This is a genomic window from Micromonospora sp. NPDC049645, assembly GCF_040675155.1.
Classification (GTDB): Bacteria; Actinomycetota; Actinomycetes; order Mycobacteriales; family Micromonosporaceae; genus Micromonospora.
Window position 1 is genome coordinate 679,496 of the sequence record NZ_JBFAOI010000001.1, and the last position, 230,139, is coordinate 909,634.

At 71.2% G+C, this 230,139-nt stretch carries 210 protein-coding genes, 2 tRNA genes, 1 pseudogene and 1 riboswitch (2 of these 214 only partly in view); of the genes and pseudogenes, 118 read left to right on the forward strand and 95 right to left on the reverse strand.

The annotated features are described in order from the left end of the window. The 4 genes from AB0J33_RS03250 to AB0J33_RS03265 form a co-directional block, all read left to right on the forward strand. Positions 1–1,665, forward strand: partial view of a DUF5941 domain-containing protein gene (locus AB0J33_RS03250; protein ID WP_363610208.1) — the 3' portion only. Its footprint begins 351 nt before the window's first position; the window shows 1,665 of its 2,016 coding nt (coding positions 352–2,016); the start codon falls outside the window, past its left edge; the stop codon is at positions 1,663–1,665. A gap of 14 nt (positions 1,666–1,679) precedes the next feature. Then, entirely contained in the window at positions 1,680–3,890 is a 2,211-nt protein-coding gene (locus tag AB0J33_RS03255; protein ID WP_363609291.1) for a bifunctional glycosyltransferase family 2 protein/CDP-glycerol:glycerophosphate glycerophosphotransferase, read from the forward strand. A 126-nt stretch (positions 3,891–4,016) separates the two neighbouring features. Beyond that, positions 4,017–5,315, forward strand: coding sequence for an ABC transporter ATP-binding protein (locus AB0J33_RS03260; RefSeq protein WP_363609293.1), 1,299 nt, complete (start codon positions 4,017–4,019; stop codon positions 5,313–5,315). Positions 5,316–5,410: 95 nt separating this feature from the next. Beyond that, on the forward strand, positions 5,411–6,400 hold the full coding sequence (locus AB0J33_RS03265) for a hypothetical protein (RefSeq protein WP_363609295.1): 990 nt from the start codon (positions 5,411–5,413) through the stop codon (positions 6,398–6,400). Here AB0J33_RS03265 and AB0J33_RS03270 read toward each other — a convergent pair. Further along, on the reverse strand, positions 6,299–7,576 hold the full coding sequence (locus tag AB0J33_RS03270; protein ID WP_363609297.1) for an acyltransferase: 1,278 nt from the start codon (positions 7,574–7,576) through the stop codon (positions 6,299–6,301). The two genes, AB0J33_RS03265 and AB0J33_RS03270, sit on opposite strands and share 102 nt — an antisense overlap. Positions 7,577–7,840: 264 nt before the next feature. On the opposite strand from AB0J33_RS03270, the gene AB0J33_RS03275 reads away from it, so the two are divergent. From AB0J33_RS03275 to AB0J33_RS03285, 3 genes are read left to right on the forward strand one after another with little or no spacing between them, the layout of a single operon-like run. Next, a complete protein-coding gene (locus tag AB0J33_RS03275) occupies positions 7,841–8,305 on the forward strand; it encodes a DUF4442 domain-containing protein (RefSeq protein WP_363609299.1) in 465 nt (154 codons plus the stop codon). Positions 8,306–8,364: 59 nt separating this feature from the next. Next, on the forward strand, positions 8,365–9,168 hold the full coding sequence (locus AB0J33_RS03280) for a beta-phosphoglucomutase family hydrolase (protein WP_363609301.1): 804 nt from the start codon (positions 8,365–8,367) through the stop codon (positions 9,166–9,168). Next, positions 9,165–11,537 (forward strand): glycoside hydrolase family 65 protein, encoded by a 2,373-nt coding sequence (locus tag AB0J33_RS03285; RefSeq protein WP_363609303.1) that lies wholly within the window; start codon positions 9,165–9,167, stop codon positions 11,535–11,537. The genes AB0J33_RS03280 and AB0J33_RS03285 overlap by 4 nt, the downstream gene beginning before the upstream one ends. A 73-nt stretch (positions 11,538–11,610) precedes the next feature. On the opposite strand, the gene AB0J33_RS03290 is transcribed toward AB0J33_RS03285, so the two are convergent. Then, positions 11,611–11,805 carry a hypothetical protein gene (locus tag AB0J33_RS03290; RefSeq protein WP_363609305.1) on the reverse strand — a complete coding sequence of 65 codons (195 nt, stop codon included), beginning with the start codon at positions 11,803–11,805 and terminating at the stop codon, positions 11,611–11,613. A gap of 205 nt (positions 11,806–12,010) precedes the next feature. On the opposite strand from AB0J33_RS03290, the gene AB0J33_RS03295 reads away from it, so the two are divergent. Further along, on the forward strand, positions 12,011–12,664 hold the full coding sequence (locus AB0J33_RS03295) for an alpha/beta fold hydrolase (protein WP_363609307.1): 654 nt from the start codon (positions 12,011–12,013) through the stop codon (positions 12,662–12,664). On the opposite strand, the gene AB0J33_RS03300 is transcribed toward AB0J33_RS03295, so the two are convergent. Then, positions 12,665–13,765: an AI-2E family transporter gene (locus AB0J33_RS03300; protein ID WP_363609309.1), complete on the reverse strand. Its 1,101-nt coding sequence runs from the start codon at positions 13,763–13,765 to the stop codon at positions 12,665–12,667. It lies immediately after the preceding gene. Between the two features lie 201 nt (positions 13,766–13,966). On the opposite strand from AB0J33_RS03300, the gene AB0J33_RS03305 reads away from it, so the two are divergent. Beyond that, a complete protein-coding gene (locus AB0J33_RS03305) occupies positions 13,967–14,149 on the forward strand; it encodes an antitoxin (protein ID WP_363609311.1) in 183 nt (60 codons plus the stop codon). A 73-nt stretch (positions 14,150–14,222) separates the two neighbouring features. Here AB0J33_RS03305 and AB0J33_RS03310 read toward each other — a convergent pair whose 3' ends face one another. Then, a complete protein-coding gene (locus AB0J33_RS03310) occupies positions 14,223–14,828 on the reverse strand; it encodes a hemerythrin domain-containing protein (RefSeq protein WP_363609313.1) in 606 nt (201 codons plus the stop codon). A gap of 105 nt (positions 14,829–14,933) precedes the next feature. Between AB0J33_RS03310 and AB0J33_RS03315 the strand changes: the two genes are divergently transcribed. Beyond that, positions 14,934–16,316 carry an FUSC family protein gene (locus tag AB0J33_RS03315; RefSeq protein WP_363609315.1) on the forward strand — a complete coding sequence of 461 codons (1,383 nt, stop codon included), beginning with the start codon at positions 14,934–14,936 and terminating at the stop codon, positions 16,314–16,316. Between the two features lie 10 nt (positions 16,317–16,326). Here AB0J33_RS03315 and AB0J33_RS03320 read toward each other — a convergent pair whose 3' ends face one another. From AB0J33_RS03320 to eccB, 8 genes are all read right to left on the reverse strand, one after another. Further along, the gene (locus AB0J33_RS03320; protein ID WP_363609317.1) at positions 16,327–16,971 is read right to left on the reverse strand and encodes a C39 family peptidase; all 645 of its coding nucleotides are present in this window, start codon (positions 16,969–16,971) and stop codon (positions 16,327–16,329) included. Between the two features lie 179 nt (positions 16,972–17,150). Beyond that, on the reverse strand, positions 17,151–17,558 hold the full coding sequence (locus tag AB0J33_RS03325) for a TIGR03618 family F420-dependent PPOX class oxidoreductase (RefSeq protein WP_363609319.1): 408 nt from the start codon (positions 17,556–17,558) through the stop codon (positions 17,151–17,153). A gap of 31 nt (positions 17,559–17,589) precedes the next feature. After that, the gene (locus AB0J33_RS03330; RefSeq protein WP_363609321.1) at positions 17,590–17,931 is read right to left on the reverse strand and encodes a YkvA family protein; all 342 of its coding nucleotides are present in this window, start codon (positions 17,929–17,931) and stop codon (positions 17,590–17,592) included. A gap of 33 nt (positions 17,932–17,964) precedes the next feature. Continuing rightward, positions 17,965–18,783, reverse strand: coding sequence for a hypothetical protein (locus tag AB0J33_RS03335; RefSeq protein ID WP_363609323.1), 819 nt, complete (start codon positions 18,781–18,783; stop codon positions 17,965–17,967). Between the two features lie 151 nt (positions 18,784–18,934). After that, on the reverse strand, positions 18,935–19,294 hold the full coding sequence (locus AB0J33_RS03340) for a hypothetical protein (protein ID WP_363609325.1): 360 nt from the start codon (positions 19,292–19,294) through the stop codon (positions 18,935–18,937). A 179-nt stretch (positions 19,295–19,473) separates the two neighbouring features. After that, entirely contained in the window at positions 19,474–20,751 is a 1,278-nt protein-coding gene (locus tag AB0J33_RS03345) for a hypothetical protein (protein ID WP_363609327.1), read from the reverse strand. Next, complete coding sequence (locus AB0J33_RS03350; protein WP_363609329.1) at positions 20,744–21,112, reverse strand: hypothetical protein; 369 nt, start codon at positions 21,110–21,112, stop codon at positions 20,744–20,746. Before AB0J33_RS03350 ends, AB0J33_RS03345 begins: the two co-directional genes overlap by 8 nt. 88 nt (positions 21,113–21,200) lie before the next feature. Continuing rightward, complete coding sequence (gene eccB, locus AB0J33_RS03355) at positions 21,201–22,823, reverse strand: type VII secretion protein EccB (RefSeq protein ID WP_363609331.1); 1,623 nt, start codon at positions 22,821–22,823, stop codon at positions 21,201–21,203. A gap of 160 nt (positions 22,824–22,983) precedes the next feature. Between eccB and AB0J33_RS03360 the strand changes: the two genes are divergently transcribed. After that, on the forward strand, positions 22,984–24,162 hold the full coding sequence (locus tag AB0J33_RS03360) for a type VII secretion protein EccE (protein ID WP_363609333.1): 1,179 nt from the start codon (positions 22,984–22,986) through the stop codon (positions 24,160–24,162). A gap of 25 nt (positions 24,163–24,187) precedes the next feature. Here AB0J33_RS03360 and eccD read toward each other — a convergent pair whose 3' ends face one another. Next, on the reverse strand, positions 24,188–25,585 hold the full coding sequence (gene eccD, locus AB0J33_RS03365) for a type VII secretion integral membrane protein EccD (protein ID WP_363609335.1): 1,398 nt from the start codon (positions 25,583–25,585) through the stop codon (positions 24,188–24,190). A 166-nt stretch (positions 25,586–25,751) separates the two neighbouring features. On the opposite strand from eccD, the gene eccCa reads away from it, so the two are divergent. The 3 genes from eccCa (at position 25,752) to AB0J33_RS03380 (ending at position 30,535) form a co-directional block, all read left to right on the forward strand. After that, on the forward strand, positions 25,752–29,717 hold the full coding sequence (gene eccCa, locus AB0J33_RS03370; RefSeq protein WP_363609337.1) for a type VII secretion protein EccCa: 3,966 nt from the start codon (positions 25,752–25,754) through the stop codon (positions 29,715–29,717). Between the two features lie 205 nt (positions 29,718–29,922). Further along, positions 29,923–30,231 (forward strand): WXG100 family type VII secretion target, encoded by a 309-nt coding sequence (locus tag AB0J33_RS03375; RefSeq protein WP_030329557.1) that lies wholly within the window; start codon positions 29,923–29,925, stop codon positions 30,229–30,231. A gap of 25 nt (positions 30,232–30,256) precedes the next feature. Next, entirely contained in the window at positions 30,257–30,535 is a 279-nt protein-coding gene (locus AB0J33_RS03380; RefSeq protein WP_363609340.1) for a WXG100 family type VII secretion target, read from the forward strand. An 86-nt stretch (positions 30,536–30,621) separates the two neighbouring features. Here the strand turns inward: AB0J33_RS03380 and mycP are convergent, their stop codons facing one another. Continuing rightward, positions 30,622–31,833, reverse strand: a complete 1,212-nt coding sequence (gene mycP, locus AB0J33_RS03385; protein WP_363609342.1) for a type VII secretion-associated serine protease mycosin — start codon at positions 31,831–31,833, stop codon at positions 30,622–30,624. A gap of 71 nt (positions 31,834–31,904) precedes the next feature. Further along, positions 31,905–32,240 (reverse strand): MarR family winged helix-turn-helix transcriptional regulator, encoded by a 336-nt coding sequence (locus AB0J33_RS03390; RefSeq protein WP_363609344.1) that lies wholly within the window; start codon positions 32,238–32,240, stop codon positions 31,905–31,907. Positions 32,241–32,466: 226 nt separating this feature from the next. Here AB0J33_RS03390 and AB0J33_RS03395 point away from each other — a divergent pair, with 226 nt between their 5' ends. After that, on the forward strand, positions 32,467–33,195 hold the full coding sequence (locus tag AB0J33_RS03395; RefSeq protein WP_363609346.1) for a carbonic anhydrase: 729 nt from the start codon (positions 32,467–32,469) through the stop codon (positions 33,193–33,195). Positions 33,196–33,251: 56 nt separating this feature from the next. On the opposite strand, the gene AB0J33_RS03400 is transcribed toward AB0J33_RS03395, so the two are convergent. Then, positions 33,252–34,271, reverse strand: coding sequence for a hypothetical protein (locus AB0J33_RS03400; RefSeq protein ID WP_363609351.1), 1,020 nt, complete (start codon positions 34,269–34,271; stop codon positions 33,252–33,254). A 4-nt stretch (positions 34,272–34,275) separates the two neighbouring features. After that, positions 34,276–34,406: riboswitch (cyclic di-AMP (ydaO/yuaA leader) on the reverse strand. A gap of 166 nt (positions 34,407–34,572) precedes the next feature. Next, positions 34,573–35,943 (reverse strand): YibE/F family protein, encoded by a 1,371-nt coding sequence (locus tag AB0J33_RS03405; protein ID WP_363609353.1) that lies wholly within the window; start codon positions 35,941–35,943, stop codon positions 34,573–34,575. A gap of 452 nt (positions 35,944–36,395) precedes the next feature. Here AB0J33_RS03405 and AB0J33_RS03410 point away from each other — a divergent pair, with 452 nt between their 5' ends. Further along, positions 36,396–38,357 carry a copper-translocating P-type ATPase gene (locus tag AB0J33_RS03410; protein WP_363610210.1) on the forward strand — a complete coding sequence of 654 codons (1,962 nt, stop codon included), beginning with the start codon at positions 36,396–36,398 and terminating at the stop codon, positions 38,355–38,357. 5 nt (positions 38,358–38,362) lie between these two features. Here the strand turns inward: AB0J33_RS03410 and AB0J33_RS03415 are convergent, their stop codons facing one another. Next, the gene (locus AB0J33_RS03415) at positions 38,363–38,659 is read right to left on the reverse strand and encodes a metal-sensitive transcriptional regulator (protein WP_030329541.1); all 297 of its coding nucleotides are present in this window, start codon (positions 38,657–38,659) and stop codon (positions 38,363–38,365) included. A 95-nt stretch (positions 38,660–38,754) separates the two neighbouring features. Here AB0J33_RS03415 and AB0J33_RS03420 point away from each other — a divergent pair, with 95 nt between their 5' ends. The 7 genes from AB0J33_RS03420 (at position 38,755) to AB0J33_RS03450 (ending at position 44,815) form a co-directional block, all read left to right on the forward strand. Beyond that, on the forward strand, positions 38,755–38,964 hold the full coding sequence (locus AB0J33_RS03420) for a copper ion binding protein (RefSeq protein ID WP_363609356.1): 210 nt from the start codon (positions 38,755–38,757) through the stop codon (positions 38,962–38,964). Positions 38,965–38,977: 13 nt separating this feature from the next. Beyond that, positions 38,978–39,925: a hypothetical protein gene (locus tag AB0J33_RS03425; RefSeq protein WP_363609358.1), complete on the forward strand. Its 948-nt coding sequence runs from the start codon at positions 38,978–38,980 to the stop codon at positions 39,923–39,925. A gap of 12 nt (positions 39,926–39,937) precedes the next feature. Beyond that, on the forward strand, positions 39,938–42,184 hold the full coding sequence (locus tag AB0J33_RS03430; protein ID WP_363609360.1) for a heavy metal translocating P-type ATPase: 2,247 nt from the start codon (positions 39,938–39,940) through the stop codon (positions 42,182–42,184). A gap of 74 nt (positions 42,185–42,258) precedes the next feature. Further along, positions 42,259–42,432: a CsbD family protein gene (locus AB0J33_RS03435; protein WP_036390803.1), complete on the forward strand. Its 174-nt coding sequence runs from the start codon at positions 42,259–42,261 to the stop codon at positions 42,430–42,432. A 162-nt stretch (positions 42,433–42,594) separates the two neighbouring features. Continuing rightward, positions 42,595–42,942, forward strand: coding sequence for a helix-turn-helix domain-containing protein (locus AB0J33_RS03440; protein ID WP_363609362.1), 348 nt, complete (start codon positions 42,595–42,597; stop codon positions 42,940–42,942). Further along, entirely contained in the window at positions 42,939–43,208 is a 270-nt protein-coding gene (locus AB0J33_RS03445; protein WP_363609364.1) for a hypothetical protein, read from the forward strand. Before AB0J33_RS03440 ends, AB0J33_RS03445 begins: the two co-directional genes overlap by 4 nt. Positions 43,209–43,333: 125 nt before the next feature. Then, the gene (locus tag AB0J33_RS03450) at positions 43,334–44,815 is read left to right on the forward strand and encodes an alpha/beta hydrolase (RefSeq protein ID WP_363609366.1); all 1,482 of its coding nucleotides are present in this window, start codon (positions 43,334–43,336) and stop codon (positions 44,813–44,815) included. A gap of 55 nt (positions 44,816–44,870) precedes the next feature. On the opposite strand, the gene AB0J33_RS03455 is transcribed toward AB0J33_RS03450, so the two are convergent. The 7 genes from AB0J33_RS03455 to AB0J33_RS03485 form a co-directional block, all read right to left on the reverse strand. Continuing rightward, positions 44,871–45,527, reverse strand: a complete 657-nt coding sequence (locus AB0J33_RS03455; RefSeq protein WP_363609368.1) for a class I SAM-dependent methyltransferase — start codon at positions 45,525–45,527, stop codon at positions 44,871–44,873. 91 nt (positions 45,528–45,618) lie between these two features. Continuing rightward, positions 45,619–46,872 carry a DUF6596 domain-containing protein gene (locus AB0J33_RS03460; RefSeq protein ID WP_363609370.1) on the reverse strand — a complete coding sequence of 418 codons (1,254 nt, stop codon included), beginning with the start codon at positions 46,870–46,872 and terminating at the stop codon, positions 45,619–45,621. After that, entirely contained in the window at positions 46,869–47,225 is a 357-nt protein-coding gene (locus tag AB0J33_RS03465; protein WP_363610212.1) for a YciI family protein, read from the reverse strand. The genes AB0J33_RS03460 and AB0J33_RS03465 overlap by 4 nt, the downstream gene beginning before the upstream one ends. Before the next feature lie 146 nt (positions 47,226–47,371). Continuing rightward, the gene (locus AB0J33_RS03470; RefSeq protein WP_363609372.1) at positions 47,372–48,634 is read right to left on the reverse strand and encodes a DUF2786 domain-containing protein; all 1,263 of its coding nucleotides are present in this window, start codon (positions 48,632–48,634) and stop codon (positions 47,372–47,374) included. Positions 48,635–48,880: 246 nt separating this feature from the next. Next, a complete protein-coding gene (locus AB0J33_RS03475) occupies positions 48,881–50,011 on the reverse strand; it encodes a CaiB/BaiF CoA-transferase family protein (RefSeq protein WP_363609374.1) in 1,131 nt (376 codons plus the stop codon). 36 nt (positions 50,012–50,047) lie between these two features. Then, the gene (locus tag AB0J33_RS03480; RefSeq protein WP_363609376.1) at positions 50,048–51,208 is read right to left on the reverse strand and encodes an acyl-CoA dehydrogenase family protein; all 1,161 of its coding nucleotides are present in this window, start codon (positions 51,206–51,208) and stop codon (positions 50,048–50,050) included. Positions 51,209–51,498: 290 nt separating this feature from the next. Next, positions 51,499–51,717, reverse strand: a complete 219-nt coding sequence (locus AB0J33_RS03485) for a hypothetical protein (RefSeq protein WP_347404248.1) — start codon at positions 51,715–51,717, stop codon at positions 51,499–51,501. 158 nt (positions 51,718–51,875) lie between these two features. Between AB0J33_RS03485 and AB0J33_RS03490 the strand changes: the two genes are divergently transcribed. Next, the gene (locus tag AB0J33_RS03490; protein WP_363609379.1) at positions 51,876–52,133 is read left to right on the forward strand and encodes a hypothetical protein; all 258 of its coding nucleotides are present in this window, start codon (positions 51,876–51,878) and stop codon (positions 52,131–52,133) included. A 60-nt stretch (positions 52,134–52,193) separates the two neighbouring features. Beyond that, positions 52,194–52,838, forward strand: coding sequence for a TetR/AcrR family transcriptional regulator (locus AB0J33_RS03495; protein ID WP_363609381.1), 645 nt, complete (start codon positions 52,194–52,196; stop codon positions 52,836–52,838). A 79-nt stretch (positions 52,839–52,917) separates the two neighbouring features. On the opposite strand, the gene AB0J33_RS03500 is transcribed toward AB0J33_RS03495, so the two are convergent. Next, a complete protein-coding gene (locus tag AB0J33_RS03500; RefSeq protein ID WP_363609383.1) occupies positions 52,918–53,814 on the reverse strand; it encodes a zf-HC2 domain-containing protein in 897 nt (298 codons plus the stop codon). A 72-nt stretch (positions 53,815–53,886) separates the two neighbouring features. On the opposite strand from AB0J33_RS03500, the gene AB0J33_RS03505 reads away from it, so the two are divergent. From AB0J33_RS03505 to AB0J33_RS03545, 9 genes are all read left to right on the forward strand, one after another. Continuing rightward, a complete protein-coding gene (locus AB0J33_RS03505) occupies positions 53,887–54,927 on the forward strand; it encodes an SAM-dependent methyltransferase (RefSeq protein WP_363609385.1) in 1,041 nt (346 codons plus the stop codon). 301 nt (positions 54,928–55,228) lie between these two features. Beyond that, positions 55,229–55,318 (forward strand): K(+)-transporting ATPase subunit F, encoded by a 90-nt coding sequence (gene kdpF, locus AB0J33_RS03510; protein WP_036390805.1) that lies wholly within the window; start codon positions 55,229–55,231, stop codon positions 55,316–55,318. After that, the gene (gene kdpA, locus AB0J33_RS03515) at positions 55,318–56,973 is read left to right on the forward strand and encodes a potassium-transporting ATPase subunit KdpA (RefSeq protein WP_363609388.1); all 1,656 of its coding nucleotides are present in this window, start codon (positions 55,318–55,320) and stop codon (positions 56,971–56,973) included. Before kdpF ends, kdpA begins: the two co-directional genes overlap by 1 nt. A 20-nt stretch (positions 56,974–56,993) precedes the next feature. After that, complete coding sequence (gene kdpB, locus AB0J33_RS03520; RefSeq protein ID WP_363609390.1) at positions 56,994–59,189, forward strand: potassium-transporting ATPase subunit KdpB; 2,196 nt, start codon at positions 56,994–56,996, stop codon at positions 59,187–59,189. Then, complete coding sequence (locus AB0J33_RS03525) at positions 59,189–60,070, forward strand: potassium-transporting ATPase subunit C (protein ID WP_363609392.1); 882 nt, start codon at positions 59,189–59,191, stop codon at positions 60,068–60,070. Before kdpB ends, AB0J33_RS03525 begins: the two co-directional genes overlap by 1 nt. A 72-nt stretch (positions 60,071–60,142) precedes the next feature. Further along, a complete protein-coding gene (locus AB0J33_RS03530; RefSeq protein WP_363609394.1) occupies positions 60,143–62,695 on the forward strand; it encodes a DUF4118 domain-containing protein in 2,553 nt (850 codons plus the stop codon). Further along, positions 62,692–63,372 (forward strand): response regulator, encoded by a 681-nt coding sequence (locus AB0J33_RS03535; protein WP_363609396.1) that lies wholly within the window; start codon positions 62,692–62,694, stop codon positions 63,370–63,372. The genes AB0J33_RS03530 and AB0J33_RS03535 overlap by 4 nt, the downstream gene beginning before the upstream one ends. A gap of 105 nt (positions 63,373–63,477) precedes the next feature. Then, entirely contained in the window at positions 63,478–65,487 is a 2,010-nt protein-coding gene (locus AB0J33_RS03540) for an FAD-dependent oxidoreductase (RefSeq protein WP_363609398.1), read from the forward strand. Between the two features lie 149 nt (positions 65,488–65,636). Next, positions 65,637–66,392, forward strand: coding sequence for a dienelactone hydrolase family protein (locus tag AB0J33_RS03545; RefSeq protein ID WP_363609400.1), 756 nt, complete (start codon positions 65,637–65,639; stop codon positions 66,390–66,392). 109 nt (positions 66,393–66,501) lie between these two features. On the opposite strand, the gene AB0J33_RS03550 is transcribed toward AB0J33_RS03545, so the two are convergent. The 8 genes from AB0J33_RS03550 to AB0J33_RS03585 all read right to left on the reverse strand — a co-directional run bounded on the left by AB0J33_RS03550 (position 66,502) and on the right by AB0J33_RS03585 (position 73,763). Then, positions 66,502–67,605 carry an L-dopachrome tautomerase-related protein gene (locus AB0J33_RS03550; RefSeq protein ID WP_363609402.1) on the reverse strand — a complete coding sequence of 368 codons (1,104 nt, stop codon included), beginning with the start codon at positions 67,603–67,605 and terminating at the stop codon, positions 66,502–66,504. 186 nt (positions 67,606–67,791) lie between these two features. Beyond that, entirely contained in the window at positions 67,792–68,673 is an 882-nt protein-coding gene (locus AB0J33_RS03555; RefSeq protein WP_363609404.1) for an SMP-30/gluconolactonase/LRE family protein, read from the reverse strand. 22 nt (positions 68,674–68,695) lie between these two features. Next, positions 68,696–69,637 carry a sugar kinase gene (locus AB0J33_RS03560; protein ID WP_363609406.1) on the reverse strand — a complete coding sequence of 314 codons (942 nt, stop codon included), beginning with the start codon at positions 69,635–69,637 and terminating at the stop codon, positions 68,696–68,698. After that, entirely contained in the window at positions 69,634–70,257 is a 624-nt protein-coding gene (locus tag AB0J33_RS03565) for a bifunctional 4-hydroxy-2-oxoglutarate aldolase/2-dehydro-3-deoxy-phosphogluconate aldolase (RefSeq protein WP_363609408.1), read from the reverse strand. The genes AB0J33_RS03560 and AB0J33_RS03565 overlap by 4 nt, the downstream gene beginning before the upstream one ends. Positions 70,258–70,265: 8 nt before the next feature. Continuing rightward, positions 70,266–71,135 carry a hypothetical protein gene (locus AB0J33_RS03570; protein ID WP_363609410.1) on the reverse strand — a complete coding sequence of 290 codons (870 nt, stop codon included), beginning with the start codon at positions 71,133–71,135 and terminating at the stop codon, positions 70,266–70,268. Next, positions 71,129–72,274: a galactonate dehydratase gene (gene dgoD, locus AB0J33_RS03575; protein ID WP_363609412.1), complete on the reverse strand. Its 1,146-nt coding sequence runs from the start codon at positions 72,272–72,274 to the stop codon at positions 71,129–71,131. The genes AB0J33_RS03570 and dgoD overlap by 7 nt, the downstream gene beginning before the upstream one ends. Next, entirely contained in the window at positions 72,271–72,981 is a 711-nt protein-coding gene (locus tag AB0J33_RS03580; protein ID WP_363609414.1) for an FCD domain-containing protein, read from the reverse strand. The genes dgoD and AB0J33_RS03580 overlap by 4 nt, the downstream gene beginning before the upstream one ends. Positions 72,982–73,016: 35 nt before the next feature. Next, complete coding sequence (locus AB0J33_RS03585) at positions 73,017–73,763, reverse strand: SDR family oxidoreductase (protein WP_363609416.1); 747 nt, start codon at positions 73,761–73,763, stop codon at positions 73,017–73,019. 158 nt (positions 73,764–73,921) lie between these two features. Between AB0J33_RS03585 and AB0J33_RS03590 the strand changes: the two genes are divergently transcribed. The 6 genes from AB0J33_RS03590 (at position 73,922) to AB0J33_RS03615 (ending at position 81,963) form a co-directional block, all read left to right on the forward strand. Beyond that, positions 73,922–75,217 (forward strand): extracellular solute-binding protein, encoded by a 1,296-nt coding sequence (locus tag AB0J33_RS03590; RefSeq protein WP_363609418.1) that lies wholly within the window; start codon positions 73,922–73,924, stop codon positions 75,215–75,217. Position 75,218: 1 nt separating this feature from the next. Then, on the forward strand, positions 75,219–76,139 hold the full coding sequence (locus tag AB0J33_RS03595) for a sugar ABC transporter permease (protein ID WP_363609420.1): 921 nt from the start codon (positions 75,219–75,221) through the stop codon (positions 76,137–76,139). After that, complete coding sequence (locus tag AB0J33_RS03600; RefSeq protein ID WP_363609422.1) at positions 76,136–76,957, forward strand: carbohydrate ABC transporter permease; 822 nt, start codon at positions 76,136–76,138, stop codon at positions 76,955–76,957. The genes AB0J33_RS03595 and AB0J33_RS03600 overlap by 4 nt, the downstream gene beginning before the upstream one ends. Next, the gene (locus tag AB0J33_RS03605; RefSeq protein WP_363609424.1) at positions 76,954–79,041 is read left to right on the forward strand and encodes an alpha-galactosidase; all 2,088 of its coding nucleotides are present in this window, start codon (positions 76,954–76,956) and stop codon (positions 79,039–79,041) included. Before AB0J33_RS03600 ends, AB0J33_RS03605 begins: the two co-directional genes overlap by 4 nt. A gap of 46 nt (positions 79,042–79,087) precedes the next feature. Beyond that, entirely contained in the window at positions 79,088–81,298 is a 2,211-nt protein-coding gene (locus tag AB0J33_RS03610) for a glycoside hydrolase family 27 protein (RefSeq protein WP_363609426.1), read from the forward strand. Between the two features lie 239 nt (positions 81,299–81,537). After that, positions 81,538–81,963 (forward strand): hypothetical protein, encoded by a 426-nt coding sequence (locus AB0J33_RS03615; RefSeq protein ID WP_363609428.1) that lies wholly within the window; start codon positions 81,538–81,540, stop codon positions 81,961–81,963. A 111-nt stretch (positions 81,964–82,074) separates the two neighbouring features. Here the strand turns inward: AB0J33_RS03615 and AB0J33_RS03620 are convergent, their stop codons facing one another. The 3 genes from AB0J33_RS03620 to AB0J33_RS03630 form a co-directional block, all read right to left on the reverse strand. Beyond that, positions 82,075–84,585, reverse strand: a complete 2,511-nt coding sequence (locus AB0J33_RS03620; RefSeq protein WP_363609430.1) for an AAA family ATPase — start codon at positions 84,583–84,585, stop codon at positions 82,075–82,077. A gap of 93 nt (positions 84,586–84,678) precedes the next feature. Further along, entirely contained in the window at positions 84,679–87,693 is a 3,015-nt protein-coding gene (locus AB0J33_RS03625) for a S8 family serine peptidase (RefSeq protein WP_363609432.1), read from the reverse strand. Positions 87,694–88,099: 406 nt separating this feature from the next. After that, positions 88,100–88,579, reverse strand: coding sequence for a helix-turn-helix domain-containing protein (locus AB0J33_RS03630; protein ID WP_363609434.1), 480 nt, complete (start codon positions 88,577–88,579; stop codon positions 88,100–88,102). Between the two features lie 104 nt (positions 88,580–88,683). Between AB0J33_RS03630 and AB0J33_RS03635 the strand changes: the two genes are divergently transcribed. Then, positions 88,684–90,246 carry an MFS transporter gene (locus AB0J33_RS03635; RefSeq protein WP_363609436.1) on the forward strand — a complete coding sequence of 521 codons (1,563 nt, stop codon included), beginning with the start codon at positions 88,684–88,686 and terminating at the stop codon, positions 90,244–90,246. Here AB0J33_RS03635 and AB0J33_RS03640 read toward each other — a convergent pair. Then, positions 90,243–91,109: an oxidoreductase gene (locus AB0J33_RS03640; RefSeq protein WP_363609438.1), complete on the reverse strand. Its 867-nt coding sequence runs from the start codon at positions 91,107–91,109 to the stop codon at positions 90,243–90,245. The genes AB0J33_RS03635 and AB0J33_RS03640 overlap by 4 nt on opposite strands. Positions 91,110–91,284: 175 nt before the next feature. Here AB0J33_RS03640 and AB0J33_RS03645 point away from each other — a divergent pair, with 175 nt between their 5' ends. The 6 genes from AB0J33_RS03645 to AB0J33_RS03670 all read left to right on the forward strand — a co-directional run bounded on the left by AB0J33_RS03645 (position 91,285) and on the right by AB0J33_RS03670 (position 96,892). Beyond that, the gene (locus tag AB0J33_RS03645; protein WP_363609440.1) at positions 91,285–92,166 is read left to right on the forward strand and encodes a helix-turn-helix transcriptional regulator; all 882 of its coding nucleotides are present in this window, start codon (positions 91,285–91,287) and stop codon (positions 92,164–92,166) included. Positions 92,167–92,229: 63 nt separating this feature from the next. Further along, complete coding sequence (locus AB0J33_RS03650; RefSeq protein WP_363609442.1) at positions 92,230–92,772, forward strand: TetR family transcriptional regulator; 543 nt, start codon at positions 92,230–92,232, stop codon at positions 92,770–92,772. A gap of 88 nt (positions 92,773–92,860) precedes the next feature. Continuing rightward, a complete protein-coding gene (locus AB0J33_RS03655) occupies positions 92,861–93,892 on the forward strand; it encodes a medium chain dehydrogenase/reductase family protein (protein WP_363609444.1) in 1,032 nt (343 codons plus the stop codon). Between the two features lie 290 nt (positions 93,893–94,182). Further along, positions 94,183–94,356 (forward strand): hypothetical protein, encoded by a 174-nt coding sequence (locus tag AB0J33_RS03660; RefSeq protein ID WP_363609446.1) that lies wholly within the window; start codon positions 94,183–94,185, stop codon positions 94,354–94,356. Positions 94,357–94,512: 156 nt separating this feature from the next. After that, positions 94,513–95,727, forward strand: coding sequence for a PP2C family protein-serine/threonine phosphatase (locus AB0J33_RS03665; RefSeq protein ID WP_363609448.1), 1,215 nt, complete (start codon positions 94,513–94,515; stop codon positions 95,725–95,727). 97 nt (positions 95,728–95,824) lie between these two features. Continuing rightward, positions 95,825–96,892, forward strand: a complete 1,068-nt coding sequence (locus tag AB0J33_RS03670) for a DUF2855 family protein (protein ID WP_363609450.1) — start codon at positions 95,825–95,827, stop codon at positions 96,890–96,892. A 6-nt stretch (positions 96,893–96,898) separates the two neighbouring features. Here AB0J33_RS03670 and AB0J33_RS03675 read toward each other — a convergent pair whose 3' ends face one another. Together AB0J33_RS03675 and AB0J33_RS03680 are read right to left on the reverse strand one after the other, a co-directional pair. Further along, on the reverse strand, positions 96,899–97,705 hold the full coding sequence (locus tag AB0J33_RS03675) for a SigB/SigF/SigG family RNA polymerase sigma factor (protein ID WP_363609452.1): 807 nt from the start codon (positions 97,703–97,705) through the stop codon (positions 96,899–96,901). A gap of 245 nt (positions 97,706–97,950) precedes the next feature. After that, positions 97,951–98,136 carry a hypothetical protein gene (locus AB0J33_RS03680; RefSeq protein ID WP_363609454.1) on the reverse strand — a complete coding sequence of 62 codons (186 nt, stop codon included), beginning with the start codon at positions 98,134–98,136 and terminating at the stop codon, positions 97,951–97,953. A 320-nt stretch (positions 98,137–98,456) separates the two neighbouring features. Between AB0J33_RS03680 and AB0J33_RS03685 the strand changes: the two genes are divergently transcribed. The 3 genes from AB0J33_RS03685 to AB0J33_RS03695 are packed head-to-tail and all read left to right on the forward strand — an operon-like array spanning position 98,457 to position 101,797. Then, positions 98,457–100,340 carry a sigma-70 family RNA polymerase sigma factor gene (locus AB0J33_RS03685; RefSeq protein WP_363609456.1) on the forward strand — a complete coding sequence of 628 codons (1,884 nt, stop codon included), beginning with the start codon at positions 98,457–98,459 and terminating at the stop codon, positions 100,338–100,340. A gap of 14 nt (positions 100,341–100,354) precedes the next feature. Beyond that, the gene (locus AB0J33_RS03690) at positions 100,355–101,038 is read left to right on the forward strand and encodes a DUF305 domain-containing protein (RefSeq protein ID WP_363609458.1); all 684 of its coding nucleotides are present in this window, start codon (positions 100,355–100,357) and stop codon (positions 101,036–101,038) included. Positions 101,039–101,062: 24 nt separating this feature from the next. After that, positions 101,063–101,797, forward strand: coding sequence for a hypothetical protein (locus AB0J33_RS03695; protein ID WP_363609460.1), 735 nt, complete (start codon positions 101,063–101,065; stop codon positions 101,795–101,797). Positions 101,798–101,808: 11 nt separating this feature from the next. Here the strand turns inward: AB0J33_RS03695 and AB0J33_RS03700 are convergent, their stop codons facing one another. Then, entirely contained in the window at positions 101,809–102,369 is a 561-nt protein-coding gene (locus tag AB0J33_RS03700; protein ID WP_363609462.1) for a GNAT family N-acetyltransferase, read from the reverse strand. Positions 102,370–102,450: 81 nt separating this feature from the next. On the opposite strand from AB0J33_RS03700, the gene AB0J33_RS03705 reads away from it, so the two are divergent. From AB0J33_RS03705 to AB0J33_RS03760, 12 genes are all read left to right on the forward strand, one after another. Then, positions 102,451–103,161, forward strand: a complete 711-nt coding sequence (locus AB0J33_RS03705) for a siderophore-interacting protein (protein ID WP_363609464.1) — start codon at positions 102,451–102,453, stop codon at positions 103,159–103,161. Beyond that, positions 103,158–104,417 (forward strand): MFS transporter, encoded by a 1,260-nt coding sequence (locus AB0J33_RS03710; RefSeq protein ID WP_363609466.1) that lies wholly within the window; start codon positions 103,158–103,160, stop codon positions 104,415–104,417. The genes AB0J33_RS03705 and AB0J33_RS03710 overlap by 4 nt, the downstream gene beginning before the upstream one ends. Further along, a complete protein-coding gene (locus AB0J33_RS03715) occupies positions 104,414–105,913 on the forward strand; it encodes an MFS transporter (RefSeq protein WP_363609468.1) in 1,500 nt (499 codons plus the stop codon). The genes AB0J33_RS03710 and AB0J33_RS03715 overlap by 4 nt, the downstream gene beginning before the upstream one ends. 48 nt (positions 105,914–105,961) lie before the next feature. Further along, the gene (locus tag AB0J33_RS03720; RefSeq protein WP_363609470.1) at positions 105,962–107,131 is read left to right on the forward strand and encodes a siderophore biosynthesis protein; all 1,170 of its coding nucleotides are present in this window, start codon (positions 105,962–105,964) and stop codon (positions 107,129–107,131) included. Continuing rightward, positions 107,128–108,756, forward strand: coding sequence for an IucA/IucC family protein (locus AB0J33_RS03725; protein ID WP_363609472.1), 1,629 nt, complete (start codon positions 107,128–107,130; stop codon positions 108,754–108,756). The genes AB0J33_RS03720 and AB0J33_RS03725 overlap by 4 nt, the downstream gene beginning before the upstream one ends. Beyond that, positions 108,753–110,351 carry an IucA/IucC family protein gene (locus AB0J33_RS03730; protein ID WP_363609474.1) on the forward strand — a complete coding sequence of 533 codons (1,599 nt, stop codon included), beginning with the start codon at positions 108,753–108,755 and terminating at the stop codon, positions 110,349–110,351. Before AB0J33_RS03725 ends, AB0J33_RS03730 begins: the two co-directional genes overlap by 4 nt. Next, a complete protein-coding gene (locus tag AB0J33_RS03735) occupies positions 110,348–111,490 on the forward strand; it encodes an alanine racemase (protein WP_363609476.1) in 1,143 nt (380 codons plus the stop codon). Before AB0J33_RS03730 ends, AB0J33_RS03735 begins: the two co-directional genes overlap by 4 nt. Before the next feature lie 329 nt (positions 111,491–111,819). Continuing rightward, positions 111,820–113,109 (forward strand): cellulose binding domain-containing protein, encoded by a 1,290-nt coding sequence (locus tag AB0J33_RS03740; RefSeq protein ID WP_363609478.1) that lies wholly within the window; start codon positions 111,820–111,822, stop codon positions 113,107–113,109. 270 nt (positions 113,110–113,379) lie between these two features. Beyond that, positions 113,380–114,240, forward strand: a complete 861-nt coding sequence (locus tag AB0J33_RS03745) for an ATP-binding cassette domain-containing protein (protein WP_363609480.1) — start codon at positions 113,380–113,382, stop codon at positions 114,238–114,240. Continuing rightward, positions 114,237–114,839, forward strand: a complete 603-nt coding sequence (locus AB0J33_RS03750) for a hypothetical protein (RefSeq protein WP_363609482.1) — start codon at positions 114,237–114,239, stop codon at positions 114,837–114,839. The genes AB0J33_RS03745 and AB0J33_RS03750 overlap by 4 nt, the downstream gene beginning before the upstream one ends. Positions 114,840–115,281: 442 nt before the next feature. Beyond that, on the forward strand, positions 115,282–116,727 hold the full coding sequence (gene ahcY, locus AB0J33_RS03755) for an adenosylhomocysteinase (protein ID WP_363610214.1): 1,446 nt from the start codon (positions 115,282–115,284) through the stop codon (positions 116,725–116,727). A gap of 14 nt (positions 116,728–116,741) precedes the next feature. Then, complete coding sequence (locus AB0J33_RS03760) at positions 116,742–117,719, forward strand: carbohydrate kinase family protein (RefSeq protein WP_363609484.1); 978 nt, start codon at positions 116,742–116,744, stop codon at positions 117,717–117,719. A 26-nt stretch (positions 117,720–117,745) separates the two neighbouring features. Here AB0J33_RS03760 and AB0J33_RS03765 read toward each other — a convergent pair whose 3' ends face one another. After that, complete coding sequence (locus tag AB0J33_RS03765) at positions 117,746–118,669, reverse strand: DMT family transporter (RefSeq protein ID WP_363609486.1); 924 nt, start codon at positions 118,667–118,669, stop codon at positions 117,746–117,748. 28 nt (positions 118,670–118,697) lie between these two features. Here AB0J33_RS03765 and AB0J33_RS03770 point away from each other — a divergent pair, with 28 nt between their 5' ends. The 3 genes from AB0J33_RS03770 to AB0J33_RS03780 all read left to right on the forward strand — a co-directional run bounded on the left by AB0J33_RS03770 (position 118,698) and on the right by AB0J33_RS03780 (position 122,769). Next, positions 118,698–120,092, forward strand: coding sequence for a PLP-dependent aminotransferase family protein (locus tag AB0J33_RS03770; protein ID WP_363609488.1), 1,395 nt, complete (start codon positions 118,698–118,700; stop codon positions 120,090–120,092). 204 nt (positions 120,093–120,296) lie between these two features. Then, complete coding sequence (locus AB0J33_RS03775) at positions 120,297–121,685, forward strand: glycoside hydrolase family 6 protein (protein ID WP_363609491.1); 1,389 nt, start codon at positions 120,297–120,299, stop codon at positions 121,683–121,685. 109 nt (positions 121,686–121,794) lie between these two features. Beyond that, complete coding sequence (locus tag AB0J33_RS03780) at positions 121,795–122,769, forward strand: SDR family oxidoreductase (protein ID WP_363609493.1); 975 nt, start codon at positions 121,795–121,797, stop codon at positions 122,767–122,769. A 308-nt stretch (positions 122,770–123,077) separates the two neighbouring features. Here the strand turns inward: AB0J33_RS03780 and AB0J33_RS03785 are convergent, their stop codons facing one another. The 5 genes from AB0J33_RS03785 to AB0J33_RS03805 form a co-directional block, all read right to left on the reverse strand. Beyond that, positions 123,078–123,599, reverse strand: coding sequence for a hypothetical protein (locus AB0J33_RS03785; protein ID WP_363609495.1), 522 nt, complete (start codon positions 123,597–123,599; stop codon positions 123,078–123,080). An 800-nt stretch (positions 123,600–124,399) separates the two neighbouring features. Next, positions 124,400–125,269 carry a hypothetical protein gene (locus AB0J33_RS03790; protein ID WP_363609497.1) on the reverse strand — a complete coding sequence of 290 codons (870 nt, stop codon included), beginning with the start codon at positions 125,267–125,269 and terminating at the stop codon, positions 124,400–124,402. Between the two features lie 2 nt (positions 125,270–125,271). Beyond that, on the reverse strand, positions 125,272–126,162 hold the full coding sequence (locus tag AB0J33_RS03795) for a hypothetical protein (protein ID WP_363609499.1): 891 nt from the start codon (positions 126,160–126,162) through the stop codon (positions 125,272–125,274). A 997-nt stretch (positions 126,163–127,159) separates the two neighbouring features. Then, the gene (locus AB0J33_RS03800; RefSeq protein ID WP_363609501.1) at positions 127,160–128,917 is read right to left on the reverse strand and encodes a hypothetical protein; all 1,758 of its coding nucleotides are present in this window, start codon (positions 128,915–128,917) and stop codon (positions 127,160–127,162) included. A gap of 145 nt (positions 128,918–129,062) precedes the next feature. After that, on the reverse strand, positions 129,063–129,320 hold the full coding sequence (locus tag AB0J33_RS03805) for a hypothetical protein (RefSeq protein WP_363609503.1): 258 nt from the start codon (positions 129,318–129,320) through the stop codon (positions 129,063–129,065). Positions 129,321–129,811: 491 nt separating this feature from the next. Between AB0J33_RS03805 and AB0J33_RS03810 the strand changes: the two genes are divergently transcribed. The 4 genes from AB0J33_RS03810 to AB0J33_RS03825 all read left to right on the forward strand — a co-directional run bounded on the left by AB0J33_RS03810 (position 129,812) and on the right by AB0J33_RS03825 (position 133,084). Beyond that, entirely contained in the window at positions 129,812–130,426 is a 615-nt protein-coding gene (locus tag AB0J33_RS03810) for a hypothetical protein (RefSeq protein ID WP_363609505.1), read from the forward strand. A gap of 454 nt (positions 130,427–130,880) precedes the next feature. Continuing rightward, a tRNA-Arg gene (locus AB0J33_RS03815) sits at positions 130,881–130,956 on the forward strand. 145 nt (positions 130,957–131,101) lie between these two features. After that, positions 131,102–131,296, forward strand: a complete 195-nt coding sequence (locus AB0J33_RS03820) for a hypothetical protein (protein WP_363609507.1) — start codon at positions 131,102–131,104, stop codon at positions 131,294–131,296. 75 nt (positions 131,297–131,371) lie between these two features. After that, on the forward strand, positions 131,372–133,084 hold the full coding sequence (locus tag AB0J33_RS03825; RefSeq protein WP_363609509.1) for a hypothetical protein: 1,713 nt from the start codon (positions 131,372–131,374) through the stop codon (positions 133,082–133,084). Between the two features lie 78 nt (positions 133,085–133,162). On the opposite strand, the gene AB0J33_RS03830 is transcribed toward AB0J33_RS03825, so the two are convergent. Further along, positions 133,163–134,908: a hypothetical protein gene (locus AB0J33_RS03830; RefSeq protein WP_363609511.1), complete on the reverse strand. Its 1,746-nt coding sequence runs from the start codon at positions 134,906–134,908 to the stop codon at positions 133,163–133,165. 1,143 nt (positions 134,909–136,051) lie between these two features. Between AB0J33_RS03830 and AB0J33_RS03835 the strand changes: the two genes are divergently transcribed. Both AB0J33_RS03835 and AB0J33_RS03840 read left to right on the forward strand, forming a co-directional pair. Then, the gene (locus AB0J33_RS03835; RefSeq protein ID WP_363609513.1) at positions 136,052–136,744 is read left to right on the forward strand and encodes a DUF1524 domain-containing protein; all 693 of its coding nucleotides are present in this window, start codon (positions 136,052–136,054) and stop codon (positions 136,742–136,744) included. Positions 136,745–136,996: 252 nt separating this feature from the next. Continuing rightward, entirely contained in the window at positions 136,997–137,131 is a 135-nt protein-coding gene (locus AB0J33_RS03840) for a hypothetical protein (protein WP_363609515.1), read from the forward strand. A 90-nt stretch (positions 137,132–137,221) separates the two neighbouring features. Here the strand turns inward: AB0J33_RS03840 and AB0J33_RS03845 are convergent, their stop codons facing one another. From AB0J33_RS03845 to AB0J33_RS03860, 4 genes are all read right to left on the reverse strand, one after another. Continuing rightward, a complete protein-coding gene (locus tag AB0J33_RS03845; protein ID WP_363609517.1) occupies positions 137,222–137,821 on the reverse strand; it encodes an ATP-dependent Clp protease proteolytic subunit in 600 nt (199 codons plus the stop codon). A 134-nt stretch (positions 137,822–137,955) separates the two neighbouring features. Continuing rightward, positions 137,956–138,441, reverse strand: coding sequence for a helix-turn-helix transcriptional regulator (locus tag AB0J33_RS03850; protein ID WP_363609520.1), 486 nt, complete (start codon positions 138,439–138,441; stop codon positions 137,956–137,958). Positions 138,442–138,553: 112 nt separating this feature from the next. Then, positions 138,554–139,675 (reverse strand): hypothetical protein, encoded by a 1,122-nt coding sequence (locus AB0J33_RS03855; RefSeq protein WP_363609522.1) that lies wholly within the window; start codon positions 139,673–139,675, stop codon positions 138,554–138,556. An 11-nt stretch (positions 139,676–139,686) separates the two neighbouring features. Further along, positions 139,687–140,199 (reverse strand): SigE family RNA polymerase sigma factor, encoded by a 513-nt coding sequence (locus tag AB0J33_RS03860; protein WP_363609525.1) that lies wholly within the window; start codon positions 140,197–140,199, stop codon positions 139,687–139,689. Between the two features lie 166 nt (positions 140,200–140,365). Here AB0J33_RS03860 and AB0J33_RS03865 point away from each other — a divergent pair, with 166 nt between their 5' ends. Next, entirely contained in the window at positions 140,366–141,379 is a 1,014-nt protein-coding gene (locus AB0J33_RS03865; RefSeq protein ID WP_363609527.1) for a potassium channel family protein, read from the forward strand. A gap of 36 nt (positions 141,380–141,415) precedes the next feature. Here AB0J33_RS03865 and AB0J33_RS03870 read toward each other — a convergent pair whose 3' ends face one another. Beyond that, the gene (locus AB0J33_RS03870) at positions 141,416–141,895 is read right to left on the reverse strand and encodes a MarR family winged helix-turn-helix transcriptional regulator (protein ID WP_363609529.1); all 480 of its coding nucleotides are present in this window, start codon (positions 141,893–141,895) and stop codon (positions 141,416–141,418) included. A gap of 82 nt (positions 141,896–141,977) precedes the next feature. Here AB0J33_RS03870 and AB0J33_RS03875 point away from each other — a divergent pair, with 82 nt between their 5' ends. Then, on the forward strand, positions 141,978–142,622 hold the full coding sequence (locus AB0J33_RS03875) for an NAD(P)H-dependent oxidoreductase (RefSeq protein ID WP_363609531.1): 645 nt from the start codon (positions 141,978–141,980) through the stop codon (positions 142,620–142,622). A 71-nt stretch (positions 142,623–142,693) separates the two neighbouring features. On the opposite strand, the gene AB0J33_RS03880 is transcribed toward AB0J33_RS03875, so the two are convergent. From AB0J33_RS03880 to AB0J33_RS03890, 3 genes are all read right to left on the reverse strand, one after another. After that, the gene (locus AB0J33_RS03880; protein ID WP_363609533.1) at positions 142,694–143,728 is read right to left on the reverse strand and encodes a 2-oxoacid:ferredoxin oxidoreductase subunit beta; all 1,035 of its coding nucleotides are present in this window, start codon (positions 143,726–143,728) and stop codon (positions 142,694–142,696) included. Continuing rightward, entirely contained in the window at positions 143,721–145,568 is a 1,848-nt protein-coding gene (locus AB0J33_RS03885; RefSeq protein WP_363609535.1) for a 2-oxoacid:acceptor oxidoreductase subunit alpha, read from the reverse strand. The genes AB0J33_RS03880 and AB0J33_RS03885 overlap by 8 nt, the downstream gene beginning before the upstream one ends. A 281-nt stretch (positions 145,569–145,849) precedes the next feature. Continuing rightward, on the reverse strand, positions 145,850–147,331 hold the full coding sequence (locus AB0J33_RS03890; protein ID WP_363609537.1) for a hypothetical protein: 1,482 nt from the start codon (positions 147,329–147,331) through the stop codon (positions 145,850–145,852). A 123-nt stretch (positions 147,332–147,454) separates the two neighbouring features. On the opposite strand from AB0J33_RS03890, the gene ndhC reads away from it, so the two are divergent. Beyond that, complete coding sequence (gene ndhC / locus AB0J33_RS03895; RefSeq protein WP_363609539.1) at positions 147,455–147,832, forward strand: NADH-quinone oxidoreductase subunit A; 378 nt, start codon at positions 147,455–147,457, stop codon at positions 147,830–147,832. A gap of 66 nt (positions 147,833–147,898) precedes the next feature. Here ndhC and folP read toward each other — a convergent pair whose 3' ends face one another. Next, complete coding sequence (gene folP / locus AB0J33_RS03900; protein WP_363609541.1) at positions 147,899–148,768, reverse strand: dihydropteroate synthase; 870 nt, start codon at positions 148,766–148,768, stop codon at positions 147,899–147,901. A gap of 155 nt (positions 148,769–148,923) precedes the next feature. Between folP and AB0J33_RS03905 the strand changes: the two genes are divergently transcribed. From AB0J33_RS03905 to AB0J33_RS03920, 4 genes are all read left to right on the forward strand, one after another. Then, positions 148,924–149,559, forward strand: coding sequence for a DivIVA domain-containing protein (locus AB0J33_RS03905; protein ID WP_363609543.1), 636 nt, complete (start codon positions 148,924–148,926; stop codon positions 149,557–149,559). Further along, positions 149,556–150,053 carry an SRPBCC family protein gene (locus AB0J33_RS03910; protein ID WP_363609545.1) on the forward strand — a complete coding sequence of 166 codons (498 nt, stop codon included), beginning with the start codon at positions 149,556–149,558 and terminating at the stop codon, positions 150,051–150,053. Before AB0J33_RS03905 ends, AB0J33_RS03910 begins: the two co-directional genes overlap by 4 nt. Before the next feature lie 94 nt (positions 150,054–150,147). Beyond that, on the forward strand, positions 150,148–150,717 hold the full coding sequence (locus AB0J33_RS03915; protein ID WP_363609547.1) for a DNA-3-methyladenine glycosylase I: 570 nt from the start codon (positions 150,148–150,150) through the stop codon (positions 150,715–150,717). A gap of 25 nt (positions 150,718–150,742) precedes the next feature. Continuing rightward, the gene (locus tag AB0J33_RS03920) at positions 150,743–151,366 is read left to right on the forward strand and encodes a hypothetical protein (protein ID WP_363609549.1); all 624 of its coding nucleotides are present in this window, start codon (positions 150,743–150,745) and stop codon (positions 151,364–151,366) included. On the opposite strand, the gene AB0J33_RS03925 is transcribed toward AB0J33_RS03920, so the two are convergent. From AB0J33_RS03925 to AB0J33_RS03940, 4 genes are read right to left on the reverse strand one after another with little or no spacing between them, the layout of a single operon-like run. Next, positions 151,363–152,604 carry a DUF1501 domain-containing protein gene (locus AB0J33_RS03925; RefSeq protein WP_363609551.1) on the reverse strand — a complete coding sequence of 414 codons (1,242 nt, stop codon included), beginning with the start codon at positions 152,602–152,604 and terminating at the stop codon, positions 151,363–151,365. The two genes, AB0J33_RS03920 and AB0J33_RS03925, sit on opposite strands and share 4 nt — an antisense overlap. A gap of 14 nt (positions 152,605–152,618) precedes the next feature. Further along, positions 152,619–153,917 carry a DUF1800 domain-containing protein gene (locus AB0J33_RS03930; protein WP_363609553.1) on the reverse strand — a complete coding sequence of 433 codons (1,299 nt, stop codon included), beginning with the start codon at positions 153,915–153,917 and terminating at the stop codon, positions 152,619–152,621. Positions 153,918–153,976: 59 nt separating this feature from the next. Continuing rightward, positions 153,977–154,768: an enoyl-CoA hydratase-related protein gene (locus AB0J33_RS03935; RefSeq protein ID WP_363609555.1), complete on the reverse strand. Its 792-nt coding sequence runs from the start codon at positions 154,766–154,768 to the stop codon at positions 153,977–153,979. 4 nt (positions 154,769–154,772) lie between these two features. Next, positions 154,773–155,591: a PaaX family transcriptional regulator C-terminal domain-containing protein gene (locus AB0J33_RS03940; RefSeq protein WP_363609557.1), complete on the reverse strand. Its 819-nt coding sequence runs from the start codon at positions 155,589–155,591 to the stop codon at positions 154,773–154,775. Between the two features lie 190 nt (positions 155,592–155,781). Between AB0J33_RS03940 and AB0J33_RS03945 the strand changes: the two genes are divergently transcribed. After that, positions 155,782–155,949 carry a DUF3117 domain-containing protein gene (locus tag AB0J33_RS03945; RefSeq protein ID WP_007455245.1) on the forward strand — a complete coding sequence of 56 codons (168 nt, stop codon included), beginning with the start codon at positions 155,782–155,784 and terminating at the stop codon, positions 155,947–155,949. A 146-nt stretch (positions 155,950–156,095) separates the two neighbouring features. Beyond that, a complete protein-coding gene (locus tag AB0J33_RS03950) occupies positions 156,096–157,571 on the forward strand; it encodes a M17 family metallopeptidase (protein ID WP_363609559.1) in 1,476 nt (491 codons plus the stop codon). Positions 157,572–157,676: 105 nt separating this feature from the next. Here AB0J33_RS03950 and AB0J33_RS03955 read toward each other — a convergent pair whose 3' ends face one another. Beyond that, positions 157,677–158,327, reverse strand: coding sequence for an O-methyltransferase (locus tag AB0J33_RS03955; protein ID WP_334502884.1), 651 nt, complete (start codon positions 158,325–158,327; stop codon positions 157,677–157,679). 233 nt (positions 158,328–158,560) lie between these two features. On the opposite strand from AB0J33_RS03955, the gene AB0J33_RS03960 reads away from it, so the two are divergent. Both AB0J33_RS03960 and AB0J33_RS03965 read left to right on the forward strand, forming a co-directional pair. Beyond that, positions 158,561–160,003: a trypsin-like peptidase domain-containing protein gene (locus AB0J33_RS03960; RefSeq protein WP_363609561.1), complete on the forward strand. Its 1,443-nt coding sequence runs from the start codon at positions 158,561–158,563 to the stop codon at positions 160,001–160,003. Between the two features lie 76 nt (positions 160,004–160,079). Next, a complete protein-coding gene (locus tag AB0J33_RS03965; RefSeq protein ID WP_363609563.1) occupies positions 160,080–160,502 on the forward strand; it encodes a preprotein translocase subunit TatB in 423 nt (140 codons plus the stop codon). A 421-nt stretch (positions 160,503–160,923) separates the two neighbouring features. Here AB0J33_RS03965 and AB0J33_RS03970 read toward each other — a convergent pair whose 3' ends face one another. The 3 genes from AB0J33_RS03970 to AB0J33_RS03980 form a co-directional block, all read right to left on the reverse strand. Beyond that, entirely contained in the window at positions 160,924–162,072 is a 1,149-nt protein-coding gene (locus tag AB0J33_RS03970; protein ID WP_363609565.1) for an Mrp/NBP35 family ATP-binding protein, read from the reverse strand. 76 nt (positions 162,073–162,148) lie between these two features. Next, the gene (locus tag AB0J33_RS03975; RefSeq protein ID WP_363609567.1) at positions 162,149–162,799 is read right to left on the reverse strand and encodes a DUF1003 domain-containing protein; all 651 of its coding nucleotides are present in this window, start codon (positions 162,797–162,799) and stop codon (positions 162,149–162,151) included. Further along, on the reverse strand, positions 162,792–164,078 hold the full coding sequence (locus tag AB0J33_RS03980) for a CBS domain-containing protein (RefSeq protein ID WP_363609569.1): 1,287 nt from the start codon (positions 164,076–164,078) through the stop codon (positions 162,792–162,794). Before AB0J33_RS03980 ends, AB0J33_RS03975 begins: the two co-directional genes overlap by 8 nt. Before the next feature lie 33 nt (positions 164,079–164,111). Here AB0J33_RS03980 and AB0J33_RS03985 point away from each other — a divergent pair, with 33 nt between their 5' ends. Both AB0J33_RS03985 and AB0J33_RS03990 read left to right on the forward strand, forming a co-directional pair. Continuing rightward, entirely contained in the window at positions 164,112–164,981 is an 870-nt protein-coding gene (locus tag AB0J33_RS03985) for a PhzF family phenazine biosynthesis protein (protein WP_363609571.1), read from the forward strand. A 12-nt stretch (positions 164,982–164,993) separates the two neighbouring features. Beyond that, positions 164,994–165,524, forward strand: coding sequence for a hypothetical protein (locus tag AB0J33_RS03990; protein WP_363609573.1), 531 nt, complete (start codon positions 164,994–164,996; stop codon positions 165,522–165,524). Positions 165,525–165,532: 8 nt separating this feature from the next. Here the strand turns inward: AB0J33_RS03990 and AB0J33_RS03995 are convergent, their stop codons facing one another. Continuing rightward, the gene (locus AB0J33_RS03995) at positions 165,533–166,252 is read right to left on the reverse strand and encodes an HAD family hydrolase (RefSeq protein ID WP_363609575.1); all 720 of its coding nucleotides are present in this window, start codon (positions 166,250–166,252) and stop codon (positions 165,533–165,535) included. A gap of 105 nt (positions 166,253–166,357) precedes the next feature. Between AB0J33_RS03995 and AB0J33_RS04000 the strand changes: the two genes are divergently transcribed. The 3 genes from AB0J33_RS04000 (at position 166,358) to AB0J33_RS04010 (ending at position 169,326) form a co-directional block, all read left to right on the forward strand. After that, positions 166,358–167,302: a DMT family transporter gene (locus AB0J33_RS04000; protein ID WP_363609577.1), complete on the forward strand. Its 945-nt coding sequence runs from the start codon at positions 166,358–166,360 to the stop codon at positions 167,300–167,302. A gap of 111 nt (positions 167,303–167,413) precedes the next feature. Continuing rightward, positions 167,414–167,938 carry a SigE family RNA polymerase sigma factor gene (locus AB0J33_RS04005; RefSeq protein WP_363609579.1) on the forward strand — a complete coding sequence of 175 codons (525 nt, stop codon included), beginning with the start codon at positions 167,414–167,416 and terminating at the stop codon, positions 167,936–167,938. Further along, positions 167,935–169,326 carry a hypothetical protein gene (locus tag AB0J33_RS04010; RefSeq protein ID WP_363609581.1) on the forward strand — a complete coding sequence of 464 codons (1,392 nt, stop codon included), beginning with the start codon at positions 167,935–167,937 and terminating at the stop codon, positions 169,324–169,326. The genes AB0J33_RS04005 and AB0J33_RS04010 overlap by 4 nt, the downstream gene beginning before the upstream one ends. 71 nt (positions 169,327–169,397) lie before the next feature. Here the strand turns inward: AB0J33_RS04010 and AB0J33_RS04015 are convergent, their stop codons facing one another. After that, the gene (locus AB0J33_RS04015; protein WP_363609583.1) at positions 169,398–170,222 is read right to left on the reverse strand and encodes an SDR family NAD(P)-dependent oxidoreductase; all 825 of its coding nucleotides are present in this window, start codon (positions 170,220–170,222) and stop codon (positions 169,398–169,400) included. 128 nt (positions 170,223–170,350) lie between these two features. Here AB0J33_RS04015 and AB0J33_RS04020 point away from each other — a divergent pair, with 128 nt between their 5' ends. Further along, entirely contained in the window at positions 170,351–171,307 is a 957-nt protein-coding gene (locus AB0J33_RS04020; RefSeq protein WP_363609585.1) for a CoA ester lyase, read from the forward strand. Between the two features lie 31 nt (positions 171,308–171,338). Here the strand turns inward: AB0J33_RS04020 and AB0J33_RS04025 are convergent, their stop codons facing one another. Further along, positions 171,339–171,866 (reverse strand): DUF4190 domain-containing protein, encoded by a 528-nt coding sequence (locus tag AB0J33_RS04025; protein WP_363609587.1) that lies wholly within the window; start codon positions 171,864–171,866, stop codon positions 171,339–171,341. Between the two features lie 117 nt (positions 171,867–171,983). Here AB0J33_RS04025 and AB0J33_RS04030 point away from each other — a divergent pair, with 117 nt between their 5' ends. After that, on the forward strand, positions 171,984–172,889 hold the full coding sequence (locus AB0J33_RS04030) for an SDR family NAD(P)-dependent oxidoreductase (RefSeq protein WP_363609589.1): 906 nt from the start codon (positions 171,984–171,986) through the stop codon (positions 172,887–172,889). 26 nt (positions 172,890–172,915) lie between these two features. Here the strand turns inward: AB0J33_RS04030 and AB0J33_RS04035 are convergent, their stop codons facing one another. Continuing rightward, positions 172,916–173,452, reverse strand: a complete 537-nt coding sequence (locus AB0J33_RS04035; RefSeq protein ID WP_363609591.1) for a DUF4190 domain-containing protein — start codon at positions 173,450–173,452, stop codon at positions 172,916–172,918. A 177-nt stretch (positions 173,453–173,629) separates the two neighbouring features. On the opposite strand from AB0J33_RS04035, the gene AB0J33_RS04040 reads away from it, so the two are divergent. Further along, a complete protein-coding gene (locus tag AB0J33_RS04040) occupies positions 173,630–174,826 on the forward strand; it encodes an acyl-CoA dehydrogenase family protein (protein ID WP_363609593.1) in 1,197 nt (398 codons plus the stop codon). A 151-nt stretch (positions 174,827–174,977) separates the two neighbouring features. Here AB0J33_RS04040 and AB0J33_RS04045 read toward each other — a convergent pair whose 3' ends face one another. After that, a complete protein-coding gene (locus AB0J33_RS04045) occupies positions 174,978–175,385 on the reverse strand; it encodes a CoA-binding protein (protein ID WP_196928457.1) in 408 nt (135 codons plus the stop codon). Between the two features lie 19 nt (positions 175,386–175,404). Beyond that, the gene (locus AB0J33_RS04050) at positions 175,405–176,451 is read right to left on the reverse strand and encodes an Rv2578c family radical SAM protein (RefSeq protein WP_363609595.1); all 1,047 of its coding nucleotides are present in this window, start codon (positions 176,449–176,451) and stop codon (positions 175,405–175,407) included. 93 nt (positions 176,452–176,544) lie between these two features. Here AB0J33_RS04050 and AB0J33_RS04055 point away from each other — a divergent pair, with 93 nt between their 5' ends. Then, on the forward strand, positions 176,545–176,964 hold the full coding sequence (locus AB0J33_RS04055) for a DUF393 domain-containing protein (protein ID WP_363609597.1): 420 nt from the start codon (positions 176,545–176,547) through the stop codon (positions 176,962–176,964). Here the strand turns inward: AB0J33_RS04055 and AB0J33_RS04060 are convergent. The 3 genes from AB0J33_RS04060 to trxA all read right to left on the reverse strand — a co-directional run bounded on the left by AB0J33_RS04060 (position 176,928) and on the right by trxA (position 178,848). After that, positions 176,928–177,902, reverse strand: a complete 975-nt coding sequence (locus AB0J33_RS04060; protein WP_363609599.1) for an HTTM domain-containing protein — start codon at positions 177,900–177,902, stop codon at positions 176,928–176,930. The genes AB0J33_RS04055 and AB0J33_RS04060 overlap by 37 nt on opposite strands. Further along, on the reverse strand, positions 177,899–178,339 hold the full coding sequence (locus AB0J33_RS04065) for a hypothetical protein (protein WP_363609601.1): 441 nt from the start codon (positions 178,337–178,339) through the stop codon (positions 177,899–177,901). Before AB0J33_RS04065 ends, AB0J33_RS04060 begins: the two co-directional genes overlap by 4 nt. A gap of 146 nt (positions 178,340–178,485) precedes the next feature. Beyond that, a complete protein-coding gene (gene trxA / locus AB0J33_RS04070; RefSeq protein ID WP_030329190.1) occupies positions 178,486–178,848 on the reverse strand; it encodes a thioredoxin in 363 nt (120 codons plus the stop codon). Between the two features lie 547 nt (positions 178,849–179,395). On the opposite strand from trxA, the gene AB0J33_RS04075 reads away from it, so the two are divergent. The 11 genes from AB0J33_RS04075 (at position 179,396) to AB0J33_RS04125 (ending at position 187,893) form a co-directional block, all read left to right on the forward strand. Further along, positions 179,396–179,911: a MaoC family dehydratase gene (locus tag AB0J33_RS04075; protein WP_030486570.1), complete on the forward strand. Its 516-nt coding sequence runs from the start codon at positions 179,396–179,398 to the stop codon at positions 179,909–179,911. 85 nt (positions 179,912–179,996) lie between these two features. Beyond that, the gene (locus AB0J33_RS04080; RefSeq protein WP_363609604.1) at positions 179,997–180,533 is read left to right on the forward strand and encodes a hypothetical protein; all 537 of its coding nucleotides are present in this window, start codon (positions 179,997–179,999) and stop codon (positions 180,531–180,533) included. Positions 180,534–180,585: 52 nt separating this feature from the next. Beyond that, positions 180,586–181,209: an RNA methyltransferase gene (locus AB0J33_RS04085; protein ID WP_363610216.1), complete on the forward strand. Its 624-nt coding sequence runs from the start codon at positions 180,586–180,588 to the stop codon at positions 181,207–181,209. Positions 181,210–181,255: 46 nt separating this feature from the next. Continuing rightward, positions 181,256–181,966: a DUF6758 family protein gene (locus AB0J33_RS04090; RefSeq protein ID WP_363609606.1), complete on the forward strand. Its 711-nt coding sequence runs from the start codon at positions 181,256–181,258 to the stop codon at positions 181,964–181,966. Positions 181,967–182,082: 116 nt separating this feature from the next. Further along, positions 182,083–182,241 carry a hypothetical protein gene (locus AB0J33_RS04095; RefSeq protein ID WP_007455302.1) on the forward strand — a complete coding sequence of 53 codons (159 nt, stop codon included), beginning with the start codon at positions 182,083–182,085 and terminating at the stop codon, positions 182,239–182,241. Between the two features lie 6 nt (positions 182,242–182,247). After that, a complete protein-coding gene (locus tag AB0J33_RS04100; protein ID WP_363609609.1) occupies positions 182,248–183,123 on the forward strand; it encodes a PH domain-containing protein in 876 nt (291 codons plus the stop codon). Between the two features lie 103 nt (positions 183,124–183,226). Further along, on the forward strand, positions 183,227–184,081 hold the full coding sequence (locus AB0J33_RS04105) for a SigE family RNA polymerase sigma factor (RefSeq protein ID WP_363609611.1): 855 nt from the start codon (positions 183,227–183,229) through the stop codon (positions 184,079–184,081). An 83-nt stretch (positions 184,082–184,164) separates the two neighbouring features. Continuing rightward, a complete protein-coding gene (locus AB0J33_RS04110) occupies positions 184,165–185,340 on the forward strand; it encodes a hypothetical protein (RefSeq protein WP_363609613.1) in 1,176 nt (391 codons plus the stop codon). 60 nt (positions 185,341–185,400) lie between these two features. Further along, on the forward strand, positions 185,401–186,273 hold the full coding sequence (locus tag AB0J33_RS04115; RefSeq protein ID WP_363609615.1) for a PHP domain-containing protein: 873 nt from the start codon (positions 185,401–185,403) through the stop codon (positions 186,271–186,273). Between the two features lie 41 nt (positions 186,274–186,314). Beyond that, positions 186,315–186,929, forward strand: coding sequence for a MarC family protein (locus AB0J33_RS04120; RefSeq protein WP_363609617.1), 615 nt, complete (start codon positions 186,315–186,317; stop codon positions 186,927–186,929). A gap of 43 nt (positions 186,930–186,972) precedes the next feature. After that, positions 186,973–187,893 (forward strand): PD-(D/E)XK nuclease family protein, encoded by a 921-nt coding sequence (locus AB0J33_RS04125; protein WP_363609619.1) that lies wholly within the window; start codon positions 186,973–186,975, stop codon positions 187,891–187,893. Positions 187,894–187,917: 24 nt separating this feature from the next. On the opposite strand, the gene AB0J33_RS04130 is transcribed toward AB0J33_RS04125, so the two are convergent. Together AB0J33_RS04130 and AB0J33_RS04135 are read right to left on the reverse strand one after the other, a co-directional pair. Continuing rightward, a complete protein-coding gene (locus tag AB0J33_RS04130; protein WP_363609621.1) occupies positions 187,918–188,781 on the reverse strand; it encodes an oxygenase MpaB family protein in 864 nt (287 codons plus the stop codon). A gap of 105 nt (positions 188,782–188,886) precedes the next feature. Beyond that, on the reverse strand, positions 188,887–189,315 hold the full coding sequence (locus AB0J33_RS04135) for a Fur family transcriptional regulator (protein WP_363609623.1): 429 nt from the start codon (positions 189,313–189,315) through the stop codon (positions 188,887–188,889). A 203-nt stretch (positions 189,316–189,518) separates the two neighbouring features. On the opposite strand from AB0J33_RS04135, the gene AB0J33_RS04140 reads away from it, so the two are divergent. Continuing rightward, positions 189,519–190,001 (forward strand): DUF2231 domain-containing protein, encoded by a 483-nt coding sequence (locus AB0J33_RS04140; RefSeq protein WP_363609625.1) that lies wholly within the window; start codon positions 189,519–189,521, stop codon positions 189,999–190,001. A 73-nt stretch (positions 190,002–190,074) separates the two neighbouring features. Here AB0J33_RS04140 and AB0J33_RS04145 read toward each other — a convergent pair whose 3' ends face one another. Next, a complete protein-coding gene (locus tag AB0J33_RS04145) occupies positions 190,075–190,575 on the reverse strand; it encodes a hypothetical protein (RefSeq protein WP_363609627.1) in 501 nt (166 codons plus the stop codon). A gap of 105 nt (positions 190,576–190,680) precedes the next feature. On the opposite strand from AB0J33_RS04145, the gene AB0J33_RS04150 reads away from it, so the two are divergent. Next, positions 190,681–190,863 (forward strand): hypothetical protein, encoded by a 183-nt coding sequence (locus tag AB0J33_RS04150; RefSeq protein ID WP_363609629.1) that lies wholly within the window; start codon positions 190,681–190,683, stop codon positions 190,861–190,863. Between the two features lie 103 nt (positions 190,864–190,966). On the opposite strand, the gene AB0J33_RS04155 is transcribed toward AB0J33_RS04150, so the two are convergent. Beyond that, positions 190,967–191,182, reverse strand: a complete 216-nt coding sequence (locus AB0J33_RS04155; protein WP_363609631.1) for a hypothetical protein — start codon at positions 191,180–191,182, stop codon at positions 190,967–190,969. 233 nt (positions 191,183–191,415) lie between these two features. On the opposite strand from AB0J33_RS04155, the gene AB0J33_RS04160 reads away from it, so the two are divergent. Beyond that, positions 191,416–191,700, forward strand: a complete 285-nt coding sequence (locus AB0J33_RS04160) for a hypothetical protein (RefSeq protein WP_363610262.1) — start codon at positions 191,416–191,418, stop codon at positions 191,698–191,700. A 14-nt stretch (positions 191,701–191,714) separates the two neighbouring features. Here AB0J33_RS04160 and AB0J33_RS04165 read toward each other — a convergent pair. Continuing rightward, positions 191,715–191,921: pseudogene (locus AB0J33_RS04165) on the reverse strand (FmdB family zinc ribbon protein); the annotation flags it as partial. Continuing rightward, a complete protein-coding gene (locus AB0J33_RS04170) occupies positions 191,918–192,595 on the reverse strand; it encodes a 5-formyltetrahydrofolate cyclo-ligase (protein WP_363609633.1) in 678 nt (225 codons plus the stop codon). The pseudogene AB0J33_RS04165 and the gene AB0J33_RS04170, both read right to left, overlap by 4 nt. 85 nt (positions 192,596–192,680) lie before the next feature. On the opposite strand from AB0J33_RS04170, the gene AB0J33_RS04175 reads away from it, so the two are divergent. The 7 genes from AB0J33_RS04175 (at position 192,681) to AB0J33_RS04205 (ending at position 201,478) form a co-directional block, all read left to right on the forward strand. Continuing rightward, the gene (locus AB0J33_RS04175) at positions 192,681–195,035 is read left to right on the forward strand and encodes a diguanylate cyclase (protein WP_363609635.1); all 2,355 of its coding nucleotides are present in this window, start codon (positions 192,681–192,683) and stop codon (positions 195,033–195,035) included. Positions 195,036–195,044: 9 nt separating this feature from the next. Next, positions 195,045–196,007, forward strand: coding sequence for a UTP--glucose-1-phosphate uridylyltransferase (locus AB0J33_RS04180; protein ID WP_363609637.1), 963 nt, complete (start codon positions 195,045–195,047; stop codon positions 196,005–196,007). Beyond that, positions 196,004–197,317: a gephyrin-like molybdotransferase Glp gene (glp, locus tag AB0J33_RS04185; RefSeq protein WP_279515071.1), complete on the forward strand. Its 1,314-nt coding sequence runs from the start codon at positions 196,004–196,006 to the stop codon at positions 197,315–197,317. The genes AB0J33_RS04180 and glp overlap by 4 nt, the downstream gene beginning before the upstream one ends. Before the next feature lie 126 nt (positions 197,318–197,443). Beyond that, positions 197,444–198,094, forward strand: a complete 651-nt coding sequence (locus tag AB0J33_RS04190) for a GNAT family protein (protein WP_363609639.1) — start codon at positions 197,444–197,446, stop codon at positions 198,092–198,094. A gap of 202 nt (positions 198,095–198,296) precedes the next feature. Further along, positions 198,297–199,079, forward strand: a complete 783-nt coding sequence (locus AB0J33_RS04195; RefSeq protein ID WP_363609641.1) for a hypothetical protein — start codon at positions 198,297–198,299, stop codon at positions 199,077–199,079. A gap of 325 nt (positions 199,080–199,404) precedes the next feature. Then, positions 199,405–199,481 (forward strand) — tRNA-Ala (locus AB0J33_RS04200). A gap of 734 nt (positions 199,482–200,215) precedes the next feature. Next, positions 200,216–201,478, forward strand: coding sequence for an ATP-binding protein (locus AB0J33_RS04205; RefSeq protein WP_363609643.1), 1,263 nt, complete (start codon positions 200,216–200,218; stop codon positions 201,476–201,478). 1,274 nt (positions 201,479–202,752) lie between these two features. On the opposite strand, the gene AB0J33_RS04210 is transcribed toward AB0J33_RS04205, so the two are convergent. Beyond that, positions 202,753–203,580: a hypothetical protein gene (locus AB0J33_RS04210; protein ID WP_363609645.1), complete on the reverse strand. Its 828-nt coding sequence runs from the start codon at positions 203,578–203,580 to the stop codon at positions 202,753–202,755. 344 nt (positions 203,581–203,924) lie between these two features. Further along, complete coding sequence (locus AB0J33_RS04215; protein ID WP_109819302.1) at positions 203,925–204,797, reverse strand: hypothetical protein; 873 nt, start codon at positions 204,795–204,797, stop codon at positions 203,925–203,927. A gap of 1,088 nt (positions 204,798–205,885) precedes the next feature. Here AB0J33_RS04215 and AB0J33_RS04220 point away from each other — a divergent pair. Then, positions 205,886–206,734, forward strand: a complete 849-nt coding sequence (locus AB0J33_RS04220; protein ID WP_363609648.1) for a hypothetical protein — start codon at positions 205,886–205,888, stop codon at positions 206,732–206,734. Beyond that, positions 206,734–207,483 carry a hypothetical protein gene (locus AB0J33_RS04225; protein ID WP_363609650.1) on the forward strand — a complete coding sequence of 250 codons (750 nt, stop codon included), beginning with the start codon at positions 206,734–206,736 and terminating at the stop codon, positions 207,481–207,483. The genes AB0J33_RS04220 and AB0J33_RS04225 overlap by 1 nt, the downstream gene beginning before the upstream one ends. Positions 207,484–207,640: 157 nt before the next feature. Here the strand turns inward: AB0J33_RS04225 and AB0J33_RS04230 are convergent, their stop codons facing one another. The 5 genes from AB0J33_RS04230 to AB0J33_RS04250 form a co-directional block, all read right to left on the reverse strand. Next, entirely contained in the window at positions 207,641–208,486 is an 846-nt protein-coding gene (locus AB0J33_RS04230) for a hypothetical protein (protein WP_363609652.1), read from the reverse strand. 556 nt (positions 208,487–209,042) lie between these two features. After that, positions 209,043–214,664 carry a S1 RNA-binding domain-containing protein gene (locus tag AB0J33_RS04235; protein ID WP_363609654.1) on the reverse strand — a complete coding sequence of 1,874 codons (5,622 nt, stop codon included), beginning with the start codon at positions 214,662–214,664 and terminating at the stop codon, positions 209,043–209,045. Next, positions 214,652–215,713, reverse strand: coding sequence for a hypothetical protein (locus tag AB0J33_RS04240; RefSeq protein WP_363609656.1), 1,062 nt, complete (start codon positions 215,711–215,713; stop codon positions 214,652–214,654). The genes AB0J33_RS04235 and AB0J33_RS04240 overlap by 13 nt, the downstream gene beginning before the upstream one ends. Then, positions 215,713–217,149, reverse strand: coding sequence for a hypothetical protein (locus AB0J33_RS04245; protein ID WP_363609658.1), 1,437 nt, complete (start codon positions 217,147–217,149; stop codon positions 215,713–215,715). The genes AB0J33_RS04240 and AB0J33_RS04245 overlap by 1 nt, the downstream gene beginning before the upstream one ends. Next, positions 217,149–217,589: a hypothetical protein gene (locus tag AB0J33_RS04250; RefSeq protein ID WP_363609660.1), complete on the reverse strand. Its 441-nt coding sequence runs from the start codon at positions 217,587–217,589 to the stop codon at positions 217,149–217,151. The genes AB0J33_RS04245 and AB0J33_RS04250 overlap by 1 nt, the downstream gene beginning before the upstream one ends. Positions 217,590–217,960: 371 nt before the next feature. Here AB0J33_RS04250 and AB0J33_RS04255 point away from each other — a divergent pair, with 371 nt between their 5' ends. Continuing rightward, the gene (locus AB0J33_RS04255) at positions 217,961–218,881 is read left to right on the forward strand and encodes a hypothetical protein (protein WP_363609662.1); all 921 of its coding nucleotides are present in this window, start codon (positions 217,961–217,963) and stop codon (positions 218,879–218,881) included. Between the two features lie 502 nt (positions 218,882–219,383). Here AB0J33_RS04255 and AB0J33_RS04260 read toward each other — a convergent pair. Further along, positions 219,384–219,617 (reverse strand): hypothetical protein, encoded by a 234-nt coding sequence (locus AB0J33_RS04260; protein ID WP_210868571.1) that lies wholly within the window; start codon positions 219,615–219,617, stop codon positions 219,384–219,386. A 793-nt stretch (positions 219,618–220,410) separates the two neighbouring features. Further along, entirely contained in the window at positions 220,411–221,145 is a 735-nt protein-coding gene (locus AB0J33_RS04265; RefSeq protein ID WP_363609664.1) for a hypothetical protein, read from the reverse strand. A gap of 72 nt (positions 221,146–221,217) precedes the next feature. Here AB0J33_RS04265 and AB0J33_RS04270 point away from each other — a divergent pair, with 72 nt between their 5' ends. Next, complete coding sequence (locus AB0J33_RS04270) at positions 221,218–222,303, forward strand: Gfo/Idh/MocA family oxidoreductase (protein WP_363609666.1); 1,086 nt, start codon at positions 221,218–221,220, stop codon at positions 222,301–222,303. 52 nt (positions 222,304–222,355) lie between these two features. Here AB0J33_RS04270 and AB0J33_RS04275 read toward each other — a convergent pair whose 3' ends face one another. Together AB0J33_RS04275 and AB0J33_RS04280 are read right to left on the reverse strand one after the other, a co-directional pair. Beyond that, complete coding sequence (locus tag AB0J33_RS04275; RefSeq protein WP_363609668.1) at positions 222,356–223,135, reverse strand: DUF4352 domain-containing protein; 780 nt, start codon at positions 223,133–223,135, stop codon at positions 222,356–222,358. A gap of 203 nt (positions 223,136–223,338) precedes the next feature. Then, the gene (locus AB0J33_RS04280; RefSeq protein ID WP_363609670.1) at positions 223,339–223,995 is read right to left on the reverse strand and encodes a 4'-phosphopantetheinyl transferase superfamily protein; all 657 of its coding nucleotides are present in this window, start codon (positions 223,993–223,995) and stop codon (positions 223,339–223,341) included. Between the two features lie 198 nt (positions 223,996–224,193). Here AB0J33_RS04280 and AB0J33_RS04285 point away from each other — a divergent pair, with 198 nt between their 5' ends. Further along, the gene (locus AB0J33_RS04285; RefSeq protein ID WP_363609672.1) at positions 224,194–224,463 is read left to right on the forward strand and encodes a hypothetical protein; all 270 of its coding nucleotides are present in this window, start codon (positions 224,194–224,196) and stop codon (positions 224,461–224,463) included. 43 nt (positions 224,464–224,506) lie between these two features. Here AB0J33_RS04285 and AB0J33_RS04290 read toward each other — a convergent pair whose 3' ends face one another. The 3 genes from AB0J33_RS04290 to AB0J33_RS04300 form a co-directional block, all read right to left on the reverse strand. Further along, positions 224,507–225,265: a peptidase gene (locus AB0J33_RS04290; protein WP_363610218.1), complete on the reverse strand. Its 759-nt coding sequence runs from the start codon at positions 225,263–225,265 to the stop codon at positions 224,507–224,509. A gap of 23 nt (positions 225,266–225,288) precedes the next feature. After that, positions 225,289–226,572, reverse strand: a complete 1,284-nt coding sequence (locus AB0J33_RS04295; RefSeq protein ID WP_363609674.1) for a VWA domain-containing protein — start codon at positions 226,570–226,572, stop codon at positions 225,289–225,291. Between the two features lie 356 nt (positions 226,573–226,928). Further along, positions 226,929–228,638, reverse strand: a complete 1,710-nt coding sequence (locus AB0J33_RS04300; RefSeq protein WP_363609676.1) for a phospholipid carrier-dependent glycosyltransferase — start codon at positions 228,636–228,638, stop codon at positions 226,929–226,931. A gap of 84 nt (positions 228,639–228,722) precedes the next feature. Here AB0J33_RS04300 and rsmI point away from each other — a divergent pair, with 84 nt between their 5' ends. After that, positions 228,723–229,571, forward strand: coding sequence for a 16S rRNA (cytidine(1402)-2'-O)-methyltransferase (rsmI, locus tag AB0J33_RS04305; protein ID WP_363609678.1), 849 nt, complete (start codon positions 228,723–228,725; stop codon positions 229,569–229,571). A gap of 31 nt (positions 229,572–229,602) precedes the next feature. Here rsmI and AB0J33_RS04310 read toward each other — a convergent pair whose 3' ends face one another. Beyond that, positions 229,603–230,139, reverse strand: partial view of a hypothetical protein gene (locus AB0J33_RS04310; protein ID WP_363609680.1) — the 3' portion only. Its footprint extends 525 nt past the window's final position; the window shows 537 of its 1,062 coding nt (coding positions 526–1,062); its start codon lies off the right edge, out of view; its stop codon occupies positions 229,603–229,605.

A 230,139-nucleotide genomic window follows, 5' to 3' on the forward strand; every position in this document is an offset into this window, starting at 1 on the left:
GTGGACGACCTGCCGACCCTGGCCGCCGCCGCCCGAGCCGCCGCGTCCGGGGTGCTCCCCGTCGCCGCCCCGATCGGCCCGGCCGGCGATGTGGCGCCGCTGCCCGCGGCCGGCGGGGTCGGGTCCGCGGGGTCGGTCGCGGCCGGCGGTCCCGGGTCCGCCGTGGACCGGCTCTTCGCGGGTCTCGCGGGGCTCGGCACCCTGATCTTCGCCCAGCGGGTACGCCTGCTCGTCGCGCACCGGGTCGACGACACGGCCGGGCTGACCGCTGCCGAGGCGGCGGTGACCGCGGTCGACGAGGACCGGGCCGAGCTGCGGCTGTCGGTGAAGGAGAGGGACGACTTCTTCTCCACCTACTTCGTCAGCACCTGGTCGCCGTACCTGGTCCGGCTCTCGGCCCGGCTCGGGCTCACCCCGACCGGGGTGACGGTGATCTCGGTGCTCTTCGCGCTGGGCGCGGCGGTGCTGTTCGGGGTCGGCGGGCGACCCGCGCTGGTCGGTGGCGCGGTGCTGCTCTACCTCGGCTTCGTGCTGGACTGCGTGGACGGCCAGTTGGCCCGCTACACCCGGCACTTCAGCGCCTGGGGTGGCTGGCTGGACACGATGGCGGACCGGGCCAAGGAGTACCTGGTCTACGCCGGGCTCGGTTTCGGGGTGAGCCACGCCGGGCTGGGCAACGGGTGGGCGCTCGCGATCGCGGCGATGACGTTGCAGACCGTCCGGCACATGACCGACACCTGGTACGGGGTGCTGCACGACGAGGCGGCCCGCCGACCGCGTACGGCCACGGGTGCCAGCGGCGGGATCGGTGACCGGCTCAACGCGGCGTCGACCCGGGTGCAGGCGGACACCGGGTCGGTGTCGTACTGGCTGAAGCGGACCGTGGTCTTCCCGATCGGTGAGCGCTGGGCGCTGATCGCGCTGACGGTGGCACTGTTCAATCCGCTGGTCAGCCTGGTCGCCGTGCTGGTCTGGGGGGTGCTGGCGTTCGCGTACACCGGGGCGTTGCGGACCCTGCGGGCCCGCTGGATGTGGGTGCCGGTGCTGGACACGGTCGACGCCACCCTGCACCGCGACGACGGGCCGTTGGCCCGCTGGTTGCCGGTGGTCCGGCCGATGGGGCCGCTGACCCTGGCGGTGATCGCCGCGCTCGGTCCGGCGGTGCTGCTGGTCGGGACGCTGCTGAGCGACGCGCCCGAGGGGTTGCGCTGGGCGGTGCCGGTGGCGCTGGTGGTGCTGCTGGCGGGCGGTCTGGGCGCCGGGGCGGCGCACAACGGTCCGCTGGACTGGCTGGTCCCGGCGGCGTTGCGGGCCGCCGAGTACCTGTTCGCCATCGCGGTCGGGGTGGTCGGTGCGGCCCCCGGCTGGCTGATCTTCGGGTACGTCTTCGTGCTCACCGTGCACCACTACGACCTGACCGCCCGGCTGGAGAAGCGGCAGGCGGCACCGCCCCTGCACCCGGCGACGCTGGGCTGGGAGGGCCGCTCGGTGCTGGTGGCCCTCGCGGCGATTGCCGGTATTGCGGGTATCGGGCTGGCTACACTCGGTGCGTACCTTCTCGTGGTTTTCGTGGTGAGCGTCGTCCTGGCCTGGTTCGTGCGACCGGCCCGTAGCGCGCGGGCGTCGGTCGCGCCGGCGGGCGCTGGAGGTGCCGCGCCGCGCTGACGGAGGGCGGCCGGATGACCCTGATCAGCTTCGTGGTGCCGGCCTTCCGGGTGCAGGGTTACCTGCGGGAATGCCTGGACTCCATCCTCGGTCAACCGGAGACCGACATCGAGGTGATCGCCGTCGACGACTGCTCGCCGGACGCCAGCGGCGACATCATCGACGAGTACGCGGCCCGCGACCAGCGGGTCAGCTCGGTTCGGCTGCCGGAGAACGTCGGCCTCGGTCCGGCCCGCAACATCGGGCTGGACCGGGCCGTCGGCGAGTACGTGTGGTTCCTCGACGGCGACGACTGGCTGGCCCCGGAGTGCCTGACCGAGGTCGCCGAGCGGTTGCGGGTCACCCGCCCGGACGTCCTGCTGGTCGACCACGTCCGCACCCACTGGAACGACACCGTCACCCGCAGCGCGATGGCCGAGGTGTTTCCGGAGTCGCCGGGCCCGGGGACCTTCCGGTTGCGGGACCGGCCGGAGGCGATGCACCTGCTGCACACCGCGTGGAACCGCCTGGTTCGCCGGGAGTTCCTCCTCGATCTGGGGCTGCGCTTCGCGCCCGGCTGGTACGAGGACGTCTCGTTCAGCTACCCGGTGTTGATGGCGGCGCGGCGGATCGGCGTACTGGATCGGGTCTGCGTCAACTACCGGCAACGCCGCGCCGGGGCGATCACCCGGACCCGCGGTGACCGGCACTTCGAGGTGTTCCCGCAGTGGCACCGGGTGTTCCACCTGATGGATTCGTGGGGGGCCGCGACGGAGGCCCTGCGGCCGACGGTCTTCGAACGGATGATCTGGCACTACCTGACCGTGCTCGGCAACGGTCAGCGAATCGCCCCGGAGTTACGGCCGGCGTTCTTCGCGCAGATCACCGCCGACTACGAGCGCTGGTTGCCGCCCGGTGGCTATCCGGTGCCGGACGGGGTCGAGGGGATCAAACACAAGCTCGTCGCCTCCGGCCGCTGGCGCACCTTCAGCGCGTTACGGGCCGCGAGCCGGGCCCGCGACGCCGCCCGCCGGCAGGCCCGCACCGCTCGGCGCAAGGTCGCTCCGGTCGCCCGGCGGGGTGCCCGGCTGACCCGCGACGGGCTGCTGCGCGAGTACTACCGGGCCGAGTTGCGCAGGCCGGTCGACCCGACACTCGCGGTGTACGCCGCTTACTGGTACCGGGGGTACTCCTGCAACCCGGCGGCGATCTACGAGGTGGCCCGCCGGTTGGCGCCGGGCGTGCGCGGGGTGTGGATCGTGCGCCGGGACCGGGTGGACAGCGTGCCGGACGGGGTGGAGTACGTGGTCGCCGGAACGCCGGCGTACTACCGGGTGCTGGCCCGGGCCCGGTGGTTGGTCAACAACGTCAACTATCCGGACTTCGTCCGCAAGCGACCGGAACAGGTGCACGTGCAGACCCACCACGGCACCCCGGTCAAGGTGATGGGGCTGGACCAGCAGCGCTATCCGGTCGGCGCGGGTCGGATGGACTTCGCCGGGCTGCTGCGTCGGGTGGACCGCTGGGACTACAGCGTCAGCGCCAACAGCTTCTCCACCCAGATGTGGGACCGGGCGTACCCGGCCACGTACACGACCCTGGAGGTGGGTTACCCGCGCAACGACCGGCTGGTCACGGCCGGCCCGGACGAGGTGCGCCGACTCCGCGCGGACTTCGGCCTCGACCCCGACGAGCAGGTCGTCCTGTACGCCCCGACGCACCGTGAGCACCTGCCCGGCTACCGGCCACCGTTCGACCCGGACCGGTTCGTGCGGGCGCTGGGTGACTCGGGCCGGTTGCTGATGCGCAGCCACTACTTCCACGACCGGGACCGACGTCCGGGTCAGCCGAGGGACTGGGAGCGGGTTCGCGACGTCAGTGGCCATCAGCGGGTGGAGGATCTCTACCTGGTGGCTGACGTGCTGGTCACCGACTACTCGTCGGCCATGTTCGACTATGCGGTGCTGGACCGGCCGATCGTGCTCTACACACCGGACTGGGAGGCGTACCGGCTGGCCCGGGGGGTCTACTTCGACGTCACGGCCGAACCGCCGGGCGCGGTGGCCGCCACGTTCGCCGATCTGCTCGACCTGTTCCGCACCGACGAGGTGCGCTCGGACGCGGCGGCCAAGGCCCGCGAGCACTTCCGGGCCCGGTTCTGCACGTTGGACGACGGGCGGGCGGCGGAGCGGGTGGTGCGCCAGGTGTTCCTCGGGGAGCAGGGCGAACGGTCCACCCGCTGCTGATCGGGCCCTCTGTCGTGTAATAGCAGCGACATCGATCGAACATAAGACGTTTACCCGATGTGCTAAGCCCATGATCCTGGTCACAGTCTTCTGGGGTCCGGCCGACGCGCACTGGGGGGGAAGACGGTGAGCACCGTCACGCTCAAGGATGTGAGCAAGGTTTTCCGGGACGGCACGTTGGCCGTCGACAGCATCAACCTCGATGTCAACGACGGCGAGTTCATGGTGCTGCTCGGGCCGTCCGGGTGCGGCAAGTCGACGGTGCTCCGCATGATCGCCGGCTTGGAGGACCCGACCAGTGGCGCGGTCATGCTCGACGGTGAGTTGGCGAACGACCTGCCTCCCCGGGACCGCAAGATCGCCATGGTCTTCCAGGATTTCGCCCTCTACCCGCACATGACCGTCGGCGACAACATCGCGTTTCCGCTGCGGCTGGCCGGGATCGAGCCCGAGCCGAGGGGCGAGCGGGTCAGTGACGTGGCGAGCGCGCTGGGCATCGGTGACGTGCTGGCCCGCAAGCCCGGTCAGCTCTCCGGCGGGCAGCGGCAGCGGGTGGCGATGGGCCGGGCGATCGTCCGTCGACCCGGTCTGTTCCTCATGGACGAGCCCCTCTCCAACCTGGACAGCGGCCTCCGTGCCGAGCTGCGCGCGGAGATCTCGGGCCTGACCCGGGAGCTGGGCGTCACCACCGTCTACGTCACCCACGACCAGGCCGAGGCGCTGACCATGGCCGACCGGGTGGCCATCATGCGCCGCGGCGTGCTCCAGGACGTCGGCACACCCACCCAGGTGTACGGCCGGCCGGCGACGCTCTACGTGGCGGCGTTCCTGGGCAGCCCACGGATGAACCTGCTGGAAGCGTCGGTCTACGTCCACCTCGACCGGTACGTCACGCTCAACCTCGGCGACCAGTCGCTCTACCTGCCCTGGAACGACATCCGCAGTCGGGCCGTGGCGCACTACCACGGTGAGCGGATCGTGGTCGGCATGCGAGCCGAGGCGCTCACCCCGGTCGCCCCGGACAGCCCCGGCGACGTGCTGCGTGGGCGGATCCGCTACCTGGAGCACCACGGGCACGAGTCGTTGGCGTTCCTCGACATCGGCGCCACCGCGATCGTGGTCGACGAGATGGGCGCGCCGCTGGACCCGCCACCTGTCGGTCAGCGCGGCCTGCGCCGGTTCGGCTCGGTGATGCAGCGCCTCACCGGCAAGCCGGTGGAGGAGCAGAACCGGCCGGTCGGTAACACCCAGACCAGCGTGCTTCCCGATCCGGGCCGGCACCACCGTCGCCCGGCGGAGCTGGCGGTGCGGTTGGCGCCGTACCCGGCGGTCAGCGCCGGTCACCCACTCGCCGTCTCGGTTCGGATGGACGCGCTGCACTTCTTCGACGAGCGCGGCGACCGGATCGACGTGGGTTGGCGCTGACCACTCCCGGGGAGCGGGGTAGCGGGCCTGCCATCCGTTGCCCTACGGTCTGCGCACCCAGTCCACAGTGAACGATCACCGAGAGGGGTGCACCCGTGTCGGGTGACGTACCCAGCCCACTTGTCATCGAGCGCATCCTGCGCGACCGTGAGGGCATCTGGCAGCAGATCGTGGCCGAGCGCGACCTGAATGCCCTGACCGGACGGATGCTGGCCAGCTCCGCCATCGCGTTGGCCTGCTACGGCGCGGTGCTGGGCTTCTTCCACAGCCCGCTGATGGCGCTGACCTCGGCGCTGAAGCTGCCACTGCTGTTCCTCGTCACACTGGCCATCTGCCTGCCCACGCTCTACCTGTTCAATCTGGTGTTCGGCGCCCGGCTCTCGGTGCGGCAGTCGCTGGCGCTGGTGATGGTCGCGATCACGGTCACCGCGATGCTCGCGGTGGCGTTCGCGCCGATCAGCCTCTTCTTTCTGATCACCGCGCCCGACTACGGGTTCTTCAAGCTGCTCAACGTGGCGATCCTGACCCTGTCCGCGCTGGTCGGTCTGCGCTTCCTGACCAGCGGGATGCAGGTGCTCAACGACCACGGTCTGCTCGCGCCGGACACCGCCAGAGCCCAGACCAACGCCCAGGCTCCGGTGTCGGCTGTGCCGGCCGTGCCGGCTGTGTCGGACGTGCCGCCCGTCGGCGCCGCGCCGAGCGCCGAGCCGGTCGCCGTGCCGGCCGGAGCCGCGGCGGTCGAGTCGACCGCGAACGGTGCGGTGACCACCGCGCCGGCGCCGACGCACGTCGCGCAGCAGTGGAGCGGCCAGCCGGACGGCAGCAGCTCGTTCCCGCCCGGCATGCTGCACCCCGGCCAGCAGCGCCCGTGGGGTGAGCGCCCGATCCGCCCGGGCCAGCCGACCCAGCGGCCGGCCAGCATGAACCTGCTCTACATCTGGATCCTGCTCTTCGGCTTCGTCGGCACCCAGCTGGGCTGGACGCTACGCCCGTTCTTCGGTGACCCGGGCCAGGACTTTTCCTTCTTCCGCAGCATCGACGGCAACTTCTACGCGGAGATCCTGCGGACGATCGCCCACCTCTGACGCCGACGCCGGGACGGCGCCGGTTGCGCTGCGCCGTCCGGCCGGTGTCCTGATCTTCAGGTAGCGGTTGACGAGCCGCTGGGCCGGCCGCTCCCAGAGGAAGTGGCACCCGGCCGCGACGAGGGTGATGACCGCGACGAGCAGGGTCAGCTTGGCGAGGTAGGCCGGAAGGCTGTCGTTCATCCAGGACGACTCCCCGACCAGTTGCATCAGCGGGCGGTGCACCAGATAGAAGGCGAAGGAGACCTCACCCAGAAAGACGAGCGGCCGGGTGCTGAGAAATCGACTGAGCGCGGACTGCGGATACTGACCCAGCCCGAAGAAGAGCAGTGCTCCAGGAATCATCCACAGCGCGTCGTAGCTGGCGTAGTAGCGGGTCCGGTCCGGCCACGCCATCAGCAGCAGGGTCGCCGCGACGGGAAGCCACGTGAGCAACGGCGACAACACCCGGTCCCGGGTGGCCGACGCCGACCACGACAGTTTGGCCTGCCGCAGGAGCAGCGCCGCCACCATGCCGAGGGTGAAATCCCCGAGTCTGGTCGCCGGCGTGCGGTAGAGCCAACGGTGCGCGCTGAACGGGTTCGTGGCGGGCAGCCCGTTGCGGAAGTGCTGGAACAGCGCCGCGAGGACGAACGCCGCGACTATCGTCGTCACCGCCACGGCGAGGAGAACCCGGGCGTTGTCGGCGATCGGGCGCAGCGCCAGCACCAGCAACGGGAAGCAGGCGTAGAGGAAGAACTCGACGCCGATCGACCAGCCCGGCGCGTTGATGCCGTACGTGACGACGAGCGACGGGTGCCAGGACTGTAGGGCGAGCGCCTGGATGAGGAACCGACTCACGTTGGAGTGGTGGTCCACGGCCAGCCAGACGACGACGAGCACCAGCAGATAGAGCGGATAGACCCGGGCCAGCCGACCGATCAGATAGTTCCAGGTGCTGCGCGGAGTCGGCCGGGTGGCGCTGTCGAAGTAGTTCAACGCGATGACGAAACCCGAGAGGAGAAAGAAGAACGTGACACCGTTGCTGCCTGCTCCCATGACCCGTCGTACCGGATCCGGCAATGACTCGTGCGCTGCCGAGTGATGGAAGAAAACAGCGAGAGCAGCGAACCAGCGCAGGCCGGTCAAGGCGGGAATGCGTAGCTTCGGGGCGGCGGTTGTGGGCGTCGTCGTCATTCGTTCCTCCAGTTCGCCGCCAGGTTATAGCAACTCGGATGGCGGTGGATGCCTGCCGGAGGGGTGCGCAAATTGTGTTTGTTCGCCGACTGTTCACGCGGTACGACTTGCCGCGTTCGGCAATTCTCGGCGGGCCCCGCTTGGGCCTATTGCGGGTAAGTGATCGGATGGCGGATGGCAATTGTTCGGTAAATGAACAATGGGTGGCGCCCGACCCGGTCGGCCGACCTTGCCTGGCAGGTTACCGCCGAGTAACGTCGGGCCATGACCATCGACTCCCGCCAGGTGGCGGCCGGCATGCTGGACCGGGTGCCCTTCGCCCGTACGCTCGGCCTCGAATTCGTCGAGGTGGCCCCGGAAGCGGAGGGCGGCGTGCGGGCGGTGGTCCGGCTGCCCGACTCGCCGGCCACCCACAACCACGTCGGCGGCCCACACGCCGGCGCCATGTTCTCCCTCGGCGAGACGGCCTCCGGCGCGGTCGTGCTGGCCGCCTTCGGGCAACTGCTCGACCGGGCCGTGCCACTGGCCGTCCGGGGCGAGATCGCCTATCGCAAGCTCGCCATGGGTCCGGTGCTGGCCACCGCACGGCTCGGCCGCCCGGCCCACGAAGTGATCGAGGAGTTGGAGGCCGGTCGGCGTCCGGAGTTCCCCGTGCACGTGGAGATCGCCACCGCGGAGGGTAAGCCGACCTCGGCGATGACCGTGATCTGGACGCTGCGACCCAACTGAAGCGCCCGAGGGCGGCGAAATGGGGTTTGCGGGCCCAGCAGGGTGGATAGATTCGTACCGTGCTGGGCCTACCTGCTCACGTGACCGCCTGTCTCTTCGATCTGGACGGTGTGCTGACGCAGACCGCCCGCGTACACAATGCCGCCTGGACGCAGACGTTCGACGAGTTTCTCCGGCAGCGCGCCACGGTCTCCGGTGAGCCGTTCCAACTGTTCGACCCGGGCCCGGACTACAACCGCTACGTCGACGGCCGACCCCGCGCCGACGGCGTCCGGACGTTCCTCGCCTCCCGCGGGATCGTGCTGCCCGAGGGCAGCCCCGACGACCCGCCGGAGGCCGAGACCGTCAACGGCCTGGGCAACCGCAAGAACGTCCTGCTGTTGCACCGCCTGCGCACCGCCGGCGTCGACGTCTACCCGGGCTCCGTGCGGTACCTGAAGGCGGCGACCGAGGCCGGCCTACACCGCGCCGTGGTGACCGCGAGCGCGAACGGGGGCGAGGTGGTCGCCGCCGCCGGGCTGGAAACGCTGCTGCAGGCCCGGGTCGACGGGCTGGTCGCCCGCGCGCAGGGGCTGCGCGGCAAACCACACCCGGACACCTTCCTCGCCGGGGCCACCCTGCTCGGCGTCGACCCGACGCAGGCCGCCGTCTTCGAGGACGCGCTCTCCGGGGTGGCCGCCGGCCGCGCCGGTGGCTTCGGTTACGTGGTCGGCGTCGACCGGGTCGGCCAGGCCGACGAGCTGCTCGCCCACGGCGCCGACATCGTGGTCACCGACCTCGCCGACCTGCTCGACGACGCCGACCCGGCGACCCCCTCCCGCACCGCCGCCCACCACCCGGCCGGCGAACGAGGCCCCGCGTGATCCGGGAGCGGGCCTATCCGGTCGAGCCGTGGCACGTTCGGGAGACCCGGCTGGACATGGACGTGCTGGCCCAGTCGGAGTCCGTCTTCGCGCTCTCCAACGGGCATGTCGGCCTGCGGGGCAACCTCGACGAGGGCGAGCCGCACGGCCTGCCGGGCACCTACCTCAACTCCTTCTACGAGCTGCGACCGCTGCCGTACGCGGAGGCCGGCTACGGCTTCCCCGAGTCCGGGCAGACCATCGTCAACGTCACCAACGGCAAACTGATCCGACTGCTCGTCGACGACGAACCGCTCGACGTGCGCTACGGAGAGCTGTTCGCGCACGAGCGGATCCTCGACCTGCGGGCCGGCACCCTGCACCGGGAGCTGCACTGGCGCTCGCCCGCCGGTCGCGAGGTCAAGGTCCGCAGCACCCGCCTGGTCTCGTTCACCCAGCGGTCGGTGGCCGCCATCAGCTACGAGGTGGAGGCCGTCGACGGCCCACTGCGGCTGATCGTGCAGTCCGAGTTGGTGGCCAACGAGTCGCTGCCCGCACAGAGCAAGGACCCTCGGGTCGCGGCGGTGCTGGAGTCGCCGCTACAGGCCGAGGAGGAGCTGACCACGCCCGACGGGGGGCAGCTGATCCACCGCACCAAGGTCTCCGGTCTGCGGGTCGCCGCCGCCATGGAGCACGAGGTGCACGGCCCGGACCACACCACCATCGAGTCCGAGGGCTACCAGGACTGGGTACGCACCACGATCGCCTGCGTGCTCAAGCCCGGCGAGAAGCTACGGGTGATCAAGTATCTGACGTACAGCTGGTCGAGCCGCCGGTCGCTGCCGGCGCTGCGCGACCAGGTCGGCGCGGCGCTGGCCGGGGCCCGGCTCGACGGCTGGGACGGGCTGCACCGGGAGCAGCGCAACTACCTCGACGCGTTCTGGGACGCGTCCGACGTGCTGGTCGAGGGCGACCCGGAGGTCCAGCAGGCGGTCCGGTTCGGCCTCTTCCACGTCTTGCAGGCCGGCGCGCGGGCCGAGCAGCGGCCGATCTCGGCGAAGGGCCTTACCGGCCCCGGTTACGACGGCCACGCCTTCTGGGACACCGAGATGTTCGTGCTGCCGGTGCTCACGTACACCCAGCCGAGCGCGGTGCGCAGCGCGTTGCAGTGGCGGCACAGCACCCTGGATTCGGCGAAGGAACGGGCCGCGACGCTCAACCTGCGGGGCGCCGCGTTCCCCTGGCGGACCATCGGTGGCCCGGAGTCATCGGGCTACTGGCCGGCGGGCACGGCGGCCTTCCACATCGCGGCCGACATCGCCGACGCCGTGCGCCGCTACGTGATGGTCACCGGCGACACCCAGCTGGAACGGGAGATCGGGCTGGAGTTGCTGGTGGAGACCGCCCGTCTGTGGCGCTCCATCGGCCACCACGACCGGCACGGGCAGTTCCACATCGACGGTGTCACCGGCCCGGACGAGTACACCGCCGTGAAGAACGACAACGTCTACACCAACCTGATGGCCCAGCGGAACCTGCTCGCCGCCGCCGACGTGGTCATGCGGTACCGGGACGAGGCGTTCCACCTCGGGGTCACCGACGAGGAGGCCGCGAGCTGGCGGGACGCCGCCACGTCCATGCACGTCCCGTACGACGATGAACTCGACGTCCACCAACAGGTGGAGGGCTTCACCCGACTTCAGGAATGGGACTTCACGCACACCCCAGCGGAGAAGTACCCGTTGCTGCTGCACTACCCGTACTTCGAGCTGTACCGCAAGCAGGTGGTCAAGCAGTCCGACCTGGTCCTCGCCATGCACTGGCGGGGTGACGCCTTCACCCCCGAGGAGAAGGTGCGCAACTTCCTCTACTACGAACGCCGCACCGTACGCGACTCGTCGTTGTCGGCCTGTACGCAGTCGGTGCTCGCGTCCGAGGTGGGCCACCCGGAGTTGGCGCACACCTACCTGCGCGAGGCCGCGCTGATGGACCTGCACGACCTCAACGAGAACACCCGCGACGGCGTACACATGGCGTCGTTGGCCGGCGCGTGGCTCGCCCTGGTCAGCGGGTTCGGCGGTCTGCGGGACCACGACGGTGAGCTGTCCTTCGCCCCCCGGCTCTCCAGCCGCCTCAACCGGTTGGAGTTCTCGCTCCAGTGGCGGGGGCTGTCGCTGCGGGTGGATGTCCGGCCGCACCAGACGACGTACTCGCTGCGCCACGGCGGCCCGGATGACGTGGTGGAGCTGCGCCACCATGACCAGCTGCTGCGGGTGACCTGCGACGAGCCGGTGACGGTGCCGGTGCCACCGGCCGACCCGTCCGGTCCTCCGCCCGAGCAGCCACCGGGCCGCTCACCGCTGCTGCGGTTGCCGGAGCGGGAACAGTGACGGGCGGGGCGGGAGTGCTCCCGCCCCGCCCGCTCCCGCGGGGAGGTCAGACCGGCTCGCCGGTCCCGGTAGGTCAGATCGGCTCGCCGGTGGACGGCCGCCCGATCGCGTCCCGGGGCGTCGCCGCCTTCGGATCGTCGGGCAGCCGGGCCGAGGCAGCCTGGTCCCCGAAGTCCTGGTCGCCAAAGTCCTGATCGCGCTCGGCGTCCTGTTCGCGCTGGGTCCGCTCGGTCAGCTGCTGCTGCCGGGAAATCTGCTGCTTGGCCATGACGATCCTCGCGATCCGTCGGGGCGCGGCTGCGCCGACACGGTCTGCGGTCGCTCGTCGCGTACCCGACGCCCCCCGGGGCAAACGCGACCCGGCGCGGTCGGCGGCCGGCGTGCGGCGCGGTCGGTGGCCGGGCCGTCGTCGGCGGGCGTGCCGGGCCGCGGGCGGGGTACCCGGACCAGTGGCGAGCACCCGGAGGTGAGGCATGGACGAGCAGCGTGGCACGGTGACCATTGCGGTCGGGGAGGCCCAGCTCCCCGCCGACCTGACACTGCCGGCCCAGCCGGTCGGCGTGGTGCTGTTCGCGCACGGCAGCGGCAGTTCCCGACACAGCCCGCGCAACGTGGCAGTGGCCCGGACGCTGAACGAGCGGGGGCTCGGGACGGTGTTGGCGGATCTGCTCACCCCGGCCGAGGACGAGGTGGACGCCCGCACGGCCGAACTGCGCTTCGACATCGGGCTGCTGGCCAGCCGGCTGGCCGGGATCGTCGACTGGCTGGCGGCCGAGCGCCCCGCCGGTGACGTACCGATCGGCCTGTTCGGCGCCAGCACGGGCGCGGCCGCCGCCCTGGTCGCGGCGTCGACCCGCGCGGACCGGGTGGCTGCCGTGGTCAGCCGAGGCGGCCGACCGGACCTGGCCGAAGACGCGCTGGCCCAGGTGCGTACCCCGACGTTGCTGCTGGTCGGCGGGTTGGACGAGGAAGTGATCACGCTCAACGAGCGGGCGCTGGCCGAGTTGGGGGACATCGGCGAACTGCGGGTGATCCCTGGTGCCACTCATCTGTTCGAGGAGCCCGGCACCCTGGAACAGGTTGCCGACCAGGCCGGCACCTGGTTCACCACGCACCTCAGCCGATGATCACTCCGTCGGCAGCAGGGCCGAGGCCGACCGGCGCTGTTGGACGGTGTCGATGACGCGCCAGAGCACGGCGGTGATCGGAACGCTCACGAAGGCGCCGGCGATCCCCGCGATCAGTGTGCCGGCGGTGACCGCCACCAGGATCACCGCCGGGTGCAGTCGGACCTGCCGCTTCATGACCAACGGCTCCAACAGGTTGCCCTCGATCTGCTGCACGGCGACCACCGCCGCGAGGGTGAGCAGCGCGGTGGTGGGACCGTTCGCGGCCAGCGCCACCAGCACCGCCACCGCGCCGGCCACCGTCGCTCCGATGATCGGCACGAACCCGCCGAGGAACGTGATCAACGCCAGCGGCAGGGCGAGTGGCACCCGCAGCACCACGAGGGCCAGCCCGATGCCCAGCGCGTCGATCGCGGCGATGAACATGGTGCCCCGGCTGTACGCGCCCAACGTCTGCCAACCGGCCCGGCCGGCCTCGGCCAGCACGGGCTGGTTCGGGCCGGACACCCGCGACAGCACCCAGTGCCACATCGACCGGCCATCCTTGAGCAGGAAGAAGAGCAGCACCAGCGCGAGCAACGCGGAGCCGAACACCTCCGTGACCGTCCGGGCGCCGGCCACCGGGTCCGGGGAGCTGCCACCGAAGCCCTGCCGGGCCTGGTCGACCAGCCGGTCCAACTGCGCCTCGCTGACCGGCAGCGTGGACGTCACGAAGTCCCGGCTGCGTTCGACACCCTGCGTCAGCTCCTGGCTGAGCTGGTCGAACTGGCTGGCGGTCAGGTTCCACACCAGGGCGCCGACGCCGACCAGGATGCCGAGCAGCAGCAGTACGGTGCAGAGCGCGGCCAGCGCCGCCGGCAGGCGCAGCCGGCGCAGCAGCAGCAGGACCGGGTCGAGTAGCGCGGTGAGGAAGATGGTGGCGGCCAGCGCGATGGCCAGCGGCGCCAGCAGGACGGCGACCCGACCCAGCAGGTAGAGCCCCGCGGCGATCACCACAAGACAGGCGCTCCACAACACCGCGGTCCGGACCAGCCAGGGCAGCGCCGCCCAGGTCTGGCGCGGCCCGGGGCCGCCTGTCGCGGCGGGGTCCTCTGCGGCCATGTCGGTCCTCCTCGATCTCGACGAGATCGGTACCCGGTCGGTCGTCCGCCGACACCCGTATCGCTGGCCGTCGCCCGCGCGGATCGTACGCCGGCCGGACCGACGTGGGTGGGTGTTCGCGGATCACCACCGGAACGACGGCGTTTGCGCGATCGGGCCGGGGGAACGCGGACGGGACAGACCGGACCGAGGAGGAACGCCGTGGGTGACTTCATGGACAAGGCCAAGGACTTCGCGGACAAGCATGACAAGCAGGTCGACCAGGGCACGCAGAAGGCCGGCGACATGGCCGACAAGCGCACCGGCGGCAAGTACGGCGATCAGATCGACAAGGGCGTGGACCAGGCCCAGGCGCGTACCGGTGAGGGCGACCAGGTCCGCTGATCCGGCACGCCCCCTCCCGGGTCTCCTGAGCCGTCAGCGACCCGGGAGGGGCGTGGCCCGGATGGCGCGCGGGTCAGCGCTGGTGCTTGTCGCGTAGCTGGTCCATCGAGGTGGGCCGGCCGCTCAACGCGTCGCGCAGCCGGTCGACCAGACCGATGCCGGGGGCGAGCAGCTTGTTCGCCGGCGGGTGCTCCGGGCCCGCCGGGTGTGGGCGGGTCGGCCCGATCTCCTTGATCGCCGTTACCTTGGCGGCGATCTCGACCAGTTCCTCCCGGGCCGTCGCCGCGCGCAGCCGGGGGAAGAGCTCCTTCTCCTCTTCCGTGACGTGCTGTCGCACGGTGCTGGTCAGCTGGGCGAGCAGCTCCTCGAAGCGGGGGTCGGACGGGTCGACGGACTCCAGCTCCTTCATGGTCCGCTCGGCGTCGGCGTGCTCGGCGACCTCCCGGTCGGCGATCTCGTCGCCGTCGGGCAGCACCTCGCGGGCGACCGGATAGACGTACGCCTCCTCCGCCACCGAGTGACGGACGAGTTCGGCGACCACCACGTCGACGAGGTGGCGGCGGTGCTCGGGGGTGCCCTGCCGGGTCTCCAACTCGACGAGGACTGCCTCGACCTCGCGGTGGTCGGCGACCAGGATGTCGACGACGTCCTGGTCGTCGGTGTTCTGCGGTGTGGTCATCTCACGGCCCCTTACCGGTTGCGGATCGGTGGGAGGTGTGTGGCCCTGGTACCCCCACGGGGCTGCACAAACCCATGGTCGACGATGTGTTCGGCGGGGTGCGTGGTGCCCACGGTGCCCCTGGTGCCGGTCCGCCACGATTGCCGCGCCGTCGCCGGGGTAACCGCCGCCATGGCCGACGACCGCCCATCCGCCGAGCGCGACCGGTCGCGACTCGACGAGACCGCCGAGCGGGCGGTCCGACAGGTGCGGCACCGGGGCGGACAGGCCGGCCGGATCCGGGCCCGGCAGTGGGAGGTCACCCTGGTGATCTCCATCCAGTCCGGGCTGGCCGCGGCGATCGCCGCCCTCATCGCCCAGAATCTGCTCGGCCCCGGAGCGCACGTCTTCGCCCCCGCCGCCGCCGTCGGTACGATCGCCACCGCCATCGGTACCCGAGCCCGGCGCACCTTCGAACTGCTGGGCGGGGTGTCCCTGGGCATCATCATCGGCGACACGTTGCGGTTCCTGCTCGGCTCGGGCCCGTGGCAGACCGGCGCGGTGGTCGCACTTGCCATCGCCGTCGCGTTGCTGGTGGCCGGGCGGGGAGGCGCGCTGGTCGGCCAGGCCGGCGGTACCGCCGTACTGATCTCCACGCTGGCGCCGATGGAACGTGGTCTGGAGTTGCCCCGGATCTTCGACGCGCTCGTCGGCGGGGCCGTCGGCCTGGTGGTGGTCGCGCTGCTGCTGCCGATCAACCCGCTGCGGGTGCTGGACCGGGCCGCGGCACCGATCTTCGCGATCCTCTGCGAGCAACTCGCCGAGCTGGCGCAGGCGATACGGGAACGTGACGGCGACCGGACCCTGCTGGTCCTGGAGCGGCTCCGCGCCACCGAGGGCGACCTGGGTCGGCTGCACGACGCGCTGAGCGGCGCGGAGGAGGTGGTGACGATCGCCCCGGCGCGCTGGCACCGCCGTCAGCAGTACCACCGGTACGCCCGCAGCGCCGAGCACCTGGAGCGACTACTACTGGACAGTCGCGCCATGGCCCGTTGGTCGTCGACCGCACTCCAGTACGACGAGCCGTTTCCGCGTGAGCTGCCGGAGGCGATAAGCCGGTTGGGTCGGGCGGTCGCGGAGATGCGGACGGAGTGCCGGGTGGGAGACGACCCCCAGCGAACCCGTCGGCTGGTCGAGGAGTGTGCCGAACTGGCCGGGCGAGCGGCGGTCAGCGGGGTCCGCACCTTCGGTGAGTCCCTGGTTACCGGCCTGCGCACCGCGTCCAGCGACCTGCTCCGGGCCACCGGCTGTGACCCCGACCAGGCCAACCGGATGGTGCGTCGGGCGGCCGGCGCCGGTGAGGCCGCAATTCACCCGCCGGTCCGTCGACAACTGCACCGGGCCCGACCGACCCGAGCCACCCGGGCCCGTCGACGCGCACACCTCGCCGCACGGGCCCGTAACGAGGGCCGGGCCGGCCTCCCCGCTCGGGAGAGGCCGGCCCGGTGAACCGTCAGGGTCAGGAGGAGTAACCGCGCTCGGCGATCCAGTTGGCGACCTTCGGCAGACTCATCCAGTACTCACCCAGTGCCGGGTCGGCCGGGTCGGCGACCCGGATGGTGTCGCCACCGTCGCGGTAGCCGACGAGGGTCAGGTAGTGGCCGCCCTCGTACGAGTGCGGGTTGCCGTCGGTGTCCACGGTCGTGCCCTTGATGTTGGCCACCACCGGACGGCCGGCGTCCACCGCGGCCAGCACATCGCGGCGCAGCTGCTCGACCTGGTCCGGGCGGGCCACCGAGTCACGAATCTCGGTCGTCCGGTACTTGCCACCGGTCAGCTGGTTCAACACCCGGGTGGTGTCCAGGGCCGAGGGCGTGCCCGCCTCGGTGGTGCCCAGCAGCGCGGCCACCTCGTCCTGGGAGAGCGCCTTGCCCTGGGCGGACAACGCGATCCGGGTCGCGGCCGGGCCACAGTAGAAGAAGTTCGGCTGAGCCTGGTAGTCGATGTTGAGGATCCGCTCGGCGTGCCGGTCGCTCTGGCTCGACGAGGCCGGGGCGGCCTGCGCCGGGGCGGCCTGCGCGGCCACCGCCGGGCCGAGGGCGCAACCGCCGGCGACCAGCAGGCCGACGACGGACAAACCGCTCTTCTGCACGATCGGGTTCATGGTCGAGTCTCCGTTCGGGGGTTGGCGCCTCCGCAGAGCGGAGGGCGGCAGCACCGGGAATGGCGCTCGGCGCAACACGGGGGCGACGACCATCGGCGGTCTCGGCCCTGGGCGTACCGAGGGCACAACCGCTCTGCTTCGCCGTGAATTCCGCTGGCTGGGTGGGGTGACCAGGCCGCTCAGAGGCTCCCCAGCAACCCCGTGACGGTGATCTCGATGACCACCCGCTCCGGATTCGGGCGCGGTGTCCGATACCGCTCGGCGTACCGGCGCTCCGCCTCCGCCACGGCGGCCGGATCCGACCGCAGCACCGCGCGACCCTCGATGGTCAACCAGCGCCGCCCATCCACGTGGCACACGGCCACCGCCGCGCCGGACGCGCCCGCAGCCGCCACCTGACGGGCCTTCTGAGAGGTGCCGGAGGTGATGACCCGGGCCAGGCCGGCCGCCGGATCGAGAGTCACCCCGACCGGTACGACATGCGGGGTGCCGTCCGCCCGCAGGGTGGTCAGCGTCGCGAGGTGCCGTTCCGCGCAAAAGGCGACAACACGCTCATCGTGCACATCCAACCGATGATCGCTCGCCACGTCCGTCCCCTGTCCGCCGAACCGACCTTGATCATGGCACGCGGCGGCGTACCCGGTCCCGGTCCGGCGGGGTGTCCGGCTGACCCGGCAACTGGCGACCTGCCGCCCGGCGCTGGTGCACCAGTCGGGTGAGGTAGATCAGCGCGGCGGCCAGGACACCCATGTCGTCCAGATAGATCGGGTCCGGCAGCACGTCGACCGGGAAGATCGTGTAGATCAACGCCCCGTAGAAGGCGACCTTGCCGCCCGCCCCGAGCCCGGTCAGCAGCCGTCGCGTACGCACCACCCGCACCGCCAGCACCACGGCACCGACCAGTGTGGCGAGCGCCAGAATGCTGGCGATCACCACGAGGACCCACGCCTGTCGGGACATGCCGTCACGCTAACCCACCCGACGGCGTACGGCTCAGAACGCGGGCACCGTCGCGCGTCCGCGAGCGGTCACCTTGTTCTCCCGGGTCTGCTCGACGTTCTCCCGGGCCTGCCGGCCCGACGGCGCGGCGACCTCGCTGAGCGGCAGCACGGACGCCGACTCGACAGCCCGTCGTCCGGTGGCAGCGTGCGCCTCCTCGCGCAGACTGCGGGCCGCCGCCACGGCCAACTCCGCAGCCCGCCACGCGACCTGCTCCTGCTCGCGGGCCGCCGCGTGCTTCGCCGCCAGGTTGTTCCGGATCGCCCGCTGGAGCACCAACTCCTGCTCGACCGGGTGCAGCCGCGGGTCCCAACCGTCGCGGTGCGCGAAGACGTCGCTGAGCTGCTCCACCGACAGCTCCCGCCGCCAGTAGGCGTCCAGTGCCGTCCGGTGCAGGTAGCGCTCGCGGTCCGCGTACTCGGCGGGGGTCCGCGCGGTGTGCGGCAACGGCATCGCGGCTGCGGCGTCGAGCCGGCGCACGGCCGCCTCGGCCGCCTCGTACGTCCGCCAGGCCGCCTCGACCGCCTCCTGGGCGGCCACCCACTCGGCCCGGCGGCGCTGCGCGGTCGTGGTCGCCCGCTCCGCGGCCACCGCGACCTCCTGGGCGTAGCGGCTCTGCTCCCGTTCCTGCTGGGCCTGCTCGAGTTGGCTCGGCATGGCTGCCCGGCGGATCCGGGCGACCGGGTCGAGGCGAAGCCGGCCGGGCCGCAGCAGGAGAGCGGAGACGACGACTCCGACCACCCCGAGCAGGCTCAGCCAGATGACGGCGGCGCGGGAGAGGTCGGGGAGGACGGCGGAGAGGATGGTTTGCATGATCAGCACCTCGCGGTCGAAGGCGGGTATCGACGGGCGGCAGGAGGACGCGGCACAACGGTCGGCCCGGTGGTGGGGACGTCCGTCGACAGCGACTCAGGTGCGGTGACGGGTCACCCGGGACCGGGCCCCGGGGTTCGCCGGGCCTGGCTCAGCGGACCGGCGGGCCGCGTCGAGCAGGAGTGCCACGGCCGGGATCGCTGGCCGGCGCGTGCCCCGGGCCCACCGCGACCGGACCGGCCGCCCTGGTCGGATCGACCGTGCCAGCTGGCGGGGCGACATTGGGCTGACCGGCCCGCTCGATGGCCGGGCCGGCGTCGGGGCGGACACTGGCCACCCGGCTGCTCACGGCGCTGGGCCGCAGCGGCGTGGGGGCGGGCGGTGGGGTCGCGGCGAGAGCGGCACCGAGGCCGACCGCGAGGACCAGCGCGGTGACCGCCAGGCGGGTCAGTTCCCGCAGGGACCGCAGCACAGCCCAGCGGGCTGGGCGGGCGGAGGCTGCGGACGACACCCGACCAACCTATCGCCCGTCCCGGCGGTCCGCAGCACGGCGACGGACCGCTCCGGCGTGACCGCTACCACCATGAGCACTGTGGACGCCGTCGGTCGACGCCGGAAAAACCGCGGTGCCCCCGACCGGATCAGGTCCGATCGGGGGCACCGCGCGTCGTTCGGGGTGGCGGATCGCGGTCAGTCGCCGGTGCCGAGCACCGGGGGTGCGGCCCTCTCGCCGTCCCGCCACACCATCTCGTCCTCGGTCAACCAGGTCAGCCGCTCGTCGGAGTCGTCGTCCTGCGGTCGACCGTGGCCACCGAGCACACCGGGACGGCCGGCACCGCCACCCCCGCGGACGTTGCCGCCGCCTCCGCTGCGCTGACCGTCGATGCTGCGCCCGATCCCGTTGGCGGCGCGGCTCTCGGCCGGCGGCGCGCCACCGGCCGGGCGAGCCGAGGTGGGGGCCGCGCTGCCCGAGCCCGCGAGCGAGCCGCTGCGCAACACCCCGCCGGCCGGTGCCCCACCCTGCCCCGCGTAGAGCAGACCGGGGCCGGTGCTCGCCCCGGCGGGCGCCGGGGTCGGCCCGGACAGACCGGCCAGCCCGGCCGCGCCCCCGCCGAGCAGCGCGCCGCCGACAAGCGGGTCCGCCCCGGCGAGGGACGTGCCGCTGCCGGGGGTGCCGCTGCCGGTCCCGATCGGAGCGACGCCGACAGCCGGGTTGCCGCCGGTGCCCGAGCCGTCGTCGTCAGGAACCGTGCCGTCGACGGTGCCCGGCGGCGGGGCGACGTGGTCGGGCGTCGAGATCGTCGCGTCACCCTTGCGCGCGGTGGCACTGCCGGTGCGGGGACCGCCGCTGACCCTGGCGATGGCCGAGACGCTCTGTGGCGGCGTCGAATCCTTGCTGACGGTGCTCGGGGTGTCGGGGTCGGGCGGCGGCGGGTCGACCACCCGGTCGTAGGCGGAGATCTCGTAACTGCTGGCCAGACCGGCCACCAGGTTCACCATCCGCTGGTGGGCCTTCTCCTGCTCCGCCTTGTCCTGCTGGTGACCCGCGATGCCCCCGACGATGGCACCGGTCAGACCGAAGGTGGCGGCACCCTTGATCGCGCCACCGATCAACTGATCGTTGTCGTCGGTCTCCTCCGGGCTCTCCGCCTGCTTGTGGGCCGCACGCAGATGGTCGGCCATCATGGTCAACCCCTGCTTGATGCCGGCCATCCCCTCGCCCAACGCGTCGCTGTGCGCGACGATCAGGCTGAGTCGCCGATGGAACTCCCGACCGGCCGAACCCGTCCAGGTGTTGGAGAGCTTCTCCAGGTCGCCGCTCAACTCCCGGCCGAGACCGTCGAGGATGCCCTTGAGCTCGGCCCACTGGGTGGCCACGCCCTCGATCTGCTCCGGTTTGCCCGCCATCAGGCCGTCGTACAGTTGCTGGTGGCTGCTGCCCTGGTAGCGCTGGGTGTATTCAGACACGCCCGTCCTCCTTCGGCTGCAACGCCCGGTCGACCGGGGTCAGCGCGGCGGTGACATCGTCGGCGTTGGCCGCGTTACGCGCCTCGGCGGTGCGGTAATTGCTCAGGATCGTGCTGGTCGCCTGCTGCGCCGCCAGCACCGCCTGCCGAATCCGCTCGGCCTGGTCGACATAGGACTGGTGGACGTCGCTGTAGCGACGCGCCTGGTCAGTGGCGTCGAAGAACGAGCCAAGCGCCGGAGGGCGGCACTGCATCTCAGTGTTGAGTTTGCGCAGCACCGACTCGGCCTGGCTCAACCGCGACGCCAGGTGCTCGTGGAAGTCCTCAAGGGACAACAGGTCGACTTCCGTACGCCCGGCCATGGCAACATCCCCGTCGTTCTGGTTGACAACCGTCAGCGACAACCAGGTTAGTCCAACCGTGCGACTCCGGGCGACCCGTCGAACCTGCTCAGCCGTCGGCGCCGGTCGATCCGGCGGACGATCCGCCGCCGGCACCCCCGTTCGCCGGGGCGCCACTGGCCGGAGTCGACGGTGTGGAGCCCGACGACGGCGCGACCGAGGACGAGCCGGACGTCGGCGTCGCCGACGACGAGCCCGACGTCGGCGTCGCGGACGGTGCGCCCGACCTCGGCGCGGCCGACGGTGGTGCGGCCGGCGCCGCCACGTCGGGAGTGAAGACGGCGAGCGCGTCCTCGCGGTCCAGGGTCGGCCCGGTCGGGATCAGCGAGAGCAGCGAGCCGGGCACCGCCAGCGGGGTGATCCCGCCGTAGCCGAGCACCCCCAGTGTCTCCGCCGAGCCGAGCGGATACCGGATGCCCTGCGGGGTGATCAGGTAGATCGTCGACCCGGCGGCACCGGACCCGCTGGTCCCGGCACCCGGCGAGGCTTGGGCGATGACACCCTTGCCGCCGGGCAGCAGCACCGCCTCGGCGGTGCGTACGGCGTCGCGCCTGGTCTGGCGCACCGGCACCAGGCCCGGATCGGTCTCGGTCAGCTCGCTCGGCACCCGGTCGAAGACCTCCAGCGTGGTGGTCGGCGGGCCGCCCGCGCTGCCCGTGCGGTACGTCGCGCACAGCGTGGTCTGACCGGGCTGAGCCCGGTAGAGCTCGGGCATCGTCGGGGGCAGACCGTCCTCCTCGATCCGCTGCTCGACGGAGGCGTCGCTGGCCTGGTTCGGGGTGATGTCGGTGATCCGGGTGCCGTTGCTGACCATCAGCAGGGCGGTGATCTCACTGACCGGCACGAGCCCGTCCCGGATCAGCACGTAGTGCCGTTCGGCGGCCTTGAACACCGAACCGACGTTGTACGACCGCCCCGCCACGTCGCGGCTGGCGGGCTCACCCTCGTCGGGAAGCAAGGGCCTGCGCAGCGGTGGCCCGGCCGGCACGGCGTTGAGCAGTTGCTGACCGACCTGGAGTCGCTCGGCGCCGGCCATCCGCAGCGCCGTGGTGGTCCGCGCCGGGTCGAGCAGTTGGAGCCGGATGTTGTTGGTGATCAGGTAGCGCTGGTCGTCCACCGAGACCAGCACCGCGCGGTCACCCAGTGGGGTGCCTCCGGGCAGAGCACGGTCGATGACCAACCGGGTGCTCGACCGCTGCCGGTCGACCGGATCGGGAACGTCGCAGACCGACCAGGGCAACCCGGTCAGCGACTTGCGGTCCGGCAGCGCGTCCGGTGCCCCGACGATGCCGAGGGTGACCCCGCGCGGCCGGTCCCGCAGCGACGCCTGGGACATCGTCCGCACCGCCGCGCTCGCGTCGTTCACGATGAGGCGCGCCGAGGCGTAGTTGAGCGTCGGGTGCAGCTTGCCCTGGATGAACACGTACGTCGCGCCGGTCTCCCGTTCGATGACCAGGGTCTGGTCGTCCAGCGGCGCCGCGTTTCCGGTCAGCTGGCCGTAGGCGCCCACCCCGCCGAGCACGATGGCCGCGGTGAGCACACTGCCGAAGACGGCCATGCCGAGCCGTCGCATCGGCAGGTTGGTGGTCTCCGGATCGCCCGACAGCAGAGCGGAGACGATGCGGCGGGTGACGAAGCGGTACGCCTGCACCTGATCGCGGCGGGTCCGCATGACTTACCTCCGGCGGGGTGGATCCGCGACGATCAGGTCGGGGTGCCGTCGCGGGCTTCCCTACGATAAGGGGCCGACGGTGGTTCCTCGGGACCACCGTTCGTGGCCGGCACCGGCCGACCCGGCGCAGAGCCGTACCGTGCAGGAGGGACAGTCAGCGATGACGCAGGTTCAGGCGCGACCCGCCCGAGCGGTCACGGACCCGACCGACGTCGCGGCCCGGCCGGCGCCGCCGGCCGAACGGCCCGGCCGGGGACGGGTCGGTCCCGTGTTGGTCGGGCAGCTCGTCGTACTTGAGTTGTGCGTGCTCGGCGTCTGGGCCGCCACGGCCGGACCGGTCTGGGTGCTCGCCCTGGCGGGCGCGGTGGCGGTGCTGATCGTCCTGGCCGCCTTCGCCCGTCGCGGCGGTCGCTGGTGGTTCGAGGATCTGCTGCTGCGCCGACGACTGCGCCGACGCGGTGAGCAGGCGGCGGCGGCGCTGGCCAGCGGCACCGCGACGGACCCGCGGTTGGCCGCGCTCGCCCCCGATCTGAGCGTCATCGAGCTGACCGACCGGGGCACCCGGCTCGGCATCGGGCGCGACAGTCAGGGCTGGTTCGCCGCGGTCGCCCTACAGGCCGCCAACGGCGCGGCGGTCGGCTCGGTCGACGCCGCCGCGGTGGACCGTGCGCTGCGGGTGCTCACGGACTTCAGCGCCCCGGTCTCCCGAGCCCAGGTCGTCGCGCACACCCTGGTCTGGTATCCGGCGCCCGGCGCGCCGCCGGCCGCGCACCGGACGGTCTGGGTGGCGCTGCGGCTCACCGTCCGGGACGCCCGGGTCGAGGCGGTGAGCCGGGGCGGCGGGCTGACCGGCGTACACCGGACGGTGGCTGCCGGGATCGGCCGGCTCGGCAAGGCGCTGACCTCGGCGGGCCTGGCCCACCGGCCGTTAAGCCGGGAGGAGTTGCGTGCGGCCATCGTCTCGGCCGCCGGTCTGGACCTGGTGCCGGAAGCGCCGACGGAGACCTGGCGCGGGCTGCGCGGTGGTGGCTGGACGCACCGCTGCATGGTGCTGCGTGGCGGCACGGACGCGCCCCTCGGCCCGCTCGTGGACGCGATCACCGCGACCTCGGCGCCGTCGCACACGGTGGCCGCGACGGTTTCCGCGGACGGTCGGGTGGCGGCACCGCTGCTGCGGGTCGCGGCGATGGACAACCACGTCGAGGCGCTGGTCAAGGTGGTCCGCGAGGTCGCCGGCCGGGTCGGCGCGGCCACTCGACCGATTGACGGTCAGCACGCTCCGGGCGTCTACGCCACCGCTCCGGTCGCGTCGGCGTTGGGCGGATCCACCCGCCCGTAGCCGCGCTGACCGGCCGGGCACCCGGTCAGGGCCGGAGGTTGACGATCCAGCCGTAGAGGCCGCAGACCCAGAAGGCCAGCGGCACCAGCGAGATGATCAGCAGGATCTCGGCGATGTCGAGCAGCCGGCCCCAGACCGGCGAGATGCGCTTGCCGGCGACGGTCAGGCCGTAGATCAGGCTGATCACGGCGGCCAGCACCAGACCGCCCAGGATCAGGCCGAGCCGGACCGCGAGCGACCCGCCGGCGAAGGTGGCCGCGGCGGCCAGCCCGAGGCCCACGGTGCCGGCCAGCAGCACCGGGGTGCGCTGGGCCCGGCCCAGCAGCGGTCGGGCCCGCAGCAGCGCCAACAGGGCCAGCACCAGGCACAGCAGCACCGCCGGCAGACGCCCGTCCAGGGCAAGCACCAGCTGCGCGCCCAGCACCAACAGGGCGACGGTCCACAGCAGACCGGTCAGGAACTGGTCGGCGCGCTCGCTCTGCTGGAGCACCTGCCGGCCGTCCACCGACTCGCTGTCGGTCTTCAGATCCTCCGGACCGGTCGGGATCGACGGCACCGGCAGCCGGGCCAGCCGGTAGGCCATCATCGGCAGCGCCGGCACCACGCCGAACGCGACGGCCGCCACCACCGCGGCGGAGGCCGCCGCGTCGAGGTCGAGGACCAGGCAGAGCAGCGCACCCAGGCCGGTCGCGGCGGCCACCCCGATCGCCGCGAAGAACAGGGGGTACCGGTCGCCGACGGCCAGCACGGCCACCGCGCCGGCCACCACCGCGGCGGTCGCCGCGAGCAGGACGTGCGGACTGTCCAGTTCGGTCAGTGGCCGATCGCCGGCCAGCAGCAGCAGACCGCCGGTGGCCGCGTGCGCCAGGCCGACCATGGCCAGCACCGCGCCGATGCCGCTGTCGCCGGCGGCCCGGGACAGCACCGCGGCGCCCACCAACAGCGCCACCGCGACCAGCAGTGCGGCCAGCGCGCCGGGCAGGTGTGGGGGGCCGGCGAAGAGCGCGGCCAGGGCGCCGGCGCCGAACGCCGCCGCGGCGAAGACCACCGCGAACGACCGGGTCGCGCCGACCTGCCAGGCACCGGGACGCTGGTTGGTGGCGGTGGCGACCGCGTCCACCACGTCGTCGAAGACGATCTCCGGCGCCGCCGCCGACCGCGGGTTGAAGTACAGCACCTCACCGTCGCGGACGCTGAGCTGCGCAGCGGTACGACCGCCGTCGAGGGGCGCACCGCCCAACCGGGACAGTGCCCACCCGCCATGCCGCGCACCCTCGTCGGCCATGTCCTCGCCGGCGTAGCGCAGCAGGGTGGGCAGCAGGTCCGCCATCGGCACGTCCGACGGCAGCGCCAGATCCATCCGGGTACGCGGAGCCACGATGGTGATCCGGCTCAGACCACCGGTCGCCGTTTTCGTCGCCACAGTGGCCTCCAGGTGTGCGTCCGTGATCGGCTGGCTGCGATGCTGCGGTCCGGGTCCACCGCGCACACGGCAGATTACCTACGATGACGGGCACGTACGATGCCCACCCGCGGGCTGTGTGCCGCGGTCGCACGTCATCAGGGCCGCTTCTGGGGAGGAGACAGCCGTGAGCACGGTGGTGTTCCGCCGGCTCCCGCGTCAGCCGGGGCCGGCCTTACCGCGCGGCGAGGTGCTGCTGGAGTCGCCGCCCGAGCTGCCCGAGCCGACGCCCCGCGGGATGGGGCAGCTGCTCATGATCCTGCCGATGTTCTGCGGGGTCGGGGCGATGGCGTTCCTCTACGCCGGCAAGGGCGGCGGCATGATGACGTACGTCGCCGGTGGCCTGTTCGGCGTCTCGATGCTCGGCATGGCGATCGGTTCGCTGGCCAACAACGGCGGCAAGGACAAGGCCGAGCTGAACGCCGATCGCCGCGACTACATGCGCTACCTGGCTCAGATGCGCAAGCGCACCCGGCGTGCCGCCGAGCAGCAGCGGGCGGCGATGGCCTGGCGGCATCCGGAGCCCGACGCGCTCTGGTCGATCGCCGCGTCCCGACGGCTCTGGGAACGACGGATCAACGAGGACGACTTCGGCGAGACCCGGATCGCCCTCGGCCCGCAGCGGCTCGCGGTGGAGATCGTCCCACCGGAGACGAAGCCGGTGGAGGACCTGGAGCCGATGAGCGCCATCGCGCTCCGTCGGTTCGTACGCGCGCACTCCACGGTGCCCGACCTGCCGACGGCGTTGTCGGTGCGCGCGTTCAGCCGCGTGGTGCTGCGCGGCGACCGCGAGCCGGTGCTCGACCTCACCCGGGCGGCGCTCGGCCAGCTGGCCACCTTCCACGCCCCGGACGACCTGGTGATCGCGGTGGTCGCCGCTCCCGACCGACAGTCCGCCTGGGGCTGGGTGAAGTGGCTGCCACACGCCCACCACAGCGGCCGGACGGATGCGGCCGGCGCGCGTCGGCTGGTCTTCGCCAGCCTGGCCGAGGCCGAGGCGGCGCTCGCCGGTGAGCTGGCCGGGCGGCCTCGGTTCGCTCCGGAGGCCAAGCCGTTGACTACCGCGCCGCACCTGGTCGTGGTGATCGACGGTGGGGAGGTCTCGCCGACCTGTCAGCTGGTGGGTCCGGGGCTGCTCGGCGCCACCGTGATCGACCTCTCCGGCACGGTGCCGCGCGACGCCGGCCGCTGGCTGCTCTGCCTCGACGTCGGTGACGGAAGCGCTCTCGACCTGATCCGGGGCAGCTCGTCGTCGACGTTGGGTCGGCCGGACCGGCTCAGTGCCGAGGCCGCCGAGGGTCTGGCCCGGCAGATCGCCCCCTTCCGACTCTCCCAGCAGCAGACCAGCAACGAGGAGCCGCTGGCCCGCAGCACGGAGCTGCCGGACCTGCTCGGGGTGGGTGACGCCGCGGCGGTGGACGTGCAGAACACGTGGCGTCCGCGTGGTCACCGCGACCGGTTGCGCATCCCGCTCGGTGTCGGCCCGGACGGCAACGTGGTCGAGCTCGACTTCAAGGAGTCGGCGCACGAGGGCATGGGTCCGCACGGCCTGGTGATCGGTGCGACCGGGTCCGGCAAGAGCGAGCTGCTCCGTACGGTGGTGGCCGCGTTGGCGGTGACCCACTCGTCGGAGGAGTTGAACTTCGTCCTGGTGGACTTCAAGGGCGGCGCGACCTTCGCGTCGCTGGAGGCGCTGCCCCACACCAGCGCGGTGATCACCAACCTGGCCGACGAGCTGCCGCTTGTCGACCGGATGCGCGACGCGCTCGCCGGCGAGATGGTGCGCCGGCAGGAGCTGCTGCGGGCGGCCGGCAACTACGTCTCCCGCTTCGAGTACGAGAAGGCCCGCGCGGCCGGCGAGCCGTTGGCCCCGATGCCGAGCTTGCTGATCATCTGTGACGAGTTCAGCGAGTTGCTCGCCGCCAAACCGGACTTCATCGACCTGTTCGTGATGATCGGCCGGCTGGGTCGGTCGCTCGGCGTGCACCTGCTGCTGGCCAGTCAGCGCCTCGAAGAGGGCAAGCTGCGCGGCCTCGACACGCACCTGTCGTACCGGATCGGTCTGCGGACGTTCTCGGCGGTGGAGAGCCGGATCGTGCTCGGTGTACCGGACGCGTACGAGCTGCCGAACGCGCCGGGTCACGGCTACCTGAAGACGGACACCAGCACGATGCTGCGGTTCCGGGCCGCGTACGTGTCGGGGGCGTACCGGGCGCCGGGGCAGCAGGCCAGCGCCTCGCAGGCGCTGGTGCAGCGCCGGATCGTGCCGTACGGCCTCGACTTCGTTCCGGCGCAGGTTCCACAGCTGCCGGTGGACACCACCCCGGAGCCGGAGCAGCCCACCGACGGCAAGGCGGTGGCGATGCTCGACGTGCTGATCGACCAGCTCAAGGGTCGGGGCCGCCCGGCGCACCAGGTGTGGCTGCCGCCGCTGGCCGACCCGCCGGGTCTCGGTGAGCTGCTCGGCCCGCTGGCCGTCGACCCGACCTTCGGGCTGTGCACCGCGTCGTGGCCCGGACGCGGGCGGCTGACCGTGCCGGTGGGCGTGGTGGACCGCCCGTACGAGCAGCGCCGGGACCCGATGATGGTCGAGCTGGCCGGGGCCGGCGGCAACGTGGTCATCGTCGGTCGGTCGCTGAGCGGCAAGAGCACCATGCTGCGTACGCTGCTCGCCTCGCTGGCGCTCACCCACACGCCACGCGAGGTGCAGTTCTTCTGCCTGGACTTCGGCGGCGGCGCGCTGCGCAGCATGGAGCGGTTGCCGCACCTGGCCGGGGTGGCCGGTCGGCGCGATGTCGAGGCGGTCCGCCGGACGGTGGCCGAGGTGGTCGCGGTGCTGGACGACCGGGAGAGCCGTTTCGCCCAGCACGGCATCGATTCGGTGGCGAGCTACCGCCGTCGCCGGGCCGCCGGCGAGTTCGCGGACGACCCGTTCGGCGACGTGTTCCTGGTGGTGGACGGGTGGAACACGCTGCGCCAGGAGTACGAGGAGCTGGAGCAGACCATCACCACGTTGGCCAACCGGGGCCTCGGCTTCGGTGTGCACGTGGTGCTCACCGCCGTGCGGTGGGCGGAGATCCGGATCAACATGCGGGACCTGCTCGGCACCAAGTTGGAGCTGCGCCTCGGCGACGCGTCGGAATCCGAGATCGACCGCCGCGCGGCGATGAACGTGCCGGAGAAGTCGCCCGGTCGGGGCCTGACCCGGGACAAGCTGCACTTCCTCACCGCGATCTCGCGGATCGACGGTCGCCGGGACATCGAGGATCTGAGCGAGGCGTCGCTGTCGCTGGCCGGGCACGTGGCGGCGAACTGGCCGGGCCGCCCGGCGCCGAAGGTGCGGTTGCTGCCGCGTCGGCTGCCGGTGGCGGAGCTGGCCCGGATCATCGACCGGTCGGCGCCCGGACTGCCGGTCGGTGTCAACGAGTCGGCCCTCGCGCCGGTCTACCTGGATCTGGCCAACGAGCCGCACCTGACGGTCTTCGGCGACGCGGAGTGCGGCAAGACCAACCTGCTGCGCCTGATCGCCCGGGGCATCACCGAGCGGTACACCCCGGCGCAGGCCCGGCTGGTGATCGCCGACTACCGGCGTGGCCTGCTGGGGGCGGTGGAGGGCGATCACCTGCTCGACTACGCCCCGTCCAACCAGGCGTTCGCCCAGGGGCTCGGGTCGATCCGCAGTGCGCTGTCCAACCGACTGCCGGGCCCGGACGTGACCACCGCCCAGTTGCGCGATCGCAGCTGGTGGAAGGGTCCGGACCTGTACATCCTGGTGGACGACTACGACCTGGTGGCCTCGGGTGGCAGCAACCCGCTCAGCGCGCTGCACGAGTTGTTGCCGCAGGCTCGCGACATCGGCCTGCACCTGATCATCACGCGTCGGGTCGGCGGCGTGTCCAGGGCGCTCTACGAGCCGGTGCTGCAACGGTTGCGCGAATTGGACTCGCCGGGCCTGCTGATGTCCGGCAACCGGGAGGAGGGCGCTGTCTTCGGCACGTTGCGACCGAGCCCGCAACCGCCCGGCCGGGGCACCCTGGTGCGCCGTCGCGATGGCCAGCAACTGATTCAGACCGCGTGGTCCGAGCCGTCCTGAGCCGGGTCGTCCGTTCGGCAGGGGGTGGTGAGCCGTCCCGGCCCGATTCACCGTCATCCATCGAAGGTGGCCAGCCAGGGCTGCGAGGGTTGGACAGGTTCCGCTACGGTCTTCACAGGAGTGTCCGTCGGTGGGGTGTTGCTGCCTTGCCGCGGGGGAGGGGTGCGGCGAAGCCGCCACCACAACAGACGGAAGGGTGTGAAGCATGGCGTTCGAGGTCGAAGCTGCGACTCTGCATACCGCCGCGAGTGACGTGCGGTCCACGCGCAGCGAGGTCGACGGCGAGCTGAAGAAGCTGTGGAACGTCGTCGACGACCTGGCCATCGCGTGGAAGGGTCAGGCGTCCACGGGCTTCCAGTCGCTGATGACGCGCTGGAACGAGGACACCGTCAAACTGCTGACGGCGATGGACAGCATCGCTGACCTGCTCGACAAGTCGGGTACGACGCACCAGGTCAACGACGAAGAGCAGCAGCAGATGCTGGACAAGTTCCACTCTGCTCTCAACCCGTGATCCGCAGCCGGCAGAGGAGGAAATCGTGACGATCAAAGTTGACTATGCGGTCCTCGAGAGCAGCAACCAGCAGATGCAGGCCATCTCGAAGACCCTCGAGGAAAAGCTTGACACGCTGCGGGCGATGCTGACCAAGCTCCACTGGGACGGCGAGGACCGGGTTGCCTACGAGCAGCACCAGGCGAAGTGGGACGCGGCGGTCCGGGACATCAACCGGATCCTGAACGAGATCGGCGGTGCCGTGGGCATCGCCCGGGAAAACTACCTCACCACGGAGATGAGCAACTCCAAGGTGTGGAGCTGAGCCACTCGCTGGAGCGGCTCCGGTCCGGTCAATCCGGCCCGGAGCCGCTTTGCGTTGGGCTGTGACCTGGGCAGCCCCGGTGCCGGTCAGCCGGCGGCGGGCGCGTCGGTGCGTCGGCCGGGCCGCCAGTCGCGCCGACGGCCCAGGGCGATGATCGGTCGTGCGACCAGCAGCAGCACGGCGAGCAGCCCACCGATGACCGCCGCCCAAATCGCGGCCGAGCGCTGCCAACCCAGCGGGTCGTCGCGCACGGCGGGAGCCGGCAGTGCGACGGCAGGCGGGTTCGCCCGGGTGCCGAGCAGGCTCGACACGGCCCGGTAGGGGTTGACCATCCCGTAACCGATGTCGGCGTTGTGGCCCTCGGGTGGGTTGTCCGCGGTGCGCTCCAGCCGATCCGCGACCTGCTGCGGGTTGAGATCCGGATAGGCGGCCCGGACCAGCGCGGCCACTCCCGAGACGTACGCCGCGGCGTAACTGGTGCCGCCGTCCGGCACGGCGCGGTAGCCGGCGTTCCGGGACGCCGGCCCGATGATGTTCATCCCCGGCGCGGCGATGTCGACGTAGTCGCCGCTGATCGAGGTGCCGACGTGCCCGCCCTGCTCGTCCACCCCGCCGACCGCGATCACCCCGGGGTACGCGGCCGGATATCCCGGCCGGTCCTGGGAGTCTTCCTTCCGGTTGCCCGCGGCGGCGACCAGCACCACCCGCTTGGCCAGCGCGCGTTCGACGGCCGCCGTCAGTTCGGGGCGGGGAATCGTGGTCAGGGACAGGTTGATGACGTCGGCGCCCTGGTCGACCGCCCAGTCGATGGCCTCGGCGATCTGTTCGGGGAGTTGCGGGTCGCTGACCTCGCCGACCTGCGGCAGAACCCGGATCGGCAGGATGCGGGCGGCCGGGGCGATGCCGCTGAAGGGGACGTTGGTGCCCTCCTTGCCGGCGATGATGCCGGCGATCAGGGTGCCGTGCCCGGCCTCGTCGCACTGACCCTGCTGGGCCGGGAGGCCGTTGAAGTCACGACCTTCGAGCACCTGCCCCTTGAGGAGCGGGTGGACGGCGGAGACTCCGGAGTCGATCACGGCCACCGTCACTCCGGCGCCTCGGGACAGCGGCCACGCCGAGGACGGCTCCAGCCGGCGCAGCCCCCACGGCATCTCGGTCAGGTTCTCGTCACCGGCTGGACCGCAGACGGGCGGCGCGGCGATCGCGGGGGTGGGTGCCACCAGGCCGGCGCCGAGCAGGGCCGCCAGCGTTCCACTGAGGACGCCGCGGAGGGCACGTCGGGACGGGGTCGCGCTCATCGGCGGGCATTCGCGCACCCGCAAAGGTTACCGCCGTGTGCCGTCGGGCAGCGGCCCCCGGTGACGAGGGGTCAGGCCCGGGGGCGTGCCTTCGCGGTGGAAGTGTCGGCGAACAGCGCGAGCAGGTCACCGACCTGTCGGTCGGCCTCGGCGGGATGCCGGAACCGGCCGGCCGGGTTGAGGGTGTACTCGTTGCGCCGCCCGACCCGGGTGCGGTGCAGGTAGCCGCCCGCCTCCAGGTCGGCGACGATCGCCTGCGCGGCCCGTTCGGTCACGCCGACCTCGGCGGCGACATCGCGTAGCCGGGCGGTCGGGTCGCGGGCGATGGCCAGCAGCACGTGCCCGTGATTGGTGAGGAACGTCCAGTTCCGCCCGCCGCCGGTGTCGCCCGTCACCGTGCTCGCCATGGTGTGGCCGCCTCTCCGAATGCCTGCCCGCCCTCGCGAGAGTCTCGTCCGCCCTGCCCCCGGCAGGTCGCCCAGGGGGCTACCCGCGTCAACGTATGAAATCTAAATCACGCATCCCTTGACGCATCTTAGCGTGCGTGTGACGGTGGAGCACGAGCCAGCGCCCGCCGCCGGGCCGGTGGAAGAGCCGGTTGACCAGGCGAGACGCGTCGAGACGAGGTGCGGGATGAGTGCTACCGGAAAGTCCGGCCCTCAGCCGGGTTCGCAGCGGACCGCCGACCGGGCGTCCGCGCTCCGCGAGCCGACCCAGGCGTACGCCGAACTGCTCGCCGGCAACCAGCGCTTCGTCGGTGGTGCCCCGCGCCACCCCAACCAGGACGCCGGGCACCGGGCCGCCGTGGCCGACGGGCAGCACCCGTTCGCGGTGATCGTCGGCTGCTCCGACTCCCGCCTGGCCGCCGAGATCATCTTTGATCGCGGGCTCGGTGACCTGTTCGTGGTCCGCACGGCCGGGCACACCACCGGCCCGGAGGTGCTCGGCAGCGTGGAGTACGCGGTGACCGTGCTCGGCACCCCGCTGGTGGTGGTGCTCGGCCACGACTCGTGCGGCGCCGTGCAGGCCGCCCGCGAGGCCGCCGCGACCGGTACCGCACCGAGCGGTCATCTGGGTGCGGTGGTCGACGCCGTGCTGCCCAGCCTGCGCCGGGCCGAGGCCGAGGGCGTGCACGACATCGACGGGATCGTCGACGTCCACATCGCACAGACCGTCGAGACGTTGCTCGGCCAATCCCCGGTGCTCGCCGAGGAGGTGGAGCGGGGGCGGTGCGCGGTGGTGGGTGTGTCGTACCGGCTCGCCGCCGGCGCGGTGCGCCCGGTGGCCGCCGTGCCGGCGAGCTTCGCGACGCTCGACGGCCCGACCGAAGCGACGGACCCGGCCGCGCCCGCCGCCGTCTGACACGACGAGGGCCGCTCCGCGTGACGCGGAACGGCCCTCGACTTGAATCGTGCGGGTCAGAGCAGCGACATGTGCACGTGGTCGGTGTGGTTCGACGGCCCGCTGTACGAACTCCAGCCGGTGGCGGGGAACCAGATCTGCCGGTTCCAGATCACGTAGTAGATGCCGAGCCGGTCGGCGTTACGGATGAGGAACGCGGCCACGTTGTTGCCGTACGTCCGGGTGTCCTCGTTGTGCCACGGGGAGAAGCCGCTCTTCTGTAGCGACCAGTCGCAGGCGCGGCCCTTCGGGTGCTCCCACGGCCCGCCGGAACGGTAGCAACCCACGAACCGGTTGAAGCCGGCCCGCTTGACCTCCTTGTACGCGTGCAGCGTGCGAGGGGTGACGCAGCCGGAGGTGGTGGGGTCGTCCTCGCTGCACGACTGGGGCTTCCAGTCCCCGTCGGCCGTGCGACCCGGGCCGATCCTCGCGACCGGGGAGGTGGCGTCCACCAGGCCGCCGGTGAAGCCCTTCCCACCGACCAGGGAGAGCGCCTTGTCGGCCTCGCTCTTCCGCTTGGCCATCAGGGCGGTCTGCTTCTGCTGCTCCCGAACCTCCGTGTCGAGGGCCAGCTTGGCCTGCTCGGCGCGGGCCTTCACCACGTTGACCTCGGAGAGCTTCTTCTCGTTGACCATGTTCATCTCGTCGAGCACCGCGGCGCGCTGGACGAACGAGTCGGGGGCGTCGCTCTCCAGCAGCATCGCGATCGCGCCGATCCGGCCGGTCCGGTACGCCTGGGCGGCGATCTGCCCGACCTGCGGGGCCAGCGCTGCCAGGTCGGCGTTGGCCCGGTCGACCTCGGCCGCCAGCTCACCCTGCCGCTTCTTGGATTTGTCCAACTTGGACTTTGCGGCGGAGTAGTCGCGGTTGGCCTGCTCGATGACGTCGTTGAGCAGCTTGGGCTCGCCGTCCTCCTCGTGCCCGGACGGCGTGGGGTTCGTCGGGGCGGCGTGCGCCGGGTGCGGCCCGGCGAGCACGGTCAGTGCGGCGATCACGGCCACCACGGGTGTCAACCAGCGGCGTAGGGGTGCCGTCACAATGTTCCCTTCCGTCGACCGCCGACCGGGTTAGCTGACGGGTTCGGGGCGGAAGCGGCCCCTACCGCTGACGCGGATTCACCCCACGTACCTGGGTCCCCGGCTCGCCGGCTGGCGATTGGGCGGCGGCACCGCAGGCGCCGCTTCGCGCCTTCATCGGTGACCGGCAGCGAGGTTACCCGAGAGTCGACCGGGTGAGCTACGCCTGGATGCCGACCAAAAGCGTCATTTCGCCATAGCGTTGCGTGACCAGTGACGTGGTTCTCAGGGTGGATGCCCGATCTGGTCACGCTGAGGAGTGTCACCATGCCGTATCCGTGCTCCTGTTCGACTCCGGCCACCGATCGGTGACCTCGGATGGGGGTGCGGTCCGCGTCCGGATCGGCTCGTCGGAGCCACCCGTACGCGGTGAGCTGAGGGCGGCCAGGGCCTCCGCGCGGTCCGGCTGGGGCCGGGACGTGGCAGCGTCGGCGGACGGTGTCGCACCGGCGCGTCCGGCGGCGGTGACCACCGCGGCCAGCCCGGTGGTCAGCGGCACCGCGGCGATCAGACCGAGGGTGGCGACCGCGCTGCGGACGATCTCCTGGGCGAGGAACTCACTGGTGAGGATCTGCCCGATCGGCCGGGCGTCGGCGGTGAGCAGGAGCAGCAGGGGGAGCGACGCGCCCGCGTACGCCAGGACGATGGTGTTGACGGTGGAGGCGATGTGCGCGCGGCCGACCCGGGTGGCCGCACGGTACAGCTGCAACCGGGTCAGCCCGGGGTTGGCGTTCGCCAGCTCGGTGACGGTGGCCGCCTGGGTGACCGTCACGTCGTCGAGCACCCCGAGGGATCCGATGATGATGCCGGCGAGCAGCAGACCGTGCAGGTCCACGTCGCCCTGGAACATCGACAGGGTGGTCGCCTCCTCGCTGCCGAAGCCGGTGAGGTGGGTCGCGGCCGTGGCGATGGTGGCGAGCACGCCGGTCAGCACCAGGCTGCCCAGGGTGCCGAGCACCGCGACCGAGGTCTGTGCGCTGACCCCGTGCGTCAGATAGAGGACCACGAACATGATCAGCGCCGCGCCGACCACCGCCACCAGCAACGGCGACCGGCCGGCGCCGATGCCCGGCAGCACGAAGGTGAGCAGGATGGCGAAGCTGGCGGCCAGCCCGGCCAGCGCGGCCAGTCCCCGCCACCTGCCGAACGCGACGATCGCGGCCGCGAAGACCACCGCCAGCCACATCATCTCGGTGCCGCGTTGGTGCTCCGCGATGTTCCAGTTGCTGACGCTCGGATCGGTCGGATCGGTCAGCTCGACCAGGATGACCTCGTCGCCCACCTCGACCCGAGGTGCGCCGGGTCCGTCGGGCACCGGCGTCCGTACCTGCTGGCCGGCGGTCGGCCCGTCGTCCACCCGGACGTCGACCGTGCCGCACCGCCCGCCACCGACCCTCGGTGTGCCCTCGGGGACCGACGGCGCCGGTGGGCACGGTTCGGTCACCACCCGGGTCACCGTGCCGGGATAGCGCGGAACGTCCGCGCCGCCGTCGGTCTGCGGTGCACCGTCGCGCGGCCAGAGCAGCACCGCCGCGAGCACGGTGGCGACGAAGAGAGGCACCACCGTCACGACGAGGATCCGTCGCACCCGCGGTGGGGCGGACGGAGCGGTGTGAGTGTGGTCGGCGGCCAAGGTGAGACTCCCAACGGTCCGGTGCGAGGTACGGATCAACGGGCCGGGCGGTTCACCGTCGCGGTGGATATGCGGCGGATGGCGGCGCGGATCGCTGCCCGCCGACCGGTTGATCACGTACGGTCAGTGCCCGGCCCGATCTGCGGCAGGCGCCGCCACGTCGTGGCGGCGCCGGTGCCCGACTGTGCAGCGGCATGCGGAGGGCCATCGTGGGAGATGCTAGCCAGCCCGCCCGGGGGTTGCAGGTCGTGACGGAGTGTTGAGTGGCCGAACCGCCCGCGTGGCGGTCTCCGGGCCGGCATGTTGGAGCCATGCAGGCGCCCGACTCCGACCACCCCCCGCCCGCCGGGCCAATGCCACCCGACAGGCATGACAAGCACGCCGGGCATGACAAGCACGCCGGGCATGACACGCACGCCGGGCATGACAAGCACGCCGGGCACGACCCGGCGATGTTCCGCCGTCGGTTCTGGGTCTGCCTGGTGCTGACCGTTCCGGTGGTGCTGACGAGCCACCTCGTGTCGGATCGGCTGGGTCTGGGCGGGGACCTCCCCGGCCGAACCTGGGTGGGCCCGGTACTCGGCTCGGTGGTGTTCTGGTGGGGTGGTTGGCCGTTCCTGGTCGGTGCGGTCCGGGAGGTGCGGGACCGGGCGCCCGGAATGATGCTGCTGGTCGCGATGGCGATCACCGTCGCGTACACGGCGTCGCTGGCCACCAGTGTGGGCGCCTTCGACCTGGACTTCTGGTGGGAGTTGGCCGCGCTGGTCACCATCATGCTGCTCGGACACTGGCAGGAGATGAAGGCCATCGGGCAGGCCCGGGGGGCGCTGGCGGCGTTGGCCGCGCTGCTGCCCGACGAGGCCGAACGGGTGGCGGCGGACGGGCGGGTCGAGGCGGTGCCGCTGACCGACCTGCGGCTCGGCGACGTGGTGCTGGTCCGGCCGGGTGGTCGGGTGCCGGCGGACGGGCGGGTCCTCGACGGGGGCGCCGAGCTGGACGAATCGATGATCACCGGCGAGTCGCGACCGGTCGCCCGGTCGACCGGCGATCGGGTGGTGGCCGGTACCGTCGCCACCGACTCGGCGATCCGGGTGCGGGTCGAGGCGGTGGGTGAGCAGACCGCCCTGGCCGGCATCCAGCGGATGGTCGCGCAGGCCCAGGGTTCCGGTGGGCGGGCCCAACTGCTGGCCGACCGGTTCGCCGCCGCGCTGTTCTACCTGGCCACCGGCACCGCCGTGCTGACCGTGCTGGTCTGGACCGCGCTCGGTCAGCCGGATGAGGCGGTGGTCCGTGCGGTCACCGTCCTGGTGATCGCCTGCCCGCACGCGCTGGGCCTCGCCATTCCGCTGGTCGTCGCGCTCTCCACCGCCCTCGCCGCGCGGTCCGGGATCCTGGTGAAGGACCGGTCGGCGTTGGAGCGGATGCGGACCGTCGGCGCGGTGCTCTTCGACAAGACCGGCACGCTGACCCGGGGCGAGCACGGGCTGACCGACCTGGTGACGGCGCCTGGCGTCGGCCGGGACGAGGTGCTGCGGATCGCGGCGGGCGTCGAGTCGGACAGCGAACATCCGCTGGCTCGGGCCATCGTGGCGGCGGCCGGGCCCGCCGGTCCGGCCGGGGCCGCCGGGTTCCGGTCGCTGCCGGGCCGCGGCGTGCGGGCGACCATCGACGGTACGGAGTACGCGGTGGGCGGGCCGGCGTTGCTGCGCGAACTGGGCCTCTCGCCTCCGTCGGAGGTGCAGGCGGCGACCGGGCGATGGTCGGCGCGGGGTGCCGCGGTGCTGTATCTGGTGCGGCTGCCGGAGGCCGTGCTCGGTGCGTTCGCGTTGACCGACGAGGTGCGTCCGGAGGCTCGGCGCGCCGTCGACGAGTTGCGTGCCGAGGGCGTCCGGACGATAGCCATGATCACCGGTGACGCGCGGCCGGTGGCCGAGGCGGTGGCCGCCGAGCTCGGCTTCCGACCCGGGGTGGACGAGGTCTTCGCCGAGGTGCTGCCGGCGGAGAAGGACGATCGGGTGGCCGACCTCCAGCGGCGAGGGCTGGTCGTGGCGATGGTCGGCGACGGGGTGAACGACGCGCCGGCGCTGGCGCGCGCGGACGTGGGCATCGCGATCGGCGCGGGCACCGACGTGGCGATCGAGTCCGCCGGGGTGGTGCTGGCGTCCTCGGATCCACGCGGGGTGGCGGCCGTGGTCCGACTGTCCCGGGCGTCGTACCGCAAGATGCGGCAGAACCTGGCCTGGGCGGCGGGCTACAACGTGGTGGCGCTGCCGCTGGCCGCCGGGGTGCTGGCCTGGGCTGGTGTGGCGTTGAGCCCGGCGGTGGCCGCGGTGCTGATGTCGGCGTCCACCATCGTGGTGGCGCTCAACGCGCAGTTGCTGCGCCGGGTCCGTCTCGACCCGACGCGGGACTGAGGCCGTCAGCCCCGCTTCATGAGCCGGCCGACCGCCGCCATCATCTCGGTGGCCATCTCGTCGGCCCGACCCTCGGCGGCCCCCTCGTGCATGCAGTGCCGGGCGTGCCCGTCGAGCAGCCCCAGCGCCACCTTGTCCAAAGCGGCCTGGATCGCGGAGATCTGGGTGAGCACGTCGATGCAGTAGCGGTCGTCGTCGACCATCTTCTCGATGCCGCGGACCTGCCCCTCGACGCGGCGAAGCCGCGCGAGCAGCTGGTCCTTGCTGGCGGTGTATCCGCGGATCGGGGTGGGTGCGGTCATGCCGACCAGGATAGCGTACCCCCAGGGGGTATGGTACGGTCCTATCCGGTCGGGATACCCCCACCGGGTACCGGTACCGAGAAGGAGACGTTCCGATGGTCAACACGACGTACCAGGTGCAGGGCATGACCTGTGGGCACTGCGTCAGCGCGGTGAGCGCCGAGGTCGGCGCCATCGAGGGCGTGCGCGACGTCCAGGTCGACCTCGCCGCCGGCCGGGTCACCGTCAGCAGCGACCAGCCGCTGGACACCGCGGTTGTCCGGGCCGCCGTCGACGAGGCCGGTTACGACCTCGTCGACGCGTGATCGGAGGGCCGACATGCGCACGGTGACGAGACTGGCCGGCTTCGCCGTCGGCCTGACGGCGGTCTTCGGCGCGGCCTACGGGGTCGGCCGGGTCGTCGACCCCGCCCCGGCCGCCGAGAGCCGGCACGACGAGGTCGCCGCCCCGGCGGCTGACGAGCGGGGCGCGACGGCCGACCGGATCCCCGGCGGCCTGCTCGTCTCCGAGCGCGGCTACACCCTCGAACCGGTCGACGCCCCGGCCGGCGAGTTCGCCTTCCGGATCGCCGGCCCGGACGGCCGCCCGGTGACCCGGTACGACGTGGCGCACGACAAGACGATGCACCTGATCGTCGCCCGACGGGACCTCTCCGGCTTCCGTCACGTGCACCCCGACCTGGCCCCGGACGGCACCTGGCGGGTCGACACCCCACTGACCGGTCCCGGGCAGTGGCGGGCGTTCGCCGACTTCATCCCGACCGGGGGTGAGCCGCTGACCCTCGGCGTGGACGTGAGCGTCCCCGGCGAGCTGACCGAACGGCCGTTGCCGGCCCCGGCGACCAGCGCCACCGTCGACGGCTACACGGTCACGCTGACCGGGGTGCCGCAGCCCGGCCGTACGTCACCGCTGACCCTGACGGTGAGCCGGGACGGGCAGCCGGTCACCGACCTGGAGCCCTACCTGGGCGCGTACGGGCACCTGGTGGCGCTGCGCCGGGGCGATCTGGCGTACCTGCACGTGCACCCGGACGGGACGCCCGGCGATGGGCGCACCCGGCCCGGTCCGGCCGTCACCTTCCTCGCCGACGTGCCCTCGGCCGGCAGTTACCGGCTCTACCTCGACTTCCGACACGGCGGGCGCGTGCACACCGCCGAGTTCACCGTTGTCGCCGGCGACGCCACGGCCGGCAGCGGACCCACCCCGAGCGGACCCGCGCCGACCGGAGGCGCCGACCACGGCACCCCCGGGCACGGGCACAACTGACGGGACCAGACGATGACCACCACCAGCAGACCACTGCCCGAGGCGCCGAACCGGATCGAACTGGCGATCGGCGGGATGACCTGCGCCGCGTGCGCCTCCCGGATCGAGAAGAAGCTCAACCGGATGGACGGGGTGAGCGCCACCGTCAACTACGCCACCGAGAAGGCGACCGTCCGGTACGCCGACGGCGTCACCCCGGACGATCTGATCGAGACCGTCCAGAAGACCGGCTACTCGGCCGCCCTGCCGGCCCCGCCCAGCGCGGAACCTCCGGTGGACCCGTTGCGGGCTCCGCGTACCCGGCTCTGGGTCTCGGTGGCCCTGAGCCTGCCGGTGGTCCTGCTGGCCATGGTTCCCGCCTGGCAGTTCGACTACTGGCAGTGGCTCTCGCTGACCCTCGCCGCGCCGGTGGTGGTCTGGGGCGGGCTGCCGTTCCACCGGGCCGCGTGGACCAATCTGCGGCACGGCGCGGCCACCATGGACACGCTGGTGTCGCTCGGCACCCTGGCCGCGTTCGGCTGGTCGCTCTGGGCGCTCTTCCTCGGTGACGCGGGGATGCCCGGGATGACGCACCCGTTCCGCTTCGACATCACCCGCACGGACGGTGCCGGCAACATCTACCTGGAGGCCGCCGCCGGGGTCACCGTGTTCATCCTGGCCGGTCGCTACTTCGAGGCCCGGTCCAAGCGCACTGCCGGTGCCGCCCTGCGCGCCCTGCTCGACCTCGGCGCCAAGGACGTGGCGGTGCTGCGCGACGGCGTGGAGACCCTGATCCCGGTGGACCGGCTCGCCGTCGGTGACCGGTTCGTGGTCCGCCCCGGCGAGAAGATCGCCACCGACGGGGTGGTCGACGAGGGCACCTCCGCGGTCGACGCAAGCATGCTCACCGGTGAGTCGGTGCCGGTCGAGGTCGCCCCGGGCGACGGCGTGGTCGGCGCCACCATCAACGCGGGTGGACGGCTGATCGTCACCGCCACCCGGGTCGGCGCGGACACCCAGCTCGCCCGGATGGCCGACCTGGTCGAGCAGGCGCAGAGCGGCAAGGCGGCAGTGCAGCGGCTGGCGGACCGGATCTCCGGGGTCTTCGTGCCGATCGTCATCACGCTCGCCGTCGGCACGCTCGGCTGGTGGTTCGGCACCGGGGCCGGTCCGACCGCCGCGTTCACCGCCGCCGTGGCGGTGCTGATCATCGCCTGTCCGTGCGCCCTCGGTCTGGCGACACCGACCGCGTTGCTGGTCGGCACCGGTCGGGGTGCCCAGCTCGGCGTGCTCATCAAGGGGCCGGAGGTGCTGGAGTCGACCCGCCGGGTGGACACCGTGGTGCTCGACAAGACCGGCACTGTGACGACCGGCCGGATGACCCTGGTGGACGTGGTGCCGGCGAGCGGTGTGGACCGGGCCGACCTGCTTCGACTCGCCGGAGCGGTGGAGGCGGCCTCGGAACACCCGATCGCCCGTGCGATCGCCGCCGGCGCCGCCGAGGCCGGTGCGCTGCCTCCGGTGACCGCCTTCCGCAATCTGGAGGGGTCGGGCGTGACCGGCACGGTCGACGGTCGGGTGGTGCTGCTCGGCCGGGCTCGGCTGCTGCGCGAGCGCGACTTCGACGTACCGTCGGAGGTCGACTGGGCCGTCCGCGACGCGGAGGCCGGCGCCCGGACGGCGATCGTCGCCGGTTGGGACGGGCGGGCGCGCGGCGTGCTCGCGGTCGCCGACGTGGTCCGGCCGACCAGTCGGGCGGCGGTGGCCCGGTTGCGCGGGCTGGGGCTCACCCCGGTCCTGTTGACCGGCGACAACACCACAGTGGCTCGCGCGGTCGCCGCCGAGGTGGGCATCGACGAGGTGATCGCCGAGGTGCTGCCGGCCGGGAAGGTCGACGTGATCAAGCGGCTCCAGGCCGAGGGGCGGTCGGTGGCGATGGTCGGTGACGGGGTCAACGACGCCCCGGCGCTGGCCCAGGCCGACCTGGGGTTGGCCATGGGCACCGGCACCGACGTGGCGATCGAGGCGTCCGACCTCACCCTCGTCCGGGGTGACCTGGGTGCCGCGGTGGACGCCATCCGGTTGTCCCGACGCACGCTCGGCATCATCCGGGGCAACCTGTTCTGGGCGTTCGGCTACAACGTGGCGGCCCTGCCGTTGGCCGCCGCCGGGTTGCTCAACCCGATGATCGCCGGCGCCACGATGGCGCTGTCCTCGGTCTTCGTGGTGGCCAACAGTCTGCGGCTGCGTCGCTTTCGTCCGGCCGCTGACGATCTGTGACGGTGGTAATGGTTGGACCGGCGACGGCGGGGGTACCTCTGTGGTCGTAGCGACGCTTGCAATGGAGGTTGGCAATGGGTATCGACGACAAGATCAACAACGCCACCGAGGACGCGACCGGCAAGCTGAAGGAAGGCGCCGGTCGGGCCACCGACAACGAGCAGCTCGAGGCGGAGGGTCGCGCTGACCAGTCCACCGCCAAGCTCAAGCAGGCGGGCGAGAAGATCAAGGACGCCTTCAAGAGCTGACGTACGACGTAACCCGCACGCCGGGCCGGTGATCATCACCGGCCCGGCGTGCTGCGTGTCCGGCCATTCTCGCTAACCCTGAAATCCCCCTGATTCGGCTTACGCCCGTATCGCAGCCCGGGAGGACCTGCTAACTTTCCTTGGCATGTGCAAGGGCTGGTTATGAGCGGCGCTCCGCCGCCGACCGGCGACGACCTGGTCCGGGTGCTGGCCACCCTGGCCAACCCGCACCGGCTGCGGGTCGTCGCCGCGTTGGCCCGCGAGCGTGCGTACGTCAGCGGGCTGGCCCGGCAACTGGGCATCAGCCGGGCGCTGTTGCAGGTCCACCTACGGAAGCTGGCGGCGGCCGGGCTGGTCACCGCCCGCCTGGAGTTGTCGGAGGACGGGAAGGCCATGAACTACTACGAGGTGGAGCCGTTCGTGCTCACACTCACCCCCGCGGTCATCGCGGCGGCGGTCGAGACGCTTACCGTGCCCGACTCGGGCGAGCAGCCAGGAGCCCAGCGATGAGCGAGCACGACTGGACCGAGGTGGTCGGCGCGATCGGCATCTTCGCCTTCCTGATCAGCGTGGTCACGGTGACCGTCGTCCAGATCGCCAAGACCCGGCGGGCCCGGTACGAGGCGGCCCGCGCGGACGACTACCGCCGGCTTGCCGAGACGGCCGCTCAGGCCCAGGCGGAGAACACCCGACTGCTCGCGGCGATGGACGGTCGGCTGGGCGGGATGGAGACCCGGATGAGCACACTCGAACGCGTCCTGCGCGAGGTCGACTGACCCGGCGGACGAGGAGGGCCCCGGGCCGTCGAGCGGCTACTCGACGGCCCGGGTGGAAGCAACGTCACCTCGCCCGGTGGGCGAGTTTCACCGGCAACGCTCCTTCGAGGAGAGGACAGCACCTCATGCTGCGCGTACGCAAATCCGCCGTTGGCTGGGCGGTCGCCCTGGCCCTCACGGCCGCCGGCCTGACCCCGGCGAGCCCTGCCGCCGCCCGACCCGTCATCGACTGGCAGCCCTGCGCCGAGGACACCCCCGCAGCGGAGCCGCCCGTCGAGGGCGCTCCGGCCCAGTGCGGCACCCTGTCGCTGCCGGTCGACTGGAACCGACCACGGGGTGAGCACTTCGAGTTGGCGGTGGCCCGCCGGGTCGCTACCGACCCGACCGCCCGACAGGGGTCACTGGTCTTCGGTCCGGGCGGGCCGGGCGACAGCGGGGTCGACCGGGTGGTGAACGGCAGCACCCGGTTCAGTGCCGACCTGCGCCGCCGGTTCGACATCGTCAGCTTCGACCCACGCGGCACCGGCGGCAGCCACCCGGTGATCTGCGCCCGGCAGGTGCTCGCCCGGCAACCGCAGCTGATCGCCGACCAGGCCCAGTTCGATGCCGTCCTGGCCGACAACGCGCTGCTGCGCGCCGACTGCCGGGCCCGCACCGGGGCGCTCTACGACCACGTCGACACCACGAGCGCCGCCCGCGACCTGGACGCGGTCCGCGCCGCCCTCGGCGAACGGCAGCTGACCTTCCACGGCAGCTCGTACGGCACCCTGCTCGGGCAGCGGTACGCCGAGCTGTACCCCGACCGGGTCCGGGTCATGGTGCTGGAGGCCGCGATGGACCACAGCCTCGACACCCGCGCCTTCCTGGACACCCAGGCCGTCACCGCGGAGGGTGCGTTCGACGAGTTCCTGGCCTGGTGCGCACGCTCCGCCGACTGCGTCCTGCACGGTCGCGACGTCCGGGCCAGCTGGGCTGGGCTACAGGCCCGGGCCGAGCGTGGCACGCTGACCGACCCGGACCGGGCCGGGGCGGCGCTCGCCCCGTTCGAGTTGAGCCGCAGCGCCCACAAGCAGCTCTACGACACGCCGCGGTGGCCCGGGCTGGCCGAGTGGATCGTCCGGCTGGAGGGCGCCGGCAGCACGCCGGGCGTCCGTCCGCTGGCCGACGAGGCCGTGGCTCCGTACCCCTTCGCGGTCTTCTGCCAGGACTGGAGCCTGCCGGTCCGCGACTACCGGGAGTACGCCGGGCATCTGCGCCGGGCCGCCCAGCTCGCGCCGGACCTGCGCTACCCACCGGCGCTGTTCGCCCTGGTCACCTGCCTGGGCACTCCGACGCCGGTGGCCAACCCGCAGCACCGGTTACGGGTGCACACCGACGTGCCGCTGCTGGTGGCTGCCACCGTGCACGACCCGGCGAGCGGCTACGGCTGGGCGCGCGACGTGGCGCGTCAGCTGGGCCGGCACGGCGTGCTGCTCACCTACCGTGGTTGGGGACACGGCAGCTACACCACCAGCCCCTGCGTGGAAGGGGCCGTCGACTCCTACCTGATCGATCAGGTGGTGCCGGCCCGGGGCGCCAGCTGCCCGGCCATCGAACCCGAGGTGTGACCGCCGTTGCCGGCCGTCGGGTGGCCAGTCCGCCCGGCGGCCGGCAGCGGTGCGCTCAGCGGCGTCGGGTGGCGCGTACGACCACGTCGTGCAGCGGTGCCTCCCGGCCCGGCACCGTGCGGCGGTGCTCCTCGGCCGTCCTGATCTCCCAGCTGACGCTCTCCAGGCCGGCGGTGATGTCCGCGAGGGTGACCGATGCCTCCTCGGGCGGGTGGTGCCCGTGCTCCTGCCCGTGCCCGTGCCCCTGCTCGGTGGCTGCCGGGGTGTGCAGATGCCCGACGATCAGCAGGGTCCCGCCGGGCGCCACCCACCCGGCGATGCGGTCGTAGAAGGCCAACTGTGGCATCGCGGGATGCGCGTAGTGCGTCGTGACCAGGTCGAACGGACTTTCCGGGGCCCACTCCGTCAGGTCCGCCTCCACCCACCGCACGCGCTCGGACACCCCACTGTCCGCCGCGCGCCGCGCGGCGCGGGCGAGGGCGACAGGTGCGATGTCGACGGCGGTGACCTGCCAGCCGTGGGAGGCGAGCCAGATCGCCTCGGCACCGGCGCCGCACCCGGCGTCCAGCGCCGAGCCCGGGGCCAGGTCAACGGTTTCGCGGGCGAGGTAGGGGTGCGCGGGACTCGTGCTCATCGCGCCGGGGCGATCGTGCTGCGCCTGGTGCCAGTGCCGCTCCCAGTAGTCCCTGTCGAACTCGTGCTGCTCGGTCATCGGTGGCTGCTCCTTCGCGCGTCGGCGACGACTGTGACCGGTGACCGAGCGATGCGCAAAGATTCTTGCCAAAATGGCAATGCTGCGCCGTTCACTGGTGTCCGGCCAGCCGGGCGGCCCGGACCTCCAGGTACCGCTGCTCGGGCCGACTCGTGGTGCCACGCGCCGCCGCCAGGTACGCCTCCCGGGCTGCGGCCACCTCCCCGGCCAGCTCGAGCAGATGCGCCCGGACGGCGGCGAGCCGGTGGTGCCCGGCCGTGCGTTCGTCGAAGTCCAACGGCGTGAGCAGCGCGAGCCCGGCCCGGGGCCCGTCCACCATGGCCACCGCCACCGACTGGTTCAGGGTGACCATCGGATTCGGCGCGATCCGGGCCAGCAGTCGGTAGAGCGCCACGATCTGCGGCCAGTCCGTCTCCGCCGCCGTCGACGCCTCGGCGTGCACGGCGGCGATCGCCGCCTGCAACTGGTACGGGCCGGGCGGCGACCAGGTCAACGCCTCGGTGATCAGCGCGATCCCCTCCGCGATGGCGGCGGCGTCCCACCGCGAGCGATCCTGTTCGGCCAGCGGCACCAACTCCCCGTCCGGCCCCACCCGGGCCGCCCGGTGCGCGTCGGTCAGCAGCATCAGCGCCAGCAGACCGGTCACCTCGCCGTCGTCGGGCAGCAACCCGCGCAGGACGCGAGCCAGCCGGATCGCCTCGCCGGTCAGCTCGACCCGGTGCAGGTCCGCGCCACTGGACGCGGTGTATCCCTCGTTGAAGATCAGGTAGAGCACCCGCAGCACCGTTCGCAGCCGCTCCTCCCGCTCCGCCGGGCCGGGCATGGTGAACCGTGCCCCGGCGGCCTCGATCCGCTGCTTCGCCCGGCGGATCCGCTGACTCATCGTCGCCTCCGGCAGCAGGTGCGCCCGGGCGATCTGGGCGGTGCTCAGACCGCCGACCGCGCGCAGGGTCAGCGCCACCTGCGCCGAGCCGGTCAACGCCGGGTGACAGCAGAGGAACAGCAACGTGAGGGTGTCGTCGGCGGCCGGGACCGCCGGCTCCGCGTCCGCCGCAGGCGCCACCCGGGCGTACGCCGGCTCGCGCAGCGCCACCGCCACCTCGCGGTCGCGGCGGGCGCTCTCGCTGCGCCACTCGTCGGTGAGCCGGCGGGTGGCCACAGTGAGCAACCAGGCGCGCGGATTGTCCGGTACGCCCTGCGCCGGCCACTGTGTCGCGGCGGCGAGCAACGCCTCCTGGACCGCGTCCTCGCACCTGTCGAACTGACCGTGCCGGCGGACCAGCAGGCCGAGGACCTGCGGCGCGTAGCTGCGCAGCAGATCCTCGACCGTCCGGTCGTCGGTCACATCTCCGTCCCGGCCTCGTCCATGATCGGCCGGACCTCCATCGCGCCGCCGTACCGGACGTCCGGCCAGCGGGCGGCGATCTCGGCGGCCCGCTGCGGGCTGTCGCAGTCGACGGCCAGGTAACCGGCGAACTGCTCCTTGCTCTCCATGAACGGCCCGTCGACGACCTCCGGGTGGCCGCCGGCCAGCCGGACCGTCCGCGTCTGCGACGGATTGGCCAACGCCTGGCCGCCGATCAGCTCGCCGGTCTCGGTCAGCTCCTTCATGATCTCGTCGACCTCGCCGAAGAGGGCGGTGCGGTCCTGCTCGCTCAGCTCCTCGGTGAAGCCGGGTCGGTTCCAGATCAGCAGCATGTACTTCACGGCGATGCTCCTCAGGCTCTGGTCGCACCCCGTTCGGGCGCGGCTCACCGGAGGGTCGGAGCCGTTCCCCCGATCCCTACCGCGTACCGAAGGAAAGCGCAGAAATCTTCTCCGGCGGCGGTCCCACGCCGGGCGACTCAGCCCGGGTCGGGTCGACCGCGTACCTGGCGGGGCTGCCGAGGGGCGCCGACGTCCAGCGACGCCCGGTCGGCGGCCGAGGTGCCGGACGACCAGCCCTCGGCGTCACGCACGCTGAGTCGGTGCCGGGTGACGCCGGGAAACAGGGTGTCCAACCGCTCCCGGACCGCCTCGCCCCGGGCGGCGAGCACCGGCAACAGCCGCTGCGCCCCGGCCGTCCCGGTCGCCGCCTGGTCCGCCGCGTCGGTCGCCGCCTCGGTGGCCGTGCGCAACCGCTCGCCGATCCGCAGCGCGAACGCGTTGAGGAACGACTCGTCCCACACCTTCGTCCGCCGACCCGACCCCGACCGCCGCTCGGCACGCCCGCGCAGCATCGCCGCGGTGGCCTGCACCAGCAGCGACGTGTAGAGCAGCTCCACCGCCACCAGGTCGGCCGGCCAGCCCAGCACGGTGGTGAAGCCGAGGTCGTCGGACCAGACCGCCTCGCACCGGTTCGCCGCCGCCACCTCCTGCACCAGCAGCGCCTTCGCGCCCGCGTACGGGGTGTCGGTGCTCAGGCGTACCCCGCCGGGCAGGTCTCCGCGTTCCGACCCGGCGGCCAGCAGCGCCTCGTCGATGCTGTGCCGGGCGATCAACTCCTGGGCTTTCCCGGTCAACGCCTCCGCCTCGGCCGGGAAGGTCGTCGACTCGGCCTTGGCCAGCAGCGCCCGGACCCGATCCAGCATCGGCGACCCGCTGCGGGCCGTACCGGGGGTGCGGGGAACCGCCGCGCCGGTCGTTCCCGGCGGTGGGCGCAGCACCGCGATCGGCGGCAGGCTTTCCACCAGCGCGAGAGTGTCCACGGCGGCGCGGAGCGCATCGGCCCGGTTCAGCCCTTCCCGGGTAGCCCAGCCGGCCAGCACGTTGCGGTCGGCGCTGCCGTCGGTGGCCGTCAGCTCGCGGAGCTGGTCGTCCCACCAGGTCGGGACCGGTCCGGCCTGGTCGCGCCGCTGGGCGGCCATCGCCGCACGGACCAGCCGGGCCGCGCGGGCGTCGAGGCGTCGGCTGGTGATCCGATCCACGTCGACCGGCTGCCAACCGCGCGGCCAGAGCCGGCCCAGGCCACGGGCCAGGCGACGCAGCAAGGCGGCGTCCACCGCCGTGGTGCCGTCCGCGGCGCCGGTGCCGACCATCAGTTGGTCCAGCTGCCGTTCGGCCTGCCGTACGTCCGTGCCGCGCACCGCCGCGAGCGCGTTGGCGACGAGTTCGTCCGCGTCCGGCACGGGCACCTCCTTCTCGGGCTCTGGCTGTTCGCTGCTCTCCCAGGCCCCATGATCATGCCGCTCATGGCCCGGGAGTCACGAAACGGGGGAGGTCACCGCCCATTCGTCGCACGGGCCGTCGTGATCGACTCGGCTTTCCGGAAGTCGCGGTATCCCACCCAGGCGGACACCCCGATTTCGCCAAACTCGTGTTGATCACCCCGAGGGCGGCTCGGCGACATGGCGAGGCGTGCGCGTGGGAGGGAGTTAGGGGCGGTGGGGCCAGCCGTTCAGGATCTCTTCGACCGCCACGGCGTCCCGCTCCGGGTCGGGGGCCGGGAACGGGTGGGCGGTCGGGGTGCGCTCGAAGCGGGGTGCGGGGGCCGGTTGGATCTCGCCGCCCACCTCGACGAAGGTTCCCCGGGCCGCGTTGTGCGGGTGCTGATGCGCCTCGCCGGGGGCGAGCACCGGCGCGACACAGGCGTCCAGGTCGGCGAAGACAGCCGTCCACTCGTCCCGGGTGCGCTCGGCGAACCGCTCGGTGAACCGCCGGCGCAGCTCGTCCCAGCCGCTCGGGTCGTACTGGGCGGGCAGGTCCGGGTCGTCGGCCAGGTCGAGGCCGGTGAGCAGGACGGCGTAGAAGGCCGGTTCCATCGCGCCGACCGCCATGAACCCACCGTCTGCGGTGGCGTACGTGTCGTAGAACGGCGCCCCGCCGTCGAACATGTTGCGCCCGCGCGGGGCCGACCACAGGCCGGCGCCGACGAGCCCGTGCAGGAACGAGGTGAGCAGCGCGGAGCCGTCCACCATCGCCGCGTCGATTACCTGGCCGAGGCCGGAACGCTCCCGCTCCAGCAGTGCGGCCAGCACACCGACGGCGAGCAGCATGCCGCCGCCACCGAAGTCGCCGAGCAGGTTCATCGGCGCGTACGGGCGGTCGCCGGCCCGTCCCAGCGGCTCCAACGCCCCGGCCACCGCGATGTAGTCGATGTCGTGTCCGGAGCGGGCCGCCAGCGGGCCGTCCTGACCCCAGCCGGTCATCCGGGCGTACACCAGTCGGGGGTTGCGGGCCCGGCACACCTCCGGGCCGAAGCCGAGCCGCTCGGCCACCCCGGGCCGGTACGCCTCGACCAGCACGTCCGCGCGTTCGGCGAGGCGCAGCAGGTCCGCCACCCCGGCCGGGGACTTCAGGTCCAGCGCGGTGACCCGCCGCCCGCGCTGCAACGGCCCACCCGTCGGCGCGGCCAGTCGACCCGCACCCGGGGCACCCGGTCGGTCCACCCGCACCACGTCCGCGCCGAGGTCGGCGAGCACCATGCAACCGAACGGCGCCGGGGCGAGGCTGGCCAGCTCGACCACCCGTACCCCGGCGAGCGGTCCGCCGTGCGCCGCCGTCACGCGACGCCGACCGGTTCGGTGGAGCAGACGTACGCCTCAGAGGGCACGGGCGATCAACTCCTTCATGATCTCGTTGGTGCCGCCGTAGATCTTCTGGACGCGGGCGTCGGCGTACATCCGGGCGATCGGGTACTCCGTCGTGTAGCCGTAGCCACCGAAGAGTTGAAGGCACCGGTCGACGACCTCGCACTGCCCGTCGGTGAGCCAGGACTTCGCCATCGCCGCGGTGGCCACGTCCAGGTCGCCACGCGTGTGCCGGACGATGCAGTCGTCCAGGAAGACGCGGCTGACCCGGGTACGGGTGGCGCAGTCGGCGAGCACCATCCGAGTGTTCTGGTGACCCATCAGGGTCTTGCCGAAGGCGGTGCGTTCCTTGGCGTACGCGACGGTCAGCGCGACCGCCCGTTCCATGGCCGCGACCGCGCCGACGCCGATGACCAGCCGTTCCTGCGGGAGCTGCTGCATCAACTGGATGAAGCCCAGCCCCTCGGCCCCGCCGAGCAGGTTGGCCGCCGGCACCCGGAAACCGTCGAAGAACAGCTCCGCCGTGTCGTTGGCGTGCAGCCCGATCTTGGACAGCAGTCGGCCCCGGCGGAAGCCCTCCGGGTCGCCACCCACCTCGCACACCAGCAGCGAGACGCCGGCTGCCCGCTGCTCGGGGTCGGTCTTCACGGCCACGATCACCAGGTCGGCCAGGCCGCCGTTGGTGATGAACGTCTTCGCGCCGCTGACCAGGTAGCCGTCCCCGTCTCGAACGGCGAGGGTACGCATCGCCTGAAGATCGGAACCGCCGTCCGGCTCGGTCATCGCGATCGCGCCGACCAGTTCACCGCTGCACAGGCCGGGCAGCCAGCGTCGCTTCTGCTCCTCGCTGCCGTAGGCCACCAGGTAACCGGTGACGATGCCACTGTGCACGGCCAGACCGAGGCTGCTCTCCCCGGTGGACGCCTGCTCGTGCAGCACTACCGCCTCGTGGGTGAAGTCACCGCCGCCACCGCCGTACTCCTGCGGCACCGACAGGCCGAGCAGCCCCAGCTCACCGGCACGCAGGTAGTGCTCGCGGTCCGGATGGCCCTGCGCCGACAGGCGCTCGGCGTGCGGCAACACCTCCTTGGTGAAAAAGGTGCGGGCCAGCTCGGCCAGGTCGTCATGCTCCGGCTCGCGCCAGGGCGAGACGGGACCGTCGGGCGTCGACATGTGCACCACCCTCGCTCCCTGTTGGCGGCATGTCAATAAGTCGTGGGTGGACGCCCGCCGTGATCGACTCCGTTCCCTTGAAGTCCGGTCGACCCCCCGAGCCGGACGCCCCGACATCAAGAAAACGAGCCGGCCGAGCGACGTGCGCGGCCCGGCCTTACCGGTCCAGGAGCGTCGGCGGCGTAGATCTTGGACACTTTCCGTCATCGGCTAACGGAAACTGTCCAAGATTGCCGGCTGAGGGCCTGCTGGCGACCCTGATTGAGGTGGTGGCCGGCGGGCAGTGGCTGTTACTCGGCCTCGTCGCCGTCGGTCGGGCGCGGTGGGCGGTGCTCGGCGATCCACGCCTCCACGTCAGCACGGAGCCACACCTTCATGCCGCGTAGTTCCTGGTATGGCTTCGGGAAGCTCGGTCGCATGGCGATCTGCTGGAACCGACTTCGGGAGACGTTGAGTCGTTGGCCGATCTCATACGGCCCCATCAACTCGCCCGGCCCCTTGTCTGCCACACCTGGAACCTAGGCACGTTCGTTCATCCCCAATCAGGGGTCCCCAATCGGGGGTCCCCAAAAGGGTTGACAGGCGAACCAAAGTGGCTGAGTGTGATTAGAAGGTTTCGCTGCGCTATCGGTCGGGCAGCGTTGACGTGATTGGAGAGGGGCAGCGGATGGATCAGGCGGCGGAGTTGGCGTGGTTGCGGGAGCGGGTCGGGGGATTGGAGACGGCGCTGCACTGTGCGCGGAGGGAACTGTTCGATCTTCGTTGCCGGCTGACGTTGATCGGACGGGTGGTGCAAGACGTCGACCGGGTGCAGCGAGCGCCCGGGGTCGCCCTGGGTGCGATCAACGCGGCCCTCTACTCCGAGGCGTCCAATCTGCGCCACCTGGGACGACACGTGGTGCGGCGTCGGCGGGGCCGGCGCTGAGGACCGAGGCGACAGCCGACAACGGTGGCTGGCCGGTGAGCTGCCGCTAGGGTCGGGCAGATGAGTGTCGAGACGGCCCCCCGTCGCCGCCGTCTGGAGCCGGACGCCCGGCGCGGGCAGATCCTGGGCTGCGCGGTCCGGTTGTTCGGTGAGCGCCCGTACCCGGACGTGTCGACCACCGACGTGGCCCGCGCGGCGGGCGTGGCCCGTGGCCTGGTCAACCACTACTTCGGGACGAAGAAGGACCTTTACCTCGAAGTCGTCCGGGTCATGGTGACCATCCCGGAGGTGGCCCTGGAACGACTGCCCAAGGGTGACCTGCGGACCCGGATCGACGCCAGCGTCACCTGGTTCCTCGACGTGGTGTCCCGGCACAGCACCTCCTGGTTGGCGGCGGTCACCGCACGGGGGATGGGCGGGGACACCGACGTGGAGCGGGTGCTCGCCGAGGCCGAGGAGGTCGCTGCGGACCGCATGCTGGTCGCCGTCGGGCTGGCCGGCGAGGCGGAGCACCGCGAGGAGTTACGCGGGATGGTCCGCGCGTACGGCGGGCTGGCCACGTCGACCGCCCGGGAGTGGCTCCAGCGCGGCGCGTTGACCCGCGCCCAGGTGCACCTGCTGCTCACCACCACGCTGCTGACCATCGTGGAGCAGGTCATCCCGCAGGTGATCGCCGACAGCGCACCGGCTCGTCCCCAGGGCTGAGAACAAGCCCGCTCAGGCCGCGCGGCCTGACCCGCCCGTGCAGCTGGGCCGATCCGCGCCGCCGGGTGGGCTGGGCCGCTCAGGCCGCGCGACGCCCGGCCCGATCTCCCTGGGCCGCCGGGGCGGCTGGGCTGATCCGCGCCGCAGGGGCGGCGAAACGGTCGGCGGCCTGCGCCGGATAGGCGTCGGGACGGACCACGCGCAGTGGCCGGTCCACCTCGTCGGCCCCGAACCGCCAGCGCGACGATGTCGGTTGCCGCTGCGGCGCGGGCCCACCGGGGCGCAGACCGGGCCGGGACAGCAGCACGGTGATCAGGTAGCCGACCACCAGGAAGCCGTGGCTGATCAGCCGTTCCCCGTCCACCGATCCGGTGGCCAGGTCGTTCACCGAGAGCAGCAGCAGCGTGCCCACGAACGCGCTGAGCATCGGCAGCAGCCCGGCCGGCGGGCTGCGGCGCACCGCCACGAAGAGGAAACCGGCGCCGACCGCCACGTTCCAGGCGGCCGACTCGTGCCACAGGTGCTGACCGGTGGGGTGCAGGTGGTCGGCGGTCGCGCCCCGGCCCACCTGGGCCAGGCCGAGCACCAGTTGCACCGCGCCGAGCAGCCCGAGCGCCGACCGCAGGCCGGCGACGAGCGGACCACGCCCGAACGCCTTCCGCAGGCCGCCGGCCGACCCAGCACGCCCGAACGTCGGCCGCAGGCCGGCGATCAGCCGGGAACGGCCGGTCCCGCGCCGCCACCGCGACCGGCGGGCCGGGGCCGCGTTGGTGGCGGCCAGGATCGCCGCCGTCCGGTCGGGCACCTCGGTGACCAACCGGGTACGGATCCGACGGGTCACCGCGGTCGCCGCCGTGAACCAGGCCCGACACTCGGCACACCCGTCGAGGTGCCCCTGCGCCGCTGTCAGTTCGGCGGCGGTCTCCTCCCCGTCCAGCTGCGCGGACAGGACCTCCCGCCACTGCTCACACCCCATGTATCGGTAGTCGCTCCGACAGCCGCTCCGGTTCCCGGCGACCGTGACGGGTTGTGGAATACTCGCCGGATCATGACGCGTTACGGCCTGCTGATCCTGCCCGCGACCAACCGGGTGTACGCCCGCGCCGCCATCGACCTCACCCGGGCCGAGCTGGAGATCTTCGGCCGGTCGGCGCTCGACGGCCGGATCGGCGAGCTGGACACCGAGGTCGTCGGAGGGGCGTCCTACGTCACCTTCACCGGGGACGAGCTGACGGAGCGTGACCTGGCCGTCCTGGGCAATCTCTCCGCCGGGTACGCGCTGTTCGAGATCGTGGGCGAGCTGCTGCGGCCGATCGAGTGGAGCCGGCTGGACCGCTACGACGACGACCTGCTCACCATCCAGAAGTACCCGGGCAAGACCAACGAGCAGTTCACCAAGCTGCTGCTCAACGTGACCCTGCTCGCCTCGGACTGGGCGACCGAGATGACCAGCCGGCGGTTCCGGGTGCTCGACCCGCTCTGTGGTCGGGGTACCACCCTCAACCAGGCGCTGATGTACGGCTTCGACGCCGCGGGAATCGAACGCGACCAGAAGGACGTCGAGGCGTACCGGGCGTTCATCACCACCTGGCTGAAGCAGAAGCGGGTCAAGCACCGGGTGCTGGAGTCGGGGCCGGTGCGCCGGGAGCGCAAGGTCGTCGGCCGGCGGGTGCGGATCGAGCTGGCGCCGACCCGCGAGGAGCACAAGGCCGGCCGGACCCAGCTGCTGGACGTGGTCAACGCCGACACCGCCCGCTCGGCCGAGTTCTTCCGCCCGGAGACCGTGGACCTGGTCGTCGCCGACGCCCCGTACGGCGTGCAGCACGGTAGTCGTACCGCCGGGCAGGGGTTGACCCGCGACCCGCTGGCGTTGCTCGCGGACGCCGCGCCGGTCTGGGCCCGGTTGTTGCGCCCCGGCGGTGCGCTCGGTGTCTCCTGGAACACCCACGTGGCCAGCCGCGACGACGCGGCGGCGGCGTTGGCCGACGCCGGCCTGACCGTGGTCGACGCCGAGCCCTACCGCGCGCTGCGGCACCGGGTCGACCAGTCGATCATGCGGGACGTGCTGGTGGCCCGCCGCCCGGCCTGACCCGGCCGCGCACCTCCGCCCGCACCGCGCCACCCCTCCAACCGCGGCTCTGTGCCGCATTTCACCTGCTCACCAGGCAGGTGTGAAAACCACGTCAAGAAAAGGTGCGCCGCCGTCATGGTCGCGTTATGACCCCTGCCGTCCGGCGGGTGGTGGGGCTTTGATTGCCCGGCGCGACCGGAAGGCGGTCGCGACGAACCTTTCCGGTATGAGGAGTCAGCGTGTCTGACGTGGTGTTCGTGATCCTGACGGTGGCGCTGTTCGCAGTGCTCGCCCTGGTGGTCCGGGCGGTGGAGAAGCTGTGAACGCGGTCAACGCCGTCGGTTTGGTGCTCGCGATTGTCCTGGGCGCGTTCCTGGTGTTCGCCCTGTTGTTTCCGGAGCGCTTCTGATGAGCATGACAACAGCGGGCGTCATCTTCGTGCTGGCGCTGGTGGCGGCTCTGGTCGCCGTCTACAAGCCGTTCGGTGACCACATGTTCCGGGCGGTCTCCGGCACCAGGCAGTCGCGGGTCGAGCGGGGCATCTTCCGACTGGTCGGAGTCAACCCGGCCGCCGAGCAGACCTGGGGCGTGTACGCCCGCAGCGTGCTGGCGTTCTCCGCGGTCTCGATCCTGTTCCTGTACCTGTTCCAGCGGGTGCAGAACCACCTGTGGCTGTCGCTCGGGTTCGACCCGGTGGTGCCGCACGGCGCGTGGAACACGGCCGTGTCGTTCGTGACCAACACCAACTGGCAGTCGTACTCGGGTGAGTCGACGATGGGTCACCTGGTGCAGATGGCCGGCCTGGCCGTGCAGAACTTCGTCTCGGCGGCGGTCGGCATCGCGGTGGCGGTCGCGCTGGTCCGCGGCTTCGCCCGCAGCCGCACCGGGCAGCTCGGCAACTTCTGGGTCGACCTGACCCGGATCACGCTGCGGATTCTGCTGCCGATCGCGGTGCTCGGCGCGATCGCGCTGATGATCGGCGGGGCGGTGCAGAACCTCTCCGGCGGCACCGACGTGAGCACGCTGACCGGCGGCACCCAGACCATCACCGGTGGCCCGGTGGCCAGCCAGGAAGTCATCAAGGAGCTGGGCACCAACGGCGGCGGTTTCTACAACGTCAACAGCGCGCACCCGTTCGAGAACCCCACCACCTGGACGAACTGGCTGCAGATATTCCTGATCTTGCTGATCCCGTTCAGCCTGCCCCGGGTCTTCGGCCGGATGGTCGGGCAGAACCGGCAGGGTTACGCCATCGCCGCGGTGATGGGCATCCTCGCGTTCGCCAGCGTCGCCATCACCAACATCTTCGAGCTGGCCGGCCACGGCACGGTCCCGCAGGCGGTCGGCGCGGCGATGGAGGGCAAGGAGGTGCGCTTCGACGTGTCGAACTCGGCCACCTTCGCCGCCGCCACCACACTCACCTCGACCGGTGCGGTCAACTCGTTCCACGACTCGTTCACCTCACTCGGCGGCATGATGACCATGGTCAACATGATGCTCGGCGAGGTCGCGCCGGGCGGCACCGGTTCGGGTCTCTACGGCCTGCTCATCCTCGCGGTGATCACGGTCTTCGTGGCCGGGCTGATGGTGGGCCGCACCCCCGAGTACCTGGGCAAGAAGATCGGCTCGCGCGAGATCAAGTTCGCCTCGCTCTACTTCCTGATCACGCCGATCCTGGTGCTCGTCGGTACGGCGGCGGCGTTCGCCACCGGAAACAACTCGACGGCGCTCAACGTCGGCCCGCACGGCCTCTCCGAGGTGCTGTACGCGTTCACCTCGGCCAGCAACAACAACGGCTCCGCCTTCGGCGGCATCACGGTCAACACGACCTGGTGGGACACCGCGCTCGGGTTGTGCATGCTGCTGGGCCGATTCCTGCCGCTCATCTTCGTGCTCGCGTTGGCCGGTTCGCTGGCCCGCCAGGCACCCACCCCCGCGTCCGAGGGCACCCTGCCGACCCACCGACCGCTGTTCATCGGCATGGTCGTCGGCGTCACCGTGGTCCTCGTCGCGCTGACCTTCCTGCCCGCGCTCGCGCTCGGCCCGCTGGCAGAAGGGCTCTGACCACCATGAGGAACGAGGACATGTCCGTCACGTCCGCCCCGACAGAGCAACTCCCCGGCACACCCGCCACCCAGGGCAACCGGATCGGCGGAGGTCTGCTCGACCCCAAGCAGCTGATCCGGTCCCTGCCGGACGCGGTACGCAAGCTCGACCCGACCACGCTGTGGCGCAACCCGGTGATGCTGATCGTGGAGGTCGGCGCGGCCTTCACCACCGTCCTCGCGGCGATCGACCCGTCGGTGTTCGCCTGGGCGATCACCGTCTGGCTCTGGCTGACAGTGGTCTTCGCCAACCTGGCCGAGGCGGTCGCCGAGGGCCGGGGCAAGGCCCAGGCCGCCGCGCTGCGCCAGGCCAAGCAGGACACCATCGCCACCCAGCTGATCGACTGGAAGCCGGGCGCTCGGGCCAACACCTACCGCGACGAGGCGGTGCCCGCGCCGCAGCTGCGCCAGGGCGACGTCGTGCTGGTCGAGGCGGGCGGCATCATCCCCGGCGACGGCGACATCGTCGAGGGCATCGCCAGCGTCGACGAGTCGGCCATCACCGGCGAGTCGGCCCCGGTCATCCGGGAGTCCGGCGGCGACCGCAGCGCGGTCACCGGCGGCACCAGGGTGCTCTCCGACCAGATCATCGTGAGGATCACCCAGAAGCCGGGGGAGAGCTTCATCGACCGGATGATCACCCTGGTCGAAGGCGCCAACCGGCAGAAGACGCCGAACGAGATCGCGCTGAACATCCTGCTCGCCGCGCTCACGGTCATGCTCCTGCTGGCCGTGGTCACCCTCCAGCCGCTGGCCATCTTCTCCAAGGCGTACCAGGCGGCGGCACCGGACAGCGGGGCGATCACCGACTCCGGTGTCACCGGCGTGGTGCTGATCTCGTTGCTGGTCTGCCTGATCCCCACCACCATCGGCGCGCTGCTCTCCGCCATCGGCATCGCCGGCATGGACCGTCTCGTCCAGCGCAACGTGCTGGCCATGAGCGGTCGGGCCGTCGAGGCGGCCGGCGACGTCAACACCCTGCTGCTGGACAAGACCGGCACCATCACGCTGGGCAACCGGCAGGCCGCCGAGTTCGTACCGGTCGAGGGGGTCGACGCCGCGACCGTGGCCGACGCCGCGCAGCTGTCCAGCCTGGCCGACGAGACCCCGGAGGGGCGCTCGGTGGTCGTGCTGGCGAAGAACGAGTTCGGGCTGCGCGAACGCGAGCCCGGCGTCATGCCGCACGCCACCTTCGTGCCGTTCAGCGCGCAGACCCGGATGAGCGGCGTCGACCTCACCCCGGACGCCAGCGTGGACGGCGGCGCGGTGGGCACGGCCCGCCGGGTCCGCAAGGGCGCCGCCGCCGCGGTGATGAAGTGGGTACGGGAGAACGGCGGCCACCCGACCGAGCAGGTCGGCGAGATCGTGGACGCGATCAGCGGCACCGGCGGCACCCCGCTTGTCGTCGCCGAGCACGTCGACGGTGAGCCGGCCCGCGCGTTGGGCGTCATCCACCTGAAGGACGTGGTCAAGTCCGGCATGCGGGAGCGGTTCGACGAGATGCGCCGGATGGGCATCCGGACCGTGATGATCACCGGCGACAACCCCCGTACCGCGAAGGCGATCGCCGACGAGGCCGGGGTGGACGACTTCCTGGCCGAGGCGACGCCGGAGGACAAGCTCGCGCTGATCAAGCGGGAGCAGGAGGGCGGTCGGCTGGTCGCGATGACCGGCGACGGCACCAACGACGCCCCGGCGCTCGCCCAGGCCGACGTCGGGGTCGCGATGAACACCGGCACGTCGGCCGCCAAGGAGGCCGGCAACATGGTCGACCTCGACTCCGACCCGACCAAGCTGATCGAGATCGTGGAGATCGGCAAGCAGTTGCTGATCACCCGTGGGGCGCTGACCACCTTCAGCATCTCCAACGACATCGCGAAGTACTTCGCGATCATCCCGGCCATGTTCGCCGGCCTCTACCCGAGCCTGGACGCGCTGAACATCATGCGGCTGGCCAGCCCGGAGTCGGCGATCCTGTCCGCGGTCATCTTCAACGCCCTGGTGATCATCGCGCTGATCCCGCTCGCCCTGCGCGGCGTGCGGTACCGGCCGGCCGCCGCGTCGAAGCTGCTCAGCCGCAACCTGCTGGTGTACGGGCTGGGCGGCATCATCGTGCCGTTCATCGGGATCAAGCTCATCGACCTGCTCATCCAGTTCATCCCGGGGATTTCGTGATGCGCCTACCCACCTGGATCGCCCAACACCTCGCCGCCCTGCGTGCCCTGCTCGTCTTCACGGTGCTGCTCGGCCTGGTCTACCCGCTGGCCCTGGTCGCACTAGGTCAGCTGCCCGGCCTCGACCACAAGGCCGACGGCTCGCTGATCACCTCGGGCGGCACGACGGTCGGCAGCGCGCTGATCGGTCAGTCCTTCACCGACGCGGACGGCAACCCCGTCGGCCGTTACTTCCAGTCCCGCCCGTCGGCCGCCGGCGACGGCTACGACCCGAGGGCCACCTCGGCCAGCAACCTGGGCCCGGAGAGCGTGGTCGACACCATCGCCACCGACCCGGAGGAGTCCAGCGCGAGCCTGCTCACCCAGGTCTGCGCGCGCAGCAAGGAGGTCGGCGAGCTCAACGGCGTGGACGGCAGCCGACCGTTCTGCACCGCCGACGGGGTGGGCGCCGTGCTCGCGGTCTTCCGCGCCGACGGGCTGACCGGCCCGGTCACCCGGGTGGTCAGCGTCAACCAGGTCGCCCCGGCCACGCCGTTCCTCTCCTCGTACCAGGGCGTGACTGTGGAGTTGGCCCAGCCCGGCCAGGACTACGTGGCCGCCGGTGGGGTGGTCACCCCGATCCGGGGCGACGCGCCCGCCGACCCGGCGGTGCCCGCCGACGCGGTCACCGCCAGCGCCAGCGGTCTCGACCCGCAGATCAGCCCGGCGTACGCCGAGTTGCAGGTGAACCGGGTCGCGCGGGAACGCGGCGCGGACCCGGCGGAGGTCCGCAAGCTGGTCGAGGAGCACACCGGCGGGCGGGCGCTCGGTTTCCTGGGTGAGCCCGGCGTCAACGTGCTGGAACTCAACCTCGCCCTCGACAAGCAGTTCGCCCCGCGCTGAGCACCCCGCGGGCGGGGCCGAGCCGACTGGGCGCGGCCCCGCCCGCCGATCCGAGCAGGGAGGATGGACCCCGTGCCACGCGGAGAACTGCGCATCTATCTCGGGGCCGCCCCCGGCGTCGGCAAGACGTACGCCATGTTGGAGGAGGCCCGGCGGCGGGCCGCGCGCGGCACCGACGTGGTGATCGGTTTCGTGGAGACCCACGGCCGTCAGCACACAGCCGCGATGCTCGGCGACCTGGAGCAGGTGCCCCGACGCGCGATGGAGTACCGGGGCGTCGAGTTCACCGAGATGGACCTGGACGCGGTGCTGGCCCGCCGCCCGGAGATCGCGGTGGTCGACGAGCTGGCGCACACCAACGTGCCCGGTTCCCGGCACGACAAGCGTTGGCAGGACGTCCAGGAGCTGCTCGACGCCGGCATCGACGTGCTGTCCACGGTCAACGTGCAGCACCTGGAGTCGGTCAACGACGTCGTCGCGCAGATCACCGGCACCACCCAGCGGGAGACCGTGCCGGACGAGATCGTCCGCGCCGCCGAACAGGTCGAGTTGGTCGACATGACCCCGGAGGCGCTGCGCCGGAGGATGGCGCACGGCAACATCTACCGACCCGACAAGATCGACGCCGCGTTGGGCAACTACTTCCGGGTCGGTAACCTCACCGCGCTGCGTGAGCTGGCGCTGCTCTGGCTGGCCGACAAGGTCGACGAGCAACTCGACCGGTACCGCAGCCAACAGGGCATCGCCGCCACCTGGGAGGCCCGGGAACGGGTCGTGGTCGCGCTGACCGGTGGCCCGGAGGGCGAGACGCTGATCCGCCGGGCGGCCCGGGTCGCCGCCCGCAGCAAGGGCGCCGACCTGCTCGCCGTGCACGTCGCCCGCAGCGACGGCCTGGCCGGCGCCGACCCGGCCCAGCTCGCCCGGCAACGGGTGCTGGTGGAGAGCCTGGGCGGCACGTACCACCAGGTGCTCGGCACCGACGTGCCGGCCGCGCTGCTGGACTTCGCCCAGGGGGTGAACGCCACCCAGCTGGTGCTCGGGGCCAGCCGGCGGGGTCGGCTCGCGCAGATCTTCGCCCGGGGAGTCGGGGTGACCACCACCGCGCTCTCCGGCTCGATCGACGTGCACCTGGTCACCCACAAGCAGGCCGGCAAGGGCCGCCGGGCGGCAGCCGTGCCGGCGGCGCTGTCCCGACGCCGCCGGCTGCTCGGGTTCGGTCTGGCGGTGCTGGGCATGCCGCTGCTCACCGTGCTGCTGAAGGCCCTGCCCGATCTGACACTGACCAACGACATCCTGCTGTTCCTCGCCGGGGTCGTCGGGGTCGCGCTGGTCGGTGGGGTGTGGCCCGCCCTGGTCGCCGCCCTCGGCGGGTCGCTACTGCTCAACTGGTACTTCACCCCGCCCTTCCGCACGCTGACCATCGCCGAGGCGGACAACCTGCTCGCCCTGGCCGTCTTCGTCGGGGTGGCCCTCGCAGTGAGCTGGATCGTCGACGTGGCGGCCCGGCGTACCCGGGAGGCCGCGCGGGCCGCCGCCGACGCGCAGACCCTCGCCGCCGTCGCCGGTGGGGTGCTGCGCGGCGAACGACCCCTGCCCGCCCTGCTCGACCAGCTCCGGGAGACGTTCGGGCTGCGCGCGGTGAGCGTGCTGGAGCTGGCCGAGGAGGCCGGCGGACGTCCGGAGCGGGCCCGCGAGGAGCACGCCTGGTGTGTCGTGGCCAGCGTCGGCGAGCAACCGGCCTGCACCCCCGACGGGGGCGAGACGGCGGTACCCGTCGACGACCGGATCACCGTCGTACTCAGCGGCCGGCGGTTGGCGGCGGCCGACCGGCGGATCGTCGAGGCGTTCGCCGCCCAGGCCGCCGTCGCGCTGCGCCAGGAACGGCTCGCCGAGGAGGCCGCCACCGCCCGGCCCCTCGCCGCCGCCGACCGGATGCGCACCGCGCTGCTCGCCGCGGTCAGCCACGACCTGCGTACGCCGCTGGCCTCGGCGAAGGCGGCCGTGACCAGCCTGCGCAGCCACGACATCGAGTTCGACGAGTCCGACCGCGAGGAGTTGCTGGAGACCGCGGAGGAGTCGCTGGACCGCCTCGCCCGGCTGGTCGCCAACCTGCTCGACATGAGCCGGCTCCAGGCGGGCGTGCTGGGCATCTCGGCGACCGCGATCGGCCTGGAGGACGCCGTACCCCTGGCACTTGACGAACTTGGCCCGGCCGCCGCGACCGTCGGCACGGACATCCCGGCCGACCTGCCGGCCGCCGCCGCCGACCCGGGCCTGCTGGAACGGGTGCTGGTCAACATCGTCGCCAACGCGTTGCGCTACAGCCCGCCCGGCCAGCCGCCCACCATCACCGCCAGCGCCCACGCCGGCCAGGTCGAGCTGCGGGTGATCGACCGGGGGCCGGGCATCCCGGAGGACCAGTGGGAGCACGTCTTCCTGCCGTTCCAACGCCTCGGCGACCGGGACAACCAGACCGGCGTCGGTCTCGGTCTCGCCCTGTCCCGGGGGTTGGCCGAGGCGATGGGTGGCAGCATCACCCCGGAGACCACCCCCGGCGGTGGGCTCACCATGGTGCTGCGGCTGCCGGCTGCCGCGCAGACCAGCTCGGAGGGGCCGCAGGAATGACCCGCATCCTGGTCGTCGACGACGAACCGCAGATCCTGCGTGCCCTGCGGATCAACCTGCGCGCCCGCCGGTACGACGTGGACGTCGCCGGTACCGGGGCCGCCGCGTTGAAGGCCGCCGCCAGTCACCCACCCGACCTGGTGGTGCTCGACCTCGGCCTGCCCGACATCGACGGCGTGGAGGTGATCCGGGGCCTACGCGGATGGACCACCGTGCCGATCATCGTGCTCTCCGGCCGGGCCGGCAGCGAGGACAAGGTCGCGGCGCTCGACGCGGGCGCGGACGACTACGTGACCAAGCCGTTCGGGGTGGAGGAGTTGCTGGCCCGCATCCGCGCGGTGACCCGCCGCCTCGGCGCGCCCAGCGAATCGGTGCCGGCGCTGCGGATCGGCCAACACACCGTCGACCTGGCCGACCACACCGTGCGGCGCGACGACGGCACCGAGGTCAAGCTGACCCCCACCCAGTGGAGCGTGCTGGAGAAGCTGCTGCGCCACCCGGGCAAGCTGGTCAGCCAACGGCAGCTCCTCCAGGACGTGTGGGGGCCGGAATACCAGAACGAGACCAACTACCTGCGGCAGTACCTGGCCCAGCTGCGGCGCAAGCTGGAGGACGACCCGGCCCGCCCCCGGCACCTCATCACCGAGCCGGGAATGGGCTACCGCTACCGGCCGTGAACCGTTGACACCCGCCGGCGGAGATTGAAGAATTTCGTTCAGCAGCGGCAGCGGCGTGCTTCTGTAACCGTCCCCCCGCACCGGTTACCCCTCGGGAGCCCCGCCGTGTCCCTGCCCCTGTCCCGTCGTCGGCTGCTGACCGCCGGCGGCGCCGGCCTCGTCCTGGCCGGTCTCTCCGACCCGTTCCGAGCGCACCCCGCCCAGGCCGCCGTCACCACCGCCGACCTGGTCGTCTACGGCGCCACCTCCGGCGGGTTGGCCGCCGCGATCACCATGCGCCGGCTCGGCCGGACCGCCGTGGTGGTGGAGCCCACCAGCCACGTCGGCGGGTTGAGCACCGCCGGGCTGGGCGCCACCGACACCGGCGTCCAGGCGTCCATCGGCGGGCTGGCCGCCGAGTTCTACCGCCGGGTGTACGTGAAGTACCACGGCGGCACCCTCACGCCGACGTCGCCGCTGCGGATGACCTTCGAACCGCACGTCGCCACCGCCGTCTTCGCCGAGATGCTGGCCGAGGCGGGCGTGCCGGTGATCATCAATGCCCGGCTGACCGGCCTCGGCCGCACCGGCAACCGGATCACCGAGCTGCGCACCGAGGACGGGTCGATCTACCGGGGCGGGGTGTTCGTCGACGCCACCTACGAGGGCGACCTGCTGGCCATGGCCGGGGTGGGGTTCACCGTCGGGCGGGAGTCCAACGACACGTACGGCGAGACGATCAACGGGGTGCAGTCGCGCAACACCCACCAGTTCGCCTACCCCGTCGACCCGTACGTCACGGCCGGCTCGCCCGCCAGCGGCCTGCTGCCGGGCATCTCGGCCACGCCACTCGCCCCGCAGGGCAGCGGCGACGACCGGATCCAGGCGTACTGCTTCCGGATGTGCCTGACCCAGGCGGCCAACCGGACCCCGTTCGGCAAGCCGTCCGGCTACGACCCGATCCGGTACGAGCTGCTGCTGCGGCACATCCAGGCCGGCTACACCGGGCCGTACTTCACCACCCACTCGATCGGCGGCGGGAAGACCGACTCCAACAACAACGGCGCCGTCTCGACCGACCACATCGGCTTCAACTACGCGTACCCGACGGCGAGCTGGGCGGCGCGGGAGAGCATCATCGCCGAGCACCGCACCTACCAGCAGGGGCTGATGTGGTTCCTGGCCAACGACCCCCGACTGCCGGCGTCGGTCCGCGACTCGACCGCCCGCTGGGGGCTGCCGGTCGACGAGTTCACCAGCACGGGTGGCTGGCCGCCGCTGCTCTACATCCGCGAGGCCCGCCGGATGGTCTCCGCGTACGTGATGACCGAGGCCGACTGCCGGGGCCGGGTGCGGGCCACCGACTCGGTCGGGCTGGCCAGCTACACGATGGACTCGCACAACTGTCAGCGGGTGGTCGTCGACGGCAAGGTCCGCAACGAGGGGGACGTGCAGATCGGCGTGCCCGCGCCGTACCCGGTGAGCTATCGCGCGATCGTGCCGCACCAGGCGCAGTGCGCCAACCTGCTGGTCCCGGTCTGCCTCTCGGCGAGCCACATCGCGTACGGCTCGATCCGGATGGAACCCGTGTTCATGATCCTCGGGCAGGCGGCGGCCACCGCGGCGTCCCTGGCACTCGCCGGGAGCCTCGCCGTGCAGGCCGTCTCCGTGCCCGCCCTCCAGACCCGGCTGCGGCAGGACGGCGCGGTGCTGGAATGGGGCAGCACCAGCGAGGTGATCCTGGACAACGCGGCGTCCAGCGGCATCACCCGGGCCGGGACGTGGCTGCGCAGCACCAGCATCGGCGGCTACTACGGCTCCGACTACGAGCACGACGGCAACACCGCCAAGGGCGTCAACCGGCTGCGGTTCCGCCCGACCCTGCCGGCCTCCGGGTCGTGGACCGTGCAGCTGCGCTGGACCGCCGACCCGAACCGCGCCAGCAACGTGCCGGTGGACATCGCGTACTCCGGGGGGTTGGTCACGCGGACGGTCGACCAGCGACAGTCGGGCGGCCAGTGGGTGCCGCTGGGCACCTACCCCTTCACGGCGGGCACCGACGGCAGCGTGCTGATCCGCACCGAGGACACCGACGGCCACGTGGTCGCCGACGCGGTGCGCTTCGTCCGCGCCTGAGCGTCGGGGATTGTCGGGACGACCGGGTCGACTGGAGGCGCACGGGTCACCGCAGTTTCTCGACACCGCGTTCACGCGGCTGCCGGCCGGGAGGACCGATACGGCGAGTAACGTTCGAACGGACCAAGATCGGCGTACGAGGAGGCGCGGTGCTGACGACGACGGTGGACATCCCGACCAGTGACGGAGTGGCGGACGCGAGTCTGACCCGACCGGACGGCGACGGCCCGTTCCCGGCGGTGTTGCTCTTCATGGACGCCTTCGGCCCGCGCCCGCGCCTGGTGGAGATGGCGGAGCGGATCGCCGAGCGCGGTTACCTGGTGTTGACGCCCCACCTGTTCTACCGGGCCGGCCGGGCGCCGCTGTTCGACCTGTCCCGACTCGGCGACGCCGACCAGCGCGGCGCGATCTTCGAGAAGATCGTGCCGCTGATCGGCGCGTTGACCCCCGACGTGATCAGCCGGGACAGCGCCGCGTACCTCGACTTTCTGGCCGCCCGGGACGACGTCCGGCCCGGCCCGGTCGCTGTCACCGGCTACTGCATGGGCGGCACGAACGCGCTGCGGGCCATCGAGGCGCACCCGGACCGCATCGCGGCCGTCGCCAGCTTCCACGGCGGGCGGATCGTCACCGACGCGCCGGACAGCCCGCACCTGGGCGTCGGCTCGATCACCGGCGAGGTGTACTTCGGGCACGCCGACGCCGACCAGTCGATGACGCCCGAACAGATCGCCATGCTGGAGAAGGCCCTCGACGCCGCCGGGGTGCGCTACCGCTCCGAGGTGTACGCGGGCGCCCACCACGGCTACACCATGGCCGACACCCCCGCGTACGACGAGCAGGCCACCGAGCGCCACTGGATCGCCCTGTTCGACCTCCTAAACCGCACCCTGCCCACGGGCTGAGTCCAAAATTGCGCCGATCTTGCAGTTTCGGTTGTTGATTCAGGGGTGAATGCCCCTTCTGTCGGGACAGAAAGTGCAAGATCGCGGAGGGAGTCGGGCCCTGGCCCGGTCAAGGGCGCAGCAGCACCGGGCCGGCGTCGATGCGGGTGCGGAACAGGGCGTACGGCTTGCGCCGCAGGTCCTTGCCGCGCTGGTACTGCGGCTGCCGGTGCAGTTGGTTGGCGGTGACGTAGAGGTACCCGTCGGTGGCCACCGACATGGTGTCCGGCCAGAGCAGTCGCGGGTCGTGGACCAGGGTCTCGTAGTCGCCGTCCGGCAGCCGCCGCAGCACCGCATTGTGCTCGTACGCGGTGAGGTAGAGCCGCCCCGCGTCGTCGCTCTCCAACCCGTCCGAACCGCTGCTCTTGTCGCCCTCGTCGACAACCGTCGCGGCGACCGCCTCCTGGGTGACGCCCGGGTCGGCCAGCGCCTCGGTGGAGACGCTGTGCAGGCGTCGGGACGCCAACGGGCAGTAGTAGAGCCGGGTGCCGTCGGCGGAGATGGCGATGCCGTCGGAGCCCATGCCCACCGGCTTCGGTGCGCCGTTGGCCGGTCGTTCCAGGAACGGCCGGCCCTCGACCACCGGGCGGAACGACGTCAGCGGCTCGGCCTTGGTGGACGGGTGGTCGTGCAGCCGCCGCCAGGAGGCCCCGCTGGCCAGGTCCACCACGATGATCCCGTTCGGCCCGGCGAACGCGGAGTCGGTGATGTAGGCGACCCCCGCCTCGCCCCGCCGCAGGTCGAAGCGGACGTCGTTGAGGTACGTCGTCGGCAGCGCCACGTCCGCCGGGAACGTGATCACCTGGGCGACGGTGTCGGTGTCCAGGTCGATCCGAACCAGCTTCGGGCCGCCCGGCTTGGTCGGTTGCAACATCGGGCTGCCGGTGTCGAGCACCCAGAGCCGGTCGGCCGGGTCCACCACGATGCTCTGCACCGAGACGAACGCGCCCGCGTCGTCGTCGCCGGACGGGCTGTTCCACGCCTGGTCCGGGTAGGGCATCTCCTGGCCGTCGCGCAGCTCGACGACGGTGGCCGGTACCTCGTCGCCCCACTTCGGGAAGTTGACGAAGATCCGGCCCCGGTGCGAAACGCTCACACCGGTCGGCATCGGGCCGGTGAAGGTGTGCACCAACTCCAGCTCGCCCATCGGCTCGTCGCCGACCGGCCCGTTCATGACGCCCGTCCCACGGTGCTCATCCTCGCGCCCCCTGTCGCCTCGTTGCCGTGCTCCGAACACGGCTATTCCCGGCCGGACGTCCGGTATGCCTCGCCGTGGCCGAGGCTGGTGGCGTGCCGAGCCGGCAGGGCAAGCTCCGGACCCACGACGGCGGCCACGGCGCGGTGGGCGAGAAGCTGACCGTCAGCCCACCGGCGCGGCGGCCCGCGCGGCGGGCAGGCCGGGGACCGGGACGTCCACCGCGAGCAGCGCGCCGTCCTGCGGGCCCGCCCGGTCCAGCCCCACCCGTGCGGTCCCGATGAAGAGTCGGCGCAGGTCGGGGCCGCCCAGGCAGATGCCGGCCGGTTGCTTGGCCGGCAGTCGGATCTCCCGGTCGAGGGTGCCGTCGGGTCGGTAGCGGCGTACCGCCGCGCCGCCCCACAGCGCGATCCAGAGGTGCCCGGCCGCGTCGAGGGTCATGCCGTCCGGGCCGCCGTCGGCGGGGGACAGCCGCACGAACGGCTCCCGGCCGTGCAGGGCCCCGGTGGCAGGGTCGACGGTGAACCGGTCGATCTCGCCGCGTGGCGTGTCGGCCAGGTACATGGTCGTGCCGGTGGCGTCGAACGCCGGCCCGTTCGGGATGGTCAGCCCGGTCACCGCGGGGACCGGCTCGGCGCCCGGGGTGAGGCGGAAGAGCGTGCCCCCGCCGGGCACCATCGCGTACGTCATGCTGCCGGCCCAGAAACGGCCGTGCGGGTCCGCGACCGCGTCGTTCATCCGGGTCGGCTCGGGCGCGTCGCCCACCAGGTCGGCGACCGGTCGGGGATCGGTGGCGGCGGGCAGCAGGGTGACCCCGGTCCCGGCGGCGGCCAGCCAGTCGCCGGGTCGGTCGGCCACCGGCGCCACCGCGCCGAGCGGTACGTCGAGGCGGCGCAGCTCCCGCAGCGGGGTCGGGGCGTCGCCGTCGGTCTGCAGCAGCCGCCCGGCCAGCAGGTCGACGAGGACCAGCCGGTCGTCGACCCAGCGCAGGCCCTCGCCCAACTCCAACCGGTCGGTGCTCCAGACAGTCGGCTCGGTCAGCTCCATGGTGCTCCTTCAAAGGGGATCGTCAGCGGACCGTACCGCCGGGGTCGTGGTCGAGCAGCGCCAGCTCGGCCCGGTCGGGCAGACCCTCCCAGTCGCCGCGGGTGGCGACCGCGAACGCGCCGGTGGTGACGGCCCGGTCCAGTCGGCCCGCCGCGTCGGCCCCGTCGAGCCAGCCGGAGAGCAGCCCGGCGACGAAGGCGTCACCCGCGCCCACGGTGTCCACCACCGGCACCCTCCGGGCCGGACGGTGGATCGTCCCGGTGGTGCTGTGGCTGGTCGCCCCGTCGCCGCCGTGCTTGACGACGACCTCGGTGACGCCGGCCGAGAGTAGCGCCGTGGCGGGGTCGGTCGCGTCGGTCAGCACGGCCAACTCGTCGTCGGAGGCGACCACCAGGTCGATCGAGGGCAGCAGCGGTCGCAGCGCGGCGGCGGCCTCGGCGACCGACCAGAGCCGGTTGCGGTGGTTGACGTCCAGGCAGACCGTGCTGCCGGCCGCGCGGGCGCGGCGCACGGCCTCCACCACCGCCTGGTACGGGTCCGCGCCGAGCGCGCAGGTGATGCCGGTGACGTGCAGCAGCCGGGGTGGTGGTCCGGGCGCGTCGAAGGCACGGGTCACGTCGGCCGGGCGCAGCCGGGAGCCGGCCGACCCGGCGCGGTGGTAGGTGACCCGGTTGATGTCGGCGACCCGGTTCTCGAAGAGAATCAACCCGGTGGGGGCGGTCGCGTCGACCCGGGACCAGGTCAGGTCGACACCCTCGGCGCGCAACGTGCGGCGGACCAGCTCGCCGGGCTCGTCCGCGCCGGTGACGCCGACCCAGCTGGCCCGGTGGCCGAGCCGGGCCAGACCGATCGCCACGTTCGACTCGGACCCGGCGACGGAGATCCCGGCGGTGCCGCCCAGCCGCAGTGGGCCGGTGGTGCGGAACGCCGCCATCGTCTCGCCGAGCGTGAGCAGGTCGGTCACTGTCGCACCGCTGTGAGGAAGGCGCTGGCGCGCTCGCGCAGCGCCGCCGGGTCACCGCCGTGGACGGCGTCGCCGAGCAGCGGGGATCCGACGCCGACCGCCGTGGCGCCCCGGTCGAGGTAGCGGCGCGCGCCGGCCGCGTCGACCCCACCGACCGGCACGAACGCGATGCCGGGGAAGGGGTCGCGCAGGGCGCCGAGGTAGTCGGGCCCGCCGAGGGAGGCCGGGAAGAGCTTGACCGCGGTGGCCCCGCCGTCGGTGGCCCGCACCACCTCGGTGGGGGTGAGGGCACCGGCGAGCACCGGCAGCCCGAGTCGGCCGCCCTCGGCGAGGCTCGGTGCGATCGCCGGGGTGACCAGGAAACCCGCGCCCGCGTCGGCCGCCGCGCGGGCGTCCTCCGCGCTGAGCACGGTGCCCGCGCCCAAGGCGAAGTCGGGCCCGAGGGCGGTCCGGGCGCGTCGAATGACGTCGAGCGCGTCGGCGCCGGTCAACGAGACCTCGACCAGGGCGACGCCGCTCTCGGCCAGGGTGAGCACGGCGGTCAGCGCGGCGGCCGGGTCCGGGCCGCGCACGATGGCCAGCAGTCGATGGGTACGCAGCTCGTCGAGCAGGTTCGTCACGGGTGTCCTCAGTGGATGCGGTGGGCGGAGATGGTGAGTCGCCAGTCGACCTCACCCGCGGGCGGGATGACCGCCGCGTCGTCGGGGCCGGCGTCGGCCAGGTCGAAGGCGCAGCCGAGCATCGGTTCCACGCCGACGCTGCGGTAGGGGCGGTGCGCCGGCCAGCCGCCCAGGTTGCGCCAGAGCGCGGTGCTGCGGGGCTGGCCGTCACACTCCAGCTCCAGGGTCAGCAGGTCGACTCCGTCGAGCACCTGGACCCGGGGGCAGTCGAGCAGCACCGCGCCGAGCGCAGTCCCGTCGTCGGGGCCGAACGTGTCGAGGGTCAACCCGGCCGGGGCCGGCCACGGCCCGGTCAACCACGGGTCGCCGGTGGGCCAGGCGCCCGGTGACAGGAGCGCGGCGGCCTCCGGGTGCAGCCGGGTCGGGGTGCCGGCGGGCGCGTCGAGGCGGGCGGCGGGGGAGAGGTCCAGCAGGGCGTGCGCGGCCCACACGAACCGGTGCCCGGGGTCGGCGGCCAGCCGGTAGTCGGCCACCACCACGCCACCCTCGTGGGCGATCCGGCGGCTCAGTGTGAACGTCGGCCGCTCGATGACGGCGGTGTCCGGGCCGGTGGTGCCAGTGCCAGCGCTGCCGGGGCCGACGGTTCGCCACGGGCGCGACCACACCTCGCCGTGGTCGGGCTCGCCGCGCACGGTGGGCAGGCACTCCTCCAGCCCGCCGGCGTCGACGAACGGGTCGTCGGGGCGTACGTCGTGCCGGCCCGGTTCCGGGCCACGCCAGAGCCATTCCCGGCCGCCGCCGTGCAGGCTCGTCCACCGGCCGCCGTGCGCCGCGTCGTACGCCACCCGCAGCGCCACCGGCCTCGTGCCGGTCACCATTCGGCGAACGACCCGTCGGCGTGCTGCCAGACCGGGTTGCGCCAGGCGTGCGGGGTCTGCGCGGCCTTGCGGACGGCCGTCTCGTCCACGGTGATGCCCAGGCCAGGCCGGTCGAAGCGGGCGATGTGGCCGTCCACGAACCGGAACGGCTCCGGGTCGACCAGGTAGTCCAGCAGCTCCGAGCCGACGTTGTAGTGGATGCCGATGCTCTGCTCCTGGATCAGGAAGTTCGGCGTCGCGAAGGCCACCTGAAGGCTGGCCGCCAGGGAGATCGGGCCGAGTGGGCAGTGCGGGGCGAGCAGGGCGCCGTACGTCTCGGCCAGCGCGGCGATCCGGCGGACCTCGGAGATCCCCCCGGCGTGCGACAGGTCCGGCTGGACCACGGCGACCCCGGCCTGCAACGGGCCGAGGAACTCGGATCGTCCGTAGAGCCGCTCGCCGGTGGCCACCGGGATCGGCGTGCTGGCCACGATGTCGCTCAGGTGGTGGGCCTGGTCGGGTAGGACCGGCTCCTCCACGAAGAACGGGCGCAGGGCGGCCAGCTCGGGCAGGATCCGGCGGACGGCGGCCATCCCGGCGCGACCGTGGAAGTCCACCGCGATGTCCCGGTCGGGGCCGAGTGCCTCGCGTGCGGCGGCCACCCGGCCGATGACCGCGTCCACCTCGGCCGAGGTGGGGATTGGCGACAGTCGCCCGCAGGCGTTCATCTTGACCCCGGTGAGGCCGGCGGCGACCTGCGCGGCGGCGGCGTCGGCCACCTCGCCGGGTTCGTCCCCGCCGATCCACGAGTAGATCCGCACCCGGTCGCGTACGGCCCCGCCGAGCAGCGCGTGCACCGGCGCGCCGTACGCCTGCCCGGCGATGTCCCAGAGGGCCTGGTCGAGGCCGGCGACCGCGCTGGAGAGGATCGGTCCGCCCCGGTAGAAGCCGCCCTTGGTGAGCACCTGCCAGTGCTGCTCGATCCGCAGCGGGTCCGCGCCGATCAGGTATTCGGAGAGCACCTCGACCGCGCTGCGCACCACCTCGGCGCGCCCCTCGACCACCGGTTCACCCCACCCGACCAGCCCGTCGTCGGTCTCCACCCGGCAGAACAACCACCGTGGCGCGACCAGGAAGGTCTCGATCCGCTCGATCTTCACTGACTGCCCCTTCGTCCCCGTGCCTTCTCGACGTCGCGGACGGCCTTGTCCAGCAACTCACGCATCGCGGTCTCGGCCGCCGTCTCGTCCCGATCGCGCAGCGCGTCGACCACCGCGCGGTGGCTGGGCACCGGGTCGTCGTGCGCCGTGCCGCCGTGCACCAGGCGGTCCCGTTCGGCGAGCCCGGTCTCCATCACCACCTCCATCCGCTCCAGCAACTCGTTGTGGGTGGCGGCGAGCAGCGCGCGGTGGAAGGCGAGGTCGGCTGCGGTGGCGGCGGCGGGGTCTCCGTCGGCCTGGGCCATCTCGGCCAGTGCCCGGTCCAGGGCGGTCAGGTCGTCCTCGGTGGCCCGGGTGGCGGCCAGCCGTGCGGCGGCCGGCTCGATGATGGCGCGCACCTCGTGCAGCTGGTCGAGCAACCGCTGGTCGGTGCCCTCGGCGAACTGCCAGCGGATCACGTCACCGTCGAGCAGGTTCCAGTCCGCCCGGGGCCGGACGAAGGTGCCGCGCTTCTGCCGGGCGTCGACGATGCCCTTGGCGGAGAGAACCTTCAGCGCCTCGCGGAGCGCCGTGAGGCTGACGTCGAACTCCTCCTGCAACGCGACCATGTTCAGGGTCGCGCCGACGGCGATCTCACCGGTGAGGATGCGACGGGCGATCGCTTCGACGGTCTGCCCGTGGATGCCGCGGCGTGCGTACTGTGCCAATGCTCCTGGCCTTTTCGCTGGTCGGTGTCGATCTCTCAGGCCGAGGCTTTCACCGCTGTCCAACCACCGTCCACCACGAGACTCGCGCCGGTGACGTAGGCGGCGTCCGGTGAGGCGAGGAACGCGATCGTCGCGGCCACCTCGTCGGGGGTGCCGAAGCGCTTCGCCACGGTCTCCGCGACGCTCTGCCGGCGGTCCTCTTCGGACACGTCGGCCCAGGCGGCGGTGAGGATCGGGCCGGGCAGCACGGTGTTGACCCGCACCTGTGGGCCGTACTCCACGGCGAGTTGGCGGCCGAGCGCGACCAGCCCACCCTTGGCGGCGGCGTACGCGGGTCGGCCGGGCAGCCCGACCAGCGCGTGCACCGAGGAGATCAGCACCACCGCGCCCGAGCGTGCCCGCAGGTCGTCCAGGCAGGCGCGGACGCCGAGGAAGGAGCCGGTGAGGCTGACGCCGAGCTGCTGGTCCCAGGACTGCCGGCTGGTCTCGTGCGCCGGGGCGACCCGCACGGCGTACGCGGTGCTGACCAGGATGTCGACCGGGCCGAGGTGGTTCCGGGTGGCGGCGACGGCAGCCGCCCAGTCGCCCTCGTCGCTGACATCGCCCATTACGGACAGTGCCCGGTCGCCGTGAGCGGTCAGCTCCTCGGTCAGCGGGGTCGGGTCGGCCACGTCGAAGAGCGCGACGGCGGCTCCCTCGGCGGCGAGCCGCCGGGCGGTGGCCGCGCCGATCCCGCCCATCGCGCCGGTGACCAGCGCGTTCTTGCCTTCCAGCCGGCGCATAGGCTGATCCACCCGACCCTCGACTTGATCCCAACTAACCATTAATTACGAAGATATCTTGACAGTCGGCGACGGCCGATGCAACCTTCTCGGCACAGCATTCACATGGACGACACATCGCGCGGTGACGCTGAGTGTCGTAGAGGAAGGGATACCTCGTGAGCGACTTCGACCCCGGTCGCCGGCGATTCCTTGGCCACCTCGGGCTCGCCGGCCTGGGCGCGCTCGGCGCCAGCTCGTTCCTCAGCGCGTGCGCCAGCTCCGCCAGCGGACCGGCGACGAGCGGCGGCTCGGGCGCGGTCACGATCCAGTCCAACCTCTCCTCGCCGCAGGCCAAGGCGGCGATGGAGAAGCTGATCGCGAACTTCAACACCCAGGGCAAGGGCACGGCGAGCCTCAACACGATCGCCTCGGAGACCTTCCGGACCCAGCTGCCGACCTACCTGACCTCGGCGAACCCACCGGACCTCTACACCTGGTACGCGGGCTCGGTCGCCAACGACTACGCCAGCAAGAACCTGCTGCTGGACGTCTCCGACGTCTGGAAGTCGCTGGGTGACTACCCCCAGTCGCTGCGTACCCTCTCCACCGACGCCAGCGGCAAGCAGATCTTCGTGCCGATGAACAACTACTGGTGGGGCTTCTTCTACCGCAAGTCCAACTTCGCCAAGTGGGGCGTGCAGGAGCCGAAGACCTGGGCCGACTTCCTGGCGCTCTGCGAGACGCTGAAGAGCAAGGGCGTCCCGCCGATCGGCATCGGCCTCGGCGACACCCCGTGGGTGGCCTCGGCCTGGTTCGACTATCTCAACATCCGGATCAACGGCGCGCCGTTCCACCGCGAGCTGCTCGCCGGCAAGCAGCGCTTTGACGACCCGAAGGTCAAGGCGGTCCTCACCCGCTGGCGCGAGGTGCTGCCGTACTTCGACCCCAAGGGCAAGGCGTACCCGTTCCAGGAGGCGACCACCGCGCTGCTGGCCGGCAAGACGGGCATGTTCCTGATCGGCACCTTCTTCGCCGACGCGGCGCCCAAGGACGCGCTCGGTGACCTGGACTTCTTCCGGTTCCCGATCATCGACCCGGCGGTGCCGCTGGCCGAGGAGGCGCCGACCGACGGCTTCTTCGCCAGCGCGAAGACCGCCAACCCGACCGGCGCCAAGGCCCTGCTCAGCTACCTGGCCGGGGTCGAGGCCCAGGAGGCGTACGTCAAGGCCAGCTCCGGCATCGTGCTGCCGGCCAACCCCAGGGCCAGGGCGTCCGACTCGCCGCTGGTGGCCAAGGGCAAGGCGATGCTGAACGAGGCCAAGGAGCTGACCCAGTTCTTCAACCGCGACTCCAGCGACGCGCTCCAGCCGACTGCCGACACCGCGCTGACGAAGTTCATCGACAGGCCGGACCAGATCGACGCGATCCTGCGGGAGTGGCAGGCCGGCGCCGAGAAGGTCTTCAAGGGCTGACGTGACAGCAACGATCTCCACGACTCCGGTCACCCCCACCCGGCGGCGGCGACGGTCGGCTCGGCTGTCGCCGCTGCTGGTGGCGTTCGTCCTCGTACCGTTCGTGGTCGAGAGCGTCTGGGTGTTCTGGCCGGCGATCCAGGGTTTCTGGTTCTCCCTCACCCGCTGGGACGGGATGACACCGCCGGCCTTCGTCGGCACCGACAACTACGTCGAGCTGGCCGGCGACGCCACCTTCCGGGGTGCGCTGCTCAACACGGTCATCTGGCTGGTGCTCTTCGGCGGCCTCTCCGTGCTGGGCGGCTTCGGGATGGCGCTCGTCCTGCAGAAGGAGCGGCGCGGGGTCGGCTTCTACCGGGCCGCGCTGTTCACCCCGGTGGTGTTCTCGCTGGTGGTGACCGCGCTGGTCTGGCGGGTCTTCTACCAGCCCGACGGCATCGCCGACACGCTGCTGCGGGCGGTCGGCCTGGAGCAGCTGATCCGGCCCTGGCTCGCCGACCCGCAGACCGCCCTGTACGCGGTGATCCTGCCCGCGCTGTGGCGGCAGATCGGGTACGTGATGGTGCTGTTCCTGGCCGGGCTGAAGGCGATCGACCCGGCGCTGCACGAGGCGGCCCGGATGGACGGCGCCAACTCCTGGCAGCGGCTGCGGCACGTCACCATCCCCCAACTCAAGGGGGTCAACGCCGTGGTGCTGTCGGTCATCGTGATCGACTCGCTGCGCTCGTTCGACATCGTCTGGTCGCTGACCAAGGGCGGCCCGTACCACTCGTCGGAGCTGCTCAGCACCTACATGTACTCGACCGCGTTCCAGAGCCTGCGGCTGGGTTACGCCTCGGCGATCGCAGTCGTGATCTTCGTGCTCGCGCTGGCCGTCATCCTCGGCTACCTGGTCCGCGCGTTCCGGGAGGAAGCGTCATGAACAAGCTCCGTACCGGGGCCTTCCACACCGGCATGATCCTGCTGTCGTTGCTCTGGCTGGGCCCGGTGCTCTGGGTGGTGGTGATGTCCACCCGGTCGTTCGACGACATCGCCGCGCACGGCGTGGGCAGCCTGCCCCGGTCGTTCACCCTGGACACCTACCGGCAGGCGTGGACCGACGGCGGCGAGCTGCGCGCGCTGGTCAACAGCATGCTGGTCACCGTCCCGTCGGTGGCGTTGAGCCTGGGGCTGGCCGCGATGGCGGCGTTCGCCCTGAGTCGCTTCCGGATTCCCGGGCGGCGGACCATCCTGCTGCTGATGCTCGCCGGCAACCTGCTGCCACCGCAGATCCTGCTCATCCCGGTGGCCAAGTTCAGCGAGCTGACCGGCCTGTACGACACGCTCTGGGCGTTGATCGCGGTGCAGGTCGGCTTCGGGCTCGGCTTCTACACCTTCGTCCTGCACGGCTTCATGCGGGACCTGCCGGGTGAGATCCAGGAGGCGGCCACCATCGACGGCGCCGGCACGGCACAGATCTTCACCCGGGTGATGCTGCCGCTGACCCGGCCCGCGCTGGCCGCGCTCGGGGCGCTCTCCTTCACCTGGATCTTCAACGACCTGCTCTGGGCGATCACCGTGCTGCGTACCGACGACAACATGCCGGTCACCCCGGCGCTGCTCGCCCTCCAGGGGCAGTTCGTCTCGTCCTGGAACGTCATCGCCGCCGGCACGGTCATCGCGGCCGTCCCCACCGTCGCGGTCTTCCTCCGCTTCCAACGGCACTTCGTCTCCGGCCTGGCGCTCGGAGCGGTCAAGTGACCGCCGAGGCCGGGCGGCGCTGGACGCTGCGGGGCACGCACACCGAGTACACCGTGCGGGTGCCGGAGCACGGCCGCTGGCTGGAACTGGTCGCGTGGGGGCCGCACGGGGTCTCCGACGGCCCCTCGCCGGTCGGCTACGACGGCCCGGTCCCGTTCCTCACCGCCGGGGACGCCGCCCCCATCGAGTACGCCACCGACGCCGACCGCCCGTTCACCGGCGCCGACCTGGTGGTCGAGACCTCGAACGGGCAGCGGCGGGTGGGCTTCGCGCACACCGGCGCGCGGATCGACGCCGACCAGCGGGAGCTGGCCGTCGACTTCGCCGACCCGGTCACCGGGCTGCACGCCACGGTGCACTACCGGGTGCCCGTCGGCACCGACGTGGTGCAGCGCTGGGTCGAGCTGACCAACGACGGCACCAGCCCGCTGCGGGTGGTCCGGGCCGGGTCGGGCGGGTTCTGCGTACCGACACCGCACGGCGCGCTGGTCAGCCACCAGTGGGGGCAGTGGTCGCAGGAGTTCCAGCTCTCCCACGTCGAGCTGGGTCACGGCGCGTTCACCATCGGCAGCTCCCAGGGCGTACCCGGGCATCTGCACGTGCCCTGGCTGGCGGTGCGCGACACCGCCGAGCCGACCGGTCCGGCGTGGGGAATGGCGCTGGCCTGGACCGGCTCGTGGGAGATCAACGCCGAGCGGGACACCGGTGGCCTGACCCGGGTCCGGGTCGGCCGGCAGCTGGTCGACGGCCCGCTGGAGCTGGCGGCGGGCCAACGGCTGACCCTGCCCGCGGTCGCCGGGGCGTACAGCGCGGACGGTCTGGACGGGCTGGCCCGGGTCTGGCACACCCACCAGCGGTCGCTGGCCGCCGACCGGCTCACGCCACGACCGGTGCTCTACAACTCCTGGGAGGCGACCTACTTCGCCGTCGAGGCGCAGAGCCAACTCGCGCTCGCCCGGATCGCCGCCGAGCTGGGCGTGGAGACGTTCGTCGTGGACGACGGCTGGTTCGTCGGCCGCAACGACGACACCGCCGGGCTGGGCGACTGGACGCCCGACCCGGCGAAGTTCCCGGACGGTTTCGACGCGTTCATCGGCGACGTCCGGGCGCTCGGGCTGAACTTCGGGCTCTGGGTCGAGCCGGAGTGCGTCAACCCGAAGTCTTCCCTGTACGCCGTGCACCCGGACTGGGTCTACTCCGTCGACGGACGGCCGCTCACCCCGGTGCGCAACCAGTACCTGCTCGACCTGGGCCGGCCGGAGGTCGCCGAGTTCGTCCACTCCACAGTCGACGGTCTGCTGCGCCGGTACGACATCGACTACCTGAAGTGGGACTTCAACCGACCGCGTACCGAGCCGGGTCGACCCGGCGGGGTGAGCCCGCTCGACCTGGACGGCGCCCACGTCGCCAACCTGCACCGGATCTACGATCGGTTGCGCCGGGACCATCCCGGTCTGCTGATCGAGGCGTGTGCCGGCGGCGGCGCGCGGACCGACCTGGCGATGGCCGCACGGGCCGACGTCTTCTGGCCCAGCGACAACACCGGCCCGCTGGACCGGCTGGCCATCCAGTACGGCTTCCTGCACGCCAACGCCCCGCACCTGCTCAGCTCCTGGGTCACCGACGCGCCCGGCCTGTTCGACCCCCGGCCGCGAACGCTGGCGTTCCGGTTCGTCCTGGCGATGGCCGGTGTGCTCGGCATCGGCGCGGACATCCGGGCGTGGACCCCCGCCGAGCGGGCCGAGGCGGCTGACTGGATCGCTCGCTACAAGGAGATCCGGGAGGTCGTCACGCACGGCGAGGTGCACCTGATCGGTGGCCCTGACCAGGCCCGCTGTGCGGTGCAGTACACCGCGCCGGACGAGAGCAGGGTGGTCGTCCTGGCCTGGCACACCGGCCGGCTCGACGGCGCCGGGCTGCTCCCGTCCCGCCCGGTCCGGTTGCCGCTGCGCGGCCTCGACCCGTCGGCCCGCTACTCCCACGGTGACCGGCACTACTCCGGCAGCCACCTCGCCGCCGTCGGCCTGCCCGTGCGGTGGAGCGCGACCCACGACGCCGACCTCATCGTGCTGACCCGCGACTGAGGCCGGAGCACCACCACCCCCACCCCCGAGGGACAGGAGTACCTCCATGCGCCTGAACCGACCGCTGACCGCCGCCCTGGCCGTGCTCGGCCTGGGCCTGGCCAGTCCGATGCCGGCGACGGCCGGCCCACCTCACGCCGACCCGCCGCAGGCCGGCCACGGACCCGGCCGCCCCGGTCACGCCCCGGCCGCCGGCGCGGAGGACCAGGGCGCGCCGGCCTTCTTCAACAGCGGACTCGCCCCGACGCCCTACCAGGGCTGGAACACCTACTTCGGGCTCGGTGGCGATCCCACCGAGGCCGAGGTGCGCTCGGTCACCGACCACATGGTCAGCAGTGGCCTGCGCGACGCCGGCTACACCTACGTCTGGATCGACGGCAACTGGGCCGCGCCCACGCCACGGAACGAGGCGGGCCAGCTCGTCGCCGACCCGGCCCGCTTCCCCGGTGGGATGGCCGCGCTGGCCGCGTACATCCACAGCAAGGGGATGAAGGCCGGCATCTACACCGACGCCGGCCCGTACCTGCCGGGGCAGTGTGGGCTCGGCAGCAACGGCCACTACCAGGCCGACATCGCCCAGTTCGCCGGCTGGGGCTTCGACGCGCTCAAGGCCGACTGGCTCTGCGGCCGGGCCGCCGGCCTCGACCCGGAGACCACCTTCCGGGAGTTGGCCGAGGCGGTACGCCAGTCGCCCCGCCCGATGCTGCTCAACGTCTGCAACCCGGTCAGCTCCGACTGGGGCGGCGGCCCGTACACCCCGGAGCAGCTCTCCACCTGGAGCTACACGTACGCGCCGACCATCGCCGACTCCTGGCGGACCTACACCGACGTGGGGCTCACCGACCCGAGTCCGCAGTGGGCGTACCCGTGGGTGCTGCGCAACATGGACGTCAACGCGTACCACCCGGCGGCCACCGGCCCGGGGCACTACAACGACCCGGACTACCTGCTGCCGATGCGTCCGCTGCCCGGCGGCGGGTACGAGTTGAGCCTGGAGGAGTCCAAGACGCAGCTCGGCATGTGGGCCATCATGGCCGCGCCGTTGGTGATCGGCTCCGACCCGCGCGGGCTGCCGCAGGAGATGATCTCCGCGTTGACCAACCCGGAGATCGTCGCCGTGGACCAGGACCCGCTGGTCCGCCAGGGCGTCAAGGTCGCCGACACCGGCACCGACGCGCAGGTCTGGAGCAAGGTGCTCGCCGGCTCCGGCAAACGGGCCGTCGCGCTGCTCAACCGGCACGACACCGCCCAGCGGATCACGGTGAACTTCGCCGACGTCGCGCTCGGCGGGTCGGTCCAGGTCCGCGACCTGTGGTCCCGCTCCACCGTGGACGCCCAGCCGGGCACTGCGGGCACGCAGCCGTTCACCGGCTCGTACACCGTCGAGGTGCCGGCGCACGGGGTGGCCATGCTCGGCCTGACCGGCACCGACCAGGTCGCCGGCGCCGACCTCGGCGGCACCGCCAGCGCCAGCCCGGCGCTGGTCCGGGTGGACGACACGCACGCCACCGCCTTCGTCCGCGACGCGCAGGGCGCGCTGGCGGTCAACACCCGCTCCGGTACGACATGGGGAAGCCGGTGGACCTCGCTGGGCGGCCCGGTGGGCGGCCGGATCCTCGGCCAGCCCGCCGCGTACGGCTCGGCCGACGGGCGGCTCGACGTCTTCGTCCGGGGCACCGACAACGCGGCCTGGCAGCGCAGTTACGTCGCCGGTACATGGGGATCGTGGCGCAGCCTCGGCGGCACGCTGACCGACGCGCCCACGGTGGCCTGGACCAGCCCCACCCAGTGGACGCTCGTCGCCCGAGGCGCCGACGGCAAGCTCTGGTCGCGTACGGCGAGCGCCGGCTGGACCGGCGTCGGGGCTCCCGAGAACCGGCCGTTCTACGGTCGGCCGAGCGCGGTCGTCGACGACGCCGGGGTGCTGCACGTGGCGGTTCGCAGCCGCACCGACGAGGTGTGGTGGAGCAGCCGGACCGGCACCACCTGGTCGTCCTGGACCAACCTGGGCGGCACCACCAGCGGCAGCCCCACACTGCTCGCCACCTCCGGCCGGGTCTACCTGTTCGCGTTGGCCGCCGACAACCGGCTCTGGCAGCGCAACCTGGCCGACGGCGCCTGGGGCGGCTGGTTCCGACGCGGTGAGTTCGCCACCGACGCGTTCCTGGGCGCGCCCGGGGCCGCCGCCGGTGCCAACGGCAGTGCCTGGTTGGCGGTACGCGGCGTGGACGACCGGGTACACCAGGTCATTCTCTGATCCACGGTGGCGGGCCGCCGGCCAGGTTGCGGCGGCGGCCCGCCACCTCGGTTTCCCCCGCCCCCGCCACCTCGGGATCCCTGGTCCCGCCGCCGGGAGGTCTGGTGGGACCGCGACCGGAAGGTCGAGGTCAGCAGGTCCGGGCCGTTGACTGAGCCAGCGACGGAGGTCGATGATGTGAGTTGGTCGTCCTCCGTCCACTCCGGCCGGGTCGGGCCACCGGAGACGGAGCCCGCCCGATGCCACGCAACCGCCGCTTGACCGCGTTGATCCTGGCCCTCGTGCTGCCGATGCTCGTGCTCGTCGGCGCCGCTCCGGCGGCCGCCGCCACCCCCACCCTCCAGATCAGCTCGGTGACCCTGGTCGCCAAGGGCGCCGGTGTGCGCCTGGACTACGTGGTGACCTGTGACGAGGGCGCCTCCGGCGAGGTGCGTGCCAGGATCACCCAGGCAGTCGGGAACCGCATCGCCTACGCGTCCGAACCGCAGTACCCTGCCTGGACCTGTACCGGTCAGGCACAGCCGCTGTCGGCGTTCTTCCCGGCCGATGTCGCCGGGGTTCCGTTCCGCACCGGCGAGGCGCTGCTGCTGGCGTCGATCTCCGCCTGTCCGGGGGCGAACTGCGAATTCGCCCAGGCCGAACAGGTGGTGCGGATCGTCCGCTGACACCGGGCGGTCGCTGTTACGCGGCACCGGCGCGGCGACCGGGCCGGTAATGCCGCAGACCTCTGGAGACGGACCGGACGGCCCGCCACCCGCACCATCCGTCCGGCCCGTTCAGGCCGGGACGAGATCCCGGCATCGGCGCAGGGCCGCCCGGGCGAGGGGGGTGTCACGGCCGGCGATCCCGGTTTCCAGTTCGGCGACGGCCGCCGCGGCCCGCGCCGGTTCACCCTGCGCGGCTGCGACCTCGGCCAGCACCAGCACCGCGTCGGCGGCCCACGCCAGGATGCCCTTTCCGCGTACCACTGACAGCGCCTCCGCCGCGTGCCGGACCGCCTCGTCCGGTCGCCCGGCCACCGTCAGTCGGGCCAGCGCCGAAAGTGCCTGCACCAACGGCCAGATCGCACCCACCCGGCGGGCATCGGCGACCACCTCGCGCAGCGCCCGCTCGGCCGACTCCACCTCGTCGTGACCACTGTTGCTGTCACCAAGCCCGGCGCATCCCTCGGTGCGGCTGACGGGGCTGCCGTGTTCCCCGGTGCTGCCAGCGCGTTCGACGGCGGCGGTGAGCGCCAGCACGGTCGCCAGTTCGGCCCGCGCGTCCAACAGGGTGACCGGCATCCGCTCGGCGCTGGCGACCAGCCGGCGGAGCCGCTCGGCGAGCCCGTCCAACCGGCCGGCGGCCCGGTCCAGGGACAGTTCGGTCGCCTCCACCAGGTCCGTCAGCCGCTCGTACCCGGTCTCCTCGACCAGCGCCCGGCCGGCCGCCAGCAGCGCTTCCGCCTGCGCCGGGTGCCCGGCGTGCAACGCGCCCTGCGCCCAGTTCAGGCAGGCTCGGGCATGCTCGCGGGGCCGTTCGGCCAACTCGGCGGACCCGCGCAGCTCGGTGATGATCGCCCAGGCCGCCGGGTCGCCCAGCTCCAGCAGCAGCGAGGCGCGGGCGATGCGGACCGCGAGGTGCGCGGCCGGATCCCCGCTGGCGGTCGCGGCGCTCTCCGCCTCCGCGCAGCGGGCCAGGTGGTCGTCGACGTGCCGGCCGACGACGGTGTCGGGGGCCGCCAGCACCGCGAGCGCCGGGGCCTTGCGGCGGGGCGCGCGCAGGTACGGCACGGCACGTTCGATCTCGGTGTACCCGCGCAGCGCCTCGCCCTGCTGGCGCAGCATCCGCCCGAGCACCAGACCCAGCTCACCCCGGGCGCCCGGTGGCAGCCGTCGGTCGGCGAGCAGCCGTTCCAGCACCGGGATCGCCTCGGCCTGGCTGAGCCCGTCGATCGCCGACCGGCCCAGCTTGGCGGCGAGCCGAACCCGTACCGGTCGGGGAAGCTCGGCGATGTCCATCGTCTGGAGCAGGAAACTGGCCGCGGTCGCGTCGTCGCCGCGCTCGGTGGCCAGGTCGGCGGCGGCCTCGGCGTTGCGGACGAAGTCGGCTCCGCTGCCGGCCCGACGGTAGTGGTGCGCCAGCTGGGCGACCGGCTTCGGCAGTTCCTGTTCCAGCACCCGTGCCACCCGTAGGTGCAACCACTCCCGGCTCTCCCGGGGCACCAAGTCGTACACCACCTGGCGGGCCAGGTCGTGGCGGAACCGCAGACCGTCCCCGGCGTCGTGCAGCAGGCCCGCCCGATGCGCGGCGGTCAACGCCGCGCCGATCGCCACCCGGTCCAGGCTGAGCACCGAGGCGAGGATGCGCTGATCCGGTGCCATCCCCAGGACGGCCGCCGCGCCGAGCACCTCCCGGGTGTCCTCGTCGAGTGGGCGCAGCCGCCAGAGCAGCACGTCCCGGAGGACGAACGGGACGCTGTCGTCCGCCATCGGGTCGCCGCCCCGCTCGGCCAGCGTCCGCAGCACCTCCTCCACCACGAACGGGATGCCGGCGGTGCGGTCGAGCAGGGTGTCGGTCAGGTGCTGCGGAGGGTCGTCGAGCCGCAGGGTGCGGGCGGCCAGCCGGCGTACGTCGTCGGCGTCCAGTGGACCCAGGGGGACGCGGGTGACGCTCCACGGGGGAGTACGCGCCAGGACGTCGTGGATCGGGGTACTGCCCCCCGGCGTCGGAGTTCGGGCGGTCAGCACCACGGCCAGGCCCTTGACCGGGTGGGTGCTGAGGTATCCGAGGAGTTCGCAGGTCGCCGGATCCGCCCAGTGCAGGTCCTCAAGCAGCAACGTGGCGGGGCTCAGCGCGGACAGCACCGCGGCGACGGCGCGCAGCAGACGATGTCGCTCGGCCGCCGGGTCGGTCAACGGGGGTGGCGCGTCCGGCAGCGCGTGGGCCAGTTCGGGCAGCAGCGGCGCGAGGGCGCCGGCCACCGGACTGAGCGGACCGAGTCGGTCGGCGCTACCCCGGATCGCGTCGAGCAGCACGCCGAGCGGGAAGGGCTCCGGTACGTCGTCGCACTCGCCGACCAGGTGCCGCCCGGGAAGGTCGGCGAGCAACTCGGCGACCAGTCGGCTCTTGCCGATCCCGGGTTCGCCCTCCAGCAGGATCAGGCACGGCGGGGCTGCGACGAGTCGGCGTAGCCGCGCCAGCTCCGCTGCTCGTCCGACGAACTCGACGGGCCCGCGCAGACGTTCGGGGCGGACGGGAGATGGGCTCCCGCCGCCCCGGTTCGTGTCCGCGCCGCCGTCGATCACCGTGGGGCGAGCAGATCACCTCGGCTCGTCGCGACGGCCGGCCGGCGGACCGACGGTGACCTGGGTCACACGCCGGCCCGCCGGTCCGTTCGTTCAGGACTGGACGGTGACCGGCACGGTCTTCAGCGAGCCGTCCCCGTTTCGGAACTCCAACACCCCGAGGTATCGCTGACCCGGGGCGAGGCCGAACCAGCGCAGGGTCAGGTTCGCCGTCGTGCCCGGCTGCACGCTGCGTTGCTTCGGGTCGATGGTGAACCGGCCGGTGGACGTGCCCGGCGCGCCCGGCAGGTAGCTGGTGACGGAGTACGCGTTCGCGCCGTCCTTGATGTTCTCGGTGAACTCCTGTTCGACGACCACGATGTAGTCCCCGGCGCCGTCCGGCAGGGTCACCTTGGCGCCGTCCCGGCCGCTGACCGTGGCAGTGACGAACTTTCCGTTCTCGTCATAGACGTTGAGGCTGAACTCGGTGCACTCCATGATCCCCTCCTCGTCGTCCCAGTCGATGTGGGAGCAGGTGGGCCGCGCCGACGTCACCTGGACGAGTGGGCTGCGGGTGCCGGCGGGCACGTGCAGGGTGGTCCTGCTGATCGACGCGGGCAGCGGCACCGGCAGGTTGTTCGACGTACTCCAGTCCCAGCTCGGCCCGTCGCCCGTCAGGGTGACGACGTTGCTGGTGCCCGACGTCAGGCCGGAGAGCTGGGAGACCAGCTGACCCTGGTAGCCGACCTCGGCGGCGATCCGGACGCTGCCGAAGGTGCCCTTGCCGGTGATGGCGTCGGGGGCGACCAAGCCGGAGTTGTGCACGACCAGCGGGCTGCGTACCTCGTGCTTGAACTGGTCGCGCCAGGTCAGCGAGCCGTCGGCCCAGGTGTCGAACGCGCCGCCGGTGTTGGTGACCTCCACGGTGAAGCGGGCGCTCTTGCCCGGACGGATCTGCATCTTCGCCGGGGTGACCTTGACCTTGTAGCCCGGCGGGGCCTGCACCGACGAGGAGTAGGTGCTGGTCTTGTCGCTGACGTTGGTGACCGTACGGGTGACGGTCTGCTTGCCCACCATCCGGCCCAGCGAGATCGACGGGTAGTTGAGCTGCGCCGTGTCGATCGCCCCGATCGTGTCGCACCCGTCCAGGTCGCCGAGCCCGTAGTCGCTGCCACGGTCGGCGGACACCCCGCACAGGTACTGGATCCAGTCCTGCTGGTTGGAGTCGTAGACCAGGCCCGGGTCGAAGGCGCTGCCCGGCTCGACCTGGCCGGCACCGTAGTTCAGCGGAGTCGCGTCGTACGTGCCGATCTTGATGGGGTTGCCCTTGTCGGTCTTGTCCACCGCGCTGGTCATCAGCGCCGAGCGGACCGCGGCCGGCGACCATCCGGGGTGCTTGGCCAGCAGTAGGGCGGCGATTCCGGCGATGTGCGGCGCGGCCATCGAGGTGCCCGACTCCAGGGCGAAGTCGTTGCCGCCGATGGACGGGGAGAACGCCGCGACGATGTCCTGGCCGGGCGCGCTGATGTCCGGCTTGAGCAGCTCACCCGCGTTCAGGTTCGACGGGCCCGCCGAGGAGAACGCGGCGACCGAGGGAGCCTCGACCGTCTCCAGCTTGCTCGGCGAGATGGTCGCGGTGGCGTTGCCCTTGGCGACGTACGCGGTGACCGTGGCCAGGTCGACCTCGTTGATGTGTACGGTCGGCACGGTCTGCACGTCGGCGTTGAGGGAGTTCAACTCCTCGTTGTACAGCACCATGCCGATCCCGCCGGCCCGTGCCACCTCGATGCTCTTGTCGGTACGCGGGATCTCGCCGCGCAGGCAGAGCACGATCGCGCCTCTGACCTTGGCCGGATCCAACGTGTCGTCGGCGCAGAGACCGGCACCGTACGCGCCGTCCGGGTCGATCGCGCTGTCCTTCGCGAAGACCAGTGGGGCTGGCCCGACACCGGTCTCACCCATGCCCACACCGGCGATGGTGGTGCCGTTGCCGAGGGTGAGCTTCCGGGTGTTCTGCCGGTCGGTGGTGCTCGCGGCCACCGTGGTCAGCCACGGCGTCGAGTTGTCGACGGTGTTGGCGAACGGGCCCGAGTTGCCGGCGGCGGCGGCGACGAACACCCCGGCGGCGGCCGCGTTGAAGAACGTCGCGTCGACCGCCCCGAACCGCTCGGTGTCGTCACCGATCGAGTAGTTGATGACGTCGACGCCGTCCGCGACCGCGTCGTCGATGGCGTGCACGATGTCGATGTCGGTACCGGTCGCGCCGCCCGCACCGTTGTCGTACAGCGCCTTGTAGATCGCCAACCGCGCGGCCGGCGCCATCCCGGAGATCATGCCCAGGTCCTGGGTGCCCGACGTCGCCCGCACGCCGTGGATGCCGGCCGCGGTGCTGGCCGTGTGGGTGCCGTGGCCGTTGCGGTCACGCGGGGAGGAGTAGTCGTCCGGGAACGCGTCGGCGATGCCGCTGTCGTTGTACCAGCGCGCCCCGATCACCTTGTTGTTGCAGGTCACCGGCGCTTCGACGCCAACGTCGCAGGTGCCCTTCCACTTCGCGTCGATGATGGCCTGGTCGGGACGGGGACTGGGCAGCGGCGCGAAGCTCGCGCTCTCCGGCCAGTAGCCACTGTCGATGACCCCGATGATCACGCCCTCGCCCGCGTGGGAGTCACCACCGAACTCCTTCTTCCACACCCCGCCCTTGCCGGTCAGGCCCAGGTAGTCCGGGGTGTGCGAGGTGGCGGCGTGCACCTTCTGGCTCTCGTAGACCGCGCGCACGCCGCTGGTGGCGCGCAGTCGGGCGGCCTGCGGCCCGGTCAGGTCGGCGGCGAAGCCGTTGAACGCGGTCTCCATGGTCACGCGGGTCCGGTCGGCCGGCACGCCCACCCGGTCCAGCACCGACCTGCGCTTCTGGCGCAGGTGATCCCGGTACGCGTTGGCGTTCCCCGACGTGCGGTTCAGCTTCGCCCCGTCGGCCGGCTTGGTCGCGGCGATCCCGGGAACACCGCCGGTGTACGTGGCCAGTGGCTCCTCGTCGAGCTGGACCAGGTAGCGGGCGGTCGGTCCGGTGCCGGCCGGCGCGGCGGTGGCGCTGCCGGGCAGGCTGGTCAGCCCGGCCGCGGTCAGCGCCACGGCGGCCAGCATGCTGACCCCGCGCCTGGCCCGTCCGGTCCGATCTACGTTCGGTTGTGGCACGTCGTTGCCTCCACGTTCGGTGCCGGCCGCCACGACTGATGACGGTGGCCGAAACCTAGGATCGGTATCGATCATCGAGAAGCACCCGTAACCTGGCTGTCATCTTGGAAACAAGCTCGTAACACAACGGGTACTTTGCGCGTCATTTCGAGGTGCCGGCCCGCCGTATCCGTGCAGTTTTGTCGGTTGTCCGTGCCATCGGGCGAGTCGACCTTTGTGGTCTCCGACGCCCAAGCCCCCGGATGCCTGTCCTAACGTTTGGAGCGGGTGACGCACCTGCGTTCGGCACCGGAGATGCTGCCGATGCCGATGCCGATGCGCCGTCCGGCAGTGGCCCGAAGCGTCAGTCGAGCCTGACGAGGCCGGGGCCGGCGATGATGTCGATCTCGCCGTCCGCTATGTCGTGGCCGGCGGCGCAGCGGAGTACCGCGCGGACCGGTTCGCCGCAGTCGTGGTGGGTGGCGACGACGGATGGGCCGGTGTCGGTGGCGGCCCAGGTGTCGCCCCAGTTGCGTAGGGCGGTGATCACGGGCAGGAGTTCGTGACCCTTCTGGGTGAGCTGGTACTCGTGGCGGGTGCGTTGCCCCGGTTCCCGGTAGGGGATCCGTTCGAGCAGGCCGGCGGCGACCATCTCCTTGAGTCGGGCGGCCATGGCGGGCTCGCCGACGCCGACGCGGCGGACGAAGTCGTCGAAGCGGCGCGTGCCGAGCAGGGCCTCGCGCATGACCAGGACCGTCGACCTGCTGCCCACGATGTCCATCGCGCGGGCCACCGAGCAGTTCTCGCTCGACCAGGAGTCGCGGTCGTCTCGTAGGTCCTCCATGCCGTCCAGCCTACCTGGCTTGCGTTGTGGCTAGCCAGGTGATTCACTGGGGCGTTGCTGACTTCTGTAAATGCAAGTCAGACCATCGGCTTTGAGGACGCCCTGTGACCACCAGCACCACGACACCAACCCCATCCGGAGCGAATCCACCCGGACCGTCGGTCACCGTCGGCTCGACTCTTCGCGGCTCCGGCCCGGTGACCCTGATCGCCATGTGCCTGGGCGCGATGATCACGTTCCTGCAGATCACCGCGACGGTCTCCGCACTGACCACCATCCAGCGGGACCTGCGGGTCGACCCGACCACCCTGGTCTGGATTCCCAGCGCGTACACCCTGATGGTGGCGAGCGTCGTGCTGTCCGCCGCCACCCTGGGCAACCGCTACGGACGCAAGCGCACGTTCGCCGCCGGAGTCATCGCGATGATTCTCGGCGCCGCCGTCGTGGCCAGCGCCCCGACCGTCGGGTGGGTGATCGTCGGGCAGTTGGTCGCCGGTCTCGGTGGTGCCCTGATCCTGCCGAACAGCCTGGCCATTCTCGGCGCGACCTTCACCGACCCGCACCGACGCACCGAGGTCATCACCGCGTGGTCGGCGGCGTCCGGCATCGGGCTCGCCATCGGTCCGCTCATCGCGGGGACCCTGCTGCGGCATTACCAGTGGCACAGCGTCTACCTGTCGACGATCGTGCTGGGCGTGGTGACCCTCGTCGTCACCGTCGTCGGGGTGGCCGAGTCCCGGCCCAGCGCCGCGCGACTCGACGTGCCGGGTCTGTTGCTCGGCACCGTCGCCATCGCCGCCGCCGTCTACGCGATGATCCAGGGCGGCAAGGACGGCTACACCAGCCCGGTGGTGTCGGCCGCCTGGATCGTCGCGGCTCTCGCACTTGTCGGTTTCGTTCTGGTCGAGCTGCGGGCCAGCGCGCCGATGCTCGATGTACGGCTGTTCCGGTCGGCGTCGTTCAGCGCCGTCATGGTCGTCGCCGCGGTGTCGCTGTTCGGCTTCACCGGCGTGGCGATCCTGCTGGTCTTCTTCCACGAACGCGCCCAGGCACTCAGCCCACTGGACACGGGTTGGCGGATGCTGGTGCTCTTCGGCGCCTACGTGGTGGTCGCCTTCGGCGCCGGGCGGGCGATCCGGCGTACCGGATTCAAGGCCCCGCTCACCCTCGGCCTGGTCCTCGGCGCGGTGGCGAGTTTCGCTCTGGCGGCCCAGGGGCCGACCGCGTCGTTCGGTCACCGGTGGCCGCTGTTCGCGTTGTTCGGCGCGGCCAGTGCCCTGGTGGTGGCCCCGGCGACGGCGGCGGCGCTGGCCAGCGTCGCCCCCGCCCAGGCTGGCATGGCCTCCGGGGCGGTCAACGCCGCCCGCCAGGTCGGCTCGGTGCTCGGCTCGTCCCTGCTCGGCACGCTCCTCACCACCACGATGGTGGCCGACCTGCCGGGCCGGCTTGCCGCGCACCAGATCGGCGAACCCACCAGTACCGCCGTGCAGACGGCGGTGGCCTCCGGTGCCACCGGCGACCAACCACTGCCCGACCCGGTCCGGGCGGCGATCGCCGAGGCGCTGACCTCCGGTGTCCAGGCCGGATTGCGGATCACCGGCATCGTCTTCCTGGTCACCGCAGTGCTGGCGCTCACCCTCATCCGCAACCGGCCGCACGAACACTAGGAGGCGATGGCGTCCAACTCCTCGACCGCGTCGGCCGGCAGCTTCAGGTCGGTCGCCGCGACGTTCTCCCGCAGGTGCCCCACGCTCGAGGTGCCGGGGATCAGCACCGTGGTCGGGGACCGCTGGAGCAGCCAGGCGAGGGCGACCTGCTGCGGGGTGGCGCCCAGCCGGACGGCCACGTCGTTGAGCGTGTCGGACTGCAACGGCGTGAAACCGCCGAGCGGGAAGAACGAGGCGAACGCGATGTTCTCCGCCGCGCACCTGTCGACCAGGGCGTCGTCCTGCCGGTTGGCGACGTTGTAGAGGTTCTGCACCGTGACCACCGGCGCGATGGCCTGGGCCTCGGTGAGCTGGTTGAGCGTGACGTTGCTGAGCCCGAGGTGCCGGATCAGGCCCTCCTGTCGCAGCTCCGCCAGGGCGGCGAACTGCGCACCGAGCGGCGCCTCGTTGGCGGTCTCCGTCCCTCCGACCCGCAGGTTGACCACGTCGAGGGTGTCCAGGCCGAGATGCTGAAGGTTCTCCCGGACCTGGGCCTTGAGGTCATCCGGGGCCGACGCCGGGATCCAGGACCCGTCCGCGCCGCGGCGCGCGCCGACCTTGGTGACCAGGTGCAGATCCTCGGGGTACGGGTGGAGCGCCTCGCGGATCAGCTCGTTGACCACGACGGGCCCGTAGAAGTCGCTGGTGTCTATGTGCCGGACGCCCAGGTCGACGGCCTCGCGCAGGACGGCGAGCGCCTGCTCGCGGTCGCGGGGTGGGCCGAAGACTCCGGGGCCGGCCAACTGCATCGCCCCGTAGCCCATCCGGCTCAGGGTGAGGCCGTCGGCCACGGTCAGGGCACCGCCGGGAAGGTTCTCGCTCATGTCGTCCTCTGTCTTGTCGTCGTGCCGATCGCGCTTGTTCGTCGTGCCGAATGCGGCCGGTCGGAACCGGCCCTTCGACGACTGTCCGTCGGCATTCGGCCGGACGGCAGGGCGAGCTGTTCCTGGTAGTGACACAGCCAGTCACCGGGCGGTCCGGCGATCTACCGTCGGTGGCATGGACGCGACGAACCCGCTCGGCGACTTCCTGCGCGCTCGCCGGGAGCAGACCCGGCCCGAGGACGTCGGGCTCGGCCCGGGTGTGGGCCTGCGCCGGGTGCCGGGGCTGCGACGCGAGGAGGTGGCGATGCTGGCCGGCATCAGCGCCGACTACTACCTCCGACTGGAGCAGGGTCGCGAGCGGCACCCGTCGGTGCAGGTCCTCGACGCTCTCGCCGGGGTGCTCCGGCTGGATCCGGAGGCGACCGCGTACATGATCGGGTTGAGCCGTGCGCGGTCGCGCCGGGCGGCCCGACCGGCCGCCGAACGGGTGCCGGCCAGCATCCTGCACCTGCTGCGGCAGCTCGCCATGCCGGCCTTCGTGCAGAACCGCTATCTCGACATCCTGGCGTCGAACCCGATGGCGAGGGCGCTGTCGCCGAACCTCGCCCCGGGCGCCAACCGGCTCCGCGCGGTGTTCCTGGATCCGGCCGAGCGGGAGCTGTTCCGCGACTGGCGGCAGGCGATGCAGAACGTGGTCGGGCAGATGCGTGCCGACTCGGGCGGGGCCACCGACGACCCACGGTTGACGGCGTTGGTGGGGGAGTTGTCCCTCAAGAGCGACTGCTTTCGGCAGCTGTGGGCACGCCACGAGGTGCGCCGGCGGGAGGGTGTGGTCAGCCGGCTGCGTCATCCCGAGGTGGGCGACCTCGACCTGTACTGCGACAAGCTCGCGGTGGCGGGCGCGGACGGGCAGCTTCTGGTGATCTACCACGCCGAGCCCGGTACGGAGTCCGCCCGCTCGTTGGCGCTGCTCGGCTCGATCGCCGCCAGCACTCCGGACGACGTCCCGGACAGCCTCCGGCCCGGCGATCCGGCGCGCCTCTATCCGCTGGAGTGAGTCGTCGCCGGCAGCGTGATGCGGACTTGACGACCGCATGTTTGTGAGTGCACACTTACAAACATGCGATCCACCGCCGAGGCCCGTCGGGTCACCGTCCTGAACGCCGCAGTGTCGGTGTTCGCGCGCGCCGGCTTCCACGCCACCCCGGTCACCGCCGTGGCCGCCGCCGCCGGCATCTCCGAGGCGTACGTCTTCCGGCTCTTCTCCGGAAAGCTCGGCTTGTTCGTGGCGGCGGCCGGAGCCTGCTTCGACCGGATCGCCGCCGCGATCGAGGCGGGGGCGGAGCGTGCCCCGGGTGGCAGCCCGGAGGAGGTCCTGGACGCCATGGGCGGCGCCTACGCGGAGCTGATCGCCGACCGCGATCTTCTGCTCTTCCAGGTGCAGGCGCAGGCCGTCACGGACATCCCGGAGATCGCCGAGGCGGTGCGGGCCGGCTACCGGCAGGTCGCGACCTTCGTGCAGGCTCGGGCCGGTGCCAGCGACGCGCAGGTGCAGCAGTTCTTCGCGTACGGCCAGCTGTGCCACCTGATCGTGACCGCCGGCCTGGAGCAGGTCCCGGAGCCGTGGGCCCGCGCCCTGACCGCCGGCATTCGCCACCCCTGACCGACCCCGATGCGGGCCGCTTTCGGCGGCCCATTCTTTTCGGCGCAGAAGTGTGTGAGTGCACACTTACAAACAAAGGAGAAGCCCCATGACCGCCGACACGATGATCACCGAAGTGGTGCTGCCCGGTGTGGTGGAGCCCGACGGCCTCCGGCTGCACCGACGCGCGATGCCCGTCCCCGCCCGGGGGCAGGCGCTCGTCCGGGTCGAGGCGACCGGCATCTCGTTCGCCGAGCAGCAGATGCGCCACGCGCTCTACCCCGGCCAGCCGAAGTTCCCGTTCGTGCCCGGCTACGACCTCGTCGGCACCGTCCGGGCGGTCGGCCCCGGTGGCGACGACGCGCTGGTCGGTACGCGGGTGGCGGCGGTCACCAAGACCGGCGCCTGGGCCACGCACGCCCTCGTCGACATCGACACCCTGGCCCCCGTACCCGATGATCTGGACCCGGCCGCGGCCGAGACCGTCGTCGTCAACGGGGTGACCGCCTGGCAGATGCTGCGGGGCGCCGACCTGAAGGCCGGGCAGACCATCCTCGTGCACGGCGCGAACGGCGGCGTCGGGACCGTGCTCGTCCAACTCGGCCGACACCTCGGCCTGCGGGTCATCGGCACCGCCGCCGCACGACACCACGCCGGGCTGCGCGAACTCGGCGTCGAACCGCTCGACTACCGCGACCCGGAGATGGCCGCGCGAGTCCGCGAACTGTCGCCGGATGGAGTCGACGCCGTCTTCGACCCGGTCGCCGGGGCGGGCGTACGCACCTCGTACGCCCTGCTCGCCCCCGGCGGCAAACTGGTCGTCTACGGCAACGCCGCCGCCGTGGGCACCGGGCAGTCGATCGTGTGGGTCTTCGTGAAGCTGCTTGCCCGCCTCTACACCTGGAACGCACTACCGAACGGCCACCGGGCCGGTTTCTACAACTTCTGGGCCGGTCAGCTCACCCGCCGCGCCGCGTTCCGCCGTCGCCTGCGTACCGACCTCGGCATGGTGCTGGACCTGCTGCGGCAGGGTGTGATCGTGCCGCAGATCGCCGCCCGTTACCCCCTCGACGAGGTCTGCGCCGCGCTGGTGTTCGCCGAGAACCGCAGCCGGGCCGGCAAGGTGGTGCTGGAGCCCTGACCGACGCCCGGTCCAGGGGCGCTGGTGTGGCGGACCACCGCGAGGGCGTACGGTGAACATGTCGCCCGGGACTCCGGTGGCCGCCAGACGCCGTCGCCACCAGCCCGCCAGGGGCGTTACCGCTCATCTTCTCCATCGCCGCGACGTACCGGTCGCGTCGGCTGATCGCTACCCGCGTCCCGACCGACCGGTCACCGCGTCGTCGGCGTCCGGCGGTCGGTTGCCCGACGCGCGCACGCGGGCGGACCTGCGTGCGAATTGTTCCGAACGCCTCAAAGAGGGAGTGCCAGATGAGAATCGCCAGGGATCGGATCGTCACCGCGCTACGCGACCGGGGTCAGCTCGCCCGGGCCGCCTGGGTCGAGCGTGAGCTGCCCGAGCGGGTGGACCCGGCCAAGCACAGCGGGCTGCTCGCCACCCTGCACCTCAACCCCGCCGATCTCGCCGACGCGCCAACGCCGTAGCGGGTTTTGCCCTGCTCGGCCGGACGCCGGCGAGCGTGGTGACACCGATGCGCCCGCTCGTGGCGGCGTCTCGGTGGACGCCGGGCGCGTGGCGGGGCAAGGTAGCGTCACCGCTCGCGTCGTGTTCCTGCGATCGGAGCGGACAGGGGGTGGAGCGTGGTCGACGTCGGCGAGATGGTGCGTTGGTTGCAGCTCAACGCGCCCCGGGGCGGCCCGGACGAGGTGTCGCAGCTGGTCTCCCGCGCGGCTCCCGCGATGAACGCCAGCGAGATCGTGATCTATCTGGCCGACTACACGCAGTCCCTTCTCGTGCCGCTGCTCGGCACGGGTCTCAGCCGGGATCAGCTGCCGATCGAGACGACCCTCGCCGGTCGGGCCTTCAGCACCCTCGACATTCAGCGTGCGCCCGACAGCCCGGACCGGGTGTGGGTGCCACTGCTGCTCGGGTGTGAGCGGATGGGCGTGCTGGAGATCGTCTCTTCGGCCGCCGCCGACGAGGAGCTGGACGGCCCGGCCTGGGAGGTGGCGGTCAACGTCGCCCAGATCCTGGTGAACCGCCGGCTCTACGGTGACGTGGTCGAGCGGATGCGACGGCGGATGCCGATGCAGGTCGCCGCCGAGATCGTGTGGGGTCTGCTGCCACCGCTGACGTTCGCGACCGACGACCTGGTGGTCACCGCCATCCTCGAACCGTGTTACGACGTCGGCGGCGACATCTTCGACTACGCGCTGAACGACGACGTGCTCAGCGTCGGGCTCTTCGACACCTGTGGGCACGGCATCAAGGCGAGCACACTGGCCTCGCTGGTGGTCAGCGCGTACCGCAACGCCCGCCGGTGTGGCCTCGACCTGGTCGACACGGCGATCAGCATCGACCGGTGGGTGCGGTCCGAGCACCCGAACTTCTTCGCGACCGGGTTGCTTATCGAGTTGGACCGTCGGACCGGCCACCTCAGCATGATCAACGCGGGGCATCCCGGTGCGATGTTGCTGCGTGACGGCAAGGCCGTTCGGGAGCTTCCGGGGCCGACCATGTTGCCTCTCGGCCTGGGTCACCTGTCCTCGCGCCGACCGCGGGTGCACGTGGAGAATCTGCACCCGGGCGATCGCATTCTCGCCTACACCGACGGCATCACCGACGCCCGTAGCGCGGAGGGGGAGCAGTTCGGGCTGGACCGGCTCGTCGACTTCGTCAACCGCGCCCTCAACGACGGGTTGCCCAGCCCGGAGACCATGCGTCGCCTGGTCCGCGCGGTCGTCGGTTACCAGGACGACCAGCTCGAGGACGACGCGACGGCCCTCTTCGTGGAGTGGCGACCGCCGCACCTGCCGCTCGCGCACCTCCGCGACCTCGCCGCGCCCCGACCCTGACCCCGCGCGCAGCCGGTTCCCGGCCCGTGCACCCGCAGTGGGATTTTGCACTCGCAGTGCACTTGTCTCCGATCGCGGGGCTGTCTAGCGTCACCTCATGGCTGACTCATGGACCTTCGCCGTAGCGCGTGACGACCTCGGGAAGACCACGCTCGTCGATGGCTCCACCCCCGCCGTGGCCGACGGTGCGGCGCTGCTGCGGGTGGACCGGGTCGGCCTGACCGCCAACAACGTGACCTACGCGGTGCTCGGCGACGCGATGCGCTACTGGCAGTTCTTTCCGCCAGCGGCCCAGGGGCTCGGGCCGCAGTGGGGTCTCCCGCCGCTCTGGGGCTTCGCCGAGGTGGTCGCCTCGGCGGTGGCGGGGGTCGAGGTGGGGCAACGGATCTACGGTTACCTCCCACCCGCCGGTCACCTCGTGGTGCGACCGGACCGGGTGGACGCGTCCGGGTTCCGCGACGCGAGCCCGCACCGGGCCGAGTTGCCGTCGCCGTACAACGCGTACCGGTCGACCGCCGGCGACCCGGCGTACCAGCGCGACCAGGAGGACCTGCTGATCCTGTTCCGCCCGCTGTTCTTCACCTCGTTCATGCTGGCCGACCAGATCGTCGACAACGACTTCTACGGCGCCGAGGCGCTGCTGGTGTCGTCGGCGTCGAGCAAGACCGCGTACGCTGCCGCGTTCGAGCTGCACCGTCGCGGGCCACGCCTGATCGGGCTCACCTCACCCGGCAACCTTGCCTTCACCCGGTCGCTCGGCTGCTACGACGAGGTCGTGTCGTACGACGACATCGACACCCTCGACGTGGTCCCGACCGGGTACCTCGACCTGTCCGGCGCGCCCTCGACCCGGGCCGCGCTGCGTCGACGCCTCGGCGAGCGGCTCGTCCGGGACATCGCGGTCGGGCTGACCAACCAGACGCCGAACGCCGAGGCCGCCGGGGAGGTCTTCTTCGCGCCGGTGCAGATGCGCAAGCGCAGTCAGGACTGGGGCCGCGACGGGCTCGACCAGCGCTTCACCGAGGCGTGGCAACGTTTCGCCGCCGTGGTGAGCGGGTGGCTCGACGTCCAGGTGGGTGTCGGGCCGGCGGCACTGCGACACGCGTGGCTCGACGTTCTCGCCGGTCGTACGCCGCCACGGGTGGGCCACGTCGTGCAACTCTGAACGGGTTCAGGCGGCGATGTCCTCGCTGAGCTGGTGGCGCAGCGCGGTGAGCGATCGGGTGATCAGCCGGGACACGTGCATCTGTGAGACACCGATCCGGTCGGCGATCTGGGCCTGGGTCAGATTGCCGTGAAAGCGCAGACTCAGGATCTGGCGTTCCCGCGCCGGCAGCGTGGCGAGGGCTGGGCCGAGGGCGACCCGGATGTCGACGAGGGCGAAGGCGTTGTCGTCGCCGCCGAGGGTGTCCCCGAGTTCCCGGCTGCCGTCGGCCCCGCACGGGGTGGACAGTGAGGTGGCCCGGTAGGCGCGCGCGCCCTCCAGCCCCTCCAGCACGGTCTCCTCGGACAGGTCGAGGTAGGACGCGATGTCGGCGACGGTCGGCGAGCGATTGAGGCTCTGGGTCAGGGCGCTGTTCGCCGCGCTGATCGAGAGGCGCAGCTCCTGGAGGCGGCGGGGCACGCGCACCGCCCAGGTGCGGTCCCGGAAGTACCGCTTGATCTCGCCGATGATGGTCGGGATCGCGTACCCGCTGAAGTCGACGCCCCGGCTGTGGTCGAAGTTGTCCACGGCCTTGATGAGCCCGACGAAGGCGGTCTGGGCCAGGTCGTCGTCGGGTGCGCCGCGTCCGCCGTAGCGGCGCGCCAGGTGTCGGGCGAGCGGCAGCCACGCCTCGATGGCGCGGTCCCGCCGTGCCGGGCGACGCGGGTCGTCCGCGGCGGTCGACGCCAGGACGGCGAGGAGTTCGTCCGGACTCTGGTCGCTGCCTGGCTGATCGGTGCGGGCGCTGGTCGCGTTCTCGACGATGATGGCCATGGGTGGCACCTCCCGCACATGCCCGTCGATCGATTCGACCGGAAGAGTTCTCCGAACCGGCTGTCGCCGGGGCGCACGTACGGGCGAAAGTGCGCTGTCGCAAGGCCACGATCACGGGCCTCGCCACCGCGTCATGTCGTTCACTTGATGACCCGGACACTACCCGAAAGGGCGGCTGTTTACTAGCCGAAAGTATGAATCTGGGCAGGTGTGTGGCGTCGGGAAGGGGATGGAGAGCGCTCGGATCAGCCGTGCTGCACCGGCGAGTCCGCTGCGCCCGGAACCGGCTGGGCAGGCTTCACCGCGAACGGATGGCGCAGCCGCCGCATGGCCTCCTCGCTGCTGTCGAAGGTGACCGCCGGTCCGTCGAGCCCGTCGCCGTTCGACGTGGCGAGGAAGAGCGCGGGTCGACCGTTGTCGTTCGATGTCATGCGGGAATCCTGTCTCTGCGGAAGGGGTGCGTCGAGGGCCTCGGCGATGTCCGCCGTGCGACCTGGTGACGCTCGGCGCACACGCTGGCGCCCGAACGGAGGTGTCCTGTGCACGGGCGAGCGCCCGGCGACACCGACACCCCGCACCATACCCGGAGCTGTCGCCCGGTATGCGCCCCAGACGGACCCGCCTCGCTTGTGGCCGAGCAGCCAGCCGGGAATTCTGTAATCCCACCCGCCCCCGCCAGTCTCCGATCTTGAGGGCGGTCAGCGCACCCCGCGTGGGCGCCGCGCGGACGAGCACACGAGGAGTGAGACCCATGTCGTCAGCCGGTCGAGCACTGCCCGATGTCGGGCTGGTCGTCGCGGCCCGGCAGGGCGACCAGCGTGCCCTCGACGACGTCGTCGCGGCCTCGCTTCCGCTTGTCTACAACATCGTCGGGCGCGCGCTGCGCGGGCACGCCGACGTCGACGACGTGGTCCAGGAGACGTTGGTACGGGTGATCCGGTACCTACCCGCGCTCAACGACCCGGCGGCGTACCGGTCCTGGCTGGTGGCGATCACGATCCGCCAGGTGCGGGACTGGGAGACGCGCCGACGTGTCGCGCTCAACCGCGACGCCGGGCTCGACGCGATCCACAACGTGCCCGACCCCGCCTCCGACTTCGCGGGGATGACCATTCTCCGGCTCGGCCTGACCGACCAACGGCGCGAGGTCGCCGAGGCGACCCGCTGGCTCGACCCGGACGACCAGGAGCTGCTCTCGCTGTGGTGGTTGGAGGAGACCGGCGAGATCGACCGCAACGAGGTCGCCGACGCGCTCGGTTTGTCCCCCGGGCACGTCGCGGTGCGGATCCACCGGATGAAGGAGCAGATCCAGAGCGCCCGAGGTGTCGTACGCGCGCTCCGCGCCCGCCCCGGCTGCCCGGACCTGCGTGCCGTGACCGCCGAGTGGGACGGCACCCCCAGTTCGCTGTGGCGCAAGCGACTGGCCCGGCACGTCCGCGACTGCGCGTTCTGCGGAAGCCTGGGCAACACCCTGCTGCCGATCGACCGGCTGCTCGCCGGCCTGCCGTTGTTGCCCCTGCCGGCGGGTCTCGGCGCCCAGTTGCCGCACGCGGGCACGCCCGCTGCCGCCGCGCACGCGGTCGGGCCGCCGAGTCCGCCGACCGCACCCGCCACCGGGCCGACGCCAGCCGGCGCGCCGCCCACCGATGCCGGCGGCGGCCCGAGCGTCGTCGACCTTGCGGTGAACCGGCCCCGTGGCCTCGTGCCGTCCCTCGCGGCGGGGGTGGCCGCCGCCGTCCTGGCCATCACGATGGCCGTGGTGATCCTGCCGGACGATCCGTCCGCGCCGTCGTGGGCGGCGCCGCCGTCCGCGCCGCCCACCGCCGTCGCCCCGCGCAGCGTCGCGCCGTCGCCGAGCGCTCGGCCCTCCTCGAAAGCGCCGGTCGCGCCGGCGGCCAGCTCCACGCGCAAGGGCGTCGGAGTGTGGAACTTCGCCGGGGCCAGTCAGGCGCTGGCGACCTCCCGGGCCAGTTGGTACTACACCTGGGGCACCCAGCATCCGGGCATCAGCACTCCGCGTGGTGCGACGTTCGTGCCGATGATCCGCAGCGCGGAGAATGTCACCGCCGCGGAGCTGACCCGGGCCAAGGCGGCCGGGCCGTACCTGCTCACCTTCAACGAGCCGGACATCCCCGAGCAGGCGAACATGACCGTCGAGCAGGCGTTGGACCTGTGGCCGCAGCTGATGGCGACGGGCAGCAAGTTGGGCAGCCCGGCAGTCGCCTGGGGTGCGCCGGACCCGCAGGGCTGGCTGGACAGGTTCATGACCGGCGCCCAGGCACGCGGTCACCGGGTGGACTTCATCACGCTGCACTGGTTCGGCGCGGACTTCACCACCGCCGCGGCCGTGGACCAGCTCCGGCAGTACCTACAGGCGGTCTACCAGCGGTACCGGAAGCCGATCTGGCTCACCGAGTTCGCGCTGATCCGCTTCGACGGCGGCGGTCAGCAGTTTCCGAGCCAGGAGCAGCAGGCGGCCTTCCTGACGGCGGCCACCGCCATGCTCGGCCAGCTCTCCTACCTACAGCGCTACGCCTGGTTCGGCCTACCCGCCACGGACAAGGACAGGTCCGGGTTGTTCAGCAACGGAAACGACGCGACGCTGGTCGGCCGCGCGTTCCAGGCCGCCCGTTGAGCAGGGGCGAACGGATGGACGAGCAGAGCGCGGCGGAACGCCCCGGGTCCCGCCTCCGCACCCGGCAGCTGGTCGGCGTCGTCGTGACTCTGGTCGCCACGGGGTTGATCGTCGGTTTCACCCAGGGTTGGGGTCGCCCCGACCAGGCGGCGACCCCCTCGTCGGCCGCTGCCTCGTCGGCCTCCGCCTCGTCGGTCGCTGCGGTGCCGACCGCGCCGGTGGTGCTCAACGGCACCGACGACGCGTTCATCCAACTGCTGATCCCGATGAACGAGGGTGCGCTCGCACTGATCGACCAGCTGGACACCCGACCCACTGACGCGGACCCGTCGCTGCGGGCCCTCCTCGGCGAGGTCCGGAAGGCTCATCAGGCGGAGTTGCGGGACCTGCGCGGGCTGCTGGCCGCGGGCAACGTTGCGGAGCTGAACATCCACGAGGGGCACCAGATGCCCGGCATGGTCACCGAGGCCAGCCTCGCCGAGCTACGCGCCGCGCCCGACGTCGAGGTCTCGTCCCGGGCGGCTGCCCTGCTCCGGGCGCACCTCGCGCAGACCGTGGTGCTGTGCCGGGGCGAGCAGACCGCCGGGGGGAGCCCGGAGCTGAAGGCGCTCGCCGGCCGGATCCAGCAGGCGCGGGCCACCGAGCTGAACACTCTGGACAATCGGCCCGGCGCCGCCACGGCCGCACCGGCCGGCTGAGCATTCCGACCGGAAGACCCGCCGATGCGGACGTCTGACCTGCCCGCCGACGTCCGTCCCGCGTCCCGGGTCGCCCGCCCCGCCCATCGTGCCGCCTCGCCGGAGGTCGTCCGTCCGGCCCATCGTGCCGCCACGCCGGAGGTCGTCCGTCCGGCCGGGCGCGCGGCGCACCGGCCGCGGGGCGCGTCGCCGTCCGACGCGCTCGCCTCGGCGCCGACGGTGGGTTGGCGCGGTGGCCACCGGCGGGCCGCCGGCCGTGCCCCGATCGTCGCCTCGATTCTGACGGTCACCGTCGGGTGGTTGCTGGCGATCCTCGTCGCACCGCACGTCACCCTCTCACCCGGCGCCCGGATGGTCGCCCTCTTCTGTCACCTGACCTGCCTGGTGGTCGGCTTCGGCGCGGTGTTGACGGTGGACTGGTTCAGCCTCCGCTGGCTGCTGCGCCGGGAACCGCTCGGCACCGTGCTGACCGCCGCGCGCGGCGCGCACCTGCTCATCTGGCTGGGCCTGGTGGGTCTGCTCGCCAGCGGGGCCGCCCTGGGCCCGGACACGTCGTCGGGGGTCGTCTGGGTCAAGCTGCTCGCGGTGTTGGTGGTCGGCGTCAACGGGTTGTTCCTCGGCCGGGTCCGGGACCGACTCGTGGCCGCGCAGGGCCGCCCACCCTGGTCGGCGTTGCTGCCCGGCGTCGCCGCCGCCACGATCTCGCAGATCGGCTGGTGGACGGCGACCCTCGTCGGTTTCTGGAACGCCAACAGCTGACGGTCGGGAAGTCAGGCCGACGTCGGGTGCCGCGTCGCGAACCGGGCACGCGTCAGGAACGCCAGTTGAGCCCGCTTGTCCGGCATGTCGATCTCCGAGTCCAGGGTGAAACCCTCGATCTCCAGGCGACGTAGGGCGAGATGGTTGCGGACGTCCGGCTCGACCACGATCCGCTGTGCCGCCGGGTCGCGGAACAGGTAACGGGCGAGGGCCGGGGCGACCACGTTGGTGAGGCCGCGAGCCAGGCGGCGGTCGGGGCTGAGCAGCAGGTGCATCCCGATGTCGCCAGGCTGGACGGGGTAACGCTCGCCGACCGGGTCCGCCTCGGGCTGGTAGGTCTGGAAGAGGCCGACCGGCTCCTCGTCCAGCATGATCAGGTACGCGTGGTGTGTCGAGAGGCTGTCCACGAAGGCGTAGATGTCGCGTACCTCTTCGCGGGTGTGCGAACCCATGCCCCAGAAGGAGTTGCGGGGGAGGGTCACCCAGCCGTGCAGGAGTGCGGCGTCCCGGTCGGGGTCCACGGTCACCAACGACAACTCACCGAGACCGGCGATCTTCTCCAGGTACGTCATCGGGCGCTGTCCTCTGTTCCATCCGGGGCACAACTTAGGTTAACCTCCCCTAACCAAGGATGACCTTACCTGGAGGGGTGCGTGAAACGGAACTGGGAGGCCCTGGTCCTCAAGGCCATGGGAGGCCGGGACTTTCGGTTGACCGTGCTGAGCACCGAGTCGATCGACGGTCACTACCAGCGGCTCCTCCTGGACGGGGGCGGCCTGCTGGAGACGTGCGGGGTGCACCCCACGATGTGGATCCGGCTGTGGTTCGACGACAATGGCCGGGCACACCAGCGCGCGTACACGCTGGTGGACCCCGACCCGGCCACCGGCCGCTTCACCCTCGAATTCGCCATCCACGACGGCTGCGCCGCCCGTTGGGCCACCACGGTCCAGGTCGGCGACACCATCGGCGCGACCGTTCAGGGCAGCGCGTTCGAGCTGCCCGACCCCGCGCCCGAGCACCTCTACCTGGTCGGCGACGCGGCCTCGCTGCCCGCGGTGAACAGCCTGCTCGACGCCGGTGCCGACATCCCGGCGACGGTCTGGCTGGAGTACGCCCACGAGGGCGAGAAGGCGCTCGCGCTGCGGACCCGGGCGCACCACCACGTCACCTGGGTGCCGCGACGCGACGCCGGTCAACACCTGGTCGACACGGTCTGCGCCGCACTGCCGACCAGCGACACCGGCCACTACTGGGTGGCCTGCGAGGCGGCCACCACCCGGGGCATCACCCGACACATCCGCAAGACGCTTGGCGTCGACAAGGACCGGTTGACCTCGCTCGGCTACTGGAAAGCGGCATGAAGGGCCGGCTCGGCACCCTGACCGCGCTGTACGTCACCCAGTACCTCGGCGTCGGCTTCATCACCGTCGGGCTCACCGCCATCCTGCGTGACGGCGGCACCTCGCTGGACACGCTGGCGCTGTTGCAGATCGTCGGCCTGATCTGGCCCATCAAGTTCCTCTGGGCCCCGATCCTCGACCGGTACGGCTCACGGCACCGCGGCCACTACCGCTCCTGGCTGCTCGTGTTGCAGAGCGCCCTGGTGCTCGCCCTGCTGGCGTTGCTGCCGTTCTCCCGCCCGGCCGACGCGCTCGGCCCGATCATCGCGATCTGCGCCGCGTACGTGTTCTTCTCGGCCACCCAGGACATCGCCGTGGACGCTGTCGCGGTCCGGATGCTCGCCGAGTCGGCCCGGGGAACCGGCAACGGCATCCAGGTCGCGGCGAGCTACCTCGGCAACCTCCTCGGCGGCGGCGCCTGCGTCCTGGTCTACGACCAGTTCGGTTGGGCGTCGGCGATCGGCCTGCTGGCCGCGATGACGGCGGTCGGCCTGCTCGTGGTGTGGCGGTTCCGGGAGCCTCCCCGTACCGATCGGGTGGAGCGGGTCGGGGCCGCCTACCGGGCGCTGCTGTCGGTGTTCGGCCAGCCGGGCTGCCGCTGGTGGACGTTCGGTGTGGTGCCGCTGGTCTACGTCGGCGCGGGCATGGCGTACGCCCTGGTCACCCCGGCTCTGGTCGACGCCGGGTGGTCGCTGGGTCGGATCGGCGTCGTCACCGGCGTGGTGACCAGCGCCCCGGCCATCGTGGCGGGTCTGGTCGCGGGGCTCGGGATCGGGCGGTTCGGGCGCGGGGGCGTGCTCGTGGTCGGCGGTGTCACCCTCACGGTGTCGACGGTGCTGCTGCTGCCGCTGATGAACGGCCGCGCCCCGCTGGGCGCGACGGTCGCCGCCCTCTGCTGCTTCATGGTGGCCTACACCATCGCCAACGTGGTCCTCTACACCGTCAACATGGACTACTCCCGGGCCGACACCGGCGGCACCGACTTCACCGTCCTTTCGTCGTTCGGCCTGGTCTGCTCGTTCGTGGCGGCGTCCGTCGGCCTCGCGGCGGCCGACCGGGTCGGCTACCCGGCGGTCGCGGTCGCGGCCATCGTGCTGGTGGCCGCCGGCGTCGCTCTCGGCCTGGCCCACCAGCGGCGGTTCCCGCCGCAGCCCGGTCCCGCCGCCGGCCCGCCGGCCGAGCAGCCGGCAGTGGATGGCGTCAGGGCGGTGGCGTGACCACGGTTTCGCCGGCCGCCGACACCACGACATCGGCACGACTGCCCCAGCGGTGGCTCATCCTGGCCGTGCTGTGCCTCGCGCAGCTCGTCGTGGTGCTGGACAACACCGTGCTGACCGTTGCGGTGCCGGTGCTCACCACCGAGTTGGGCGCCAGCACCGCCGAGGTGCAATGGATGATCAACGCGTACGCGTTGGTGCTCTCCGGGTTGCTGCTCACCGCCGGCAGCGCGGCCGACCGGTACGGCCGGCGCCGGATGCTGCTCGCCGGGCTCGTCCTGTTCGGGGTCGGTTCGCTGGCCGCCGGCCTGGCCGGGAGCAGTGGGCAACTGATCGCCGCTCGGGCCGGCATGGGCGTCGGCGGCGCACTGCTGGTCACCTCGACGCTGGCGGTGGCGATGCAGGTCTTCGACGCCGCCGAGCGGTCCCGGGCGATCGGCATCTGGGCTGCCACCAGCGCACTGGGCTTCGCCGTCGGGCCTCCGATCGGCGGCACGATCCTCGCACATCTGCCGTGGGGCGCAATCTTCCTGATGAACGTGCCGATCGTGCTGGTCTGCCTGCTGGTCGGTCGTGCGCTGGTCCCGGAATCCCGTGGACCGGCCGGCGGCCGACTCGACGTGCTCGGCGCCGTGCTCTCCACCGCCGGCCTGACCGCGGTCGTCTGGGCGATCATCTCCGGGCCGGAGCGCGGGTGGGCGTCGATGGAGGTGCTCGGCGGGGCGGCTGTCGGCGTACTCCTGCTCGCGGTCTTCGTGCGGTGGGAGCGACGGATCGCGGACCCGATGCTGGACATGCGCTTCTTCCGGGATCGGCGCTTCGTGGGCGCGATCTCCGGGGTCGTGCTGATCACCTTCGGCGCCACCGGCGCGCTGTTCCTGCTCACCCAGCACCTCCAGTTCGTCCGTGGCTATCCCGCCTGGGAGGCCGGTCTGCGGATGGCCCCGTTCGCGCTGTCCATCGTGCTGCTCAACGTCAGCGGGGTCGTCGCGGCCGTGATCCGTCGGCTCGGGCTGGCGCTCGCCATCGCGGTCGGCATGATGTTGCTCGCGGCTGGTCTGGCGCTGGTCACCCTCGTCCCGTCCGACGGTTACGGGGTGCTGCTGGCCGGGCTGCTGGTGATGGGCGTCGGTTGCGCGCTGGCCAATCCGGCCATCGTCGAGGCGGTGATGGGCGCGATTCCGGCGGCGAAGGCCGGCGCGGGCGCGGGTGTCGACGGCACCATGACCGAGGTCGGCAGCAGCCTCGGCATCGCGGTGCTGGGCGCCGTGCTGAACGCCCGGTTCGCGGCCCTGTTGCCGGCGGCCCTGGCCGGCGCCGGATCGTTTCCGGTGGCCCTCGCCGCCGCTCGGGAAGGGGCCGAACGGGAGGCCGTGACGGTCGCCTTCGCCTCGGCGCTGGAGACGGGGCAGCTGGTGGGGGCGGCGGCGGTGCTGATCGGTGGTCTGGTGGCCGCCGGCCTGCTACATCGGGCAGATCGCACCATATCCGCCTAATAAGGGTAGGCTACCCTAATCACGACATCGGTAGTCGACGGAGGCGGTATGCGGCTCTACCTCACCGCGCTCAACCCCACCGACGCCGTCCTGGAGGGGCTCCTCCCGGCGGCGGCGTCGCTCGGCCTGTCGGCCACCGTGCTGACCGACCGTCCGGCCGACTGGCCGGCGTACGTGCCGGTGGCGCGATGCGCGGTCCGCGACCCCGCGGCGGTGGTCGCGGCGACGGCAGCGAGCCGGCCGGTGGCGCTACTGTCCAACAGCGACCACCTCCAGGAGGCCACCGCGATCGCCGCCCGAAAGCTCGGCCTGCCCGGCAAGGACCCGGACGCCGCCCGTCTCTGCAAGGACAAGGCCGCGGCCCGTCGGGTGATCGCGGCTGCCGGCCTCGATCTGGTCCGCACGATCACCGTCGACCCGGGTACCGAGCCGGAGGTGCCGGCCGGGATGTTCCCGGCGGTGGTCAAACCCCGGGCAGGCGTGGCCAGCGAGGACGCGTACCTGGTGGTCGACCACGCCGAACTGGCCGCCCGGGTCGCCGAGATCCGGGACCGACGGCCGGACGTGGCCCTGGTGGTCGAGGAGTATCTCGACGGCGAGCTGCGGACCTTCGAGACCCTCGGCGACGGCACGGCGCTGGCCTACCTCGGCGGCTGGCGCACCGGTCTCGGCCCGCCACCGACCTTCACCGAGGAGAGTCTCGCCTGGTCGCCCCCGACCGAGCGGGCGAGCGAGGAGTTGCGGGCGCGGCTCGACGCGCTCGGGGTCGGCTTCGGCGCCTGCCACACCGAGTACGTCATCTCCGACGGTCGGGTCCGGCTCATCGAGGTGAACTACCGCCTCATCGGCGACCGGATGGACCTGATCCTCGCCGACCTGCTCGGTGTGCCGTTGTTCGAGTACGTCATCCGGCTGCACCTCGGCGAGCCCCTGACCGCCCTCGGCCTGCCCGACGCCGTCCACCGCTACGCCCACGTCGAGTACGTCTGCGCGGACCGGTCCGGCCGTCTCGTCGCCGCACCGGGTCGGCTGGACACCGTCCACGGCGAGGTCCGGCTGGGCTGCCATCCGCTGCGCGAGGTGGGCCGCACCGCCGCACACACCGGCACGAATCGGGACTACCTCGCCGTGCTGCACGGAATCGGCCCGGACGAGGGGACCGTCCGGCGGTCACTGGCCGCCTTCCGCAGCGACCTCCAGTGGACCATCGTCGAGTGAGTGACGACTGCGAGCGGGAGGTCTTCGCCCGGGTGCTCGACGCGCTCCTGCGCGAGGACCACCTCGGTCTGCTCAGCGCCGGCCGAGCGGACGGGCCCGACTGGTGGCAGGCGCCGCACCCCGCCGGCCTGCTGCGCATTCCGGTCCGGGCGGACGGGTTCCAGCAGGCCCTACGCGGCGCCGCGCCGATGGTGCTGCTGGTGCTCGACAACGGCGACACCCAGCGTACGGAGACGGTGGACGGGTTGTTGACGCTGCTCGCCCCGCGGGACAACGCCGAGGCCGAGGCCGGTTGGCGGGACTTCGCCGCCGAGTGCCGCGCCGACCTGCGGGCCCGGCGACTGGCCGCCCGGAACCGGCCACGGGTGTTCGCCGAGGTGGCCGCCGAGCGCGCGACCACCCCGACCGGCCTGCCGGCGGCGCTGCTGGACGACGTGCTCGCCGCCCACCACGGCCACCCGGTCTATCCCACCGACCGGTGCCGGCACGGGATGCGCGACGACGAACTGCTCCGGTACGCCCCGGAGCACGCCCCGCGTCTCGCGCTGCGCTGGTACGCCGCCCCCGCCGCGGACGTCCAGCTCGCGGGTGTGCTCCCGTCGTGGTGGCCGCCCGCACCGCGACCGGGTCAGCTGCTGCTGCCGGCCCATCCGATCACCGTGGCCCGCGACGCGCTCCCGGTGCTCGACCTGCCGGTGACCCCGGTGCGGCCCACGCTGTCCATGCGGACGGTGGCCCTCGACCACGACCCGTACCTGCATCTCAAGCTGCCGCTGCCGACCGCGAGCCTCGGCGCGCGCAACCGGCGCACCCTGCAACCGGGCTCGCTCGCCGACGGCGCGACCGTCGCCGCGCTGCTGGACCGGATCGCCACCGCCGAACCCGCCTTCGCCGCTCGGATCCGACACGCGGACGAGAGCACCTGGGCGCACGTCGGCGGCGACGAACGGCGCGGTTTCCTGCTCCGCCGCTTTCCCCGCGACCTGGCCGGCGTCCACGTCGTGCCGGTCGCGGCCCTCGCCGCCGCCGACCCGGCCGCGGGTACGGTCCTGGAACGGATCGGCGGCCAGCGGCCCGTCGCGTTGCTGGAGTCCTACCTGGACCTGCTGCTCGACTGGCACGTCTTCCTCTGGCTGCGCCACGGGATCGCCCTGGAGGCGCACCCGCAGAACATCCAGCTGCTGGTGCACCCGGACGGCACGGTCGGCCTGCTCTACAAGGACAACGACGGCGCCCGGCTCGACCCACGGCAGCACCGCCCGAGCGGGCTGGTCCTGCACGACGACCGGATGTGGGCGCGTGACCCGCAGGAGCTTGCCGACGTGTTCGTCACCATCACCCTGCACCTGGCCGCGACCGCGCCCCTGCTCGCCCTGGCCGCCCGAGGGCTGCCCGTGCCGTCGCCCGCCGAGGCGCTGGTGCCCCGGCTCGTCGCCGCCCGCGACCGGTGGGGCGACGGGCCCGTGGCGCGCACCTTCACCGAGCGGGTCCTGCGGGCCGCCCAGCTGCCCATCAAGGCGATGCTCACCGCCGGCACCCTGCTGCCCAAACAGCGGCTCGGCTGCGCCGACATCAACAAGTACTACCTGCGTACCGGCCCGAACTACCTGCGGGAGACACGATGACGAGCGCGCAGCTGCGCTCCCGGCCGGCCACCGACACCGGTCAGCTCGCCGACCTGGCCGCCGCCCATGCCGTCTTCGGCTGCCTGCTGCGCGAGCTGGCCCCGCCGGAGGGCATCCCGGCCGTGGTCGACGGTGCGGTCCGCCTGCTGCTGCGGCACCTCGACGTCACCCTGTGCTGCGAGGTCGCGCGAGCCTCGCCGCTCGGCGCGCACCGCTACACCGGCCCGGTGCGCCGGAGAACCGATGACGGCCGGTGGGAGGACCTGGACGCGGACCGGCTGGCCGCCCTGGTGGCGGCGGAACTCACCGCTCGTACCGGGCTGGCGAACGACGAGTTCACCGAGCAGGTCCGGGCCAGCCGGGACACCGTGGCCCGACTGTTGGCCGACCGGCCGGCCGAGGATCCGACCCCCACCGGTGAACCCGCCATCGACGCGTACGTCGACTCCGAGCAGTCGCTGGTCTTCGGCCACCCGCACCACCCCACCCCGAAGTGGCGCAGCGGCGACCCGGACAGCTGGCGGGCGTACGCGCCGGAGCTGCGCACGTCGTTCCGGCTGCACTGGCTCGCCGTACCGGACGACCTGATCGCCGAGGCCGGGCCGTTCGATCCGCTGCTGGCCGCCCTCGACCCGCCACCACCCCCGGCCGGGCACCGCGTCCTGCCGGTGCACCCCTGGCAACTGTCGCTGATCCCGCCCACGCACCCATGGCTGCGCGAACTGGGGGCGGCCGGGGTGCCGGTCCGCCCGACGGCGAGCGTCCGCACCCTCTACGCCCCCGAGGCCGACCTGTTCGTCAAGACCAGCCTGCACGTGCGGATCACCAACTGCCTGCGCAAGAACGCCCGCTACGAACTCACCGGCGCGGTGGCGCTGACCGACCTGCTGGCCCGGGTGCCGCTGCCGGACGGGGTCGGGCTGCTCGCCGAGCCCGCCTACCGCACGGTCGACGTCCCCGGCCCCGACGAGGCGTACGGGACGATCCTGCGCACCGGTCTGCGCCCGCACCTGCGTCCCGGGGACACTCCGGTGCTGGCGGCGGCGCTGGCCGCCGCGCCCCTGGCGACCCCGGATCCGGTCACCTGGTGGCGGGCGTACGTCGGGTTGCTGGTGCCGGCGGTGCTGGGCAGCTGGCTCGGCCACGGCGTCGTGCACGAGGCGCACCTGCAGAACGTGGTCGTCGTGCTCGACCGGAACCACCACCCGGTACGCATGCTGCTGCGCGACCTGGAGGGGGTGAAGCTGGACGGCGATCGGTGGGACACCTGGCCGGACGGCGTCCCGGCGCAGGTCCGCTACGGTCCCCGGGCCGCCCACCGTCGGATCGTCTACTGCCTGTTCGTCAACCACCTCGGCGGCATCAGCGCGGCCCTCGCCGACGCGCGGCCGGGAATCGAACGACGGCTGTGGCAGGAGCTGCGAGTCGTCATCGAGGCGGTGGCCGCCGACCTCGGTGATCCACCCCAGTTGCGCGCGTTGCTGGACGGCGAGCCGCTGCTGGCCAAGGCGAACCTGCTGGTCCGGTGGCGGCGCGACGCCGATCGGGCGGCGCCCTTCGTGTCGGTGCCCAACCCGATGGGTGGGCCACGGTGACCCGGCCGGTCTACGTCCACGACCTCGACGCGCTGGCCGCGCAGGCCCGCGTCATCCGGGCGGCGCTGCCCCGACCGGTCGAGCTGTTGTACGCGGTCAAGGCCAACCCGGAACCCGCTGTGCTGCGGACCCTCGCCCCGGTCGTCGACGGGTTCGAGGCCGCGAGTCAGGGCGAGCTGCGCAGGCTCGCCGAGGTGCTGCCGGGACGGGCGCCGGCCGCGTACGCCGGGCCGGGCAAGACCGACGCGGATCTCGCCGCCGCTCTCGCCGCCGGGGTGCACCGCATCCACGTCGAGTCACCCACCGAGCTTGCCCGGCTCGGCGCGCTGGCCACCGCCGCCGGCAGGTCGGCGCCGGTGCTGCTGCGCGTCAACCTGCCGGTCGACGCCCCGGGGGCGAGCCTGGTCATGGGCGGTGGGCCCAGCCCGTTCGGCATGGACCCGGCCGACGCGATCGCGTGCGCCCGCCGCCCGCCCGCCGGCATCGACGTACGCGGGGTCCACGCCCACCTGGCCAGCGGGCTGGACGCGCCGCTGGCCGCGACCGTCGCCGCCGCCGTGCTCCGCTGGGCGGTCGCCGAGGTCGGCGCGTCCGAGGTAGACGTCGGCGGCGGCATGACCGTCGACTACACCGACCCGGCCGCCCGATTCGACTGGGCGGGCTACGGCCGAGCCCTGGCGGACGTCCTGGACACGTACCCGGACGTGCGGCTGCGCATCGAGCCGGGACGGTCGGTCACCGCCTACTGCGGGGCGTACCTCACCGAGGTCATCGACGTGAAGCGCTCCTACGGCGAATGGTTCGTGGTGGTGGCTGGCGGGACACACCACCTGCGGACGCCGGCGGCGAAGGGGCACGCGCAGCCGTTCACCGTGCACCGACGACGCGGTGCCGACGGCCCTCGCACCGACGGCGGGCCGGTCACCGTGGTCGGGCAGCTGTGCACTCCCAAGGACGTGCTGTCCCGGTCGGCCACCGCCGGGCCGATCGGGGTGGGTGACGTGCTGGCCTTCGGCATGGCCGGGGCGTACGCCTGGAACATCAGCCACCGCGACTTCCTGCTGCACGAGCCGCCACTGTTCCGTACCGGTGACCCGGCCGAGATCGCTGCGGAATGGGCGGAACGGCCGCCCGGGTGATGACTTCTCGGCGTGCGGGCGGTTCAGCATGTTATCGATAACATGCTATCTTTCACCTCGGGAGTGAAGGGCACGCTCCCGGTCACCTGAGCCAGTCGGCGAGGCGTGCCGAGGGTCCGCCCCTCCCGCCGCTTCCCGGTCGGTGACCAGTCCGGGCCCCGTCGATGCCAGGCGACCATGGTTGGTCGCCGGACCGCAACGCTCCGGCCGCATGCCCAGCTCCGACGCCCCACCGCAGGCAGCCGCAGCGCCGACGGGTGGCAGCCGCACGCCCCTGTGCCGCTGTCGAGCCACGCGCACCAGACGCCGAACGGCAAGGAGCCCAAGCAATGCTGAGACGTAGGTTCTTTCTCCCATCCATCGCGGCCGCGGCGCTCCTTCTCGCGGCCACCACCGGCGGCGCGCTGACCGGCGGCTTCGGTGCCACTGCGGCGGCCGCCGGCAACGGCACCCTCGCGGCGACCGCCGGCTGCGGCAAGGCCCCCACGCTGACCAGCGGGACGCGGACGATTCAGAGCAGCGGACAGAGTCGTACCTACAACCTGAGGGTCCCGGACGGGTACGACCGCAACCGCCCCTACCGACTGATCTTCGGCTTCCACTGGTTGAACGGCTCGGCCAACAACGTCACCTCGGCCGGCTACTACGGGCTTCAGCCGTTGTCGAACAACAGCACGATCTTCGTCGCCCCGCAGGGCCTCAACGCAGGCTGGGCCAACACCAACGGTCGGGACCTGACCCTCTTCGACGACATCCGCCAGCAGATCGAGAACGACCTCTGCGTGGACACCACCCAGCGCTTCGCCCTGGGTTGGAGCTACGGCGGGGCCATGAGCTACGCGGTGGCCTGCGCCCGGCCCACGATCATCCGCGCGGTCACCGTGCTGTCCGGCGCCAACCTCAGCGGTTGCAACGGTGGCACCCAGCCCGTCGCCTACTTCGGCATCCACGGCATCTACGACAGCGTGCTGAACATCTCCCAGGGCCGGCAGTTGCGCGACACCTTCGTGCGGAACAACGGCTGTACCGCGCAGAGCCCGCGCGAGCCGAGTCGGGGCAGCCTCACCCACATCACCACCGCCTACTCGGGCTGCCGAGCCGGCTACCCGGTGCAGTGGGCGGCGTTCGACGGTGATCACACCCCGAGCCCCGTCGACGGCTCGGGCAGCCCCAACGACTCGCGGACCTGGACCTCGGGCGAGATTTGGCGGTTCTTCAGCCAGTTCGAGTCGACCACGCCACCGACCACCCCGCCCCCCGCCGACCCGCCGCCGACCGACCCGCCGCCCACCACTCCGCCGCCGACCGGTGAACCGGGCACCTGCGCCGCCACCTACCGGACGCTCAACACCTGGCCCGGTGGCTTCCAGGGTGAGGTGACCGTGGCCAACAACTCCACCGCGTCCCTGAACGGCTGGACCGTGGGCCTGACCCTGGCCAGTGGCCAGGCGATTAGCAGCCTGTGGAGCGGTGTCAACACGGGCACCACCGGCAGCGTCACCGTCCGGAACGCCGCCTACAACGGCACTGTGGGCCCGAACGCGTCGACCACGTTCGGGTTCACCGCCACCGGCAACGGCGCCACCGCACCCAGCAACGTTACCTGCACCAGCCCCTGACCGGGGCGCGACGTGGGCCCGGAGCCGACCGGCTCCGGGCCCACTGGTGTCGCGGGTGCCGCGCGACGTGAGATCGTCATGGATCCGGGAGGGTTGCTTCGTGTAGAAGAGATGCTTGATCGCCGCACCGAGCAGGCCGTTGCGGCATTGCGGAGAATGAGCGCCGCTGACGACCGTGGGGAGGTGCCGGGCAGCTGGTCTGCGAGTTGAGCCAACAGGCCCATTGACCCTTCACGAAGGCCATCACCTGCGATGATACAAGTACTTGGATTGACGAAGTCCTATGGCCACCTGAACGTGGTGGACCAGGTCAGCTTTGCGGCGCGGCCCGGTCGGGTCACCGGCTTCCTCGGGCTCAACGGGTCCGGCAAGACGACGACCCTCCGGATGCTGCTCGGGCTGACACGTCCGACTTCCGGTGAGGCACGCATCAATCACCGGCGGTTGCGCGACCTGAGGCACCCGTCGAAGGAGGTCGGCACCGTCCTCGAACAGGGAATCAGCCACCCCGGTCAGTCCGGTCGGGCGCATCTGATCTCCCAGGCGCTCATCGTCGGTGCAAGCCGGTCACGGGTCGACGCACTGCTCGACGAGGTTGATCTCGCGGAGGCGGCGGATCAGCGCACCGGCCAGTACTCGCTGGGCATGCGGCAGCGGCTGGCGGTTGCCACCGCCCTGCTGTGTAACCCACCGGTACTGGTGCTGGACGAGCCGGCGAACGGCCTCGACCCCGAGGGTGTGGCGTGGATTCGCGCTCTGCTGCGCAACCACGCCAACCGGGGAGGCACGGTCCTGCTGTCGAGCCATCTGCTGGCTGAGCTGGCCCATCTCATCGACGACGTCGTGATCATCGTCAAGGGGCGGGTCACGTGCGAGGCCCCGCTCGCCAGCCTGTACGACAACGTGGCCTCCCGGCTGCGGATCCGCAGCCGGGATCAGCGGCGGTTGTGGCAGGTGTTGGAGAGCGCCGGCGGGCGGGTGACCAGGAATGGTGATGTCCTGGAGGTGGTGGGCCTGACGTCCGAGGACGTCGGCGAGATCGCCTTCCAGGCGCGGGTGCCGCTGCACGAACTGACAGTCGACCCACCGGACCTGGAGCAGATCTTCCTGACCATGGCGGCCGCCCGATGATCGCCATCCTCCGCAGCGACCTCTACCGCACCGTGACCATCCGGTCGAGCGCAGTCTCGTTGGCCGTGCTCGTCCTGCTGGGCCTGCTCCTCGGTGCGGTGAACATCGACGCCTGGGCCCTGTTGGCCGGCATGGGCGCGTTCGGGTTCGCCGCGATGGTGGTGGCGCAGCACTACCAGCACCGCACAGCCTTCCTGCTCTACCTCGCGCAACCCAGGCGGATGGTGGTGCTCGGGGGACAGCTGGTGGCGGCCATCGTCGTGGCCACCGCCTTCGTCGCCACAAGTGGCCTCGCCGTGCTGATCAGGGGTGAGTCAGGGCCGTACGAGGACCTGCTGACGGTGGCGCCGATCGTGGCGATCCTCGCTGCCTCCTGCGCGTCCGTCATCCGGCGCTCGACGTGGCTCCTGCTCGGCAGTGCGGGCTGGTTCGTCTTCGTCGAGGGTCTGATCGGCAGGTTGAAGCTGCCACTGCCGTTCACGTCGCTCATCAGCGCCGGTGCCGGCGACACCCGCGGCCTGCTGATCGCCTCCCTGTGGGCCAGCCTGGCCTTCGTCGTGGCAAGCCTCAGCATCGGGCGTGACCTGACGGGCGACTAGCCCGATCGGCAACCACGGCGGGTTCGCGGCAAGCCCGGCCCGGCCCGGCCCACGCCGAGCGGCGGTGCTCGCACAGCCAGCCGCGACCGGCCAGCCCGGTCAACCGCACAACTCGACGCCGCTGTTCGGGTTCCCGTTGCCCCCGCCGCCGTCCCGCTCGCCGTCGGCCAACCTGCTCGGCCGTGACCTGCTGCGTCAGCTCACCTTCGGCATCCCGTCCGGCCAGCGGATCGCCTCGTACGTCGGCGCGCCGGCACTCGGCAGCTTCAACTTCCCGAAGCTCGCCGGGTACGGCCTCGGCCTCGATTCCAACACCCGCTCTTCTCCTACATCCTGGCCCGCGCACTGCACCCCGGGCCCGCGGTGGCCCGGTGTGCAGAGCACGGAAACCGTTGAACGGGACTCCAACGGTCCTCGATGCTTGTGGGGGGAGGGTGCGGACATGACTGGCAATTTCAGTGATTTCAAGGTGGCGGATCTGTCGTTGGCGGCCTTCGGGCGTAAGGAGATCGAGCTGGCCGAGCATGAGATGCCGGGTTTGATGGCGATTCGCCGGGAGAACGCCTCACGGCAGCCGTTGAAGGGCGCGCGGATCACCGGCTCGTTGCACATGACGATTCAGACAGCGGTGTTGATCGAGACGCTGGTGGCGCTCGGCGCGCAGGTCCGGTGGGCGTCCTGCAACATCTTCTCGACCCAGGATCACGCGGCGGCGGCGATCGTGGTCGGCCCGACCGGCACTCCGGACGCCCCGGCGGGTGTCCCGGTCTACGCGTGGAAGGGCGAGTCCCTCGACGAGTACTGGTGGTGCACCCAGCAGGTGCTGCTCTGGCCGGACGGGCAGGGCCCGAACATGATCCTCGACGATGGTGGTGACGCCACGCTGCTCGTGCACAAGGGTGCCGAGTTCGAGGCGATCGGGGCGGTGCCGTCACCGGAGAGCGCGGACTCGGAGGAGTACGCGGTCATCCTCGGCGTCCTGACCCAGTCGCTGCGGGAGGACGACCGCCGCTGGACGCGGGTCGCCGCCGGGATCAAGGGTGTCACCGAGGAGACCACCACCGGCGTGCACCGGCTGTACGAGATGCAGCAGGCGGGACACCTGCTGTTCCCGGCGATCAACGTGAACGACTCGGTGACCAAGAGCAAGTTCGACAACAAGTACGGCTGCCGGCACTCGCTGATCGACGGGATCAACCGGGCCACCGATGTGCTGATCGGGGGGAAGGTCGCCGTCGTGTTCGGCTACGGCGACGTCGGTAAGGGCTGCGCGGAGAGTCTGCGTGGTCAGGGGGCGCGGGTGATCGTGACCGAGGTGGATCCGATCTGCGCCCTCCAGGCGGCGATGGACGGCTACCAGGTCGCGACGATCGACGAGGTGGTCGAGACCGCGGACATCTTCGTGACCGCGACGGGCTGCTTCAGCGTGATCACCAATGAGCACATGGCGCGGATGAAGCACCAGGCGATCGTCGGCAACATCGGTCACTTCGACAACGAGATCGACATGGCCGGCCTCGCGAAACGCGATGACGTCGAGCGGATCACCGTGAAGCCGCAGGTGGACGAGTGGCGGTTCGCGGACGGCCACTCGATCATCGTGCTGTCCGAGGGCCGACTGCTGAACCTGGGCAACGCCACCGGACATCCGAGCTTCGTGATGTCCAACAGCTTCGCCAACCAGACCATCGCGCAGATCGAGCTGTTCACCAGCACCGACCAGTACCCGGTCGGCGTCCACACCCTCCCCAAACACCTGGACGAGAAGGTGGCCCGACTCCACCTCGCCGCGCTGGGTGTCCATCTCACCGAACTGACCAAGGAGCAGGCCAACTACCTCGGCGTCCCGGTCGAAGGGCCCTACAAGCCCGACCACTACCGCTACTGAGAGGGCCGTCCCGCATGATCGCCGTTTCTGGCTCGATCGCGACCGACCATCTGATGCGTTTCCCGGGCCGGTTCGCCGAGCAGCTCATCGCCGGCAGCCTCGACACCGTCTCGCTCTCGTTCCTCGTCGACGACCTCGTCGTCCGGCGTGGCGGGGTCGCGGCCAACATCGCCTTCGGGCTCGCCCAACTCGGGCACCGGCCGGTGCTGCTCGGCGCGGTCGGCGGCGACTTCGGCGACTACCGCAGCTGGCTGGAGCGCAACGGGGTCGACTGCTCGGAGGTGCAGGTCAGCTCCGTGGCACACACCGCCCGGTTCATCTGCACCACCGACACCGACCTCTGCCAGATCGCGTCGTTCTACCCCGGCGCGATGGGCGAACCGGACCGGATCAGCCTCGACGGTGTCGCCGCGCGCGCGGGCGGGCTCGGGCTCGTCATCGTCGCCGCGGAGAACCCGGAAACGATGCTCGCCCGGGCCGCCGCCTGCCGCCGACTGGGCCTGCCCTTCGCCGCCGACCCGTCGCAGCAGCTGGCCCGGATGCCGTCGGCCGACATCAAGGCGATGATCACCGGTGCTCGCTACCTGTTGACAAACGAATACGAGGCGGCGCTGCTGGAGTCGAAGACCGGGCTGAGCGAAGACGACATCCTGCGCCGCGTGGGCGTGCGGGTCGTGACCCTGGGCGCCAACGGGGTACGGATCACCGGGCAGGACGGCGACTTCCTGGTCCCGGCGGCGAAGGTGGGCCGCATCGTCGACCCGACCGGTGTCGGCGACGGCTTCCGGGCCGGTTTCTTCGCCGCGCTCGCCGCCGGCCTGCCCATCGAGCGCGCGGCACAGGTGGGCTGCGTCCTGGCGGCGCACGTGCTGGAGGTGGAGGGCCCGCAGGAGTACACGGTCGACGCCGAGGTGTTCGAGCGCCGCATCGTCGAGTCCTACGGCCCCGACGTCGCGGTCGATGTGCGCACGCTGGGGCTGGCCCGGGTCTGACCGGGCCGGCACCCCGGTCGTGACGGTCAGCGACCGGGGTGGGTCACCGACGCGGCCCCGCTCACCTGAGCGCCGGCCCGGGTGCGTTGGATCAGCAGGACGCACGCCAGCACCACCACCGCTGCCACGACCGAGGCGGGTGTGACGGTCTCGGCGAGCAGCAGCGCCGACCAGATCAGGGTCAGCACCGGCTGGGCGAGCTGGATCTGGCCGACCCTGGCGATGCCGCCCCGGGCGAGGCCCGCGTACCAGGCGAAGAAGCCGAGGAACATCGAGACGACGGTGAGATAGCCGAACGCCGACCAGACGACGGCGTCCGCCCGTGGGGGACTCGCGACGGCGGCCACGGCCGTGATGGGCACCGTGGCGGGCAGGGAGAGCAGCAACGCCCAGCAGATCGTCCGGGCGCCGCCGAGCTCACGGGCGAGCACCCCGCCCTCGGCGTACCCGAGGCCGCAGAGCACGACCGCCACCAGCAGGAACAGGTCGGCCACCGACAGCGCGCCGTGCACCGCGCCGCTGGCGGCGAGGAACGCGAGCACCGACAGCAGCCCGGCGACGCTGGCGATCCAGAACAACGGTGGCGGGCGCTCGTTCGACCGCAGTACCGCGAAGACGGCCGTCATGGCGGGCAGCACGGTGATGACGACCGCCCCGTGCGCGGAGGTCTGCGTGGTGAGCGCGAGGGAGGTGAACAGGGGAAAGCCGACGACGACACCGATCGCGACGACCGAGAGCCGTCGCCACTGCCCACGGGTGGGTCGCGGCGCACCGGTGAACCGCAGGTACGCGTACGCCAGGAGCGCCGCGCCGACGGCCCGGCCGAAGGCGACGAACCAGGGGTCGAGATCCTGCACCGCGACGCGGGTGGCGGGCAGCGACATGCTGAAGGCGAGCACTCCGAGCGTGCCGAGGGCGAGGCCGGGGCCTCGTCCCGCTGTTACCGTCACCGAAGGAGTAGCGCTACTCTGTACCGTCATGGGAAACAGTAACGCTGTGGATCCCGTCGTTCAAGATCTTCGACGCCTGGTGGACGTGGCGGCACCCGGCACGCGCCTGCCTTCGGTGCGTGAGTTGACTGCCCGTCACCACGCCTCCCCGGTGACGGTGACCGCGGCAATCCGGCAGCTCGTTGCGCAGGGGCTCATCGAGACCCGATCGGGCCGGGGCACGTTCGTAATCAGTCGGCCGGGCCGGCGTGACACACCGGACCTGTCCTGGCAGACGGTGGCGCTGGGCCCCCGTCGGCCCGGCGAGGAGGAGATGCAGGCGTTACTGGCGATACCGCCAGCGGGTGCCATTGCGCTGTCCGGTGGTTACCTGGAGCCGAACCTCCAGCCCGCCGCCGCGCTCGGTGCGGCGTTGGCCCGCGCGGCCCGGCAGCCGGCTTCCTGGGAGCGCGGACCGACCGAGGGGCGCGCGGATCTGCGCGCCTGGTTCGCCCGCGAGGCCGGGGCGGGGCTGCGCCCCGACGACATGGTGATCTGCTCGGGTGGGCAGGCCGCGCTGTCGTCGACGCTGCGTGCGCTGACCGCCCCCGGCGACACCCTGCTCGTGGAGTCCCCGACCTATCTGGGCGCGCTGGCCGCCGCCCGCGCGGCGGGGTTGCGGCTGGTACCCGTACCCGCCGACGCCGACGGCGTGCGCCCTGACCAGCTCGCCGTCGCGTTCGCGCGCACCGGCGCGCGGTTGTTCTACTGTCAGCCGCTCTACGCCAACCCGCACGGCGCCACGCTCGCCGTCCAACGTCGAGCGGCTGTCGCCGCCGCGGTCCGTGACGCCGGGGCGTTCCTGATCGAGGACGACTACGCCCGCGACCTGACCATCGACGGCGATCCTCCGCCGCCGCTGGCCGCCGACGACCCGGACGGACACGTCATCTACCTGCGCTCGCTGACCAAGTCCGCCGCACCCGGCCTGCGGGTCGCCGCGATCGGTGCGCGGGGCCCGGCCGGCACCCGACTGCGGGCTGCCCGGCTGTTGGACGACTTCTTCGTCACCGGGCCGCTTCAGCAGGCGACGCTGGACTTCGTCACCGCACCTGCCTGGGCCCGGCATCGTCGGGCCCTGCGGAACGAGCTGCGCTCCCGGCGCGAGGCGCTGCTGTCCGCGCTCGCGCGGCACCTGCCGTCGCTGACCCCGCAGGTCATTCCTCGCGGCGGATTGCACCTGTGGGTCCGGCTGCCCGAGGGCGCGGACGACGTGGCGTCGGCCGCCGCGGCCGCCGCCAACGGCGTCGTCGTCTTCCCCGGCCGACCCTGGTACGCGGCGGAGGCTCCGGCGCCGCACCTGCGCCTCACCTACGCGGCTGCCCCGGCGGAGCTGATGGACGAGGCGGTCCGCCGGCTCGCCGTCGCGCTCCACCGGCCGTAGCGTCCGGCGTCGCGCGGGTCGCGATCCGGATCGGTGTAGCCCGTCGTCAAGGCCGACGGCAGCGGCTGCTGCGACGCGCAGACGTGGGACCGCTGACCCATCGACGGGTGTTCACATCTTGGCAGCGGTCCGCGCCTCCGCTACCGTCCATGGAAACGCTCCCATGAACTTAGACACATCTATGTGATCTGGAGGCAACACGTCGTGGCTACCCTCTCCTCGCTCCGCCGTAGATCGGCGGCCATCAGCGTGGCGGTCGTCGCGGGCGCCGCCGCCGTCGGCGTCAGCCTCGCCGTCGGCAGCGCCTCCGCCGGCACGCTGTCCGGATCGCTCTACCGCGACCCGAGCTCGGCCGTCGTCCGCTGGGTCGCCGCCAACCCCGGCGACTCGCGCACCGCCGTCATCCGCGACAAGATCGCCAGTCAGCCGCAGGCCCGCTGGTTCGCCAACTTCAACCCGTCGACCGTGCAGTCCGAGGTCTCCGGGTTCATCGGCGCCGCCAACGCGGCCCAGCAGATCCCGGTGCTGGCGGTGTACGAGATCACCAACCGGGACTGCGGTGGCGCCAGCGCCGGCGGGGCACCGGACCTCAACCAGTACCAGACGTGGGTGTCCAACTTCGCCAGGGGACTGGGCAACCAGACCGTCATCATCATCCTGGAAACCGACTCGCTAGCCCTGCAGACCTGCCTGAGCAGCAGTGAGATCAACGCCCGCAACCAGGCGCTCACGACGGCCACCCAGACCATCAAGTCGGCCAACCCCAACGCCAAGGTGTACCTCGACGGCGGCCACTCCACCTGGAACAGTGCGGGTGAGACGGCCAACCGGCTCCGGGCGGCCGGCGTGCAGTACGCCGACGGTTTCTTCACCAACGTGTCGAACTACAACTCCACCTCCAACGAGGCGAACTTCGGCCGCAACGTCCTCTCCGCCCTCAACGGCATGGGCATCACCGGCAAGCGTCAGGTCATCGACACCAGCCGCAACGGCGGCGCCAGCGGAGACTGGTGCGGCGACGACAACACCGACCGACGCATCGGCATGTACCCGACGACCAACACCGGCGACAGCAACATCGACGCGTACCTCTGGGTGAAGCCGCCGGGTGAGGCGGACGGCTGCCGCTACACGGCCGGTTCGTTCCAGCCCGACCTGGCCTTCAGCCTGGCCAACGGCGCGCCGAACCCGCCCACCACCACCCCGCCGACGACGCCGCCGCCGACCACGACCCCGCCGACCACCACGCCCCCGACCACGCCCCCGCCGACCACTCCGCCGCCGAACACCACGCCGCCGGCCGGTGACGGCTGCTACGCGTCGGTGGCGGTCAACCAGTGGGCCGGCGGCTTCACCGCCAGCGTGACGGTCACCGCCGGCAAGTCGGACATCAACGGCTGGACCGTAACCATCGTGCTGCCCAGCGGTGCCGCGGTCACCGGCACCTGGAACGCCCAGGCCAGCGGCACCAGCGGCACCGTCCAGTTCACCAACGTGAGCTACAACGGGCGGATCCTCGGCCGGCAGTCGACCACCTTCGGCTTCCAGGGCACCGGCACCGGCCCCGGCGTGATGGCCACCTGCGTCGGCTGATCCCACCCGACACTGCGGCCCGGCGCGGAGGACCACTCCGCGCCGGGCCGTCCCCGTCCCGGCCTCGTTGGCGTCTACCGCGAGCGCGGCCTCGGCCTGGACGCCCCCAATGCCGCGCGACGCGTCAGTGGTGACGCGGGTGAAGCCGGATACCCGACGCGTCCGGTTGTCGACGGTCCCGACCTCTGTACCTCGCACGCCGCTCCTGACACTCTGCAATCGCCAGATGACACAGTGGACAGGACGGGTCGAGGGCATGACGAAGCGTTGGTTGATCACAGGGTGTTCGAGCGGACTCGGCCTGGCTCTCGCAGCCCGGCTCGCCGCCGAGGGTGAACAGGTGGTGGCAACGGCCCGCCGGCCGGAAACGCTTGACGGACTGGTGGCGCGGCATCCGGGCAACATGGTGGTCGCCGCCCTGGACGTACGCGATCCCGCGCAGTGCGCGGCAGCCGTCGAGCGGGCGGTGGACGCCTTCGGCGGCATCGACGTCCTGGTCAACAATGCGGCCTACGGACAGTTCGGCACCTTCGAGGAAGTTTCCGACGCGCAACTCGCCGCACAGTTCGACACCAACGTGTTCGGGCCCTGGCGACTCACCCGCGCGGTACTGCCGATATGGCGGGCGCAGCACCACGGGCACGCCATCTTCGTCAGTTCGATCGCCGGCGTGGTTCCCTTCCCGGGCCTCGCCGCCTACACCGCGAGCAAGTTCGCGGTGGAGGGTGCGGCCGAGTCGCTGGCCGCCGAGGCCGGGCCCCTCGGGGTGAAGGTGACCATCCTCCAGCCGGGCGGCTTCGCCACCGGTTACAGCGCCAACCTCGTGATGCCGGAACACCGTATCGCCGAATACACGCCGGTCGACGAGGTCATGCTCGGCGCGCTACGCGGCATGAACACCAGGCCGGAATTCAACTCCCCCGAACTCTTCGCCGACGTGGTCTGGCGGCTCGGTCAGATGGACTCGCCGCCGCTGCGGCTGCCGATCGGACCCGATGCGGAGGCGTTCCTGGAGCCCGCCTACGAGGCCCGTCGCACTGAGTACGACCAGGTGATCAAGGCGGGCCACCACACCTTCGCGTGAGCAGGTACGAAGCGCTCCGAACCGATCGAGCGCGCGCCCCGGGGATGCCGATGCCGATGGTGCGGCGTGCTGCAAGCGCACCCGTTGCAGCCGAGCTACAGACATCAACTGCGCGCTGAGCTATCTCATCGAAGTTCCGAAGATGCCGGTGGTGCCGCCGGCCGATGACGAAGAGTGTCAGCGATCTGAGCGCCGCCGGTCGAAGGACCGGCGGCGCGCCACGTCAGAAGATGGCTGAGTCATTCTCGCTCAGGACCAGGCCCTACACACTTTATCTGACACTCGCTCTTTAGCTGAGCGGCATTGGGTCAGCCGTTGTTGTTGATCCATGGCGCGGCCTCGATGCTCGCGGGGCTGCATACGTTGTCCGCGGGGACCCGTCGGCAGGTTTGGAAGCGAATTCTGCTTCCCTTACCGCCGTAGAAGTTGGTACTGGATGACTCGTAGTAATCCTTGTTGCACCTGGCCCAGGTGTCGGAGCCCGAGCTGTTGCTGCACTCGCCATATCGGTAGGGCTTCCACTGGGCTCCCGGCCCGTCGCCGGACAAGAGCCAGTTCTCCCAGTAGACAAAAGTTTGGGTGCCATCCGGGAACGCGTCTTGGATGCGCCAGATGTCGCCATTTTTGGTGAAGCAGCCTTTGCCTCTCAGAACATATCCGGCGACTGGGGTGATGGCCCAGGTTTCTGAACAGCTATCGCCGCCGCTTCCGGAGGTGACGGTGCCCGTGTCATCCTCGAAGGGTTTCGCGAAATCCGCGGCCAAAGCCGGGCCCTGTGCTCCCACGAGGACGGCGAGGATGACTGCGACTACAGCAAGTATTCGTTTCATGCTGGTTGACTCAACCCGGGGTCGTCTGGGTACGCAAGGCATCGAGGTGTTCGGATCTGTTCGGAACTGTTTCGCACGAATGGACGCCTCCTTGCCGTGAGTGCGAACCAGCAACTACGGACCTTCAGGCTTCTTTGACGTGGTGGGCCTGGTTGGGGGAAGTTGGTGCCGGCACAGGACGGGAGCTCCGGTAAGAGGACATCTGATTCACGCACAGCTTAGAGCCTGTGAATACCCCAACCTGGTACGGCTGTGCAGCCTCCACGTCGCGCCATCGACGGGCGATCGGAAAGGGCATGGCGGGTCACGATTTCAGGTTGAGGCGGCGACGTCACTCTGTTCGAAGAAGGAAACGATGGCCCGGGACCGCGGCGATGTCCGCGGCGGCAGCTATGCGTCGCGAGCGCAGCGCTTCCACGCGCCCTGGCCGTGATTGCGTCATAGGCGGCAGGGTCTCAACGGCGGACGGGCAGTTCCCGGCCGTCGCGCAGCCGCAGCGACACCTCGCCCGCCGCCTCGCGCGCCCCCGGCACCGCCAGCTACGGGACCCGGCGTGCGCCCGGAAGCAACGGCTCCAGCACAGCCAGGTCGGCGCTGCTCAAGTCTCCACGGGCCATGCCCGTCTAACGAACGAGATCCAGGATCATCTCGGGCTAACGAGCCCTCGCGCGGGTATGGCGTGCCCCGGTTCCCTTATCCCGACTTCGCATGATGCGATGTCGCGGACAGACACCATTGGCGCCAGATTCGCCGACAGTGTAGGTATGCAATCGCGCGGATCCGCAGTCGCGTCTTCGCGGTCAGTCGGGTGGCCACGGTGTGCAGGTGCGGGGTCGGGGCTGTTCGGAGTAGCGTAGTTCGGCGCAGTATCGCAGCGCGCGGGTCGGTGTGAGCGTCCATTCGTAGCCGGCGGACTGGTATCCCATGAATGTGGAGCGTCCACAGCATCGGAAGTTGGTGCTGCCATTCGCCAGTTGATGGACCTGTGGCTTGCCGTCGACGAGCAACTCCACCCGCAGATAGTACTCGAACGGGTCGTGCCAGCCCAGCTTGCCCGGGTCGGGTGCCTGCACCTTGTCAACATCGATTAGACGTTCGGCGGTCTGCCCGGCATTGAGGGGGTACGACCTTCGGTCGGTTCCGTCTGATGCCGGTTCGTTGGTGGGAGAGGTGGATTTCCTCGGTGCCGCGTCGCGGCAGCTCAACTCCACCCAGGTGTGTTCCTGGTCAGGAGGGTCGACGTCTCTGACGTAGGTCGCCTCGACTTGGACGACCTCGACGTCCACGCGGTCGTGCGCGGTCAGCGACAACAGGTGCACCGGGTTGATGTTGACCGGCATGCCGCCCTGCTGCTGTGCCCACTCCATGAATCGAACGCAGTCTCGTATGTACTCCGGAGGGCTCGTTCTCGCGGCTTCCTCAGTGACGAGCAAGGTCGGTTCGGCACCGGCGTACCCGCTGATCGGAGCGGTCAGGTCTAGCAGGCGGCCGGGATCGATCGCCGTGGCATCGCCGGATGGAAGGGCCTTGGTGGACGGAGGGTTTCCTGTGACGGATGGTGGAGAATTCTGTAGGTGATCGCGGTGCGCTCGCAGCGTGTACACGGCGGTGAAGACCAACACCGCGGGCAGCACCCAGACAGCGAGGAATTGGCGTAGGCGGCGGTTCATGGTCAATTCACCCGGAAGGCGAACGGGCCGGCGCCGTCCGGGGTCCAACCGTTGGTGATGTGCATGTAGTAGCGGTCCTGGTAATGGTCCGCCAGGCTGGTGCTGCGGAACGGCTGGCCGTTGTCGTCGACCGTGATGACCCGTTTCTCGCCGCCGAGGGCCAGGTCCAGTTCAACCACCCACTCGCAGTACGACTGTTCCGTCTGGGCCTGCACGTCGATGCTCATCGGCTCGCCGGGTGACAGGGTGATCGAATGGCGGTCCACGTACGCCACGCCGAGGTCCGCGCCGCCGCGCTCACGGATCCGGGCGACGCTGTCGGGCTCGTCCAGGTCGAAGCCGATCTCCAGGGGTTCACCTCCGCCCTGAGAGCCGTGAAACAGGCACGCACCCGCAGGTGGTTGGTCCCGCCGTGACACCTTGGCCCGGATCTGGGTGACGAACACGGGCTCGGCCCACTGGCCGACCAGGGACAACCGGATCCGGGTGAACAGCCGGTTCGGGTGTTCAGGTGAGTTCCCCAGTATGGCGAAGATGCCATTCCCGGTCCGCAGCATCTCGTCGGGCAAGCGGTAGCTGTCGGGCCCACGAGCCAGTAGCCGTCCACGTTGCTCGGTGCCGAGCGGCTGCGAAAACAGCCACAACCTGGCATCGTCCGAACGGTCGTAGTAGTAGGCATTGGCGGAGATCGGGGCCTTCTGCCGAGCCAGCTCCCGCTTCGCCTGATCGACCGCATGATCGTCGCGTACCGCCTGCCCTGGAGAGGTGAACCGACTGACTCCCTCGGCGATCACCGCGCCAATCAGCCCACTCGCCGCAGCGGCCCCCAGGCTCAGGAGAAGGGTCCGTCGTGAGGAACGTGGCTGCACGCCGTCCTGCTGCTCGTCGGGCACGGAGTGCGCGTGCTCGGAGGCGGGCGGGCGTGACTCGTCAGGGGACCGTGCCTGCTCCGCAGCGGAACCTGGTTCCTGTGCCCCCGAACGTCGCCGAACCGATGGCCGCGACTCCTGTTCTCGGTCCTCGGACTCACGCTTTGTTGGACTGGCCTGTGCGGCCTGACTCTGCGGCGTACGTCGACCTGGCGAGGGCTCAGGCACAGAAGATGGCACGCGTGATCACCTCAAGATCGCAATTAGGATGACGCGCCCCGCATTGTATTGATCCTTCACAACAGCGAACCGGCTGTCGACAAAGAGGATCCCGGCGACCATTCGGTCAGTCAGGAAAGCGCCGGGCACCGAGCCCGATCGGGCTCGGTGCCCGGCTGCAAATCCATACCTTCGAAGGCGACCTCGCCATCGACGAGCCGAAACAACTGGCTACCGCCTGCCGTACAACGCCGCCCGCCTGACCCACTGCCAACGCCGCCGCCGGCTCCGCATCCCGGCCAACTGGCCGTGGGCCACCCAACTCACACCGCGTTCAGCCTGATCGCGGCAATCCCCGCACCCGACTGACCCGGTCAGCTCCCGAGCACCGACCGGAGACCCCAGGAGACCACGCCCACTCGGGCGCGGTCCCCATCGGACATGCTGTGCCGTCGACGCCGCTCACTCGCACTGACCGTCGGCTGCTCGTTGCGCCCGGCGCTCTCGCGGGCGTTCGGTCTGCTCGCGGCGGATCTGCTGAATGCGCTCGGTCGACCAACCCCAACACGCCAGATAGCTGGCTCGGCGTTGCGCCGAGCAGCCAACCTGCCGGGATCAACTGTCCAGGGACGAGTACGAGGCCGTGGGCCGGTCCGCGGTGGTGTCGATCCAGGAGCGGCCCAGTTGGTGCTGAAATTGAGGTTCGCCCGATGCTGTGGGCGAGGGACGCGGCGCCGTGCCGCAGGTCGTGCAGCCGGATCGGTCAGGGCCCTTACAGAACCGCAGAAGATTGAAGATCAAGTTAGATGAGACCGAGAAGCTTCGCAAGGTCGTGGGCCTTGTTGCCGCCCAGTTCGAGATGCTTGATGTCGAGCTGGAACACGCCGGTGACGACGGCGTGCAGCAGTGTGACGAACTGCTGGTAGTCGGGCTGCTTGAACACGGCCGGGTTCACCAGGTCGGCGGGCACGTGGTACGGCCGTACGATCTGCGGCTCGGCGCCCTCAAACTGGCCGATCCGGTCTTTGACCGAGACCTTTTTGGTCGTGTCGCCGTCCCCTCCAGTGGTCGGGCCTCCGGTCGTCGCGGCCTGGGTAAGGGCCGGGTGGCCCACCCCGAACTCGAAGCTGTACACGGTCGCCGAACGCCCGTTGCCGAGCTGGCCGGTGGCCTTGTCCGCGCTGAAGTCGATCTGTGTGCCGTTAGCCAGCGTCATCGTGAACGTGTCCCGGTTCGACACGACCGTCAAGGCCGAGACGATGTCCTCCTGCTTCAGGCGATTGATCACGGGCTTCACGTGGTCCAGCCCGTGCAGCATCGTACGGCCCACCGCGTTGTCGGCCGAGTCGTCCGTGAGGAACCGTCGCAGCAAGGCCCGACCGGTCGTTGTCGTCAGGGCGCTGCTCTTCAGCTGGCACTGCGCCGCCAGGCGCAGCCGTCGGCCTTCGCCGTCCTGGTGCGTCTTGCCCTTGAGCGCGAACAGGTACGTGCCCCCGGCGTCGCTGCTGCGGTGCCGTCGGCGCAGCACGATCCGGTTGGCCAGCAGATCGCATGGGCTGGGCAGGTCGAAGTAGGTGTCCTCGTACACCTTCTGCTCGCCGGTCATTTTGAGTATGCCCAGCCGCTTCTGCATCCCTTCGTCGTCGTGCAGCTTGTTCATGGCGATGATGACCTGGTCGAGGTCGCTCGCGCGGGCGAGCCTGTACTCCGCCTCGCACTCCAGGGTGGTCATCATCTCCTTGCCGCCCTGCAGGATCTCCTGGAAGGTGTTGAAGACTGGGCGGCTGGTGTTGAGCTTCTCGCTCATGTTCCAGGACGTGTTGCGCTGGTTTTCGGTGCCGGCCAGCTCCGGCAGGGTGTACGGGACCAGCCGCAGCTTGCCGGAGCCCCCCTTCTGATCCAGTCCGCCGCTCTCGTGGCGTACCCCGTTGACCTGGACCTGCTGCTGGTCGGCCACGCCGAGCCACTGCGCACGCAGACCCAGCTCGCGGTACCGCTGAATGATCATTTGAGTGGTCACTGGGCCGCTCGGATTGATTTTGAGAATCGTGGCCAGCTGCTGCAGCGTGTACTCGACCCGGATCTCCCAGTGGTTGTAATCCCACGTCGGCTCGATCACCACCACCAACAGCTGCCGCTCGCCCGGCTTCTTCGGGTCCGCGGTCGGCGTCTCCAGGTAGATCGGGATCAGGTCCTGGGGCTGAGCCATGTACCGCGGGTTGCCCGTCACGCTGAAGTGCAGCTTCAGGCCCTCGTTTGACAGCAACGCCGGCGACTCGATCTCCAGGTGCGCGGTGCCCTCCCACTTGCGGTACGACTTCTCGATCGCGATTGCTGGGCCTTGCTGACCGAACGCCTGCTGCTGCCCCAGCGCCCAGGTTTCGATCATGAACAGTGGCGTCTTGTACACCTGCCGGTCCAACGCCGAGACCAGGTCATCGCCGCAGACTCGGTTCTCGCTGTCGGTTGGCCGGGTCGGTTCCTCCTTCGGCCGCGGCAGCGCCTTGATCGTCACCGTCTGGTCGTAGCGCAACTGCCCAGCCGTACGGTCCGCCTGCATGGCCCACACTCCTCGTCCCGACCCCGCCGTGACCTTCACCGCGAGTGTTCGACCGGAGCGTATGTGAGCGTTCGAACACTTCCTGTCACCATTGCGACCCAGAGCGAGAAAGGGGGCCGGCGATCCTCCGACGACAGCAGCGGGCCTACCGACCCGGGACACCGCAGGGAAAGGCGTCCTGGTCCTCGTCGCCGGCCACCTTCACCACCACCGGCCGGGCCGGTAGCACCTGCACCGTCCGGCTCACCACCGCCAGCGACTGGAGCGCCACCTGGACCCGGACCGGGCGTAGCGTGGCGGTCGCCAGCACCGACGACGACCGGCGGATCGCCGCCGCCAAAAGCGATGACGGCGCGGAGCCCGGCTTATGGCTGGGGATCACGCCGATTCGCAGGCCCGGCATCAGGACTGCCTTCCGGGCGAGTCCTACGACCGTCAACCCTTCCCGCCGGTGCGGGCGGCCTGGTCGAGCACCCACCATGGCAACAAATCACCACCTGGTCGGGTTCATTCGTTGCGATGTTTCTGATCTGGAAACTACGGGGGGGGGGCGCCGTACAGGTGCCCCGGCTCGGGGCCTGTCAGAACGGCGGCTCGACGCGCGAGGCGGATGACCGCTCCGGCGTCGTCCCGGGCGTCGTACCCGAGGCGGCTACGAGCAGGACCGCCGGGACCTCAACACGTGCGGACTGCGTCCGGAGAGCTTACCGGCTTGGCCCGATGAGGCGACCGACCCGATCTCGACGTCGCCATGGTGCGCGCGCTCCCCCCGATGGAGGTCATCAGAACGTCAGTGGAACGACAATGATCGTCGTGACGGAACTTTGGCCAATTTACATCAATCGAAGTCACTGCTACATTCGGCGAAGTGTTAAGGAGACTGTTGGGGGAGCTATGAACGAAGCGTTCAACGCCAGGCGCTCGTCCCGCCGATCTTTTCTTGCAGGCGGAATCTTGCTCGGCCTGTCGGCGGCAGCTGGCGAATCCTTGTCGTCGCCAGCCCCGGCAGCTGCGGAACCCCGGTGGACGTCGGATGGCTGGCGATTCTGCGTCAACTGCTTCGAGCTGTTCCTATTTGATATCACCGTCAACGAGAGTCGCTGCCCGCAAAACAGCGGCACACATCAGCCTGCTGGCTGGACCTTCCGGCTAACGTACAACGACAGTCAGTCCGGCGTAGGCGAAAGTTCCAATATCCAGGCCAACTGGCGGCACTGCTACCGATGTTCTTCGCTCTTTTGGGGGCCGAGTGCGACGAAAAGGTGTCCGCTGTGGCCGGGCGGAGATCATCAGTGGCTCAACCCGTATTCTCCCTATCCTCCTCGGCAGTTCCTGCTTACGCACGACGTCGGCCAGCCGTCCGGGTGGCAGAACCGGTGGCGGTTCTGCTTCAAATGTTCCGCGCTGTTCTTCGATGGCTACGCACAAAAGGGCCTCTGTCCATTCGACTATGTTTATGGCCACACTGCGGCAGGGTACGACTTCGCGATGCCCGTCTCAGCCTACTGATCATGGGCCTCAACGCGTTGGCGCAGGAAAAGGTGTACTCCAGCGCGGAGTCTGAGAGGCCGGCACGCGCCGGCCGCTGATTCACGGATCAGCGGCCGGGGCCGAACTTCCAATCCTCTGACCTTGATGACGCCGTTTGATCGATCAGGACGATTGGTGGCCCGCTGCTCCGGCCCACACTACAAGGCTGACCTCTGACATGGCCCCCGTCGCGGGATGAGGGGGCCGCCGACAGGCCCGGTTGATCTTGTGATGTGGTCGCCGTGTGATCTCCAGCGGAGGTCACCCCGGGTCAATACGTGCCACTCCAGGTCAACCGGGGCTAATGATCATGGTCGCAGGCCCGTCTGGTGTGATCCGCGCGTGGTCGTCGGTCCGGGCGTTTCACCGGGTCAACGCAGGTCACTCCCTGCCAACGCAGGTCGACCCGCAGGTCGTTACACTAACCACTCGCGCCCCCGTAGCTCAGGGGATAGAGCATCGGTTTCCTAAACCGTGTGTCGCAGGTTCGAATCCTGCCGGGGGCACCAGACAAGGTCTTGACCAGCAAGAAGCGGACCAGGGCTTCTGGTTCTATCTATGTGGTTTGAATCGTCCCCCGATAACCCCTCGGTCTTGGGCCCGGGCCGCCGTACGACGACGTGCAGGCTCGGGGCTGTGGTCGCGAGGCGCTTGGTGGTCTACGGCCTCATCACGGGCCGCCTGCCGATCGTGGCTGACGACGTCTCGACCCGCGTTGGCCCGCGACCACCTGCTGTGGTGGTTGACGGTGCTGGCCGGCGCCACGACCTGATGCTCACCGCCCCGGCATCGTGGGACGACGATATGGAATTCTGCGGCCGCATTGTCTATGGTGCGGGAAGTAATTGATCGTCATCATCACCTGGGACTGGAGTCGCCGGTGCCGATCATCCTGCGCTTCGTCGTCAGCAATCGCTCCGTCCGATGAGGGGCCGCCTGCACCGCGCCGGGCTGGTGGCCGTCCTGGCCGCCGTACCGATCGGTATCAGCACCACCCCGGCCTGGGCGGACGATCACGATGCCCCGGCCGGGGTGGCAGCGATCGGCGGCATCGCGGTCTTCATCCACTGCGTGAGCCTGCTGGCCACAGCCGCCGCCGTGGCGACGGCCTGGGGCGGCGGCCGAGCGGTGCGGTCGCGGACGTCCGTCGCAGCGGTCATCGCCGCAGCCGCCGACATCGCCGCGATCCCGGCGTGCGGCACCGCGGTGGTGCCCTCGACCCTCCTCGCGCTCGGGACGTTGGCGCTGCCATGGTTGGTGATCCGCCCCCGGGCGGCGCTCGCGCTCGGTGCGGTCATCGCTGTGGGTCGCGCCCTGCAGGCCGTGCCGGACGGCTCCCCGGCGCGGACGCTCACCGCCGCCGGGCTCCTGGCCGCGATGTGCTGCGTGGGCGCGATCTGCGCGATGCTGGCTGGTCGCCGCGGCGCCGGTCCGGTGGCGCTGGGTCCGGTGGCCACCGGAGCAGCGTTGGTCACCGCCGGCGTTGCCACCGCGTACTGCGTGCGCGGCGAGGTGCGGCTGGACGCGACGGTGCTGTGGTTCACGTTCGAGTGGCTCAGCATCGCGTACTTTGGGCTCGCCGCCGTGGCGGTGACGGTCGGGCCCGCGTCGCGGCGGTTCCAGGCGGTGATGGCGGCGGCCGCGCTGGTGGCGGGTGTCGGGCTGGTCGGCGTCCCGCTGCCGCCCGACGCCGGGGTCCCGATGGTGCGGCAGGTCGACGCCGCCGGCCAGCGGCTGCCCGTGCTCGTCACCCCGCAGCGCCCGGGCTGGAACCTCGTCCACGTCGGCGCCGACGACGTGCGGGTCGGCCTCGACCCGAACCGGCTGGCCGTGACGGGCACCCGGCCCGGCACCACCGGATCGTGGGGGCTCGTCCGGCTGCCGACCGGCCGCAGCCGGCTCTGGCTCACCCATGGTGGCGCCACCGCCTCCCTCGCGGTCGACGCGGGCCAGGCCGGCCCCGGCCCGGACGTGACCACCGCTGACGGCCCCGAATGTGCCAGCGCGAGCCTGGGGGCCGTGCTCGCCGGTGACAGCCGGCCCTTGGCCGCCTGTCCGGCCGAGGAGCTGACCGCCGAGGACGCCGACGCGCTGCGGGCGACGGTGTCCTTCATCGCGGGGCGCGGCGTCACCGCGATCTCCGTCAGGTCCGACGACTCGCCCCGCGGCGTCGCGGCTCGGCAGGTCGTCGAGGCCGCCGGGGCGGCCGAGAAACTCCGGGTCACCGACCCCGGCGACCACCCGCTGTTGGTGGTGTCCGGATGGGCTGCTGCCGAAACGATCCTCCGTGAGGTGGCAGCCGACCGACTGCCCGCGCAGGGCAGCTACCTGGCGCCGTGGCTGCTGACCGGTCCGTTGCTGGCCATCCCGAGCAGCCCTCTGCTGCCGCTGCGCTTCGATGTGCGCGACAACGCACCGACGGCGTACCTGGCCGAGCTTTCCGAGCTGTTCCCGCTCGAGCCGCCGACCGGAGTCGGGTACACGGCGTGGATGCGCCAGCGCGCTCTTGCCGCCGGGCCGCTGCGCCTCTACGCGGCGGCCCAGCTGTTCCTTCCGGGCGCCGGTGGTCACGATCACGGCAGCACCGCCTGGGTCCCCAACGGCACCGTCACGGCGGTGAGCGGCCGGTTGCCCTGATCCGAGACCCCCGACAAGACACCCCGGACAGCGGACGAGGCGCAGCGGTCGCTGCGCCTCGTCCGGGTTACTAGGTGTTCAGCGCAGAACGCGGTCGCTGACCACGAAGAGCACGCCATGTGGGCGGGCCACACCTACGCTGCCGTGCGGCCAGTCCTGGCGGTTGAAGCTCACGCACGGCTGGTGCGTCTGCTCATCCCGGAACGCCGTGTCGGGGGACAGGACGCCGGCGCGGTTGAAGTTGAACATGCAGATGCGGTGGTCGCCGTCGAGGCCGGTCTTGGCGACGAAGTAGTTCGAGGTGGCGACCCGCTCGATGTGGTCGGCCTCCCGGTAGAAGCCGTTCCGGTCGCGGGTGAAGATGTCCTGGCTGCCCCAGTGCGGCCCGACGCCGACGTTCGGCGTCACCTTGTCGGCGACCGGCACGACACTGGTCAGGGCGGGACAGTCGGACTCCGCCCCGCCGGCGGAGACCTCCTCGATCGTGTCGATGTTGCACGCCGGGTTGGCACCGGCCGCGAGGAGTTTCTGGATGTCGAGCACGAAGACCATGCCGCTGGTGACGTCGCGTGGCAATCGTGGGTCGGTGCCCATCACCGTGTGGATCAGGAATCGGTCGTCGGGGGTGACCTGCAGCCAGCTACCGCCGGCATTCGATCCGGTGAGCACGCCAGTCGGGTCGAACTTGCGGTACGCCGCCGTGTCGTCGAAGACCTCTCGCCACTTCGGCGAGCGACTGGTGATGTCGGGGGTGTAGAAAATGGTACCGCCGGCCATCGTGGAGGCGAAGGCACCCCGGTGGTGGCGCTGGTTGGTGATCGCGTTCTCCATCACCATGCGGTTCTCGTTGGTGGCGATCGACTCGTCCACGCGCGGCCCGTCCGGCAGGTACGACACGGAACGCATGGTCGGATTGTTCCGGTTGGTGATGTCCAAGACCCGAACGCTGGGCCGCAACAGCAGGGCGTCGGTCTCCGTGTCGGACGGTTCGAGGAAACTCCTGAGCTCGGCGAAGTCGCTCGCGACCAGCACGTTGAGGTCCTCACGGACCTGCAGCCCGTGCGGGTTGGCGCACGTTGCCGGGGTGATGCTCGGCCTGTTGTGGCAGATCGCCGGGTCCTCGCCGTTCGGCAGCGCCATCGGGATCTCGGCCAGCGTGCGCCCGTCGGCCGACATCCGGACCACTTCGCCCGGCGAGCCGTTGGCGCCGTTGCCGACGCGGACCTGGCCGTTGGTGTAGCGGCAGGGCCCGGCGACATCGGGACCGCCGAGGTAGGTGGCGTAGGCGGTGCCGTCGCGAAGGGACCAGAACGCGTCCGGCGCGGAGCCGCACGGGGTGTCGGTGGGGAGGTTGACGCCGGTGAGGCGGAGCACCGGCAGGCTTCGCGAGTCGAACACGTAAGCGGTGTCGCTCAGAATGCTCGCAGCGAAGATCCGCTGGCCCTTGTGCCAGATGTACTGCATGTGGTGCGGCTCGTTCTGACGTTGCGGGCTCAACGTCACCGTGTTGACCACCTGCCCGTACGTCCGCGACTGAGGCGTCGCGTCGATGACGGCGATGAAGTCCTTGGCCGCTGGATTCGATGCGTCCGCCGCACCGGACCAGGCCAGCAGCCACTCACGGGGACCGCCGCGCAGCGCCGCCGCCGTGAGGTGGTTGGTGGCCGTGTACGTGCGGTTGTCCGAGCCCCGCACGCTCGACGACTCCTGCGCGACGGCGTAGGCGGTGCTACCGGGTGCCGCGACCAGGCCCGTGCTGGCCACGACGACCAGGACGAGGGCCGCGGCGATGCCGGGGACACGAGGGATATGCAGTCTCGGCACGTGCTGTCTCCACATGGTTTGCTCCTGTCCGACATGTAGGCGGTGAGTTTGATCATGGCGTCCACATGACCGGCCAGAATGCCGGCAAAGCAGCGTGTCGTACGAGATCACCTTGATGCGCGTGTGCGGAATCCCTGTGCCCATCGGGCCGCACCGGGGTATGCCGAACCCGAGCCGCTGAGGAAATCGGTCCCGAGTTCGTGCACGTCGAAGGTGAGCTGCCCGGCAGGTGAACGCTGTCGAGCGCGATGATTAGGTTGCGGCGTCGAAACTGGCCCTGTCTGACGCCGACCATCCCGGCGGCGGCGAATCTGGGTGCACGCTCCCGTCCAGGTTGGTCGCATTCCGATGGGACGACATATGACGGGACGTGTTGCGCCGCCCCGTGCAAATATCGAGAGCGATATTATCATCCTCGATATGTGAGTCAAGAGAAGGCGATCGTCGACAAAGCGCGGAGATCAATTGCCGAGATCGCTTCGGTGGCGGCCATTCCGAACTGTGATCGACAACGAGTTCGTGACCGGGTGCGGGCAGGTCAGGGGATGCGCGGCCGGCATAACCGCGCACTCCGCAGCACGCCCGTCTGCAGGATGCCGAAACCCTGCCCGGTCGTCCCGTCAACTTCGCTATTGCTTCGATCGCCGCGAAGAATGATTTGAGGTGTCCGGCATCCGTCAGGTAGGTGACCTGTGGCTGCCCGCCATTTATCCCGAAAACGTCTGCCAACAGCGGTGGTCTACGAACTGCCGCAAGCGGGCCAGAGTCACTTGAGTAGAGGCGAAGCGGAATGTAGTGCCTGTTGGTGACTCCGCCTGGGCGCGCCCGTCGTCTCCGCTGGCGCTCCGACTCCGGCCAGGCGACGTGCCCGGCGGCTGGCGCGGAGAGCGGGATGCACGAGGCCGCCGCGGACAGGCGGGGTCTGAAGGTGGTGGGGTTCGTCGCCGGCAGTCGGCGCCGCCGCGCCCGAACACGTCGGCGCAGCTAATGGGCACACGCCGGGTCGCGGTGGCGGACCGGTCGCGAGGTCCGAATACGCCAGATGCTCAACGGTTCGACGGGCGCGCTTCACGGGCATGACCTTCGATCTACATGATCGACCGAGACGGTTGCCTTCCACTTCCCGACGAAAGGCTGCCGATCATGCCGATCATGCCGATCATGCCGATCGCGTCCCCTGTCACCTTCTCCCGGCGTGCCATGCACCGGGCCGCCGCTGTCGCGGTCGCCGCTCTCGCGGGGACCTGCCTGGCCGTCGTGAACGCGCAGCCGGCCTCGGCCACGCCTCCCGGCATCCCGTCGGCGGCGACGGCGCAGTCGCAGCTCAACGCCCTGACCGTGGCGGCGCAGGGCTCGACCAGCGGCTACTCGCGTGACCTGTTCCCGCACTGGAGCACGGTCAGCGGTAGCTGCAACACCCGCGAGCAGGTCCTCAAGCGCGACGGCACCTCCGTCGTGGTCGACAGTTCCTGCGCGGCCACCTCGGGCCGCTGGTACAGCCCGTACGACGGTGCGACCTGGACGGCGGCCTCCGACGTCGACATCGACCACGTCGTGCCCCTCGCGGAGGCGTGGCGCTCCGGCGCCAACTCCTGGACCACCAGCCGTCGGCAGAGTTTCGCCAACGACCTCACCCGCCCTCAGCTGATCGCGGTGACGGACAACGTCAACCAGTCCAAGGGCGACCAGGACCCCTCCACCTGGCAGCCGTCCCTGTCGTCGTACCGGTGCACCTACAGCAAGATGTGGATCACCGTGAAGTACAACTGGAGTCTCACCCTGCAGTCCTCGGAGAAGTCCGCGCTGCAGAGCATGCTCAACACCTGCTCCTCCTGACCAGCGTGCGCCACCCGGCCGGCAGTCACGTCGACGACGCGGGCCGGCCGGGTCGCCCGCAGCCGGAACCCGACGCGCCGCACGGGCTGGGACGAGGTCGGAGACGGCTGGAGACCACGCGGTCGTCACACCGGCGTGATCACCAACCGTGATTCAGTACCACGATGTCCGTTACTTGCTCAACGACAATTGTCCTCAGTAGAGGAGGCTGCGCAATCGACAGCGACGGGCAGACCATCCGGCGACCAGCTCGTGACGGGCGCGAACGAGACGCTCACCGACCCGGTGCTCTGGGTTCGGATCGGCTTCCATTACCTGCCGCGCGACGAGGACCAGAGCCCGATGCGCGCGCACTGGCAGGGGTTCGACCTGATGCCCGCGACCTGACCGCGACCAATCCGCTGGCCCCGAGCGCGCGGGCGAGCATCAACGGCCGTCCCTGAGCGGCGTGGCGGGGTCACGGCCGCCGCACGTCGATCAGAGTGTGGGCAGTTGTTCGGCTCGGGTGACCACCTGGTCGATGAGGCCGTACTCGCGCGCCTGCTCCGCGGTGAACCAGCGGTCCCGGTCCCAGTCGCGTTGGATCTCGTCGAGTGCCCGTCCGCTGTGCTCGGCGATCAGCTCCTGCATCGTCCGTTTCACGTGCAGCATGTTCTCCGCCTGGATGGTGATGTCCGAGGCGGTGCCGCCCATTCCGCCGGACGGCTGGTGCATCATGATCCGCGAGTGCGGCAGCGCGTACCTTTTGCCGGCCGCGCCCGCGCAGAGCAGGAACTGCCCCATCGAGCCGGCGAATCCGAGCGCCAACGTCGCCACGTCGTTGCGGACGTAGCGCATCGTGTCGTAGACCGCCATCCCCGCGCTCACCGACCCGCCCGGCGAGTTGATGTAGAGGTAGATGTCGCGGTCCGCGTCCTCGGCGGCGAGCAGCAGGATCTGCGCGCAGATCTGGTTGGCCGACTCCTCCGTCACCTCGCTGCCGAGGAAGACGATCCGCTCCCGCAGCAGTCGCTCGAACACCTGATCACCGAAGGACGGGTGCCCACCCTCCAGCATTCGCGCGCCGTACCTCATCATGCCGCCGCCTCTCACCGCGCCGGCGGGCGGTGGGGACCGCCCGGTGGACCGGCCCCTCCAGCGTGCGGCGACGTCGGCGACCGGCCCAGTGATTCTCCCGCCGGCAGATCCGCCGACGGCAGAACCGGCGCGGCCTACGCGACGGTCACCCGCCGCGCACCCGCCCGGGCCCGCGCGCAGCCGAACAAGGCGGCGGTACGCGGACCGGGGCGCGAGCCACCGGCGGAGGCCAACGCCCCGAGGTGGAGGGTCGGCCCGCTCGCACCGGGGGCTCGGTGCAGGATCGGGCCGCTGGCCCGCAGGGTGTGCTGGCTGGCGTCGTGGCGGACGACGGTGGCCCGCTCGAACCGGGTCAGCGCCGCCCGAGGCGCGGCGGGAATGCGCGGCTCGACCCGGCGCAGGTCGTCGCGGGCCTCCTCCAGCAGGTCGGAGAGGCGGATGCCGAGCGCTCGGCAGATCGCCGCGAGCACCTCCGAGGAGGCTTCCTTGCGGCCCCTCTCCACCTCGGACAGGTAGGGCACGGAGACCCCGGCCGAGGCGGCCACCTCGCGCAGCGTGCGGCCCTGGCTCTGGCGCAGTCGGCGCAGCACTCCGCCGATGACTCGTCGCAGCAACGACATGCCGGCCTCACTTTCGCGGTCGTCGTCGGGAACACCCTCATCATGCCTGTCCCCGGCCGTTCGGGCCGACCCGTCCGGGCCCGCACCGCTCGACGGCGCGGGCCCGGGGCGCTCACCGGTACAGGTGGGTGTGCCAGGCGGCCGGCTGGGGCACCAGCGTGACCGCCGGGAACAGCGCCCGGGTACCACCGCTGGGGAGCAGGGCGCTGTCACTGATCGACACGGTCGCCCCGTTGACGTCGTAGACGGTCAGCGACTCGTTGCCGTTCTCTCCACCGAATCGGGCCTGGTGCCCGGCAAGGGTGGTGTTCGGGTCGACGTACGCCCTGTCGGTGGGATCGGTGACGTTGCGGTACAGGGAGATGCCGACGGTCAGCGTGCGGGCCAGCTGCCGGCCGGGGTCGGCGGTGGCCGGTTCCGGGGTCCAGGTCCACCCGGCATGCCAGGATCTGGGCTGGTCAAGCGACTCGGAGACGCTGACGTTGATCATCCGCAGGTCGGCCGGTACGCCCGCCACTGTGGCCGGCATCGGAACGACGGTGTCGGCGACGAAGCGCAGCGACCGGGCGACCTGCGTCGCCGTTCTCCGCATGTCCGGCCCGGCACCGAACACCCGGACCTGCGCCCAACCGTCCGGGGCGTACCGCCAGCGCAGGATCGCCTCCGGCTTCTCCGCACCGGAATAGCTGGCGAAGACACTGGGCCCACCGTTCAGCTCAGGGCCGGCGGCGGTGTCACCGGCCACGGCGGGCTCAGCGCTGTCCCGCTGGGGCGCTGACGGCTCCACGCCCTTGGGGAGCAGCGAGACCGCCACGGACTGCCGCTGGTCGTCATCGCGGCCGTTGGTGGCGGCGAGAAGCACGCCGGGAGCGGACTGAAGTAGCCCGGCCTGGTAGTGGAGATCGCGCAGCCCGTCCGGCAGCCAGCCGAAGCGGACGTACAGCCGCTGAGGGTCGATCGTGGTGAGCGCTGCCGGCAGCCCGGTCGGGCCCTCGCTGGTCGCGGCACCCGGTGGGGCGGTGGCTGGCGGTCGGTCCGGGGTCAGCAGGTCGGGGACGGTGAGACCGCCGCCGGTGAGGGCCACCGCCAGCAGCGCGGCGCCGGCTCCCTGGGCCAGGCGGCGTTGCCGCCGCGCGGTGGTCATCGCCCGGTCCACGTCCAGCAGGACGGAGGGCCGCTCGGCCGATTCGATCTCGGTCAGCATCAGATCGCCGATCTGGCGTTCGTCCAGCACGGTCGCTCCTCTCAGTTGCCGGTCAGCGTGGGGGTGAGCAGGGTGCGCAGGGTGGCCAGACCCTTGGCGGTCTGGCTCTTGACCGTTCCGGCCGTACAGCCCATGGCCGCGGCGGTCTCGTCGACGCTGAGGTCCTGGAAGTACCGGAGGACCAGCACCGCGCGTTGCCGCGGCGGCACCTGCCGCAGCGCGCCGACCAGGGTGATCCGGTCGGTCGGGTCGGCGGGATCGGTGGCTACGTCGGGCAGGGCGCTGCCGAGACGAACCCGTGTCCAGCGCAGCCGCCGCTCGTCGATCAGTCGCCGCAGCAACATGGTGCGTACCAGCGCGTCCAGGTGGTCGGCCTGCCGCGCCCGTGCCCAGGAGCGGTACAGCTCGGTGAGCACCCGTTGCAGGATGTCGTCGCCCCGATCCCAGTCCCCGCACATCAGGTAGGCGGTGCGTCGCCACTGCACCATCCGGGACCTGACGTACTCGGTGTATTCGTCGTCGGCCTCGGTTCGCCGTTTGCCGCTCGTCCTCACGAGGGTCGCGCCCCCTCCGTCTGCCGGCCACACCGGTTCGTCGTTGTCGTCAGGTAGTCGTCCGCGGGGCCGGGGTCGGTTGTCCGCCGCCGACCCGGACGTGCGGTTGGTGGCGTACCCGCTATGTTGTGGGCGTGCAGGCGACGGCGGGGGAGCAGGTTCGACGGTGATCCATTTTCCCGCGCAGCGCCGGGGCCCACTGAGCGCGCTGAGCCTTCGGCTCGCCGCCGCACTGGGTCTCGTCTTCGCCGTGGTCGCCGCGGTCTATCTGGGCCGCGACGGCTACCGCGACGTCAACGAGGACGGCCTCACCCTTCTCGACTGCTTCTACTACGCGGTCGTGTCGCTCTCGACCACCGGCTACGGGGACATCACCCCGGCCGCGCCCTCGGCCCGGTTGGTCAACGTCCTCTTCATCACCCCGGCCCGAGTGATCTTCCTGATCATCCTGGTCGGTACCACCCTGGAAGTTCTGACCGAGCAGTACCGGACCGGCCGTCGCCTGTCGCGGTGGAGGAGAGCCGTGAAGGATCACGTCATCATCTGCGGCTACGGCACCAAGGGGCGCAGCGCGGTCTCCGCCCTCATGGAGAACGGTCTGGACCGCTCGCGGATCGTGGTGGTGGAGCGCAGCGCTGCCGCCCTGCGGCAGGCCACCTCCGCCGGGCTGGTGGCGATCGAGGGCTCGGCGACCCGCTCGTCGGTGCTGAACGAGGCGCACGTCAAGAACGCCAAGGCCGTGATCATCGCGACTGACAGTGACGACGCGTCGGTGCTTGTCGCGCTGACGGTACGGCAGCTCACCGCCGGTCAGGTCCGGATCATCGCGGCGGCGCGGGAGGCGGAGAACGCCCCGCTGCTCAAGCAGAGCGGCGCGCACCACGTGATCGTCTCCTCGGCCACGGCGGGCCGGCTGCTCGGTCTGTCCACCTCGGCTCCGCCGCTGATCGACGTGGTGGAGGATCTGCTCACTCCCGGTCAGGGCATGGCGCTGGCGATGCGTTCGGCGGAGCGCGAGGAGGTGGGTCGCTCACCCCGCGAGCTGGACTCGCTGGTGATCGCCCTGGTGCGCCGCGGCAAGGTGGTCACCCTGGCCGATCGGGCCGGCGCGGTGATCGAGACCGGCGACATGCTCGTGCACGTACGTGACGACCGCCCCCAGTCGGCCGCGACCGCCTGATCGTCCCGCCGCTGCGCGGTATCAGCGGGTGGGGGATCAGCAGGTCTCGTCGGTGGCGCAGATCGTCTCGGCGCAATTGATCGCCGTGCCGGTGGAGGCACGGCTGAGCAGCTTGTAGAGCGTCTCCCGCTCGGCGGGATCGAGTGCGCCCAGCACCTCGTCCTCCGCGCTCGCGAGGGCGCATTCGGCCTCGCTGAGGCGTTTTGCCCCATCTTCGGTGAGTTCGACGACGTGCCGACGTCGGTCCTCGGGCGAGCGGCGGCGCTCGATCAGCTGCTTCGCCTCCAGGTCGTTGAGCAGCCCGACGATGTTGGTGCTGTCCATTTCCAGGATGGTGGCGAGCGCCTGTTGACCGGTGCCGCCACCGGCGCGCAGCACGGTGAGCGCGACCAGATGCCGAGGGCGCAGCCCCAGCGGGGCCAGCACCGACTCCGACCGCAGCCGCATCCGCCGGGCCAGATGGTCCAGGAGTGCGCCCGAGCGGTGCTCCGAGGGGTCGAGCGACAGCGCGGACATGTGACCCAGTCTACCGAGCCGGGGGAACATCGGCCTGCTATAAATAGTTGGTGCTGCACAGACGATCCTTGGAGGAGGAATAATGCACCTGCTGCATATCGATTCGAGCATTCGAGGTGACTGGTCGGTCAGCCGGCGGCTCACCGCCCGTGCGGTGGCCAACTGGCGCGCGGCCCATCCGGACGGCACCGTGACCTATCGGGACCTGGGCGCATCCCCCCTGCCGCACCTCGACTCGGAGGGCGGCCTGGCTCGGATGACGCCGCCGGAGCAGCACACCCCGGCGCAGCGCGAATCCTGGGAACTCAGCATGCGGGTGGTCGACGAGGTGAAGCAGGCCGACGTGGTGCTGCTCGGCCTGCCGCTCTACAACTACGGCGTGCCCAGCAGCGTGAAGTCCTGGGTCGACCACCTGATCGTCGCCGGCCTCACCTACGACCCGACGACGCAGGAGGGCATGCTCGGCGGTCGCGAGTTCGTGGTGCTGGCCACCCGGGGTGGCGGCTACGGCGAGGGCACCCCGCGGCACGGCTGGGACCACGCGGAGCAGTGGCTCCCGCACGGCCTCTCGATGACCGGCCTGGAGCCGCGCTTCATCAGCACCGAGCTGACCCTGGCACCAACGGTGCCGACGATGGCCGAGCTGATCCCGCTGCACGAGGCGAACCTCGCGGCGACCGAGAAGGAGATCGACAACCTCTGGCTGCCGGCCTCCGCCCAGCGCTGAAGGCAGCGCCGGTACGAACGAGAGCGGCCGTCCCCGTATCGGGGACGGCCGCTCTCGTCAGACCGGACGGGTCAGAGGATGGTCCAGGTGTCGCCGCTGCCCAGCAGCCCGGCGAGTTGCTGCTCGGGAGTCTCGGTGACCGTCGCCTTGGCGGCCGCGAGCTGACCCTGCACCACGCTGTCGTAGGACGGTCGGTCCACCGAGCGGAACACCCCGATCGGTGTGTTGCGCAGGTCCAGACCCGGCAGCCGGGACAGCGCGAACGCGTACGCCGGGTCGGTCACCGTGGCGTCGTGTACGACGATCTCCTCCGGCCGGACCGAGCTGGTCTCCCGGACCTCCAGGCCGAAGCCGCCCGGCGGGTGCACCACGCAGAACCGCCCGTCGGCGCCGAAGGTGACCGGCTGCCCGTGCTCCAGGCGAATCAGGTAGTCGTCCCGGGTGGACGGGTCCTTGAGCTGCTCGAACGCCCCGTCGTTGAAGATGTTGCAGTTCTGGTAGATCTCCACGAAGGCCGAGCCCTCGTGCTCGGCGGCGGCGCGCAGCACCGACTGCAGGTGCTTGCGGTCGGAGTCGATGGTCCGGCCGACGAAGCTGGCCTCCGCGCCGAGGGCGAGCGAGAGCGGGTTGAACGGCGCGTCCGCCGAACCGGCCGGTGTCGACTTGGTGATCTTGCCGACCTCGGAGGTGGGCGAGTACTGGCCCTTGGTCAGGCCGTAGATCCGGTTGTTGAACAGCAGGATCTTGAGGTTGACGTTGCGCCGCAACGCGTGGATCAGGTGGTTGCCGCCGATGGAGAGCGCGTCGCCGTCGCCGGTGACCACCCAGACCGACAGGTCCGGCCGGGACACCGACAAGCCGGTCGCGATCGCCGGGGCGCGACCGTGGATCGAGTGCATCCCGTACGTGTTCATGTAGTACGGGAAGCGGGACGAGCAGCCGATCCCGGAGACGAAGACGGTGCGCTCCCGGGGGATGTTCAGCTCCGGCATGAACTGCTGGATGGCCGCCAGGATCGCGTAGTCACCGCAGCCGGGGCACCAGCGCACCTCCTGGTCGGACTTGAAGTCCTTCGCGGTGAGCTTGAGGGCGACGGGCTCAGACATTCTTCAGGACCTCTTCCAGCGTCGTCTCCAGCTCGGCGGCCGTGAACGGGAGGCCGCGGACCTGGTTGTAGCTGATCGCGTCGACCAGGTAACGGGCCCGGATGACGTGGGCGAGCTGACCCAGGTTCATCTCCGGGATGACCACCTTGTCGTACGAGCGCAGCACCTCACCGAGGTTGGCCGGCATCGGCGCCAGGTGCCGCAGGTGCGCCTGGGCGATGGACAGGCCGCGCTGACGAACCCCACGGCACGCCGCGCCGATCGGGCCGTACGTCGAGCCCCAGCCCAGGACCAGGACGCGAGCGTCGCCGTCCGGATCCTCCACCTCGATGTCCGGCACCGGGATGGTCTCGATCCGGGCGGCCCGGGTGCGCACCATGAAGTCGTGGTTGGTCGGGTCGTAGGAGATGTCACCGGTCTTGTCGGCCTTCTCCAGGCCGCCGATGCGGTGCTCCAGGCCCGGCGTGCCGGGGATCGCCCACGGCCGGGCCAGGGTCTCCGGGTCGCGCAGGTAGGGCAGGAAGGTCGTGCCGTCCTCGCCGTTGGGCCTGGTGGCGAACTCGACCCGCAGGTCGGGCAGCGACTCCACGTCGGGCAGCAGCCACGGCTCGGAACCGTTGGCGACGTAGTTGTCGGACAGCAGGATCACCGGGGTGCGGTAGGTGAGCGCGATCCGGGCCGCCTCCAGCGCCGCGAAGAAGCAGTCCGACGGTGACCGGGGCGCGATCACCGCGACCGGCGCCTCGCCGTGCCGACCGTAGAGGGCCATGTTGAGGTCGGCCTGCTCGGTCTTGGTCGGCATGCCGGTCGACGGGCCGGCGCGCTGCACGTCCACGATCACCAGCGGCAGCTCCAGCGCCACCGCGAGCGAGATGGTCTCGCTCTTGAGCGCCACGCCGGGGCCGCTGGTGGTGGTCACCCCGAGCGACCCGCCGTAGGAGGCGCCCAGGGCGGCGCCGACAGCGGCGATCTCGTCCTCGGCCTGCATGGTGAGGACGCCGAAGCGCTTGTGCTTGCTCAGCTCGTGCAGGATGTCCGACGCCGGCGTGATCGGGTACGCGCCGAGGAAGACCGGCAGCCCGGAGCGCACCCCGGCGGCGACCAGCCCCAGCGAGAGGGCCGCGTTGCCGGTGATGTTGCGGTACGTGCCCGGCTTCATCTTCGCCGGCTTGACCTCGTAGCGGACCGCGAAGTCCTCGGTGGTCTCGCCGAAGTTCCAGCCGGCCTTGAAGGCGGCGACGTTCGCGGCGACCAGCTCGGGACGGGCCGCGAACTTGCGCTCCAGGAAGCGCAGCGTCGACTCGTAGGGCCGGGAGTACATCCAGGAGAGCAGGCCGAGGGCGAACATGTTCTTCGACCGCTCGGCGTCTTTCTTGGACACCTGGTGGGCGGCGAGCGCGCCGACCGTCATCGAGGTCAGCGCCACCGGGTGCACCACGTAACCGGCCAGTGAGTCGTCGTCCAGCGGGCTGGCCTGGTAGCCGACCTTGGCGAGGTTGCGCTTGGTGAACTCGTCGGTGTTGACGATGATGTCCGCGCCGCGCGGCAGGTCGGCCAGGTTTGCCTTGAGGGCCGCCGGGTTCATCGCCACCAGCACGTTGGGCGCGTCGCCCGGGGTGAGGATGTCGTAGTCGGCGAAGTGCACCTGGAAGCTCGACACGCCGGGCAGGGTGCCGGCGGGAGCCCTGATCTCGGCGGGGAAGTTTGGCAGCGTGGAGATGTCGTTGCCGAGCTGTGCCGTCTCCGAGGTGAACCGGTCGCCGGTCAGCTGCATGCCGTCGCCGGAGTCGCCGGCGAACCGGATGACCACCCGGTCGAGTTGACGGATCTGCTTGGTCACTGTGCCACCTTCGTTCGCGACTGCGGGGCTCGCCCGGCCACGGAACCTCCTTGACGCAACGTTTCACCGCACCGCCCAGGCTGGTCCGGCCGCTGTCGTACCTCACCTGAGAGCCTACGTCTAAGGGAGCCCTAACCATCCCCGGAGGTCCGCCGACTGGGACCAGAAGGGGTCGAGAAATGCCCGAGTTTGAGGGGTTACGACCCGCCCGCCGTAATTCAGATCACCACCGGAATCGTGCGGACTACCCCGGCCACGCCGCGGCCGGGGTCGCCCGTCGTTCAGTCGGCGGAGTTGGCCGTGGGTCCGGGCGCCGGACCGGCGAACCGGCGGCGCAGCGAGGTCGTGGCCAGGGTCAGCGCCAGCACCACCAGCAGCGTGGAGACCGCGATCAGGATGATCGCGGTGCGCTCCACCGAGGTCAACCCGCCGTCTCCGGTCGCGGCGCCGGCGGGGAGCACACCCTGCGAGCCGGTCGGAGCGGGCGGAGACACCACCGGCGTGGCCAGCGCGGCCGCCGCGGTGATCCGGAAGCTCATCTGCACCCGGCGGGTCGGGCCGCTGCGCGGATCGAGTTGGCCGATCACAGCGCCGGACAACGGCGCCTCCCGTTGCGCCTGCGGCGTCGCCTCCACCGGCAGCCGCACCTCGGCGGTCGCGCCCGCCGCCACCGGCCCGGCGTCGCAGCGGGTCCGGGTGGGGTCGACCGCCACGCAGCCGGGCGGTGGGGTCGGCACGGTCACCCCGGCCGGCAGGACGACCTCGACCGCGCCGGCGGCGTCCACCTTGCCGGTGTTGCCCAACCGGATCGTGACGGTGCTGGGGTCGCCGCTGATGTCGAAGGCCACCTCGTCGGCGGCCAGCGCGATTCCGGGCACCGGCGGACCGGGTGGGAAGAGCACCGCGAAGCCCTGGTCGTCGGTCGCCTCCCCGGGCGTTCCCGGCGCCTCCGCGACGACCTGGACGGAGCCGCTGAGCGGCATCTGCTTCCACGCGGTGCCGGCGACCCGCAGGCGGAGCAGCGTGCTGAAGCGGACGCCCGGCCCGGCGGTCCAGGCCCCACAGCGGTACGCCCCACCGCCGACGGTGGCGCAGCCCTTCGTGCCGGCGTCGGTCAGTCCGGCCGGGAGGGTGTACGAGAGTCGGATCCGTTCCGTGGTGGTGCCGGTGTTGTGCACCGTGACCTGGAGGGTGGCGGCCGTGCTCGCGGTGTTCCAGTACGCCGCGTTGAGGGTGACGTCGCCGGTGGTGACCTGCACCCCCAGCGGGCTCTGCGGCGCCGCCGAACCCGGCGCGGGCGGGTGGACCGGCGGGGCCGGGGGTGTCGGCGGGACCGGGGGCACCGTCTGCCCGGGCGGTGCCGGGGGCCCGGCGGTGGGTGGTCTGGTGGTGCCACCCGGCGCGGGCGCGGTGGTGGTCGGCGCCGGCGGGACCTCCGGGGCGGTGGTCACCGGGGGCGGTGGCGTCGTCTCCGGTGGTGGCGCGCTGGTTTCCGGCGCCGGCTCGGTCGGCCCAGGCCCGCCGCCGGGCCCCTCCTCGGTCGGGGTGGGTTCGGCCGGCGTGGTCGGCGGTTCTTCCCCGCCGGGCTCGTTGACCGGGTCGGCCGAAGTCGTGATCGGGTCCGTGTCGGGCGCGGCCGCGCCGGCCCAGGTCGGTCCCACGGCGAGCGCCGCGAGCAGGCCGGCCGCGAGCGCGGTCGCCAGCAGGGGCGTGGAACGCCGCCCCTCCGCCCGGTTACCGGGCGATGCCTTCACGCGGGCCATCTGTCCTCCGGTGACATGGGTGGGTGTCCAATATTCGGTAACAATTGCCCCGGAGCACTAGTCCCATCCGGAAACAAATCCGTAACGTGTTTGGGACGGCGGGCAGACGGTAGGCTGCCCACTGTGACCGGATACCTGGGCTCGTACGCGACGCTCGGGCTCCTCCTGCTCGCCAGCGTTGTCTTCTTCGTTACGGCGTTCTCGGCCAATCGGGTGTTACGTCCGTCGCGGCCGGCCGATCCGCCAGGCAAGCGGGCCAGCTACGAGTGCGGGCTCGACCCGGTCGGTGCCGACTGGGCGCAGATGCAGATCCGCTACTACGTGTACGCGTACCTGTACGTGTTGTTCGCGGTCGAGGCGGTGTTCCTCTTCCCCTGGGCGGTGGTCTTCGACCGGCCGGGCTTCGGCCTGGTGACGGTGGTGGAGATGGCGCTGTTCGTGGCGGTGCTCGCGCTCGGCATCCTCTACGCCTGGCGTAGGAACATCCTGCGCTGGACCTGAACGCCCCGGCCTCCGGCGATCGTGCCGGTCCTCCGACCGTTCGCGGTCGGTTGGCGCGACAACCGGTCAGGCCAGTCCCCGGCGGGTTTCCGTGGGCGGACGGTCGCCCCGGATCGAGGCCACCATGTCCAGTACCCGGCGGGTCGGGCCGACCTGGTGGGCCCGGAAGACCTGCGCGCCCAGCCAGGCGGAGACCGCCGTCGCGGCGAGCGTCCCCTCCAACCGTTCGGCCACCGGCAGGCCCAACGTCTCACCGATGAAGTCCTTGTTGGAGAGCGCCACCAGCACCGGCCAGCCGGTCCCGGTCAGCTCGCCCAGCCGGCGGGTGATCTCCAACGAGTGCCGGGTGTTCTTGCCGAAGTCGTGGGCCGGGTCGATGAGGATGCCGTCGGGGCGTACCCCTGCCGCCACCGCACGCTCGGCGAGCCCGGTCACCGTCGCGACCACGTCCGCGACCACGTCGGGAAAGGCGGCCCGGTGCGGCCGGGTACGCGGCGTCAGGCCCCCGGCGTGCGAGCAGACCAGGCCGGCGCCGGTCTGGGCGGCCACCTGGGCCAACGCCGGGTCGGCGCCCGACCAGGTGTCGTTGAGGAGATCCGCGCCGGCCGCCACGGCCTCCGTCGCCACCTCGGCACGCCAGGTGTCGATGGAGATCACCACCTGCGGGAACGCGGCCCGGACGGCGGCGATGGTCCGCACCGTGCGCCGGATCTCCTCGGCGACGTCCACGTCCGCGCCGGGACCGGCCTTGACCCCGCCGATGTCGATGATGGCCGCACCCTCGTCCACCGCCCGCTCCACCGCGCGCAGCGCGCTGTCGGCGGCGAAGGTGGCTCCCCGGTCGAAGAACGAGTCCGGCGTGCGGTTGATGATCGCCATCACCACCAGCTCGCCCGGGGCGAACGTGTGCCCGCCCAGCCGAAGCGCCCCGGCCATGCCCGCCTCCTGGAAGTCCGCGCCGCCGCCGCCGCGTCGGCCGGTCCCGACGCTAGTCGGTCGTCCGTGCGCGGTTCCGACGGGCGTCGGCACCGATCGTGATCGGGGCGGGTGGCGGGGTCGCTCCCGGCCGGCTGCCATGCCACGATCAGTACATGGGTCAGCTTCTGCTCCTCCTGGTCGTGGCGTTGACCGTCGCGGCGGTGATATTCGGCGTGACGGTGCTGGTCAGTGGCCGTGATCCCGGCCTGGTGCCGGCTGAGCCGGATTCGCAGGCCGTGGCGTTGCCGGGCACCCGACCGCTGCGCGAATCCGACGTGGGGGCGGTCCGTTTCGACACCGGTTTGCGCGGGTACCGGATGGACCAGGTCGATCAGGCGATGCGGCGTGCCGCCTACGACATCGGCTACAAGTCCGAGCTGATCGGCGTACTGGAGTCGGAGGTCATCGCGTTGCGTGAGGGGCGCACCGACGACGCGGACGTGCTACGCCAGGCCCGCGAGCAGTCCGCCAGCAAGGCGACGACCGCGGACACGGCCGAGCCGGGCACCGCGGCTTCCACGGCACCGGGCAAGGACACGCCGCTGACCGACGAGGCGGGCTCGGCCCCGGTCGGCTCCACGGCCCCCGGCCCGCTGCCCGCCGCCACCGCGTCCCCGGCGGATTCCGACGGTGTGGCACCTGCCGTCGGTCCAGCCGACCACGAGTCGGCCGATCGTGAGCAGACCGCCGGCGCGCCCGCCGACGGCACCGAGCAGCGCGACGCGGTGGTTCGGTCGGAGTCGGCGTGACCGAGCCGGAGGGCGCCGACGATCTTCGGGAGGCAGCCCGACCCGGTGCCGGTGAGGTGACCGCCACGGTGATCGTCGACGCACCGGCGGAGCAGGTCTTCGCCGCGCTGCTCGCCTGGGAGCGTCAGTCCGACTGGATCCCGTTCACCCGTGTCCGGGTGGTCGAGGGGGACGGGCGCGAGGGCAGCCGGATCGAGGCGGTGACCGCGCTCGGCCGGGCGACGTTGCGCGACGAGATGCGGGTGGTCCGGGTCGACGAACCGTACGAGATCGGCGTGGTGCACCACGGCCAGTTGCTGCGCGGCCCGGGGGTGCTGCGCTGCACCCAACTGGGTCGGGCCCGCACCCAGGTGGTCTGGCACGAGTGGTTCCACCTGCCGGGCGGTTGGGCTGGTCGACTGGCCTGGCCGGTGCTCTGGCCCGGCTCCAAGCTCGGGCTCACCCAGGCGCTGAAGAGGTTCGCCCGTCTGGTCGAGCAGGGCCGGCTGCCCTAGCCCCATCGCCGGGCTGGTCGCGGTGTCGGCGCCGCCGTGGCAGCCGAGCGGCCGGTGGCAATGGGCGTCGGACGGATGCCCTAGCGTGTACGAGGTGACTGACCTGGTGATCGGCCCGGATGGGCTGGCTCGCTGCGCCTGGGGGTCGAGCACCCCCGACTACGCCATCTACCACGACACCGAGTGGGGGCGGCCGCTGCGCGGCGACGACGCGCTCTACGAGCGGATGACGCTGGAGGCGTTCCAGTCCGGGCTGTCCTGGCTGACCATCCTGCGCAAGCGTCCGGCGTTCCGGCTGGCCTTCGACGAGTTCCACATCCCGACCGTCGCCAACTACGACGACGCCGACGTGACCCGGCTGCTCGCCGACGCCGGCATCGTCCGCAACCGGGCCAAGATCGAGGCGGCGATCGCCAACGCGCGCGCCGCACTGGAGCTGCCGGAGGGCCTGTCCGAGCTGCTCTGGTCCTTCGCCCCGGAGCCCCGGCCCGCTCGGCCCACCTCGTTCGCCGAGCTCGCGCCGATCACACCCGAGTCGACGGCGATGGCCAAGGCCCTCAAGAAGCGCGGCTTCCGGTTCGTCGGCCCGACCACCGCGTACGCGCTGATGCAGGCCACCGGAATGGTCGACGATCACATCGTCGGCTGTCACGTCACCCTCTGACCGGCAGCGTGATGAGATGGCAGGCATGACGACCGAGACCGCGCACCGGGCCGCTGCGGCCGGCAACGCCGACGGGCAGGGCACCTGGGCCGTGCTGCTGCCCGCCGAGCGGTACGAGGCCGAGCGGCTCGTGCACCACGACACGCTGGAGCTGACCGGGCTGACCGACATTCCCCGGCCCGCTCCGGGAGACCAGGTGGCGGTGCTGGTCGACACGCCCCCACGGCTGGTGGCCCTCGGCCGGGTCAGCGCGCCGGCTCAGCGCCACCGCGAAGACCCGGACGACCCGCAGTCCCCGACCGAGCCGGGGACGCTCGTCGTGGCGTACACCCGGCGGGCCTTCGACGAGCCGGTACCGGCCGACCTGCTGACGCTCGACGGGCCGGTCACCGCACTGGAGCCGGCGGCCTTCCGGGCGCTGGCCGACCAGCTCGGCCCGCCCCCGGCACGGCGCACCTGGCTGGTCAGCCTCGACCTGCCGATCGAGGCCGGCACGCCCGCCGAGGCGGTGCGGTTGTTCTGGTCCTACGTACAGGAGTTGGGGCCGCGTGAGCTGCCCGCCTTCGTCTCGCCGGCCGGTGACGAGTTGGCCATGCAGGCGTTCGTGCTGGGCGAGCAGGCGAACCAGGACCCGGAAGAGGACGACTAGAGGAGCTTGTCCACTCGTCCCCGCCAGTCGGCGAGGACCGGGCCGGGGTCGGTGTCCAGCACGCGCTCCAGCAGCGTGGCGTAAACGTCCCGGAAGTCGGTGGTGTATTTCAGGTCGCCGTCGTCGAGGTCGGTGAGGCTCGGCGGTGCGCCGTACCAGCCGCCACGGACCCCCGAGCCGAGCAGCAGCACGTCCGAGGCGGTGCCGTGGTCGGTGCCGTCCGAGGCGTTGGCCCGGACCCGACGGCCGAACTCGGAGTAGACCGCCACCACCACCTTCCGGCCCGCCTCGGTGCGACTCATCCGGTCGGCGAACCCGGTCAACGCCCGGTCCAGCTGACCCAGCAGGACGGCCTGCAACTGCTTCTCGTCGGCGTGTGTGTCGAAACCGCCCAGTGACACCGAGAAGACCCGGGTGGACACTCCCGCCTCGACACACTGCGCTACCAGGTCGAGCTGCGCGTCCAGCGGGGTGCGTGCCCCGCCGGTGGCGGTCGCGGGGGCCTGCTCGCCGTCCGGGTCCGCCGTGTCCGGGTCCGCCGAATCGCGTACCTGCCGGATCATCTCGTCCACCGACCGCAGGTCGGCGAAGCAGGCGGCGGCGCGACCCCGGGCCGCCGACTCACCCGCCTCGGCGGCGGCGAACGCGGTGAGCGTCTCCGCGGGCAGCCCCTTGGCGGCCTTCCGATCGGTCACCGGCACGGCGGCGCCCGCGCTGCGCTCCCCGGCCAGCAGCGGCGGCAGCGCCGGCTCGAACGAGACCGCCAGCCGGGGATCGCCACCGGACCGGTCCAGCCAGCGCCCCAGCCAACCGGTGTTGCCCGGCCGGTCCGGTTGCGCGGTGTGCCAGATGTCCATCGACCGGAAGTGGCTGCGGTCCGGCTTCGGGTAGCCGACCCCGCGCACGATCGCCAACCCACCACCGGACCAGCGCTGGTGCAGGCCGGCCAGGGCAGGGTTGAGACCGAAGTCGTCGTCCAGCCGCCGCACCTCCCCGTCCGGGTAGGCCAGCTCGGGGCGAGCGGCCCGGTAGGCGGGGTCGCCGTACGGAATGACGGTGTTGAGGCCGTCATTGCCGCCGTAGAGGGTGACCAGCACCAGCGTGCGCGACTGCGGGTCGCGGTCTCCGCTGGTGTCCAGCAGGTCCCGCAGGCTGTACGCGCCGGCCCCGGCGGCCAGCGCGCCCGCGCCGACCACCCCGCTGGTCAGCAGGAACCTGCGTCGGGTCAGGGTGTCCATGTCGACTCCTCCGCTCAGCTGACGGTGTATTCGGGGCTGACCAGTCCGGCGGCCAGCAGCTTGCGCGGCTCGCCGGCCAGCGGGGTGAGGGCGGCACGGGTGCGGGCACCCCAGCCGTCGACCACCAGCAGGCGAGCCAGGGCGTCCGCCCGGCCGGCGGTGGGCGCGGCGGTCAGCCGGGCCAGCACCGCTGGTGCCGTGGCGGCGGCGAGCACCCCGGCCGTGCGCAGCCGGGCCTGCAACGACGAGGTGGTCAGCCAGGCCGCACCGGCCGGCCAACCGCCCACGCTGGGCGGTCGCAGCGGCACCTGGTCCAGCGCGTTCAAACCGGCCCGCAGTTGTTTGCGTTGCTGTTCGGGTAGCGCGGACGGCCGGACGCCGAGCTGCCGTAGCGCGCCGACCAGCCACTCCACCGGCTGCTTGACCAGCGTGCCCCGGGTCTGCGCGAAGGCCGGCGCGGAGAAGACCGCGCGCAGGGTCGCGACGGTGTCCGCTCCGGCCAGGCCGTCCGGCGCCGGGGTGTCGGTGCCGGCGTAGCGGGCCCAGAGCCGCCCGGCCACGAATGTCGCCGCCGCGGGCTGGGCGGCCAGCAGACCGGCGTACGCCTCGGCGTCGAACCGGCCGCTCTGCCCGAGGATGCTCTTGTCCCCGGGGTCGTGCCGACGGGCCTCGAAGCGGGCGGCGCCGGTACGCCGGTCGACCACCCAGCCGGTCAACGCTCGCGCGCCGGCCTTCACGTCGGCCTCGCTGTAGTTGCCGATGCCGAGGGTGAACAGCTCCATCAGCTCGCGGGCCAGGTTCTCGTTCGGTGCCTTGCGGGTGTTCTTCTGCCCGTCCAGCCAGAGGATCAGGGCGGGGTCGCGCACCATCGCGGCGACCAGCGGGCCCAGCGGCCCCCGACCGTGCCGCCGCAGCGTCTCCAACTGGCCCGCCATCATCCGCGCCGACTTGACCTTCTGCGCGCTGGTGGCCCAGTGGCCGTGCCAGAAGAAGACCAACTTCTCGGTCAGCCCGTCCTCGGCGGCCACCATCCGGTCCAGCCACCATTCGGTGATCTGCTGGAGTTGCTTGCGGCGTTCCGCGTTGGCCTGCTGCCGCTGCTCCCGGGTGGAGTCCTTGGTCAGCTCGGCGTACGGGTCGCCGGGCAGCGCCGGGACCGGCGTGGCCGCCGCACCCCGATCCGCCCGGGCCGGGGTGAGCACCCGGTCCAGGGTCGCCGTCAGCCCCGCCCGCTCGGCCGCGTCCACCTCGTCGGCGGTCGGCCCGAAGGTGGCCCGGCGCAGCAGGTGCGCCACCGCTTCACGATCGCTCATGCCGGCTGACGCTAGGCGGCCGGTGTTCGAGGACGGTAAGGGCGGGGTCCGAATCGCGTTCAGCGTCCCTCGAAGACCGGTTTCTGTTTGGCGACGAAGGCCGACGTGGCCGCCCGGTGGTCGGCGGTGGCGCCGCAGATCGACTGGGCCTGCGCCTCGGCGGCGAGGGCGTCGGCCAGGGTCCCGGCGTCGGCGATGGAGAGCTGCCGCTTGATTGCCCCGTACGCGACGGTCGGGCCGGCGGCGAGGCGGGCGGCCAGTTCCTGCGCGGCGGGCAGCACCTGCTCGTCGTCGTCGGTCAACCGGTTGAGCAGGCCCAGTCGGCAGGCCTCCTCGGCGCGGACCGGCTCGGCCAACATCAGCAACTCCACCGCCTTGGCGTGGCCGACCAGCCGGGGCAACGTCCAGGAGGCGCCGGTGTCGGCGGCGAGGCCGACCTTGGCGAAGGCCATCAGGAAACTGGTGCTCGGGCCGCCGATCCGGATGTCGGCGAGGAACGCCAGCGACGCGCCCGCCCCGGCGGCCATGCCCCGGACCGCCGCGATCACCGGTTTGGGCAGGTTGGCGAGCCGGGCGGCGATCGGGTTGTAGTGCGCCCGCACGGTGCCCAGCGGGTCACTGGCGGAATTTTCCAGGGTGGACACGTGCTCGCGCAGGTCCTGACCGGCGCTGAACGACCCGCCGGCCCCGGCCAGGACGACCGCGCGGCAGGACCGGTCGGTCTCCAACTCCGCCAGGGCGTCCCGCAGCGCCTCCTTGAGCGCCACGTCGAACGCGTTCATGGCGTTCGGCCGGTTCAGCGTGAGGGTGACGACGGCGTCGGTGCGGTCGACCAGCAGCGGCTCGGTCACGTGTCTAACGACCCTTCTGTCGGACGATGCGGTTGCCGGCGTCGAGGCACTGTTCGACGTACCGGTCGGCGGCCGGACGCAGGCGGGCCGCGTGCCGGTCGAAGAAGCTGGCCGCAGCGGTGCCCGGCCACCGCTCGGGCAGCAGCGCCGGGGGTAGTTGCGGGTCCCGGAAGAGGAACGTACGCCACGCGTGCACCAGCCGGAACCGCGTCGCGTACGCCTCCTCGTCGCTGCTGCGGACGGTGACCGCCGCGAGCAGTGGGCGCTGGTCCGCGACGAACTGCTCGTAGGCGCGGCCGATCTCGGTCAGGTTCCAGGCCCGTCGGACCACGCCCATCGCGCCGGGGGTGCCGGAGAAGTGCGAGGCGGTGAACCGCTCGAACCGGATGCCGGTCTCGGCGAGGAGCAGGTCCACGTCCTCGGCGGGGCGGGTGGCGACCCAGGTCTGCTCGTCGAGCGTGCCGTAGCCGAGGAAGCTCAGGTTCGCGGCGAGCCGCTGCCGGTCCCGCCGGGAGCCCGGGGCCTCCAACACCAGCAGATCGAACCGGCCGTCCCAGGTGACCCGGCCGGTCCGGTAGATTCGCGCCGCTGCCTCGTCGAGTCGTCGGGCGGCTTTCGGTGTGATCGAATATCCCGGCCCGGAGACCAACCGGAGTGGTTCGAGCCAGCCCTGACGTACCATCCGGGACACCGCGGTGCGAACCGCCGGCGGTGCAATTCCCAGCGGCGCCAGCAGCTTGACCAGGGCAGCAACCGGTGCCCGGCCACCCCTCGGACGGAGGTGGTCGCCGTACAGGTCGAAGAGTGCCGACCGTGCCTGCATGACCGCACATTGTGACAGGCCTTCTCAAGATAAGCTAGATGCTGTTACATCAATGCTGCTCCGGTTTGGGTCCGGCGGTGTTCATCAGGGAAAATCGTTGGTCGACACCCCCGTGACCGTTGCGGGTGGTCGTGACGAAGTGGCTGTGGGGCAACCCACCGACCCTGGTGTAGGTCTGAGGGGAGACAACATGGCGGCGATGAAGCCGCGGACGGGCGACGGTCCGCTGGAAGTCACCAAGGAGGGGCGGGGCATCGTCATGCGGGTCCCGCTGGAGGGCGGTGGCCGGCTCGTCGTCGAGATGACTCCCGACGAGGCCAACGCGCTTGGTGATGCATTGAAGGCAGCGGCCGGCTGAGTAAGGAGTGCTCCGGGCGGCTGAGGCCGCCCGGAACGTTCTTCGGACCCTGAGCCACCGGAAACGCCGGTGGCTCAGGGTCTTCACTGCTGCGGGCAGGTGGGTTCGTTCCGGTCCGCGAGACTTTCCTGGAGGTACGGTTCCGCGTGCTCGCCATCCGTCTGATCGCCGAGCCCGACCGGCTCGACGTCCTGGTCCTGCCCGTCCGTCCCACCGATCCGACGGCGGGGGACGACACCTCGGCCGAGCCGGTGACGACCGCCGTGGCCGCCCCGGACGGCACGGCCGACGAGGCCGCCGCACTGGTGCCGGCCGCCCGGCTCACGGGTCGAGCCGGTGAGATCCACACCCAGCTGCGCCCCGGGCGTACCCCCGGCCGGCTGCTGCTGCTCGGCACCGGCGACGGCGGTGAGGCGGCCTGGCGGACGGCCGGCGCGGCCCTGGCCCGCTCCGCCGCAGCTGAGACGCATATCACCATCGCGTTGCCGGCCGAGGTGACCCCGGCCGCAGTCCGCGGGTTGACCGAAGGGCTGCTGCTCGCCCCGTACCGGTTCCGGTTGACCGAGGCCGCCGACCGACCGGCGCTCAGCAGCGTCGACCTGCTGCTCGCCGACCCGGCCGGGCACGAGGCCACCGTGGCCACGGCCCGGACCACGGCGGCGATGACCCATCTCGCCCGCGACCTGACCAACACCCCCTCGTCGGTGAAGACCCCGCAGTGGTTCGCCGATCAGGTGGCCTCCGCCGCAGCCGACCTTCCGGACCTGCGGCTGCGGGTCCGAGGCCCGGCCGAGCTGGCCACCGAGGGCTTCGGCGGGATCCTCGCCGTGGGCGGTGGCTCCGCCAGCGGCCCCCGGCTCGTCGAACTGGACTGGCACCCCGCCGACGCGCGGACCCACGTGGTGCTGATCGGCAAGGGCATCACCTTCGACACCGGCGGCATCTCGATCAAGCCGGTGGCGTCGATGAAGCTGATGCGAAAGGACATGGCCGGGGCCGCCGCGGTCGTCGCCGCCACCCTGGGCGCCGCCACGCTGCGACTGCCGATCCGGATCACCACGCTGGCTCCGCTCGCCGAGAACATGGTCAGCGGTTCGGCGTTCCGCCCCGGCGACGTTATCCGGCACTACGGCGGTACGACCAGCGAGACGACCAACTCGGACGCCGAGGGACGGCTGGTCCTCGCCGACGCTCTGGCGTACGCGGTGCAGCAACTCAACCCGGACCTGCTGCTCGACCTGGCCACGCTCACCGGCGCGAACTCGGTGGCGCTGGGCAAGCGCACCGCCGCCCTGTACAGCGAGAACGACGAACTCGCCGCCGCCGTGCTGGCGGCGTCCGAGGCGGCCGGGGAGTCGGCGTGGCGGATGCCACTGCACACCGACTACGTCGAGTACCTCGGCAGCGAGATCGCCGACCTCTACAGCGCGCCTTCGCAGGGTGCCGGTTCGGTGCTGGCCGCGCTCTACCTGCGCGAGTTCACCGGCGAGCTACGGGACCGCTGGCTGCACCTGGACATGTCGGCGCCATCCTGGGCGGACAGCGACCAGGCCGAGGTCAGCCGCGGCGCCACCGGCTGGGGCGTCCGGTCGTTGCTGCGCTGGCTGGCCAGCGTCGACTAGGCGTGTCGCGGACGTGCCGGTCGAGCCGGCTGGGCGGATCGGGGCGGGCCGGCCGGCGTCCCCGTGCGGCCCGGCGTGGGCCGGCCGGCACTTCCGACACGCGTCCTAGCACTTCACCGCCGCGAGCAGCCCGTGCCCGACCGGAAGCAGAGCGGGGATCCAGTGCTCCGACTCCCGGACCGCCTTGATCGTCTCGCGGACCGTCACCGTCTCCGCGTCCCGGGCGGCCGGGTCGCCGATCCGGCCGCTGGCCAGCACCCCGTTGAGCGCCAGCACGCCCCCCGGGCGCAACAACCGCAGCGCCGCCTCCACGCAGGCGTGGAAGCCGGTCGCCTCCGCGTCCACGAAGACCAGGTCGTACGCACCGTCGGCGAGCCGAGGCAGCACGTCGAGCGCACGACCGGTGATGATCCGGGTACGCCCGGCCGCGAAGCCCGCCTCGGCGAAGATCCGCCGGGCGATCCGCTGATGCTCCACCTCCACGTCGATGGTGGTGAGCACGCCGTCGGCGCGCATGCCGCGCAGCAACCAGACGCCGCTCACCCCGGTGCCGGTGCCGATCTCCACCACCGCGCGGGCGTTGCCGGCGGCGGCCAGCAGCCGCAGGGCGGCTCCCGCGCCGGGGGTGACCGCGTCCAGGCCCACCTCCCGGGCCAGGCTGCGGGCGGTGCGCAGAACGAGGTCCTCGGTGACGTACGACTCGGCGAACTGCTGAGCCTGCGTCGTCGAACTGCCGGAACCGGCGACCGTGGCGATGGGGCACCTCCGGGGGCGGTGCGTGGTGCGGGGGCGGGTTGGCACTGTGAGCGTAGAGGCGACCGTCATGGGACGCAGCCGCGCCTCCGCCTGAAGCGATCACCGAAGCAACCGCTGACTCCACCGCGTGCATCCGTGCAATCCTGGAGGCGGTATCCCGTCAGCCGCGACCAAACCGGCCCGTGGCCGGGCGACGCGGCGCGGGATCCGGGGACGGACTGGGAGGCACCGACGTGACCGACGGCTGGGACTGGCGCCGGGGCGGTGAGACTCCGGCTCCGGCGCAACCGCCCGGGGCAGGGACTCCGCCGGTGGGGCCGCCGACCACGCCGGGGGCTGACCGTACGCCCCTCGCACCGCCAGGTGGCGGACCGACGCCGAGTTGGCCGGCTACTCCGGCCGGGCCGACGCCGAGTTGGCCGGCTACTCCGGCCGGGCCGGCGTCGAGTTGGCCGGCGTCCACCGCGAGCGGGCCGGCGTCGCCGTGGTGGTCGGACGCCCTCGCCGATCCGTGGCGGGATCCGGCGGCACCGACCGCGGTGGTGGTGCCCGGCGTGGTGGTCGCCGGCACCGAGCCCGAGCCGGTCACCGATCCCGACGCGCCGGGCCGGCCGACACTGCGCCACCTGCTGCTCATCCCGGTGATCACCGCGCTCCTGGCCGGCACCCTCGGCGGTGCGCTGGGCTATGCGTTCGCGGTACGCAGCGGTGCCGGTGGAGCGGTGCTCGGTGGCGCGCCCGCGGAGGTGCCGGCGCTGGCCCAGCGCAAACCGGAGTCGCTGGCCGGGGTCGCCGAGCGGGTCCTGCCCAGCGTGGTCACCGTCCGGGTGAGCAGCCTCGGCGGGACCAGTGAGGGTTCCGGCTTCATCGCCACCGCCGACGGCCACGTGATCACCAACGACCATGTGGTGGCCGGCGGCACCGGAAAGGCCTCGGTGGTCTTCAACGACGGCAGTACGGCACCGGCGACCATCGTCGGTCAGGACCCGGAGTCGGACATCGCCGTGATCAAGGTGAGTCGTCCCGGGCTGCGACCGGTCGAGTTCGGCGACTCCGACGCGCTGGCGGTCGGCGACCCCGTGCTCGCCATCGGTTCGCCGCTGTCGCTGGCCAACACGGTCACCGCCGGCATCGTGAGCGCCCTGGACCGGACGATGCAGGCCGGTGAGCCGGGCGGCCCGGTGCGCTACTACGCGGCCATCCAGACCGACGCCGCGGTCAACCACGGCAACTCGGGCGGCCCACTGGTCGACGGCGCCGGCCGGGTGGTCGGGGTGAACTCCACCATCAAGTCACTGGTCGCCGAGGGGCAGGAGGCGGGCAACATCGGGCTCGCCTTCGCCATCCCGATCAACCAGGCCAAGCGGGTGACCCAGGACATCATCGGCACCGGCAAGGCCCGGCGTACGGTGATCGGCGCCCGGGCGGACGGCCCGACCGGGGTCGTCGGGGGTGGGCTGCGGCTGGCCGAGGTGGAACCGTCCGGCCCGGCGGACGGCGCCGGGTTGAGGGTCGGCGACGTGATTCTCAAGATCAATGGGCGGCCGATGACCGAGCCTACGGACCTCACCGCGCTGGTCCGCAAGTTCGCGCCGGGCTCGGTCGTGACCGTCGAGTTTCGGCGGGGCTCCGCCCGCCAGAACACCTCGGTAACTCTCGCCGCGGACGCGAAGTGAACAGCGGCGCACCCCTTGCCCGTAAGCCGTCCGGCGTGCGTAGTCTTGCTGCTGACGCCGAGAGGAGGCCCGCGGGATGCTCGACAACCTGAACTGGTGGGAGATCGGTGCGCTGCTGCTCCTGGCGCTGCTGATCTTCGGCGACCGGCTCCCCGCCGTGATCACCGACGGCCTGCGGTTGGTGCGCAACCTGCGCAACATGGCCCGCAACGCCACCGGCGACCTGAGTCGTGAGCTGGGCACCGACATCCAGCTGGAAGACCTGCACCCGAAGGCGTTCATCCGCAAGCACCTCCTCAGCGAGGAGGACGAGGCGGCGATCCGCAAGCCGTTGCAGGGCGTCTACGACAACCTGCGCGCGGACGTCACCGGCGTACACAACGACCTGAAGGACGTGGCCAACGCCGCCGACCTGCGGTCGAACGACACCCGGTCCGGCACGGCCACCGGCACGCCACCGGCGCCGGCCCCCCGGGCCAGCTACGACGACGCCACCTGACCGACGCGCGCCCGATCCCGGGGCGGTACCCCGCCCGGGCACGCGCTTGGCCTTGATCAACTCGATGTGCAGGAAGTCGGCCTGTCGACCGGCGCGGGACGCCCCGATTTCCAGAAACCCGAGTTGACCATGCCGCTAAGCGCCTGGCCTGGGGCTGGACCACCCGCCGACGCGACTCGGCCCACGACCGCGACTCGGCCCACGACCGCGACTCGGCCCACGGCGGCGACTCGGCCCACGGCGGCGACTCGGCCCACGGCGGCGACTCGGCCCGCGACGCGACTCGGCCCGCGACCGCGACTCGGCCCGCGACGCGACTCGGCCCGCGACCACGACTCGGCCCGCGACGCGACTCGGCCCGCGACCACGACTCGGCCCGCCGGCCACCAGCGGCCGACGGGCTGACGGGTGTTCGGGGCGGTCAGCGACCGGCGGGCTTGAGGCCGAGTGGCTTGCCGAGCAGCGACTCGCGACGCAGCGCGAGCCGGTCGGCGATGGTGCCGAGCGCCTGCGCGGCCGGGGACTCCGGCTCGGCCAGCACGATCGGGTTGCCGGCGTCGCCGGCCTCGCGGACCCGGGTGTCCAGGGGGATCTGGCCGAGCAGCGGCACCTGCGCGCCGATGGTGCGGCTCAGCGACTCGGCGACGGCCGTGCCGCCCCCGGAGCCGAAGATCTCCATCCGGGAGCCGTCCGGCAGTTCCAGCCAGGACATGTTCTCGATGACGCCGACCACCCGCTGGTGGGTCTGCAGGGCGATCGCGCCGGCCCGTTCCGCCACCTCGGCGGCGGCGGTCTGCGGGGTGGTGACGATCAGGATCTCCGAGTTGGGCAGCAGTTGGGCCAGCGAGATGGCCACGTCACCGGTGCCCGGCGGCAGGTCGAGCAGCAGCACGTCCAGGTCGCCCCAGTAGACGTCGGCCAGGAACTGCTGCAACGCCCGGTGCAGCATCGGGCCGCGCCACACGACGGCGGCGTTGCCGGACGTGAACATGCCGATCGAGATCACCTTCACGCCGTGCGACTGCGGCGGCATGATCATGTCCTCGACCCGGGTGGGTCGGCCGTCCGCGCCGAGCATCCGGGGCACCGAGTGGCCGTAGATGTCCGCGTCGACCACGCCGACGGAGAGCCCACGGGCGGCGAGCGCCGCCGCCAGGTTGACCGTCACGCTTGACTTGCCGACGCCGCCCTTGCCGCTGGCCACCGCGTACACCCGGGTGCGGGAGCCGGGCTGGGCGAACGGGATGACCGGCTCCTCGGTGGCGCCGCCGCCGCGCAGCTGCGACTGCAACGACTGCCGCTGCTCGGGGGTCATCACACCGAAGTCGATTTCCACGCCGGTGACGCCGGGCACCGCGGCGACGGCGGCGGTGATGTCCGTACGCAGCTTGTCCTTGAGCGGGCAGCCGGCGACGGTGAGCAGCAGCTCGACGCGTACGACACCGCTGGCACCGATGGTGGCGGAGCGGACCATGCCCAGCTCGGTGATCGGCCGGCGGATCTCCGGGTCGTTGACGGTGGCCAGGGCGGCCTGGATCGCGTCCTCGACCGTGCTCACGGGTGCTGACATGCCCGCAATGCTACGTCGCGGGGCATCCGCTGCCGCCGCTGCCCGGGGCGGTGTGAGCCAATCGATGACCGGACGGTCAGCCCTCCGACCGACGCGGGCCGGTGCCGTCCGGCCGGGCCTCCCGGGTGAAGTCGCCGTCCAGGTCGTCACGGGGTTCGTCCAGGCCGACACCGTCGGTCGGCCGCTGGCCACGCCGCTCCTGCCGGTTTTCCTTTTCCTGCTGGCGGCGCTCCAGCCGCTGTCGGCGCTGCCCCGCCTCGTCCAGTTCCTCGGCCAGCCGGGCCAGCTCGGAGCGGAGGAAGTCGCGGGTGGCGACCTCACCCAACGCGATCCGCAGAGCCGCGATCTCCCGGGCCAGGTACTCGGTGTCGGCCTTCTGCGCGGTGGCCCGCCGGCGGTCCTCCTCCAGCGCCACCCGGTCCCGGTCGGCCTGCCGGTTCTGTGCCAACAGGATCAGCGGGGCGGCGTAGCTGGCCTGCAACGACAGCACCAGGGTCAGGAACGTGAAGGTGTACGGGTCGAAGCGCAGGTTCGCCGGAGCCAACGTGTTCCAGACGAACCAGATCGTGATCACCACGGTCATGATCACGATGAAGTTCGCGGTGCCCATGCCCCTGGCGATGCCCTCGGACCACCGACCGAAGGCCTCCGCGTCGAACCGGGGCAGCTTGACGCCGCGGGGCTCGCGTGGCTGGTCGAGACGCTCCGTCCGCCGCTGGTCAGGCATCCGAGCCGTCCATCCCGGTGTCGGTGGAGCCCGGAACGGCCAGGGCGTCGCGGTCCCGCCAGTCCCGGGGCAGCGAGTGGTCCAGCACGTCGTCCACCGTCACGGCGCCGACCAGCCGGTTGTTCCGATCGATCACCGGCATGGCGACCAGGTCGTAGGTGGCCATCCGACGAGTGATCTCCGGCAGCGGCGTGGTGGGGCGCAGCGGGTCGATGTCGTTGACCACCACCTTGCCCAGCAGGTCCGCCGGTGGTTCGCGCAGCAGCGCCTGGAAGTGCACCATGCCCAGGTAGCGGCCGGTCGGCGTGTTCTGCGGCGCCCGGGTCACGAAGACCTGCGCGGCGACGGCGGGGGAGAGCTGCGGCTCCCTGATCCGGGCCAGCGCCTCGGCGACGGTGGCGTCCGGCGGCAGGATGACCGGCTCCGAGGTCATCACACTGCCCGCCGTGCCGGGGGTGTACTTCAGCAGCTGACGCACCGGGTCGGCCTCGTCCGGCTCCATGAGGTCCAGCAGCACGTCCTGCTCGGGTGGCGGCAGCTCGTTGAGCAGGTCCGCGGCGTCGTCCGGGTCCATCTCCTCCAGGACGTCGGCGGCCCGCTCCCGGTCCAGGGCGGCGAGGATCTCCACCTGGTCGTGCTCGGGCAGCTCGCTGAGCACGTCGGCCAGTCGCTCGTCGTCCAGCGCGGCCGCGACCTCGTTGCGCCGCCCGTCGGGCAGATCCTGCAACGCGTTGGCCAGGTCGGCCGGGCGCATGTCCTCCAGGACGGCGAGCAGGTTCGCCGTACCCCGGTTGTCGGCGATGCCGCTGAGCCCGCGCACCCGGTCCCACTCGACCTGGTGCAGGTGGCCGCGGCGGGTGAGTCGACCGGTCTGCTCCCGTACGGCGACGCGGGTCAGGGACCACTCGCCGCCCCGGGTGCACTCCATCGCGATGTCCACGACCGTGCCGGGCTGGCCGCCCGGGTCGAGTTGCACCCGCCGATCCAGGAGTTCCTGGAGCACCAGCAGTTCGTTCGGGCGTTTCTCGAACCGGCGCAGGTTGAGGGTGCCGGAGCCGAGCACGACGGCGTCGGCGTCGATGGAGGTGATCCGGTTGATGGACAAGAAGATCCGACGACGCATCGGCATCTCGGCGACCAGCCCCACCACCTCCGGCGGACGTTTGGTCGCCCGGAGCCGTGCCACGGCGTCACGAACCCGCCCCACCTGGTCGCCGTTCGGGTCGAAGACGGCGACTCCGGCGAGACGGGCGATGTAGACCCGGGTCGGCGTGCTCACGGGCACCAGCCTAAGCGCCTAGTGTTTATCAACATGTCGACCTTGGCCTACGAGATCGTGGACGTCTTCACCGACCGCCCCTTCGCCGGCAACCCGTTGGCGGTGGTGTTCGGCGCGGAGGCGCTGGCCACCGAGCAGATGCAGGCGCTCGCGCTGGAGTTCAACCTCTCCGAGACGGTGTTCGTGCTGCCACCGACCCAGCTCGGGGTCACCTACCGGGCCAGGATCTTCACACCGGTGGAGGAGTTGCCGTTCGCCGGGCACCCGAGCGTTGGTGCGGCGGTCACCGCCTGCCGGCGGGGCATGTTCGGTGTGGGGCAGGTCACCCAGGAGTGCGTGGCCGGTGTGCTGCCGATCGAGGTGACCGGCTCCGGGGCGACGCTGACCGGCGGCACCCCGACCCTCGGGCCGGAGTTGGACCCGGAGCCGTTGCTGGAGATCGCCGGGCTGGAAGCCGACGACCACGTCGGCCCCGCCCCACGTGTCGCCGGCTGTGGGCTGGAGTTCCCGTACCTGCCGGTGCGGCCGGAGTCGGTGGCCCGCGCCCGGGTCAACTCGGCGGCGGCGCAGCGGTACGGGGTGTCGCACGTCAGCGTCTTCTCCTGGGACGCGGCGACGCAAACGGCGCACGCCCGGGTCTTCGTGCCGGGGATCGGCATCCCGGAGGACCCGGCGACCGGTTCGGCGGCGCTCGGCCTGGGTGTCTGGCTGGTGGCGAGCGGTCTGCTGCCCGGCGAGGGGCGGTCGGAGTACGCGGTCCGCCAGGGTGTGGAGATGAACCGCCCGTCCGCGTTGGCCTGCACGGTCACCGCGGCGAACGGCGTGGCGGTCGGCGCGACGGTCGCCGGCCAGGTGATGCCGGTGGCCCGGGGTGAGATCGCCGTGCCGCCGTTCGTGGGTTGAGCGCAGGCGCCGATGCGGGAGGATGCGGGTGTGACGGACGAGGACGCCCCCGGGGGCACCCCACTTGTCGACGAGGCGATGAAGAAGGCCGCCGTGGCCTGGATCAGCGTTGCCGGCGGGCCGGCCCTCGCGCTCTGGTGCGCCCCGCTGGAGGGCACGCTGCTGGTGGTCAGCGGGCCGGGCGAGCAGACCGCGCCGGGTCTGGCCGACGCGACCGAGGCGCAGGTCACGCTTCGTGGCGACCATGGTGGCCGGATCGTCACCTGGCCCGCCCGGGTGACCCGGGTGCGGCCGGGCACCGAGGCGTGGGACACCACCGCGCCGCTGGTGGCGGCGAAGCGCCTCAACGCGCCCGGTCCGACCGCCGACCTGGTGGCCCGCTGGGCTGCCGACGGGTGTGCGGTGAACCGGCTCACCCCGGCCGGTGCCCCGCTGGCCGGGGCGGACCTGCCGGCCGACGCGCAGGCCGAGCCGCCCCGGCCCACCGCGGCCGTGCGGGCCACCCGTAAGCCGTTCCGGCTGCACCGGGTTCGTCGCCGCTGATCGGCCGGTCAGCCCGCCGGAGGGCCGACGCCCACCACCGCCGCCTCGGCGTCGACGAGGTTGAGCACCTCGCCCAGGGTGCCGAGCGTGGGGCCGCGCCAGTCCCGGTCGGCGTTGAACACCATGTGGGTGGTCAGGTCGGGTGCGGCGAGCCGGACGGCGGTCATCCCGGCCCGTTCGGCGCCGGTCAGCTCCTGGCTGCCGCCGTCGCCCACGTAGAGGCAGTCGCCGGGCCTGAGCCCGAGCCGCTGGCAGGCGGTCAGGTAGAGCGTCGCATCCGGCTTGCACCGCCCCACCTGCACCGAGAAGACCCGCACGTCGAGCAGCGGGGCGACCGCGAGCTGCGGTAGAAAGGCGGGCAGTTCGTGCGTGCAGTCGCTGATCACGCCGGTGCGCAGGCCGCGCTGGCGCAGGGCCGCCAGCACCGGCACCGCGTCGGCCCGCAGCCAGGTGTCCGCGCGGACCGCCCGGTGCCGGGACGCCACCGCCGCCCGCACCGCATGGTCACTGGGGTGTACGCCGACCTGGGCGCACACCCAGCGCAGTGTCGCCTCGGCGTTGCCGAGGCGGCCGGTGGCCCGTTCGTAGTAGGTGCGGTCCAGCACCTCGGTCAGCGCGTCGGTGTGACAGCCGAGCAGCTCGGCAGTGCCGACGTGCGCGACTCCGCGTTGCACCGAACGGGTCAGGGTGCCGAAGAAGTCGAACAGCACCGCCTGGTAGCTGGACATGGGGAACGCCTCCGGGCGGTCGATGGTCGCCGGCGCGGAACCGCGTGATCGTAACGGAGTGATGACCCTCCGTGTCGACCGTCATACGTGTGAGGATTACGTCCCGTGCCCCCTTCTTCACACCGGCCGACGGTGGATCCGCTGACCACCGGCGCGGTCGGGCTGGCCGTCGTCGCCGTGTCGTCGTCCGCACCGCTGATCGCGTACGCCGCCGCTCCCGCTCTGGCCATCGCGTTCTGGCGCAACCTGCTCGCGGTGGCCGTGCTGAGCCCCTTCTCGCTGGCCCGGCGGCGCGCCGAGTTCCGCAGGCTGACCGTGGGCGCGGGCCGGCGGGAGGGGTTGTTCTGCGTACTGTCCGGGGTCGCGTTGGCCGGGCACTTCGCGACCTGGGTGCCGAGCGCCCAACTCACCTCGGTCGCCACGTCCACCGCCCTGGTCGCCACCCAGCCGGTCTGGCAGGGCTTGATCGCCCGCGCCCAGGGGCGCCCGCTGCCCCGGGTGGTCTGGGTCGGCATCGCGGTGGCGGTCGGCGGCGCGACGGTCGCCACCGGGGTGGACGTGGGCGTCTCCGGCCGGGCCGTCCTCGGCGACGTGCTGGCGTTGGTCGGCGCCATGTTCGCCGCCGTCTACACCGCCTTCGGCGAGCGTGCACGGACCAGCATCAGCACCACCACCTACACCACCATCTGTTACGGGATCTGCGCGCTGATCCTGCTGGCCATCTGCCTGGCCGGGGGCGTGCGGTTGACCGGGTTCGACGGTCGTACCTGGTTGGCCATCCTGGCCCTGGTGGCGGGCGCCCAACTGCTCGGGCACTCGATGTTCAACTACGCCCTGCAGAAGATCCCGGCGACCACGGTGAGCGTGCTGATCCTGCTGGAGGCGCCCGGAGCGGCCCTGCTCGGATGGGCCTGGCTGGGGCAACTGCCCCGCCCGTACGCGCTGCTCGGGATGGCGCTGCTGCTGGTCGGGGTCGCGGTGGTGGTGCTCGGTGGCCGGCGCGTCGAACCCAGCGCGCTGCCGGCCGACCCGACACCGCTGGCCGACTGATCCCGGACACGTCTCGCGACGAGGTACGGAACGACGAGGTACGGAACATGGACACTGGTTCCCTCCGCGGCGGGGTCGCCCGGCGTCTGTCCGGGTGAGGAGGGCGATCCGTTGACGACTGAGGACCGCGCCCGGGACGGCTTCGCCGACTTCGTCCGGGCCGAGACCGCCGGGCTGACCCGGTTCGCGTACCTGCTGACCGGTGACCGGCACCACGCGGAGGACCTGGTCCAGGTGGCGCTGGCTCGCGTCGCGGTGCGCTGGGAGCGGATCGAGGATCCTCCCGCCTATCTGCGCCGGGTGCTCTGCACGCAGGCCGCCAGTTGGTGGCGCTGGCGTCGGGCCCGCCCGGCCGAGCGGCTGGGCGGGGCGTTGCCGGAACGATCCGGTCCGGGTGACGACGCCGATCTGCGGCTGGTGCTGTCGGCGGCGTTGGCTCGGCTGACCGTGCGGCAACGCGCGGTCCTCGTGTTGCGCTACTACGAGGACCGCACCGAGACGGAGACGGCTGAACTGCTCGGCTGCCGGGTCGGCACGGTGAAGAGCCAGACCCGACACGCCCTCGGCCGACTCCGCGTACTCGCCCCCGAACTGGCCGAACTTGTCGGCCGTGACCCGCAGGAGGTGGCCCGGTGACCGCCCGGCTCTCCGAAGCGCTGCGGCGCCTCGCCGACGACGTGCCACCCGCGCGCGTACCGGAGGGGTTCTTCGACGCGGCGCGGACCCGGCACCGCCGTCGCCGGGCCGCCGTCGCGGGAGCGCTCGCCGTCCTGGTCCTGCTCCTGGGCACCGGGTACGCGCTGCACCCGGTCGCCCTGCCGATCCCCGCCGGCCCGAGGCACGACGCCCCTGGCCTGCCCACCAGACTCGTCGACCCGCCGCTGCGAACCGCCTCGGTACGGGCCTCGGCGCCTGGCTCGGCGGCGATGCTCTTCGGCGGTCCAGCCGTGCGCACCGACTGGTTCGAGACCCGGATGGGTGTGGTCGCCGCGGACGCCGACCGCTACCGGGTGCTGGACGCCGATCCGGCCGTCGCGGGTTTCGAGGCGATGCTCTCCCCGGACGGCCGGTACGCCGCGATCGGCGCGACACTGCTCGACCTGCGGACCGGGAAGTTCACCGCGGATCGCACGGGTGGCTACCCGCTCGCGTTCGCGCCGAACGGGGAACGTCTCGTCTACGCCGAGGACGAGACGACGTTCACCCCGCCCAACAGCTACGGCACCCCGTACGTCGGTGTCTACGACCGGGAACGCGGCGCGGATGTGCTGCGGGTGCGGGTCGGAACGGCCTGGATTCCGCCCGGACGCACGGCCGCGCTCTCGCCCGACGCCGGGGAGTTGGCCCTCCAGGTCCGCGACGAGGTCTGGCTCACTCGGGTGGCCGACGCGGGCGCCGATCGGGTCGCCGAGCCGTACCGGAAGCTGCCGCTCGCCGGCGGCCGGCTCGCCGGGGCCGGCTCCTGGTCGCCGGACGGCGGATCGGTGGCGGTCCTGGGTCGGTCCACCTGCGACGACTGCCCGGTGCCGTCCTTCCGGCGCGCCTGGACGCTGGCGTTGCGGTCCACCATCGACGGTTCGCCCGTGGCCGGTGCGGCGTTCCCCCCGCTGCCCTCCCGCACGTTCGTGCAACTGCTCGGCTGGCGCTCTGCGGAGGAGGCGGTCGCCCTGGTCGGGGTGCCGGGTCCGGCGGCGGTGGACCGCCCGGATGATCACGACGTGGCCTGGGGGCCGTTCCACGAGCCCGGCACGGAGGCGGTCGAACTCGTGGCGCTGCGCCGGGGCGCGCTCGCGCCGGAGGTGCTCTTCCGCACCCCGGAGGGCATCACCGAGCTGTCGGTCGCCGCCGACCTGGCGATCGACGGGACGGTACGCGAATCCGGTCGCCCCGACTACGGGCCGCTGCCGTTCTGGGTGCTCGCGGTGGGGTTCGTGCTGGTGGTCCTGGTGGCACTACCCGTGCTGGCGTGGCTGCGGCGGTGGCGCGGCCGGCGTCGCCGACCTAGCCCTCGTGCACCTCGATGACCCGGGTGGCCGGGGTGGCCTCGGCCCGGACGGCGAACTCGACGGTCGCGACGAGTGTCAGCACGCCGGCCCTATTCATCGAGGCCGACGGCCTTGGCGCTCGCCGCCCACAGCCGGGCCGCTAGCTGCGGGTCGACCGCCTTGCGGAACGGCCGGCGCGGTCGACGGTCGGCGTAGTAACCCCCGCCGATCAGCCGGGAGCGCTCCTGGTTGGCCAGCCACACCAGGGTCTCGGCGCCCTTCTCCGGGCTGCGGAACGGCAGGAAACGCATGCCGAACGCGACAAGCCTGCTGTCGTTGGCGAACCGGGTGCGGACCACGCCGGGATGGAAGCTGTACGTGGTGGTGTGTGGCCAGCGCCGGGCCGCCTCGGCGGCGAACAGGATGTTCGCCTGCTTGCTGGTGCCGTACGCGCCCATCGGCCAGTAGTCGCGCAGTGGCTTGTTCAGGTCGTCCGGATCGAGTGCGCCGAAGCGGTGCGCGCCGGAGGCGGTCACCACGACCCGGCCCACCCGGTCGGCGAGCAGATTGGTCAGCAGGAACGGGGCCAGGTGGTTGGCCTGGATCGACATCTCGAACCCGTCGACGGTGCTCAGTGGTTGCAGGGCGATCGCGCCGGCGTTGTTGGCGAGCACGTCGATCCGGTCGTACGCGGCCCGTAGCTGCTCGGCCAGTCGGCGTACGTCGTCGAGGATGGCGAAATCGGCCCGGAACAGTTCCGGACGCTCACCGGAGTTCTCCCGCACCCGCTCGGCGGCGGCCTGGAGGCGGGCCGGGTCCCGCCCGACCAGCACCACCCGGTCGCCACGGCAGGCCAACTGCACGGCGGCGGCCAGCCCGATGCCGGAGCTGGCCCCGGTCACCACCACCAGTCGACGCCCAGTGAGATCTTCCACAGGTCCATTCACCCCGGTCATGGCGCGAGGTTACCGTGGCGTCACAACGCCCTTTGGGATCGTTAAGTTCCCGGATCTGTCGTCAGGTGGCGTCGGCGTGCCCGCCGGACGCTGGAAGGAGCGCATTCATGGCCGCGATCGGTCGCCCCCGCAGGTCCTGCCTCGCCGTGCCGGGTTCCAGCGTGAAGATGCTCGGCAAGGCCCAGGGACTGCCGGCCGACCAGGTCTTCCTCGATCTGGAGGACGCCGTCGCCCCGCTGGCCAAGCCGGATGCGCGCAAGAACATCGTGGCCGTCCTCAACGAGGGCGACTGGGCCGGCAAGACCCGGGTGGTCCGGGTCAACGACCTGACCACGCCGTGGACCTACCGGGACGTCATCGAGGTCGTCGAGGGCGCCGGCGCGAACCTGGACTGCATCATGCTGCCGAAGGTGCAGACCGCCGCGCAGGTGCAGTGGCTGGACCTGACGCTCACCCAGATCGAGAAGACGATCGGCCTGGAGGTCGGCCGGATCGGCATCGAGGCGCAGATCGAGAACGCCGCCGGTCTGGTCAACGTGGACGCGATCGCCGCCGCCTCGCCGCGCGTGGAGACCATCATCTTCGGCCCGGCCGACTTCATGGCGTCGATCAACATGAGGTCGATGGTGGTCGGAGGTCTGATCCCGGACTACCCGGGCGACCCGTACCACTACATCCTGATGCGGATCCTGATGGCCGCGCGGATGCACGACAAGCAAGCCATCGACGGTCCCTTCCTGCAGATCCGCGACGTCGACGCGTTCCGCGAGGTGGCCAAGCGCTCCGCCGCGTTGGGCTTCGACGGCAAGTGGGTGCTGCACCCGGGCCAGATCGACGCCGCCAACGAGGTGTACCAGCCGGCGCAGGCCGACTACGACCACGCCGAGCTGATCCTCGACGCGTACGAGCACTACACCTCGGAGGCCGGCGGCCGGCTCGGCGCGGTGATGCTCGGCGACGAGATGATCGACGAGGCGTCCCGCAAGATGGCGCTGGTGATCGCCGCCAAGGGCCGGGCAGCCGGGATGAGCCGCACCTCGTCGTTCACTCCACCGGCCGAGTGACGGACCGACCGGACCGACCGCCGGCCGTCGATCAGTAGCTGCTGCCGCTGTCGTTGCTCGTCACGATCGCGTAGATGATCGCGGCGGCGTAGATGGCGAGCAGCAGCACGATCAGGCCGGTGAGGATCCAACCGACGATGATGGCGGTCTTGGCCAGCCCCTCGCCACCCTCACCGCTGACCCGGATCTGCTTCTGCGCCACGTGTCCGAGGATCGCGCCGACCGGCGCCGTGATGCAGGTCGTGAAGCCGGCCAGCGCCAGCACCAACGCCGCGATCGCCAAACCGTTGGTCTTCTGCGGCGGCGCGTAACCGTAGCCGGGGTACTGCGGCGGGTAGCCGGGCGGGGCGTAACCGGGCATCGGCTGCGTCAGTGGCGGCTGGCCGCCGCCGTACGGGTCGACCGGGGCGTACGGGTTGGCCGGGGCGTACGGGTTGGCCGGGCCGGGCTGGGTGGGGATCGGCTGACCGGCCACGAGGGTCGGGTCCGATGCGGGGCTCGACGGCCGAACCGACCAGGTGGGATCGGTCGGGTCGCCGGGCGGCGGGGGATTGGTCATGCGAACTCTCCGTCACGTCGGGGTGCGGTGACAGGGTAGCCAGCGCCGCCCAAACCCGACGCCCCCGCTTCCGGGTGCCGCGTTGCTCGGGCCGGTCGTAACGGGCAGGATCCTGGCATGGCATTCGACGCGCGCGCCGCGGACCGCTCCGGCAGCCGACCCCGACGGGACGTCAGCCGTCCGGGCGCGGCCCGGCGCGCCCGCACGGCAGCCCCGGCCGGCAGCCCCGGCCCGGACGAGCCGGTTGCGCTCGCCGACCCGGTCACCATGCGCCTCGACGGCCGGGTCGCCCTGGTCACCGGGGCGGGCAGCCCGGACGGCATCGGGTACGCCACCGCACGGCGGCTCGCCGACCTGGGCGCCCGGGTGGCCATCGTCTCCACCACCCGGCGCATCCACGAGCGGGCCGGCGAGTTGGGGGTGACCGGCTTCGTCGCGGACCTGACCGACGAGGCCGAGGTGGGTGCGCTGGCCGATGCGGTCGCCGAGCAGTTGGGCGACGTCGAGGTGCTGGTCAACAACGCCGGCCTGGCCAGTCGAGCCAGCCAGGGGGTGCTGCGGCCGGTCGCACAGTTGACCTACGACGAGTGGCGCGGTGAGATCGACCGCAACCTCTCCACCGCGTTCCTGTGCAGCCGGGCGTTCATCGGTGGGATGGCCGAACGGGGCTGGGGGCGGATCGTCAACCTGGCGGCCACGGCCGGCCCGGTCAACGCCCTGCCCACCGAGGCCGCGTACGCCGCGGCGAAGGCCGGGGTCGTCGGGCTGACCCGGGCCCTGGCCATGGAGATGATCGCCGACGGCGTGACCGTCAACGCGGTGGCGCCCGGCACCATCTACACCGCGGCGTCCACGATGGCCGAGATCAAGCAGGGGCTGGGCACCCCGGTGGGCCGACCGGGCACACCGGACGAGGTCGCCGCGGCAATTAGCTTCCTCTGCTCGCCGGCCGCCTCGTACATCACCGGGCAGATGCTGGTGGTGGACGGCGGCAACAGCGTCCGCGAGGCCCGCTTCCGCTGACCGCGACGGTCCGCCCCGGCCGCCTGTCAGTAGCCTCCGGTGTCGCCGGTGTTGCCGAACGCCACGAGCGCCAGCCAGCCACAGCAGGCCAGCACGGTGAGCCCGGTGAAGACGTAGCCCAGGATCAGCCCCCAGGTCGCGAGCTGCTCGCCCTCCTCGCCGCTGGTGCGGATCTGCCGCTTGGCCACGTGGCCGAGGACGGCGCCGGCCGGTGGAAACACGAAGGCGAACACCAACGACAGGATCGCCAGCACGTTGGTGCCCCGAGGCGGCCCGGACGGCGGTGGGCCGTACTGGCCGTAGGGGCCCTGCGGTGGGTACGGCGGCTGCTGGCTCCAGTGCGCCGACTGCTGCGACCCCTGGTGGCCGTACGGCGACTGGTCGCCCGGTGGCCCGTACGGTGAGCGCTCCGCTGGTAGCTCGTACGCCGGCTGGTCCGGCTGGGGCGGGTGCGGCGGTTGGCCGGGCGGCGGTGGCGCGTACGGCGACTGGTCCCTGGGTGGCTCGTAGGGTGACGGCGGCTGCTCGTCCCCGGGCGGTCCCGACGGCGGCGGGTGGGTCACAGCTGTCCTCCTCCTGCCGGTGCCGGAAAAGTCCCTCTTGCCGGACGCTACCCGGAGCGGTGAACCTTTTCACAGCTGTTGTGTGGACTGGTCACCTTGGCCTCGTCGACCCGGGAGGCCGATACTGACCCAGCGTTCAGTTACCCATGAGTAGTGCGCGGATCCCCGGAGGCTGAGATGGCCCGACTCGCCCAGACGCCCGGCCTGACCGATGTGCAACAGTCGATCCTGGAGACCGTTCGGGACTTCGCCGACAAGGAGATCATCCCGCACGCGCAGCGGCTGGAGCACGCCGACGAGTACCCCACCGACATCCTCGACGGGATGCGCGAGATGGGGCTGTTCGGCCTCACCATCGACGAGGAGTACGGCGGCCTCGGCGAATCACTGCTCACCTACGCGCTGGTGGTGGAGCAACTGTCCCGGGGTTGGATGTCGATCTCCGGCATCGTCAACACCCACTTCATCGTGGCGTACCTGATCTCTCAGCACGGCTCCACCGAGCAGAAGGCCCGCCTGCTGCCGAAGATGGCCACCGGCGAGGTGCGCGGCGCGTTCTCGATGTCCGAGCCCGAGACCGGCTCCGACGTCTCGGCGATCAAGTCCCGGGCCGTCCGCGACGGCGACCGCTACGTGCTCGACGGGCAGAAGATGTGGCTCACCAACGGGGCGTACTCCTCGGTGGTGGCCACCCTGGTCAAGACCGACACCGGCGCGGACTCCGTGTACGGCAACATGAGCACCTTCCTGCTGGAGAAGGAGCCGGGCTTCGGTGAGACCGCTCCCGGCCTGACCATCCCCGGCAGGATCGAGAAGATGGGTTACAAGGGCGTCGAGACCACCGAGATGGTGCTCGACGGGGTGACCGTGCCCGACTCCACGATCCTCGGCGGCGCCGACCAGGTGGGCCGCGGCTTCTACCAGATGATGGACGGCATCGAGGTGGGCCGGGTCAACGTGGCCGCCCGTGCCTGCGGCATCTCCATCCGCGCCTTCGAGCTGGCGGTCAGCTACGCCCAGCAGCGCAGGACCTTCGGCCAGCCGCTCGCCAAGCACCAGGCGATCGCCTTCAAGCTCGCCGAGATGGGCACGAAGATCGAGGCCGCGCACGCACTGATGGTCAACGCCGCCCGGCTCAAGGACGCCGGCCAGCGCAACGACGTCGAGGCCGGGATGGCCAAGCTGCTCGCCTCGGAATACTGCGCCGAGGTCGTCCAGGAGGCGTTCCGCATCCACGGTGGCTACGGCTACTCCAAGGAGTACGAGATCGAGCGGCTGATGCGGGAGGCCCCGTTCCTGCTCATCGGCGAGGGCACCTCAGAGATCCAGAAGACCATCATCAGCCGAGGTCTCCTAAAGGAATACAAGCTCTAACCCACCCCCAAACCCACCCCCGTCCCACCCCACTCCGTCGATCATGGAGTTGTGGTGGGGGACAGATGCGGCATAAGGCGTCGAATCTGGCACCACTACTCCTTGATCGACGCGAGAGTGGGGTGGGCACGGGGGAGGGTGGGCTCGTGGGTCAGGGCAGGCGGGTCAGGTTGGCGGCGGCGCGTTCGACGATGAGGCAGCGGTCCTCGACGTAGTCCATGCCGGCCTCCTCGGCGATCCGCCGGGCCTCGGCCGAGACGATGCCCAGTTGCAGCCAGACCGCGGGCGCGCCGATCGCCGCCGCGTCCCGGACCACCTGGACGGCGTCGGCGGCCGGCCGGAACACGTCCACGAGGTCGACGGGGTGCGGGATGTCGGCGAGGGTCTTGTAGGCCCGTTCCCCGAACAGTTCGTCGACCGTCGGGTTGACCGGGATGATGCGCCAGCCGTACTGCTGCATCTGCAACGGCACGCCGTGCGCGGCCTTGAACGGGTCGCGGGACGCGCCCACGACGGCGATCACGGCGGAGTCGGCGAGGATCTGCTGAGCGGTACGCACCCGCCGACTGTAGCTCCGACTACAGCAGGGTCAGCTGCTCGGCCGTCGACGGTGGTGGTGGCGCGGGCAGGTTGCGGTTGTCGCCCCGCTCGCCGCGGTGCAGCCCGTGCCGGCGGGCGGCGATCCGCACCCGCGCGGTCAGCTCCCGCTGGTACGCCTGCGGGGCGTACGCGCCGGCCCGGTAGAGCTCGCGGTAGCGGGGGACCAGGTGTGGGTGCTCGCGGGCGAGCCAGTGCGCATACCACTCCCGGGCGCCGGGTCGCAGGTGCAGGGGCAGGGCGGTCACGCTTGTCGCACCGGCGGCGGCGATCGCCGAGACCGTCGCATCGATCGACTCGTCGCTGTCGCTGAGGCCGGGCAGGATCGGGGCCATCAGCACCCCGACGGAGAAGCCGGCGTCGGTGAGCGCCCGGACGGCGTCCAGTCGGCGGCGTGGGTGTGGCGTGCCCGGTTCGACGGTGCGCCAGAGGTGCTCGTCGACGAACCCCACCGAGAACGAGATGCCCACCGTGGTCACCTCGGCGGCCTGACGCAGCAGCGGCAGGTCGCGCAGGATCAGCGTGCCCTTGGTGAGGATCGAGAACGGGTTGGCGAAGTCTCGCAGGGCGCCGATGATCTGCGGCATCAGCCGGTAACGACCCTCGGCGCGCTGGTAGCAGTCCACGTTGGTGCCCATCGCCACGTGCGCGCCCCGCCAACGTGGCGCGGCCAGCTCCCGCCGGGCCAACTCGCCGGCGTTCACCTTGACGATCACCTTCCGGTCGAAGTCGGCACCGGCATCGAGATCGAGATAAGTGTGAGTATTTCTCGCGAAGCAGTAGCGACACGCATGAGAACAGCCACGGTACGGGTTGATCGTCCACTCGAACGGGACGCGGGACTGGCCGGGCACCCGGTTGAGGATGGACTTGGCCTGCACCTCGTAGAAGGTCATCCCGGCGAACTCGGGGGTGTCGAAGGTGCGGGCGACGGCGCCGGGCAGCGCCAGCGGCAGGGGTGGCGTCGCTGGCGCTGCCCGCTCGGGGTCTCCCTCAACCGGGGGAGCGGTGAGGTTGTCCCAGCGCATGGGCACTATTCGAACACGTGTACGAGGGGAGCGCAAGTGACCCGCCGTACACCGGTGGGCGTTCGGGCGGGCGCGGAGGGAAGGATGGACACCATGGAGACGTCGACCTTCGTCTACGACGGGGACTGCGCGTTCTGCACGAGCTGTGCGGAGTTCATCGAGCGCCGCATCCCCACCGCCGCGCGGGTGGTGCCCTGGCAGTTCGCCGATCTGGACGCGCTGGGCCTCACGGTCGCCGAGTGCGAGGAGGCCGTGCAGTGGGTCGGCGCGGACGGCTCGCGCGCGGCGGGTCCGGACGCCATCGCGAAACTCCTCGCCGCCAGTGGTCCGCTCTGGCGGATCGCCGGTGCCGGCCTACGGTTTCCTCCGGCGCGCGCCGCGGCCTGGCCGTTGTACCGCTGGGTGGCGCGCAACCGGCATCGACTTCCCGGTGGCACCGCGGCCTGCTCCCTGCCGCAGGAGGCCAGGGAGCGGCTCTACGGGCCGACCGGTCGCCCGACCACCGGCGCCTGATCGTCGAGTGCCCGCTCCGCGCCGGCTCCCACCGGGCCGTGGCCCGGCGGCACCGGGTCGACGCCCGCCGGGCTCGGCGCCACGGCATCCGTCGTCGCCGACGCGGGAGCGTCGCGGCGCCCGACCAGCCGGCGTGCCCACACCAGCGGGCGGACCCGCTCCAGCGGCAGGAAGCTCGTCATCGCGGCCAGATGCGGCGCGAACGAGATCGTGATGGTCGCGATGGTGACCGCGTGGAACGAGTAGAAGAAACCGACCATGGCCAGTCGCCAGCGGGCTGGCAACAGGAAGACCACCGGGCTGAGCAGCTCGAACGCGACGATGCCGAACTGGGCGACGATCAGCAGGTGGGGCACCTGGGCGATCAGGTCCGCCAGGTCGGTGCCGCGCCGGATGATCGCGCGGGCCAGGACCGAGCCGGTCAGCCAGTCCGGGCCGCCGAAGCGCAGCTTGGCGAAGGCGGCCAGGAAGTACGTGCAGATCACCGCGATCTGGGTGACTCGGAGGGCCCAGCCGCCGGCCTCGGTGCGGGTGGTGTCGCCGTGTCGGGCGCGACCGGCGGTGGGCAGCACGACCAGTGCGACGAGCAGCGCGAATCGGTCGTGGTCGACCTTCCCGTAGCTCATCGCGACGACCATCCACTCCAGGTACAGCGCGCAGACCGCCCAGCCGAGCAGCCGGGGCGCCCGTCCGGTCGCGGCGAGCAGGGCGAGCAGCAGCAACGCCCAGAAGATCACCGCCACCAGCGTCGGGGTTGGCGTCGGTAGCGGGAGCAGGCGGCCGATCAGAAGCGGCTGGTACAGCTCGCCGGGCACGCTGGCCCGGGTGCGTACCCAGGGCGTGAAGATCACCAGGTCGGCGGCGACGAACAGGTAGATCAGGGTGCGGAACGCGGCCACCCGGCCCCGCGGCACGGCCTCGGTCAGCCAGCGGCTCATCGGGGTGCCTGCCAGCGGACGACGGTCTCGTCGGTGTGTCGGCCGGTCGGTCGGCCGGCGCGGATGTCGTGCCAGCGGATGACGATGCGGACCTCGACCAGCGCGGGGGCGTCCGGGTGGCGTTCGGCGTACGCGTCGGCGACCTCGGTGAGCAGCGTCGGGTCGGCGGCGTACCGGGCCTGCTGACCCTCGATCTCGGCACGGCGGATGCCGGTCGCGTCCTGGTCGAGGTCGATCACCGCCCCGGAGCTGTTCACCCCCTCGACGCGGGTGTCGGGCGCGGGCGCGTTCGGCGGGTTGGAGGTGGAGTACATCCGGAACGGGCCGAACGGGAAGTCGTCGTCGCTGCCCCAGAAGGTGCCGGCGATGAGCAGGACGAGACCGAGTGCGGTCGCGCCCAGCCGGGTCACGCGCCCGCGGGTGGTCAGGTTCTCCATCGGGTCGTGACGATACGGGATGTACCGGCGGTGTCGGGTCCCTCCGGCGGTCAGTCTGGGCTGCCCAGGAAGGTGATCATGCAACGGGTACGACGAAGGCCGGGCCCGTGTCGGGGCCCGGCCTCGCGTGTCGTCCTGCGGACGACCTAGTGGTTGTGCTCGGCCAGCTGCTTGCGGACGTCGTCCATGTCCAGCGCCTCGACCTGCTCGATCAGGTTCTCCAGCGCGGACTCGGGAAGGGCGCCCGGCTGGGCGAAGACGATGACGCCGTCGCGGATCGCCATGATCGTCGGGATCGAGCGGATGTCGAACTTCGCGCCCAGCTCCTGCTGAGCCTCGGTGTCGACCTTGCCGAAGACGATGTTCTGGTGCTTCTCCGAGGAGCGCTCGTAGACCGGGGCGAACCGCTTGCACGGACCACACCAGTCGGCCCAGAAGTCGACCAGGACGATGCCGTCGTTGCCGGTCACCTCGTCGAAGTTCGCCGAGGTCAGCTCAACGGTTGCCATTGCACTCTCCGATCACCGCGGTTTGTCTACGTCCCGTAGAACCAGGGCTGACCGTATCGAATTCCCGGGCGCTGAGGCACGAAACGTGCTGCGGGCTGCCGAGGGGTGCCCTGGGTCATCGACCCACGTCTGTTGGTCCCGACCTGCGGAACGCAAGTGCATGACGCACTTGCGTGACCTGCGGTGATGGGAGCGTTTCCAAGGAGATCCACGCGACCGAGCGCCACGAATCGGTCAACTGCCCCTTGACAAGGAGCTATCCGGCCTGCGGAGATCGCTGATCAACCTCCACCTCGTCACGGACAGTAGTGTTACAAAAAGATAAATGTGACGGCGATCTCTGTTGAACCTACGCAGGCGTAGGGCAGAATTCCTCACATCAGAGCGTGGGCGGCGGGTGCCGGGGAGGGCCCCGCCGCTCATTGCGTCTCCCCCCTTGCGAGTGACCGGTGTGACATTTCCGCCGCCGTCGCGCCCCGCGGGTCGCCTTAACCATCGATAAGGCATGCTGTGCCGAACTTCATCGCCGCCCGTCGAAGGGACCAGGATGCAGTTCGGTCGCTACTACGAGGAGTTCGAGGTCGGCGCGGTCTACCGGCACTGGCCGGGCAAGACCGTCACCGAGTACGACGACCACCTCTTCTGCCTGCTCACCATGAACCACCACCCGTTGCACATGGACGCGCACTACGCCGCGACGGCCAGCCAGTTCAAGCGCAACGTCGTGGTCGGCAACTACATCTACTCGCTGCTGCTCGGCATGTCGGTGCCCGACGTGAGTGGCAAGGCGATCGCCAACCTGGAGGTCGAGTCGCTGCGGCACGTCGCGCCGACCTTCCACGGCGACACCATCTACGGCGAGACCACGGTGCTGGACAAGCGTGAGTCCGGCTCGAAACCCGACCGGGGCGTGGTGTCGGTGGAGACCCGCGGCTACAACCAGGACGGCACGATGGTCTGCGTCTTCCGGCGCAAGGTCATGGTCCCCAAGCGGGAGTACGCGGCCGCCGCGGTCCCCGACGGAGTGGATCCGGAACGGCCCAGCTTCCCCGAGCCGCGCTGACCGTCGCGCGGGCGCGTCGCCGCCGGGCTCCTTCCCCGCCTCTGGTCTGCCGGGGAAGGTGCCCTGTTCCGGTTTCCGGGGGCATATGCTGACGCCGGAGGTTCCGATGAGCCACTCCGTCGCTGGAGAGCCGCCCTCTGCCGGCCGTCGAGCCGCACCCTCGACCACCGCTGTCTATTCCGCCGCCGAATGGGATCTGCTCACCGGCCTGCCCGGTCGGGTTCTCGTGGCCGCCGCCGCTCCCGGCCCCGGTCGTCTGGAACGAGGGGTCACGGCGAGCCTGGCCGGCCTGGACGCCATGGCCGCGGGGCGGGCCTCCGACAGCGACCTGGTCCGCGCGGTGGTCGCGGCGATCTACGCCCGCCACGACGGCGCACCGCAACCCGCCGAGCGACTCACCGACCTGGTGGACCTGCTGGCCGCCTGCCGGGCGGCGAGCCGGGTCCTGCACCGGCGCGCCGATCCCGCCGACTCGGCCGCGTACCGCCAGTGGGTGCAATCGGTCGCGGCCCGGGTCTGTCGCGCGGTGCCCGGCGTCGGTGCGCACCGGGTCGACCCACCGGCCAGCCCAGCGGACCGGCGCTTCCTCGACCGGCTCGGCGCCGCCCTTGGCCTGGGCTGACCCGGCAGGTCGTCGCAGCGGGCGCCGGCGCGGTCCGTACCCTCTGATGACCGTGACCGACGACCAGATTGAGGTGGGCGTGGGCCCCTGGCCGGGGGACCCACCCGACGACCCCCGTTACGACCCGCGGCTGCTGGCGGAGGGGGACCGGCGCAATGTCGTCGACCGCTACCGCTACTGGCGGCACGAGGCGATCGTCGCCGACCTGGACCGGCACCGGCACGGCTTCCACGTCGCGATCGAGAACTGGCAGCACGACTTCAACATCGGCACGGTGGTGCGCAACGCGAACGCGTTCAACGCCGCCGAGGTGCACATCGTCGGCCGGCGACGGTGGAACCGGCGCGGGGCGATGGTGACCGACCGGTACCAGCACGTGCGGCACCACGAGACGATCGAGGAGTTCGTCGCCTGGGCGGTCGAGCGGCGGCTGCCGGTGTTCGGCATCGACAATCTGCCCGGATCGCGTCCGCTGGAGACCGGCGCCCTGCCGCGGGAGTGCGTGCTGCTGTTCGGGCAGGAGGGTCCGGGGCTCTCCGCGCCGGCCCGTGCCGCCTGCGACCAGCTCTACTCCATCGCCCAGTACGGCTCGACGAGGTCGATCAACGCGGGCGTGGCCAGCGGCATCGCGATGCACGCCTGGATCCGCGCCCACGCCGGCGCCCCACCGGACTGAGCACCTCCGGGTCCCGAATCGGACGTTCCGGCTTGACGTGCCGGCGATGCGGGGAGACGGTGGTGATGTGAGTGTCGCGGTGAGTTGTCCGAGATGCGGGGGCCCGGTACGGGCGCCGGATCTGATGAACACCGACTCGAGGTGCGTGCGTTGCGGCCCGGTGCCACCGCTGCACGTGCCCGAGCACATCGGAGCGGAGATCGTGGCGAGCGTGGTGGAACGGATCACCGCGACCGCCGACCCGCCGGTGACGCCGTTGTGGTGCCCGTGGCCGCTGCCGCCCGGGTGGACACTCACCGGCGTGGCGTACGCCGGGGACGATCGGACGGGAGTGCGGGCGACGGCGGTCGCCTGCGCGGGCCCGGCGCCACTCGGCGGTGGTCCCGCCGATCTGGTCTTCGTCGCCGAGGAGCCCGGGGTCGGCCTGGGCACCCGACTCGCCGGACTGACCGGCCCGGATCCGGGGCCGGAGTTGACCGACGCGCTGAGCGATCCAGGGCCGGGCCATCCAGACCACGTCGGACAGGCGAAGATCAAGGTCGGCGGGCATCCCACTCCACTGTGGTTGGTGAATTCTCCAACGGATCGAAGCGCGTACGCGGGCGAGGCTCGGGGAATGTGGCTCCATGCGATAGCCTGGCCGGCGAGTGCGGGTCACCTGCTCGCGGAAGATGTCGTGCTACACGACCTGACCGAGTGGACTCCGCCCGAACTCGTGTACGGCGCACCGTCTCCGTATCTACCCGGTAGGGCTTGACATCTCTCCCGGATTGACGGAGAACGGACGCAGATATTCACTGTACGACACCACACTGATACTCTGGGTGCCGCTGCGGTAATGGGACCCGGCGCCGCGCGAGAGGATGGCCCGCCATGGTCAAGAAGGTCCTCACCTGGGCCGGAATCGCATTCTTGATCTTCTTCGTCGCCTACCGGCCAAACTCTGCGGCGGACGTGTTCAAGTCGCTCGGCGGCGGGATCATGGATATCGCCCAGGGGTTTGGCGACTTCTTCACCAGCCTCGTCGCCTAGCCGCCGATGGGCAGCCCCTCCGGTCCACCCTTCGACCCGGACGACCCCGACCGGGAACGTCGCGAGCGTGACACCGAGCCGATCCCGCGGATCGGGCCCGATGACGGCCCGGGCTACGGGGCTGGTCCCGGCCTGTCCGACGGTCCGTCCCTTTCGGACGACGTCGGCTACGGCGACGGGCCTGGCTATGCCGGCCAGGGTCGTTCCGGTCGGGGGTGGGTCCGTGATCCGGAGGCCGGCTACCAGCCGCCCCAGATCTCCGAGGACGAGCTGGCCGGGTTGCGCGCCGACGCGACCGGCGCGACCCCTCGGCGGGTGCTGCCACTGGAGGACGAGCCCAGCTCGTTGGTGGCTCGCTACCTCTTCCCGACCGAGCGCTACCGGGGTGAGTGGAAGCGACACTGGATCCACCTCACCAACCCGCTGTTGATCGGCATCGCGGCGACCTTCGTGCTCGGCTACCTCTCCGGCTTCCTCGCCGGCCAGGATGTCGGCGCGCTGACCACCATCGCGGTGCTGCTCTGGTTCGCGGTGATGGGCTGGGTGGCGTGGAAGGTCGCCGACTGGTGGTATGACCGGTTCATCCTGACCAACAAGCGGGTCATGGTGGTCAACGGCATCGTCACCCGCAAGGTCGCGATGATGCCGCTGGTCCGGGTCACCGACATGAAGTACGAGCAGACCCCGACCGGCCGAGCGCTCAACTACGGCACCTTCGTGCTGGAGTCGGCCGGTCAGGAGCAGGCGCTCCGCGAGATCAAGAATCTGCCCAACCCGAACGAGCTCTACCTGCGCGTGGTCGAAGAGATGTACGAGCCGCAGGCGGTCGAGGCCCGGCTCGGCAAGGAGGCCGACGAGGCCAAGGCCGACGACGGGGCGTGAAGGTTTTCGACCGAACATCGGAGCAAGTGCGCACCTTTCGTCATGGACCCGACCGCCTCTGACGTGGCACCCTGCCAGGACGGCAGGGGTGTGGAGGTGGGCGGTGGCGAGCAAGGACTCGTTGGAGGAGCAGTTCCGCGAGTTCGTCGCGGCCCGCTCCGCCGCGCTCCTACGCACCGCCTACCTGCTCACCGGGGACTGGGCCACGGCCGAGGACCTGCTCCAGACGGCGCTGACCAAGACCTACCTCGCGTGGAAGCGGCTCGGTGGGATCGAGGCGGTCGAGCCGTACGCCCGGCGGGTGATGGTCAACACCTCGACCAGTTGGTGGCGGCGACGCTGGCACGGCGAACGCCCGACCGAGGTGCTGCCCGAGCGGGCCGGTGTCGACGAGATCGAGCAGCAACTTGACCGCGATCTGCTCTGGCGGCACCTCCGGGAGCTGCCCAACCGGCAACGGGCGGTGCTGGTGCTGCGCTACTACGAGGACATGTCGGAGGCGCAGACCGCCGCGATGCTGGACATCTCGCCGGGCACGGTGAAGAGCCAGTCGTCCCGGGCGCTGGCCACGCTGCGTCGGCGGATGGGCGCGGACGCACCGGACCTCGCCGCCGCCGGCACCGCTGGCCGGTCGGCTGCCGCCGGCGCAGGCTCGGCCGCAGCCGGTGAGTCGGCTGCCGGGACGACGGGCTCGGCCGCAGCCGGTGGGTCGGCTGCCGGGACGACGGGTTCGGGTGCAGCCGGTGGGTCGGCTGCCGGGACGACGGGTTCGGGTGCCCGGACCGGGCGGACCCCGGCCGCCGGTGCCGCCGTCAGGCCAGGGCAGGCGGCCGGTCGACCCGTGCCTCGCCCGGCCACGCCCCGCACCGCCGTGCCGCGTCCGATCGGCCCGCAGGTCGTACTACCCACCGCCCCGGCGGCCGTGCCCGTCGGCACGGGCTCCGGGGAACAGCAGTGAGTGGGTTCCCCGGCCGGCCCGACAACCTGACGGACGGCCCGCGGCGTTCATACGAGGTGCGGCCGGACGAACTGGAAGGTGCGGTGCGGGAGACACTCTCGCGCCAGGTCGCCCTCGCCCGGCCACTGGGCGCCGATCCGGCCGGCCAGGCCATCCGCCGCGCCAACCGGATCCGACGTCGGCGTACCGCGGCCGGCATCGCCCTCGCGGCGGTCACCACCGTGCTGCTCAGTGCCGGCATGGCGCAACTCGGTGCCGAGACCGCCCGGGACGGGTCACCCATCCTGGTGATCGGTGATCCGGACCCGACGAACCGGCCCCGCCCCGCGGCCAGCAATCCCGGCACCGACCCCTCGCCCGGACCGTCGACCTCCCTGGTCATGAGCGAGACGCTGGTCAGCGCCGACGGCCGGCGGTTGGTCCTGCCCGACGTCGGGCCGGCCGAACGCGCCCAGCCCCTGCCGAACGGCGGCGGCTGGCTGGTGGTCGGCGCGCCGAGTGCCGCCGGGCGTTCCCTCTGGGTGGTGCAGAACGACGGCCTGGTGCAGGTGCTCCTCGCCGGTGCGGGCACGATCGTCCTGGCCCCGGACAGCCTCCAGGTCGCCTGGCGCGACGGCGGCGACCTGCTGGTGGCGGGCGTGGTCGGGACCCAGCTCATCGGGGCGGTGCGCACCCCGGCGCCGGCGACGGCGGAACCCGTCCGGTTCGTCGGTGACAGCGTGCTGGTGCGACCCGACCCGGCCGGCGCCGGCCACACCCTCTGGCGGCCCGGTGCCGGGCCGCTGCCCGAGGCCCTCGACAGGGAGAGCCTCAACGTCTACGGGCCGCTGCCCGACGGGCGGCTCGTCGGCCAGGTCGCCACGACCGGCTCCGACAAAGCGTGCCTGGCCGTGCTGACCCCGACCCGTTCCCTGGACCCGGTACGCACCGGGTGCGGTCCCGACCTCAGTCAGGACGGAGTCGGCGGGATCTCACCCGACGGGCGGTGGCTGCTGGTGAACGGGTGGATCGGCAAGGCCAGCCGAGCCCTGCTGATCGACCTGCAACGGCTCGGCGCGAACGCGCCAGCGGTCGCGGCCGGCCCGCCGATGACCGGGGCGATCGTCTGGAGCAACGAGACCGACGCCTCCTACCTCGACGGCAGCGGCGCACTGGTCCGGGTGGACGTCGGCCGGGTACGGGCCGGAAAGCCGGCCAGCCCGGCTCCGGTGCCCGGCGTGCCAGCGGGGGACCGCCCAGTGTTGGTGAAAAGCTTCTGACCCCGGTGCCGGGGCGACATAGGTGAGCCCGACTCGCGGTTTCCCCGGTAGCGTCGGACGGTGACCTCGCGTACCGGCTCCACCCCCCGGATCGACCTGCACACGCACTCGACGGCCAGCGACGGCACGCTGACCCCGGCCGAGCTGGTCAGCGCGGCCTCCGACGCCGGGCTGGACGTGCTGGCGATCACCGACCACGACACCACCGCCGGCTGGGCGCCGGCCGTGGGCGCGCTGCCGCCAGGGCTTCGTCTCATCCGGGGGGCGGAATTGTCCTGCCGCTGGTCCGGCGCGCAGCCGGCGGTGCCGCTGCACCTGCTGGCGTACCTCTTCGACCCGGACGACCCGGAACTGGTGGCCGAGCTGGCCCGGGTACGGGCCGCCCGGGAGGAGCGCGGCGAACGGATGGTCGCCCTGCTGCGGGCCGACGGCATCGACGTGAACTGGCCGGACATCCTGGCCGGCGCGGGCGGCGGCACCGTGGGGCGCCCGCACATCGCGCAGGCGCTCATCCGCGCCGGTCTGGTCGGCAGTACCCGGGAGGCGTTCGGCCCGGACTGGTTGGGCGAGCGGTACCGGCTGCCCAAGGAGGACATCGACGTGTTCCGCGCGGTTCGACTGGTCCGGGCGGCCGGAGGCGTGCCGGTCTTCGCCCACCCCCGGGCCACCCGGCGGGGGCGGGTGGTGCCCGACGAACTGATCGCCGAGTTGGCCGCCGCCGGGCTGGCCGGGTTGGAGGCCGACCACGAGGACCACAGCCCGGCCGAGCGGGAGCACGTACGGGCGCTCGCCGCCGAGCTGGGCCTGTTCGTCACCGGCTCCTCGGATTTCCACGGCACCCACAAGACCGTGCAGCTCGGTGAGTTCAGCACCGGCGTCGAGGCGTACGAGCAGATCGTCGCCGGCGGGGTGACCGAGGTCGCTTCGGGGTGATCCGGGTATTTCGCCCACTGTGCCGCGGCTAGGTTGATCACGTGGATCTGAAGCTGTTCGGCGAGGTTTTCGTGACCCTGCTGGTGATCACTGACCCGCCGGGCATGATGCCGATCTTCCTGGCGTTGACCGGTCCGCTTCCCGCCCGCGACCGCAACCGGGCGGCGTGGCAGGCCGTCGCGTTGGCGCTCGGCGTCATCGTGATCTTCGCGGTGGCGGGGCAGACCCTGCTCGACTACCTGCACGTGGACCTGCCGGCGTTGCAGGCGGCCGGTGGGCTGCTGCTCGTGCTCGTCGCCCTGGAGCTGCTGACCGGCAAGGCCGACGACCCGAGCCAGCAGGTCACCTCCAACATCGCGCTGGTGCCGCTGGGCACCCCGTTGCTGGCCGGCCCCGGTGCCATCGTGGCCACCATGCTCTTCGTCCAGCAGGCCGACGGGCTGGGCGAATTCACCGCGATCGCGGTGGCGATCCTCGCCGTGATGCTCGCCGTCTGGATCGTCCTCCGGTTCTCCGGCGGCATCGTGAAGATCCTCCGGCCGGGCGGGATCGAGGTGTTGACCCGTATCGCCGGCCTGCTACTGGCCGCGATCGCGGTGCAGCTCATCGCCGACGCGGTGGCCGCCTTCGTCACGCAGTACGTGAACATGGCCTGACGGCATCCCCGCGATGTCGGGGGCGGATGGCAGGATCGCAGGCGTGCGACGATCCTCATCAGCGGGGCGGCCGGCCGCCGGCGGTCGGGCCCCACGGCAGCGCGCCGGCGAAGCCGAACAGCTCGGCTTCGAGGGCATGCCGGAGCGGTTGTTCGTGTGCACCCCGAGCAAACTCGGCGCGTACGCGGACTGCCCGCGCCGCTACCGCTACTCCTACGTCGACCGGCCCGCCCCGCCCAAGGGTCCGCCGTGGGCGCACAACTCGCTCGGCGCCAGCGTGCACACCGCCCTGAAAAACTGGTATGCGCTGCCCGCCGACCGTCGGCGCCCCGAGGCCCTGGCCACGCTGCTCAAGGGCACCTGGGTCCGCGAGGGCTACCGCGACGACGAGCAGGAGCGGGCCGCCTACCGGCGGGCGTTGGGGTGGCTGGAGGCGTACGTCGAGACGCTGGAGCCGGATTCCGACCCCCTCGGCGTGGAGCGGGTGGTGGCGGTCAAGACCGCCGTGCTGGCGTTCAACGGTCGCGCCGACCGGATCGACTCACGGCCCGGCCCGGACGGGCCGGAGCTGGCGATCGTCGACTACAAGACCGGTCGCACCGGGCTGGACACGGACGACGCCCGGGGCTCGCAGGCACTGGCGCTCTACGCCTACGCGGCCGAGCGGGTGTTCCGCCGGCCGTGCCGTCGGGTGGAGTTGCACCATTTGCCGACCGGCACGGTCGCCGCCCACGACCACACCGTCGAGTCGCTGGCCCGGCAGCTGAACCGCGCGGAGGAGACGGCCCGAGACATCATGGCGGCCGAACGGGCGGTCGCGGACGGCGCCGACGCGGACGAGGCCTTCCCGGTGGCCCCCAGCCCGCGCTGCGGCTGGTGCGACTTCCGGCGGCACTGCCCGGCGGGCGCGCAGGTTCCGGGCAGGGAACCGTGGGCGGCCATGGACCGGCCGGCCGACGGGTGACCTCGAAGGCACCGAAGCGGCAGCTCAGCCGACCAGCGGAGCAGCGCTACGGCGTGCGGCCCGCTCCTTGGCCGCCTGGATCAACGGCCCCTCCAGATAGCGGCGGGGGACGGCGGCGAGTGCGAGCCGCAGCGCACGCACACTCAGGTCCGCCGACAGTGCGGTGGTCGGCAGACCGAGACCTCCGTACATCCGGCGCGCCCACGCCGGCAACAGCGCGAACGCGGTACCGGCGAGCCCCAGGTACGCCCAGCGCGGCGGGCCGAGAGTGAGCCCCAACCGGACCGGCAGGCTGAGTTTCCACGGCAGCGGCGGGGCGGTGAGGAACAACGCCGTCTCGGCGGCCTCCCGGGTCATCCGCAACTGTGGCCGTACACCCCGGTAGTAGTCCCTGACCTCGGCGGCGGTCCCCGGGACGGTGGTGGGGTCCAAACCGACCAGCTGGGCGGAGCGGCGCTGCTCGGTGTAGTAGGCGTCCACCTCGTCGTCGCTCAGCGGCAGGCCGGCCCGCCGGGCCGTGTCCAGGAACGACTCGACCTCGGTCACGTGCACCCAGCGCAGCAGGTCCGGATCGTCGATCCGGAACGCCTCGCCGGTGAGCGTGTCGGTGGCCCGGAGTCGGTCGTGGAGGCGGCGCAGCCGGGACCCGGCGGCCTCCGCCTCGGCGGTGGTCCCGTAGACGGTGGTCGCCACGTAGGTGGCGGTGCGGACCAGTCGGCCCCAGGCGTCGGTGCGGTAGTTGCTGTTCTGCGCGACCCCGGCCATGGCCCGCGGGTGCAACGCCTGGAGGTAGAGCGAGCGCAGGCCGGCGACGATCAGGATCGGCTCCTCGTGCACCTTCCACGTCACCGAACCCGGACCGAAGAGGCCGAGGTCATCGGAGTCCACCGCCCAAGAGTGCCACGGTCGCGCCGAGCATGCCGGTCCCGTGCCGTGCTTGCCGCTGTCCCCGCGCCGCGCTTGCGGCCGACCCGGACCGCTGTGTGTGGCGGGTCAGACGTCGGCGGAGCGGCGGGCCCGGCAGCTCGGGCAGAGACCCCAGAAGGTCACCTCGGCCTCGTCCACCTCGAACCCGTGCGCGACATTCGGCTCCAGGCAGGGGGCGCTGCCCACCGCGCAGTCGACGTCGGCGATCTCGCCGCAGCCCCGGCAGACCACGTGGTGGTGGTTGTCGCCCACGCGTGCCTCGTAACGGGCCGGACTGCCGGCCGGCTCGATCCGGCGGGACAGGCCGGCCCGGGACAGCGCGCCCAACACGTCGTAGACCGCCTGGGTGGAGACCGAGTCGAGGCGTTCGCGGACCCGTCGGGTGATCTCGTCGACCTCCAGGTGGCCGCCGCCGGCCAGCACCTCGAGCACCGCGAGGCGTGGCCGCGTGACACGCAGGCCCCTCGACCGCAGCAGCTCCTCGGCACCGGACATTCGCCAATGACAGCACGCGGGATCGGCATCGACAACCGTCGCCCGCCCCGGGTGGTCACCGACACAGCCCGGCAAGATCGGGGGTACGGTCCGCGAGGGGTGAACCCGATCGACGCGCCGCGCGTGTGTCCGGTCGAGAGCCTGGGGAAGATCGGCGAACATCGGCTGGCCACCCCTGACCATGATCCACCTGGAGGGGTTCGATGTTCGAGGAGATCCTGGGCCTACCGGTACACGTCCTGGTGGTCCACGCGGTTGTCGTGTTCGTGCCGCTGCTGGCGGTGCTGGCCATCGCGTACGTGGGGCTGCCCCGGTGGCGGCACCGGTTGGACTGGGCGCTCGGTCTCCTCGCCGTGGCCGCGCCGGTCACCGCCTACGTCGCGGTCAAGTCGGGCGAGGCGCTCACCGACGCACTCGTCGCCCGGGGTTTCCAGGGGCCGATCCTCGATCAGATCTTCGAGCACTCCCGCTACGGTGACATCCTGTTCCGCATCGTCGTGCCGCTCGGGATCGTGGCCATCCTGCTGCTCGTGGTGACGAGTGGGCACCCCCGGGTGCCGCAACTGCCGGCGCTGGTCACCCCGGTGCTGGCGGTGGCGGCCGTGGCGCTCGCCATCGCCGCCCTGGTCTACGTCTACCTGACCGGCCACTCCGGTGCCGAGACCGTCTGGGGCACCACGCTCTGACCGCAGCCCCACGCCGGATCTCGGTCTGCCGCTCCGGTGAGCGTGCAACTGGTCCGCTGCTGCCGGCGGAAGGTCAGAAGATGATTCGCGAACAGAGCAGGCAGAGCAGGACCAGCAGCACCACGCCGGCCGCCGCGCCGAAGCCGTAGGTGACCCGCTGCGAGCGTTGCTCGGCCGCGTCCAACCCGGCCATGTCCTGCGGCGGCAGCTGTCGCGGCGGCGCCGCCTGGAGGTGAACGGGCGGACGCCAACCCGTCGGCGGCGGCACGCTCGGAGGCGGCCCGGCGTATCCGCTGGGGGCGTGCCCGCCGGGGGTGGCGGGTCCGGGCGGGGTGGGGTCGGCGTGCCCGCTGGGTGGTGGGGTGGCGGGTCCGGCGGGGGTCGGGTCGGCGTGCCCAATGGGCGGCGAGGTGGCCGGTCCGGGCGGGGTGGGGTTGGCGTGCCCGCTGGGTGGTGGGGTGCCGGGTGTCGGTGCGGGCGGGGCGGCAGGGTGGTCCGACACGGCTTCGTCACCGGTGTCGGGCCGTCGCCAGTAGTCGTCGTCCGGGGTGCTGCCACCGCTGGGGGTCGTCACGCCGTCCGACGCTACCAACGCCACCGGCGGCCCGGTCGTTTCTGGCCGGCGTGCCCACCGTCGACGGCCCGGTCTGGCCGGGCGGTTGCGCTAGTCTTGCCGCTCGTGAGCACCGAGGACCCCGGCCCGCAGGGCGCGCGTGGCGACGATGACCGTCCCGTCGACCTGAGCGAAGACTTCGTGGTGCTGCCCGAGCAGACCTCTGACGACACCGACCGTGGTTGGGGCGAGCGGTCGGGTGGCAACGACGACTGGCTGCTCGCCGAACGCCCACCGCACTGGGACTGACCCCGCCGGCTCGCCCAGGTCCCACCATGTCGGGTTCGGCGGCCGGGCTGTGGGGTCACCGCAGGTCGGTGCTTCACCCGGAGCGCCTTTTGCCGGCGTCGGTTCATGGCACCTCGTCGACCTGCCCGGCCGTGTGGTCTGGCACGGTTGGCGCGTCGGAGGGCACGGCGGTTGGCGGGCATGCGGCCGGGGTGTGCAGGACTGCGGCAGCCAGGCCGAGCAGCGCGGCGACCAGACCGGCCCGCAGCAGGGTGCGCCCGCCGGGCAGAGTGAGCTGGCGCAGCGGGCGCAACGCCCGCGCGGAATCCGGACCGACCATCGACTCTGCCGCCTTCCGTCCCCGAGCGCCGCAGTGGCACCCATGGACGGCAGGCTAGGCAATTTCCCGACGCCTCGGCCGACCCACGGCCGACGCCTGTGGACAACCGCCCGGCCTGTGGAAAACGCCCACCCGTCGGTTTGATTTGCTATGGCGCCCGTCTTGATCGACTCGAAATTCGGGAATCCGGTATATCGAGGAGACGGGGACGGGCCGACTTCCTGAAACCCGAGTTGATCGAGGCCCGGCCCGGCGGGTCGGGCCTCGACGGTCAGGACGCGGAGCTGGCCGCCGCCGCCTTGCCGCCGCCCGAGCCGCCCGAGGAGGACGACCCCGAGGCGGACGACGAGCCCGAGGACGACCCGGACGAGGACCCCGACGAGGACGAAGAAGACGACGAGGACGAAGAAGACGAGGTCGACGAGCTGTCACCGGAGGACGACTCGGACTTCGCCGGCTTGCTGGCCGCGCCGCCGGCCGTCGTCTCGGAGCCGGACGCCCGGGAGTCGGTGCGGTAGAAGCCCGAACCCTTGAAGACGATGCCGACCGAGTTGAAGACCTTCCGCAGTCGCCCCTGACACGCCGGGCACTCGGTCAACGGCTCGTCAGAGAAGGACTGCACCGCCTCGAGCTGGTGACCGCACGCGGTGCAGGCGTACTGGTACGTGGGCACGTTCTCCTCCGGATCTGGGCTCGGCCAGTTGGCACTCGACGTATTCGAGTGCCAATGGTGCGTCATTCGCCCCCGGTTCGTCCAGCGGACGTGTGGGGCGCGACACCATGCGCCGTACCCGGGCCGCCGACAAGCGTACGCATCCCGTCGGCGGGAGTGACGACCGCGCGTACCCGGCGGTCGTGTGGCTCCGCGGGCAGCGCCTCGACCAGCTCACCGTCGTGCAGGAGCGCCACCGTCAGGGTCGCCTCGGGTACCCGGGCGAGCGCGCGGTCGTAGGAGCCGCCGCCGCGCCCGAGCCGCCGGCCGAGGCGGTCCACCGCGAGAGCTGGTACGACCACCAGCTCCGCCTGTGCCACGGCGGCCACCCCGAGCCGGGCACCGGCTGGTTCCCGGATACCCCGACCGGCGGCGATCAGGGCAGCCGGCCCGGTATACGCCGCCCAGTCCAGATCGAGGTCGGCCAGGAGCACCGGAAGGAGCAACTCGGCGTCGTACGGCAGCGCCGCCCGCAGGACCTCGGGCAGGTCATGGCCGCCCGGTTCGGAGCCGACCGGCACGTACGCCGTCATCCGGCGCGGACGACGCCGGCGTACCAGGGCGACCAGCTCGGCCTGCACGAGCCCGGCGGCGGCTGCCCGGGTCGCGGCGGGCAGCGACCGGCGGCGAGCGAGCAGCTCGACGCGGGTGTCCCGCTTCGCCATTCGGGTCACTTCCGCTTCATCAGAAAATTCCGGCACGCAACACTCCTGACGCAACGCCTCTCCCACGGTTGCTCTGTGTCAGCATCGCAAGCAACGGAGGCGGAACTTCCGGGGGGACCGAGTGACGCTACGCGGGCGGTTGACGGCAGCCTTCCTCGTGGTGGTGCTCGGGCCGGTCCTGCTCGGCGCGCTCTTCGTCGCCTCCACCGTCGGAGCCGTCGACCGCAGCCGCTCCACCGAGCGCCTGGCGGTGGCGGCGTCCACCGTGCGCACCTCGGTCGACGCGCTCTGCCAGCAGTTGCGCGCCGCCGCCGACGCGGTGGCCCTCACCGCCGACCCGGCCGTCGGCGCCGCCCAACTGGTCGGCCGGGGCCTCGCCGCCGCGGTGCTGATCACCAACGTGTCCGGCCAGGTCACCTACGTCTCGCCCGGCGCGCCGTCGACACCCTGGCAGGACTGCGCCGGCACGACCGCGAACCCGACCGGGAACCCGACCGAGGGCGCGACCAGCCCGGTCCGGGCGCTGGCCGCTCAGGTCGACCTGCACGACCGCGGTGGCACCCGACTGGGCACGGTGAGTGCCGCGCAGGTGGTCGACCCGGCCTTCGTCGCCCGGCTGGCGGCGGTGACCGGGGTGGCGGTCACCCTGCTCGACAGCGGTGCGAGCGCCGCGCGGGTCACCCACACGACCGAGTCCCGTGACGTACGCGACGCGGTGCTGGCCGCCGCCGTCGGCGTGAACGGCGAGCAGGTCACCGAGACCAACGAGGGCCGGTACGTGCGCAGGCTCGGGCCCTCCGCCGCGCAGCCGCTTCCACTGGTGCTTTCCGTGCCCAGTGAGCGGCCACCGGGGCTGAACGCCACGCTGGTCGGGGTGGTCGTGCTGGCCGGTCTGCTCGCCGTGCTGACCGCCTGGTGGCTGGCCCGGGTGACCACCCGGCCGCTGGCGGAGTTGGCCGGCGCGGTCGACCGGGTGGCGCACGGCGACCTCACCGCCCGGGTGCCGGTACGCAGCCGGGACGAGTTGGGCCGGCTGGCCGCCGCGTTCAACCGGATGACCCGGGAGACCGGCTCCTACGTGGCGGCGTTGACCAGCAACCGGGACCAGTTGCGCGGGCATCTCGCGGTGCTCGGCGACACCCTGGCCAGCACGCACGACCTGCAACGCATCCTGCGGGTGATTCTGCGCAGCGCCATCGGGGCCACCGGCGCGCGCGCCGGCGCCGTGTTGCTGGTGGAGACCGGCGGCGTGCTCGTCGCGCAGTGCACCGAGGGGTTGGACGGGCGCTGGCCGGACGAGGAGGGGGACGGGCCGCCGACGCTGCGGGTGCCGGTCGGCGTCGGGGTGGTCGGCGAGGTCGCCGCCACCGGGGAACCGCAGCGGGGGACGGCGGAGCCGACCGAGGCGCCGACGGGTGAGCCGCGCTGCCGCACGTACGTCGCGGTCCCGTTCGCGGCCCCGGGCGGCGGTGCCCCGGCCACCGTCGGTGGAGCCTCCGGGTCGGCCGACGAGACCGGCGCGGTGGCCGCGCTCGGCGTGCTGGCCCTCTACGACCGGCTGGGCGCCGACGAGTTCGACGACGACGACCTGGCCACCCTGCGCACCTTCGCCGGCCACGCGGCCGTGGCGGTGGACAACGTCCGGGTGCACGAGGAGGCGCAGCGGCTCTCCCTCACCGACCCGCTCACCGGTCTGTGGAACTACCGCTACCTGCGCGAGTCGATCCGGCGGGAGGTGGAACGGGCCAGCCGCTTCGGGCGGATGCTCAGCGTCCTCGCGTTGGACCTCGACCGGTTCAAGGACGTCAACGACACGTACGGGCACGCTGCGGGGGACACCGTGCTCGCCGAGTTCGCCAGGCGGGTGCGCGGCGAGATCCGGGAGGTCGACCTGGCCTTCCGCCAGGGTGGTGAGGAGTTCGTGCTGCTGCTGCCGGAGACCGACGCGCGGGGCGCCGCGATCGTGGCGGAGCGGCTCGGCGCGGCGGTACGCGACACGCCGATCGCCGTCGAGGCGTACGCCGGGCCGGTCCTGGTGACCGTGTCGGTGGGCATCGCCGTGTTCCCGGACAACGGCAGCACCGGGCGGGAGGTGCTGGAGGCCGCCGACGACGCGCTCTACGCGGCCAAGGCGGCGGGCCGCGACACGTACCGGGTCGCCGAGGTGGGCGGGGATCTGCCGACCCGGGAGATCCCGGTGCTCGCGTGCGCGGTGAGCCCACCCGACGGGCTGCCGCGCGCCGGCCAGCCCGTGCCGGCCATCCGGGAGCCGGGCGGGCCCGCCCGGCCCGACCCGGCTGTGGGCGTACCGGAATCGTCGCTGGCAGGCCCGGCGCACGCCCGGCCGGACACCGCCGACGACACGGCGGAGCGCGCGACGGACGGGGCGCGGGCCGGCCCGGACGCGGCGCGGCCGGGGGCGGGTGGCGGCGCGTCTTCTGGGCCACACCCGCCGCGGCAGAGCCGTGGCCGATAGTCTCGCGGCATGTCGGAGCACTCAGCGAACCCCTCATCGACGGTCGCCGCAACTGGCCGTCCCCTGGCGGTCAAGGCCGTCATCCCGGCCGCCGGACTGGCCACCCGGTTCCTGCCGGCCACCAAGGCGGTGCCCAAGGAACTGCTGCCGGTGGTGGATCGGCCGGTGTTGCAGTACATCGTCGAGGAGGCCACGCAGGCTGGCATCGGTGACGTGTTGCTGATCACCGGTCGGGGTAAGACGTCGATGGTGGACCACTTCGACCGGCGTCCGGACCTGGAGACCAGGCTGGAGGAGAAGGGTGACTCCGAGCGGCTGGCCGCCGTGCGGCGGCCCAGCGAGCTGGCCGAGATCTACACGGTGCGGCAGCCCGAGCAGCTCGGGCTCGGCCACGCCGTCGGGTACGCCGAGTCGCACGTCGGCGACCAGCCGTTCGCGGTGCTGCTGGGCGACGAGTTCGTCAAGCCGTCGGAGCCGCTGCTGCCGGCGATGCTGGAGTTGCAGGCCCGCACCGGTGGTGTGGTACTCGCGTTCTTCGAGGTCGACCCGGCCGAGACCAAGCGGTACGGAATCGCCTCCGTCGAGCCCGCCGAGTCGGAGCTGTCCGACATCGGCGAGGTCGTCAAGGTGACCGGGATGGTGGAGAAGCCGAAGCCGGAGGACGCCCCGAGCAACCTCGCGGTGCTCGGCCGCTACGTGCTGCCGGGCAAGATCTTCGACGCGATCCGGCGGACCAAGCCGGGCAGCGGCGGCGAGATCCAGCTGACCGACGCGATGGAGTTGCTGCGCACCGAGGGGACCCCGGTGCACGCGATCGTCTACCGGGGCACCCGCTACGACACCGGCATGCCGCTGGGTTACCTCCAGACGGTGGTGCAGATCGCCGCCGAGCGCGAAGACCTGGGCACCGAGTTCCGGTCCTGGCTTGCCGACTTCGTCAAGGCCGACGCGGCAGGCGGATCTGGTACATGACCGCGACGGCCGACGCCGAGGCGGCCGCGAACGAGTTGACGCCGCTCGCCGACTACCTGGGCAGCGTGCTGCGCAGGTTGCGCGCGCTGCCGCCACTCGACCTCGACCTCACCCAGGCGCACGGCAACGTCCTCGCCGAGGACGTCGTCGCGCCGCACGCCTTCCCGGCCTTCGACCAGGCGGCCGTGGACGGCTACGCCGCACGCTGGGAGGACATTTCCGGAGGGGGTCGGGGGCCGAGCTACGTCCCGGCCCCCTCCGGCACGCGCGGCGGCCGAACCATCCGGCTCAACGTGGTCGGCGATCTCGGTGCCGCGAGCTGGCGGCCGGTCCGGCTCACCCCCGGCTCGTGCTTCTCGGTGGCCGCCGGGGCGCCGCTGCCGGTCGCCGCGGACGTCGTGGTGCCGGTGGAGTGGACCGACCAGGGCATGGCCGCGGTGGAGATCTTCCGCACCCCGAAACGGGGATACGGGGTACGCCGCGCCGGTGAGGAGCTGCCCGCCGGCACTCTGCTCGCTCGGGCCGGCACGTACGTGTCCCCGGCCCTGGTCGCCGTGTTCGCGGCGACCGGCATCGGGCACGTGGTGGTCCGGCCCAGTCCACGGGTGGTCATCGTGGCCACCGGTGACGAACTCGTCGACGTGGGCCGGGGCAGTCAGCCCGGCCAGGTGGTGGACGCGAACTCGCACGCGCTGACCGCCGCGGCGGCCGAGGTGGGCGCACTCGCGTACCGGGTGGGCATCTGCGACGACGACCCCGAGGGGCTGCGCGGGCTCCTGGAGGACCAGACGCTGCGCGCCGACCTGATCATCACGACCGGAGGCACCGGCACCGGCCCCGGTGACATGGTGCGCCGGATCCTCTCCCGCCGCGAGGGCGGTCGCGCCGGGCCGGTCACCTTCACCGATGTGGCGCTGTATCCCGGCACCGCGCTCGGGTTCGGCACGGTCGGCGCCGAGGAGGTGCCGGTGGTCTGCCTGCCCGGCGACCCGGGCGCCGCGCTGATCGGTTTCGAGGTGCTGGCCCGCCCCGCCATCCAACTGCTCGCCGGCGCCGAGCCGGTGTTCCGACCCAGTGTGCGGGCGCACCTGCTGGAGACCGTGTCGTCCCCGGCGGGTCTGCGGGAGTTCCGGCCGGCGCACGTCGCCGAGCGGCGCGGTGGCGGGTACACGGTGCAGCCGCTCAGCGGCGGGCCGTTCACCCTCTCCGGGCTGGCCGAGGCCAACGGCCTGCTGGTGCTCGGCGAGCGGGTCACCACGGCCGCGGCCGGCTCCACCGTGGACGTCCTGCTCCTCGATCGCCGCCGGTGACGTGTCCCGGTCGGATCGTCGGCGGCGTGGTCACCGCGCGCGCGACCGTCGGGCCGTAGCGGTGGGCGCGTCCGGCTCGGCGGGGCCACTTGCGCGCGACACGGTCCCGCGCGGGAGACTGTCCGGGTGAGTCTCTTCGGACCCGCGCGGTCACCGGGCTGGCCGGTGGAGCTGGCCGACGGCCCGGTGCTGTTGCGGCCCTACCGGCGCTCCGACGCGGCCGCGTGGTCGGAGATCCGGCGGGCTAACCGCGCCTGGCTGGCGCCCTGGGAGTCGTCGCTGCCCGGCGGATGGGACGAGATGAACTCGCCGGCCGCCTTCCGTTGGGTGCACCGTGACCAGCGGCGTTCGGCCCGGGAGGGCGAGGGCATGCCGTTCGCGGTCTGCCTGCGCGAGGCCGACCGGGATCGGCTGGTCGGGCACATCAACGTGGGCAGCATCGTCCGGCGGGCGCTCTGCTCCGGTTACGTCGGCTACTGGGTGGACGCCCGGGTGGCCGGCCAGGGGGTGATCCCCACGGCCCTCGCACTCGCCGTGGACCACGCGTTCGGCCCCGGAGGGCTGCACCGGGTGGAGGTCAACATCCGCCCGGAGAACCGTCCGTCCCGGCGGGTGGTGGAGAAGTTGGGCTTCCGGGAGGAGTCGTACCACGTGCGCTACATGCACATCGACGGCGCTTGGCGGGACCACATCGGATACGCGATGACGAGTGAGGAGATCGCCGCCGAAGGGGGTCTGCTGGCCCGCTGGCACCGGGTACGGACCAGCGCTCGGTAGGAGGGCGTTTGCCGACCTCCTGCCGGCCGTCCCACGGACGGGATCGGCGCGGCGCGGTGGCATCCCGGTCGGTGCGCCGTAACCTCAAGTAACTGCAAGCTGCGGCAAGCGCTCCCCGGCCGGACGATCCACGCACTCAGGCGTGATCGATGGAAGATCCTGCGGTCGGCGAGCGGTTGCTTCGAATTCGGTGACGGGAGGGGTGAGGGTGCCGACCTCGGTGCTCCTCGCCGTCCTCGCCGCCGCCGGCCTGCTCGCCCTGGCTCCGGCGCTGGTTCGCCGGTACGACGCCACCGAGCGGCTGGTGGCGGAGCGGGCGCAGTCGACGGCGCGGGTGCTCCAGCGCCGTCGGCGGCGCCGCACTGTGCCGGGACGGCGACCCGTCCATCCTCCGCGCTCACTTGTCGTGACCCTCAGCGAGGACGCGACCACCGGAGCGTTGAGCACGCCGGTCTCCGCGCCCCCGGTTGGCCGTCGCTCCGGTCGGCTACGCGCCGTACCCGCCGCACCGAAGCGGTCCCGCCGCCGTCCGCCGCCGCGCCGACAGCACACCCCAGCCGTGTACCGGCGTCGCCGGGTGCTCGCCGCCCTGCTGCTCCTCAACGTCGTCGAGCTGATCGGCGTGTTGTTCGTCAGCCCGGGCTTCTGGGTCGGCTTCGGGGTCACCTTCCTGCTCCTGGCCATGTACGTGGTCCACCTGCGGGCTCGGGCCCTCGCGGGCCGTCGTCGCCGCCGCGCCCGGGCCCGGGAGGCCGCCTGGCTGGCCGCCCGGCAGGCCGAGGTGCGCCGGGAACAGGCCCGCCGGGCCGCCGCCCGCCGGGAGGCGCAGCGCCGCCTGGCCGCGCAGCGCGAAGGGGTACGCCGCGCCGCCATGGGCCTGGACCGGCCGGGCGACCTGCCGGCGGCGGTCAACGGCGGGTCGGTCTCGTACCGGCGGTCCGGCGGCCTCCGCGGACGCCCCTACGAAGCCGGCCGAGGCGCCTGACCCGCCCGTCTCGGGACCATGCCCTGATCTTGGGGGCCCCGGCCTGCCCTGCCCGTGGTCCTGGCCGTGGGTTTGGCCTGGCCTGGCGTGGTCCGGTCCTGGTCCCGGTCCGGAGCGCCTCCTTTGACTTGATCGACTCGGGTTTCTGAGAATCGGGGTGTCGGAACGCCCGGGACGGCCCGGTTTCCAGGAAACCGAGTCGATCTCCAGGCAGGCCGGAGCGCCGCACCGGGGGCGGATTCGCGGTGGGGGCCGGCGACCTGTTAGCCTTGCTGCCGGCCCGCCCGGTGTAAGCCGGGTGGGACCGAAGCCGGTTCGCCGGCGGGGGGCTGTGGCGCAGACTGGTAGCGCACCTCGTTCGCATCGAGGGGGTCAGGGGTTCAAATCCCCTCAGCTCCACCAAGAAACAGCAGGTCAAGGGCGGGTTTCCGGAAGACGGGGAACCCGCCCTTGATCGTTTGACCGTCGTTTGACCGCCGGACAGAGCCCCAGACCGCGGCACAGGGCGGCAGAACTCGAGCCGAACGGCTGAGTTCGACGGAGTCGGTGGCCCAAGCGTGAGGTTGCGCAGCGGTCGAGTGCCCCCACGATGTGCGTCACCGTGCGGCTCATAGCTCCCGCCCCTCACTCTGACGGGCGCTGTGCGTCGATGAAGACGTGGTTCGCTCGATGCTGGAGTAATTGCTAACTACAGGGTGCGTCCCGGTTGTGAGAGAACTTGACCGCTAGCACTCCTGGCGTTGAGTCGCTAACGCCAGCACCGATCCGCGGCGCATCGATCCACCGGCACGCAAAGAACCTCTGGCGGATTATCGAACCGGACCTGGACGTCGCGAAACCGGTCGGTACCTCCTGCTGGCTGGCACGGGCCACCGGGTCCCGCAAGACCACCCGTCTGACGACAGCCGCCGGCGGCTTGTCCGTGACCTTCAGCAACATCGGAGTGCTCACCGCCAGTTGACCAAGACTGCGGCAAGTCAGTGCGGCCGAGCCATGTGGAGGTCCCGACGATGTTCGTCGCCGATCAGTGTGCCGCCGCATATCGAACGCCACAGGCCCGCGAACCGAACATTGCAGAGCCGCAGATCGAAAGCAGACCAGCCCGCAGATCGTAATCCCGCCGGTTATCATGACTCGTGCCCACATCGCACTTGATCCCCCGCCACGCCGCCGCGCAGGTCGACGCAGCACTCGCTGACACCCGCGTCGTGCTGATCAGCGGAGCACGCCAAGCAGGCAAGAGCACTCTGGTTCGCATCGTCGCGGGCGACCGGCTCGCCGAGCGCCGCGATCTCGACCGGGCGCAGGACCGGGCTGCGGCAATCGCCGACCCGGTTGGTTTCGTGGACTCCGCCGAACTGCTGGTGATCGACGAAATCCAGCGCGCTCCGGAATTGCTGCTGGCCATCAAGGCGGCCGTCGACGAGGACGTTCGTCCCGGCCGCTATCTGCTCACCGGCTCATCGCGGCTGTTCGGCATGGTGGCTGCCCCGGACGCGTTGCCCGGTCGGATGGAAACCGTCGAGCTCTGGCCGTTCTCCCAAGGTGAACTCGACGGCGAGCCGGACGGGTTCGTCGACGCCGTCTTCGCGCTCGGCCCCGAACTGCGACACGAGTCGGACGTGACCCGCGCCGACTACGCGGCCAGGATCGTGCGAGGCGGCCTGCCCGAGGCCACGAACCGCGTCGACCCGCGGCGCCGCCAACGGTTCTTTGACGCGTATGTCCAAGCGCTCATCGATCGCGATGTGCGACAACTGTCCGACATCCAGCACAAGGGCGAGCTGCGCAAGCTGGTGCGCCTACTCGCCGCCAGATCCGCGTCCATCATCGCCGCCAACGCCCTCGAATCCGCCCTCGGACTGAGCCGCCCGACGATCGCACGATACTTCCAAGCACTGGAAGAGATCTTCCTCATCAAGCGGATCCCCGGTTGGTCCCGAAATCTTGGCACCCGTTCAACTGCCGCGCCGAAACTGATCTTTGTCGACTCGGGTATCGCCGCCAACGAGATCGCGACCGACGCCCGCGCACTGCTCCGGCCTGGCGCATCGTTCGGCGCATTGCTCGAATCATTTGTCTTGTCCGAGCTGTCCCGCCAGCTCACCTGGTCGGAGCAGTCTGCCGACCTCTCTCACTACCGCGACCAGAGTAGGTACGAGGTCGACGCGGTGCTCGAGAACAGATCCGGGCATGTGGTCGGGATTGAGGTCAAGGCAGCCACAACCGTTGGATCCGACGATTTCCGCGGATTACGCCGACTCGCCGACCGCCTCGGCGACGACTTCATCGTCGGCATCGTCCTCTACACCGGGACCTCGACACTGCCGTTTGGCGACAGGCTCCGCGCATTGCCGGTTAGTGCCTTGTGGCAGGTTGCCGGCCCACGGACAGGATGACCGGGACGCTCGCCTCCGGCGGCGACGGCGCCAGTGCGAGCACCCGCGCCGGGTCGCGGTCCGCCGTCCGCTTGTCCGTGGCGGCCCACGTGCAGACCGTCATCGACTTCGGGCACCGAGCCCGGCCCTGATCTTCTGCTCCGAAACCCTCGAGTTCTGGTCCAGCAGCGCCACCCTGACTGATGAGGCAGGGCTGAACTTGAGTTTCGTTGGACCGTCCGTCCATGGCCGGCTGTTGTCCGCAGACGGGTTTACCTGGACCGAACTTATTGGGTGGTGGCAGATCGGAAGGGGCGCGACCGGCTCGCCACCGAAAGTCACAGGATGCGATGATTAGTCGTTTGGGGAGTCGGGGCCAGGAACTATGCCATCTAGAGCGGCTTCGATATCAGATATGGGCGTTCCTACGGGTGCGGTCGCAAATTTTACGACTTCCAAATCACGTTCGGGGCGGGCGGTGACCCGCTCAGTGTATACATCGCTTTCCAGTGTGAGGTAATTCTGCGACTGCGCGAATCTCGCAAGGTTAAGTGTCGTGATTGTCTTAACCGCAACGTTCGTAATAAGCAAAGTGCCGGCCTGGAATCGGGCGTCGATATCATGGCCGTGCAACCGTTCGTCTCCGTTGTCGTCTGCGTGTACGAGGTCGCCGTAGAGCCAGGCATAGGCTAACTCTTTGTCTGGCACAAGGCCGCCCAATGACTCCGTAACCGATCCGGTTCTCGACTCGTAGCCGATAGTTCTCCGATCACCCGGGTCCAGCGGTCGCCAACTTGCGCGGATCTCTTGGAGTTGGCCCTTGAGTTCCTCTGGAGCGGGACGAAGGAAGTAGCCAAGAGCGCTGGTAACCTTTGAATGGTAAACCGGATCGCCTTGAAGAAGGAACGGTCGGCATCGAGCGGCGAGGAATCGAGTGCCTCTTCCTCGGGCAAATCCCATGTCATAGTTGCTTTGCCTGACCGAGGCTCGAACTTGAGCGTGAAGGTACCCCGGGCCCACGCCATAAGCATTTCTTTGTCGGCAGCGAGGGAGTGCTCCTCTACTCGACGCGCACGTACTATGAATTTTCGCAGGACTGCTCGGTGGCGGATCTCGACGGCATCCGTACCGCCGACAGAGGTCGCGTCGCCTGATGGCTCCATTCGCTCCAACCCTTACTTCCCTAACGGTGCCTGTTTGTACATGTCGACGCAGTGGGTCGATCGCTCGCGGACTAGATGCGGACTGCATGGCGGCGGCCCTGGAATGCCCCGGCTCAGCAAGGGACTACTTCCCTATCGGATCGGCTCGAGGTGACGGCGTCGCAGGAGCCGGCAGGCCGACAGGAGCAGGAAATAGGTGGCCTTCGCTGCGTTTACGAAGGCTTCGTCGTTGATGGTGAAGTTGACAAATGAGCCGCCGGGAATCTCTGCCTCCACCTTCCGCTTGCTACCGTTCATCAAGGCCCATCCGAGGCCATGCTCGTAGCCGGAGAGTAGACGCCACATCGCCTCGAACAACGGAGCGGACTCGGGCTGGCTCTTGACGAAGGTCAGCTTGGGCAACTCTTGCGCAACGTTGACCTTCTGCTGGATCTCGTTCCATCGCCGGCCGAGTGCAGCAGCCTCCTCGCGGTAGGTCTTCAACGACCCATGCGTCGCGTCCCACTGCTCACGCTCCACGATCAGCTTCGCCGCCTCAGGGAAAGCCTTGAAGGCAGCGCGATGGTTACGCTGCTGGTAGTAGTCGTTGACCTCGCACCGAAGCCCTCGCGTCCGGCGCTCCCGCCCATCAACCGGGTCAAGGATCCATGCGGCGTAGAAGGCCGTCTCGAAGGTGGGCCGCAGCAGGCTCCACGGGGCCCAAAGCGTGGCGCCGTGATGCTCCAGCAATGCGAGCAGTGCCTGGTGGTTGTCCCTGGCGACACCCAGATATCGCGTCACCCCGATGTAGGTACGAGGCCCGGCGACCTGCGACTGGTCGAAGGCGCGGGCAGAGAGTACGTGGCGCCCCTCCAGAGAAGGCAAGCCGTCGACCGCCTGGAACTCCTGGTCAATGAGCTGCCAGTACAGGTGCAGGTTGCCCAGGTCCATCGTCTCGCCGGTGGGAACAGATTCACGCACGCCAGATAGGTTAGGTGCGGCTGGCCAATCCGCCTACCGGGTTACGAAGCCCGGTCGTACCCGCAGTTGTCCTGCCATCCAGTCTGCCGCCGACACCACACTTAGTGGAGCGGACCAGGGCCAGGGTGACAAGGTGGAGCAACTGACCTGACGAGTCTCAATCGCGGCTGTCAAGCGGTCTGTACGGTGTTGGGTCTCCCTTCGTCGGGCAGATTGCTCCTGCCCCGGGTTCTCGGTCAGGTCAAGGCTCGTGCCAGACCTCGGGGGTAACCTTGGCCGGCATCGTTAGGTCCGGCCGTCGGCAGCCCAGGACCAGCCGAACAAGGCAGCGCTTACGTGCGACGTCAGTCGTTGTCCGGTGCTGGGGTTCCAGCCGCTTGCCGGATGAGGTCCAGTAGTAGCTGCTGGTGCGCGGCGATGTGGGCTGAGTTGACGGTCATCCGATACCGGCCCCACCGCGCCGCGTACGACAACACGTCGAGGCCGGAAGCGTCCAACAAGGCACTGGTTTCGTCGCTGCGTGGCAGCCGGATCTCCAAGACCGCGTGGCTGCGCCGCGGTCGCACTTGCACGAAGTTGTCGGCGATGCCGTCGCGGGCCAGACCGATGTAGTGCTTGTTGTACTTCAGCTGCATACCGGGTGCGATGGTATTGACCAGGGCCAGCACCTCGTCGGCGATCGATACGGACGCCGACGAGCTGCGTTGTACCCAGTACGACCGGTCGGTCGCCTGTCCTGGCTCGTCTTCTTCATCCGTGCCGAGCCGGGTTACGTCCAGTACGGTCGTGGCGCTCAACGTCAGCGTCCCGCCCACATTAAGGGCACGCATTTGGATGGCAACAAGCGGGATGGCCCGGTTGAACAGGCTGATCACGTTCAGGAACCGGCTGGTGATGTCCTCGGCGACCAGCACGGCGACGTGCTCGTACTGCGGGTACCGGGACCGCTCGATGTCCCAGTACTCGATGGTGCGGATGATGTGCGCCTCGTCAGTGGGACCGAGCTGGATCTCCACCTCGTATCGGGTGGGCTCGTCCGGGTCTACCAGGAGTAGGTCTAGCCGGCCTGCACGCGGTTGCCGCCGTTCCGCCTGCATCAACACCAGGTCACCCAACCCGAGCAGGCTCGGGTCCTCGGCGATCAAACCTTGTAGCCACTTCTCCGAGAACAGTGGGTTACCACGCAGGCTGACCGGCTTTGCCTTGCGGAACTCCACCTACGTCGCCCCTCTCCTCGCTAAGACGAAACGGCGCTGCCGAGTATGCACCACCCGCGCCCGTCCTTGCATTGACGACGGGGCCTCGTAGCGGGCTGGTCCAACGCCTGGCCAGGGTCTTCCATACAGTGGACCGCACCTGCCCCCTCCGCCAACGGTGGGATCACCGAGCGGCGACGACGGTCGAGGAGACGCAGGGTCCACTCCGGTGACGGCAACGCGTGTGCGGCTTGTGCACGCCGCCCGTACACCGCGACGATGGGTGCTCACGGGCAAACTGATCTTTCGGGGGACACGTGGGTGTGGCGGGCGACAAGGATTCGACCGGCGCTGCGCGCCTGAAGGATAGGCTGCTGGTCGTTGCGGTGCTGGGCAGTCTCGACCTGTCGGCGTGACCGCCCTGGGTTGCTGGCCACGGCCCCGAGCAGGTGGAGCGAGTCCGGCCCGCAGGTCACCGACAACGGAACGGCCCCGACCACTATCAGGATCGGGGTCGTTCGATGTATTAGGAACTCGCCAGCGGCCAGCCACACGGCGATCACCGAGGTCAGCCGGTCGGCGTCCAGTGGCCGGACGTAAGGGCCTGAAACGTCGACCCGAATCAAGCATGACAAATGCCCCGGGTGCAAGGAGCCCGGGGCCCTCCGCATCGCATCGCCGAGCGCGGCCCGCCACACTCCGCGACATTCACGACCGGTTCCGCCGCTACCAGCGCCCAGCTCGTTATCCGACAGAGTGGAGGGCCTTACGCCCGATACCATGTGCCGTCCAAGCGACGGATGCTCGCGGGGGACGCGGGGTACGGAAGGACTTATCAGCCGGATGAATCTGTACCGACTGCTGGCACAGCAGCAACGCCAACATGGATCCCGACAGCTGGGCGCTGATGCGCGACCTCACGCGCCGAGACCTCGTCCTGGTCCTATGACCAGCGTCACCGCAACAGCCGAGACCACCGACGAAGGACGCTCCGGGGCCTTGTTGGGCTCCATCGCGCTATGCATCTCCCGATGCCGGTAATCCTCGTCGGAGACCGAGCAGATCCTCACGTCCAAGCCGTCGCTGAACTACTTCCCGCGCGAGGCACGGTGGTCGTCGACGCCGCAACGCTGAGCCAAGGTCTGAAGAGTCTCGACCCAATCCGTATGGTGCTGGTCGATGAGGCCGGCGGCACGGTCGGCATTAACCGTGATAGACCCGCTCGTGGCTGGCTTCGCCGACTCGCACCCGCTGGGTGGGACCATGGGACGATACTCGGCGGACATGACGCCGCCGTGTTGTCCTCGCGACTGGTCCTGCTTGCTGCCCTGTTGCGCGACCCTTCACTGACCCTAGTGACGCCGGTTGATGAACTGTTCGCCGCTGAGAACAAGCTGGTGCAGTATCGCGCAGCTCGTGAGGTTGGCATTCGGTATCCGACCACCCTGGTCAGCGGTGACGCAGCTGAGCTTGCGGAGCGACTGGGGGAGCCGTTTGTCCTCAAGCCGTTAGGTCCCGGGAACTTCGAGGACCACGAACGCCAGAACGTCGTCTACGTACGCCCCGTTCATGCCGCCGACGTCGCCGGGGCCGATCTGCTTGATGCCCCATTCCTCGCCCAGCAGTTCATCCGTGCGCAGGTCCACTTACGGGTTGTGACGGTCCACGATCGGGCGTGGGTGACCGAACTCGACGGTACCGACGTGCCGGTCGACTGGCGTGAGTACGAGCCCGCTCACCACGCCTTCAAGGTGTCTTCCGCTTGGACGGAAGTGGGAATCGCGGCCGTGCGGTTGGCCGCCCACTTGCGCGTCGGGTTCAGCAGCCAGGACTGGGTTGTCGACAACGACGGCCCCGCATTCCTCGACTTGAACCCCGGCGGGCAGTGGCTGTTCCTACCCGACAGCGCGACGACGTCCGTTGCTCGTGCCCTCGCCGACTGGCTGGCAGGACGTTAGTGCACGTCGTCAAGGGTCGGCTCGCCGAGGCGCGCGTCTACGGCTGGTATGTGCTGGCGGTGCTTCGACCGGGCGTCGAGGTTCCTACCTTCGGGCAACCAGAGTCGTTCACCGCAGACATCGAACGTTTCACCCCGGACGACCTTAAGATCATCGTTGAAGAAGGTCGCCGCCAGGTTGATCGCCAATTCGCAGATCTTGAGAAGACCCGCTCACGTGCCACCACGCTGCTGACGATCGGTCTTGCTGAACTCGCGGTACTGGCGACCAGCGCCAACCGCGTCTTTCTTCTCGGTGTTCCAGCGCGAGTCGTCTGGGTCATCAGCGCCCTGCTGGTGGTGCTTACTATCGGCGGTGCCGCGTCACTGCTCACCTCCCGTGCGGACTTTGGACGCCTGGAGACGCGGCAGCTCGCAAGTGGGCCGATGCCCGTGCTGCGTGAGGCGGCCCTCGGCTACGCCCACGCGGTGGGGGCGGGTGAGGAAACCGTCCGCACCCGTATTACCGTGCTTCGTGACGGTGTGTTACTAGCCGTGGCAGCGGCATTGTTGTATGCAGTGATCTGGCCGTTCGTCACGGCGGCGAAGACACAACCAAGCCCGGCCCCTTGGCCTTCATCCAACGGAGTGAGCACATGCCCCGGGACCTGTACACCATCCTTGCCAGATCGACCGAGCCCGACGACGACGGCAACCCTCAACCTCGCCCCGACAAGCGCAACCCCCACACCGTCCTCACTCACGCGGTAGAGACGATCGACAACGACCGGGCAAGCTACCTTCTGGGCACCATCGCCATCTAGACAGGCAGGCTCGACTCCGAGACGTCCTTCTGGCGCCCGGCTGGCAGCGGCGAACAGCGGTCGGTCACGCCTCGCCGAGGCATCTACTGCGCGATTGTGGTGACCTACTCCGGCAGAATTGGAGCCAGTGCCTGCTTCAGCGGGACGATCCGGAGCAGCGCAGCAGTCATAACGATCAGGGTTTCGACCTCATCCCGACTGTACTGGTAGTCCATGGTGCCCTGAAGGTGTACCGTGCCGCTTGCTTGGTCCTCCAGCGTCGCCCGGATTCGCGCCCACCGCTCAGCAGCGGTCCACTGCTCCCTGTCCTTTTTGCCAGGCCAGGGCCAGCTCGTCTGCTGCTTGATTCCCTCCAGCGCCATGCGAACGTGAATCATCGCTGCGCGAATCTCGTTCCCGGCCAGTTGCCGCTGCGCCTCCCGCAAGAAGTCGGCTGTGCCACGCAGGGGGTCGTTGTCTTCCGGGAACGGCACGACGGTCTCCACTCCGACCGTGCGGCCAAGCGATTCAAGCTGCTGACGCCATCTGCTCTCAGCAACGCTGAGATATATTGTGACGTCAGGGCAGCCGACGAAGCCCGGAGCCCCTGGCAGGAAACCGCGGATCTGAACCTCCAAGCGCAAGTCGCCGAGACGGTTCTGTTCCAGCGCCAGCAACTGCGGATTCGTCAGAAGATATGACAGCTCAACCCTCCGGACCTCGGCCGGTGCTCCGAACGCCACCGAGACGTTCGTTGACGCGAGTGGCGCGCGAGGACCGCTGGTAACTGGGGCGTACAGCGTTGTCTCTAGGTGAAGGAGTCGGCCTGCGTCCGCCACACCTTCGGGGTTCGCGAGGGCGAGCTGCGCTCGAACGCAGTGGGTCCCAAGTCCTCTGGAGATCCAAATGCTCTCTGGCTCAACGGTTGCGAGGTACGTGCCGAGATTTTTCTCGAACCTGAGCTGCTCCACGTGGTGCCCTTCATCGGCGACGGATGCATCAGACCGACGTGTGACACTACCGGTTCCGGCGCTACCCACTACTCCAGGTTCACGACCATGCGTCGGAGGGCACTGGGCAGCCACCGAATCACGGTCACTGTGCCGGACCGACCCCCGTTTACCCCCCGAAAACCCCTGCAAAGTGGCGACCGCCGGTGACAGGCGTCGACAAGCCATGGACCAGGTTTGCCCAGGTCAACGACAAATTTTGATGATCAATGACAAGCCTCGGGCCGTGACGTTCGCATCGAGGGGGTCAGAGGTTGACAACAAATGACAAGGCGCGATGAAATTCGAGAGTAGGAGGTCGTGGATTCAAATCCCTCGTTCGCGACGAGCAACTAGCCCTGACGCCGACGCGTGGTAATGGAGATTCGGTCGAACCCCAAACGTACACGATGGACGAGTTCCCTCCTTACCACGAGGCCATCGATCCGCGCCGGCAGGCCAGGCCGGGGCGAGGCCCGCTTGGTCTCGGGCGAGCACTACCGACGGTCGCTTGCTCCGGTCCGAAGTACAGTCAGTCTCAGAGGGACAGTTCGACTTGCCGCCGTTCGTCGTTGAAGGCGATGACGCGAGCCGACACCCGTTGGCCGAGGGTGACCACCGTGCTGGGGTGGTTGATCCGGTATGTGGCGAGCCGGCTGATGTGAATGATGCCGTTGGCGCCGCCGGCCAGATCGACGTAGACGAACGAGTTGTTCATGTTGCGGACGCTGCCCTGGACCACGGCGCCCACCACGTACCACAACTTGAACTGTTCGTACGGCGGGGGCAGCAGTACCTTGCGAGATAGCACCACAGTCTCGCGGTCGTCTTTTAACTCCACGATCTGAGCGGTGAGGCGGGTGCCGACTGGGAAGCTGGCGGCCAAGTCGTCGATCCGGGTGTGGTCGAGTTCACTGACGTGGATCCGGCCGGTGACTTGGTCTCCGAGGTCGAGGAAGACGAACGGGTGGGCGACCCGGATGACCACGCCGTCGACACGGTCGCCAGCACTGTGCCGATTGCGGTACGCCGCGTAGGGCTTCTGTATGAGGGCCTTGCGGGACAGTTCGACCTGTTCACGCTGGTCGTTGTAGCCCTTGATAAGTGCAAGCATCGTCTCGCCGCTGTGGACCAGGGCGGCGGCGTCCTCGACGCGTTCGTGCGCCAGGTCGCGGACGAAGACGATGCCGGTCACGCCGTCACCGAGGTCGACGTACACATGGGTAGGGGTGGCGAAGTCGACCATGCCGTACGCGGTGGTATGAACGGGGTGGGTCGCGCGGAACGATTCGTACGGGCTCGGTTGGAGCCGTTTCACCGAAAGCTGGACCTGCTTACGTCGGTCGTCGTATCCGATGATCTTGGCGGCGATTGTGTTGCCCTCACTGACTACGTCGGCGCATCCCGATAGCCGCTGATACGAGAGCTCGGAGATGTGCACGACGCCGTTAACGCCCGGTTCAACTTCGACGAAGACACGGCTGTCAGTGATCCGGCTGACGTTCGCCTCTATCAGCTCGCCGATCGGATGGTGGGCGGCGTAGCGCACGTACGGTTTCGGGGTGAGCTGGCGCATCGACAGTTCGATCTTGTCCGGTGGCTCGGGCACGGCGGTGACCAGGGCGCGGATGATCTCGCCTGGGGTGACCACCGTCGCGGGGTCCTCGACGAACGTCCAGCTCAGCTCCCGGATCGGGATCAGCCCTTCGAGGCCGGGGACGAGCTCGACGTAGACACCGTGCCCGGTGACGCGCAGCGCGCTGGCCTCGATCACCGAGCCGGCCGGATGCTGTTCGGTGTATCGCGACGTCAGCCGGCGCTGCTGCTCCAGTGGCGACTCGACGGCGATGACCACGTCAGCGGTGATCTCGACCGGCTCGGTGCGGGTGCCCGAGCGGTAAGCCGGTGCCTTGCCGAGGGCGACGTGGTGCGACCGCGCCCAGAACGACCACACCTCGCTCGTCCATTGCGGGTCGTCGCTGAGCTCGGCGAGGCGGATCGCTGCGGACCGCGACAGCGGCTTGTCGGAGCGGGCCAGTAGGACCGCGCCGGGCGGTGCGAACTCCTTGTCCTCGGTGTCGTCGTCCACGCCTGTCAGGTCGAGTTGCCGGTTCGAATGCCGGACGATGTCGCGCAGTTCGGCTAGGTCGAGGTCGCTGACGTCCAGCCGCGACTTGTCCCGGACGAGGTTGAGCAGCAGCGGCTGTCCGATGGTCATCGCCGGGGCTGCCTCGTCATTGGCTGTTGGTTGCGCCGGGAGGGTGACTAGGTGCCGGATCCCGCGTGCCGAGTCCCGATGCAGCAGGACCGCCTGCGCGTATCCTGCGTCGTTGGGCGGCTGGGACACGATGGCGTTGTACAGCTTGGTCCGGGCGGCGACCCGTCGGGTCGGGTTCGGCGCCTGGTACTCGATGCCGGATCCGGGCGATGCCTTGCTGAGATGCTGGTGCAGCAGCTCCAGCAGGGTGATGGTGTAGCAGTCCCGCGCGCGGGCCGGCATCACGGTGGCGACCAGGGTCGCGCCGGGCTGCAGCGAGTCTAGGAGGCCGTACGCGCCGTGGTGCAGCGACACCGCGATTTCGCGCCGCTTCTCCTGTAGGTCCGCGCGGTGGGTGCTGGCCTCGGCGAGCACGAACCGGCCCCGGCCGTCGACTCGTTCGAAGGACCGCAGGGCCCCTCCGTGGTGCCGCAGGGCGGGGCCGACGCGGACTTCGATCGGGTCGCCCGCTTGCACGCCTTGGTGCTGGGCGGGGTTGCCCTGGGCACCGTTTCGCCAATCCGGCCGCAGCTCTACCGTGACCTCGCCGTTGCCTGGCCGGTAGCTGGTGACCTCGTACCAGCGCTGCTCGTCGAGGGTGCGGCCTGGCACTAAGACGGGCGGCGTGGACACGTCGATGCCGCAGCGGGCGGCGGCCTGCCATTCGCGTACCGGGTCCTCGCGGGCGGCTGCCGTTGGTTCTCGGCGGCTTAGTTGCTCGCATGCCTCGGTGCGGCCGGCAAGGCAGCGTGGGCATGCTCCACAGGCCGCGTATGCGTCGACCTCAAGATCGTTGCGCCGGAAGGCGTTCTCGCGCAGCGTGTGCTCGTCGGCGTATCCGATCCGGCCGGTCTGGGGGCGCAGTTCGCCGTCGCTGTCAGCTCGGGTGGCCTCGGCGTCGTCAGGGTCGGCGCGTCGGCTAAGGCGCCGGCGGCCGGGAGTGGTCTCACCCACGGGCTGCGGGAATGGCTCGATCGTGGCCAGCACCTCGTCGATGGCGGTTTCTGGAGCTTCTTTCCCGCCAGTGGAAGTGCGTAGTCGGATCCGCTGGCCGACCGGCCAACTCGCGAGGATCGCCAGGTGCCGGCCCAGGTCGGGCCGAGTCGGGGCGTGCCGGGACGCGGCCACCACCATTCGGATGGCGTCGGCGGTGCCGGTGGGCTGTGCCGAGCCCGGCTCGGCCAGCGCCCAGGGCTGCGCGATCACCAGGTTGGAGATGCGGCTGTCTGTGCGTGCCTCGCGGCGCCGCAGCGCGATCACCTCGGTGGCGGCGGGCACCACTAGGGTGTCGTCCTCTAACGCGAACGCGGTGTCCTCGCCGGCCTGCGGATCGGCCCTGCCGAAGAGCCCGTCATCGGTGCGCCGGAACCGGTGCCCGGCCAGTGAACGGGTGAGCACGCCGCGGACTCGGTCGATCACCGACAGTTCAAGGAAGCGTTTGACCTCGTCCTTCATAGCCGGGGACAAGGCGGCGAGGATCTGTTGGCGCTTCTGCGCGGTCTCCAGCAGCAGGTCGTGGTTGAGCCACCACTGCCGGGCCCAGCGCTCCCGGGCCCCGGACGGTTCCCAGGGGGCGCTCGCCGGGTCGGCTGCGTCCCAGGCCGCCGCGATCAGCAGCACCAGTTCGGCGTCGTCGGCACAGAGCGAGGCGAGGCCGCGATGCCGGTCGGCAGCCTCCAGCCGCCATTCGTCCGGCCACTCCGGGTCGTCCTGCAGGAGACCACGACGGCCGACGAGGCGGGTATCTTCCAGCAGCGCAAGGACGGTGGCGACTTCAGGTACGCAGGTGAGGCGGTCCGCGTACAAGATGGCGAGTGCGCTGCCCGTGGAACCCAGCCCCTGAAACCGGATCAGCTCCCGGCCGAACGACGTGGGGTGACCATCGCTGTCGACCGCGCCGCCGGCACGCAGCGCCGCGTCGGCGCGGACCAGCTCGCGCTGAAAGGTCCGCATTGCCTGCCGGGCGGTGTCGTCGAGTTCGGTCGTGGTCGGCTCGAACGCCGCGGGCCAGGGGAAGGTGAGTACGTCATCGATGCCGCCCATCCGGGCGGTCATTACCAGCGCTTCCAGGTTCTCCCGGGTGGAGCCAGGCGGCGTGTCCTCGGCAAGGTCGAGGTACTGCCCTTTGGTATAGAGCGGGAACACCCAGCCGGGCGCCTTTCGGCCGACCCGCCCCCAGCGCTGTTTGATGCCGGCCTGGCTGTGGGGCTTGGTCGGGATGTCGCCCTTGGCAAGTTCCGGATCCCACTCGGACTGGGCGATGACGCCGCTGTCCACGACGAACCGGACGCCCTCGACGGTCAACGACGTCTCGGCCAGGTTTGTCGAGATGACGATCTTGCGGGGGTCCCCCTTGCGACGCTTGGCCAGGGCGGCACGCTGCTGTTCTTTGCCCAGCGTGGAGATGAGCGGGAAGACGTGTCCTTCGTACGCCCGGCCGAGCTGCCGTTCGATCTCGGCGCAGACCAGCTCGATGGTCCGCCGAGTAGGCAGGAAGCCCAGGACGTCGCCGTAGATGCCGCGTTCGTCTAGGCCCTTGGCCAACCGGACGATGAACTCCGTCATCTCGGCGGGCATCCGCTCGCGCCACCGTTCGGCCGGCACCTGGCCGGTGTAGCGCAGGTCCAGCAGCTGGGCCGTGGTGTGCCAGACGTCCTCGCGGTAGCCAATGTCGTCCGGGTCCAGGACGTCGTCCTCGTCGAGCGGCGGCGCGTGCCGGGTGGGCCAGTGCCGACGCAGGAACTCCTTCTCGTCGCGGGGGTGCTGGCCCGACAACGGCAGCGATTCATCGCGCCACCGCTCCAGCGCGTCGTCCTCGCCGGGTTCCGGCGTGTCGAGGGCGGGGAACAGCGGCATGCCGTAGCCAAAAGGCTTCTCTGCCGGTACCTCCATCACATGTGCGACCTCGGGGCCGCCAAAGAACTCCTGATAGAACTCGACGTTGAAGGTCGCCGAGGTGATGATCACCCGTAGATGCGGGTAACGGTCCAATTCCCGGCGCAGGAAACCCATGATGAAGTCGATGTTGGTGCTGCGCTCGTGCGCCTCGTCGACGATGAGAGTGCCGATCCGGCTGAGCCGCCCCTCCCGCAGCCAGTTGATCATCGTGCCGTCGGTAACATAGATCAGCTCGCATGCCTCGTCGTGGGCCCGGTCGCCAGAGACCTGATAGCCCACCGGGTAGCCGGGACCAACCCCACCAGCGCCGGACATCACCGCGCCCACGAACGTCGCCACCCCCACCGCAGCCTGCACTCGCGGTTCCGTCACGATGATCGGCCCGAGTTCGGTGAGACGTCCGAACGGGGCATCCGCTGGCAGGCCGGCCAGCGACTCCGACGGCGGGTCCATCAACCGGTACGGCGCAAACGTCGACTTCCCCGTACCGGTCCCCGCCTTAAGGATCAGCACTCGCCGCTCCCGCAACAGCCGGATCATCTCGACGATGTGCTCATCGGTCATGCCGACGTTGACCTTCTGCAGGTCGTAGCTGGTGTTCTCGACGATCTCGTGCACCGTCGGTAGCGGCCCCAAGCCGCCTAGCGGCCCGGTCGGGTTGGTGCGGTCGGCGATCTCACCGACCGTCTCCAGGTCGATGTACGCCACCGCTATGCCCTGGATGTACGTGCGGTGCCGCTGCCGGTGCTCCCGGCACCGGTCTGACCGCGATCCGCCCCGCTCGATAACGTTGCGTGCCCAGTTCTCGTTGTAGGTGGCCTTGTCGCGGCGCCGCTGAAGCTCGGCGCGAACCGTCGCCAGCCGCTTGCGGTTTCGCCCGGATGCCCCCTCCAGCGTGGCGACTTCCCGCTCCAGCCGCTCCACCTCGCGTTGGCACTCCTTGCAGACGAACGCCCGCATGTGCGAGGTGGACGCGCCGCGATGCCGCTCGGTCACATCGTCCATGGCGTCCCCTTCCGGAACGGCGAGCTGTCGACAGTGATCCTGACCGACCGATCCCGCGCGCCGGCCACCGACGCACCGTCGTAGTACATCGGCTGCACCGCCACGCTTCGCGGACGCGCCAACAGGTGGTCGGCGAGCGCCTTGTAGAAGCCGACCACCGCGGCCTCCAGACCAGTCTGGTACAGGTCGAGCCGCACTCGGGAGCCGTGCCGGGCGAGCTCGTCGAGCTGCTGCCGGGTGATGTCGTAGACGAGGTCATCAGTCTGTGCACCCGGGCGTGGCCGGGAGATCTCCGCGTTTCGCAGCCACGCGCCGTCCACCGCGGCATCCATCTCGGTATGTCGGATGGAAAGTAGGGCGAACCGCAGTGTGAGGTCACTTGGCTCCAGCTGGCCGCGCAGCGGCAGCGCCCGCAACGGCATCGGATTCGCTGACCGTGACCCGTCCCGGTACTCCACCGGTACGCGACGCGCCGGTACGCCTGGCTCGGCGCCCGCAAACTCCCGCAGCATCTCGGTTACCGCCGAGTTGTTGATGCCGCTCGGCGCGATCGGCCGCGGCTTAGGCGCGGACAGTGCCTCGCAGATCTGCGCCCGGAACCGCGCCTCGACGGCCTGACGACCGCGGACGCCTCCGGAATCCCAGCGCTCGGCGGGATCCGGCGCGGACTGCGCGTCACTCGGTCTCACCGTGGCGCCGGCATCCAGCGGTTCCACGACCAACACGGGCACGAGTCCCCGCGCCACGATGGCGGTGGCCGCCGCACGCACGCTGGCCGGCATTTCGCCCGGCCACCGGGCAGGATCATCCCCCACCAGAGTGACCTCCGCGCAGGCTGCGGGGTCCGGCAGCGGCATTCGCCGCGCCGGGTCCACGCCTGCGGCCCGCTGCTCCAGGCGCGTCATCAGCGCCTCGAACCGGGCGATGTCGGTGCGGTCACCCGGCTCCGCCTTACGGGCGCGGCTAGCCGCCGACTCGATGTCCTTGATCAGCCGGGCGAGCGTGTCGTCCTTTACCACCCCAGCCAGGCAGGCCGCCTCGGTCGCCATCAGCGGGAAATCCTCGAACTCAGCAAGCGGGCCTCAATGCCTTTGTCGATGTCGGGCAGCCGCTCTGGGCAGCGCAGCAGCGCCACACCGGCGGGCAACTCCGGCGCCGCCACGTCGGCGGGCACCACCACCGCATCCACCACACCTGGTGCGGGCGGCGGCCCAAAAGGTCGGACGGTCAGCGTGCCTTCGCAGGTCACGCCATGCGTCCAGGGGACTGTTCCACCTCGTGGCAGGCCACTAAAGGTCACCACGCCGGTCTCGTCGTCGATGCTCCAGGTGACCCCGTTGTTCCGGTCCTCGACGACGCGGGCCTCGCCATGACCGGCCCCGGCCGCGTCGGTCGAGTTGAGCCGCCGGAATAACATCCCGATCATCACTGCGGCGCGGCACACCACGGACTCCGACTGTCGCGCGCCGCGCTGCTGCCACGATGCGCCGCCGGCCAGGATGGACGCGACCCGAGCGGTGGTCGCCAACAGGTAGTCCAGCTCGATCTCTCGCCACACCTGCGATAACAGCGTGAAGCAGATCCGTTCCGGGCTGATCCCGTACGTTGTGATCGCTATCCGGACATGGGCGGAGAGCTGGTCCGGCATCGGGGTGATCGCTAGGAAGAGGTCCCGTGCCTCGACCGGGGTGATCGCGGCCGGGTCCTCGGCGCCGAGCGGCACGCCAACAGTCCGGCCGAACCGGCGCAGGCTCGCCGGCACCCGCCTCTCCGGATGTCCGGGGTAGAACCGCTGCCGGTTGTTCGCCAATACCCGGGCGTCCCGGTCGAACCGGATCTCCATGGTGCCGCCGTTGCGGAACGCGTCGCACAGTGTCAGCGCGGCCAGCGCCCGGTTGCCCTCGTGCGCGGCGACGTGCGGCACCTCGCAGGTTTGCCAGGCGACCACTGACAGGCCGTCGAATGCGGAGTCCTGCGCGATCGCGGCCAAGCCGACAATTACGTTCTGGCAGGCGATGCGGACCGGACGGACCACGAAGTCGCGTGGCCGCTTCTCCGCCCGCAGGTATGTATCCTTGTACGCCGGCCCGATCTCGTCGAGCATCCGGCGAAGGCCCTCCCCGCGAGCCGCAAGCTCTTCGTTTATCGACGCGACATACGCGAGCGGGTCGACGTCCAGCAAGCGCAGCTGAAACTGAGGGTCTACGTCGGCCAGGTGCAGACGCAGCACGTCGCCAGCACGGGCGGGACCCCAGTCGGCGAGCGCCGCACAGGCGATCGAGCCGTTATCGACCACGGCCAGCGGAAGCAACTCCCGGGGAAGGTCGACGCCAAAGCGTGCGAGCAGCGCGTACGCGTCCGACACCGACATGGCGGAGTCGTTTGCGTGCGGAGTGATTAGCATCCGGGCAACCTCCGTCGGCCAGGAGATCGCGTAGACCCGCCCGAGGCTCTGCGCTACTGGATTCGCCTCGGTAAGCGCCATCACGGCCACTGCTCCTCGCGCGGACCGAGCGGAAGCGCGTTCATCACATCAACCAGCGCCGAGATGCATTGGTTGACGACGTTTCCGGGGGGATCGTCCGGGAGTTCCATCCTGATCGGGTGTTGGTCTTTCCTGTTCGCGCTCCAAGTCCGGTCAGTCACGACAAGAATGACGGTCTTATCCTTCTCATCGTGGATGACGTGGATATGCCGGTTCGGGTCCACGGTCGGCTGCTCGTCTGGCCCGATGAAGTAGTCGATTTTCGACGCAGGAACCTCGGCGTCTAGGCTCTCCCCTTTCGCGCCGTAATAGTACATTTGCCCTACTTCCTGAAGTTCTCCATCCACGCGGTCGCGGCCCCATCGCCTGCTTTCGGGTGCACGCGGCAGGCGGACTGGAGGCCGAGGTGCCACGTGCGCCGCCTTGATCAGATCGGTCATGACTTGTTCAACCGGGACCGGGTCGGATGACAAGTGTTCCCGGCTGACCTCGTTATTGCCGCACCCCATCTGTCCCTCACACCTTTACACATTCGCTCGAGCCGCGATTTCCAAGTGAACTCACAGCAGGACGATACGTAGAGCAGTACGAATGGTGGATTGTTATCATATGCTTGAGCGTCAATGAGCGACGCGCGCCGATCACGGCCGCCCAACAAGTTGGCCGACACTCTGGCAATCCTCCGAACGGGTGAAGAGATGTCCTCCAAATCGTCTTGACGGCGGCGGCGTCTCGCGTTTTCACTTCACTACAATTGCCCACGCATCACATCACCCAAGTGTCCCCAGTACGTCCCCGGAAGGAGACGTGGATGGACGCCAACGGTCAGCAGCGGCGCGTGGCCGCGACCGGGGCGCTGCTGCGACAGCTGCTAGGAAGCCGGCCGGCCTATGTACGGGCGTGGCGGGTGCATGGAGATCGACAACGCGGCGAGATCAACCAGCGAGCCGTAGCGAAGGTGATCGCCCTTCATCTTTGGGAGGAGGGCGTCCGGCCCGACACCGAGATCACGTTACCGTTGAAACTGAAGAATCTCGTAAACCGCGCGTTGACTGGCCAGCGACTCACCGCTTCCACGTTGGAGCAGTTCATCGACGCCTTCGCGATGCCGGAGGAGGACCAGCGGGAGCTGTGGCGCACCTACTTGGGCGCCGAGGGCATCGCGCAGACCGTGTCCGTCCCCCGAGGTATGGCTCGCCGGCAATGGCACAGAACGGTGTCCTTATTTGAGCGGTACTACGTTGACGGCGAGCGCAACCTCGCCCTGCGCCGGACCGTTCAGTGCATCGAGGCCAAGGAGGATGGCGTCGACAGCTATTTGTTCAACCACGAGTCCTCTGTAACTGAGATCAACGTTGTCCACGGCGGCCGGATCGGCCGGCACTACGAGTACGCCGGCGGCTTGATAGCAGACGACATCGTGCTGGAGCACGTTCTCAGCGCTGGCGAACGTGCTGGCTTGGAGTACACCAGCCGCTACGAGTCCGGCAACGGCGTCACCGAGGTACGTCGCCCAGCACGCGGACGCACAGCGAATGTCACTCTCGCGGTCCATTTTGCGCCGCCGGTTTTCCCCACATATGTATGGTTCTCCGTTTGGGCAGACCACATACTTGGCCAGCCAGTAGAAGATCGGAAGGTGCGGCTTCAGCCGTCTGGTACGGCAAGCATATGCCTGCCTTATATGGAGCAGACTGTCATCGGCTTCCGCTGGCGATGGCCGGAGACGTAAGCGGGATGTCCGTGGTTCACGCTATCGACATGACGGATCTGCTGTCGGATTTGGCCTTCGTAGCCGATGTCCTCTCCTGTCTCATCGCGCTCATCCAAATTGCCTGCCCTGCGATGCGTATCGCTCGTCGGCGCCTGCACTTCAGTCGCCAACGCTCGAAGCGCAAGGCGTCTTCGCCCGCTAGTTCGCATGCAGCCCCAGTCACCATCCCTGACTCGAACAGCCACGTGACACTCCCAGCCATAAATGAACCCACATAATGCACGGGTAGTCACCGTTGACCGTAACCAACACCACCGGATGTGTCGCCGCAGTCGGCAGCCGGCTATCAAAGGAGAATGTACAGGCGCAGTTCTTCGTAGCCTGGCCCCCTTCAGTGCAGTGCTAAGCACGTGTCCTCATTTCTAAATGAGGGCGAGGTGCGGCAAATAACGGGACGGGCTCCGCTTACGCGAAGCCCGTCCCAGAACACAGTGTCGGTCGGAAGGAAGAACTACCTATATCACGACCAAGGCGAGCCGCCGACGTCGATGTTCGGCTTGCCGACCGCTCCGATGATGGCGGTCCAGCCGAGCGGGTTCTCCGCGACCGGGGGCCGGTTGTAGCCGTTCTGGTGGTTGTAGTGACCGTGGCCGAAGCCGTCGGGGTGGCCCACCCCACCGTAGTAGGTGTGCATCTGGCCGTTTGGGTACAGAACGAACTTGTTGCCAGTGTCCATGGCTTCCCTTTCGCTCATCGGGGCGTCCAGTCAAGCCCCGCCTGCCCAGATCGCATCAGCCCTATGTCCCCAGTACGTCCCCGGGCAGGCAATCAGCGGAAGATCACCATTAAGATCAAGCGTCCTCGACTTAAGGCGGGACCGGGCGCCGGGCGATGAGCCCCCCGTTTACCCCCCGAAAACCCTCGCCCAGCGTCGACAACCGGTGACAGGCAACGATCACAGCCGTCTTCTGTTATGCCAGGTCAGCCACAAGAGCCGACAACGGACGACAAGGCGAAGATCGTTACTGACGGTAAGAGGGGGTCAGGGGTTCAAATCCCCTCAGCTCCACCAAGAAACAGCAGGTCAAGGCGGGTTCCGGATGACGGGGAACCCGCCTTGATCGTTTGTCCGTCGCTCGTCCGTGGGACGGAGCCCCAGTCCGTGGCACGTGCCGGCGGAAGTTAAGCCGAACGGCTGAGTTCGACGGAGGCGGTGGCCCCAAACGTGAGGTTGCGCAGCGGTCGAGTGCTGCGGCAAGTCAGTGCGGCCGAGCCATGCGGCGGTCCGACGATGTTTCCCGCCGATCACCAAGCCGCCGCATATCGAACGCCACAGGCCCGCGAACCGAACATCGTCGAGCCGCAGATCGAAAGCGGACCTATCCGCAGATCGCAACCCCGCCGGTTGTCATGACTCGTGCCCACACCGCACGTGATCGCCTCGGCTCGTCGATCAAGCAGTTGTGGTGGGTGACAAAGGGGTCACCACGGCATCATGCCGGCACCACAACTCCATGATCGACGGGGTGGGGGCGTGGCGGGGCTGGTTAGGAGAAGCGTTCGGTTGTTACCGGTATCAGGCCGTGCTTCCGCAAAGCGTTCGTCAGGGCGGACAGGACCGGATACACCGCCTCGGCGGCAGCGGTTCGTAGTAGGACGGTCAGGTCTAGACACCAGGCGGGGGTGTGACCGACCCGTCGCAGGTCCCAGGTGAACCGGTCCCCGCCCCTGTCGAGACGACCGCTCGCGACCGAAGTGCCGGTGCCATCGACGGGCGTCCGCCAGGCCGCCCGGAGGCTCGCCACCTGCTCGGCGTGGAGATCCTTGGCGAAGAGGACGCGGTACACCCGCCGCTCGTGGAAGCCGGCCGGTGGCTGTGCGGGGCCGAGCCGCAGCGGCGGGGCGCTGGGCATCGGTTGGTGGTCGAGGAAGTACGTCCGCAGCACCGCTTCGTCCGGCAGTCGACCGGCACCGAGCCTGCGATAGACGGTCTCGGCCTCCGGGCGGCTGCTGGGCACCACCCGCGCCAGCACCTCCGGGTCGGTGCGCATGCCGCGGCTCAGTGCGGCGGAACTCCACCAGCCGACCTCCGGCGTCCAGCCGGCGCTGTCCAGCCCCGTCGTGGTGAAGTCGCGGTGGCGGGTGAACTCCTCCACGACGATCCCCTCCACGCTCTCGATCGACGTCGGGTCGTCGCGCCGCCTCAGAACGAGGTAGTAGTCCAGGGGCGGCCGTCGAGCGGCCACCTCGACGGGCGCGGCGGGAAGCGCATCGGCGGTCACGACCGCCACCGTAGCGATGGGCCACGGCCTCCGGAAGCGGCTAGCATCCGGGTCCCGACGTGAGGAGCCCAGATGACTTCGGCGACCCAGACCCGGTTCGGCCTCGTCGGCAGTGGCTGGCGAGGGGAGTTCTTCCTTCGCCTGGCTCGGCTGCTGCCCGAGCGGTTCCGGGTGACCGGGGTGGTGACGCGTACCGAATCTCGCGGGGAGGCCGTGACGGCCGACTGGGGCGTGCCGACCTTCCGCACGACGGCGGAGTTGCTCGCCCACGAACGGCCGGACTTCGTCATCGTGTCGGTGCCGTGGCCGGTGACACCCGAGGCGACCCGGGAACTGGTCGCGGCCGGCGTACCGGTGCTCGCCGAGACGCCGCCCGCCCCCGACCTGGCGGGTCTGCGTGCGCTGTGGGCCGACGTCGGCGGCAGCGGTCTGGTGCAGGTCGCCGAGCAGTACCTGCTGATGCCCGGGCACGCGGCGCGGCTGTCGTTGGTGCGCGCCGGGGTGCTCGGTGAGCCGACCTCGGTGCAGGTCTCGTCGACCCACCTTTACCACGCGGTCTCGCTGATCCGTGGCCTGCTCGGGGTCGGTCACCAGAGCGCCGAGGTCAACGCGCGTGCCTTCGTCGCGCCGCTGGCCGATCCGCTGTCGCCGTCCGGCTGGAGCGGCGACGACACCCCGCAGCAACTGACCACCACCCTCGCGACCATCGACTTCGGCGGGCGGATGGGGTTGTACGACTTCACCGACAACCAGTGGTGGAACCCGCTGCGTACCCGTCGGTTGGTGGTCCGGGGCTCGCTCGGTGAGCTGGTCGACGACCGGGTGGTCCGCCTGGTCGACCCGACCACACCGGTGGAGTCGGCCCTGACGCGGCGGCAGACCGGCCTCGACCTCAACCTGGAGGGGCTCGACCTGAAGCACATCAGCTTCGACGGCGACGTGGTCTACCGCAATCCGTTCGTCGGCAGTGGACTGTCCGACGACGACATCGCGGTGGCGGACATCGTCGCCCGCGCCGGCGCGTGGGCCCGGGAGGAGGGCCCGGCGCCGTATCCGCTCGCCGAGGCCTGCCAGGACCACCTGATCAGCCTCGCCATCGAGGAATCGGTACGCACCGGCGGGCCGGTCGTCACCGTCGAGGAGGCGTGGGCCCGGTAGGCCCAGACGAACGCGGGGCTGGCCCGGTCGGACCAGCCCCGCGCCCGGACGCTCACGGCTTCCAGGAACCGGCGGTCTGGAAGTGGTACTGGTATTCCAGCGCGCCCGACGTGTCGTGCACGTCGAACACCACGCTCCCGCTGCGTTTCGTGCCGGCGGTCAGGTCGTCGCTGGCCGGCATCGGCTTGCCGCAGCCGGAGAACGCCCCACCGATCGCGGTGGCCTTGGTGCCGTCGGCGGCGACCCACTGGAAGTAGAGCGGGTTCGTCGAGGCGGTGCCCCTGGTGACGGTGACGGTCACGTCGGCGATCACGTACACACCCGCGCCCGGCTTCAGTCCGTGGGACTTGCAGGGTTTGGTGGCACTGCTGAACTTCGTCACGGTGATCTCGACGGTGCCGTCGTCGCCGTCGATGACCAGGGTGTCGCCGGGCGACATGGTGCGGGTGTTGTCGCTCTGCGGCGTCGGCGAGGTCGACGGGGAGGCGCTGGCCTGTGCCTCGCTCACGTGGGTCGTGGCGCGGTTGGTGCCGATGACGACCGCCACGATGCCACCGGCGCAACTGAGCAGGGTGAGGACCGCCGCGGTGACGGCGACGACCACTGCCGAGGTCTTGGAGCGGTTCGTCTGCACCGGTGGTGGCGCGATGATCGGGTAGCCCGGACCTCCGGGTATCCGGTATCCGCTGCCCGCGTCCACCTGTCCGCCAGCCGCCGGATACGCAGCGCCCGAGAACGGCGGCTGCGGTGTCGCCGCGAACGGACGGGTCGGCGGCTGCGTGTTCGGTTGCTGGGGGTCCTGCGGCCCGACGGGGGGCTGGGGGTGGGTCACCGTACTCCTTGACGCCTCGGTACGTGCGGTGCGGGAACCAGTCGACGTTACCGTGGGTGGCGACGCGCCCGAGCGCCGCGCCGGGCGGCATCCCATCGACGGTAGTGATGTGCCGCACTGGCCAGCATGGACGGTGGTCGGTCGGTCACCGAGCGCCAATCTGGGTCGGTGTTCCATTCATTGCCATGAGTGACCAGTGGAGGTCAGCGCAGTGGCAACACGGCGGCGGTGCGAACCAGCCCGTCGGCGACCACGAAGCGGCCGGTGATCGACGTCGGCGGGTCGTCGACCCCCGCCGCGTCCACCCGGGCCGGTGCGATGCGGGCGACGAACGTGCCGGCGTCCGGATCGATGTCGAGTCGGGCGTCGAGGAAGTCCAGCCAGCTGCGGACGACCGGGTGCCACACCTTGTAGACCGTCTCCTTCGCACTGAACAGCACCACCGGCCAGCGGATGCTCCTGGGCAGCCGTGCGCAGGCGGCCTCCTCCTCGGGCAGCAGCACGAGTTTGCGTACTCCCGGACTGAGCTCGCGGTGCTGCTCGGCATCCATCCCGACCGACCTGATGTCGGTGGTGTACGCCGCGGCGGCGGCGCAGTAGCCGGCGGTGTGGGTGATGCTGCCGACGACCCCGGCCGGCCAGACCGGCCCGCGGTCGGCGGCGGCTGGCACGGCGGTCGTGGGTAGACCGAGGTCGCGCAGAGCGCGGCGGGCGCAGGATCGCCCCGCGGTGAAGTCCCGCCGACGGGAATGCACGGCCCGCTCGCCGAGACATGCCTGCTCAGCGGGGAGCAACTCGCCCGTCCAATCCTCCGGACCGGCGACGGCCACCGCTACCGTCGAGGGCAGCAGGTCACGCATCGCTGCGGCCTACTCGTCGGTAGGAATGGCGCATCGGGTCAACCGTCAACTTTCCGACTCCCACGACTGCTGAAGGTACCGCAAAGATGTAACACCGGAGGGACGCGCAGCGCCCTCCCTGATGGCTCCGGGGGGACCACCATCAATGCTGGCCGGCTGGGCAGCCGCCAGTCCCGTGGACATCTGGAAGGACGTGCGATGACCGATGGTGCGGAACGGCCGGGGGTGCGGGCTGACGAGCACGCCCCGAAGACCCCCTGCTGGAGCTGCGGCTCCTGCGGTGACGAGTGGCCGTGCGCGACGAAGCGCACCCGGCTGCTGGCGGAGTACGGGGGTGATCGCGCCATGCTCAGCGTCTACCTGGGCTCCTGCCTCGCCGCTGCCACGGAGGATCTGCGCGCCGCCCCGGTGATGTCGCTTCAGGACCGGTTCATCGGCTGGTTACCGCGCGGCACCCGACCCAGCTGAGCCGCTGGTGGCCCCGCGAACGGCGGGGCCACCAGAGCGGCGTTCAGCGAAGCCGGGGGCGCCGGGTCAGCGCGAAGCCGAACACCCCGGCCACCGCGGCGAGCACACCGCCGATACCGGTCCAGACCCAGCGCGAGCCGAGGTCCGGCAGCCAGTCCGTCAGCGGGTCGCTCTCGTCGTCGGCCTCCGCGTCCACCGGGGGTACGGCGTTGAGCACCGTGCCGGCCTTGGTGTTCGGCACCAGCGGCGCGGCCAACTCGCCGTCGTCGGCCGAGGCGCCCCGGTCGGCGACGCTGCCGACCAGCAGGTCCACGTCGATCGGCGCACCCAGGTCCGGCTCCGGCAGGTCGATCACGGAGAGCCGGACGACGTACGTGCCGGGCAGTGGATCGGCCGACCACGGCTCCGCCCACGGTCGCACCTCGCGCAGCGTGCAGCCCAGCACCACGCTCGACGCCTTCGCGTCCACGGTCGGCGTCTGGGCCCCCGCCGTGCACGCCTGCCGTCGACGCAGCCCGTCGAAGACGTCCACCGTCCAGGTCGAGGCGCCGCTGCGTCCCTTCGGGAAGGTGACGGTGGCGCTGATCTCGTGCACCTGGCCGGCCGTCGCCGGGAACGACCAGTACAGGTGGTCACCGACCGAGGCGTCCACCCGTACCGGCTGCCCCGCGGTGATCGGGGTGGCGGAGAGGAACGACGTCCCGGCACGGTTCACCGGCGTGGCACCCGGCGAGGGGGTCGGGGCCGCGACGGCCGCGGCGGGAAGCAGGGTGACCCCGCCGGCGGCGAGCAGAGCCACCATTGACCGGAACAGTGCGGTACGCATCAGTTCTCCCTCCAGGTGGCGACCCACCAGCGGGTGAGTAGGCCGGCGAGCAGACCGGCGATCAGCCCGACGACGGTGAGCAGGGCAAGCAGCACCCAGCCCCGGCCGAGGTCCGGCCCGTCCGGTGCGGGTGCGGCGTCTACCACGTCGATGGTCAGCTCCACCGGCATGCCCGGGGTCGCCGCGGTGCCGGGACGCGGGGCGAACGAGTTGCTCACCACCAGGCAGACGGTGGTGGGCTCGACGACGGGTGCGGCGCTCTCCTCGGCCTCTGCGGCATCCTCGTCGTCGGCGGTGGCCGACCAGCGCAGCCCGGCGGAGAGCACGTCGGCTCGTCCGCTGCCGGCGTCGGCGCCCCGGACGAGTTCCCGGCCGTCGGCCGCGGTGGCCCGCAGCAGCACCCCGTAGTCCCGGTTGACGGCGCGGTCCAGCGACATGCTCACCGAAGCCCGCAGTTCCTGTCCGGGGCGGATCGGCACCCGGTAGTAGCGGTGCTCGGAGAACGCCTCCCGGTCGGCGTAGACGCCGGGGGCGAGCAGCGGCGCCGAGTCGCAGGCGTTCGTGCCGCCGACCACGGTCGGTGCCCGGGTGTGCGTGTCGCCGGCGCGTTCGACGAGCTGCTTGATCCGGCCGGTCAGCTCCTCGGCGCTCTGCGCGGCGGTGTAGGTCCCGCCGGTCGCGCTGGCGATGCAGAGCAGTTGCCGGCGTACCTTCTCATCGGGGGCCAGGCCGAGGGTGTCGACGACCAGGCTGGTTCCCTGGGCGGCCAGTTCCCGGGCCACCTCGCAGGGGTCCGGTGGGGCGCAGGTGTCCTCGCCGTCGGTGATCAGCACGATCCGGCGGGTGGTGGTCCCGGTGCCCAGATCCTGGGCGGCGGAGCGCAGCGCCAGCCCGACCGGGGTGAAGCCGGTCGGTCGCAGGGTCGCCACCGCCGCCTTGGCCGCGGACCGGTCGACCGGGCCGACCGGCACGATCTGCTGCGTGTCCTGGCAACCGACCTTCTTGTCCTTGCCCCGGTAGGTCGCGCCGAGCACCCGGATGCCGAGCTGGGTCTCCTCCGGTAGCGCGTCCACGACCTCGTTGAAGGCCTGTTGGGCGACGGAGATCCGACTGCGCCCGTCGATGTCGGCGGCGCGCATCGACCCGCTGACGTCGAGCACCAGCTCGACCCGGGGCGGCTCGGGCACCGGTTCCTCGTCGGCCTGCGCCGGAGCGGGCCCGGCCAGTGCGGTGGTCGCCAGCAGTCCGAGAAGGACAGCCGTCGATCGTCTGATGTTGATCACGGCCCGCAGTGTAGTGAGATCCACTTTGGATGATCATTGGGGTGGCGCCGCGTACGTCCCCGCACGGGGGCGGCGATCACCTTCGACCGGCCAGGTCCGCGCTCTGGGTCCACGCCGGGTCACCCTCGGTCAACTGTGCGAGGGAAGGTGTCGGTCCGGCCGCCATCCGTCGGAAATCTGACCCAAGTCGACCCGTTGTGCCGGTGGTGCGCGGTGGTTAAGCTCTTCATGCGCGCCCCAATCGCCCGCTTCCCCCGTGGCAGGCGATCGGGGCGCGCGTCTATGTGAGAGGGCCCGCACGCTTGCGCGTGCGGGCCCTCTGTCGTCGCGCGGTGCGGCGCGTCGCCTGTCGGTGCTTATATCCACCGACCGTCGAGCCACATCCGGGACAGCCAGTCCGAGTACGGGATGAGTCGGCCGACGAAGATCGGATAGAAGTAGGCGAAGCAGAGCCCGACCAGCAGCACGTACGCCCCGGCCGCGATGCTGCCCACCAGCCGGCGTTCGTAACTCGGGTCACCGGGCGCCAGCGGCGCCACCGTACCCACGTCGGCACCGGCCGGGGCGATCAGCGCGCCCAGCACATAGACCACCGCCAGCACCAGGAACGGCACCGCCGGGGCCGCGTAGAACGAGAACATCGTGCGGCCGTCGAGGGCGAACCAGAACCAGGGCAGCAGCCCGGCCGCCACGCTGAGCAGGATCGCGCCGGCCCGCCAGTCCCGGCGGGCCAAGCCCAGCCAGGCCAGTGCCACCAGGGCCGGCAGGAACGACCACCAGAGCAGCGGGGTGCCCAGCAGCAGGATCTCCGAGGCGCAGCTCGGTGCGCCGCAGGCGCCGTCGCCGGACCAGTGGAACGCCACCGGCCGACCGAGCAGCAGCCACTGCCACGGCCACGACTGGTATTTGTGCGCGTCGTCGAGCTGGGCGTGGAAACCGTACGCCGCGCGGTGGTACTCGAAGAGGTTGATCAGCGGCCCGATCACCGGACGGTCACTGAGCGGGGCGCTCGGGTAGGCCGACGCGAGCCGGTAGTAGCCGTCGTCGGTGAGCAGCCAGCCCGACCAGGTGGCGAGGTAGGTGCCGATCATCAGCACGCCCGCGAGCACCAGCCAGGGCAACTCGTCGATCAGGGTGTCCCGCCAGGGCCGGCGGGCCCCCGCCGAGCGACGGACGCCGACCTCCCAGAAAAGCACGAGCAACGCGAAGGCCGGCACGAAGTACAGGGCGCTCCACTTCACCGCGCAGGCGCAGCCGAGCAGCACCCCGGCCGCCAACCGCCACCACGGCCAGGTGCGCCAGCCGGTCGGCGGCCGGCCGGCGCGACCCGGCCGGCTCGGATCGAGACCGTCGTCGAGCGCGCGTGCCCACCGTCGGCGGCGGGCGTCCCGGTCGAGCACGAGTGCGCCGAACGCGGCCAGCACGAAGAAGAGCAGGAAGATGTCGAGCAGGGCCGCGCGGGACAGCACCAGGTGGAAGCCGTCCAGGGCGAGCAGCAGGCCGGCCGCGCAGCCGAGCACCGTCGAGCGGAACATCCGCCGACCGATGCGGACCAGCAGCAACACCGACAGCGTGCCGATCACCGCCGCCGAGAACCGCCAGCCGAACTCCGGCGCGGTGGTGATCAGGTGCCCCGGGACGGAGACCTTCGAGTCCGCGTCCTGATAGCCGAAGGCCCACTCGCCGATGCCGATCAACCACTTGCCCAGCGGAGGGTGCACCACGTACGACGGGACGTTGTCCTTGTAGTTCCACTCCACGCCACGCGAGATCAGCCCGTAGGCGTCCTTGGCGTAGTACGTCTCGTCGAAGATCTTGCCCTTCGGGCTGGACAGCCCGACGAAGCGCACGATCGCCGCGATGGCCACCACCACGGCGGTGGCCAGCCAGGAGAACCGGTCCACCTGGGTGTCGACGGTGGCGAACCGTCGCCGGACCACGGCGGCCACCCCGCCGCCGTCGGCGGGCGGTGCGGTCGGCTCCTGCTGGGGACCTGGCTCGCCCGTCACCTCGACCAACTTGTCCGGATCGGCGCTCGGGCTCTGCGCTGTCGACGCACTCGTCACCCGGCGATCGTAGGCTGCCAAGGTGTCCGGCGGCGCCCGTCGTCCCTGATACCGGTATCCGCAATCAATGAAGGAGACGAATTCGTGGGTGAAATGTCCGAAGTTGGGCGCCTGATTCTGCTCGGTGCCCCGCTCGGCAACCCCGCCGACGCCTCGGCCCGACTCCGCGAGGTGCTGACGAGCGCCGACGTGGTCGCGGCCGAGGACACCCGCCGGCTCACCCGGCTGGCCCGCGACCTCGACGTCACCGTCGGTGGCCGGATCGTCTCCTACTTCGAGGGCAACGAGGAACGGCGCACCCCCGAGCTGGTCGAGGTCATCCTCGGCGGGTACGCGGTGGCGCTGGTCACCGACGGGGGGATGCCGAGCGTCTCCGACCCCGGCTACCGGCTGGTCCGCGCCGCGTTGGAGGTCGGGGCGCCGGTCACCGTCGCCCCGGGGCCCAGCGCGGTCACCACCGCGCTGGCCATCTCCGGGCTGCCCTGCGACCGGTTCTGCTTCGAGGGCTTCCTGCCCCGCACCCCCGGCGGACGGCGAGCCCGGCTGCGCGCGCTCGCCGCCGAGGAACGCACCCTGGTCTTCTTCGAGGCGCCGCACCGGATCGGCGCGACCCTCACCGACCTCGCCGACACGTTCGGCGCGGACCGACCGGCCGCGCTCTGCCGGGAACTCACCAAGACCTACGAGGAGGTCCTCCGCCGTCCCCTCGGCGAGCTGGCCCGGTGGGCCACCGAGGGCGACCCGCGCGGAGAGATCACCCTGGTGGTGGCCGGCGCGCCGGTGACGGCCGCCGAGCGACCCGACGACGACACCCTGCGCGCCGCCGTCGCCGAGCGGGAGGCCGCCGGCCGCTCCCGCCGGGACGCCATCACCGACGTCGCCACCGAGTACGCGCTGCGCCGCCGGGACGTCTACACGATCGTGCACAGCTGACCGAGGTGGTCGGGCCGGCCGACGGTGGGGGTCACCACGCGGCGACCAGGAAACCGACGGTGATCAGCGTCGGGCCGGCGATGGCGGCGGCCACCGCCCAGCGGCGGTGCCGGCGGCCGGGCAGCCGGGCCGACCCGGTCCACCGGACGATGCCGGCCGTGCAGCCCAGCACCACCAGCAGACCGGGCAGCCACCGCAGGTGCCGGCCCACGCCGACGTCCGCGTACGCGGTGCCGCTGTCCGGGCCGGTCATCCGCGCCGGCAGTGGCGTACCGGCCGCGTCCCCTCCGGCGGGCACGCCGCTGACCCGGACACCGTGGGCGATGAAGCGCCCCTGCTCGGCCGTGAAGATGCCCCGGCACCGCTGGGTCAGCCCGCCACCGGTGCAGTCGTCGATCACCACCGTGCCCGTCCGGGCGTGCCCGACGGCGAGCCAGAACGGGCCGGCGCTGACCCAGGCGAAGAACGCCGCGACCAGGCTCAGCAGCACCAGCGCGGCGAGCCCGGGGAGCGGATCCGGCGGTGGGACCGGGCGGCCGGGCGCCCGCCGCAGCGTCAGCCGAAAGCG

Coding starts and splice junctions, on each gene's coding strand:
- AB0J33_RS03255 (WP_363609291.1), top strand. CDS start 1,680: ATGACCCTGATCAGCTTCGTGGTGCCGGCCTTCCGGGTGCAGGGTTAC.
- AB0J33_RS03270 (WP_363609297.1), bottom strand. CDS start 7,576: ATGACGACGACGCCCACAACCGCCGCCCCGAAGCTACGCATTCCCGCC.
- AB0J33_RS03275 (WP_363609299.1), top strand. CDS start 7,841: ATGACCATCGACTCCCGCCAGGTGGCGGCCGGCATGCTGGACCGGGTG.
- AB0J33_RS03290 (WP_363609305.1), bottom strand. CDS start 11,805: ATGGCCAAGCAGCAGATTTCCCGGCAGCAGCAGCTGACCGAGCGGACC.
- AB0J33_RS03295 (WP_363609307.1), top strand. CDS start 12,011: ATGGACGAGCAGCGTGGCACGGTGACCATTGCGGTCGGGGAGGCCCAG.
- AB0J33_RS03300 (WP_363609309.1), bottom strand. CDS start 13,765: ATGGCCGCAGAGGACCCCGCCGCGACAGGCGGCCCCGGGCCGCGCCAG.
- AB0J33_RS03310 (WP_363609313.1), bottom strand. CDS start 14,828: ATGACCACACCGCAGAACACCGACGACCAGGACGTCGTCGACATCCTG.
- AB0J33_RS03320 (WP_363609317.1), bottom strand. CDS start 16,971: ATGAACCCGATCGTGCAGAAGAGCGGTTTGTCCGTCGTCGGCCTGCTG.
- AB0J33_RS03330 (WP_363609321.1), bottom strand. CDS start 17,931: ATGTCCCGACAGGCGTGGGTCCTCGTGGTGATCGCCAGCATTCTGGCG.
- AB0J33_RS03335 (WP_363609323.1), bottom strand. CDS start 18,783: ATGCAAACCATCCTCTCCGCCGTCCTCCCCGACCTCTCCCGCGCCGCC.
- AB0J33_RS03350 (WP_363609329.1), bottom strand. CDS start 21,112: ATGGCCGGGCGTACGGAAGTCGACCTGTTGTCCCTTGAGGACTTCCAC.
- eccB (WP_363609331.1), bottom strand. CDS start 22,823: ATGCGGACCCGCCGCGATCAGGTGCAGGCGTACCGCTTCGTCACCCGC.
- AB0J33_RS03360 (WP_363609333.1), top strand. CDS start 22,984: ATGACGCAGGTTCAGGCGCGACCCGCCCGAGCGGTCACGGACCCGACC.
- AB0J33_RS03375 (WP_030329557.1), top strand. CDS start 29,923: ATGGCGTTCGAGGTCGAAGCTGCGACTCTGCATACCGCCGCGAGTGAC.
- mycP (WP_363609342.1), bottom strand. CDS start 31,833: ATGAGCGCGACCCCGTCCCGACGTGCCCTCCGCGGCGTCCTCAGTGGA.
- AB0J33_RS03390 (WP_363609344.1), bottom strand. CDS start 32,240: ATGGCGAGCACGGTGACGGGCGACACCGGCGGCGGGCGGAACTGGACG.
- AB0J33_RS03395 (WP_363609346.1), top strand. CDS start 32,467: ATGAGTGCTACCGGAAAGTCCGGCCCTCAGCCGGGTTCGCAGCGGACC.
- AB0J33_RS03410 (WP_363610210.1), top strand. CDS start 36,396: ATGTTCCGCCGTCGGTTCTGGGTCTGCCTGGTGCTGACCGTTCCGGTG.
- AB0J33_RS03415 (WP_030329541.1), bottom strand. CDS start 38,659: ATGACCGCACCCACCCCGATCCGCGGATACACCGCCAGCAAGGACCAG.
- AB0J33_RS03420 (WP_363609356.1), top strand. CDS start 38,755: ATGGTCAACACGACGTACCAGGTGCAGGGCATGACCTGTGGGCACTGC.
- AB0J33_RS03425 (WP_363609358.1), top strand. CDS start 38,978: ATGCGCACGGTGACGAGACTGGCCGGCTTCGCCGTCGGCCTGACGGCG.
- AB0J33_RS03430 (WP_363609360.1), top strand. CDS start 39,938: ATGACCACCACCAGCAGACCACTGCCCGAGGCGCCGAACCGGATCGAA.
- AB0J33_RS03435 (WP_036390803.1), top strand. CDS start 42,259: ATGGGTATCGACGACAAGATCAACAACGCCACCGAGGACGCGACCGGC.
- AB0J33_RS03440 (WP_363609362.1), top strand. CDS start 42,595: ATGAGCGGCGCTCCGCCGCCGACCGGCGACGACCTGGTCCGGGTGCTG.
- AB0J33_RS03445 (WP_363609364.1), top strand. CDS start 42,939: ATGAGCGAGCACGACTGGACCGAGGTGGTCGGCGCGATCGGCATCTTC.
- AB0J33_RS03450 (WP_363609366.1), top strand. CDS start 43,334: ATGCTGCGCGTACGCAAATCCGCCGTTGGCTGGGCGGTCGCCCTGGCC.
- AB0J33_RS03455 (WP_363609368.1), bottom strand. CDS start 45,527: ATGACCGAGCAGCACGAGTTCGACAGGGACTACTGGGAGCGGCACTGG.
- AB0J33_RS03465 (WP_363610212.1), bottom strand. CDS start 47,225: ATGCTGCTGATCTGGAACCGACCCGGCTTCACCGAGGAGCTGAGCGAG.
- AB0J33_RS03480 (WP_363609376.1), bottom strand. CDS start 51,208: ATGTCGACGCCCGACGGTCCCGTCTCGCCCTGGCGCGAGCCGGAGCAT.
- AB0J33_RS03490 (WP_363609379.1), top strand. CDS start 51,876: ATGGATCAGGCGGCGGAGTTGGCGTGGTTGCGGGAGCGGGTCGGGGGA.
- AB0J33_RS03495 (WP_363609381.1), top strand. CDS start 52,194: ATGAGTGTCGAGACGGCCCCCCGTCGCCGCCGTCTGGAGCCGGACGCC.
- AB0J33_RS03500 (WP_363609383.1), bottom strand. CDS start 53,814: ATGGGGTGTGAGCAGTGGCGGGAGGTCCTGTCCGCGCAGCTGGACGGG.
- AB0J33_RS03505 (WP_363609385.1), top strand. CDS start 53,887: ATGACGCGTTACGGCCTGCTGATCCTGCCCGCGACCAACCGGGTGTAC.
- kdpA (WP_363609388.1), top strand. CDS start 55,318: ATGAGCATGACAACAGCGGGCGTCATCTTCGTGCTGGCGCTGGTGGCG.
- kdpB (WP_363609390.1), top strand. CDS start 56,994: ATGTCCGTCACGTCCGCCCCGACAGAGCAACTCCCCGGCACACCCGCC.
- AB0J33_RS03525 (WP_363609392.1), top strand. CDS start 59,189: ATGCGCCTACCCACCTGGATCGCCCAACACCTCGCCGCCCTGCGTGCC.
- AB0J33_RS03535 (WP_363609396.1), top strand. CDS start 62,692: ATGACCCGCATCCTGGTCGTCGACGACGAACCGCAGATCCTGCGTGCC.
- AB0J33_RS03550 (WP_363609402.1), bottom strand. CDS start 67,605: ATGAACGGGCCGGTCGGCGACGAGCCGATGGGCGAGCTGGAGTTGGTG.
- AB0J33_RS03555 (WP_363609404.1), bottom strand. CDS start 68,673: ATGGAGCTGACCGAGCCGACTGTCTGGAGCACCGACCGGTTGGAGTTG.
- AB0J33_RS03570 (WP_363609410.1), bottom strand. CDS start 71,135: ATGGTGACCGGCACGAGGCCGGTGGCGCTGCGGGTGGCGTACGACGCG.
- AB0J33_RS03585 (WP_363609416.1), bottom strand. CDS start 73,763: ATGCGCCGGCTGGAAGGCAAGAACGCGCTGGTCACCGGCGCGATGGGC.
- AB0J33_RS03600 (WP_363609422.1), top strand. CDS start 76,136: ATGAACAAGCTCCGTACCGGGGCCTTCCACACCGGCATGATCCTGCTG.
- AB0J33_RS03610 (WP_363609426.1), top strand. CDS start 79,088: ATGCGCCTGAACCGACCGCTGACCGCCGCCCTGGCCGTGCTCGGCCTG.
- AB0J33_RS03615 (WP_363609428.1), top strand. CDS start 81,538: ATGCCACGCAACCGCCGCTTGACCGCGTTGATCCTGGCCCTCGTGCTG.
- AB0J33_RS03630 (WP_363609434.1), bottom strand. CDS start 88,579: ATGGAGGACCTACGAGACGACCGCGACTCCTGGTCGAGCGAGAACTGC.
- AB0J33_RS03640 (WP_363609438.1), bottom strand. CDS start 91,109: ATGAGCGAGAACCTTCCCGGCGGTGCCCTGACCGTGGCCGACGGCCTC.
- AB0J33_RS03645 (WP_363609440.1), top strand. CDS start 91,285: ATGGACGCGACGAACCCGCTCGGCGACTTCCTGCGCGCTCGCCGGGAG.
- AB0J33_RS03650 (WP_363609442.1), top strand. CDS start 92,230: ATGCGATCCACCGCCGAGGCCCGTCGGGTCACCGTCCTGAACGCCGCA.
- AB0J33_RS03655 (WP_363609444.1), top strand. CDS start 92,861: ATGACCGCCGACACGATGATCACCGAAGTGGTGCTGCCCGGTGTGGTG.
- AB0J33_RS03660 (WP_363609446.1), top strand. CDS start 94,183: ATGAGAATCGCCAGGGATCGGATCGTCACCGCGCTACGCGACCGGGGT.
- AB0J33_RS03670 (WP_363609450.1), top strand. CDS start 95,825: ATGGCTGACTCATGGACCTTCGCCGTAGCGCGTGACGACCTCGGGAAG.
- AB0J33_RS03675 (WP_363609452.1), bottom strand. CDS start 97,705: ATGGCCATCATCGTCGAGAACGCGACCAGCGCCCGCACCGATCAGCCA.
- AB0J33_RS03680 (WP_363609454.1), bottom strand. CDS start 98,136: ATGACATCGAACGACAACGGTCGACCCGCGCTCTTCCTCGCCACGTCG.
- AB0J33_RS03685 (WP_363609456.1), top strand. CDS start 98,457: ATGTCGTCAGCCGGTCGAGCACTGCCCGATGTCGGGCTGGTCGTCGCG.
- AB0J33_RS03690 (WP_363609458.1), top strand. CDS start 100,355: ATGGACGAGCAGAGCGCGGCGGAACGCCCCGGGTCCCGCCTCCGCACC.
- AB0J33_RS03695 (WP_363609460.1), top strand. CDS start 101,063: ATGCGGACGTCTGACCTGCCCGCCGACGTCCGTCCCGCGTCCCGGGTC.
- AB0J33_RS03700 (WP_363609462.1), bottom strand. CDS start 102,369: ATGACGTACCTGGAGAAGATCGCCGGTCTCGGTGAGTTGTCGTTGGTG.
- AB0J33_RS03710 (WP_363609466.1), top strand. CDS start 103,158: ATGAAGGGCCGGCTCGGCACCCTGACCGCGCTGTACGTCACCCAGTAC.
- AB0J33_RS03720 (WP_363609470.1), top strand. CDS start 105,962: ATGCGGCTCTACCTCACCGCGCTCAACCCCACCGACGCCGTCCTGGAG.
- AB0J33_RS03730 (WP_363609474.1), top strand. CDS start 108,753: ATGACGAGCGCGCAGCTGCGCTCCCGGCCGGCCACCGACACCGGTCAG.
- AB0J33_RS03740 (WP_363609478.1), top strand. CDS start 111,820: ATGCTGAGACGTAGGTTCTTTCTCCCATCCATCGCGGCCGCGGCGCTC.
- AB0J33_RS03750 (WP_363609482.1), top strand. CDS start 114,237: ATGATCGCCATCCTCCGCAGCGACCTCTACCGCACCGTGACCATCCGG.
- ahcY (WP_363610214.1), top strand. CDS start 115,282: ATGACTGGCAATTTCAGTGATTTCAAGGTGGCGGATCTGTCGTTGGCG.
- AB0J33_RS03760 (WP_363609484.1), top strand. CDS start 116,742: ATGATCGCCGTTTCTGGCTCGATCGCGACCGACCATCTGATGCGTTTC.
- AB0J33_RS03770 (WP_363609488.1), top strand. CDS start 118,698: ATGGGAAACAGTAACGCTGTGGATCCCGTCGTTCAAGATCTTCGACGC.
- AB0J33_RS03780 (WP_363609493.1), top strand. CDS start 121,795: ATGCCGCGCGACGCGTCAGTGGTGACGCGGGTGAAGCCGGATACCCGA.
- AB0J33_RS03785 (WP_363609495.1), bottom strand. CDS start 123,599: ATGAAACGAATACTTGCTGTAGTCGCAGTCATCCTCGCCGTCCTCGTG.
- AB0J33_RS03790 (WP_363609497.1), bottom strand. CDS start 125,269: ATGAACCGCCGCCTACGCCAATTCCTCGCTGTCTGGGTGCTGCCCGCG.
- AB0J33_RS03800 (WP_363609501.1), bottom strand. CDS start 128,917: ATGCAGGCGGACCGTACGGCTGGGCAGTTGCGCTACGACCAGACGGTG.
- AB0J33_RS03805 (WP_363609503.1), bottom strand. CDS start 129,320: ATGCCGGGCCTGCGAATCGGCGTGATCCCCAGCCATAAGCCGGGCTCC.
- AB0J33_RS03810 (WP_363609505.1), top strand. CDS start 129,812: ATGAACGAAGCGTTCAACGCCAGGCGCTCGTCCCGCCGATCTTTTCTT.
- AB0J33_RS03825 (WP_363609509.1), top strand. CDS start 131,372: ATGAGGGGCCGCCTGCACCGCGCCGGGCTGGTGGCCGTCCTGGCCGCC.
- AB0J33_RS03835 (WP_363609513.1), top strand. CDS start 136,052: ATGCCGATCATGCCGATCATGCCGATCGCGTCCCCTGTCACCTTCTCC.
- AB0J33_RS03845 (WP_363609517.1), bottom strand. CDS start 137,821: ATGATGAGGTACGGCGCGCGAATGCTGGAGGGTGGGCACCCGTCCTTC.
- AB0J33_RS03850 (WP_363609520.1), bottom strand. CDS start 138,441: ATGTCGTTGCTGCGACGAGTCATCGGCGGAGTGCTGCGCCGACTGCGC.
- AB0J33_RS03870 (WP_363609529.1), bottom strand. CDS start 141,895: ATGTCCGCGCTGTCGCTCGACCCCTCGGAGCACCGCTCGGGCGCACTC.
- AB0J33_RS03875 (WP_363609531.1), top strand. CDS start 141,978: ATGCACCTGCTGCATATCGATTCGAGCATTCGAGGTGACTGGTCGGTC.
- AB0J33_RS03880 (WP_363609533.1), bottom strand. CDS start 143,728: ATGTCTGAGCCCGTCGCCCTCAAGCTCACCGCGAAGGACTTCAAGTCC.
- AB0J33_RS03890 (WP_363609537.1), bottom strand. CDS start 147,331: ATGGCCCGCGTGAAGGCATCGCCCGGTAACCGGGCGGAGGGGCGGCGT.
- folP (WP_363609541.1), bottom strand. CDS start 148,768: ATGGCCGGGGCGCTTCGGCTGGGCGGGCACACGTTCGCCCCGGGCGAG.
- AB0J33_RS03905 (WP_363609543.1), top strand. CDS start 148,924: ATGGGTCAGCTTCTGCTCCTCCTGGTCGTGGCGTTGACCGTCGCGGCG.
- AB0J33_RS03920 (WP_363609549.1), top strand. CDS start 150,743: ATGACGACCGAGACCGCGCACCGGGCCGCTGCGGCCGGCAACGCCGAC.
- AB0J33_RS03925 (WP_363609551.1), bottom strand. CDS start 152,604: ATGGACACCCTGACCCGACGCAGGTTCCTGCTGACCAGCGGGGTGGTC.
- AB0J33_RS03930 (WP_363609553.1), bottom strand. CDS start 153,917: ATGAGCGATCGTGAAGCGGTGGCGCACCTGCTGCGCCGGGCCACCTTC.
- AB0J33_RS03940 (WP_363609557.1), bottom strand. CDS start 155,591: ATGCAGGCACGGTCGGCACTCTTCGACCTGTACGGCGACCACCTCCGT.
- AB0J33_RS03945 (WP_007455245.1), top strand. CDS start 155,782: ATGGCGGCGATGAAGCCGCGGACGGGCGACGGTCCGCTGGAAGTCACC.
- AB0J33_RS03965 (WP_363609563.1), top strand. CDS start 160,080: ATGCTCGACAACCTGAACTGGTGGGAGATCGGTGCGCTGCTGCTCCTG.
- AB0J33_RS03970 (WP_363609565.1), bottom strand. CDS start 162,072: ATGTCAGCACCCGTGAGCACGGTCGAGGACGCGATCCAGGCCGCCCTG.
- AB0J33_RS03975 (WP_363609567.1), bottom strand. CDS start 162,799: ATGCCTGACCAGCGGCGGACGGAGCGTCTCGACCAGCCACGCGAGCCC.
- AB0J33_RS03985 (WP_363609571.1), top strand. CDS start 164,112: ATGTCGACCTTGGCCTACGAGATCGTGGACGTCTTCACCGACCGCCCC.
- AB0J33_RS03990 (WP_363609573.1), top strand. CDS start 164,994: ATGCGGGAGGATGCGGGTGTGACGGACGAGGACGCCCCCGGGGGCACC.
- AB0J33_RS03995 (WP_363609575.1), bottom strand. CDS start 166,252: ATGTCCAGCTACCAGGCGGTGCTGTTCGACTTCTTCGGCACCCTGACC.
- AB0J33_RS04020 (WP_363609585.1), top strand. CDS start 170,351: ATGGCCGCGATCGGTCGCCCCCGCAGGTCCTGCCTCGCCGTGCCGGGT.
- AB0J33_RS04025 (WP_363609587.1), bottom strand. CDS start 171,866: ATGACCAATCCCCCGCCGCCCGGCGACCCGACCGATCCCACCTGGTCG.
- AB0J33_RS04030 (WP_363609589.1), top strand. CDS start 171,984: ATGGCATTCGACGCGCGCGCCGCGGACCGCTCCGGCAGCCGACCCCGA.
- AB0J33_RS04040 (WP_363609593.1), top strand. CDS start 173,630: ATGGCCCGACTCGCCCAGACGCCCGGCCTGACCGATGTGCAACAGTCG.
- AB0J33_RS04050 (WP_363609595.1), bottom strand. CDS start 176,451: ATGCGCTGGGACAACCTCACCGCTCCCCCGGTTGAGGGAGACCCCGAG.
- AB0J33_RS04055 (WP_363609597.1), top strand. CDS start 176,545: ATGGAGACGTCGACCTTCGTCTACGACGGGGACTGCGCGTTCTGCACG.
- AB0J33_RS04060 (WP_363609599.1), bottom strand. CDS start 177,902: ATGAGCCGCTGGCTGACCGAGGCCGTGCCGCGGGGCCGGGTGGCCGCG.
- AB0J33_RS04065 (WP_363609601.1), bottom strand. CDS start 178,339: ATGGAGAACCTGACCACCCGCGGGCGCGTGACCCGGCTGGGCGCGACC.
- trxA (WP_030329190.1), bottom strand. CDS start 178,848: ATGGCAACCGTTGAGCTGACCTCGGCGAACTTCGACGAGGTGACCGGC.
- AB0J33_RS04075 (WP_030486570.1), top strand. CDS start 179,396: ATGCAGTTCGGTCGCTACTACGAGGAGTTCGAGGTCGGCGCGGTCTAC.
- AB0J33_RS04080 (WP_363609604.1), top strand. CDS start 179,997: ATGCTGACGCCGGAGGTTCCGATGAGCCACTCCGTCGCTGGAGAGCCG.
- AB0J33_RS04090 (WP_363609606.1), top strand. CDS start 181,256: ATGCGGGGAGACGGTGGTGATGTGAGTGTCGCGGTGAGTTGTCCGAGA.
- AB0J33_RS04095 (WP_007455302.1), top strand. CDS start 182,083: ATGGTCAAGAAGGTCCTCACCTGGGCCGGAATCGCATTCTTGATCTTC.
- AB0J33_RS04100 (WP_363609609.1), top strand. CDS start 182,248: ATGGGCAGCCCCTCCGGTCCACCCTTCGACCCGGACGACCCCGACCGG.
- AB0J33_RS04135 (WP_363609623.1), bottom strand. CDS start 189,315: ATGTCCGGTGCCGAGGAGCTGCTGCGGTCGAGGGGCCTGCGTGTCACG.
- AB0J33_RS04140 (WP_363609625.1), top strand. CDS start 189,519: ATGTTCGAGGAGATCCTGGGCCTACCGGTACACGTCCTGGTGGTCCAC.
- AB0J33_RS04155 (WP_363609631.1), bottom strand. CDS start 191,182: ATGGTCGGTCCGGATTCCGCGCGGGCGTTGCGCCCGCTGCGCCAGCTC.
- AB0J33_RS04180 (WP_363609637.1), top strand. CDS start 195,045: ATGTCGGAGCACTCAGCGAACCCCTCATCGACGGTCGCCGCAACTGGC.
- glp (WP_279515071.1), top strand. CDS start 196,004: ATGACCGCGACGGCCGACGCCGAGGCGGCCGCGAACGAGTTGACGCCG.
- AB0J33_RS04235 (WP_363609654.1), bottom strand. CDS start 214,664: ATGGACGATGTGACCGAGCGGCATCGCGGCGCGTCCACCTCGCACATG.
- AB0J33_RS04240 (WP_363609656.1), bottom strand. CDS start 215,713: ATGGCGACCGAGGCGGCCTGCCTGGCTGGGGTGGTAAAGGACGACACG.
- AB0J33_RS04245 (WP_363609658.1), bottom strand. CDS start 217,149: ATGGCGCTTACCGAGGCGAATCCAGTAGCGCAGAGCCTCGGGCGGGTC.
- AB0J33_RS04250 (WP_363609660.1), bottom strand. CDS start 217,589: ATGACCGATCTGATCAAGGCGGCGCACGTGGCACCTCGGCCTCCAGTC.
- AB0J33_RS04255 (WP_363609662.1), top strand. CDS start 217,961: ATGGACGCCAACGGTCAGCAGCGGCGCGTGGCCGCGACCGGGGCGCTG.
- AB0J33_RS04260 (WP_210868571.1), bottom strand. CDS start 219,617: ATGAGCGAAAGGGAAGCCATGGACACTGGCAACAAGTTCGTTCTGTAC.
- AB0J33_RS04270 (WP_363609666.1), top strand. CDS start 221,218: ATGACTTCGGCGACCCAGACCCGGTTCGGCCTCGTCGGCAGTGGCTGG.
- AB0J33_RS04280 (WP_363609670.1), bottom strand. CDS start 223,995: ATGCGTGACCTGCTGCCCTCGACGGTAGCGGTGGCCGTCGCCGGTCCG.
- AB0J33_RS04285 (WP_363609672.1), top strand. CDS start 224,194: ATGACCGATGGTGCGGAACGGCCGGGGGTGCGGGCTGACGAGCACGCC.
- AB0J33_RS04290 (WP_363610218.1), bottom strand. CDS start 225,265: ATGGTGGCTCTGCTCGCCGCCGGCGGGGTCACCCTGCTTCCCGCCGCG.